This window comes from Micromonospora chokoriensis (assembly GCF_900091505.1).
GTDB lineage: Bacteria > Actinomycetota > Actinomycetes > Mycobacteriales > Micromonosporaceae > Micromonospora > Micromonospora chokoriensis.
Map to the genome: position 1 here is coordinate 5,284,311 of NZ_LT607409.1, position 230,686 is coordinate 5,514,996.

Consider the following 230,686-nt stretch of genomic DNA (forward strand, 5'->3'; position numbering starts at 1 on the left):
GCGCGCGTCGGTGGGCGACGGCCGGTGTGCGCGCCGTCGACCCGAGCATGCAGGGCGACGGCGTACTGGTCTTCGAGTACGACGACGGCAGATGGAGGAAGCTGGGCGAGGGCAGCGCGATCGAGTGCAGCCCGTTCGGCATCCCGAACGAGATCGGCGACCAGCTCGGCTGCCGCGACCATTGAGCGCGAGGGCCCGGCCGGCCGGGCCCTCGACCGAGCATCGATCCAGCGGCGGACACGTTCAGGGGACGCGGTCTCCGGCCGCCGCGCCGTCTGGTCGGTTCGCCCTAATGTCGACTCGTTCCTGGAGGGCGATCACGGAGGCCACGGTGGGCGCGATACCCAGACGACAGTTCGTCCGGCTCTCCGGGACCGCCGGCGCGACCGGACTCCTGGGCCTGATGGGCGCCGACCGGGCACTGGCCGACGGCGGGCACGCCGACGGAGGTCAGACCCCCGCGCCGCCCCCACCGGAACCCGGCGGCCCCGGCGCCGCCGCCTGCCCCACGCCCTCCCAGCTGTGCGGCTACCCCGCCGACACCGGCGGCCGGTACGACCTGTGGGACCGGGTGCAGGTCTGCGAGGGCACCAGGACCGGCCCACCGTTCCCGCAGTGCCTGCGGACGACACCCACCTACGTGGTCCTCAACGGGGGGTCGGGGTCGAACCACGACTTCCTCCTCGTCCCCAGTTGCCGGATCAGCGGCATCGAGTGCCCGTTCATCACGACCACCAACGCACCGAACTACTGGTTGGAAGCGTGGAACAACGCCCAGCCCGGACAACCCGCCCACGTCGTCTACCCCCACATCGGGCTGGGCATCAACTCGGCCGACCCGACGATCCGGATGCAGGACCAGCTGCACATCCACCTGGCCGGCATCCACTCGGGCATCCAGACGCAACTGAACAACCACGACAGCACGATCACCAACAATCCGGCGCGCTGGCGCAACCAGGTCGTACCCGTCTGGGGCCTGACCAGCACGGGCCAGCCCGCACCCCGCTCGTACCGGGTCCTGCACGTCGCGAACCTGAACGAGAACCTCTTCCGGCTCCTGCTCGACAACGTGGTGCTCCCCACCGGGGCGACGATGGCGGCGCAGATCCTCGCCGTGACACCCCGCCTGGTCGGCAGCGGCGGGTTCTACGTCCTGAACAGTGAACCCGGTCTGCCCGTCCCACCCGGCCAGCCCGGCGGCACCGGCACCGTCGACTTCCTCCTCGCGTACGCGTAACGGGGATCGGCAGGCGTGCACCGGGTCGCGACTAGACTCGGAACCAGCGTCGATCCTGGGGGGTGGGTGCGCAGGTGAGTTCGTCCCAGCTTCTCGTCGCACTGGACCGCGACAGTTCGGTTCCGTTGCAACAACAGCTCTGCGACCAGATCAGCGGGTCCGTGCGCACCGGTCGGCTGCGCCCCGGCGACCCGGTGCCGCCGAGCCGTGAGCTGGCCCACCAGCTCCGGGTCTCCCGGACCGTGGTGACCCGGGCGTACGAGCTGCTACGGGCCAACGGGGTGCTCACCTCACGGCGGGGATCCGGCACCCGGGTCAGCGGCGCGCTGACCGACACCCCACCACCGGCCCAACGCGCCGCCCGCCCGCCCCTGTGGCCCGAGCCTCCGCTGCCCACCGACGCCGGCAGCCCGCTGTGGAAACCCTGGGAACCCGCACCGATGCACCGGCCCGACGGCGCGTACGACTTCCGGCACGGCACCCCGGCGCTGGCCAGCTTCCCGGTGACCCGGTGGCGGCAGTCGCTCGCCGAGGCGGTCAGTCAGGCCGACGCGGTGGCGCTGGGCTACGGCCCGGCCGAGGGCGCCTCATCGTTGCGTACCCAGATCAGCGCCCTGCTACGACGCAGCCGCGCCCTCGACGCCAACCGCGAACACACGGTGGTGACCAGCGGTGCCACCCAGGCCATGGACATCCTGGTCCGGCTGCTCGTCGGCCCGGACGACGTGGTGGTCATCGAGGACCCGAGCCACACCGTGCTGCGGCAGATCTTCGGCTACTCGCGGGCCGCCGTGGTGCCGGTCGGAGTCGACGAGGAGGGCCTGCGGGTCGACGAGATCGACAGCCAGGTCCGCGCACACGGCCACGACCCGTCCCGGGTACGCCTGATCTACGTGACCCCGTCGCACCAGTTCCCGACCGGTTTCATCATGTCCGAGCGGCGGCGACGAGCGCTGCTGCGCTGGGCCCGCGAACACTCCGCCACGGTGCTGGAGGACGACTACCACAACGAGTTCACGTTCGCCGAGGAGCGACTTCCGTCGCTGGCCGCCGACCCGCAGGACGCGGACGTGGTCTACGTCGGCAGCTTCAGCAAGACCCTCTTCCCGTCGCTGCGCATCGGGTACGCGGTGCTGCCACCGCACCTCGTCCGACCGTTCCTCGGCGTCAAGTGGATCACCGACCGGCTGACCCCGACGCTGACCCAGGAGGCACTGGCCGAGTTCATCTCCTCCGGGGCGTACGCCCGGCACATCGGCCGGATGGACCGCCTCTACCGGCAGCGACGCGCCCGGCTGCTGGAGGCGCTCTACGAACACTTCGGCGCGGGTGTGCGCATCTCCGGCACGGCCGCCGGGCTGCACGTGCTGGTGACCCTGGGCGGCGCGCCCGACGCCGACGAGGCGGCGATCGTGCGCGCCGCCGCCGCGCGCAACGTCCGGATCTACCCGGCCTCGGGCTACTTCGTCACCCGACCACCGGCCGAACCGACCTTCCTGATCGGGTACGCGGCGCTGCCCACCGCACGGATCACCGAGGGCGTGGCGCTGCTGGCCGCCGCGGTGCGGGAATCGACGGCTCGGTGAAACGGGGCCGGATGAACCGGGCCCGCTGGGCGTACGGGACGGTGCAGTCGAAGACCGCCTTCGCCGTGCGCCCGTCGGCCGACAGCGACGGCGAGTAGCCGGTGTGCTGGCTCGGGTCGAGGGGGAATCCCTCCCGGTCCGGCAACACGCGCAGGTCCTGATCGGCCTGGAAACGGGTGACCATCGCCCACCACAGGTCCTGGTCGGACTCGATGTCGACGTCGTCGTCCACGCACAGCACCAGCTTGGCCATCCGGAACTGCTCCAGCACCGCCTCGGCGGCGACGCGTACCGCGACGTCGTCCTCCGGGCCGCGCTTCGCCGGCCACTGCAACACCACCATCAGCTGACCGCCACCCGCCGTGTGGCAGTGCGCGGCCAGCGCCGGCGTGCCCCTGCGGCGCAGCACGTCCAGCACCGCGGCCTCCATCCCGAAGCCGAGCAGCACCGACTGCTCGTGCCCCGGCCCGGACACGGCCTGCAGGATCGGGCTCTCCCGGGCGGTGATCGCGGTGACCCGGATCAACGGCAGCGCGGGATGCGCCCGGCCCTGGTAGCCGAGGAACTCCGGGGTGGCGACAGTGCCGTGTCGGCTCTCCGGCGCCCGGTCGGGCAGCAACTCGCCCTCGATGACGTACTCGGCGTGCGCGATGAACTCGGTGTCCACCGTGCGGCACTGCAGCAACTCCACCGGTTGCCCGGCGAGAGCGCCGGCCACCGCCAGCTCGTCGAGGTCGGGTGGGACGAGTGACGTCGGGCAGCAGGAGGAGAGCAGCACCGCCGGGCACAGGCCGAGGTGGACGGCCACCGGCAACGGACTCCCCCGCCGCAACGCGGCCTGGTACGCGAGCTCCAGGTCCCGGCCGGGCACCATCCAGATGGTCAGCGAATCCGGACCCTGGACGCACATCCGGTGCACGGACAGGTTGCGGACCCCGGTGTCCGGGTCGGTGGCGAGCACCGCGCCGAGGGTCAGGTAGGGCCCGGCGTCCTCGTCGGTGAGCACCGGCACCGGCAGCGCGGTCAGGTCCACCGGCAGCGTCTCGCGCGGCCATCGGGACGGGTCGTGCGCGGGCACCGGCGGGCGGGGTGCGGCCACCGCGTCGAGCAGCCGGTGCGGCAGCGCGGCCGGTGTGCAGCCGAGCAGCCCGGCCGCGCGCCGACGGGTGCCGTACAGGCCCATCAGCACCGCTCGGGTCGGACCGTGGTCGGGGCGTACCCGGTCGAAGAGCACCGCCGGGCCGGCGCCGGTGGGCGGGGCGGCGGGCGCACCCGCCCAGCGGGCGTAGTGCGCGGAGACGCCGTACCGGGCCGGTAGTTCGGTGGCGACACGGACCAGCTCACCGGGGAGCGGATCGAGGGTGGCCAGGGCGTGCCGCAGGTCGACCGGTGTTCGGCTCACCGTTCCTCCCCCGCCGACGCGGCGGCGCGGCGGGCCGCCAGCATGTCGAGTTGCATCCGGGTCAGCTCGTCGATGAGGGCACGGTAGGTGCCGACCGCCACCTCCGGCGGCATACCGTTGCCGACGGCCAGGTCGGACACCCGGTCGAGCACCTGCCGCACCCGGTCGGGTGACCGGACGGTCGCCTCGTCCGTCTTGTGCGCGGTCAGCTCCCGCACCACCCGGGTACGCTCGGCCAGCAGGGCGATGATCCGCTGGTCGAGATGGTCGATGACGCCCCGCAGCTCGGTGATCCGGGTCGGGCCGTCGGCGGCACCGGCCGGCGGGGAGCCGGCCGGTGCCGCGAACCAGTGCTGGTCGGTCATGGCTGGGGAACCTGGTCGACCACGAAGACGACGGTGGGCGCGGCGTCGCTGCCCTGGGACCGGTGCTCCTCGTCGTCGGGGATCACGAACCCCATGCCGGGGCGGCACGGCACCGACCGGTCCCGGAAGTGGATGGTGAACTCGCCCTGCAGGACGTAGCCGGTGTGACCGCGCAGGCACCAGTGGTGCTCGTCGAAGCCGGGCGGCAACTCCAGCAGGCGCAGCCGCTGCCCCCCGACGTACGAGATCTTGACGCGTCCCTCGGCACCCGGCTTGTCCCACCTCTCCCACTCGGTGGCCGGGAAGTCGATGCCGACCGGTGCGGCGACCTGCTCAGTGGACATTCTCGATATCTCCTCTGGTCGGGGCGGAATCGTTGCGGCGGGGCCGCGGCACGCGTTCGTTGCGGTCCCGCCGCGGAAGGACCGGATCGCCGTCGACCCGCTGGTGCTGCTTGAGCAGTTGCACCATGTCGAGCATCCGGTGCACCATCCGCTCCAGCGCGTCGACACCCTCGGCGTCGTGCAGGCCGGGAGTGCCGGTGGTGTTGCGCAGCAGGACGGGGAACCCGCTGCCCACCAGGATCATCCGGTTGAGCAGCAGGTTGTTGACGATCTGGTTGTGCACGGAGGAGTCGCTGTACCGTCGCCCAGTGACGATGGTGCCGCCCACCTTGTCCGCCAACGGGCGGGTGAAACGCAGGTAGCCGACGCCCGCGCGCTCGATGAAGACCTGCATGAGGTGGGCCAGGCCGAAGCCGTGCACCGGGGCCGCGTAGATCAGCCCGTCGGCACGTGTCATCTGCTCCACCAGAGCGGGGACGTCGTCGTCCACCTGGCAGGGCACTGTGCGGCTGTTGCAGTCGCCGCACGGGCTGCACGGCGAGATCCGGTGCTCACGTAACTGGATGGTGCGCAGGACGGCGCCCCGCTCGGCGATGAGCCGCCCCGCGTACGCGATGGCGTGGTCGGTGTTGCCCCCGACCCGTTCCGAGCCGTTGATGGCGAGGATGGTCCCTGCTTCGCTGTGCACTGTCACCCCCGGTGCTCGTCGCAGGGGGTGGGCGCCGCACCGCGCCCAGCCCCTGCGAGGTCAGTCCGTCAGCTTCCCGGCGAAGTAGTCGATGTAGGCCTGCATGTCGAAGTGACCGTGCCCGGACAGGGAGAAGACGATCGCCTTCGACTCCCCCGTCTCCCGGCACTGGATCGCCTCGTCCACCGCCACCCGCACCGCGTGGGTGGACTCGGGGGCCGGCACGATGCCCTCGCTGCGGGCGAACAGCACACCCGCCTCGAAGCAGGCCGTCTGCGGCACCGCCCGCGCCTCGATCAGGTCGATCTCTCGCAGCGCGCTCACGATCGGCGCCATGCCGTGGTAGCGCAGCCCACCGGCGTGGATCGCCGGCGGGTGGAAGTCGTGGCCCAGGGTGTGCATCTTGGTCAGCGGGGTGAGCCCGGCGGTGTCGCCGAAGTCGTAGTCGTAGCTGCCCTGGGTCAGCGACGGGCAGGACGCCGGCTCGGCGGCGACGAACCGCACCGCCGGACCACCGCCCCACTGCCGGCGCAGGAACGGCAGGGCCAGCCCGGCGAAGTTGGACCCGCCACCGGCCGCGCCGATCACGATGTCCGGGTAGTCGTCGGCCATCGCCAGCTGGAGCAGCGCCTCCTGGCCGATGATCGTCTGGTGCATCAGCACCAGGTTGAGCACCGAGCCGAGGGCGTACTTGGCGGCGCCGCCGCTGGTCATCGCCGCCTCCACCGCCTCGGAGATGGCCAGGCCGAGGCTGCCGCTGGAGTCCGGGTCGGCGGCGAGCGCCGCCCGGCCCGCCCCGGTGCGGTCGCTCGGGCTCGCGGTGACCGACGCGCCGAACGTCTCCATCAGGCCCCGCCGGTACGGCTTCTGGTCGTAGCTGACCCGCACCATGAAGACCTCGCAGTCGAGGTCGAAGTAGGAACAGGCCATCGACAGCGAGCTGCCCCACTGGCCGGCGCCGGTCTCCGTGGTCAGCCGCCGCACGCCGTCCTGCTTGCTGTAGTACGCCTGCGGGACGGCGGTGTTCGGCTTGTGGCTGCCGGCCGGGCTGACCCCCTCGTACTTGAAGTAGATCCGGGCCGGGGTGCCGAGGGCCTGCTCCAGGCGACGGGCCCGGACCAGCGGGCTGGGTCGCCACTGCCGGTAGATGTCGAGCACCGGGCCGGGAATGTCGATGTCCCGTTCGGTGGAGAACTCCTGTTCGACCATGCCGGTGGCGAAGAGCGGTTCGAGGTCGGCCGGGGTGATGGGCTCCCGGGTGCCGGGGTGCAGCATCGGGGGTAGCCCCTTGGGCAGGTCGGGGACCACGTTGTACCAGGTCGTCGGGATGTCGCTCTCGGGCAGCACGAACTTCGTCGCGGTCATGGCCTCTTCCAGGGGTGGGTGTCAGGAACTGGCGGTGGCCGGCTCGGCAGGGGACGACACGGACCGGGCAGCCGGTCGCATCCGCAGCACTGCGAACGCGACCACGCCGACCACCGGGGTCAGCAGGAGCAGGAGGAGGACGGGCTGGTGCCCACCGGTCTGCCAGACGAAGCCGAGGCCCATCGGCACGACCAGGCGGGCGGAGCTGAGCACGAAACCGTTCAGGGCCATGAAACCGCTGACCCGGTGCTCCTCGACGTGGTCGGCGATGTAGGTGGGCACCACCACCGAGGCGATGATCTCCCCCAGGGTCCAGACCACTGTGGACAGCAGCACGGCGGGCAGCGAGAACGCGAACACCAGCACGGCCATCCCGGTGGACCAGAGCAGGCCCGCGACGACCAGCAGGGTCCGCGTCGAGTACGCCTTCATCCGCTTCTCGATCAGCAGACTGGCGCCGACCACGACCACGCTGTTGATCGTGTAGACCGCCCCGACCACCGCCACCGACGAGTGCAGCACCGTGGTGACCGCGAGCGGAAGCGTGTATTCCAGGCCGATCAGCGGCGCGACGTAACAGAACGAGACGATCACCAGCACCGCCACGTCGAGGTCCCGCAGCAGCCCGGCCCGCCGGGTGCTCGCGGCCGGCGAGGCCACCGGCACGCGCCGGGTGTCCGCCGGTACGAACAACCAGATGGTGGCCGCCGCGACCAGCCCGAGCAGGATGTTCCCGGCGAACATCAGCTGGTAGGAGTAGGCCGCCGCGATCCCGCCGAGCAGCGGGCCGACGCCCATGCCGAGGTTGTTGGCGAGGTAGCTGACCGTGTACGCGAACGGCCGCTGCTCGGGTGCGGTCAGGTCGGCGATCAGCGTGTTCGCCGCCGGGGCGAACATCCCCATCCCGACCAGCGCGACGAAGAGCAGCACCGCGTACGTCCAGGTGGGACCGTCGAGCACTGCGAGACCAAGGTAGCCGACCGCGTTGAGCAGCAGGCTCGTCACCAGCGCCGCGCGTCGGCCGGCTCGACCGCAGACCGGGCCGCTGAGCAGGCTACCGGCGAGCAGGCCGGTGCTGCCCACGGAGATCAGCACACCCGCCTCGCCGGTGCTGAGGTGCCGGCTCTGCACCAGGTAGACGGCGAGCAGCGGGAAGACGAACATGCCGGCCCGGTTGATGAAGGAGGCGTAGACCAGCATCCGCAGCGGGCGCGGCAGGGCCTGGAACCGGCCCAGCCAGCTCACGCGTCACCGACCGGCTCGGTGACCACCTCGAAGGCGTCCCGAATGACCTTGAACCGGGCCCGCACGTCGTCGAAGTCGCGCCCCTCGCACACGTACCAGCCGAGCACGTCGTTGGACGCGGTCGGCGCGGCGAGCACGTCACCCACGCTCTTCCACACGTCCGCGTCGAGCACCGAGTCGAGCCCGCGCAGCTCGTCCGCCGTGGTGATAGCGGTGATCCGCCCGTACCGGTCGGAGCACAGGTATTCGGTGCCGATCTCCGGGCCGAGGGTGGCCGCCGGGACGTGCCCGGGGTCCAGTTCGAGGCGGCACCACTCGCCGGCCAGGTTGATCCCCCGCCCGGCCTGGATGGCGGGGACGATCGAGCCGCCACCCGCCCGGGCGGCCGCCTCTCCGAAGACCAGCCCGCCGTCGTCGCGGAGGAAGAACTCCACGTGCGCCACACCGGTCCGCATGCCGAAGCCGCGCAGCACGGTGGCGCTCGCGGCCACGATGCGCCGCTCCGCCGGGGTCAGGTCGTGCTTGCGGGAGACCGTGCCGCCGGGCTCGTCGCGGAACTCCAGGATCGAGTACGTGTAACGGGACAGCTGGTCGAAGACCACTTCGCCGTCGCGCAGCAGCGAGTCGACGTGGTATTCGACGCCCCGGACGTACTCCTCCACCCGGTAGTCGTGCCGGTCGTCGGCGACCAGCGGCCACACCCGGGCCAGGTCCTCGGCGGAGTCCACCCGGTGGGTGTCGCCGCAGGCCCAACCGGCGTACGGCTTGATCACCACCGGCCAGCCCACCTCGGCGGCGAACTCGGCGACCGCGCCGATCGTCTCGGGTCGGCACGAGCGGGCCACCGGCACGCCCAGCTCGACGGCCCGACGGTGCATGACGTTCTTGTCCCGGAACGTCAGCGCCTGCTCCGGGTCGAGACCCGGGATGCCGTGGTCACGCCGGCAGCGCGCGGCGGTGAGCACGTCGCCCTCGAAGAGCGGGAAGACGCGCTCCACCGGGTGCGCGGCGAGGATCGTGGTGACCGTGGCGCGGACGGCTTCGCAGTCGTCGAGGTCGGCGAAGTAGCAGGGCAGCCCGGCGGCTTCGGCGGCCGGTTGCCCGGTCGGCAGCAACGCGACGGTGGCCACACCCAGCTCGGCGGCGGCGGTGACGACACTGCGGAACTGGGCCGCGTACCGGCCGGCCGCGGGTCGGTAGATCACCAGGATCGCGCGGCTCACGAACGGCTCCCACTGGCGCTGCCGACCGGGCCGGTACGCAGGACGGCGCTGGTCGTCGTGCCGTCGAGCACCGCCTCCTGCCGGGCGCCGTCGGACAATCCGTCGAGGACGGTGGCCAGCCGGCCGAGCGCGTCCACCACCTCCGCCCGGCCGCCGGGGTGGGCCGACTCGACGGTGAGCAGCAGCCGGTGCCGGCCCAGGTCGGTGCGGACCAGGTGGCCCTGCCGCCAGTTCCAGCGCCGCGAGTGGGCCCGCCCGTCGGCGTCGGCGTAGACGACCTCGCCCGGCTCGGGCTGTTCCGGGGCGTCCGGAGCGCCGAGCGGCAGATATGTTTCGGTGCCGTCGGCCGGCCGGACCACGAGGTCGGCGAGGCCGTCGACCGCGCACGAGGCGACCGGCAGGGCAGCGCCGAGCGACACCGCGTTGCAGAGGTCGACCAGGGCGTTGATCCGGGGCAGCCGGTCGCCCTTGGCGACCCGCCGCGCGATGGACTCGGCGGCGCAGGGGAACCGGTTCGGGTTCACCCCCACCGCCCGGTACGCCTCCCGCCACGCGGCGATGCCCGGCAGCTCCGCCACACCCGCCTTGTCCAGGTCGGCCGCGTGCAGCGCGTCCTCGGCGGCGGTGAGGAGCGCCGACACGGCGGGAGGGGCCGGAGCGACATCGACCGCCGGTACGGCGATCACGCCGAGCACGTAGTCCGGCACTGCGGTCAGCACCCGGTCGTCGATGCGCACGGTGAGGGTGTCCACACCGTCGCTGAGCTGGGTCATCGTGATCCTCGTAGGGTTCGGCTCCGATTGTCGGTCCGACCGTACGCAGCGGGGCGACCACCGGGTGTGGCCAATCCGGGGTGATCCGGTGTGGCCAATCCGGCGGTCGGCGGCTGACCGTCGGCACGGCCGACGCGGGTCCGCGCGCCGAGCAGCGTGGTGCCCAACGCCAACACGCAGAGCGCCGCGCCGACCGGCCCGAGCAGGTCCAGGCCGTCCTCGCCACCGTGCCGCAGCAGCCGGTTGCCGAGGAAACCGCCGAGCGCGATGCCTACGAACGTGGCCGACGAGTTGAGCGAGAGCAGCAACGGTCCGGAGGTCGGCGCGACGGTGAAGAGCCGGTGCTGCTGAGCCGGCTGGGTGGCCATCGCGGTGACGCCCCAGGCCGCCATGGCCAGCGCCGCCGGTAGCAGCGCCTGCCGGGTCAGCGGCAGCGTGACCAGCACCAGGGCGAGGCCGGCGACCGACACCAGCAGCACCGGCACGCCGCCCCACCGATCGGTGGCCCGTCCGCCCAGCACGGTCCCGGCGACCGCCGGCACGCCGAAGACCAGCAGCAGCACCGCGAGCACCGTGCCGTCGCCGTCGGTGGCCGGGGCGAGCAACGCCCCGACGTACGTCAGCGCGAGGTATCCGCCGGTCATGAACAACGCGGTGGTGAGCACCGCCAGGCCGACGCGCCCCTCGCGGGCCGGTGCGAGGCGGGCGGCCAGCGACGGGCCGGGCGGCAGCGCCAGCGCCGGCAGGCCGACAGCCACCGCGACCGCGCAGGCCGCGCCGACGGCGGCGAGCAGCCAGAAGGTGGCCCGCCACTGGAGGTCGGCAGCGAGCCAGGTGCCGAACGGCACCCCGGCGACGGTGGCCGCGGAGAGACCGCCGAGCACCACCGCCATGGCCCGGGCACGCCGCTCCGGCGGGGCCAGGGCGGCCGCCGACGCGGTGGCCGCGGGAATGTAGAGCGCGGCGCTGACCGCCGTGACGACCCGGGCCAGCAGCAACAACGGCAGGTCGGGGGCGAGCGCGGAGGCGACGTTGCCCACCGTGAACCCGACCAGCGAGACGACCAGCACGGTACGCCGTTCCAGCCGGCCGGTCAGGGCGCCGAGCAGCGGCGCGGCGACCGCGTACGCGAGGGCGAAGACGGCGCTCACCCACCCGGCCGACGCGACGCTGACCCGCAGGCTGCGGGCCACCTCGGGGAGCACACCGGCGACCACGAACGTGTCGGTGCCGATGGCGAAGGCGCCGACCGCGAGCAGCCCGACGACGGGTACGCCCCGACGCATCACGCCACCCCCGCCGGCTGCCCGGAGCGGTACCGGGCGGCGTCCCCGGCGACCACCCGACCGCCGAGCAGCACCATCTCGATCGCCTCCGGCCGCCCCAGGACGGTGATGTCCTCGGCCGGATCCCCGTCGGTGACCACCAGGTCGGCCAGCCGCCCCGGCTGCACGGTGCCCGCCTCGTCGCCCCGGCCGGCCAGCCGCGCTCCGTTGGCGGTGGCCCAGGTCAGCACCACCGGCGCGGGGATGCCGGCCATCGTCACGTACGTCTCCAGCTCCTCGGCGTAGCGGCCGTGCGGGGTCCAGGCGAACCCGAAGTCGTCGCCGGCCACGATCGGGATGCCCATCCGCACCATCAGCGGCAGGATGCGCAGGGTGTTCTCGACCTCGGCCTCGAACTCCAGGGTCTCCAGGTACTCCGGGGTCTTGCCGTGCCGGACGCCGTCGGTGAGCAGGCGGTGCGGCTGGTGCAGGCTCGGCACCACGAAGATGCCCCGCTCGGCGATCGCCTCCAGGGCGGCATCGTCGGCGTAGGTGGCGTGGTCGATCACGTCGACGCCGGCGGCGATGGCGTTGCGGATGCCGCCCAGGCCCCGCGAGTGCGCCCGGATCCGGACGCCCCGCTCGTGCGCGGCCCGGGCCGCGATCACCAACTCCTCGGCGGTGAACAGCAGCTCGTGGGACCGGCCGTTGGGAAAGGTGTCGTCACCGGTGGAGAAGACCTTGATGATCTCCGCGCCCTGGGCGACCTCGGTGTCGACGTACTCGATCAGCTCTTCCGGGGTGTCGGCCAGCCGCATCAGGTCGCTCGGGATGCGCTGCTTGACCCCCGGGTTGCGGCGCTCCGGCGGGCCGGACACCATCAGGTCCCTGCTGCACGGCGTGATCCGCGGGCCGGGCAGCTTTCCGGCGTCGATCGCCCGGCGCAGCGCCATGTCGATGCCGGACACCGAGCCGGCGCCGACGAAGGCGGTGTAGCCCAGCCGGAGCATGGCGGCGGCGTTGGCGGCGGCGCCGAGGGTGACCTCCGGGATGCTGTACTTGAACAGCATCTCCCGACCGTCGAGCACGTCCAGGTACGCGATGTGGGTGTGGCCGAGCGTCATCCCCGGCATGACCGTCCGACCGTCGAGGTCGAGGACGTCCACGTCCGGGTCGTGCAGCGGGGCCTGCGCCTCGGGCAGCACCGCGACGATGCGCTCGCCGTCGAGCAGCACACTGTGGTGCGGGCGGGAAGCCACCCCCAGTCCCTCCTGGACCGTGGCGCGGTGCAGCAACGTTCGTCGGGACACGACTGTCACTCCGGTTCTCTCGATGTCTGGTCTCCACGGCGGCCGAACAGGGTCCACACGATCTCGGCGCCCGGGCGGCGGGCCACCCACCGCAACGCGTGGCGGTGCACCCCGGGCGCGTTGGTCACCGCGAGGTCGGCGCCGCCGTGGGCGAGGATCTCGGCGGCGTGCTGGGTGGAGTCGGCGTCGACCCACCGCACCTGGCGGTCCCGCAGGGCGGGCGGCGCGAGGTCGTGGTAGATCCGTCGGACCTCCCACAGGGCGGCCACACTGAGCCGACCATCGGCCGGGTCCGGGTCGCGGTCCGGCTGGGCCGCGATGCCGTACTCCGGGGTCGCCTGCGCGAAGTAGGCGTCCAACCGCAGGTCACGGTGCCAGTGGAAGCGGGTGAGCCCCTGGTAGGCGCTCGGCACGAGCGCCTGGTCGACCCGCCGCTCCACCAGCGCGGCGAGCACCGCGTCGAAGGTGTCGGACAGCTCGATGCGCAGCCCGTGCCGCTCGGCGAGGAACGCCGCGGTCAGGTGACTGGACGTCCCGGCCGGGCCGAGGGTGGCCAGCGTGCTGCCGGGCCGGCTCGCCCACCGGTCCACCACGCTGCGCCACCGCCGCCCGTACGCGTCGGCGAGCGGCCCGGGCAGCGCCGGCACCGTCCCGTCCGTGGCCGCCTCACGTGGTGTAGCCACGGTTGCCCGCCATCCGCTGCGCCACCCGGGTCTCGTGGTCCACCTCGACCCGCCGGTCGACGATCCGGGCAGCCTTCCAACTGACGAACGCGCCGGTGCTGACGATGGGGTCCAACCCGTCGGTCAGCTCCACCTCGACCGGCACGCCGAGCGCGGCGGCGGCCCGCTCGCGGACCCCGTCGGCCACCCCGGCGGGGTCGTCGGTGAGGTCCTTGAGCAGCTCCAGCCGGACCGTGAGCCGGTCACCGCCGGCGCTCGGGTCGTGGTCGATCACCACCTGGTACCCGCCCGAGCCGGTGACCCCGGTCAGGACCGCCGTCTCGATCTGCCCGGCGGTGAGACGTCGACCGCCCAGCTCGATGCGGTCCAGGGTGCGGCCGACGATCTGCACCAGGTCGCCGGGCATCTCGCAGGCACAGTCCGACGCCTCGACGATCACCGCGTCGCCGGTGCGGTAGCGGACCAGCGGCTTCACCCCGTCCACGAGCATGGTGACGGTGAGCTCTCCGCTGCCCCGCGAGCCGTACGACGTGCCGGTCTCCGGATCGACCACCTCGATCAGGTAGTTGGTCTGGGAGAGGTGCATCCGCTTGTTGCGGCAGGCGGTGGCGATGACGAACGCCTCCTGCGAGCCGTACAGGATGTTGTAGACGTCCGCCCCCCAGACCGACTCCAGGTTGCGGGCCAGCGCCGGGGTGCACATCTCGCCGGTGACGAAGAGGAGCTTGACGGCGAAGTCCTCGCGCAACCGGTATCCGTAGTGTTCGGCGGCCTTGGCCAGCATCATCGCGACGCCCGGCGTGCAGCAGACGACCTCCAACTCGAGGTCCTTCATCAGCTGCAACGCCTTGGCGAACCCGATCACCGGTGAGTACGGCCAGATCTTCGCGTTCAGCGAACCCACGTTACGGGCGATGTCACCGAGAGTGTCGCCGAAGGAGTGCACCTCGGTCGGGCCCATCAGCCCGATGCGGGGCGGGTGGTCGCCGAAGTGGTGGCGGAAGATCGACGCCCAGGACTCGGTCACGTGAGCGTTGCTGGCCACCACCTCCCGACCGTCGCGGGGGCAGGGCGTCGCGCGGCCGGTCGTGCCCGTCGTCTCATAGAAGAACACCCCGTCGGCCAGCGGCCGGCTGAGCACGTCGAGCATCTCCTGCCGCAGGTGCGTCTTCGTGGTGAAGGGCAGCCGGTCGAGGGTCGCCGGGGTGATCGTCGACAGGTCGACGTCGGCCAGGTGACGGGCGTAGAACGGTGAACCGGTGGACACCTGGTCGAGCACCGTGCGCAGTTGCCGTGCGCGCCAGGCGTCCAGCTCGGCCGGGTCGAGGGTGCGGTCGTAGAACGCCCGGTGCAGGGCCAGGTAGTCGACGGCGAAGTCCGCCGCCGGTCCGGTGGTCGGAAGCCACATGGTCGGATCCTTTCCAGGGATGAGCCGGATGCCGTGCGGTTGTGGCGGGCCGGGACGCAGGTCAGTGCAGACCGCCGTTGACGTCCATCACGGAAGCGGTGACGTAACTGCTCTCCGGACCGGCCAACCAGGCGACCGCCGCGGCGACCTCGGCCGGCGAGCCGAAGCGACCGGCCGGGATCCGGGCCCGGTAGTCGTCGCGACGCTCGACCGGGATCCGGGCGGCCATCGGGGTGTCGACCAGGCCCGGGGCGACCGCGTTGACCCGGATCCGGTGCTCGGCGAGCGCCCGGCCGAGACTGCGGGTCAGCGCGATGCACGCGCCCTTCGACGCCCCGTACGCGGCGTCCGGGCTCCCCGACTGCCCGCTGATCGAGGCGACGTTGACCACCGTGCCGGGGCGACCGGCGGCGATCAACGAGCGGACGAACACCTGGGTGCAGAAGAACGCGGCACCCAGGTTGACGTCGAGCACCTGCGCGTACGTCGTCGGGTCGTAGTCGAGGAAGTCCCGGGCGTGGTAGACGCCGGCGTTGTTGACCAGCACCGTCGGCTGGCCGTACCGCTCGTCGATGCGCGCGAAGAGCTGCTCCACCTGCTCCGGCACGGCCACGTCGGCGACCAGCGAGGCGTACGCCGCCGGGTCCCCGGCCGGGTGGACGTCGACGCCGAGCACCCGGTGCCCGGAGCCGGTCAGGGCGGCCGTCACGGCCCGGCCGATGCCGCCCGCCGCGCCGGTGACCACGGCGAGGGGTGTCGACTCGTCGGTCATGACGACCCCGCCGCCCGTGAACCGGCCACCGGCAGCGCCGTCGCGCTTCGCAGGAAGTTGTCGAACAGCCGCAGCCCGTCCTCGGTGAGCACGCTCTCCGGGTGGAACTGCACCCCCTCGACCGGCAGGCTCACGTGTCGCACCCCCATCACGTAGCCGTCGTCGGACGACCGCGCGGTGACCTCCAGGGCCGGCGGCGCCGGGTCCGCGACGATGAGCGAGTGGTAGCGGGTGACGGTGAGCGGGGCGGACGCCCCGGCGAAGACACCCCGGCCGTCGTGGCGGACCACGCTCGTCTTGCCGTGCATCAGGTGCCGGGCGACGGCGACCGACCCGCCGTAGGCGAGACCGATCGCCTGGTGGCCGAGGCAGACGCCGAGCAGCGGCACCTGGCCGGCGAAGGCGTGCACCAGCTCCACGTGCCCGGACGCGGCGGGGTGGCCGGGCCCGGGGCCGAGCACCACCGCGTCCGGTCGCAGCGCGGCCAGCTCGCCGCTGCTGCGGGAGTGGGAACGGACGACCACGGTCCGTGCGCCGAGGGTGCGCAGGTACTGGTCGATGATGTGGGTGAAACTGTCGTACGCGTCGACGAGCAGAACCTTCACGGCAGCAGCTCCGTACCGGTCAGGGCCCAGAAGGTGGCGCTCATCTTGGCCAGCGTCTCGCGCCACTCGGCGCCCGGGTCGGAGTCGGCCACCACCCCGGCGGAGGCCTGGGTGCGGTAGCGGTGGCCGTCGTGCACGGCGGTGCGGATGCAGAGGGCGAGCACCGCGAACCCGCGTACGTCGACGAGGCCGACCGAGCCGGCGTAGACACCCCGGGGCTCGTCCTCCAGCCCGTCGATGATCTCCATGGCCCGCAGCTTCGGCGCACCGGTCATGGTGCCGGCGGGGAAGGCCGCGCAGATCGCCGCCCAGGTGTCGGCGTCGTCGGCGAGGTGCCCGGAGACGGTGGAGACGAGGTGGTGCACGTACGCGAACGGCTCGACGTCGAACATCGTGTCGACGCTGAGGGTCCCCGGCACGCAGACCCGGCCGATGTCGTTGCGGCAGAGGTCGACGAGCATGACGTGCTCGGCGCGTTCCTTCTCGCTGGCCGTCAGCTCGGCCACCAGCCGGCGGTCGGTCTCCGGGTCGGCGCTGCGGGCCGCGGTGCCGGCGATCGGCCGCATGGACAGCCGGCCCTGTTCGATGCGGAGGAACAGCTCCGGGCTCGCCCCGATGACAGTCCCGCCGGCCCAGGGTGTGAGGTACATGTAGGGCGACGGGTTGCGGTGACGCAGCCGCCGGTAGACCTCCAGCGGGGTGAGGGTGGTCTCCACGTCGATCCGGTGACCGATCTGGATCTGGTAGCTGTCCCCCACCTCGATGTGCCGGAGGCACTGCTCGACCCGGGCGGCGAACGTCTCCTCGTCGACGGTGTCCCGGACCAGGCTCGGCGGTGGGGCGGCCGGCACCTCCCGATCGCCCTTCGGCAGCGCGGCGAGGAGGTCCGGCAACCGGTGGGCCGTGGTGTCCTCCGGCAGGTGCGGGCCGGTGGCGGCGAGGTGCCGCACGGCGCCGGTGCGCAGGTCCCACCAGACGGTGTGCCGGAAGAGGACGAGGGTGCAGCGCGGGATGTCGTCCACCACCCGGTCGACGGAGAGTTCGTCCATGTCCCGCGCGGCCTCGTACGCGAGGGTGGTGAGGAAGCCGAAGGCGAAGCTGTCGGCGGGCGCGGTGGTCCGCACCGCGAACGCCCGTTGCACGGCCCGGATCGCCGCCCACACCTCGGGTGGCCCGGCGACGGACCAGACCCGTTCCCGGGCGCGGTGCCGGACCGGCTCGCCCAGGACCGCGGTGAGCACGGCCGCCAGGGCGTCGCCGAGCGGTCCGTCGGAGATCACCTCACAGCGGTCGGCGATGATCCGCACCTCGGCGAGGGCATCCCAGCCGACGGCTGCCGCGTGGCGGTCCTGGGCCGGGCCGTCCAGGCTTTCGAAGAGATACAGATCGTCCGGAGAACGAACTTCGGCGAGCGCTGTGTAGAGCGACAAAGGATCGATTGGCGACAGTGTGACAGATGTCACGTCTATTGGAATTGAGTTGGTCGACGGTGTGCGCCGCACCGCCACGGAATGCGATCCAATGAGCCGTGTGGCAGTCTTGGTCGACAATGAGGACACTGCGAAACCCCCTCTGAGCAGCCCGATTCACGCGCCCCCGTTGGCGTTGACCCCGCCGCGTGACGCGGCAGATCGGACTCTTCCCCCCAGCACAAAAGGACTCGCACGACCACCCGTGTGCCGAGGCCGGTGACGATGCCGAGGTCCATATTGGACATACTCGGAACGTACGCCCTGATTCGCCGACAGCAGGTGGTTGCGCGTCCGACCAACACTTTCCTCAGACGCAGATCACGCTGTCCATACCACTTCGACGACGCCGGAGCGGACCACTTGTCCCTGAATCTAAGTCTGTCAATAGATGGTCAATCGCGTGAAACGCTGGCAGTCCAGCTCCGTAACGCATTTCGCACACAGATCGAGGAGGGCACGCTTCGCCCGGGCACCCGGCTGCCGTCGAGCCGGCAACTCGCCGTCGACCTCGGGGTGTCCCGCAGTGTGGTCGTCGAGGCGTACGAACAGCTCTGCGCCGAGGGGTACCTGGTCTCCCAGCACGGCTCGGGCACCTCCGTGGCGGCGACGGCACGCACCGACAGCGGCTCGGCACTCACCCCGCACGACAGCACGTCGACGGCGGCGGTCTGGGACCTGCGCACCGGCGGCCTGCACAGCTCCACCTTCCCCCGCCAGGACTGGATCCGGGCGGTCAGCGCGGTGGTCACCTCGGCCGGCCACCGGGAGCTGGGGTACGCCCCACCATCGGGCCTGCCGGTCGTGCGGCACACCCTCGCCGGCTACCTCGGTCGGGTGCGGGGCGTCCGCAGCCGACCCGAACACCTCATGATCACCTCAGGGTTCGCCCAGGGGCTCGCACTGCTCTGCCGGGAACTGCGCGACCGGGGCCACCACACCGTCGGGGTGGAGGACCCGGGGCACCCGGGCGAGTGGGAGTTCATCGCCGACGCCGGCCTGCGCCCGGTGGGCCTCCCGGTGGACGCCGACGGCATCCGGGTCGACGCGCTGGCCGCGAGCGGGGTCCGCGCCGTGCTCGTCACCCCGGCCAGCCAGTTCCCCACCGGGGCCACCCTCAGCGCGCACCGCCGGGAGCAGCTCGTCGCCTGGGCCGAGGCGGTCGACGGCTACATCGTCGAGGACGACTTCGACGCCGCCTTCGTGGCCCCCGCGCAGCGGATGCCGGCGCTGCAGAGCCTCGCCCCGGACCGGGTGATCTACGCCGGCAGCGCCAGCAAGGTCCTCGCCCCGGCACTGCGCCTCGGCTGGCTGGCCACCCCCGCCGCGCTCACCGCGCCGATCGAGCGGCTCCGCGCCGGCTGGGACATCGGCTGCTCCAGCCTGGAACAACTCGCCCTCGCCCGGCTGATCGACACCGGGGTCTTCGACCGGCACCTACGCCGACTCGCCGCCGACATCCAGAAGCGCCGTACGGCGGTCCACCAGTTCGTCGCCCGCGAGATGCCCGGCACCACGGTGTTCGGCGGGCACAGCGGACTGCAGACGTACCTGGTGCTGCCCGAGCGGTGCGACGAGGAGGCGCTGGTGCAGGCGGCGCGGCGGCGCTCGGTACTGGTCCGTGGCGGACGCTTCTACGCGCTGCGCGCCGACGACCGACCGCCGGCGCTGGTCGTCGGCTACGCCGGGGTGCGCAGCTCGGAACTGAGCTGCGGCCTGGCCGGGATCGCCGCGGCGTACCGCGAGACGACCGGCCGCGCCGGCCCCGGGTCCACACCCGACACCCCTGTCGCCTCGGTGTCGTCACGCTGGGCGGCCTCCCGGGCGAGGCGAAGGTAGGGCCTGTTCCGGGCGAATATCCAACGCGGCCGGTCGTCGTCCGGGCCCGCCGCAGGCCGGCCAAGGGCTTCGACACAGGCCCTAGGGGTGTTGGCTGCTCCCGGAGGCGGGCTACGGTCCGGCCGTGGCCGTACCGCGATGCGCGCGCGGGTCACTCGGAATCGTCGTCCGTCGAAGCGTCGGACGACGGGGGAGGGGTCGACCGGTGTTCAGGCGTATCGCGATCATCAATCGGGGCGAGGCCGCCATGCGGCTGATCCATGCCGTACGGGACCTGGCCGCGGAGTCGGGCGACCACGTCGAGACGGTCGCCCTCTACACCGACGAGGACCGGACCGCGACCTTCGTCCGAGCAGCCGACGTGACGTATCCGTTGGGCGCCGCGGCCACCCGCCCCTACCTCAACCACGAGCTGCTGGAACGCGCCCTGGTCGAGACCGGCGCCGACGCGGCCTGGGTCGGTTGGGGATTCGTCGCCGAGGATCCGGCGTTCGCCGAGCTGTGCGAGCGGATCGGCGTGACGTTCGTGGGGCCCAACGCGGACGCGATGCGCAAGCTCGGCGACAAGATCGGCTCGAAGCTGATCGCCGAGGAGGTCGGCGTGCCGGTCGCCCCGTGGAGTCGCGGCGAGGTCGCCACCCTGCCGGACGCCCTCCGCGCGGGCGAACAGATCGGCTACCCCCTCATGCTCAAGGCGACCGCCGGTGGTGGTGGGCGTGGCATCCGGCGGGTCGACTCGGCGGAGGACCTCACCGACGCCTACGAGCGGACCAGCCAGGAGGCGCTGCGGGCCTTCGGCTCGGGCGTCGTCTTCCTGGAACGCCTCGTCACCGGCGCCCGGCACGTCGAGGTGCAGATGATCGCCGACGGGCAGGGCGGCGCCTGGGCCCTCGGCGTCCGGGACTGCTCGGTGCAGCGTCGCAACCAGAAGATCATCGAGGAGTCCGCGTCGCCGGTGCTGGCGGCGGACCAGGTCGCCGAGGTGAAGGCCGCTGCGGTGCGGCTCGCGCTGGCGGTCGGCTACCGGGGCGCCGGCACCGTCGAGTTCCTGTACCACCCGGCCCAGAAGCTCTTCGCGTTCCTGGAGGTCAACACGCGCCTGCAGGTCGAGCACCCGATCACCGAGGTCACCACCGGCACCGACCTGGTCAAACTCCAACTGCACGTGGCCGGCGGTGGCCGCCTCGACGGCGCGCCGCCGGTCGAGTCGGGTCACGCGGTCGAGGCCCGCCTGAACGCCGAGGACCCGGACCGCGACTTCGCGCCCTCCCCCGGCCGGATCGTCCGGCTCGCGCTGCCGGCCGGCCCGGGCATCCGGGTGGACACGGGTGTGAGCGAGGGCGACAGCATCCCGGCGGCCTTCGACTCGATGATCGCCAAGATCATCGCGTACGGCCGGGACCGCGACGAGGCCCTCGGCCGCCTGCGCCGGGCCATGGCCGAGACGACGGTCATCATCGAGGGCGGCGCCACCAACAAGAGCTTCGTCCTGGACCTGCTCGACCAGTCCGAGGTGATCGACGGCTCCGCCGACACCGGCTGGATCGACCGGGTCCGCGCCGAGGGCCGCCTGGTCACCCACCGCCACTCCGCGCTCGCCCTCGCCGCGGCCGCCATCGAGGCCTACCAGGACGAGGAGGAGGTCAGCCGGCAACGGCTGCTCACCACCGCGCACGGGGGCCGACCGCAGGCGCAGCACGAGACCGGGCGTCCGCTCGACCTGAAGCTGCGCGGCGTCGGCTACCGGGTGGCGGTGTCGCGGGTGAGCCGCGAGCGGTTCCGCGTCAACCTGTCGGCGGGTGGCGACGTCCACCGCCTGGACGTCCAGATGCAGCGGTTCGACGAGCACCGGGGACAGATGCTGGTCAACGGGGAGCGTTTCCGCTTGGTGACCGCCACCCACGGGCCGGTCCACACCGTCGAGGTCGACGGCGTCACCCACCGGGTCAGCAGGGACGAGGGCGGCGTGGTCCGCTCCCCCGCACCCGCCCTCGTCGTCGCCACTCCCCTCGCCGCCGGTGACGAGGTCGAGGCGGGCGCACCCATCCTCGTGCTGGAGAGCATGAAGATGGAGAACGTGCTCCGCGCCCCCTTCCGGGCCCGGGTCCGCGAATGCCCGGTCTCGGTCGGCAGCCAGGTCGAGACCGGCACCCCCCTGATGCGCCTCGAACCGCTGGCCGACGCCACCGCCGAGGAGACGCCGGGCGCGGCCGACACCGTCGAGATCGACCTGCCGCCGGCCCCGGCCGGGCCGTCGGCGCAGCAGTCCCTGGACGATCTGCGCGCGCTCCTGCTCGGCTACGACGTCGATCCGGGTGAGATCACGCTCCACCCGGCGGCGGGCACCGCGTCGCCGACCGCCTCGCTCGACCTCCTGACGATCTTCGCGAACCTGGCGGAGCTGGCCCGGAACAAGCCGCGTCGGGCCGCCGACGCCCAGCCGGGCAGCGCCGTGCACACCCCGCGGGAGTTCCTCCACAGCTACCTGCAGAGCCTCGACGTCGAACGGGCCGGCGTCTCCCCCACCTTCGTGGCACGCCTCGAACGGGTCCTCGCCCACTACGGCGTGACCAGCCTCGACCGGACACCGGAGCTGGAGGACGCCGTCTTCCGGATCTTCCTGGCCCAACAGCGCATGGCCGCCGCGGTGCCGCTCGTCTCCGAGGTGCTGCGCCACCTGCTCGCGGGACCGGCGCCCGCCGGTGACCGGCGCGAACCCGCCGGGATCGTCCTCGAACGACTGGTCGAGGCCACCCAGGTCCGCTTCCCCGCAGTCGCCGACCTGGCCCGTGGCCTGGTGTTCCGCTGGTACGCCCAGCCCCTGCTGCGCCGCACCCGCGCCGAGGACTACGCCGAGGTCCGCGCCGACCTGCGACACCTCGACCGGCACCCGGCCGCACCGGACCGCGCCGAGCGCGTGCAACGGATGGTCGCCTGCCGGCAGCCCCTCGTACGGATCATCGGCCAGCGCATCCGACGCGGCGGCGACACCGCGCACGGCCCCCTGCTGGAGGTGCTGACCCGGCGCTATTACGGCAACCGGGGGCTGCGGGTCGTCACCGCGCGAGGCGGTTTCGTCACCGCCCGGCACGGCACGACGCACATCGTGGCGGGCGCCACCGACATCCCCGGTCTCCCCGAAACGCTCACCGCGCTCGCCGAGCTGGCCGCCGACGCCCCGACCGGGCTGGTCGCGGACCTCTACGTCGCGCTGGGCGACCAACCCGACGACGACGACGCGATCGCCGCACGGCTCGGGACGCTCCTCGCGGACCACCCGCTGCCCCCGACCGTCGAGCGGGTGACCGCCACCGTGGCCAGCTCCACCGGCGCGGTCATGCACCACTACTTCACGTTCCGGCCCGGCGAGAGCGGCCTCACCGAGGACCGGCTGATCCGCGGCCTGCACCCGCAGATCGCCCAACGCCTGCAACTGGAACGGCTCCGCGAATTCGACCTGACCCGGCTGTCCTCGGCCGACGAGGAGATCTACCTCTTCAAGGCCGTGGCACGCAGCAACCCGGCCGACGAACGGCTGATCGCCATGGGCCAGATCCGCGACCTGACCCCGCTGCGGGAGACCGACGGGCGGCTGGTCGCGCTGCCCGCCCTGGAGGAGGCCACCACCCTGGCCCTGGACGCGATCCGCGACATCCAGGCGCGGCGACCGCAGGACAAGCGCTTCGACACCAACCGGATCCTGATGTACGTCTGGCCGCCCACCAACCTGTCGCGTGACGAGCTGAACGCGCTGGTCCAGCGGATCCTGCCGACCACGGTCGGGGCCGGGCTGGAGGAGGTGCAGTTCATCGCCCGCCAGCCACGTGCGGCCGGGGACGTGGCGGTGACCATCACAGTGGATTCCGGCAGCGGCGCACGGCTGCACGTCGGCACGCCGTCCACCGAAGCGGTACGCCCGTTGGACGACTACCGGCAGAAGGTGCTGCGTGCCGCCCGCCGGGGCACCACCTACCCGTACGAGCTGACCGGGCTGCTCGGCCGATTCACCGAGTACGACCTCGACCCGTCCGGGACGCTGGTGCCGGTCGACCGGCCGAAGGGGAGGAACTCGGCGGCCATCGTCGCCGGCGTGGTGACCACCCCGACCGAGCGGTACCCGGAGGGGATCACCCGGGTGGTGCTGCTCGGCGACCCGACGAAGTCGCTGGGCGCGCTCTCCGAACCCGAGTGCGCCCGCGTCATCGCCGCCCTCGACCTCGCCGAGCACCTGCGGGTGCCCCTCGAATGGTTCGCGCTGTCGGCCGGAGCCCGCATCTCGATGACCTCGGGCACCGAGAACATGGACTGGGTGGCCGCCGCGCTCAAGCGGATCGTCGAGTTCACCCAGGCCGGCGGTGAGATCAACATCGTGGTGGCCGGCATCAACGTGGGCGCGCAGCCGTACTGGAACGCCGAGGCGACGATGCTCATGCACACCAAGGGCATCCTGGTCATGACCCCGGACTCCGCGATGGTGCTCACCGGCAAGCACTCGTTGGACTTCTCCGGTGGCGTGTCCGCCGAGGACAACTTCGGCATCGGCGGCTACGACCGGGTGATGGGGCCCAACGGGCAGGCCCAGTACTGGGCGCCCGACCTTTCGGCGGCCCGGGACGTGCTGATGGCCCACTACGACCACACCTACGTCGTACCCGGGGAGACCGGGCCCCGGCGGGCGGACACCGACGACCCGGTGGACCGGGACGTCTCGGACTACCCGCACACCGTCGACGGCAGCGACTTCACCACCGTCGGGCAGATCTTCTCGGCGACCCACAACCCGGACCGCAAGAAGGCCTTCGACATCCGTACGGTCATGCGCGCCCTGTCCGACCAGGACCACCCCGTCCTCGAACGCTGGGCCGGGATGGCCGACGCCGACACGTCGGTGGTCCAGGACGCGCACGTCGGCGGCTACCCCGTCTGCCTCGTCGGCATCGAGTCGCGGCCCGTACCCCGGCGCGGGTTCCCGCCCACCGACGGGCCGGACACCTACACGGCGGGCACCCTGTTCCCCCGCTCGTCGAAGAAGACGGCACGGGCCATCAACGCGGCGTCCGGCAACCGCCCGCTCGTCGTCCTGGCCAACCTGTCCGGTTTCGACGGCTCCCCCGAGTCGATGCGCCACCTGCAACTGGAGTACGGCGCCGAGATCGGCCGGGCGATCGTCAACTTCGCGGGCCCGATCGTCTTCACGGTGATCTCCCGTTACCACGGCGGGGCGTTCGTGGTCTTCTCCAAGGCCCTCAACCCGTCCATGACGGTGCTCGCGCTGGAAGGATCGTTCGCCTCGGTGCTCGGCGGCGCCCCGGCGGCGGCTGTCGTCTTCTCCGGTGAGGTCACCGCCCGTACCGCCAGGGACCCGCGCGTCGCGGACCTGCACGCGCAGGTGGGCGGGACGACCGGCGCGGAGCGCGCGGCAGTGAACGCCCGGCTCGCCGAGGTGCGCTCGGCGGTCCGCGCGGAGAAGCTGGGCGAGGTGGCCGCGGAGTTCGACCGGGTGCACAGCATCCAGCGGGCCGTCGAGGTCGGCTCGGTCGACGCCATCGTCAGCACGGCCGACCTGCGGCCGCGCGTCATCGAGGCGATCGAGCACGGCCTGAAGAGCTGAGACGAACCGCGGCCTTCCGCATCTCGCGATCCGTCGCCCGTGCGACACCGCGGTACTAGGGGTCTGTGTCGGGGCCGGAGACGCCAGCATGCTGGAATCCGGAGCAACGACGCTCCCTGGCAGAGAGGAACGATCCGATGCCTCAGCAGTACCTGACGCTCGATCGACCCGCCGCGGCACCGACGTCCGAGCCCGTGTTGGTGTTCCTCCAGGGTGGACCCGACGACATCCCGCGCACGATGGTGGCCAGCGTCGAGCAGCTGGTCTACGGGAAGATCAAGGTGCCCTACCTGGCCGGCTACGAGCACTTCGAGCGCCGCGTCGGTGACGGCGCCCCACTGCTGTTCACCTGGACCGGCCGGACCAAGATCGCCGAGTGATCCGGGGCGGATCGCGGGCCGTACCCTGCCGGCGGCAGCGGCACGACGGCCCGCGACCGGATCCCCCACCTGCCCCTAGCCGTCGAGGGCACTCCCTTAGCCCGGCGGGCGCGGCCCGTGAAAGCCGCAGCGTTCGTTCCCTGTGGCTACCAGCGCCGATACTGTTGAAGCGTGACCAATGTCAGCCGTGCCCAGCCACTGCCGCCCACCGGCGTCAGGTCGGGTGCCGCTGACTCCGGAACCGTTTCTCCGGCGCGGAGGAAGCCATGATCGAGTCCATTCTTCCCGGCGCCGTGACGGCCGTCGACACCTTCGTGGACCCGCCCGGCGCCGACCTCTTCCCCGAAGAGGAGGCCGTCGTCCGCAAGGCGGTGGACAAGCGCCGCCGCGAGTTCACCACGGCCCGCTGGTGCGCCCGCCAGGCGATGCGGCGGATCGGGATCGCTCCCGCGCCGGTCCTGCCCGGCACCCGGGGTGAGCCCCAGTGGCCGTTCGGGATGGTCGGCAGCATCACCCACTGCGCCGGCTACCGGGCCGCGGTCCTCGCCGAACAGGAGAAGGTCACCACCGTCGGCATCGACGCCGAACCCAACGACGCCCTCGCCAACGGCGTGCTCGAAGCCGTCTCCCTGGCCGAGGAGCGGGACCGCATCGCCGTCCTGCTGCGGGACCACCCCGGTGTCGCCTGGGACCGGCTGCTGTTCAGCGCCAAGGAGTCGGTCTACAAGGCCTGGTTCCCGTTGACCGCGCGGTGGCTCGACTTCGAGGACGCGAACATCGTCATCGACCCGCTGAACGGCACGTTCACCGCCGCACTGCTGGTGACCGGGCCGTGGGTGCACGGTCGACGGCTCAGCGGCTTCAGCGGCCGCTGGCTGGCCCAACAGGGTCTCGTCGTCACCGCCATCACCGTGCTCGCCCCGGTGGCCCCGAAGACCCGTCCCAACGGCCGCCTGGCCGCGCACCGCTGACGCATCACGCCGGTGGCCGCCCCCCGGACGGGAGGCGGCCACCGGCGTACTCAGGCGGGCTGTCGGCCGCCGTCGGGACCTCAGCGCAGCAGTCGTTCCAGCAGGTCCAATGCCGCCTCGGCGAGCACCGTCCCGGGCGGGAAGACGGCCGCGGCGCCAGCCTGACGAAGCGCGGCGACGTCACCCGGAGGCACCACCCCACCGACCACGATCATGATGTCCGCGCGGCCCAGGGCGGTCAGGGCCGCACGCAACGCGGGCACCAGGGTGAGGTGGCCGGCGGCGAGCGAGTTGACGCCGACGACGTGCACGTCCGCGTCGACGGCCTGCCGGGCGACCTCGTCCGGCGTCTGGAACAGCGGACCCACAGCGACGTCGAAACCCAGGTCGGCGAAGGCGGTCGCGACGACCTTCTGACCGCGGTCGTGACCGTCCTGGCCCATCTTGGCCACCAGGATGCGCGGGCGGGCACCCCGCCGGTCGGCGAACGCGGCGGCGGCGGCACGGGCCCGCGCGACACCGGGATCGGCGCCCGCCTCGTCGCGGTACACCCCCGTGGTCGTGCGGATACGGGCGACGTGCCGGCCGTACGCCGACTCCAGGGCCGCGGAGATCTCCCCGACGGTGGCGTGCGCGCGGGCTGCGGTGACGGCCAGGTCGAGCAGGTTGGCCGACGGGTCGGTGGCGCCACGGGTGAGCGCGGCCAGGGCGGCGTCGCAGGCCGGTTGGTCGCGGTCGACCCGCAGCCGGCGCAGTTTCGCGACCTGCTCGGCGCGGACCGCCGTGTTGTCCACCTTGCGCACCTCGATGGGATCCTCGACCACCGGTCGGTGCCGGTTGACGCCGATCACCGGCTGCCGACCCGAGTCGATCCGCGCCTGGGTGCGCGCGGCGGCCTCCTCGATCCGCAGCTTCGGCAGCCCCTGCTCGATGGCCCGTGCCATGCCGCCGGCGCGTTCGACCTCCCGGATGTGACCCCACGCGCGTTCGGCCAGGTCGTGCGTGAGCCGCTCCAGGTAGACGCTGCCACCCCACGGGTCGATCACCTGGGTGGTGCCGGACTCCTGCTGGAGCAGCAGCTGGGTGTTGCGGGCGATCCGGGCGGAGAAGTCGGTGGGCAACGCCAACGCCTCGTCCAACGCGTTCGTGTGCAGCGACTGCGTGTGGCCCTGGGTGGCCGCCATCGCCTCGACACAGGTCCGCACCACGTTGTTGTACGGGTCCTGCGCGGTCAACGACCAACCGGACGTCTGACAGTGCGTACGCAGCGACAGCGACTTCGGGTCGGTCGCGCCGGCGTCACGCAGCAGCCGCGCCCACAGCAGACGGCCGGCCCGCAGCTTCGCCACCTCCATGAAGAAGTGCATACCGACCGCCCAGAAGAACGACAGCCGGGGAGCGAACGCGTCGACGTCCAGCCCGGCGGTCTGACCGGCGCGCACGTACTCGGCGCCGTCGGCGAGGGTGTACGCCAGCTCCAGGTCGGCTGTCGCCCCGGCCTCGTGCATGTGGTAGCCGGAGATCGAGATCGAGTTGAACCGGGGCATCCGCTGCGAGATGTAGGCGAAGATGTCCGCCACGATCCGCATCGACGGCTCCGGCGGATAGATGTAGGTGTTGCGGACCATGAACTCCTTGAGGATGTCGTTCTGGATGGTCCCCGCCAACTGCTCGGGCGTGACCCCCTGCTCCTCGGCGGCGACGATGTAGAGGGCCAGGATCGGCAGCACCGCGCCGTTCATGGTCATCGACACGCTGATCCGGTCCAGCGGGATGCCGGCGAACAGCTCCCGCATGTCGAGGATCGAGTCGATCGCCACCCCGGCCATGCCCACGTCACCGGCCACCCGGGGGTGGTCGGAGTCGTAACCACGGTGGGTGGCCAGGTCGAACGCGACCGACAGGCCCTTCTGCCCGCCGGCCAGGTTGCGCCGGTAGAACGCGTTGGACTCCTGCGCCGTGGAGAAGCCGGCGTACTGGCGGACCGTCCACGGCCGGGTGGTGTACATGGTCGGGTAGGGGCCACGGACGAACGGGGCGATGCCCGGCAACGAGTCGAGGAAGCCCACTCCCGCCAGATCGTCCGCCGTGTAGAACCGCTTGACGCCGATCCCCTCCGGGGTCTGCCACACATCGGTCGGCTGCGGGGCCGGGCCACTCGGTCCGGGTGGTGTGCCGAGCGCGACGTCGGCGTACGAGGGGATCATCGGGGCACTCCGAGGTCGTCGAGGGTGGTCTCCAGCACGCGCACCGCGTCGCAGCCGGCGTACAGGTAGTCGTCGACGCCGCAATGCCCGCCGGGTCGCCCGGCCAGCCATACCTTCGCCGCGCCGGCCTGTCGGAGCGCGGCCGCGACCGGCGCGGCCTGCTCGGCGTACACCCGGTCGGACGAGCAGAGGCAGACCACGGCACCGGGCGGGACCGCGTCGCCGGGGGCGGTCGTCACGGTGCGGATGCCGCCGGCGGCGAACAGGTTCGCGGTGAAGGTGACCCGGGCGTTGTGCTCGGACGTCCGTCCGATCGCGACCAGGTGCACCACCGGCGTCGTCGGCGCGTCGTCGGCCCGGCGACGCAGCTCCTCGAAGCGGTACGCGTACCGGTGGCGGGGCAGGCCGCCGACCGGCGCGGGCGAGCCGGCATGGCGGGCGGGGACCTGTTCGTCCAGATCGGGGAACTCGCTGACCCCGGTGATCGCGTCCTGCCGGCGGGCCAGCCTCGTGGCCCGGCGCTCCCAGGTGGCGGCCAGCCGGTCGGCCACCAGACCGCTGCGCAGCGCCGCCCCGATGCCGCCGGCCCGTTCGATGGTGGTGAACCAGTCCCAGGCCGCGCGGGCCAGGTCCTCGGTGCGTGACTCGACGTACCAGGATCCGCCGGCCGGGTCGGTGACCCGATCCAGGTGCACCTCGTCGAGCAGGATGATCTGGGTGTTGCGGGCGATCCGCTGGGCCGTCTCGTCGGGTCGGCCCAGGGCCAGGTCGAACGGCTGGACGGTGATCGCCCCGGCGCCACCGACGCCCGCGCCGAAGCAGGCGATCGTGGTCCGCAGCAGGTTGCTCCACGGATCCCGGGCGGTCATCATCGCGGCCGAGGTGACCGCGTGCTGCCGTTGCGCCGACGGCCGGTTCGCGCCGGCCACCTCGGTGACCCGGTGCCAGAGTCGGCGGGCCGCGCGGAACTTCGCGATCGTGGCGAACTGGTCGGCGGTCGCCGCGTACCGGAATTCGAGCTGGGCGAGCGACCTCGTCAGCGGGATCCCCCGATCGCTCATCGCCCGCAGGTACGCGACGCCGGTGGCCAGCGCGCACCCCAACTCCTCGGCGTCACTGCCGCCCGCGTCGTGGTAGGTGGTCGCGTCGACGGTCAGCGCCCGCAGCTCCGGGTGCGCCGTCACCGACTGGGCCGCGAGCTCCGCGGCCACCCGGAGTTCCGGTTCGACGCCGCTGGCCGCGTACGCGCCGAACGGGTCGGCGCCGAGGTTGCCGCGCAACACGCGGGGGTCGATGTGCTGCCGGGTGGCCACGTCCAGCAGGGCGGCGGCGGCCTTGTCGGTCCCCGTGCCGGCGTCGAGCACGATGCCGGTGCGGTCCAGTGGGATCCCGGCGAGCAGCTCGCCGAGCTGCTCGGGTGCCGTCGCCCGCAGCCACAGCGAGGTCGCCCCGCCGTGCAGGTCGGCACGGGCTGCCGCCGCGCTGCGTACCGGGTCGGGGTCGGTGTGCACGGTCCGCACGTCCCACCGGCCGCCGACCTCACCGCCCCGGGTGAACGGCGCCTGCCCGGGTACGCCGTCCGGCACCGTGGTGTGGTGCGAGGTGTAGAGCGGGGCCAGCGGAAACCCGTCGTACGTGGTGGTGGCGAGCAGGTCCGCGGCCTCGTCCGCCCGGGTGTTCTCGTCCGCCTTCCCGGACTTGCGCAGCACGCTCAGCGTGAGCCGCTGCCAGTCCTCGATGGCGGGAACCGGGAAGTCGTCTGTCATGGGTGTGGTCCTCCTTGGCCCGGCCCGGTCAGGCGCGGCCGAGTTCGCTGCGGATGAAGGCGAACAGTTCCTCGTCACTGGCTTCTTCGAGCGGTGGCGCCTCCTCGGTGACCGGTTCGACGACGTCGTTGAGCCGGTTGATGAAGGCTTGGAGTCGCAGGACGGTCCGGCTCCTCGTGGTGCTGTCCGGCGTGGACAGCGCGAGGCCGGCTTCCAGACGGTCCAGTTCGGCGAAGAGCCCGCCGGTCAGGTCCAGGCCGTCGCCGATGACGGCGTCGCGGATGTGCCGGGCGAGGGCCTGCGCGGTCGGGTGGTCGAACGCCGCCGTGGGTGGCAGGTTCAAGCCGGTGACCCGACCGAGCCGGTTGCGCAGCTCGACCGCGGTGAGCGAGTCGAAGCCCAGCTCGGTGAAGGCCCGGGTGGGCGGGACGGCTTCCAGGGTGCCGTGTCCCAGGACGGCGGCGACGGTGCCGCGTACCAGGTCGAGAGCCGCCCGTTCCTGTTCCGGTTCGGTGCGGGCACGCCACTCGTCGCGCAGCGCGGCGGTGGTCCCGGCGTCGGTGGCGGGCGGCTGCTCGGCGGCCGACACCGGCACCTCGGGCAGGTCGGCGAGCAGTCGGCTGGGACGGGTTGCGGTGAACGCGCCGGCGAACCGGGGCCAGTCGACGTCGGCGAGGACGACTCGACCGGTCGTGCCGGCGGCGGTCGCCATCGCGTCGAGGGCGGCGTTCGGGGGTAGGGCGTGCAGACCGCGACGCCGGAGGCGCTCGTCGCTTCCGGTCCAGGGGCCCCAGGCGATCGCTGTGGCGCCGGCCTGCTGGGCGAGCGCGTCCAGCGTGGTGGCGGCCACCGCTGCGGCGGTCTGTAGTCCTCCGCCCCAGGTGCCGGCCACCGAGGTGAAGACGACGAACGCGTCGAGGTCCTCGTCGACGAGGGCGGTCAGGTGCCGGGCCCGGCGTACCGCCGGGGTGTCCCAGGTGTCGGGTGTGGTGTCGGTCAGCGACGCCGGTGCGGGCTCGGAGCGGTCGGCGAGGACGACGGCGGTCAGCGCGACGCCGTCGGCCCGGACGCGGTGCAGCAGGTCGGCCAGGGCCGCGTGGTCGTCTCCGGCGCAGGCCTCGACGGTGACGATGCCGTCGTCGTCCATCCCGGCGACGCTCTCGGTGACGATGACCCGGTCGGCGCCCTCGGCCGCCGCCCAGCGGGCGATGTCGCCGCTGGTGTCGCCGACGACCAGGATGGTGCCGCGCGGACGCCAGCTCCCGGCGGGCGCGGTGGCGTGCCGGAGGCGTCGGGCGAGCACCCGGTCGCCGCGGACGGCGAGCTGGTCCTCACCACCGCCACCGAGCGCGGCGGCGAGATGGTCGCCGGCCCAGTCCGCCGGCACGTCCAGGAGGCCACCCCACCGGTGCGGCAGTTCCAGGGCGGCGACCCGGCCCAGGCCCCACACCGCGGCGGCGGACGGGTCGACCGGTTCGCCGGGTTCGGCGGCGACGGCCGCCGTGGTCACCATCCAGAGCGGCGCGTCGACGGCGGCGTCGACGTAGGCCTGGACGACGGTGAGCGCCGCCTCGGGGGTGCCACCGGCGGCGACGGCGCCGGCGATCGGGCCGTCGGCGACCAGCCGCAGCCGGTCGGCCGCGTCGGTCCGATTCAGGCCGACGACCGGCACGCCCCGTACCTCGGCGCCGTACGCGGTGAGGGTCTTGGCAACCACGGTGAGGTACGTGTCGTCGCCGAGCACCAGCCACGTGCCGGCGACCGGCGTGGTGGACGTGGCGATCGGCGTCCACGCCTCCTCGTAGCGCCACGAGTCGCGGTTTCGGGTGGCTCGTCGTTCGTGACGCCAGGCGGTCAGGGCGGGCAGCAGGTCGGCGTTGTCGCCGGTGATGCCGAGCGGGCTGAGGTCGCCGTCCTCGACGGCCTGCCAGAACTCGCTGTCCACCGGGTCGACGGTGACCGGCTCGACCGGGGACGGCCAGAACCGGACCCGCTGGAACGGGTAGGTGGGCAGGTCGACACGTCGGCCACCCCGAGCCAGTTGTCCCCAGTCGACGGGGACACCGCGGACGAAGGCGCCGGCCAGTGCCGTCAGGAGGGTGGTGGGCTGGTCGCGGTCGGGGCGCTGCACCGCGACGAAGGCGGCGTCGGTGACGCAGTCCGCGCCCATCGCGGAGAGCACCCCGTCGGGGCCGATCTCCAGGAACGTGCTGACACCGAGGCTCTCCAGGGTGGTGATCCCGTCGGCGAAGCGGACCGCTTCCCGGACGTGCCGCACCCAGTAGGCGGCGTCCTGGGTCTCGGCGACCTGCCCGGTCAGGTTGGACACGACGGGGATGCGCGGCGACTCGTAGGTCAGCGTCGCCGCGACCGAGGCGAACTCGGCCAGCATCGGCTCCATCAGCACCGAGTGGAACGCGTGACTGACCCGCAGCCGCTTCGACTTCTCGAAGTGCGCCGCCACCGCCGTGACCTCGTCGGCCACACCGGAGAGCACCACCGAGCGCGGGCCGTTGATGGCGGCGATGCTCACCCCGTCGGTCAACAGCGGCAGCACCTCCGCTTCGGTGGCCCGCACCGCGACCATGACGCCGCCGGCCGGGAGGGCCTGCATGAGGCGACCTCGGGCGGTGACCAGTTTCGCGGCGTCGGCCAGCGACAGCACCCCGGCGACGTGCGCGGCGGCGATCTCCCCGATCGAGTGCCCCACCAGGAAGTCCGGGGTCACGCCGAACGACTCCACCAGTCGGAACAACGCGACCTCGACGGCGAACAACGCCGACTGGGTGTACACGGTCTGGTCCAGGTCGCCTCCGTCGACGATGACCTCGCGGATCGGCCGGTCGAGGTGCCGGTCCAGCTCGGCGCAGGCCGCGTCGAACGCGTCCGCGTACACCGGGAAGGCCTCGGCCAGGGCCAGGCCCATGCCCGGACGCTGCGAACCCTGACCGGAGAAGACGAAGGCCGTCCGTCCGCGTACCGCCGAGCCGGTGACCACCCGGGGGTGGTCAGCACCGGCGGCCAGGGCGTCCAGACCAGCGACCAGGTCGTCCGTGTCGGCGCCGACCACCACCGCGCGTTCCTCCAGGACGCTGCGGGTGGTCGTCAGCGAGTGGACCAGGTCCTTCGGGTCGACCCCCGCCGAGAGGCGTTCCCGCAGCCGGGCACCCTGTTCCCGGAGGGCGGGCCCGGTACGGGCCGACAGCGGCAGCGCCAACACGGACGCCTGCGAGGGTTCGGTGGGCACGGACGGCGTGCGGGTCGGTGGCTCCTCCAGCACGGCGTGGGCGTTCGTGCCGCTGAACCCGAACGACGAGATGGCCGCCCGACGCGGCCGGTCACCGGTCCGCGCCCACTGCCGCTCCTCGGTGAGCAGGGCCACCGAACCGGCGGTCCAGTCCAGGTGCGGGCTGGGTTGGTCGGCGTGCAGCGTACGCGGCAGGGTTTCGTGCCGCATCGCCTCGACCATCTTGATGATGCCGGCGACACCGGCGGCGGCCTGGGTGTGGCCGATGTTCGACTTCACCGAGCCCAGCCACAGCGGCTGCTCGGCGGGTCGACCCCGCCCGTACGTCGCGAGCAGCGCCTGCGCCTCGATCGGGTCGCCCAGTCTGGTGCCGGTGCCGTGCGCCTCCACCACGTCGACGTCGGCGGCGGACACGCCCGCGTTGGCCAGCGCCGCCCGGATCACCCGCTGCTGCGACGGCCCGTTCGGGGCGGTCAGCCCGTTCGACGCGCCGTCGGAGTTGACAGCGCTCCCCCGGACCACGGCGAGCACCGGGTGGTCGTTCGCCACCGCGTCGCTGAGGCGTTCCAGGAGGAGCATGCCGACGCCCTCACCCCAGATCGTCCCGTCGGCGTCGGCCGAGAAAGCCCGGCAGCGGGCGGTGGCGGACAGGCCCCGCTGGCGGCTGAACTCGATGAACGCCCCCGGCGTGGACATCACCGTCACGCCGCCGGCCAGGGCGAGGTCGCACTCGCCCTGCCGCAGGGCCTGGCTGGCCCAGTGCAGGGCGACAAGCGACGACGAGCAGGCGGTGTCCACGGTGACCGCCGGGCCTTCCAACCCGAAGGTGTAGGAGATCCGTCCGGAGACGACGCTCGCCGCGTTGCCGGTGCTGACGTACCCTTCGGCGGCCTCCTGCTCACCGGTCAGCAGCGGACCGTAGTCGAGGTTGTTGGTGCCGACGAAGACACCGGTCTGGCTGCCGCGCAGCGCGTCGGCCGGCACGCCGCCGCGTTCGAACGCCTCCCACGCCGTCTCCAGCAACAACCGCTGCTGCGGGTCCATGGCCAGCGCCTCACGCGGTGAGATACCGAAGAACCCGGCGTCGAACTCGGTGGCGTCGGCCAGGAAGCCGCCCTCGCGGACGTAGGTGGTGCCGATGGCGTCCGGGTCCGGGTCGTAGAGGGCGTCCAGGTTCCATCCACGGTCGGTGGGGAACGCGCCGATGGCGTCGCCGCCGTCGGCGAGCAACCGCCACAGGTCCTCGGGCGAGCCGATGCCGCCGGGGAAGCGGCAGGACATCGCGACGATCGCGATCGGCTCGTCGGTGCGGGCCGGCACGGCGGCGACCGGGGTCGGGTCGGTCACCCCGACGACCTCGTTCTCCAGGTACGCGGCGAGTGCCTCCGGTGTCGGGTGGTCGAAGACCAGGGTGCTGGGCAGTCGCAGTCCGGTGGCCGCGCCGAGCCGGTTGCGTAGCTCGACACCGGTCAGCGAGTCGAAGCCGATCTCGGTGAACGAACGGCCCGGGTCGACGGCGTGCGACGACCGCAGCCGCAGCACCTCCGCGACGTGGGTCCGGACTGTCTCCAGCACGGCGTGGGTCCGTTCGGTGCCGGCGAGTGCCAGCAGCCCGGAACGCCACCCGTCGTCGGCTGTCGACTCCGGTTCGGTGGTGCGGGCGTGGACCTCCGGAACGCCGTCGAGCAGCGGGCTGGGCCGGGCCGCGGTGAACGCCGGGGCGAACGTCGCCCAGTCGACGTCGGCGACGACGACACCCGTGCGGTCGTCGCCGACCGCCGATCGCAGGCCGCGCAGGGCCCGGTCGGGGGCCATCGGGCGAAGGCCGCGTCGGCGGAGGTGTTCGTCCACGGCGCTGTCGGCGGCCATGCCACCGTCGGCCCACGGGCCCCAGCCGATCGAGGTCGCGGTGAGCCCTCGGGACCGGCGCTGGTCGGCGACGGCGTCCAGTGCCGCGTTGGCGGCCGCGTACGCGGCGTGGTCGCCGCTGCCCCAGACACCGGCGATGGAGGAGAACAGCACGAAGGCGTCCAGCGGGGCGTCCCGGAACAGGTCGTCCAGGTGTGTCGCGCCGAGCACCTTGGCGGCCGTGACCTCGGCGATGGCGTCGGCGGTCAGCTCCGCGAGGGGGGCGCGGGTGGCGACACCGGCGGTGTGCAGCACCGCGGTGACCGTGTCGTCGGCGACGTTCAGGTCCGCAACGACAGTAGCGAGAGCGTCCCGGTCGGCCAGATCGACAGCGCGGATGGTGACCCGCGCCCCGGCGGCGGTCAGCTCGTCGCGCAGGTCGGCGGCACCGGGTGCGGTCTCACCTCGGCGGCTGAGCAGGACCAGGTGCTCGGCGCCGTGGCCGGCGGCCCACCGGGCGGCGTGGGCGCCGAGCGCGCCGGTGCCCCCGGTGATCAGGACGGTGCCGCGCGGCTGCCACTGCCGGCCCGTCCCGGCCGACGGAACGAGTCGCCGGCCGAGCAGCCCGGCGCGCACGGCGACCTGGTCCTCGCCTCCGGCGCCGGTCAGCGCGGTGGCGAGCAACCGTCCGTCGATCGGGTCGCCGCCGGCGGGCAGGTCGACGAGACCGCCCCAGGCGCGGTGGAGTTCCAGGGCGGCGACCCGGCCGAGGCCCCAGACGGCGGCGGCGGACGGGGTGGGCGCCGGATCGTGCGGGGTGGCGGCCACCGCGCCGCTGGTGATCAGCCAGAGCGGGATGTCGGTGCCCCGGGACTGGTGGGCCTGGACGGCGTGCAGTGCGTGCGCGGGGTCGTCCACCACGACGGCGATGCCGCTGACGTCGGGTGTCGTCTGCTCGTCCGGGGTGCCGCGTCGCACGTCGAGGCCGCTGGCGGCCAGGGCGTCCGAGACGCGGGTGTCGCCGGCCGGTTCGGTGATCAGCCAGGTCCCGGTGGGTGTGCCCGCCTGCGGCAGTGGGGTCCAGTCGATCCCGTAGCGGCCGAGCGGCGTGGTGGTGTGGTCGCGCCGCCAGGACGCCAGGGCGGGCAGCAGTGGGGCGAGGGCGGTGCTGTCGTCGAGTTTCAGGGTCTGGGTGAGGGTGTCCAGGTCGGCGCGTTCGACGGCGTCCCAGAAGGCGGCGTCGGTGGGGCTCGTCGCCCGGACGCCGGGCCTCGGCCAGTAGCGCTGGTGGTCGAAGGCGTAGGTCGGCAGGTCGATCAGCCGTCCACCGGTCAGGCAGGGCGTCCAGTCCACCGCGACGCCGCGCACGTAGGCCTGCGCGAGGGCGGTCAGCAGCGTGGTCGGCTGGTCCCGCTCAGAGCGTTGCACTGGTACGAACACCGCATCGCTGACGCAGTCCGCGCCCATGGCCGACAGGACCCCGTCCGGGCCGATCTCCACGAACGTGCTGACGCCAAGGGCTTCCAGTGTGGTGATGCCGTCGGCGAAGCGCACGGCCTCGCGGACGTGGCGCACCCAGTAGGCGGCATCCTGCGCTTCCGCGACCTGCCCGGTCAGGTTCGACACGACGGGGATGCGCGGCGTCTCGTAGGTCAGTGTTGCCGCGACCTGGGCGAAATCGGCCAGCATCGGCTCCATCAGCACGGAGTGGAACGCGTGGCTGACCCGCAGCTGCTTCGACTTGAAACTTGCTGCGACGGCGGTGACCTCGTCAGCAACCCCGGAGAGCACGATCGAGCGGGGGCCGTTGATGGCGGCGATGCTCACCCCGTCGGTCAGCAGCGGCAGCACCTCCGCCTCGGTGGCCCGTACCGCGACCATGACGCCGCCGGTCGGGAGGGCCTGCATGAGGCGACCTCGGGCGGTGACCAGCGTCGCCGCGTCGGGCAGGGACAGGACACCCGCGACGTGTGCGGCGGCGATCTCGCCGATGGAGTGCCCGACCAGGAAGTCCGGGGTGACGCCGAACGACTCGACCAGGCGGAACAGGGCGACCTCGACGGCGAACAACGCCGACTGGGTGTAGACGGTCTGGTCCAGGTCGCCTCCGTCGGCGATGATCTCGCGGATCGGCCGGTCCAGGTGCCGGTCCAGCTCGGCGCAGGCCGCGTCGAACGCCTCCGCGTAACGCGGGAACGTGTCGTAGAGGTCCAGGCCCATGCGGGGGCGCTGGGAGCCCTGACCGGAGAACACGAACGCGGTCCTGCCGCGCACCACCGACCCGACCACGGGACCGGGTTCGCCGGCCGCGAGCGCGGCCAGCTCGTCGCGCCCGAACACGACTGCCCGATGGGCGTGCGCCGACCGCGACGACACCAACGAGAGGCCGACGTCGCGCGGGTCGGCGTCCACCGACGCCAGCCGCTCGGCCTGCCCCCGCAGCGCCTCCGGCGAGCGGGCGGACAGCACCCACGGCACGACCTCGGGCGCGTCCGGCCTGTCGTCGGCAGGGGTGTGCACTGTCGGTGGTTCTTCGAGGATGACGTGCGCGTTGGTGCCGGAGATACCGAACGACGACACCCCGGCCCGGCGCGGACGGCCGTTGACCGGCCAGGGTTGCGCCTCGGTGAGCAACCGCACCTCACCGGCGGACCAGTCGACGTGCGACGACGGCGCATCCACATGCAACGTGCGCGGCAGAGTCTCGTGGCGCATCGCCTGCACCATCTTGATGATCCCCGCGACACCCGCAGCGGCCTGGGTGTGACCCAGGTTCGACTTCACCGACCCCAACCACAACGGCCGACCAGGGCGATCCTGCCCATAGGTGGCGAGGAGCGCCTGCGCCTCGATCGGATCACCCAACACCGTCGCCGTGCCATGCGCCTCCACCACATCCACATCAGCACCCGCGAGCCCGGCATCAGCCAACGCCGCCCGAATAACCCGCTGCTGCGACGGACCATTCGGCGCCGTCAAACCATTCGACGCACCATCCTGATTAACCGCACTCCCCGCCACCACCCCCAACACCCGACGACCATTGCGCAGAGCATCCGACAAACGCTCCACCAACACCACACCCACACCCTCAGACCAACCCGTACCCCCCGCACCCTCCGCAAACGACCGACACAACCCATCCGACGACAACCCCCGCTGCCGCGAAAACTCCACAAAAGCCGACGGCGTCGCCATCACCGTCACCCCACCCACCAACGCCAACGAACACTCACCACGCCGCAACGACTGACCCGCCACATGCAACGCCACCAACGACGACGAACACGCCGTATCCACCGTCACCGCCGGACCCTCGAACCCGAACGAATACGAAACCCGACCCGACACCACAGAACCCGAATTACCCGTACCCAAGAACCCCGCAAGACCATCAGGACTCTGCTGGGCGTACGGGCCGTAGTCGTGGTACATCAGGCCGGCGAAAACGCCGGTGTCGGAACCGCGCAGCGATTGCGGGTCGATTCCCGCTCGTTCCAGGGCCTCCCAACTCACCTCCAACAGCAGACGCTGCTGCGGATCCATGGCCAGGGCCTCACGCGGCGAGATCCCGAAGAACTCCGCGTCGAAATCCGCGGCGGTGGAGAGGAAGCCACCCCGGCGGGTGTAGGAGGTGTCCGTCCGGGATTCGTCCGTGTCGAAGAGGGTGTCCAGGTCCCAGCCGCGGTCGGTGGGGAAGTCGCCGATGCCGTCGTCACCGGCGTCGACAAGCCGCCACAGACCCTCGGGTGAGTCCACTCCGCCCGGGAACCGGCAGGCCATGCCGACGATCGCGAGCGGCTCATCCGCCGCCGCCGGGGTGCGAGCACCGGTCCCCGTCACCGCCGTGTCGGTCAGCTCGGTCAGCAGGTGGTCGACCAGGGCGTCCGGTGTCGGGTAGTCGAACACCGTCGTCGCGGACAACCGCAACCCGGTCGCCGCCGACAGGCCGTTGCGGAACTCCACAGCCGTCAACGAGTCGAAACCCAACTCACCGAACGCCTGACCACCATCCACCGACCACCCCTGCGGATGCCCCAACACCGCCGCCACCCGCGACGACACCAGATCGAGGAGGTGGGCACGCCGTTCGTGTGGCGGCAGGTCGGCGAGCTGTGCCCGTAGCGACGACCTGTCGGCCGTGGCGGCGGCCCGCCGTCGCGCGGGTCGGACGAGCTGCCGCAGGAGCGCGGGCACGGTGCCGGAGGCGGCCACCGCCGCGAGGTCCAGCAGGATCGGCACGCTGACCGGCGGTGCCGCCGCGCAGCCGGCGTCGAGCAGGGCGAGTCCCTGCTCGGCGGTGAGCGGGAGCACCCCGCCTCGGCCGAGGCGGCGTTGGTCGGCGCTGGCGCTCAGCTCGCTGGCGTCGGCCCAGAGACCCCAGGCGAGGGAGACCGCCGGCAGACCCAACCCACGCCGGTGCTGCGCCAACGCGTCCAGGAACGCGTTACCCGCCGCGTACGCACCCTGACCCGCGTTACCGAACACCCCCGCCGCCGACGAGAACACCACGAACGCGCAAAGGTCCCGGTCCCGGGTCAGCTCATGCAGATACCAACCCGCGTCCACCTTCGCCCGCAACACCGCCGACAGACGATCCACACTCAACCCGCTGACCACACCGTCGTCGAGCACACCGGCGAGGTGAACGACACCGGACAGGTCCGGGGTGTCGGCGACGACCCGGGCGAGGGCTGCCCGGTCGGTGGCGTCCACGGCCACCAGTCGGGCGGACGCGCCGAGCGCGGCGAGTTCCGCCACGTACTCGGCAGCTCCGGGGGTCTCGGTGCCACGGCGGCTGACCAGCAGCAGGTCGCGTACGCCGTGCGTGGTGACCAGGTGCCGGGCCACCAACTGGCCGAGCGTGCCCAGCGCACCGGTGACCAGGACAGTTCCGGTGCCGAAGGTGAACGGGCGTGGTTCCTCGACCGGCGGTCGGACGAGTCGGGGCACGCTGACCACTCCGCCACGGATCGCCAGTTGCGGCTCACCGCACTGGGCGGCGGCCGGGAGCACCGCCAACGAGCCGGGTCCGTCGTCGATGTCGACGAGCACGAACCGGTCCGGGTGTTCGGCCTGGGCGCTGCGTACCAACCCGTGGACGGCGGCGCCGGCGAGATCGGTCAGCGGCTCGTCGCCGGACTGCACGGCGTGCCGGGTCGCGATGGCCAGCCGCACACCGGCGAGCCGGTCGTCGGTCAGCCAGGTCTGGAGCACCTCCAGGGTGCGGGCGGCGGCGGTGTGCGCTGCGGTCACCGGGTCGGCGGCGGGGCCGGACTCGGCGTACCAGAGGACCGGGCCGGCCGGCACGCGTCCGGCGGCGAGCGTCTCCGCCAGCTCCGCGTGGTCGGTGAGCAGGGCCGCGGGCACGTCCAGCTCGGGGATCGGCGTCCACTCGATCCGGTACGGGCGAAGGGTCGTGCTCGTCGTCGGGGTGTACGGGCGCAGGACGAGCCGGTCGACCGTGGCGATGGGCTGGTTCTCGGCGTCGCGCAGGTCGAGGGCGACCGCGTCGGTGCCGGCGCGGCTGATCCGCACCCGGGCCGCGCGCGCCCCGGTGGCGTGCACCGTCACTCCGGTCCAGCTGAACGGGAGTCCGGTCGTGTCGGAGTCGAGGACGCCGAGGGCGAGGCCGTGCAGGGCGGCGTCGAGGAGCGCGGGGTGCAGGAGGAAGCCGTTCGCGGTGAGGTCGTCGGTGAGGGCCACGTCCGCGAGCAGCTCACCGTCGCGGCGCCAGGCCTGGTGGAGTCCGCGCAGGTGCGGCCCGTACTCGAAGCCGATCTCGGCGAAGCCGGGGTAGACGCCGTCGACCGGCACCTCCTCGGTCGCCTCCGGTGTCCAGTGGCCGGGGGTCTCCACTGTTTCGGCAGCGGTGAGGGTGCCGGTGGCGTGCCGCTGCCACTCGCCGGTGTCGTCGGGGCGCGCGTAGAGGGTGACGTCCCGCCGTTGCCCACCCGGGCTGTCGTCGGTGGGCGGGCCGACCAGGGCGCGGATGGTCAGCGTGTTGCCGCCGCCCGGGAGGACCATCGGGGCCTCGATGGTGAGTTCGTCGAGGCGGTTCAGGCCGGCGTGGTCGCCGGCGGCCAGGGCGAGGTCGACCAGCGCGGCACCGGGGACCAGCAGTGTGCCGCCGATCAGGTGGTCGGCCAACCAGGGCTGCGTGCGGGAGGAGAGGCGACCGGTGAGCAGCAGGCTGTCCTGCTCGGGCAGGTCGGCGGCGGCGGCCCAGAACGGGTGGTCGACGGTGCCGAGCCCGATGCTGGCCGCGTCGGCGGCGGCTTCGGGGGCGGTCGGCCAGTAGCGGCGGCGCTGGAAGGCGTAGGTGGGCAGGTCGATCAGCCGTCCGCCGGTCAGGCTGGGCGTCCAGTCGACCGCGACGCCGCGCACGTAGGCCTGCGCGAGGGCGGTCAGCAGTGTGGCAGGTTGGTCCCGGTCAGATCTCTGCACGGGTACGAACACCGCGTCCGCGACGCAGTCCGCACCCATGGCCGACAGGACCCCGTCGGGGCCGATCTCCAGGAACGTGCTGACACCCAGACTCTCCAGGGTGGTGATCCCGTCGGCGAAGCGGACCGCCTCGCGGACGTGCCGCACCCAGTAGCCGGCGTCCTGTGCCTCGGCGATCTGGCCGGTCACGTTGGACACGATCGGGATGCGTGGTGACGCATAGGTGAGGGATTCCGCGACCTGGGCGAATTCGGCCAGCATCGGCTCCATCAGCACGGAGTGGAACGCGTGGCTGACCCGCAGCTGCTTCGACTTGAAACTTGCTGCGACGGCGGTGACCTCGTCGGCAGCACCGGAGAGCACGATCGAGCGGGGGCCGTTGATGGCGGCGATGCTCACCCCGTCGGTGAGCAGCGGCAGGACCTCCGCCTCGGTGGCCCGTACCGCGACCATGACACCGCCGGTCGGGAGGGCCTGCATCAGCCGACCCCGGGCGGTGACCAGCGTCGCCGCGTCGGGCAGGGACAGGACACCCGCGACGTGTGCGGCGGCGATCTCGCCGATGGAGTGCCCGACCAGGAAGTCCGGGGTGACGCCGAACGACTCGACCAGGCGGAACAGGGCCACCTCGACGGCGAACAACGCCGACTGCGTGTACACCGTCTGATCGAGGTCGTCACCGTCGGCGATGATCTCGCGGATCGGCCGGTCCAGGTGCCGGTCCAGCTCGACGCAGGCCGCGTCGAACGCCTCCGCGTAACGCGGGAACGTCGCGGAGAGGTCCAATCCCATGCCGGGCCGCTGCGAACCCTGACCGGAGAACACGAACGCCGTCCTGCCGCGCACCACCGACCCGACCACGGGACCGGGTGCACCGGCGGCGAGCGCCGCCAGGTCGTCCGGGCCGAACACGACCGCCCGGTGCGGATGCGCCGTACGGTGTGCGGCCAGGGTGAACCCCACGTCCACCGGGTCGGCGGCCACCGACGCCAGCCGGGCGGCCTGCCCGCGCAGCGCCTCCGGTGACCGGGCGGACAGCACCCACGGCACCGGGGCGGGAACCACGGCCTCGCTGCGAGGCGGCACCTCGACCGCCGGTGGCTCTTCGAGGATGACGTGCGCGTTGGTGCCGGAGATACCGAACGACGACACCCCAGCGCGACGCCGGCGTCCGTTGACCGGCCAGGGTTGTGCCTCGGTGAGCAACCGCACCTCACCAGCAGACCAGTCCACCTGCGACGACGGCGCATCCACATGCAACGTGCGCGGCAGAGTCTCGTGGCGCATCGCCTGCACCATCTTGATGATCCCCGCGACACCCGCGGCGGCCTGGGTGTGACCCAGGTTCGACTTCACCGACCCCAACCACAACGGCCGGTCCCCGGACCTTTCCTGACCATAGGTCGCCAACAACGCCTGCGCCTCGATCGGATCACCCAACACCGTCGCCGTGCCATGCGCCTCCACCACATCCACATCAGCACCCGCAAGCCCGGCATCAGCCAACGCCGCCCGAATAACCCGCTGCTGCGACGGACCATTCGGCGCCGTCAAACCATTCGACGCACCATCCTGATTAACCGCACTCCCCCGCACCACGGCGAGGACCCGACGACCATGACGCAGAGCATCCGACAAACGCTCCACCAACACCACACCCACACCCTCAGACCAACCAGTACCCCCCGCACCCTCCGCAAACGACCGACACAACCCATCCGACGACAACCCCCGCTGCCGCGAAAACTCCACAAAAGCCGACGGCGTCGCCATCACCGTCACCCCACCCACCAACGCCAACGAACACTCACCACGCCGCAACGACTGACCCGCCACATGCAACGCCACCAACGACGACGAACACGCCGTATCCACCGTCACCGCCGGACCCTCGAACCCGAACGAATACGAAACCCGACCCGACACCACAGAACCCGAATTACCCGTACCCAAAAACCCCGCAAGACCATCAGGACTCTGCTGGGCCAGGCCGGCGTAGTCGTGGTACATCAAGCCCGAGAAGACACCGGTGTCGGAACCGCGCAACGATTGCGGGTCGATTCCGGCCCGTTCCAGAGCCTCCCAACTCACCTCCAACAACAGACGCTGCTGCGGATCCATCGCAAGCGCCTCACGCGGCGAAATCCCGAAGAACTCCGCGTCGAAATCCGCGGCGTCGGTCAGGAAACCGCCCCGGCGGGTCAGGGACGTCTCCGTCAACGCCTCCAGGTCCCACCCGCGATCGGCGGGGAAGTCGCCGATGCCGTCACCGTCGGAGTCGACAAGTCGCCACAGTGCGTCCGGCGAATCCACCCCACCCGGGAAACGACAGGCCATCCCCACGATCGCGAGCGGCTCGTCCGCACGGGCCGTCGCCGTGACGGTCTTCGCCGCGGTCACCCCGGACAGCTCGGTCAGCAGGTGGTCGACCAGGGCGTCCGGCGTCGGGTAGTCGAACACCGTCGTCGCGGACAACCGCAACCCCGTCGCCGCCGACAGACCGTTGCGGAACTCCACAGCCGTCAACGAGTCGAACCCCAACTCACCGAACGCCTGCCCACCATCCACCGACCACCCCTGCGGATGCCCCAACACCGACGCCACCCGCGACGACACCAGATCGAGAAGAGCGGCGCGGCGTGCGTCGTGGTCGAGGTTCGCGAGTCGGTCCCGCAGCGGAGTCGAGGCCGCGGCGGCGCGGCGTACGCGTACCAGATGCTGAAGGATGGTCGGGACGGTCCCGGCCGCCCGGATGGCGCGCAGGTCGAGCCGCACGGGCACGGTGACGGCCGTGTCCTCGGCCGCTGCCCGGTCGAAGAGCGCGAGGCCCTGCTGCGCGGTCAGTTCGCGGGCACCGCCCCGGAGGAGGCGTTCCCGGTCGGCGGCGTCGATGTCGGCGGCCATGCCGACGGCCCAGGGCCCCCAGGCGAGGGAGACCGCCGGCAGACCCAACCCACGCCGGTGCTGCGCCAACGCGTCCAGGAACGCGTTACCCGCCGCGTACGCACCCTGACCCGCGTTACCGAACACCCCCGCCGCCGACGAGAACACCACGAACGCGCAAAGGTCCCGGTCCCTGGTCAGTTCGTGCAGATACCAACCCGCGTCCACCTTCGCCCGCAACACCGCCGACAGACGATCCCCGCTCAACCCGCTCACGACACCGTCGTCGAGCACACCGGCCGTGTGCACCACACCGGACAGGTCCGGGGTCTCGGCGATCACCTCGGCCAGGGCCTCGCGGTCGGCCACGTCCACCGCGACGACCCGCGCGGACGCCCCCAGCTCGGCGAGTTCCGCCAGGAGTTCCACCGCGCCCGGCGCGTCGGCGCCTCGGCGGCTCAGCAGCAGCAGGGCGCGCACACCGTGTGTCGTGACCAGGTGCCGTGCCACGTACCGGCCGAGGTGCCCGGTGGCGCCGGTGACCAGCACCGTGCCGTCGGCCAGGGCGAGGGGTCGCGGCGGGGCACCGGCGGGTGCCCGGATCAGCCGGGGCGTGGTCGCGTCGCCGTTGCGCAACGCGGCCTGCGGCTCCCCGGTGGCGAGCAGGTTCGGCAGCGCCGCCTCGGACCCGTCGGTGCCGTCGACGTCGACCAGGACGAGACGGTCGGGGTGCTCGGACTGCGCCGCCCGGACGAGGCCCCAGACGGCGGCGGCACCGGGGTCGGTGACCGGCTCGTCGGCGGTGGCGACCGCGCCGGTCGTGACGACAGCTAGCCGCTCGCCGTCCTGCGGTCCCGCAGCAAGCCAGGACTGGAGGGTCTCCAGGACGGCTGCGGTGCGCTCGTGCGCGCCGGTGACGACGTCGGCGTCGGCGGGTTCGACCCGGTGGATCGCCACTGGGCCGGTGACGGTGGCGGCGGGCGCCGCGAGCGGGAGCCAGCCGAGGTGGAACAGGGCATCGTCGGTGCCGGTGCCCGTGACGACTGTGGTGAGTGGGCGCAGGACGAGTCGGTCGACGGTGAGGACCGGCTGGCCGGCGGTGTCGGTCAGGTCCAGCCGGACGGAGTCCGGGCCGAGGGTGCGGACCCGGGCCCGGACCGCGGAGCCGCCGGTCGCGTGCAGGGTCACGCCGGACCAGCTGAAGGGCACGCTGGCCCCGTCGGCGTGGGCGGGCAGCAGGTCACCGGCGCCGATGGCGTGTAGGGAGGCGTCGAGCACCGCCGGGTGCAGTGGGAAACCCTCGACCAGCACGGTGTCGTCGAGCGTGATCTCCGCGTACACCTGCTCCTGGTCGCGCCACGCGGCGCGCAGCGCGCGGAACGTCGGGCCGTAGCGCAGGCCGCGGTCGGCGAAGGCGTCGTAGAGGCCGTCCAGGGCGACGGCTGTCGCGTCGGACGGCGGCCAGGCCGTCGGCGGCGGGTTCGCCGCGCCGGGCTCGGAGGTGAGGACGCCGGAGGCGTGCTCGGTCCACGTCTCGGCGTCCTGGCTCGCGTGGACGCCGACCTGGCGACGCCCGTCGCCGTCCGGGGTGCCGACGCGGACCTGGACGTGCACGGCGTCGCTGCCGATGGTGAGCGGGACACCGGTGGTGAGTTCCTCGATCCGGTCGCAGCCGACCCGGTCGCCGGCGGCCAGGGCCAGATCGACGAGGGCGGCCCCGGGGACGACGACAGTTTCGGAGAGGGAGTGGTCGGCGAGCCACTGGTGGGTGGCGACGGTCCACCGGCCGGTGACGACGAGTTCGTCCGCTCCGGCCAGGGTGACGGCGGTGTCCAGCAGGGGGTGGCCGGTGCCGCCGCTGCCGGTGGGGGTGCCGGTGCCGACCGGCCAGTAGCGCTGGTGGTGGAAGGCGTAGGTGGGCAGGTCGACGCGCCGCCCAGCGGGGTAGCAGGGCGTCCAGTTCACGGCGACGCCGCGCACGAAGACCTGCGCGAGGGCGGTCAGCAGCGTGGCAGGTTGGTCCCGGTCAGATCTCTGCACGGGTACGAACACCGCGTCGCTGACGCAGTCCGCCCCCATGGCTGACAGGACCCCGTCGGGGCCGATCTCCACGAACGTGCTGACACCCAGACTCTCCAGGGTGGTGATCCCGTCGGCGAACCGCACCGCCTCGCGCACGTGCCGCACCCAGTACGCCGCGTCCTGCGTCTCGGCGATCTGCCCGGTCACGTTCGACACGATCGGAATACGCGGCGTGCCGTAGGTGAGGGTCGCCGCCACCTGGGCGAACTCGGCCAGCATCGGCTCCATCAGCACCGAGTGGAACGCGTGACTGACCCGCAGCCGCTTCGACTTGAAACTCGCCGCGACGGCCGCGACCTCGTCGGCCACACCGGACAACACCACCGAACGCGGGCCGTTGATCGCCGCGATGCTCACACCCTCGGTCAACAGCGGCAGCACCTCCGCCTCGGTGGCCCGCACCGCGACCATCACCCCACCGACCGGCAACGCCTGCATCAGCCGACCCCGGGCGGTGACCAGCGACGCCGCATCCGGCAGGGACAACACCCCGGCGACGTGTGCGGCGGCGATCTCGCCGATGGAGTGCCCGACCAGGAAGTCCGGGGTGACGCCGAACGACTCGACCAGGCGGAACAACGCGACCTCGACGGCGAACAACGCCGACTGGGTGTAGACGGTCTGGTCCAGGTCGCCGCCGTCGGCGATGACCTCCCGGATCGGCCGGTCCAGGTGCCGGTCCAGCTCGACGCAGGCCGCGTCGAACGCCTCCGCGTAACGCGGGAACGTGTCGTAGAGAGCCAATCCCATGCCGGGACGCTGCGAACCCTGACCGGAGAACACGAACGCCGTCCTGCCGCGCACCACCGACCCGACCACGGGACCGGGCTCACCGGCGGCGAGGGCCACCAGGTCGTCCGGGCCGAACACGACCGCCCGGTGCGGATGCGCCGTACGGTGTGCGGCCAGGGTGAACCCCACGTCCACCGCGTCGGCGGCCACCGACGCCAGCCGAGCGGCCTGCCCGCGCAGCGCCTCCGGTGAGCGAGCCGACAGCACCCACGGCACCGGGGCGGGAACCACGGCCTCGCTGCGAGGCAGCACCTCGACGGTCGGTGGCTCTTCGAGGATGACGTGCGCGTTCGTACCGGAGACCCCGAACGAGGAGACACCCGCGCGACGCGGGCCGGGGCGCTGCGGCCACGCCTGGTTGTCGGCGGCGATGCGGACCGCGCCGGCCGCCCAGTCGACGTGCGTGGACGGCTGGTCGGCGTGCAGGCTGCGCGGGATCCGGCCGTGGCGCATCGCCTCGACCATCTTGATGATCCCGGCGACGCCGGCGGCGGCCTGGGTGTGGCCGATGTTCGACTTGATCGACCCCAGCCACAGTGGCTGGTCGGCGGGCCGGTCCTGGCCGTAGGTGGCGAGCAGCGCCTGCGCCTCGATCGGGTCGCCCAACGTGGTGCCGGTGCCGTGCGCCTCGACGGCGTCGACGTCGGCGGTGGTGAGGCCGGCGTTGCTCAGCGCGGCCCGGATGACGCGTTGCTGGGACGGCCCGTTCGGGGCGGTCAGCCCGTTCGACGCGCCGTCGGAGTTGACAGCGCTCCCCCGCACCACGGCGAGCACGGGGTGGCCGTTGCGGACCGCGTCGGAGAGCCGTTCGACGAGCAGCATGCCGACGCCCTCACCCCAGCCGGTCCCGTCGGCGTCGTCGGAGAACGGCTTGCAGCGTCCGTCCGGGGCGAGGCCGCGCTGGCGGGAGAAGGCCAGGAACGCCCCCGGGGTGGCCATCACCGTGACGCCGCCGGCCAGTGCCAGGTCGCACTCCCCCTGCCGTAGCGCCTGAGCGGCCAGGTGCAGGGCGACGAGGGACGACGAGCAGGCGGTGTCCACCGTGACGGCGGTGCCCTCGAGGCCGAACGTGTACGCGATCCGCCCGGAGGCGATGCTGCCGGTGCTGCCGGTGCCGAGCGAACCCTCGGCGGAGTCGCCCAGCTCGCCGACCAGGGCGGCGTAGTCGTGGTACATCACGCCGGTGAAGACGCCAGTGCGGCTGCCCTTGAGGGTGGCCGGGTCGATGCCCGCCCGCTCGAACGTCTCCCAGGACGTCTCCAGCAGCAGGCGTTGCTGCGCGTCGGTGGCCAGCGCCTCCCGGGGTGAGATGCCGAAGAACGCGGCGTCGAAGTCGCCGGCCTCGTGCAGGAAGCCCCCGTGCCGGGTGTACGACGTGCCGGGGTGGTCCGGGTCGGGGTGGTAGAGCTTCTCCACCTCCCAGCCCCGTTCGGCGGGGAACTCCCCGATCGCGTCGACACCCGAGTCGACGAGCTGCCACAGCGACTCCGGGGAGTCGACGCCACCGGGGAACCGGCAGCTCATGGCGATGATGGCGATCGGCTCGCGGTGCCGCGCCTCGGCTTCCTGCAACCGCTCGCTGGTCTCGTGCAGTTCGGCGGTGACGCGCTTGAGATATTCGCGGAGCCGATCTTCGTTCGCCATGGGAATCACCTGTCCGAGAGAGGGTGCGAGCCGGTCAGGACGCGCCGAGCCGGCGGTCGATGAACGCGAACAGCTCGTCGTCGCTGGCTTCGTCGAGCGTTTCGGTGACCGGCGCGGACGCCCCGGTCACCTCGGCCCACTGGCCGGTGAGTGCCTTCAGCCGGGCCGCGACGCCGTCCCGCACGGCCAGTTCGGCGACCTCGTCCGGCCGCAGGGCGGTGAACGCCTGCTCCAGCCGGGCCAGGTCGTTGAGCAGTCGCGGGGTGCGGGCCGGGGCGAGCGTGCTCAGCAGATGGTCGGCGAGAGCGCGCGGCGTCGGGTAGTCGAAGGTGAGCGTCGCCGGCAGGCTGAGCCCGGTGGCGGCGTTGAGACCGTTGCGCAGTTCGACAGCCGCGAGCGAGGTGAACCCGAGGCCGGTGAACTCCAGGTCCGGGTCGACCGTGTGCGCTCCCCCGTCGCCGATCGTGGCGGCCACCTGGGTGAGGACGACGGTCAGCACCGCCTCGCTCCGGGCGGCCGGATCGGTCGAGGCGATCTGCTCGGCGAGCGTACGGTCGGGTCCGCGTCGGGTGGTGCGGCGCTTCGGCGCCTCCCGCAGCAGGCCGCGGAGCACCGCCGGCACGCTGGCCGGGGTGGCGCTCGGGTCGAGGCGCAGCGGCACCAGGGCCGGCTCGGCGGCGCCGAGGCTCAGGTCGAACGCGGTCAGGGCCTGCGCCTCGGTCATCGGCAGGACGCCGGTGCGGGCCATCCGGGCCAGGTCGGCGTCGGTGAGGGTGGCGGCCATGCCGGCGGCCCACGGCCCCCAGGCCAGCGAGGTGCCGGGCAGGCCGGCCCTTCTGCGGTACGCGGCGAGCGCGTCGAGGAACGTGTTGGCGGCCGCGTAGTTGCCCTGCCCCGGTCCGCCGACGACGCCGGCCGCCGAGGAGAACAACACGAACGCGGTCAACTGCCGGTCCCGGGTCAGCTCGTGCAGGTGCCAGGCGGCCTCGGCCTTGGGGCGCAGGACGGTGGCGACGCGTTCCTCGGTCAGCGCGGTGACCACTCCGTCGTCGAGCATCCCGGCGAGGTGGACGACTGCGGTCAGGTCGGGGAGGCCGTCGAGCACCTCGGCCAGCGCGGTGCGGTCCGCGGCGTCGCAGGCGACCACTGTCGCGGTGGCTCCGGCGGCGGCCAGGTCACGGACGAGGGTGTCGGTGCCCGGGGCGTCCGGGCCCTGCCGGCTGAGCAGCACCAAATCGGTGACGCCGTGGCGGGTGGCCAGGTGGCGGGCGACGACAGGGCCGAGTCCGCCGAGGCCGCCGGTGACCAGCACGGTGCCGGCGCCCAGTCCGGTGGTGTCGTCGCTGTTCGTCGCGTACGGCGTGAGGACGGGGGTGAAGACGCCGTCCACGCCGATGGCGATCTGGGACTGCTCGGCTGCCGCTGCGGCCCGGATCTCCGCCTCGCCGGTGCCGGGCTCGGCGTCGACGAGCGTGAACCGGCCGGGGTGCTCGGACTGGGCGGCGCGGACGAGACCCCAGACGGCGGCTCCGGAGAGGTGGGTGATGTCGCCGTGGGCGGCTCCGGCGGTGACCACCGTGAGGCGGGTGTCGGAGTCGACAGCCGACCGGAGGGCGGCGAGCGTGCGGGTGGTCGCGGTGCGCGTGGCGGTCACGGGGTCGGTGCCGTCCGCCGGGATCCGCAGGACGACGGTCTCGGGGTCGCCGGTGGCGGGTAGGTCGATCGGCGTCCAGGCGAGGCGGTGCAGCACCGACGGCGGCGTGTACGCCCGCAGCCGCAGGGCGGCCACCGAGACGACCGGGTCGCCGACGGCGTCGGCCAGTGTGACCTGGACGGCGTCGCCGACGCTGAGGCGGACCTGGGCGGCGGTGACGCCGGGCTGGTGGACGGTGACACCGGACCACGCGAAGGGCACCCTGGGCGCGCCGTCGCCGGTCCGGTCGTCGAGGCCGAGAGCGTGCAGGGCGGCGTCGAGCAGGGCCGGGTGGATGCCGTAGCCGTCGACGCTCACGTCGTCGGGGAGCACGACGTCGGCGTGCACCGTGCCGTCGGTGTCGCGCCAGGCGGTCCGGACGCCCTGGAACGCCGGCCCGTAGTCGAGGCCGCGCCGGAGCAGCTCGTCGTAGAGTCCGTCCACGTCCAGTGGTGCCGCGGCGGCCGAGCGGCCCACCGGGACGACCGGCGTCTGGTCGGGGGGTGTGAGGGTGCCGGTGGCGTGGGCGGTCCAGGTCGTACCGTCGGTGCTGGCGTGGATGGTGACCGGGCGGTGGCCGTCGTCGGAGGCCGGGCCGACCCGTACCTGGATCTGGGCACCTCCGTCGTCGAGGACGAGCGGGGCGGCGAGGACCAGGTCGTCCAGCCGGTCACCGGCGCCGGCCGCGAGCGCGGCCTCCACGAGCGCGGTGCCGGGGACCAGGAGGGCGCCGTCGACCCGGTGGTCGGCGAGCCACGGCACTGTCGCGGCCGACCAGTGGCCGGTGAGGACGCGTTCCCCGCTCGCCTCGGCGAGGGTGACCGCGGTGTCGAACAGGGGGTGGCCGGTGCGGTTGCGGCGTGCGGCAGCCGGGCCGGTCGGCCAGTAACGGCGGTGCTGGAAGGCGTAGGTGGGCAGGTCGACCAGCCGCCCGCCCGGGTGGCAGGGCGTCCAGTCGACGGCGACGCCGCGCACGTAGGCCTGCGCGAGGGCGGTCAGCAGCGTGGTCGGCTGGTCCCGGTCAGGGCGTTGCACGGGTACGAACACCGCGTCCGCGACGCAGTCCGCACCCATCGCGGAGAGCACCCCGTCGGGACCGATCTCCACGAACGTGCTGACACCCAGGCCCTCCAGGGTGGTGATCCCGTCGGCGAAGCGGACCGCCTCGCGCACGTGCCGCACCCAGTACGCGGCGTCCTGGGTCTCGGCGATCTGCCCGGTCACGTTGGACACGATCGGGATGCGCGGCGTCTCGTAGGTCAACGTTTCGGCGACCGCGGCGAACTCGGCGAGCATCGGCTCCATCAACACCGAGTGGAAAGCATGGCTGACCCGGAGCTGCTTCGACTTCGTGAAGTGTCCGGCGACCGCGGTGACCTCGTCGGCGGCACCGGAGAGGACGACCGAACGCGGGCCGTTGATCGCCGCAACCGACACCCCGTCGGTGAGCAGGGGCAGCACCTCGGCTTCGGTGGCGCGCACCGCGACCATCACTCCACCGGTCGGCAACGCCTGCATGAGCCGGCCTCGGGCGGTGACCAACGTGGCCGCATCGGCCAGGGACAACACTCCGGCGACATGCGCGGCGGCGATCTCACCGATCGAATGACCGACCAGGTAGTCCGCTGTCACACCGAAGGACTCGACGAGGCGGAACAGCGCCACCTCGACGGCGAACAACGCGGACTGCGTGTAGACGGTCTGGTCCAGGTCGTCGCCGTCGGCGATCACCTCGCGGATCGGCCGGTCCAGGTGCCGGTCCAGCTCCGCGCAGGCCGCGTCGAACGCCTGCCCGTACACCGGGAACGCCTCGGCCAGGTCCAGGCCCATGCCGGGCCGTTGCGAGCCCTGGCCGGAGAAGACGAAGGCCAGCTTGCCGTCGACCACGTCACCGGTCACCAGACCCGCGTCGGTCCGGCCCTCGGCGAGCGCTTCGAGGGCGTCCGGGCCGAACACCACAGCCCGGTGCGGGAACGCGCCGCGCGTGGTGAGGGTGTGACCGACGTCGGCGGGGTCCAGCGCGGGGTGGGTCTCCAGGTGCGTCAGCAGCCGGGTGGCCTGGTCGCGGAGACCGTCGGTGGTGGTCGCGGTGAGCGGCCAGACGCTCGGCCCACCGCCCGGGTGCCGGGGTGCGGGGGTCGGTTCGGGGGCGGCTTCCAGGATGACGTGGGCGTTGGTGCCGGAGACGCCGAACGAGGACACGGCGGCGCGACGCGGGCGGCCCGGCACCGTCCACTGCCGTTCCTCGGTGAGCAGCGAGACCGCTCCGGCCGACCAGTCGATGTGCGGGGACGGGTCGTCGGCGTGCAGGGTGCGGGGCAGGACGCCGTGCCGCATCGCCTCGATCATCTTGATGATGCCGGCGACCCCGGCGGCGGCCTGGGTGTGGCCCATGTTCGACTTGATCGAGCCGAGCCAGAGTGGCTGGTCGTCCGGGCGGTCCTGGCCGTAGGTGGCGAGCAGCGCCTGGGCTTCGATCGGGTCGCCGAGCACCGTGCCGGTGCCGTGTGCCTCGACGGTGTCGACGTCGGCGGTGCCCAGGCCGGCGCTGGCCAGCGCGGCGCGGATGACCCGCTGCTGGGCGGGGCCGTTGGGGGCGGTCAGGCCGTTGGACGCGCCGTCGGAGTTGACGGCGCTGCCCCGGATCACGGCGAGGATCGGGTGGCCGTTGCGGTGGGCGTCGGAGAGGCGTTCGACGACGAGCATGCCGACGCCCTCGGACCAGCCGGTGCCGTCCGCCCCGGCACCGAAGGACTTGCAGCGGCCGTCGGCGGAGAGGCCGCGTTGGCGGGAGAACTCGATGAAGGTGCCCGGGGTGGCCATCACGGTGACGCCACCGGCGAGCGCCATGGTGCACTCGCCGTTGCGGATCGCCTGGACGGCCAGGTGCAGCGCCACCAGTGACGACGAGCAGGCGGTGTCCACGGTGAGCGCCGGGCCCTCCAGCCCGAAGGTGTACGCGACCCGGCCGGAGATGACGCTGCCCGCGTTGCCGATGCCGAGCAGGCCTTCGACGGCGTCGCCGTCGGGGTCGAGGCGGGACACGTAGTCGTGGTACATGACGCCGGCGAAGACGCCGGTGCGGCTGCCGCGTACGGTCGCCGGGTCGATGCCGGCCCGTTCGAAGGCCTCCCACGAGGTCTCCAGCAGCAGTCGCTGCTGGGGGTCGGTGGCGAGTGCCTCGCGCGGGCCGAGCCCGAAGAACGGGGCGTCGAAGTCGGCGGCGTCGGCGAGGAACCCGCCGGAGCGGGTGTACGAGGTGCCGGGGTGGTCCGGGTCGGCGTGGTAGAGGCGGTCGACGTCCCAGCCCCGGTCGGCGGGGAAGTCGCCGATCGCGTCGCTGCCGGTCTCGACGAGTCGCCACAGGTCCTCGGGTGAGCTGATCCCGCCGGGGTAGCGGCAGGCCATCCCGACGATGGCGATCGGCTCGTCGGGGTGGCCGGACGCGGCGACCTCCGAGGTGTCGGGGCCCTCGGCGCCGATCAGCGTCTCGTGCAGGTGGGCGGCGAGGGCTGCCGGGGTCGGGTGGTCGAAGACGAGGGTGGCCGGCAGTCGCAGGCCGGTCGCGGCGTTCAGGCCGTTGCGGAGCTCGACGGCGGCGAGCGAGTCGAAACCGGTCTCCTGGAACGCCTTGCCGGGGGCGACCGCCTGCCCCGAGCCGTGGCCCAGCACGCTCGCGACGTGGGTGCGGACCAGGTCGAGGAGGGCTTCCCGTTGGTCGGCCGGACGCAGTGCCGCGAGTCGCTGGACCAGGGAGGCGTCGCCGGTGGCGGCCCGCGCGGCGCCCCGTCGCGTAGCCCGGATGAGGTTGCGCAGCAACGGGTGGACGGTGGCCGGCGCCTGACGGCCGGAGGTGAGCCGCAGGGGCACGACGGTGGTGTGGCGGCCGGCCGCGTCGAAGAGACCGAGACCGTCCTCGGGTGTGATCAGGGCGAGGCCGCCCCGGCTGAGTCGCTGGACCGCGTCCGGGTCCAGGTCGGCGGCCATCCCGGCGGCCCACGGCCCCCAGGCGAGCGACGAGGCCGGCAGGCCGGCCCGGTGGCGGAGGTCGGCGAGGGCGTCGAGGAAGGCGTTCGCGGCCGCGTAGTTGGCCTGTCCGGGGCTGCCGAGCAGGCCGGCGGCCGAGGAGAACGTCACGAACGCGGTCAGCGGGTGCCCGGCGGTGAGGTCGTGCAGGTGCCAGGCGGCGTCGACCTTCGGCCGGAGCACCGCGGCGAGGCGTTCCGGGGTGAGCGCGGTGACCACACCGTCGTCGATCACCCCGGCGATGTGCAGGACCCCGGTCAGGCTGCCGACACCGGCGACGGCGGCGGCGAGGGAGTCGCGGTCGGCCAGGTCGCAGGCCAGGACGCTGCTTGTCGCGCCGAGTGCGGCGAGTTCCGCGGTCAGCTCGGCGGCCTCCGGGGCGTCCGGGCCACGGCGGCTGAGCAGCAGCAGGTCGGTGACGCCGTACCGGGTGACCAGGTGTCGGGTGAGCAGCCGGCCGAGGGTGCCGAACGCGCCGGTGACCACTACCGTGCCGGTGCCGAAGTCGTGCCCGTCGGCGGGTTCGGTGATCCGGGCCAGGCGGGGTGCGCGCAGCATGCCGTCGCGGACGGCGATCTGTTCCTCGCCGGTGGCGAGGACAGCGCCCAGGTGGTCGTCGCCGTCGGTGTCGACGAGGAGGAACCGGCCGGGGTTCTCGGTCTGGGCGCTGCGGACCAGACCCCAGACGGCCGCTCCGGCCAGGTCGGTGACCGCGTCGTCGGGGCCGCCGGCGACCGCGCCGCGGGTGACGACCGCGAGTCGGACGTCCCGCTCGACGGCGTCGCGCAGCGCGGCCAGGACGGCGGTGGTGGTGGCATGGGTGGCGGTGACCGGGTCGCCGGTGGCGGCGGCGGGCACGCGCAGCACCTCGATTCCCGTGCGGTCGGCGGTGCCGGGTGCCTCGACCGGAATCCAGTCAAGCCGGTGCAGGCCGTCGGTGCTGGCGGTGCGCTCGGCGTACCGGCGCAGCACCAGGGAGTCGGCGGTCAACAGGGTCCGCCCGAGGGTGTCGGTGAGGTGGACGCTGACGGCGTCGGTACCGGCGTCGGCCAGCCGCACCCGGGCGGTCACCGCGCCGGAGGCCCGCAGGGTGACGCCGGACCAGGCGAACGGCACCCGGGCCTGACCGTCGTCGTCGCCCAGCACGCCGAGGCCGAGTGGGTGCAGGGCGGTGTCCAGCAACGCCGGGTGGACGCCGTACCGGCTGCCGTCCACTGTGGTAGGCAGCTCCACCTCGGCGTGGACGGCGCCGTCGGCGTCGAGCCAGGCCTGGCGCAGCCCGCGGAACGCGGGGCCGTAGTCGAGACCCCGACGGCGCAGGGCGTCGTAGAGACCGGTGGTGTCGATCGCGTGGGCTCCGGCGGGTGGCCAGGTGGTCGGCGTGGCCTCGTCGAGGGTTCCGGCGGTGCTGAGGGTGCCGGTGGCGTGGGTGGTCCACCGGCTGCCGTCGGGGCTGGCGTGGACGGTGACGGTGCGGCGGCCGGAACCGTCGTCGGCGCCGGTGCGGACCTGGACCTCGATCCGTTGTTCGCCGAGGATCAGCGGGGCGGCCAGGACGAGGTCGTCGACGCGGTCACAGCCGACCTCGACGCCGGCGGCGAGGGCGAGTTCGAGCAGCGCGGTGCCGGGGACGACCACGTCACCGGCGACCTGGTGGTCGGTGAGCCACGGCAGGGCGGTCCGCGACCATCGGCCGGTGAAGATCCGTTCGTCGCTGTCGCCGGCGAGGGTGAGCATGCCGCCGAGCAGCGGGTGGTCGACGGCGTCGCCGTTGCCGGTCACCGTGGCGGCGGGCCAGTAGCGCTGGTGCTGGAAGGCGTAGGTGGGCAGGTCGATCACCCGGCCGCCGGTCAGGCACGGCGTCCAGTCGACCGCGACGCCACGCACGAAGACCTGCGCCAGGGCGGTGAGCAGCGTGGCCGGTTGGTCCCGGTCAGAGCGTTGCACGGGTACGAACACCGCGTCGGCGACGCAGTCCGCCCCCATCGCGGAGAGCACCCCGTCGGGACCGATCTCCACGAACGTCGAGACACCCAGGCCCTCCAGGGTGGTGATCCCGTCGGCGAACCGCACCGCCTCGCGCACGTGCCGCACCCAGTAGCCGGCGTCCTGCGCCTCGGCGACCTGCCCGGACACGTTCGACACGATCGGAATACGCGGCGCGCCGTAGGAAAGCGTCGCCGCCACCTGGGCGAACTCGGCCAGCATCGGCTCCATCAACACCGAGTGGAACGCGTGACTGACCCGCAGCTGCTTCGACTTCTCGAAGTGCGCCGCCACCACCGTCACCTCGTCGGCCGCACCGGAGAGCACCACCGAGCGGGGGCCGTTGATCGCGGCGATGCTCACCCTGTCGGTCAGCAGCGGCAGCACCTCCGCTTCGGTGGCCCGTACCGCGACCATGACCCCGCCGGTCGGGAGGGCCTGCATCAACCGACCCCGCGCGGTGACCAGCGCCGCCGCATCGGCCAGGGACAGGACACCCGCGACGTGCGCGGCAGCGATCTCACCGATCGAATGCCCCACCAGGAAGTCCGGCGTCACCCCGAACGACTCCACCAGTCGGAACAACGCGACCTCGACGGCGAACAACGCCGACTGCGTGTAGACGGTCTGATCCAGATCGTCACCCTCGGCGATCACCTCGCGGACCGGCCGGTCCAGATGCCGGTCCAGCTCGGCGCATGCCGCGTCGAACGCGTCCGCGTACACCGGGAAGGCCTCGGCCAGGGCCAGGCCCATGCCCGGACGCTGCGAACCCTGACCGGAGAACACGAACGCGAGCGTGCCGTCGGACGTCTCGCCGGTCACCAGGCCGGCATCGGTGCGGCCCCCGGCGAGCGCCTCCAGGGCGTCCGGCCCGAACGCCACAGCCCGGTGCGGGAAGCTGCCGCGTCGGGTGAGGGAGTGGCCCAGGTCTACCGGGTCCGCATCGAGGTACGGCAGCAGCCGCCCGGCCTGGGCGCTCAACGCGCCCGGCTCGGCGGCGCCGAGCGTCCACGGCACCGGAAGGACAGCCGGCGTCGGCGGCGCGGCCTGAGGTTGCGACGTCGGAGGCGCTTCCAGGATGGCGTGGGCGTTGGTGCCGCTGATGCCGAAGGAGGACACGGCGGCGCGGGCCGGACGGTCCACGTCGGGCCACGGCTGCGGCTCGGTGAGCAGCGACACCGCCCCGGAGGCCCAGTCGACGTGCGGGGTGGGTTCGTCCACGTGCAGCGTGCGGGGCAGCACCCGGTGCCGCATCGCCATGACCATCTTGATGATCCCGGCGACCCCGGCCGCCGCGACGGTGTGCCCGATGTTCGACTTGACCGAGCCGAGCCAGAGCGGCCGACCGGTCGGACGGTCCTGCCCGTACGCGCTGAGCAGCGCCTGCGCCTCGATCGGGTCACCGAGCCGGGTGCCGGTGCCGTGTGCCTCGACCGCGTCCACGTCGGTCGGGCCGAGGCCGGCGTCGGCCAGTGCCGCCCGGATGACCCGCTGCTGGGCGGGGCCGTTGGGGGCGGTCAGACCGTTCGACGCGCCGTCGGAGTTGACCGCCGTGCCGCGCACCACGGCGAGCACCCGGTGACCGTTGCGGACGGCGTCGGAGAGCCGCTCGACCAGGAGGATGCCCGCGCCCTCGGACCAGCCGGTGCCGTCCGCGCCCGCCGCGAACGACTTGCAGCGGCCGTCGGCGGACAGGCCCCGCTGACGGGAGAACTCCACGAACGCGTCCGGGCTGGCCATCACCGTGACGCCACCGGCCAGCGCGAGGGAGCACTCGCCGGACCGCAGTGAGCGGACCGCCAGGTGCAACGCCACCAGCGACGACGAGCAGGCGGTGTCCACGGTGACCGCCGGGCCCTCCCAGCCGAGGGTGTACGCGATCCGCCCGGAGGTGACACTCGCCGCCGTGCCGGTGAGTCGGTACCCCTCGACCCCGTCGGCGACCTGGTCACCGGTGCCGTAGCCGGAGAAGGACGCCCCGACGAAGACCCCCGCGGGTTCGCCACGCAGGCCGGCAGGGTCGATACCGGCCCGCTCGACCGCCTCCCACGCGGTCTCCATCAGCAGTCGCTGCTGCGGGTCCATGGCCAGCGCCTCGCGCGGTGAGATGCCGAAGAACGCCGCGTCGAAACCGGCGACGTCGGCGACGAACCCACCAGCACGGGTGTAGGAGGCGCCGGCCTGGTCCGGGTCGGGGTCGTAGAGGGCGTCCAGGTCCCAACCACGGTCGGCGGGGAACCCGGCGATCGCGTCGGCGCCGGACTCGACGAGACGCCACAGGTCCTCGGGTGAGCCGACGTCGCCCGGGTAGCGGCAGGCCATCCCGATGATGGCGATCGGCTCGTCGGGGGTGCCGGCAGACGGTGTCACGGTGTGCGCCGTGCGATCCGCGCCGGACAGCAGGGTGTCCAGTTCGGCGGCGAGGACGGCGGCGTACGGGTAGTCGAAGGCGACGGTGGTGGGCAGGCGCAGGCCGGTCGCGGCGGCGAGGCGGCTGCGCAGTTCCACAGCGGTCAGCGAGTCGAAGCCGAGTTCCCGGAAGGGGCGGTCGGCCGGGACGGCGTCGGCGGAGTCGTGACCGAGGACGGCGGCTGCCTCGCCGCGTACCAGGTGCAGCAGGTACGCGCGGCGCTCCTCGACGGTACGCCCAGCCAGCAGGTCGGTGGCCGGACCGGTGGACTGTGGCTGCTCCGCGACGTCGGTGAGCAGCGGGCTGAGCAGGGGGCTGTGGCGTCGTACCGTGAAGGCGGGTCCGAAGCGTGACCAGTCCACGTCGGCGACCACCACCGTGGTGTCGCCGGCGGACACGGCGTGGGTCAGCGCGGCGATGGCGCGGGCGGGGTTCATCGCGGTGACGCCGCGCCGGGCGAGCTGGGCGGACACCTCGGCGTCGGCCATGCCGCCGCCGGCCCACGGACCCCAGGCGACGGCGGTGGCGGGGCGGCCCTGGGCGGCCCGGCGGGCGGCGAGGGCGTCGAGGTACGCGTTCGCAGCGGCGTATCCGCCCTGGTCCCCGCTGCCCCACACGCCCGCGATGGACGAGAAGAGCACGAAGGCGTCCAGGTCGTCGCCGAGGAGTTCGTCGAGGTGCCGGGCACCGAGCACCTTCGCGGCGCCGAGTTCACCGATCTCGGTGGGGTCCAGCCCGGCCAGTGGGGTCAGGTGGGCGACGCCGGCGGTGTGCACGACCGAGCGGACCGGGGTGCCGTCGGCGCGGAGCGTCGCGATCAGGGCGGCGAGGGCGTCGCGGTCGGTGACGTCGCAGGCTGCGGCGGTGATGCGGCAGCCGGTCCCGGCCAGCTCGGCGGTCAGGGCGTCCAGGCCGGGGGCGTTCGCGCCCCGGCGGCTGACCAGGACGACCCGTTCCGCGCCGTTGTGCGCGGCCCAGCGGGCGACGTGGGCGCCGAGCGCGCCGGTGCCGCCGGTGACCAGGACGGTGCCGGTCGGCTGCCAGGGTTCGGTGGCCGGGGCGGGGGCGCGGTCGACGCGACGGGCGTGCAGGCCGTCGGCACGGATCGCGACCTGGTCTTCTCCGCTGCTTCCGGCCAGGACGGCGGCGAGCTGGTCGGTGACGTCGCCGGCCAGGTCGACGAGGCCGCCCCAGGTGTCCGGGTGTTCGAGGGCGGCCACCCGGCCGAGACCCCAGATCGCGGCCTGGGTGGGGTCGGGCGCGATGTCGTCGGTGCCCGTGGTGACGGCCGCGGTGGTGACGGTCCAGATCGGCGCGGTGACCCCGGCGGTGGTCGTCGCCCAAATCAGGGCGAGCAGGTCCGCCGTGGCGTCGAGGTCGCCGGTACGCGAGGGCACGTACAGGATGCCGGCCACCTCGTCGGTGAGCTGCCCGACGTCGCCGATCTCCGGGGTGGCCCCGTGTCGGGTCAGCAGGTCGTGCAGCTGCCGGGCGGTCGGGTCTGCCGGGTCGGCGACGATGCGCCACGTCCCGGCGAGGGTGCCGGCGGGTGGGGCGTCGACGGGCTGCCAAGTCTCCCGGTACCGCCACTCGTCGGGTGTGCCGCTCGCGGGTTTCGGCAGGTCGGGCCAGTAGTAGCGGCGTTGGAAGGCGTAGGTGGGCAGGTCGATCGTGCGGGCGTCGGGGTGGCACGGTGTCCAGTCCACGGCGACGCCGCGCACGTAGGCCTGCGCGAGGGCGGTCAGCAGCGTGGTCAGCTGGTCGCGGTCAGAGCGTTGCAGGGGTACGAACACCGCGTCGCTGACGCAGTCCGCCCCCATCGCGGACAGGACACCGTCGGGGCCGATCTCCACGAAGGTGCTGACACCCAGACTCTCCAGTGTGGTGATCGCGTCGGCGAAGCGGACCGCCTCGCGGACGTGCCGCACCCAGTACGCGGCGTCCTGCGTCTCGGCGACCTGCCCGGTCAGGTTGGACACGATCGGAATGTGCGGCGTGCCGTAGGAAAGCGTCGCCGCCACCGACGCGAACTCGGCCAGCATCGGCTCCATCAACACCGAGTGGAACGCGTGACTGACCCGCAGCTGCTTGGACTTCTCGAAGTGCGCTGCGACGGCGGTGACCTCGTCGGCGACACCGGAGAGGACGATCGAACGCGGGCCGTTGATCGCGGCGATGCTCACGCCGTCGGTCAACAGCGGCAGCACCTCCGCCTCGGTGGCCCGCACCGCGACCATCACCCCACCGACCGGCAACGCCTGCATCAGCCGGCCCCGGGCGGTGACCAGCGTCGCCGCATCCGGCAGGGACAACACACCGGCCACGTGCGCGGCGGCGATCTCCCCGATCGAATGCCCCACCAGGAAGTCCGGCGTCACCCCGAACGACTCCACCAGTCGGAACAACGCGACCTCGACGGCGAACAACGCCGACTGCGTGTACACCGTCTGATCCAGGTCGTCACCCTCGGCGATGACCTCGCGGATCGGCCGGTCGAGATGCCGGTCCAACTCGGCGCAGACCGCGTCGAACGCCTCCGCGTACACCGGGAAGGCCTCCGCCAGGGCCAGGCCCATGCCGGGCCGCTGCGAACCCTGACCGGAGAACACGAACGCGAGGGGGCCACGGGTGACCGTGTCCCGCACCACGCCCGCCGCACCGCGGCCCGCGGCGAGCGCCGTCAGCGCGGCGAGCCGTTCCGCCGGGTCGGTGGCGGTGATCGCGGCGCGGTGCCGCAGGCCGGCGCGGGTGGTGGCCAGCGAGTACGCGACGTCGGAGGGGTCGGCGTCGCTGTCGGTGAGGTGACCGGCGAGGCGGGCCGCCTGGGCGTGCAGGGCGGCGTCGTCGTGGCCGGAGAGCAGCAGCGGCGCGAGGACCGTGGACGGTTCGCGGGGCTGCTCCTCGTCGTCGGGCGGGGCCTGCTCGACGATGACGTGGGCGTTGGTGCCGGAGACGCCGAAGGCGGAGACACCCGCCCGCGCCGGGTGGTCGCCGGACAGCCAGGGGCGGGCCTCGGTGAGCAGCTCCACCGCGCCGGCCGACCAGTCGACGTGCGGGGTGGGCGCGTCGACGTGCAGGGTCTGCGGCAAGGTGCGGTGCCGCATCGCCATGACCATCTTGATGATCCCGGCGACACCGGCGGCGGCCTGGGTGTGCCCGAGGTTCGACTTGATCGAGCCGAGCCAGAGCGGGTCGCGCTCCCCCCGGTCGCGGCCGTACGTCGCGAGCAGCGCCTGCGCCTCGATCGGGTCGCCGAGGACGGTGCCGGTGCCGTGCGCCTCGACCACGTCCACGTCGGCACCGGTCAGCCCCGCGTTGTCCAGGGCGGCCCGGATGACCCGCTGCTGGGACGGCCCGTTCGGTGCGGTGAGGCCGTTGGACGCGCCGTCCTGATTGACAGCGGTCCCCCGGATGACGGCGAGCACCTGGTGGCCGTTGCGGCGGGCGTCCGAGAGACGTTCCACCAGCAGCAGCCCGACGCCCTCACCCCAGCCGGTGCCGTCGGCGGCCGAGGCGAACGACTTGCAGCGGCCGTCCGTCGCGAGCCCGCCCTGCCGTTCGAACTCCTCGAACGCGCCGGTGGTGCACATGACCGTCGCACCGCCGGCCAGCGCCATCGTGCACTCGCCCTGACGCAGCGACTGGACCGCCAGGTGCAGCGCGACCAGCGAGGACGAGCAGGCGGTGTCGACGGTGATGGCCGGGCCTTCGAGTCCGAAGAAGTACGACAGGCGGCCGGAGACCACGGCTGCCGCGTTTCCGGTCAGCAGGTGACCCTCGTCGGCGATCGGCGTGCGCATCAGCACCGACGCGTAGTCCTGGGTGTTGGAGCCGACGAAGACGCCGACCTGCCGCCCGCGCAGCGACAGCGGGTCGACGCCGCCGCGCTCCAGTGCCTCCCAGGCGGTCTCCATGAGGAGCCGCTGCTGCGGGTCCATGGCGACGGCCTCGCGCGGCGAGATGCCGAACAGCGCCGCGTCGAACTCACCGGCCGCGTCGAGGAACCCCGCCGGGCGGGCGTACGAGGCGGCCGGGTCCCAGCCACGGTCGTCCGGAAAGCCCGACAGGGCGTCGGCGCCGTCGGTGACGAGTCGCCACAGGGCCTCGGGCGAGTCGACGCCGCCGGGATACCGACAGGCCATCCCGACGACAGCGATGGGTTCCCGCTGCGCCTCGGTGAGCCGGCGGTGCTGGTGGCGCAGACGCTCGTTCTCCTTCAGGGAGGAGCGCAGTGCCTCGACGAGCTTGTCGCTGGAGGTGGCCATCATGAGCTCCGCACGTCGGTGGTTCAGCGAGAGGAATCGAGCGCCAGCCGGATGAGGTCGTCCTCATCCAGCCCGTCGAGGTCGGTGCCGTCGGGTTCCCCGGCGGCGGGTTCGGTGTCGTCGCCGTCGGCGAGGCGCAGCACGGCGTCCAGCAACCCGGCGGCACGCAGCCGGGCCGGGGAGATCGCGGCGAGCGCCTGCCGGATGCGGGCGTCGTCGTCGAGGTCGTCCGGTCCGAACAGCTCGTCGTGCAGGTGCTCGGCGAGGACCAGGGCGCTGGGGTAGTCGAAGATGAGGGTGGTGGCGAGCCGCAGACCGGTGCTCGCGTTGAGCCGGTTGCGCATCTCGATCGCGGTCGCCGAGTCGAAGCCCAGCTCCCGGAACGCCCGCTCGGGTTCGACGGACTCGGCCGACGGGTGCCCGAGGACAGCGGCGGCCTCCGCCCGTACCGTCTGGAGCAGGGCCCGGTGCCGTTCGCCGCGAGACCTGTCGCGGAGTCGGGTGTAGAGCACGGACGCCCCCTGGCCACCGATCGCGGCCTGGTCGGTGTCGCGGAGCCGGCGTACCTGCGGCAGGTCGTGCAGCAGCGGCCGGGGCCGGGCCGACTCGTAGGCGGGCGCGAACCGCTGCCAGTCCACGTCGGCGATGGCGACGAAGGTCTCGTCGTGGTCCAGGGCGCGGGCCATCGCGGCGATGGCCAGGTCGGGTGCCATCGCGGCGAGGCCACGTCGGCGCAACTGCTCGACGATCGCGGCGTCGGACATGCCACCGCCGTCCCACACACCCCAGGCGATCGAGGTGGCGCGCAGCCCACGGGCCCGGCGACGGGCCGCGAGCGCGTCGAGGTACGCGTTGGCTGCCGCGTACGCGCCCTGCCCGCCGCCGCCCCAGACACCGGCGTTGGAGGAGAACAGCACGAACGCGCTGACGTCCCCGACCAGGTCGTCGAGCGCCGCGGCACCTGCCGCCTTGCCGTTGACCACGTCGGCGAACTCGTCCAGGCCGGTGTCGGCCAGCGGTGCCGACCGGGCGACGCCGGCGGCGTGGAAGACCGCGGTGAGGTCGCCGATGCCGTCGAGCAGCCTGGTGAGCGCGTCCCGGTCGGCGGTGTCGCAGGCGGCGATGGTCACCCGGGCACCGAGGTGTTCCAGGTCGGTCCGCAGGTCGTCGGCGCCGGGGGCGTCCGGGCCTCGACGGCTGGTGAGCACCAGGTGCTCGGCGCCCCGTCCGGCCAGCCAGCGGGCCACGTGTGCGCCGATCGCGCCGGTGCCGCCGGTGATCAGGGTGGTGCCGGTGGGCGTCCACCCGGTCGGCGGTGCCGGGCTGTCGAGGGGTGCGGGGCGCAGGCGTCGAGCGTGGACGGCGTCCTCGCGTACCGCGATCTGGTCCTCGTCGTCGATGCCGGCGACGGCTGCCTGGAAGCGGGTGAGGGCGGCGTTGTCGAGTCGGGCCGGCAGGTCGATCAGGGCACCCCAGCGGTCCGGCTGTTCCAGGCCGAGCACCCGGCCGGTGGCCCAGACCTGGGCGGGGCCGGTCAGCGGCGGTTCGTCGGTGGCGGCGACGGTGACCGCGCCACGGGTGACGATCCGCAGCCGGCCGGGGATCCCGGCGTCGGTCAGGGCCTGGATCAGCAGCACGGTCGCGGTCAGGCACCGCGGGACGGCTCCGTCGGCGTCCGGGGCGACCGCCAGGAGGGACAGCACACCGCTGACGGTGGGCTCGGGGCCGGTCGCGGCTCTCAGCTGTGCGGTCAGTGCGGCCCGGTCGGTGGCCCCCGGGTCGACCTCGACGATGACGGCGGTGCCGCCGGCCTGCTCGATAGCGGCGCTGGTGAATTCGGTCTCGGCCTGGGCGGTGGCGGTGGTGATCAGCAGCCAGGTGCCGGTGAACAACGCGTCGGGCGGTTCGGGCAGGGCGGTCCAGCCGACGGTGTAGCGCCAGGTGTCGGTGGTGCCGCGTTCCGTGCGGGTACGCCGCCAGGCGGTGAGGGCGGGCAGCAGCTCGGTGCCGTCGCCGGTGATGCCCAGCGGGGTGAGGTCGCCGTTCTCGACGGCCCGCCAGAACTCGCTGTCGACCGGGTCGACGACGGGCACCGGTGTGTCGCCGGCCGGCCAGTAGCGTTGGTGTTGGAAGGGGTACGTGGGCAGGTCGACGACCTGGGTGGCGGGGATGACCGTGGTCCAGTCGACGGGTGCGCCCTGCACCCACGCCTCGGCCAGCGACCGCACCAACCGCTGCGGGCCGCCTTCGCCGCGACGCAGGGTGCCGACGGTGGTGGCCTCGATCGCCCCGGTCAACACCGGATGCGCGCTGACCTCCACGAAGATCCGGTTACCGGCCGCCTGCGCGGCCTGCACTGCCAGATCCAGGCGCACCGGCTGGCGCAGGTTGCGATACCAGTAGGCGGCATCCATCACACCGCCGCCCTCCACGGTGGAGAACACCGGCACCGCGCCCTGCTGTGGTCGCACCCCGTCCAGCAGCCGGGCCAACTCCGCCTCGACCGGCTCGACCAGAGCGCAGTGCGACGCGTAGTCCACCTTCACCCGCCTGGCCCGCACCCCCGCCGCCTCCGCAGCGGCCAGGAACCCGTCCAGGTCCGCACCGGCCACCACGACACTCGTCGGACCGTTGACCACCGCGACACTCACACCCTCGGTCAACAACGGGGTGACCACATCCAGACCCGCGCTGACCGACACCATCCCACCACTGCCGGACAAGGCCAGCAGCGCCTTGCTCCGCAGCGCCACGACCTTCGCCGCGTCACTCAGCGACAGAACCCCGGCCACACAGGCCGCCGCGATCTCACCCTGCGAATGACCGATCACCGCATCCGGAGTGACACCCTTGGACCGCCACACCTCGGCCAACGCGACATGCACCGCCCACAACACCGGCTGCACCACATCCACCCGCTCCAACGGATCATCGGAGCGCAACACGTCCAGGAGGTTCCAGTCCACGAACGGCGCAAGCGCCGCCGCACACTCCGCGACCCTCGCCGCGAACACCGGCTCGGCGTTCAACAACTCGGCGGCCATGCCGACCCACTGCGAACCCTGACCCGGGAACACGAACACCACACCCGCGTCGACACGGGCCACACCGGACACCACCGCGCTGGACGGCAACCCGTCGGTCAACGCGGCCAGACCGGCGCGGTGGTCCGGGCCGAGGACGACCGCGCGGTGGTCGAAGACAGCACGCGAGGTGGCCAGCGAGTACGCCGCCTGCCCGGCATCGCCGTCCCACCCCGCGAGCCGGCGCGCCTGCCCGGCGACCGCCGCCGCGCTGCGCGCCGACAACAACCAGGGCACACCGGGGACCGTCGCCACCGACTCGGCCACCGGTGTGACCGGCGGCTCCTCGATGATCACGTGCGCGTTGGTGCCGGACACCCCGAACGACGACACCCCGGCCCGACGCGGGCGCTCCCCCGCCGGCCACGGCCGGGCGTCGGTGAGCAGCTCCACCGCACCGTCGGACCAGTCGACGTGCCCGGTGGGCCGCTCGACGTGGACGGTCCGCGGCATGGTGTCGTGCCGCATCGCCATCAGCATCTTGATGATCCCGGCGACCCCGGCGGCGGCCTGGGTGTGCCCGATGTTCGACTTGATCGACCCCAGCCACAGCGGCTGGTCGGCGGGCCGATCCTGACCGTAGGTGGCCAGCAGCGCCTGCGCCTCGATCGGATCGCCGAGCCGGGTGCCCGTGCCGTGCGCCTCGACCGCGTCCACGTCGGCGGTGGTCAGGCCGGCGTCGGCCAACGCGGCGCGGATGACGCGTTGCTGCGACGGGCCGTTCGGGGCGGTCAGGCCGTTCGACGCGCCGTCGGAGTTGACAGCGGTGCCGCGTACCACGGCGAGCACCCGGTGACCGTTACGGACCGCGTCGGAGAGCCGCTCGACCAGCAGTACCCCGGCGCCCTCCGCCCAGCCGGTTCCGTCGGCGTCGTCGGAGAAGGACTTGCACCGGCCGTCGGGCGCCAGGCCACGCTGCCGGGAGAAGTCGACGAACGTACCCGGGGTGGCCATCACCGTCACCCCGCCGGCCAGTGCCATGACGCACTCGCCGTTGCGTAGCGCCCGGACCGCGAGGTGCAGTGCCACCAGGGAGGACGAGCAGGCGGTGTCCACGGTGACCGCCGGGCCCTCCAGGCCGAAGGTGTACGCCACCCGGCCGGAGACCACACTGCCGGCGTTGCCGACACCCAGCAGACCCTCGACTCCGTCAGCCGAGCCGAGCCGGCTGACGTAGTCGTGGTACATCACCCCAGCGAACACACCCACCTGCGCTCCCCGTACGACCGCCGGGTCGATCCCGGCCCGCTCGAACGCCTCCCAGGAGGTCTCCAACAACAGCCGCTGCTGCGGATCCATGGCGAGGGCCTCCCGTGGCGAGATCCCGAAGAATCCCGCGTCGAAGTCGCCCGCGTCGTAGAGGAAACCGCCCTCCTTGGTGTACGTGGTCCCAGGATTGTCAGGATCGGGATCGAACAACACCCCTACATCCCAGCCCCGGTCAGGGGGGAACTCGCCGATCGCGTCACCGCCGGTGTCGACCAGCTGCCACAGCTCCTCGGGGGTCGTCACACCGCCGGGGTAGCGGCAGGCCATGCCGACGATCGCGATGGGTTCGTCGGCCGTGGCCGCCCTGCTCACACCGGCCGTGGGGACCTCGTCGCCACCGCCGAGAGCGGTGTTCAGGTGGTCGGCCAGGGCGACTGGGGTCGGGTAGTCGAAGACCAGGGTGGCGGCCAACCGCAGCCCCGTCGCGGCGTTCAACCCGTTGCGCAGCTCGACGGCGGCGAGTGAGTCGAAGCCGAACTCGCTGAAGGGGCGGTCGGCCACAACGGCGCGTCCGGAACCGTGGCCCAGCACGCCGGCGACGTGCGTGCGTACCAGATCGAGCAGTTGGTCGCGGCGCGCGGCCGGCGCCAGATTGGCGAGCCGGCGCACCAGGGCGGCGTCGCCGGACGCCCGACCCGCGCGTTGCCGGGGGATCGCGCGGACCATGCCGCGCAGGACGCCGGGGACGTGCGACGGGGTCGCCGACGGGTCGAGCCGGACCGGGACGAGCAGGGCCTGCCCGTCGGCGGCGGCCTGGTCCAGCGCGGTGAGCGCCACGTCGGTCGGCAGCGGCAGCACACCAGAGCGGGCCATCCGGTCCAGTTCCGCCGGTGCGAGACCGGCGGCCATGCCGTCCGCCCACGGTCCCCAGGCCAGCGAGGTCGCGGCCAGGCCGGCGGCGCGCCGGTGCGCCGCGAGGGCGTCGAGGAAGGCGTTGGCGGCGGCGTAGTTGCCCTGCCCCGGGCCGCCGAAGACGCCGGCGGCGGAGGAGAACGACACGAACGCGGAGAGGTCCCGGTCGCTGGTCAGTTCGTGCAGGTGCCAGGCCGCGTCGACCTTCGGTCGCAGGACGGCGGCGGTGCGGTCCGGGGTGAGGTGGTCGATCGTACCGTCGTCGAGGACGCCGGCGATGTGGACGACGGCGGTCAGGTCGGGCGCTGCGGCGAGGACCGCCGCGAGGGCGTCCCGGTCGGCCGCGTCGGCGGCCACCACCGTCGCGGTGGCGCCGACGCCGGCCAGGTCGGCGACCAGCTCGGCGGCACCGGGCGTGTCGGTGCCGCGGCGACCGAGCAGGATCAGGTCGGTGCAGCCGTGGCGGGTCGCCAGGTGCCGGGTGACGATCCTGCCCAGGGCGCCCAGGGCCCCGGTGACCAGGACGGTCCCGGTGCCGAAGGACGGCCCGTCGCCGGAGACGCGGCAGGGCACCAGCCGGGGTACGAGGACAGCGCCTCCGCGCAGTGCGACCTGCTCCTCGCCGGCCCCGGCGATGGCTGCCAGCCGGGCGTCGTCCGGGTCGTCGCCGGGCTGGGCGTCGGCCAGCAGGAAGCGGCCCGGGTGCTCGGACTGGGCGCTGCGGATCAGGCCCCAGACCGCCGCGCCGGCCGGGTTCGGGACCGTGTCGTCCGCGACGGCCGCCACCGCGCCGGTGGTGAGCACGAGCAGACGGGCGTCGTCCTGCGCGAGGACGGCCTGCGCGGCGGCGAGCGCCTCCACCGTCACCGCGTGCGCGGCGGCCGCCTGGTCGCCCGGGACCTGCGGGACGCGCAGCACGGTCAGGTCCTGCGCGGTCGACTCCACGGGCACCGGGATCGGCGACCAGGACAGCGTGTGCAGCACCGACGGCGGGGCGTACGGCCGCAGCAGCAGGGACTCCACTGTGACAGTGGGGCGACCGAGGTCGTCGGTCAGGTCGATCCGGACGGTGTCGGCGGCGGTGCGGGTCAGCCGGGCGCGGGCGGCGCTGCCGGTCTGACCGTGGCAGGTGACACCGGTCCAGGAGAACGGCACCTTGGCTTCCCGGCCGGCGTCCTCGGTCAGGCCGAGGGCGTGCAGGGCGGCGTCCAGCAGCGCCGGGTGCGCCGCGTACCCGTCGGCGTCACCGTCGAGGGCCAGCTCGGCGTGGAGGGTGCCGTCGGTGGCGCGCCAGGCCCCGCGCAGCCCTCGGAAGGCGGGACCGTAGTCGAGGCCACGATCGGCCAGGTCGTGGTAGAGGTCGCCGAGGTCGAGCGGGGTCGCGCCGGGCGGCGGCCATTCGTCGACGTCCGGGGCGGGCACTGTGGCGGGGCTGACCGTACCGGTGGCGTGTGCCGCCCACCGGACTCCGTCGGTGGTGGCGTGCACCGCGACCGGTCGACGTCCGGCCTCGTCGGCCGGGCCGACCCGCACCTGGAGCTGCACGCCGCGTTCACCGGCCACCACCGGAGCGGACAGCACGAGGTCGTCGACGTGGTCGCAACCGGCCTCGGTGCCGGCCGCGAGGACCAGTTCGAGCAGCGCCGTGCCGGGCACGACGACCGAGCCGGCGATGCGGTGGTCGGCCAGCCACGGCACCGAGCCGGTGCTCCAGTGCCCGGTGTGTACCCGCTCGTCGTCGCTGCCGGCCAGCGGGACCATCGCGCCGAGCAGCGGATGACTGCCGGCGCCGGCCTCGCCGACGGCGGTGGCCGGCCAGTAGCGGCGGCGCTGGAAGGCGTAGGTGGGCAGGTCGACCAGCCGCCCGCCGGTCAGGCACGGCGTCCAGTCCACCGCGACGCCACGCACGTAGGCCTGCGCGAGGGCGGTCAGCAGCGTGGCAGGTTGGTCCCGGTCAGAGCGTTGCACGGGTACGAACACCGCGTCGGCGACGCAGTCGGCGCCCATGGCTGACAGCACCCCGTCGGGGCCGATCTCCACGAACGTGCTGACACCCAGGCCCTCCAGGGTGGTGATCCCGTCGGCGAACCGCACCGCCTCGCGCACGTGCCGCACCCAGTAGCCGGCGTCCTGCGTCTCGGCGACCTGCCCGGACACGTTCGACACGATCGGAATACGCGGCGTGCCGTAGGAAAGCGTCGCCGCCACCTGGGCGAACTCGGCCAGCATCGGCTCCATCAACACCGAGTGGAACGCGTGACTGACCCGCAACCGCTTCGACTTCCCGAAGTGCGCCGCCACCGCCGTGACCTCGTCGGCGACACCGGAGAGGACGATCGACCGGGGCCCGTTGATCGCCGCGATGCTCACCCCGTCGGTCAACAGCGGCAGCACCTCCGCCTCGGTGGCCCGCACCGCGACCATGACACCGCCGGTCGGCAACGCCTGCATAAGGCGACCTCGGGCGGTGACCAGGCTCGCCGCATCGGGCAGGGACAGCACCCCGGCGACGTGCGCGGCGGCGATCTCACCGATCGAATGCCCCACCAGGTAGTCCGGGGTCACACCGAACGACTCCACCAGCCGGAACAGGGCAACCTCGACGGCGAACAACGCCGCCTGGGTGTAGACCGTCTGGTCCAGGTCGTCACCCTGGGCGATGACGTCGCGGATCGGCCGGTCCAGGTGAAGGTCCAGCTCGGCGCAGGCCGCGTCGAACGCTTCCGCGTACACCGGGAAGGTCTCGTGAAGGGCCAGGCCCATGCCGGGCCGCTGCGAACCCTGGCCGGAGAAGACGAACGCCGTCCGGCCGGGCACCGGCACGCCGGTGACCAGGGCGGGGTCCTGCTGGCCGGCGGCGAGGGCGTCGAGGGCGGCCCGACCGAACGCCACCGCCCGGTACGGCAGGCGGGCCCGCCCGGCGAGGGTGTACGCGGCGTCGAACAGGTCCACGTCGCCGTCGGCCAGGAGCCGGGTGGCCTGCGCGGTCAGCGCCTCCGGGGTGCGGGCGGACAGCAGCAGCGGTACGTCGACGGTCCCGTCCCGTGCCGGCCCGTCGGGTGCGGGGGCCGGTTCGGGTGCCGCTTCGAGGATGACGTGCGCGTTGGTGCCGGAGACCCCGAAGGAGGAGACCGCCGACCGGCGGGGACGCCCGTCGCCCGTCCACTCGCGGGCCTCGGTGAGCAGGGCGACCGAGCCCGACGACCAGTCGACGTGCGACGTCGGCTCGTCGGCGTGCAGGGTGCGGGGCATCAGCCCGGCCCGCATCGCCATGACCATCTTGATGATGCCGCCGACTCCGGCGGCGGCCTGCGCGTGACCCAGGTTCGACTTGATCGAGCCGAGCCACAGCGGCCGGTCGGCGGCACGGCCCTGGCCGTACGTGGCGAGCAACGCCTGCGCCTCGATCGGGTCGCCCAGCACCGTGCCGGTGCCGTGCGCCTCCACCACGTCCACGTCGGCGGTGGACAGGCCAGCGTCGGCGAGCGCGGCCCGGATCGCCCGTTGCTGGGCGGGGCCGTTCGGGGCGGTCAGACCGTTCGACGCACCGTCGGAGTTGACGGCGGTGCCCCGGACCAGCGCGAGCACCGGGTGACCGCGGCGGCGGGCGGTGGAGAGCCGCTCGACCAGCAGCACGCCGACGCCCTCGGACCAGCCGGTGCCGTCGGCGCCCGCCCCGAACGCCTTGCAGCGCCCGTCGGCGGCGAGCCCACCCTGTCGGGAGAACTCCAGGAACATCGTCGGCGTGGCCATCACCACGGCGCCGCCGGCGACGGCCATCGCGCACTCGCCGTTGCGGATCGCACGGATCGCCAGGTGCAGCGCGACCAGTGACGACGAGCAGGCGGTGTCCACCGTGACGGCCGGGCCCTCGAAGCCGAAGGTGTACGCGAGCCGGCCCGAGATGACACTGGCGGCGGTGCCGGTGAGCAGGTAGCCGGTGCTGGCGTCCCGGCCCTGCAGCAGCGTGTCGTACCCCTGGGCCGAGGCTCCGACGAAGACACCGACCTGCTTGCCGCGGACCGTCTCCGGGTCGATGCCGGCGCGCTCCAGGGCCTCCCAGGTGGATTCCAGCAGCAGCCGTTGCTGTGGGTCCATGGCCAGTGCCTCGCGCGGCGAGATGCCGAAGAAGTCGGCGTCGAAGTCGGCGGCGTCGTGCAGGAAGCCCCCACGGTCGGTGGCCGAGCCGCCGTCGGTGTCGGTGTCGAAGAGGTCGGCCCGCCACCCCCGGTCCGCCGGGACCGCGCTGATGCCCTCGGCGCCGTCGGCGACCAGTCGCCACAAATCTTCAGGGGTGCTGATGCCACCCGGGTAGCGGCAGGCCATCGCGACGATCGCGATCGGATCGTCGTCGTCCCCGGTGGTCTCCGTGGACGGCGGGGGTGCCTCCGGGATGGCACCGCCGAGCAGTTCGTCGCGCAGGTGGGAGACGAGCGCGAGAGGGCTCGGGTGGTCGAAGGCGAGTGTCGCGGACAGCCGGAGCCCGGTCACGGCGGTGAGCCGGTTGCGTAGTTCGACGGCCGTCAACGAGTCGAACCCGAGTTCCTTGAAGGCTCGGCCGGCGACGACGTCGGACGGGGCGTGCCCGAGGACCGCGGCGACGTCCGCGACGACGATGTCCAGGAGGATCCGTTCCGCCTCGGCCGGTGCGGTGGCCAGCCGGCGGCGCAGCGCTGTCGCCGCGTCGGCCGGCCCGGCGCTGCCGGCCGGGCGGGTCACCCCACGGACGAGGCCCCGCAGCAGCGGCGGTGGGGTGGTGCCGGCGGCGACGGTACGGGCGAGTCGCACCGGGACGGTCAACGACTCGTCGACCCCGAGCGCCAGGTCGAGCAGCGCCAGCCCCTCGCCGGTGTCGAAGCCGAGCACACCCGTACGGTCCATGCGTCGCGTGTCGGTGTCGTCCAGCCGCCCGGCCATGCTGGTCGTGGCGGTCCACGGACCCCAGGCGAGCGAGATCGCCGGGCGGCCCTGGGCGCGGCGGTGCGCGGCGAGCCCGTCCAGGAACGCGTTCGCGGCCGCGTAGTTGGCCTGCCCGGCCGCGCCGAGCAGCCCGGACAGCGACGAGAACAGCACGAAGGCGGCCAGCGGCTGGTCCTGGGTGAGGTCGTGCAGGTGCCAGGCCGCGTCGACCTTGGGGCGGAGCACGCTGCTCAGCCGGTCCGCTGTCATCGCGCCGAGGACACCGTCGTCGAGGACGCCGGCGAGGTGCACGACGGCGGTGAGTGGCCGGTCCGTGGTGCTGGCCGCGATGAGGGCCGCGGCCGCGCCGCGGTCGGCGACGTCGCAGGCGGCCAGTGTCACGCGGGCACCGAGGCCGCGCAGTTCGTCGGCGAGGTCGGCCGCGCCGGGCGCGTCCGGGCCGCGCCGGCCGGCCAGCACCAGGTGCCGGACGCCGTGGGTGGTGACCAGGTGCCGGGCGACGGCCGCACCGATCGCGCCGGTGCCGCCGGTGAGCAGGACGGCGCCCTCCGGGTCGAGGGCGGTCGGGACGGTGAGGACCACCTTGCCGACGTGCGCGGCCTGGCTGACGTGCCGGAACGCGGCACCCGCCGCGCGGACGTCCCAGGTGGTCACCGGCAGCGGCCGCAGCGCGCCGGCCTCGAAGAGGTCGACCAGGGCGCGCAGCATCTCCTGGATCCGGTCCGGTCCGGCCTGGATGGTGTCGAAGGCCCGGTAGCTGACGCCGTGCGCCGCGCTGATCGCGGCCGGGTCGCGGACGTCGTTCTTGCCCATCTCGGCGAACCGGCCGCCCGGGGTGAGCAGCCGCAGTGACGCGTCGACGTGCTCACCGGTGAGCGAGTTGAGCACCACGTCGACCCCTCGGTCGCCGGTCGCGGCGCGGAACCTGCCCTCGAAGCCGGTGGTCCGGGACGAGGCGATCCGGTCGCTGTCGACACCCAGGCCACGCAGCGTCTCCCACTTGGCCGGGCTGGCCGTGCCGTAGACGGTGGCGCCGAGGTGGTGGGCCAGTTGCACGGCGGCCATGCCGACGCCGCCGGTGGCGGCGTGCACCAGCAGCGCCTCCCCGGCGCACAGGCCGGTCAGGTCGACCAGCGCGTAGTAGGCGGTGAGGAAGACGATCGGCACGGCGGCGGCCTGCTCGAACGTCCAGCCGGCCGGGATCGGCGTGACCAGCCGGTGGTCGGTGACGGTCACCGGGCCGAACGCGCCGTAGAACATGCCCATGACCGCATCGCCGACGGCCAGCCCGTCGACACCGGGGCCGATCGCGGTGACGACACCGGCGCCCTCGCTGCCGAGCTGGGCGACGTCGGGGTACATGTCCAGCGCGATCAGGACGTCGCGGAAGTTGAGGCCGGTGGCGCGGACCGCGATCCGGACCTGGCCCGGGCCGAGGGGTTCGTCGACCTCGGGGCACGCGACGAGGGTGAGGTTGTCGAGGGTGCCCTTGGCCGGGACGTCGAGTCGCCAGGGGACTCCGGCGGGCGGGATGAGGGTGGGCCCGGTCGCGGCGCGGGCCAGGCGCGGGACGAGCACCGTGCCGTTGCGGACGGCGAGTTGCGGCTCCCCGGTGGCGAGCGCGGCGGCGAGCACGCCGTCGTCGGGCCGGTCCAGGTCGACCAGGACGAAGCGGTCCGGGTTCTCGGTCTGCGCGGTGCGGACCAGCCCCCAGACGGCGGCGGCGGCCAGGTCGGTGACGTCCCCGTCGGGTGTGGCCGCCACCGCGCCGGAGGTGACCACGGCGAGCCGGGCGTCGGCGTCGGTGACGTCGCGCAGGAAGCACTGGAGGACGTCGAGTGTGGCGGCGGTCGCCGCGTGCGTGGCCGTCAGCGGGTCGCCGTCGGTGGTCGGCGGATGCCAGATCTGCGCCGACGTGGCCGGTGCGGCGGGGGCGGCGGTGACCGGTGTCCACGCGAGGCGGTGCAGGGCGTCGGCGACCGGCAGGGTGGTCGCGGTGGGTGGGGCGTACGGCCGGAGCACCAGGGAACCGACAGTGGCGACCGGCTGCCCCGTGGTGTCCCAGACGTCCACGGCGACGGTGTCGGTGCCCCGCAGCCGTACCCGGATCGTGTCGGCGCCGACCGCGTGCACCGTGGCGCCGTTCCAGGCGAACGGGACGGCGGCCGGTGCGGCGTCGGTGACCGTGTGACCGAGGGCGTGCAGGGCGGCGTCGAGGATCGCCGGGTGCAGCCCGAAGCGGGAGGCGTCGACGCTCTCGGGGGCGCGTACCTCGGCGAACGTCTCCCCCAGCGGGCCGCACCAGACCGCTTCCAGGCCGCGGAACGCAGGCCCGTAGGTCAGGCCGCGCTCGACCAGCCCCGGGTAGAGGTCGTCGATGTCGACCGGTTCGGCCCCCGGCGGCGGCCACTCGGTGAGGGTCGGGGGCGCGGTGCCGGTGACGCCGAGGGTGCCGGAGGCGTGCACGGTCCACGTCTCGCCGTCCCCGCTGTGCACGCTGACGCTGCGTCGGCCGTCGGCGTCCGCCGCGCCGACCCGGACCTGGACCTGCACCCCCGCCGGGGGCAGGACGAGCGGGGTGGCCAGGACCAGGTCCTCGACCGTCGGGCAGCCGACCTCGGCGCCCGCCGCGAGCACCGCTTCGAGCTGGGCGGTGCCGGGCACGACGAGGTCCCCGGCGACCTGGTGGTCGGCGAGCCACGGGTGCCCGGCGGCGGACCAGTGACCGGTGAAGAGGTGCTCGTCGGCACCGGCCAGCGCCACTGAGGCACCGAGCAGCGGGTGGTCGACGCCGGTGAGGCCCAGCGCGCGGGTGTCGCCGACCGTGGCGGTGCCGATGGTCGGCCAGTACCGCTGGTGTTGGAACGCGTAGGTGGGCAGGTCGACGCGGCGGCCACCCGGGGCCAGCACGGTCCAGTCCATCGCGGCACCCCGCACGTACGCCTCGGCCAGCCCGGTGACCACTGCGGTCACCTCGGGGCGGCCCCGGCGCAGCAGCGGCACGTAGGTGGTTTCGGTGTCGTCGCTCTCCCGGGCCATGGCGGTGAGGACGCCGTCCGGGCCGATCTCCAGGAACCGGGTGACGCCACGGCCGCGGAGCCAGGCGATGCCGTCGGCGAACCGGACCGCCCCGCGTACGTGCCGGACCCAGTAGTCGGCGTCCGGTGTGCCGGCGAGCTGCCCGGTCAGGTTGGACACCACCGGGATGACCGGCTCGTGGTAGGTCAGGGCGCTCGCCACCTGGGCGAACTCGGCCAGCATCGGCTCCATCAACGCCGAGTGGAACGCGTGGCTGACCGTCAGCGCCCTGGACTTCTCGAAGTGGACGGCGACCGCCGTCACGGCGTCGGCGACGCCGGACAGCACCACCGACCGGGGACCGTTGACGGCGGCGATGTCCACACCGTCGGACAGCAGCGGCAGCACCTCGGCCTCGGTGGCGCGTACCGCCACCATCACCCCGCCGGGCGGCAACGCCTGCATCAGCCGACCCCGCGCCGCCACCAACGTCGCGGCGTCGGCAAGGGACAGCACGCCGGCCACGTGGGCGGCGGCGATCTCACCGATCGAGTGCCCCACCAGGTAGTCCGGGGTGACCCCGAACGACTCGACCAGACGGAACAGGGCCACCTCGACAGCGAACAGGGCGGCCTGCGTGTAGCCGGTCTGCTCCAGGTCCACGCCGTCGGCGATCACCTCGCGCAGCGGGCGGTCGAGGTGGGGGTCCAGTTCCGCGCAGACCGCGTCGAAGGCGTCCGCGTACGCCGGGAACCGCGCGGCGAGGTCGAGGCCCATGCCGTGGCGCTGGGATCCCTGACCGGAGAAGAGGAAGGCGGTGCGGCCCTCCTGGACGGTGCCGGTGACGAGCCCGGCGGCGGCGTTCCCGGCGGCCAGGGCCGCGAGTCCGGCCGGCAGGTCGACGCCGGTGACCACCGCCCGGACGGGCAGCGGCGAGCGGGTCGCGGCGAGCGAGTGGGCGACGTCGGCGGGGCTCACCCCGGAGCCGGCGGTGAAGGCGGCGAGGCGGTCGGCCTGCGCCCGCAGCGCCTGCGGGGTGTGACCGCTGAGCACCCAGACCGGGTCGGTGGCGACCGGGGCGTCGGTCGCCGGGGCGTCCGTCGCCGGGGCCTCCTCGATGATCGCGTGGGCGTTGGTGCCGCTGATGCCGAACGCGGAGACCGCCGCCCGTCGGGGCCGCTCCCCCGGCGCCCACTGGCGCTCGGAGGTGAGCAGCTGGACGTTGCCGGCGGTCCAGTCCACGTGCGGGGTGGGCTCGTCGACGTGCAGGGTGCGCGGCATGACACCGGCCCGCAGGGCGAGCACCGTCTTCATCACGCCGCCGACCCCGGCCGCGGCCTGGGTGTGGCCGAGGTTGGACTTGAGCGAGCCGAGCCAGAGCGGTTCACCGGCCGGACGGCTCTGACCGTAGGTGGCGAGCAGCGCCTGCGCCTCGATCGGGTCGCCGAGCCGGGTGCCGGTGCCGTGCGCCTCGACCAGGTCGACGTCGGCGGCGGTGAGTCGGGCGTTGGCCAGCGCGGCCCGGATGACGCGTTGCTGGGCAGGGCCGTTGGGGGCGGTGAGGCCGTTGGACGCACCGTCCTGGTTGACCGCGGTGCCCCGGATGACGGCGAGCACCGGGTGGTTGTTGCGCTGGGCGTCGGAGAGCCGCTCCAGCAGGAGCAGGCCGGCCCCCTCGGACCAGCCGGTGCCGTCGGCGGCGGCGGCGAACGGCTTGCACCGACCGTCCGGGGCGAGGCCACGCTGGCGGCTGAACTCGACGAACGCCTCCGGGGTGGCGAGCACCGTGGCCCCACCGGCGAGGGCCAGGGAGCACTCCTGCTGGCGCAGCGACTGGACCGCCAGGTGCAGCGCGACCAGGGAGGCCGAGCAGGCGGTGTCGATGGTCACCGCCGGCCCTTCCAGACCGAACTGGTACGCGATCCGCCCCGAGAGCACGCTGGCCGCGCTGCCGGTCAGCCGGTAGCCCTCGATGCCGTCCTGGGCGTGCCGCTGCAACAGGGTGTCGTAGTCGCGGCCGCTGATCCCGACGAACACGCCGGTCCGGCTGCCGCGCACGCTGTCACCGGGGATGCCGGCCCGCTCGAACGCCTCCCAGGCGGTCTCCAGCAGCAACCGTTGCTGCGGGTCCATGGCCAGGGCCTCGCGCGGCGAGATGCCGAACAGCGCCGGGTCGAAGTCGGCCGCCTCGGCGAGGAAGCCGCCCTCGCGGGCGTACGTCTTGCCCTTGGCGTCCGGGTCGGGGTCGTAGAGCCCGTCGACGTCCCAGCCCCGATCGTCGGGGAAGTCGCCGATCGCGTCACCGCCGGCGGCGATCAGCTCCCAGAGCTGCTCCGGCGTGTCGACCCGCCCGGGGTAGCGGCAGGTCATCGCGACGATCGCGACGGGTTCGCCGGCCGCCGTCTCCACCTCTTCGAGGCGCCGCTTGCTGCGTCGCAGCTCGGCGGTCATCCACTTGAGATGGTCGAGCAGCTTCTCGTCGTTCGCCATCACACGTACCCCGTTCCCGCTGCGCGGATCAAGATCTGCCGAATTCGTTCTGGATGATCTGGAGCAGTTCGTCGGCGGTCGCGTCGCCGATCTCGTCGCCGGCCACCTCCGCCGGTTCCTCGGTGGCGGCCCAGCGGTGTGCGAGCGCCTGGAGGCGGGCCACCAGGGCGGGCCGGTCGGTGTCGTCGACACCGGTGGCGGCGAGAGCCGCCTCGAGGTCGTCGAGGCGACCCTCCACCGTCGGCGCGGCCGGGCGGTGCTCACGCATGAGGAGGGTGTCCAGGTGCGCGGCGAGGACCGCCGGGGTCGGGTGGTCGAACACCAGGGTGGCCGGGAGGTTCAGCCCGGTGACCGCGGTGAGCCGGTTGCGCATCTCGACCGCTGTCAACGAGTCGAAGCCGAGTTCGCGGAAGGCGCGGTTCGCCTCGAAGCCGCCGCCCGGGCCGAGGACGGTGGCCGTCTCGGTCCGGACCAGGTCGAGCAGCAGGTGCCCGCGTTCGGCGTCGGGCAGGTCGGTGAGCCCGTCGATCGGCCCGGCGGCCCGCACCGGTGCGGCCGGCACGGCGACCGCCGCGCGGGCCTCCTCGACGCCGTCCAGCAGAGGGCTGGGGCGGGCGGCGGTGAAGGCGGGAGCGAAACGGGCCCAGTCGACGTCGGCGACCGCGACGGTGACGTCGCCGTGGTCAAGGGCGCGGGCGAACGCGTCGACCGCCGCGGCCGGGACCAGCGGGGTGAGCCCGCGTCGCCGCAGGTGTTCCTCGGTGCCGGTGTCGGCGACCATGCCGCCCTCGCCCCACGGTCCCCACGCGATGGCGCTGCCGGCCAGGCCTCGCGCGCGCCGCCGTTCGGCGAACGCGTCGAGGTAGGCGTTGCCCGCGGCGTAGGCGGCCTGACCGCCGCTGCCCCAGAGGCCGGAGATGGAGGAGAAGCAGACGAAGGCGTCCAGGTCCCGGTCGCCGAGGAGGTCCTCCAGGTGCCGGGCCCCGCCGATCTTCGCGGCGACGATGCGGGCCAGCAGCTCCGGGGTGGTCTCGTCGAGCGGGGCGGAGTCGCCGATGCCGGCGGTGTGCACCACGGCGCGCAGCGGCAGCGCGTCGGCGTCGGCCCGGCGGAGCAGGTCGGCGACGTCGTCGGAGTCGGTCAGGTCGCAGGCCACCAGCGTGACCCGGGCACCGAGCGCGGTCAGCTCCCGGGTCAGGTCGTCAGCGTTGGGGGCGTCGGCACCTCGGCGACTGGCCAGGACCAGGTGGCCGGCGCCGTCCTGGGCGAGTCGGCGGGCCACGTGCCCGGCGAGCGCGCCGGTGCCACCGGTGATCAGGACGGTGTCGCGGGGTGTCCAGCGGGTCGGGGTGGTGGGCGGGAGCGGTGCCCGGACCAGGCGACGGACGAACGTGCCGGCGTCGCGCAGGGCGACCTGGTCGACGCCGCCGTCGGCGAGCACCCGGCAGAGCGCGGGGCCGTCAACACGGTCCGGCAGGTCGATCAGCCCACCCCAGCGGGCGGAGTGCTCCAGGGCGGCGACGCGGCCGAGGCCCCACACGGCGTTCTGGGTCGGGTCGGTGACCTCGGCGGTGGCGGACACCGCGCCCCGGGTGACGGCCCACAGCGGCGCGTCGAGGTGGGCGTCCCCGGCCGCCTGGATCAGGGCCAGGGTGGCGGCCAGCCCGTTGGGCACCCCGGGGTGGCCGGGCAGTTCCCGGTCGTCCAGGGCGAGCAGCGACAGGACACCGGTGACAGCGGTCGCCGAGTCCAGCTCGGCGGCGATCGCCGCCCGGTCGCGGCCGTCCAGCACGACCGGCAGCGGGTGGGCGCCGGCGGAGGTCAGGGCCTCGATCAGGGTACGGGCGTACGCGTCCGCCGGGCCGGGGAGCGCGACCAGCCAGGTTCCGCCGAGACGGGCGGTGCCGTGCATGGCGACGGGTTCCCACTGTGCCCGGTACCGCTGCCGGTCGGCGGTGTCGCGGGCCTGACGTCCCCGGTGCCAGTCGGCCAGGGCCGGCAGCGCCTGCGCGACCTCCGCCACCCGGTCGTCGCCGAGCATCGTGCCGAGCGTCTCCAGGTCGTTGTGCCGCACGGCGGACCAGAAGGGGTCGTCCGACGAGTCGGCGCCGGTGCTGCCGGGCAGGGCCGGGGCGATCCAGAACCGGCGGCGCTGGAACGGGTAGGTGGGCAGCGGCACGGTCGCCGTGCCGGGCAGGGCGCTCGCCCAGTCGACGGGCACCCCACCGACGTGCAGGCCGGCCACCGCCTCGGCGACCGCGGCGGGTTCGGCCCGGTCACCGCGCAGCGCGGCGACCAGGACGGCGTCCGCCTGCCGCGCCGTGGGCAGGCACTCCCGGGCCAGCGCGGTCAACACCCCACCGGGGCCGACCTCGCAGTACGCGGTGACACCCCGGGCGTCCAGTGCGGTGATCCCGTCGGCGAAGCGCACCGCCTCGCGGACGTGCCGCACCCAGTAGTCGGCGTCCGGCCGGCCGGCCGGTTCGCCGGTCAGGTCGGAGATCAGCGGGATCGTCGGCGGCGCGTACGTGAGGTCGGCGGCGATCCGGCGGAACTCGTCGAGCATCGGGTCCATGTGGGCGGAGTGGAAGGCGTGGCTGACGTTGAGCCGCTTGGCCCGTCGCCCGTCCGCGCGCCACCGCTCGACGATCAGGTCGACGGTGTCCGCGTCGCCGGCGACGACCACCGATTCGGGTCCGTTGACCGCGGCGATCGACACGTCGCCGGTCAGCAGTGGCCGGATCTCCGCCTCGGTGCCCTGCATCGCCACCATCGCGCCGCCTGCGGGGAGCGCCTGCATCAGCCGGCCCCGCGCGGCGACCAGCCGGGCGGCGTCGGGCAGGGACAGCACACCGGCGACGTGCGCGGCGGCGAGTTCGCCGATGGAGTGGCCGAGTAGGTAGTCGGCTGTCACTCCGCGCGTTTCGAGGAGGCGGTACAGGGCCACTTCGAGGGCGAAGAGCGCCGGCTGGGTGAACTCGGTGCGGTCCAGCACCGCCGCGTCAGCGGTGCCCGGCTCGGCGAACATGACGTCGAGCAGCGGGCGGTCGAGGTGCAGGGCGAACGCGGCCCGGATCTCGTCGAGCGCTGCGGTGAAGACCGGTTCGGTGGCGTACAGGTCGCGGCCGGCACCGGGGCGTTGGCTGCCCTGGCCGGTGAAGAGGAAGGCGAGCTTGCCGGTGGCGGTGGCGGTGCCGTTGATGACCGACGGGCCGGGTTCGCCGGCCGCGACGGCGTGCAGGCCGGTACGCAGCGCGTCGGCGTCGGCGGCCAGGACGACGCTCCGGTGTTCCAGGGCGGAGCGGGTGGTGGCCAGGGAACGGGCGAGGGTCACTCCGGTGCCGGCCTCGACGTGCCGGTCCACACCGGCGGCGAGGAGCCGTTCGGCCTGGGCCCGCAGCGCCCGGTCGGACCGTCCGGACAGGACGTAGGGCAGCTGCCGATCCGGCGCTGTCGCCTCGGGCTGCGGCGGCGCGACGGGCTCGGGCTGTTCGAGGATGACGTGGGCGTTGGTGCCGCTCACCCCGAACGCCGAGACCGCCGCGCGTCGCGCCCGACCGGTCTGCGGCCACGGCTGCGCCGAGGTGAGCAGCCGCACCGCGCCGGCCGACCAGTCCACGTGCGGTGTCGGCTCGTCCACGTGCAGGGTCCGTGGCGCGAGGCCGTGCCGCATCGCCTGGACCATCTTGATGATCCCGCCGATGCCGGCGGCGGCCTGGGCGTGCCCGATGTTCGACTTGAGCGAGCCCAGCAGCAGTGGTTGCGCGGCCGGTCGACCCCGCCCGTACGTGGCGAGCAGCGCCTGCGCCTCGATCGGGTCGCCGAGCGTGGTGCCGGTGCCGTGCGCCTCGACCACGTCGACGTCGGCTGTGGACAGGCCCGCGTCGGCGAGCGCCTCGACGATCACCCGCTGCTGCGCGGGCCCGTTCGGGGCGGTCAGACCGTTGGACGCGCCGTCGGAGTTGACCGCGCTGCCCCGGACCACGGCGAGCACTGTGTGCCCGTTGGCCAGGGCGTCCGACATCCGTTCCAGGACCACGAACCCGACGCCCTCGGCCCAACCGGTGCCGTCGGCCCCGGCGGCGAACGCCTTGCACCGGCCGTCCGGGGCGAGCCCGCCCTGCCGGCTGAACTCGACGAAGACCGCCGGGCTCGACATGACGGCCACACCGCCGGCCAGGGCGAGCGTGCACTCCCCCTGCCGCAGCGCGCGGGCCGCCCAGTGCAGGGCGACGAGCGACGACGAGCACGCCGAGTCGATGGTGACGGCCGGACCCTCGAAGCCGAAGGTGTAGGCGACCCGACCGGACATCACGCTCGTCGCGTTGCCGGTGAGCCGGTACCCCTCGACCCCGGGTGGTGGCGGTGCGCCTTCTGCGTACCCGAGGTGGGCGCCGCCGACGAAGACGCCGGTCCGCCGACCGCGCTGGGCCCGTGGCGGAAGGCCCGCGTCTTCGAGGGCCTGCCAGGCGGTCTCCAGCAGGAGCCGCTGCTGCGGGTCCATCGCCAGGGCCTCGCGGCCGTTGATCCCGAACAGGTCGGCGTCGAAGTCCGCCGCGTCGTGCAGGAAGCCGCCGGAGCGGGTGTACGCGGTGCCCTGGTGGTCCGGGTCCGGGTGGTAGAGCGCGTCGAGTGCCCAGCCACGGTCGGCGGGGAACCCGGAGATGACGTCGGCCTCGTCGGCGACGAGCCGCCACAGGTCGTCGGGCCCCTGCACGCCGCCGGGGAAGCGGCAGGCCATGCCGACCACGACGATCGGGTCGTCGTCGGGTGCCGCTGTCGACGCCGGGGCCGGCGCTGCGGTGGCGGGCTGGTCGAGCAGCCGGTCGCGCAGGTAGCGGGCCACCGCGAGCGGGTTCGGGTGGTCGAAGACGAGGGTGGCGGGCGGGGCGAAGCCGACGTCGCGGCGCAGCCGGTCCCGCAGGTCCACACCGGTGAGCGAGTCGACCCCCATCTCACGGAACGCCTGCTCCGCGCCGACCGCGTCCGGCCCGGCGTGACCGAGGACGGCGGCGGTGACGCCACGGACGAGGGTGAGCAGGTGGTGTTCCTGTTCGGCCGGGGCCAGCGCGGCCAGGGTCTCGGCCAGCGGTGTGGCGGTCTGCTCGACGCTCTGGCCGACCAGCGCCCGCACCTGCGGCAGGTCGCCGATCAACGGCCGGGGTCGGGCGGCGCTGAAGACGGGGGCGAAACGGGACCAGTCGACGTCGGCGACCGCCACGTAGGTTTCGTCGCCGTCCAGGGCCTGACGCAGCGCGGCGATCGCGGTCGGCGGGTCGAGGACCGGCAGGCCGCGGCGGAACAGCAGGGTTTCGGTGCCGGCGTCGACCATCCCGCCGTCCCCCCACGGACCCCAGGCGACCGCTGTGGCGGTCAGGCCCCGGCTTCGCCGGTCGTCGGCGAGGGCGTCCAGGTAGGCGTTCGCGGCGGCGTACCCGCTCTGCTCGCCACTGCCCCAGAGCGCGGCGATCGAGCTGAACAGCACGAACGCGTCGAGTGGGGTGTCGGCGAGGAGCCGGTCCAGGTGGGCGGCGCCGGCGACCTTGGCGGCGGCGACCTCGGCGAGCCCGGCGGGGTCGTCGTCGAGCGTTGCGGCGAACCGCAGGGCGCCGGCGGTGTGGAAGACGGCGGTCAGGTCCCCGATGGTGTCGAGCAGGTCGGTAAGGGCGTCGGCGTCGGTGACGTCGCAGGCGGCGATGGTGACGCGGGCCCCGAGCGCGGTCAGCTCGGCGTGCAGCCGGTCCGCGCCGGGGGCGTCGGCACCGGCCCGGCTGGTCAGCACCAGGTGGGGGGCGCCGGCACCGGCGAGCCAGCGGGCCACGTGCGCGCCGAGCGCGCCGGTGCCGCCGGTGATCAGGACGCTGCCGCGCGGTGACCAGGTGGTCGGGGTGGTGGGCGGGGCTGCCGGCACGACACGTCGGACGTGGACCCCGGTGTCCCGGATGGCGACCTGGTCCTCCGTGGTGGTGCTGCGGACCACCGCCCAGAGCCGGGCGAGGGTGTGCGCGTCGGGGTTCTCCGGCAGGTCGGCGAGGCCGGCCCAGGTGTCGGGGAGTTCGAGGGCGGCGACCCGGCCGTACCCCCACACGGTGGCCTGGTGCGGGCTGATCCGGGGTTCGTCGCCGACCCGAACCGCGCCGCTGGTGACGGCCCAGAGCGGGGTGCCCTGCGGAAGGTCGCGGAGCAGCGCGGAGGTGCCGGTCAGGCCACGGGACAGGTGCGGATGGTCCGGGTCGGGGCGCTCGTCCAGGGCGAGCAGGGACAGCACGCCGACGACGTCGTGCGGGTCGATGGTGGGCAGCTCGTCGGCCGGGACCGCGACCACGTCGGGACCACCGGCGTCCACGAGGCCGGCGGTCACCGGGAGGTCGAGGTCGGGGACGACGACCAACCAGCGACCGGGACGGGGGGCGGTGGTGACGTCGCGGACCGGCCAGTCGACGCGGTAGCGCAGGCCGGGCTCGGTGCCCTGGCGACGCCAGGCGCGCAGTGCGGGAAGGACCTCGTCGAGGGGGCGGTCGTCGGCGACGCCGAGCAGGTCGGCCAGGTCGCCGCGGTCGACGGCCTGCCAGAACGGGGTGTCGGGGGTGGCGGTGTCGTCCTCGAGCCAGAAGCGCTGCCGCTGGAAGGCGTAGGTGGGCAGGTCGACCAGCCGCCCGCCGGTCAGACACGGCGTCCAGTCCACCGCGACACCGCGCACGAAGACCTGCGCGAGGGCGGTCAGCAGCGTGGTCGGCTGGTCCCGGTCGGAGCGTTGCACGGGTACGAACACCGCGTCGCTCACGCAGTCCGCACCCATCGCGGAGAGCACCCCGTCGGGACCGATCTCCACGAACGTCGAGACACCCAGACTCTCCAGGGTGGTGATCCCGTCGGTGAACCGCACCGCCTCGCGCACGTGCCGCACCCAGTACGCGGCGTCCTGGGTCTCGGCGATCTGCCCGGTCACGTTCGACACGATCGGGATGCGCGGCGTGCCGTAGGAAAGCGTCGCCGCCACCGACGCGAACTCGGCCAGCATCGGCTCCATCAACACCGAGTGGAACGCGTGACTGACCCGCAACTGCTTGGCCTTGAACGTCGCCGCGACGGCGGCGACCTCGTCCGCCACACCGGACAGCACCACCGAACGCGGGCCGTTCACCGCCGCGACGGACACCCCGTCGGTCAGCAGCGGCAGCACCTCCGCTTCGGTGGCCCGTACCGCGACCATCACACCGCCGGCCGGAAGCGCCTGCATGAGACGACCTCGGGCGGTGACCAACGTCGCCGCAGCCGGCAGGGACAACACCCCGGCCACGTGCGCGGCGGCGATCTCCCCGATCGAATGCCCCACCAGGAAGTCCGGCGTCACCCCGAACGACTCCACCAGGCGGAACAGAGCCACCTCGACCGCGAACAACGCCGACTGCGTGTAGACGGTCTGATCCAGATCGTCGCCCTCGGCGATCACCTCGCGGACCGGCCGGTCCAGATGCCGGTCCACCTCCGAGCAGGCCGCGTCGAACGCCTCCGCGTACACCGGGAACGTGCCGGCCAGTGCCAGGCCCATGCCCGGACGCTGCGAACCCTGACCGGAGAAGACGAAGGCGAGACCTCCCGCCCGTACCTCACCGGTGTGCACGCCGGTGTGGTCGCGGCCCGCGGCCAGATCGCGCAGCGCGCCCACCGCGTCGCTCCCGCTGGTGAGCAGCACCGCCCGGTGCGGGAACGCGGTGCGGGCGGAGGCCAGGGTCCAGCCGGTGTCCAGCAGTGTGGGTGTGCCCGGTTCGGCCAGCCGGTCCGCGAGGTGGAGCGCCTGGGCGCGCAGCGCGTCGGTCGACTGGCCGCTGAGCGCCAGCGGTACGACGGGAGAGGACGCCTGCGGGAGGGCCGGTACGCGGCCGACTCCGGCGGGCGCCTCCAGGATCACGTGGGCGTTGGTGCCGCTGATGCCGAACGACGACACGGCGGCGCGGCGCGGCAGGTCCGCCGGCCACGGCTGGGCCGTGTGCAGCAGTCGCAGCGGGCTGTCCGCCCACTCGATGTGCGGGCTGGGCGTCGCCGCGTGCAGGGTGCGGGGCAGCACCTCGTGCCGCATCGCCTCGACCAGCTTGATGACGCCGGCGACACCGGCGGCGGCCTGGGTGTGCCCGAGGTTCGACTTGACCGAGCCGAGCCACAGCGGCCGGTGCGCCGGGCGGTCCGGCCCGTACGCCGCCTGCAACGCCTGTGCCTCGATGGGGTCGCCCAGCGCGGTGCCGGTGCCGTGCGCCTCGATCACGTCGATATCGCCGGGCGTCAGCGCCGCGTCGGCGAGCGCGGCCCGGATCACCCGCTGCTGGGCGGGGCCGTTCGGTGCGGTCAGACCGTTCGACGCGCCGTCGGAGTTGACGGCGGTGCCACGGACCACGGCGAGGACCGGGTGACCGTTCCGCTGGGCGTCGGAGAGACGCTCGACCAGCAGCATGCCCACGCCCTCGGCGGAGCCGAAACCGTCGGCGTCGGCGGAGAAGGGCTTGCAGCGGCCGTCCGGGGCGAGTCCACGTTGGCGGCTGAACTCGACGAACATGTGCGGGGTGGACATGATGGCGACGCCACCGGCCAGCGCCAGGTCACACTCACCGGCCCGCAGCGCCCGCACGGCCAGGTGCAGCGCGACGAGCGACGACGAGCAGGCGGTGTCGACGGTGACGGCGGGGCCGTCGAGGCCGAAGGCGTACGCGATCCGGCCGGAGGCGACGCTCGCGGTGCTGCCGGTGAGCAGGTAGCCCTCCAGGTCGGCGGGTGCCTGCCGGACGCGGGAGGCGTAGTCCTGGTAGGTGAGGCCGACGTAGACCCCGGCGTGCCGGCCGCGCAGCGTCGCGGGGTCGATGCCGGCCCGTTCGAACGCCTCCCACGAGGTCTCCAGCAGGAGCCGCTGCTGCGGGTCCATCGCCAGGGCTTCGCGGGGGGAGATGCCGAACGGGGCGGGGTCGAAGTCGGCGACGTCGTAGAGGAACCCGCCGTGCCGGGTGGTCGAGGTGCCCGGGTGATCCGGGTCCGGGTGGTAGAGGCCGGCCAGGTCCCACCCACGGTCGGTGGGGAAGCCACCGATCGCGTCACCGCCGTCGTCCAGCAGTCGCCACAGGTCGGCGGGCGAGGTGACGTTCCCGGGGTAGCGGCAGGCCATCGCGACGATCGCGATCGGCTCGTCGGGTACCCGTACCGTGGCGGGGTCGTCAGCGGGTCGGGCGGGCAGCGTGCCGGTGAGCTCGTCGTGCAGGTGCGCCGCGAGGGCGGCCGGGGTGGGGTGGTCGAAGACCAGGGTGGTCGACAGGCGCAGGCCGGTGACAGTGCGCAGGCGGTTGCGCAGCTCGACGCCGGCGAGGGAGTCGAAGCCCAGCTCGCGGAACGGACGGTTCGGGTCGACCGCGTCCGGGCCGGTGTGGCCGAGCACGAGCGCCGCCTGTTCGCGGACCAGGCCGACCACTGCCCGTTCGCGGGCCGCCTCGGGCAGGGCGGCCAGCGCGGTGGCGAGGCTCTCGGCGGGGCCACCTGTCGCGTGGGACGTGACCGCGCCGGCACCGATGGCGCGCTGCACCTCCGGCAGGTCCTCGATCAGCGGCCGGCGGCGGCCGGCGGTGAGCGCGAGGGCCAGCCGGTCCCAGTCGAGGTCGGCGACGGTGATCGTGGTGGCGTCGTCGTCGAGGGCCTGTTGCAGGGCGGCGAGCGCGATCTGCGGGTCCATCGGGGTGATGCCGTGGCGCTGCATGAGGTCGCCGACCGCGGCGTCGGCGGCCATGCCGCCGCCGGCCCACGGACCCCAGGCGATCGACGTCGCGGGCAGGCCGTCGGCGCGGCGCTGCTCGGCCAGGGCGTCGAGGTACGCGTTTCCCGGCGCGTAGTTGCCCTGCCCCGGGATGCCGATGCTCGCCGCGATCGACGAGAACAGCACGAACGCGTCGAGGTCCCGGTCGCGGGTGAGGTCGTCGAGGTTACGGGCGGCGGCCACCTTCGCGGCGAGCACCCGGTCGACCTGCTCGGCGGTGAGGGTGTCGACGGTGCCGTCGTCGAGCAGCCCGGCGGCGTGCACGACGGCGCTGACCGGATGCGCGGCGAGGACCGCCGCGAGGGCGTCCCGGTCACCGGCGTCGCAGGCCACCACCGAGGCGGTGGCGCCCAGGGTGGCCAGGTCGGCGACCAGGTCGGCGGCGCCGGGCGCGTCCGGGCCGCGTCGGCTGAGCAGGATCAGGTGCGGCACGCCACGCTCGGCGTACCAGCGGGCGACGGTGGCGCCGAGGGCACCCGTACCGCCGGTGATCAGCACCGGTCCGTCCGGGCGTGGGCCGCCGGCCAGCCGGGCCGGGCGGGGTGCGTGGCCGAGGCGGCGCAGGTAGCGGCCGTCGACCCGGATGGCCACCTGGTCCTCGCCGTCCTCGCCGGCCACCGTGGCGAGCAGCCGCTCGGCGGCCCGCTCGTCGAGGTCGGTGGGCAGGTCGACCAGGCCGCCCCACCGTTCGGCGTGTTCCAGGGCGACGATCCGGCCGAGACCCCAGATCAGGGCCTGCTCGGGGTCGTCCACCCGGTCCGCCGGGCCGGTGTCGACGGCGCCACTGGTGACCAGCCAGAGCGGGGCGTCCACGCCGGCGTCACCGAGTGCCTGGGTGAGGGTCAGGGTGCGGCGCAGCCCCTCGCCGAGGGGCCCGTCCGCGAAGGCGAGCAGAGACAGGACGCCGTCGGCGTCGCCGGTGAGCCGCTCGGCGAGAGCGGCCCGGTCGGCGTCGGCGGCGACGACCACCACGTCCAGGGTGAGCCCGGCGTCGCCGAGGGCCTGGAGGACGGCTGTGGTGCCCGGGTCGTACCCGGCCACGGCGACGATCCAGTGCCCGGCGGCGGTGACCGTGGCGTCCGGCTGCGGCTTCCACTCGACCACGTAGCGCCAACCGGCGGCCCCGGCGCGGATCCGCTGCTCACGCCGCCAGGCGGCCAGCACCGGCACGATCTCGTCCAGTGCGCCCGGGGCCAGGGCCAGGTCGGTGGCGAGCGCGGCGGCGTCGCCACGTTCCACGGCCGCCCAGAACGGGTCGTTGGCCGGGTCGTCGGCGCTGCCGGGCACGACCGGGTGGTGCCAGAAGTGCTCCCGTTCGAACGGGTAGGTGGGCAGTGCCACCAGCGCGCCGTCCGGGGTCAGGTCCGTCCAGTCGACGGTGAGCCCGCGCGCGTACGCCTCGGCCAGCGCGACCCGGAACCGGTCCGGGCCGCCGTCGTGGCGTCGCAACGTGCGGAGCACGGCGGCGTCCACTCCGGCCTCGTCGGCCGAGTCCTGCACGGCGGCGACGAGCACCGGGTGTGGGCTGGCCTCGACGAAGGCGCGGTACCCGTCGGACAGCAGCACGTCCACCGTCTCGGCGAAGCGGACCGGCCGGCGCAGGTTGGTGTACCAGTAGTCGGCGTCCAGCTCGGTGGTGTCCAGCCGGGAGCCGTAGACGGTCGAGTAGAACGGGATGTCGGCGGCGCACGGCGCGACCCCGCTGAGCGCGTGCAGCAGCTCGTCGCGGATCGCCTCCACGTGTGCCGAGTGCGAGGCGTAGTCGACCTTGATGCGCTTCGCCTCGATGCCCAGCGCGGCGAGCGCCGCTTCGAGGTCGTCCAGGTCGGCGGGTTCCCCGGCGACGACCACGGCGGTCGGGCCGTTGACGGCGGCCACGCTGATCCGGCCGTCCCACCGGGCCAGGACCGGCTCCACGACGGCGGCGGACGCCTGGACCGCGAGCATCCCGCCCTGCCCGGCCAGTGCGACGATCGCCTGGCTGCGGCGGGCCGCGATCCGGGCGGCGTCGTCCAGGGTGAGCGCGCCGGCGATGTGCGCGGCGGCGACCTCGCCCTGGCTGTGCCCGATCACCGCGGCCGGTCGGACACCGGCGGCCTGCCAGAGCCGGGCCAGGGAGACCATCACCGCCCACAGCGCGGGCTGGACCACGTCGACCCGCTCCAGCGACGGCGCGTCGTCGTCGCCGCGCAGCGCGGCGAGAAGATCCCAGCCGGTGTACGGGAACAGCGCCGCACCGCAGGCGGTCAGGTGCTCGTGGAACACCGGCTCGGCGTCGGCCAGCTCGACGGCCATGCCCAACCACTGGGAACCCTGTCCCGGGAAGACGAACGCGACCCGGCCGGGCTCGGCCGGGTGGGCGGTGACGACGTTCGCCGCCGACCGGTCCTCGGCCAGGGCGGCCAGTCCGTCGCGCAGGTCGTCCGGTGTGGTGGCGAGGACGACCGCCCGGTGTTCGAACCGGGTCCGGGTGGTGTTGAGTGTGTACGCGAGGTCGGCGAGGTGGGTGTCGTCTCCCCCGATGCGGTCGCGCAGACGCGCTGCCTGGCGTCGCAGGGCGTGCGGCGTACGGGCGGACACCAGCACCGGCACGGTCGGCGGCACTGTCGGGCGCTCCGGGACGTCCACGTCGGGCGCCTCTTCGAGGACCAGGTGGGCGTTCGTTCCGCTGATGCCAAAGGAGGAGACGGCGGCCCGGCGGGGGTGGTCGTTCCGCCGCCAGTCGCGGGGTTCGGTGAGCAGTCGGACGGTGCCGGCGGACCAGTCGACGTGCGGTGACGGCTCGTCGGCGTGCAGGGTGCGGGGCAGCACCTCGGCGCGCATCGCGAGGATCATCTTGATCACGCCACCGACGCCGGCGGCGGCCTGGGTGTGGCCGATGTTGGACTTCAGCGAGCCCAGCCACAGCGGGTCGTCCTCGGGTCGGTCGACGCCGTAGGTGGCGATCAGCGCCTGCGCCTCGATCGGGTCGCCCAGTGTGGTGCCGGTGCCGTGTGCCTCGACCACGTCGACGTCGGCCGGGGTGAGTCCGGCGTCGGCGAGGGCGGCCCGGATGACGCGTTGCTGGGCCGGGCCGTTCGGCGCGGCCAGCCCGTTGGAGGCGCCGTCGGAGTTGATCGCGCTGCCCCGGATCACGGCGAGGACCTGGTGGCCGTTCGCCTGCGCGTTGCTGAGCCGTTCCAGGACGAGGACGCCGACGCCCTCGCCCCACCCGGTGCCGTCGGCGGCAGCGCCGAACGCCTTGCACCGGCCGTCGCCGGCCAGGCCGCGCTGGCGGCTGAACTCGACGAACATGCCGGGGCCGGCCATCACCGTGGCACCGCCGGCCAGAGCCAGTTCACACTCCCCCCGGCGCAGCGACTGGGCGGCCAGGTGCAGCGCGACCAGCGACGACGAGCAGGCGGTGTCGACCGTCAGCGCCGGCCCTTCCAGCCCGAGCACGTACGAGATGCGACCGGAGGCGACGCTCATCGTGCTGCCCGTCAGCACGTAGCCGTCGAGGCCGTCGGCGGGTTCGGCGAGGCGTGCGCCGTACTCGTGGGAGGTGGCGCCCACGAAGACCCCGGTGCGGCTGCCGCGCAGCGCGCCCGGCACGATGCCGGCCCGCTCCACCGCCTCCCAGGAGGCCTGCAACAGCAGTCGCTGCTGCGGGTCCATCGCCAACGCCTCGCGCGGGGAGATGCCGAAGAAGCCCGGGTCGAACTCGGCGGCGTCGTGCAGAAAACCGCCGGAGCGGGTGTAGCTGGTGCCCGGGTGGCCGGGGTTCGGGTGGTAGAGAGCGGTCAGGTCCCAACCCCGGTCGGTGGGGAAGCCGGTGATGGCGTCACCGCCGCTGGACACCAGGTGCCACAGCTCGTCGGGGTCGGTGATGCCGCCGGGATAGCGGCAGGCCATCGCGACTACGGCGATCGGCTCATCGGCGTCGGGCCGCCCCGGCTGCGCGGACTCCTCGACGGTCGAGGGGTCGACGCCGCCCGAGGCGGTGTGCAGCCACCGGGCGAGCGTGACCGGGTCGGGGCTGTCGTAGAGCAGGGTGGCCGGCAACACGAGGTCGAGGGCGGAGCTGAGGCGGTCGCGGAGTTCGACGGCGGTCAGCGAGTCGAAGCCGAGCTGCTTGAAGGAGTGGGTGGTGTCGACGGTGAACGGGTCCGGGTGGCCGAGGACCGAGGCGGCGTGCGTGCGTACCAGGTCGAGAAGGTCGTCCTCGGAGCGCGCGGCGCTGCGCGCGGCCGGCGTCGAAGGCTCGTCGGCGGTCTCGGACACCCAGTAGGACTCGCGCTGGAACGGGTACGTGGGCAGCGGCACGCGCACCCCGCCGGCCAGCGACGGCGTCCAGTCGACGGCGACTCCCCGGCCGTGCAGCTCAGCCAGGGCGGCGACGACCGTCTCCGCCTGCGGGCGGTCCGGGCGCTGGGCCCTGACGAACGCGCCCGTCGGCGCGCAGTGGGCGCCCATCGCGCAGAGCACCCCGTCCGGGCCGATCTCGACGAACGTGGTGACGCCTTCGCTCTCCAGGGTCGCGAGCCCGTCGGCGAACCGCACCGCCTCCCGCACGTGCCGCACCCAGTAGGCGGCGTCCTGGGTCTCCGCGATCCGGCCCGTCACGTTCGAGACGATCGGGATGGTCGGCGGCGCGTACGTCAGCGTCTGGGCGACCTCGGCGAAGGCCACGAGCATCGGTTCCATCAGCGCCGAGTGGAAGGCGTGGCTGACCCGCAGCCGCCGGGTCTTCTCGAACCTCGCCGCGACCCCGGTCACCGCGTCGGCGGTGCCGGACAGCACCACCGAGCCGGGGCCGTTGACCGCCGCGATGTCCACGCCGTCGGTGAGGTGCGGTGTCACGTCGGCCTCGGCGGCCTGCACCGCGATCATCACGCCACCGGCCGGGAGGTCCTGCATCAGTCGGCCCCGGGCCGTGACCAGCGTCGCCGCGTCGGCCAGGGACAGCACCCCGGCGACGTGGGCCGCGGCGATCTCGCCGATGGAGTGCCCGACCAGGTAGTCCGGTGTAACGCCGAACGACTCGACGAGCCGGAACAGCGCCACCTCGAAGGCGAACAGCGCGGCCTGCGTGTAGACGGTCCGGTCCAGCTCCGACCCGTCCGCGACGACCTCACGCAGCGGACGGTCCAGGTGCGCGTCGAGGTCGGCGCAGGCGGCGTCGAAGGCTGCCGCGAACACCGGGTAGGTGTCGGCGAGGTCGAGGCCCATCCCGACCCGCTGCGAGCCCTGGCCGGCGAAGAGGAACGCGAGCTTGCCGTCGCCGACCCGCTGCACCGGCGAGCCGTCGGCGGCGAGGGCGGCCAAGCGCTCGGTCAGGGTGGTCAGGTCCGCTCCGACGACCGCCGCCCGGTGGTCGAAACCGCTGCGGTGCCGGGCGAGGGAGTACGCCACGTCCACCGGCCGCGCATCCGCGGCGAGCGCGTCCCGCAACTGTCCGGCCTGCGCGCGTACGGCGGCCGGGGTACGCCCGGACAGCAGCCACGCCACGGGTTCGTTGGTCGCCGGCTCGTCGGTCACGGGTGGCCGGGTCGGCGCCGACGACAGCACGACGTGGCAGTTCGTCCCGCCCATGCCGAACGAGCTGACCCCGGCGACCAGCTGCCGCTGCGACTCCGGCCACGCCCCGTGCTCCGTACGGACCCGCAGGCGCAACTCGTCGAACGGGATGCGCGGGTTCGGCGTGGCGAAGTTCAGGCTCGGTGGCAGTTCTCGGTGGTGCAGGGCCAGGACGGTCTTCAGGAGCCCGACCACGCCCGCCGCGCCCTCCAGGTGCCCGACGTTCGTCTTCACCGACCCGACGAGCAGCGGATGACGCCGGCCGGACGCCACCCCGAGAACCGCGCCGAGCGCGTCGGCCTCCACCGGGTCACCGACCCGGGTGCCGGTGCCGTGCAGCTCCACGTACTGGACCGTCGCCGGGTCGACCCCGGCCTGCCGGTACGCCTCGCGCAGCACGTCGGTCTGACCGTCGCTGGTGGGTGTGGTGAGGCTGTCGCCACCGCCGTCGTTGTTGACCGCGCCGCCCCGGACCACGCCGTAGATCTGGTCGCCGTCGGCGAGCGCGTCGGCGAGGAGTTTGAGGGTGAGGACGACGCCGCCCTCGCCGCGCGCGTAGCCGTTGGCCCGGGCGTCGAACGTGTAGCAGCGGCCGTCCGGCGACAGACCACCGAACGCGGCGGCGGTGAGGGTGCTCTCCGGGGCCAGGTTGAGGCTGACCCCGCCGGCCAGGGCGACCTGGCAGCGGCGCTCACGCAGGCTCTCCGCGGCCAGGTGGACGGCGACCAGCGAGGACGCCTGTGCCGCGTCGACGGTGAGGCTGGGACCGCGCAGCCCGAGCACGTACGACAGCCGGTTGGCGATGATGCCCCGGTTGGTGCCGGTGAGTGTCCACGGGGTGATGCCGTCGACCCCGAGCCGGCGGATCACTGTGGCGTAGTCGTCGCCGATCGCGCCGACGAAGACACCGGCTCGGGTGCCGGCGAGAGCGTCCGGGACGATGCCGGCGTCCTCCAGGGCTTCCCAGCCGAGCTCCAGCATGAGCCGTTGCTGGGGGTCCATGGTGGCCGCCTCGCGGGGGGCGATGCCGAAGAAGCCGGGGTCGAAGCCGTCGACCCGGTTTAGGAAACCCCCGCGTGGACGGTCCTCGGCGCTCCCCCAGCGCCCGGCCGGTGCCTCGGTGACGGCGTCACGGCCGTCCGCGAGTAGGCGCCAGAACGCGGCGGGATCGTCGGCGCCGGGAAGTCGGCACGCGACACCGACAATGGCGACGCCGTCGGATTCCGCATTTCCATCGGTGAATGCTGATTCGCTCTTCATGACGATCCGCGGCCCCCACTCGTCCACACGGCCCGATGGCGCGTTCGATTCGGACGGTAATGAGGGCCGGCAGAGGCCGGACACCCCTACGGGATCGAGCGCACCCCGGGCCGGGGCCGACATGGAGGGCGGCCCCTATCCCCCTGGATCGACCCCCGATCCGGGTCGTGGCGCATTTCCCGAAGACCCGTTCTTCCTATCGTGGAGACAATGTCCATGCGGAAATGAGTGGTGACGATGACCAGTGCGACGCAACATCCCGCCCCGGCCGGATCGGGCACCGGGGAGCCGGCTCCGCTGCCCCGGCAGCGCGGCACGTGTCCGTTCTCTCCCCCTGACGAACTCCTCCAGCGCGCCGAGGAGCACCCGGTCAGTCCGCTGATCATGGCGGACGGGTCGGTCGGCTGGCTGGTGACGCGGGCCGAGGACGTCCGGGCGGTGCTCGCCGACACCCGGTTCAGCGCGGACATCCTCAAGGCGTCGAACCCGATCCAGGTGATCCCCGAGGAGGCCAAGCAGCTCCCGCCCGATCCGGCGTTCTTCATCCACGTCGACCCGCCGCACCACACCCGTTACCGCAAGATGTTGATGGGTCAGTTCACCATGCGCCGGGTCCGCGCCCTGGAGCCGCGGATCTCCGAGATCGTCACCGAACGCCTCGACGCGATCGAGGCCGCCGGCCCGCCGGCCGACCTGGTCCGGGACTTCGCCCTGCCCATTCCCTCACTGGTCATCTGCGAACTGCTCGGCGTGCCGTACGCCGAACGGGAGCAGTTCCAGACGCTGACCGCTGCGATGCTGCGCACCGACGCCACCCCGATGGAGGTCGGGATGTCGGCCTGGAACCTGCGGCAGTACCTGGCGGCTCTGGTGGCGACCAAACACGAGGAGCCGGACGGCGCCCTGATCTCCGGCCTGATCCACGACTCGGACGACGACCCGCTCACCGACGAGGAACTGACCAGCATCGCCATGCTGTTGCTCGTCGGCGGCCACGAGACCACCGCCAATCAGCTCAGCCTCGGCGTGTTCGCGCTGCTCACCAATCCCGAGCAGCTGGCCGTCCTGCGCGCCGACCTGGACCGGGTGCCGGACGCCGTCGAGGAGTTGCTCCGCTACCTGCCGACGTTCCAGTTCGGCGTGACGCGCCTCGCGACCGAGGACGTGCCGGTGGGCGGTCAGCTCATCCGCGCCGGTGAGAGCGTCAGCCTCTCGTTGTCCGCCGCCAACCGCGACCCGTCCCGCTTCGTCGACCCCGAGGTCTTCGACGTGACCCGGACCGGCAACCAGCACCTCGCCTTCGGTCACGGCGTACACCTGTGCATCGGCCAGCAGCTCGCCCGCGCGGAGCTCCGGATCGCCCTGCGGGCCCTGCTCACCCGCTTCCCCGGGCTGCGCCTGCACGGGGAGGCGGACGACGTTCCGCTGCGCTCCGAGTCGCTGATCTACGGCGTCCGCGAGCTGCCCGTCACCTGGTGACGTCCAGGCACACACGAGGGCTCGGCCACCGCGGTGGCCGAGCCCTCGTCGTCGTGCTCAGTGGTTCAGTTCGTCGACCCTCTCGGGGTGCCGGGTCACCACCGGGGCGGCGGCGAGGCCGGCACGGTCCACGGTCGCCTGCCGGCTCTCCCGGCGGGCCAACCGGAGCTGGTGGAAGCCCGCGGCGATGAGGCCCAGGCCGAGCAGGACCATGACGCCCACGACCGGCCAGTGCAGCTCCTCGGGGACGAGGCGGGCCACGAACCAGGAGTCCCGGTCGGGGTCGGTGTACTTCAGGAAGGCCGGGACCACACCCTGCGCGATCAGCGGAACCCAGCAGACGATGAAGCACACATAGACGGCGGCGCGGCGAGCGGGCGACGCCTTCTCGATGCCGAGGCGGCTCTCGCCGAGATCCACCCCGCCGAGCGACGCCGTGATCTGATCCCAGTCGACGTCCCCGGTGAGGTTGCTCCTGCGGGAGGTGGCGGCCCGCATGGTGGCCAGCAGGTCGGGGCCGGTGGCTTCCAGGTGCTTGGCGGCGAGGTCGCCGAGCAGCCAGGCCAGCAGGATGCCGGTGACCAGGCCGACGCCGGCGCCCGCCCAGTCGGGGCCGTAGCGGACGGTGAGGTAGGCGGGGGCCGCGGTGGCCGCGACCAGCACCAGCATGAGCAGCACCTGGGTGAAGTCGGTGCCGTTCTCCAGGAGGTTGCCGCTGCGCTTGTGCGGGTCGGTCATCGGCACCGGGCGCAGCACCGAGATCAGCACGATGACGCCGGCGCCGCCGCCGACCAGGGCCGGCACCAGGGCGGCCAGCCAGGGCCAGGCCCACGTCTGCCCACTGAGCAGCGTGGGCACGACACTGAGGACCACCACCACCGGCGCGGTCAGCAGCAGCCAGGCGAGCTGGCGGCCACGGACGTCCTTCCGGGCGGCCCCGGGGGTGAGCACGGTCTGCCAGATGACCGTGCCGTCCTCGCCGTACAGGTTGGCGGAGATGGCGGCGGCCCAGATGCCGAACGCGACACCGATGAACGGCACGAAGATCGGCAGGTCGACCAGGAGCGGCAGCAGACAGAACGCGAGGGCGTACACCAGCGAGAAGACCAGGTAGTGGAAGCGCATCAGGTCACGGGACGCGGTGCGCAGCTCCCGACCGACGACGGCTCGTACGCCGCCACCCCGGACCTGCTGGGCTGCGGTGCGACCGCGCGCCGGGCGGCCGCTGGCGCTGCGGTGGCTGAGCCGGCGGACCAGCAGCGCGGACCAACCGAGCATGGCCAGCACGCTGAGCACGGCGAACCCGGCCGGCACGGCGGCGGCCAGCAGCCAGTCACCACGGCCGGCGGCCTCCACGGCGACGATGCCCCAGCCGGACGGCAACCGGCGCACCCAGGCCGCCAGGTTGTCCGGGAAGCCGGCGGTGAGGGCGTACTGGATGGTGGGTTTGAGCACCCAGCCGGTGTGCGTGAGCGCCAGGATGCCGCCGCTGATGACGGCCGCCAGCACCGCGCCGATCTTGGCGCGCATCAGCGTGCTGAGCGCGGCGGTGACGAACCGGGAGGCGAGCACGACGAACAGCAGTTGCAGGAACACCACCGGCACCGCGATCAGCGCGGCGGCGCCGCCGACCGGGAGGGCGACGACGATCAGCGCGGTGAAGGCCACCAGGCTGACCACCGGGGCGACGCCGACGAACGCGACGGCGAGCAGGCCGAAGGCGAGCCGGCGCGGTGGGATCGGCAGCAGCGCCAGGTGCTCCGGGCGCAGCGTCTCGTCGCCGCCACCGAACAGCACCGGGCCGAACAGCCAGCCGATCATCCAGACGGCGAACGCCGCGCCGACCAGGTCGAGGGGTAGGCCGTCGACCGGCCAGTCGTGCAGGGCGAGCCAGATCGTGCCTCCGGCGAGGACCAGGCCCAGCACACCGCCACCGATCATGTCGGCGGCGCGCTGCCCGGTCATCGAGTGCCGCAGGACGGCCAGCTTCATCCGGATCAGGATGCCAACCATGACAGCTCCCCCGCGCTCACCGGCTGGCCGCCGACCAGGTCGACGAACCGGTTCTCCAGGGTGCTGCCGCCGCGGACCTCGTCGAGCGGGCCGGAGGCGACCACCCGGCCGCCGGTGACGACCGCGACATGGTCGCAGAGCTGTTCGACGACGGGCATGACGTGACTGGAGAAGACCACCGAGCCGCCGGCGGCGACGAACCGCTGGAGGATCACCTTGATCGTCGCCGCCGAGACGGGGTCGACGGCCTCCAGGGGCTCGTCGAGGACCAGCAGCTTCGGCGCGTGCAGCAGCGCCGTGGCCAGGCCGATCTTCTTCCGCATGCCGGTCGAGTATTCGAGGACCAGGGTGCTGTCGGCCCGGTCGAGTTCGAGGACCTCCAGCAGCTCCTGGCTGCGCTTGGCGACCGCCTCGGGTTCCATCCCCCGCAGCAGACCCAGGTAGGTGAGCACCTCCCGGCCGGTGAGCCGCTCCGGCATGCCGAGGCTGTCGGGGAGGACGCCGATCAGCCCCTTGGCGCGGACCGGGTCGGCCCAGACGTCGACACCGAAGATCTCGGCGCGACCGCTGTCCGGGCGCAGCAGCCCGACGGCCATGGACAGCGAGGTGGTCTTGCCGGCCCCGTTGGGACCGACCAGCCCGAAGAACGAGCCGCCCGGCACCTCCAGGTCGACGTGATCGACGGCGCGCTTGTCACCGAATGCCTTGGACAGCCCGATGAGCCGCAGAGCCGGCGTGGGTGTCGGGGTTGTCACTGGTACCTCCGGAAGTCTCGGACTGGTCAAGCCGGCGTCGCCGTCAGCCTGACGTCAGGCGATCCACAATGGTCTCCAGTATGTCCGTCTGGTGGTTGTTCAGGTAGAAGTGACCACCCCTATAAACTTTCATGGCGTAGGGGCCGGTGGTGTGCGTCCGCCAGGAGTCGGCCTCGTCCACTGTCACCTTCGGGTCGGAATCGCCGGTCAGGACGGTGATCGGGCAGGACAACGGCGGACCGGGCCGGTACACGTAGGTCTCCGCGGCCTTGTAGTCGTTGCGGATCGCCCCGATGATCATCCGGATCAGCTCGTCGTCGTCGAGCAGTTTGCCCTCGGTGCCGTTGAGCCGGCGCATCTCCGCGATCAGGCCGTTGTCACCCAACTGGTGGATGTGCTCGTCGCGGTGACGTGACGGCGCGCGCCGCCCGGAGGCGAACAGATGCTTCAGGACGATGCCGTCCTCCTCCAGGAGCCGGGCCACCTCGAAGGCGACCGAGGCTCCCATGCTGTGACCGAACAGGGCGATCGGGCGGTCGGCGAGGGTGGCGACCTGCTCCGCGACCCGGGTGGCCAGGCCGTGAACGGTGTCGATGCACGGCTCGGCGCGACGGTCTTGCCGGCCGGGATACTGCACCGCGAGCACCTCGACGCCGGTCAGGGCGCGCGAGACCGGGTGATAGTAACTGGCCGATCCGCCGGCGTGCGGCAGGCAGACCAGACGCACCGGCGCGTCCGGCTTCGGGTGGAACCGGCGCAGCCACAGGCTCGTGTCGACAGTGGCAGTGGTGATTGTCATCGAAGTCTCCGTCTCACAGGGTCGTGGTCAGCCAGTCGTGCACCGCCTGGGCGGTGCGACCGACCTGGTCGCCGAGCATCGTGAAGTGGTTTCCGGTGGCGTCCGCCACCGTGTGCGGGTGCTGCCAGGACGGCCGCCAGTCGCGGTCCTCCGGCACCGCGCCGAGGGGCTCCCCGGCGCGGACCAGCAGGGTGGGTGCGGTGCTGGGCAACGGCGCGAAGTCGCCGTAGTGGCGGATGTACGAGGCCCAGGCGAGGTACCGCTCGTCGGGCACTCCGGCGTCGTCCATCTCCAGCCCGTTGAGCAGTTCGGGGATCCACTGGCCGAGAACCGCGTCGGCCGGCGGGTAGGAGTCGAGCAGCACCACGGCGGCCGGCGTGGTTCCACCGGCCTCCAACTCGGCGGTGAGGGCGTTGGCGACCAGACCGCCGGCCGAGTGTCCCAGCAGGACGAACGGCTCGGTGCCGACGTCCTCGCGGATCGCCCGGACCTGTAGGCGCAGCGCGGCGGCCAGGTCGGCGGGGGCCGGCTCGTCCGCCTGGTAACCGGGATTGACCAGGGCGGAGATCCGGTACCGGCCGCGCAGGGCGCCGGCCAGCCGGGCGTACTCCTGCGGACCGGCCATCAGCGAGGTCGTGCAGCACGCGATGATCCGCGGCCCGTCGCCCTCCTCGGCCAGGCGCGCCAGCGTCGGTACGGCCACCCGCCCGGCGTCCACGTCGTCGGCGGTGAACGTCGGCCGGTACCCGGCCAGCCGCATCAGCAGTGTCGTGTACTCGTGCAGGTCGTCGTTCTGCCGTGCCTGCTTGAACAGCACGTCCAGGGTGGGGGCCGGCGTGGTCGGCGTCGTCCCGGCCATCTCCGCCATCAGGTGCCGGGCCAGCCGGTCCGGGTCCTGGTAGGTGAAGAGCAGGCCGGGAGGCATGTTCAGGCCGGCGGCGGCGTTGAGGCGCAGGCGGATCTCCTGCCCGATCACCGAGTCGACGCCGAGTTCGAGGAAGTCCCGGCCGGGCCGGATGGACTCGATGCCGGGGTAGCCGAGGACCTCGGCGGTCTCCCGCCGGATGAGGTCGCGGACCTCCTCGAACGTGGAGTCGCGGGACAGGACCGGCGCCGCCGACGCGGCCGGGGGCTGCTCGGCGGGGGCGGCTGCGGTCGGCATGGTGACCGGCTCCAGCGCCGGCCAGTAGTGCTGCCGCTGGTACGGGTAGGTGGGCAGGTCAACGCGCGCGGTGCCGGGCAGCAGCGCCGCCCAGTCCGGTCGTACGCCCCGACAGTGCAGCCGGGCGAGCGCCGTGACCAGGGCTTCCACGTCGTCCCCGGCGCGGCGCTGCGCGGCGACGAACAGCGGGGCGGTGTCCCGGTCGGCGCCCTCGACGCAGTCGGCACCCAGCGGGGTGAGCACCGCGTCCGGGCCGATCTCCAGGTAGGCGCTGACACCCCGCTCGTGCAGGGTCCGGATGCCGTCGGCGAAGCGGACGGTGGCGCGGACCTGGTCGACCCAGTAGTCGGTGTCGAACTCCGCGACGCCGCCGGTCACCGTGGAGACGACCGGAATGCGGGCGGGGGCGTGGGTCAACCCTCGGACGACCCGGGCGAAGTCCGCGGTCACCGGTGCCATCAGTGGTGAGTGCAGGGCGTGCTCCACGTCCAGCGTCCGGGTCTTGCCGAACCGCGCGACCACCTGCCCGACCGCCTCCGCCGCGCCGGACACCACCACCGACTTCGGGCCGTTGACGGCGGCGACGGACGCCACCGCCTCGAATCCGGCGAGCGCATCCCGGACCTCCGCCTCGGTGGCCCGGACCGCGACCATCACGCCGCCGGCCGGGAGTGCCTGGATGAGCCGTCCTCGTGCCGCGACGAGCGCCGCCGCGTCGGACAGCGACAGCACTCCGGCCGCGTGCGCCGCCGCGACCTCGCCGCTGGAGTGTCCGATGAGCTGGTCCGGGACCACTCCGAACGAGGTGACCAGGCGGTACAGCGCGACCTCGACGGCGAACAGTGCCGCCTGGGCGTACCCGGTGCGGTCCAGGGCGGCCTCCTCGTCGAGGACGACCTCCCGGATCGACCGGTCCAGGTGCACGTCGAGTTCGGCGCAGGCCGCGTCGAACGCCTCGGCGAACACCGGGAAGGTGGCGTACAGGTCCCGGCCCATGCCGACCCGCTGCGCGCCCGGCCCGGAGAAGACGAAGGCCACCTGCGGTCGGGCCGCCGCGAGGTCGCCCGGGTCGGTCCCGTCGGCGATCCGGGTCAGCGCCGCGGTCAACGTGTCCATCCCGGTGCCGACGGCGGCCGCCCGGTACTCGAAGTGCGAGCGGGTGACCGCGAGCGACCCGGCCACGTCGGCCGGGTCCAGACCGGGGTGCTCCCGCAGGTACGCGAGCAGCTGCGCCGCCTGGGCGCGGAGCCCGGCGGGTTCGCGGGCCGACACCGGCCAGGCCAGGACGCCGTGGGTGGCACGGGCGCCCGGGGTGGCGAGCCGGGCCGCGGTCTCCTCGGGTTGTTCGAGGATCACGTGGGCGTTGGTGCCGCTGACCCCGAACGAGGAGACGGCGGCGCGGCGCGGCCGACCCTCGGCGGGCCACGGGCGCGACGAGGTGAGCAGTTCGACGGCCCCCGCGGACCAGTCCACCTGTGGGGTGGGCCGGTCGACGTGCAGGGTGGCCGGGAGCACGCCGTGCCGCATCGCCTCGACCATCTTGATGATGCCGGTGACGCCGGCGGCGGCCTGGGTGTGGCCGATGTTCGACTTGATCGAGCCGAGCCACAGCGGCCGGTCGGCGGGGCGGTCCTGACCGTAGGTGGCCAGCAGCGCCTGCGCCTCGATCGGGTCGCCGAGTCGGGTGCCGGTGCCGTGCGCCTCGACGACGTCGATGTCGGCCACGGTGAGCCGGGCGTTGGCCAGCGCGGCCCGGATCACCCGCTGTTGGGCGGGGCCGTTCGGGGCGGTCAGGCCACTGGACGCGCCGTCCTGGTTGACCGCGCTGCCGCGCAGCACGGCGAGGACGGGGTGACCGTTGCGGCGGGCGTCGGACAGCCGTTCCAGCAGGATCATCGCGGCGCCCTCGCCCCAGCCGGTGCCGTCGGCGGCGGCGGCGAACGACTTGCAGCGGCCGTTGGTGGCGAGCCCACCCTGCTTGGAGAACTCGACGAACACCGACGGGGTGGCCATCACCGCGACGCCGCCGGCCAGCGCCAGGTCGCACTCGCCGTCGCGCAGGGACTGGGCGGCCAGGTGGACCGCGACGAGCGACGACGAGCAGGCGGTGTCCACGGTGAGCGCCGGCCCTTCCAGTCCGAACGTGTACGAGATCCGCCCGGAGACCACACTGGCCGAGTTGCCGGTGCCGAGGTGCCCGTCGAAGCCCTGCGCCAGGGCGGCGACCAGCACACCCGTGTAGTCCTGGTTGTTGGTGCCGGCGAAGACTCCGGTCCGGCTGCCGCGGGCGGCGGCCCGGTCGATCCCGGCCCGCTCGAACGTTTCCCAGGCGATCTCCAGGAGCAGCCGCTGCTGCGGGTCCATGGCGATCGCCTCGCGCGGCGAGATGCCGAAGAAACCGGGGTCGAAGTCACCGGCGTCGTAGAGGAAGGCGCCGGAGCCCGCCGTGCTGAGTTCGGACAGCGCGGCCAGGTCCCAGCCACGATCGGACGGGAACTCACCGATCGCGTCCCGGCCCTCGATCACCAGATCCCAGAGCTGATCGGGCCCTCGGACTCCACCGGGCAGCCGGCAGCCCGTCGAGACGATCGCGATCGGTTCGGGCGCGGGCGGGGCCGCCGGGGCTGCGGCGCGTTGCTTGAGCCGCTTGTTGTCGGCGAGCGCCGCACGCAGCGCCGCCACCACCTCGTCGTAACTCGTGGCCATCGTCTACTCCCCGTCAGCTCTCGGTGCCGTCGAGGGCGAGGCGGACCAGCTCGCTCACGTCGAGCTCCGCCAGGTCCTCACCGTCGTCGTCGGTGGCCGGCGGCGCGTCCGGCGCCTCCGGCCCGGTCTGTGCCAGGCCGAGCAGGGTGTCCAGCAGGCCGGCCGCGCGCAGCCGCTCCACCGGGATCCGGGACAGGACCTCACGGACCTGCTGCTCCTCCGGGTCCCCCGCCGCCTCCGGGCCGGCCAACTGGTCGAGGACGTGCTCGGCCAGGACCAGCGGTGACGGGTAGTCGAAGATCAGGGTCGCGGGCAACGGCAGGCCGAGTTCGGCGGAGAGCGCGTTGCGCAGCTCCACACCGGTCAGCGAGTCGAAGCCCAGTTCCAGGAATCCGCGGTCGACGTCGACACCGCCGGGTGCGGTGTGCCCCAGCACGGTGGCGGCGTTCTTGCGGATCAGGTCGAGCACGACGCGCTCCCGCTCGGCTGCCGGCAGTCCGGTCAGACTGCGTCGCAGGGCGTCGGCGTCGGCGTCGTTCTCGGCCCCCGGCGCACCGGCGGTGAGCGCGGCCCGCGCCTCGTCGATCTCGTCGAGCAGCCGGCCGGAGCGGACCGCCTGGAAGGGCAGCGCGAACCGGGCCCAGTCGACGTCGGCGACGGCGAGCGCCACCTCGCGGTCGTCGATGGCGGCGGCCAGCGCGTCGATCGCCGACTCCGGGTTCATCACGGGCAGGCCGCGGCGGCGCAACTGCTCCTGGGCCGGCCCTTCGGCCATGCCACCGTCGCCCCACGGCCCCCACGCCACGGCGGTGCCGGCGAGGCCGCGGCCCCGTCGGGCCTCGGCGAGGGCGTCGAGGTACGCGTTGGCTGCCGCGTACGCGCCCTGCCCGCCGCTGCCCCAGATCCCGGCAATGGAGGAGAAGAGCACGAACGCGTCGAGCTGTCGCTCCCCGAGCAGCGCGTCCAGGTGCACCGCCCCGGCGATCTTGGCGCGGACCACGGCGGCGAACTCGTCCAGGTCGGTGTCCCGCAGCGATCCGGGGGTGCCGATGCCGGCGGCGTGCACCACGGCGGTCAGCGGCAGGTCGGTGGGGACGCGGTCGAGCACGCCGGCCAGCGCGTCCCGGTCGGCGACGTCACAGGCCTCGACGGTCACCCGGGCGCCGAGCGCGGTCAGTTCGGCGGTCAGGTCGGCCACCCCGGGTGCGTCGGCGCCCCGGCGGCTGAGCAGGAGCAGGTGCTCGGCGCCCCGCTCGGCGAGCAGGCGCGCGACCCGTCCGCCCAGTGCTCCGGTGCCGCCGGTGACGAGGACCGTTCCGCGCGGTTGCCACTGCGGCCCCGGGGTCGTGCCGCGGGGATGGCGGACCAGCCGGCGGCCGAAGATCGCCGAGGCGCGGATCGCCACCTGGTCCTCACCGCCGCCGGCACCGGCGCCGGCCAGCACGGCGCAGAGCCGCGAGCCGGCCCGGTCGTCGAGCTGCGGCGGCAGGTCGACCAGACCTGCCCACAGTCGCGGCTGCTCCAGGGCGGCGACCCGACCGAGACCCCAGACCTGCGCCTGGGCGGGCGCGGCGACCCGCTCCGAGCCGCCGATCGCGACGGCCCCACGGGTCACGCTCCACACCGGAGCCGTCGCCCCGAGCTGGTCGAGGGCCTGGACCAGTGTCACAGTGCCGGCGACACCTCTGGTCAGGATCGGGTGTGTGGGGTGCGGGGACTCGTCGAGGGCGAGCACTGACACGATGCCGTGCACCGGGCCGTACTCGTCCAGGGCGGCGCCGATCCGCGCGGCGGTGCCGGCGCGGGTCAGGTCTGCCGGCGTCAGCGTGACGGTTCCGGTCGCCGCGCCGTGCCGGCGCAGCACGGCGGCGAGTTCGGCGGTGGGGTGGTCAGGGGTGCTGACCAGCAGCCAGGTGCCGGTCAGCGTGGGCGTCCCGGTGGAGGACAGGGGCCGCCAGCGGACGCCGTACCGCCACCCGTCGATCGTCGAGCTCCGCCGGGCCTGTCGCCGCCAGATGGAGAGCGCCTGGACGACCGCCGGGAGGGTGGCGTCCGGTGGCAGGGCGAGTTCGGCGCCGATGCCGGCGAGGTCCGCGCGCTCGATGCGGTCCCACAGGTGCGCGTCGTCGGACGCGGCGGCGGGCGGAGCCCAGGAGACCGACCCGGGCCAGTAGTGCTGCCGCTGGAAGGCGTACGTGGGCAGCTCGACCCGCCGCGCACCGGGGTGCACGGCGACCCAGTCCACCGCGACACCGCGGACGTGGAGCTGGGCGAGCCCGGCGCGCAGGGCGGTCGGTTGGTCGCGGTCGGACCGTTGCAGCGGTACGAACACCGCGTCGGTCACGCAGTCCGCGCCCATCGCGGAGAGCACCCCGTCCGGGCCGATCTCCACGAACGTGGCGACACCCAGGCTCTCCAGGGTGGTGATGCCGTCGGCGAAGCGGACCGCCTCCCGCACGTGCCGCACCCAGTAGGCCGCGTCCGGTGTCTCGGCGACCTGACCCGTCACGTTGGAGATGATCGGAATCCGCGGCTGCGCGTACGTCAACGTCGCGGCGACCGACGCGAACTCCGCCAGCATCGGCTCCATCAGGACCGAGTGGAACGCGTGGCTGACCGTCAACCGCTTGGACTTCGCGAAGTGCGCGGCGACGGCTGTCACCGCGTCGGCGACGCCGGACAGCACCACCGAACGGGGTCCGTTGACGGCCGCGACGGAGACGCCGTCGACCAGCAGCGGCACCACCTCGGCTTCGGTGGCCCGCACCGCGACCATGACCCCGCCGGCGGGCAACGCCTGCATCAGCCGGCCGCGTGCGGTGACCAGCTTCGCGGCGTCGGCCAGGGTCAGCACGCCGGCGACGTGGGCGGCGGCGATCTCACCGATCGAGTGGCCCACCAGGTAGTCGGGGGTGGCGCCCACCAGGCGGTACAGCGCGACCTCGACCGCGAACAACGCGGCCTGCGTGTAGACCGTCTGGTCCAGCTCGTCGCCGTCGGCGATCACCGACCGCAGCGGTCGGTCCAGGTACAGGTCCAACTCGGCGCAGGCCGCGTCGAACGCGTCGGCGAAGACCGGGTAGGTGGCGGCCAGGTCCAGGCCCATCCCCGGCCGCTGTGAACCCTGGCCGGAGAACACGAACGCCGTCCGGCCGCGCACCACCGACCCCCTGATCGGGGCCGGTGACCCGGTGGCCGTCGCGGCCAGCTCGGCACGGCCGAACACCGCGGCCCGGTGCCGATGCGGGGTACGGGTGGTGGCGAGGGAGAATCCCACGTCGGAGGGGTCCAGCCCCGGGTGCTCGTCCAGGTGGGCGAGCAGCCGCTCGGCCTGGTCCCGCAGCCCCTCCTCGGTACGCGAGCTGAGCAACCAGACGCACGGCCGCTGCGGGTTCGGGGCGGGGTCCGGGGCTGCCGGGATCGGGTCGCCCTCCAACACGACGTGGGCGTTCGTGCCGCTGATGCCGAACGACGACACGGCGGCCCGGCGTGGTCCGACGCCGTCCCACGGCAGGGACCTGTCGAGCAGCGCGACAGCACCGGACTCCCAGTCCACCTCGGCGGTCGGCTGGGCCACGTGCAGGGTCCGGGGCAGCACCCCGTACCGCATCGCCTGGATCACCTTGATCACCCCGGCGACACCGGCGGCGGCCTGGGTGTGGCCGATGTTGGACTTGATCGATCCCAGTCGCAGCGGACGGTCCGCGGATCGGTGCTGCCCGTAGGTGGCGAGCAACGCCTGGGCCTCGATCGGGTCACCGAGTCGGGTGCCGGTGCCGTGCGCCTCGACGAGGTCCACGTCGGAGGGTCGTAGGCCGGCGTCGGTGAGGGCGGCCCGGATGACCCGCTGCTGGGCGGGCCCGTTGGGGGCGGTCAGCCCGTTCGACGCGCCGTCCTGGTTGATCGCGCTGCCGCGTACCGTGGCGAGGATCTGGTGGCCGGCGGCCAGCGCCGCGGATCGGCGCTCGAGCAGCAGCATGCCCGCGCCCTCGCCCCAGCCGGTGCCGTCGGCGTCGTCGGCGAACGCCTTGCAGCGACCGTCGGCGGCGAGCCCGCGCTGGCGGCTGAACTCGACGAAGCGGCCCGGGGTGGCCATCACGGTGACGCCGCCGGCCAGCGCCTGCCGGCACTCGCCCCGGCGCAGCGACTGGGCGGCCAGGTGCAGCGCGACGAGCGACGACGAGCAGGCGGTGTCGATGGTGACGGCCGGGCCCTCCAGGCCGAGCGCGTAGGAGATCCGGCCGGAGGCGACGCTGCCGGCGTTGCCGGTCATGGTGTGCCCCTCGACGCCCTCGGTGGAGCCGTAGAGCAGCGCGCCGTAGTCCTGGCCGTTCGAGCCGACGAAGACACCGACCTGCTCGCCACGGGCGGTCGACGGGTCGATGCCGGCGTGCTCGAACGCCTCCCAGGCGGTCTCCAGCAGGAGCCGCTGCTGCGGGTCCATGGCCAGGGCCTCGCGCGGCGAGATGCCGAAGAACTCCGGGTCGAACGCGGCGGCGCCGTAGAGGAAGCCGCCCTCGCGGACGTAGCTGGTGCCGGAGTTGTCCGGGTCGGCGTCGTAGACGCTGTCGACGTCCCAGCCACGGTCGGCGGGGAACGTGGAGATCGCGTCCACCTCGTCGCGCACGAGCTGCCACAGCTGGTCGGGGTTGTCGACGCCGCCGGGGAAGCGGCACGACATGCCCACCACGACGATCGGGTCGTCCTGCCCGGCAGCGCCGACGGAGAAGCGCTGCTCGGCAGCGCCAGAGACGCCCTGACCGGCGGCGGGCTCGGTGTCACTGTCGACGCCGAGCAGGCCGCTGAGGTGGGTGCCGAGGGCGAGCGCGCTCGGGTGGTCGAAGATCAGGGTGGCGGGTAGCCGCAGGCCGGTGGCGGCGGCGAGCGCGTTGCGCAGCTCGACGGCGGTGAGCGAGTCGAAGCCGAGGTCGCGGAAGGCACGTTCCGGTTCCACGCCGTCCGCGTCGGGGTGGCCGAGGACCGCGGCGGCGTGCCCGCGGACCAGGTCGACGAGCGCGGTGGCGCGGTCCCGGGCGGTCATCGACCGCAGCCGCCGGGTCAGCTCGCCGGACGGGTCGACAGCGGTGGTCGCGGCGGCTTCGGGGATGGCGGCGAGGGTCGGGTTGGGGCGTACCGCGGTGAAGCCGGGCGCGAACCGCTCCCAGTCGACGTCGGTCAGCGCCAGCACCGGCTCACCGCCGCCGATGGCCTGGGCGAGACCGGTGAGGGCCAGCTCCGGGTCCATCGCGCCCAGGCCGCCTCGGCTGAGCCGCTCCCGACGTACGGCCTCCTCGGCGAGGCCGCCGTCGCCCCAGCGGCCCCAGGCGATCGAGGTCGCCGGCAGGCCGTCGGCGGCCCGCTGCTCGGCGAGGGCGTCGAGGTACGCGTTGGCGGCGGCGTACGCGCCCTGTCCCGCGTTGCCGAGGGTGCCGGCGAACGACGAGAACAGCACGAACGCGGTCAGGTCCCGGTCCCGGGTGAGGTCGTGCAGGTGGTGGGCGGCGACGGCCTTCGGGGCCAGGACCCGGTCGATCCGGTCCCGGTCGAGGCTGCCGAGGGTGCCGTCGTCCAGGACGGCGGCCGTGTGGAAGACGGAGGTCAGGTCGTCCAGCCCGTCGATCAAGGCGCGTAGCGCGTCCCGGTCGGCGATGTCGCAGGCGGTGATCGTCACTCGTACGCCGGTCTGCTCCAGTTCGGCGCGCAGGTCGTCGGCGCCGGGGGCGTCCGGGCCACGACGACTGACGAGCACCAGGTGCGCGACGCCGTTGCGGGCCAGCCAGCGGGCCGTGTGCGCGCCGATCGCGCCGGTGCCGCCGGTGACCAGCGCGGTGCCCGACGGCGACCAGCGGGGTGCGCCGCTCTGCGGGGCGCGGGTCAGCCGGCGGGTGTAGAGGCCCGAGGCGCGGACGGCGAACTGGTCCTCGTCGTCGCCGGCGGTGAGGGCCGCGGCGAGCCGGGCGGCCGAGCGGGGATCGGGCTGCGCGGGCAGGTCGACCAGGCCACCCCAGCGGTGCGGCTCCTCCAGGGCGACGACCCGGCCGAAGCCCCAGAGCGAGGCCTGCGTGGGTGCCGGGGCGGCGTCGGAGCGGCCGACCCGGACACCGGACCGGGTGGCGAGCCAGAGCGGGGCGGTGACGCCCGCGTCCGCGAGCCCGTGCAGCACCGTGGACGTGTGATGCACCGCGTCGGCGGCGGTCGCCTCGGCGAGGGGCAGCGCGAGCAGGGACACCACTCCGTCGACAGGCGTTCCGGCGACGGCGGTGGCGACCGTGTCGGCGACGGTGGTCCGCTCGATCGGGCCTTCGTCGATGGTCACCGGTACGGTCCGGGCACCGGCCTGCCGGAGAGCGTCCTCGACGGCGTCCGACCACTGTTCGTCGGTGGGGCGCAGGACCAGCCAGGTGCCGGTGTGGGTGCTCTCGGCCGGTGTGCTCCGGCTCTGCCAGGTGATCTGGTAGCGCCAGTCGTCGAGGATGTGGTGCTGGCGGGCGCGGCGACGCCAGGCGGTGAGGGCGGGCAGCAGCTCGGTGCCGTCGCCGGTGATGCCCAGCGGGGTCAGGTCGCCGTTCTCGACGGCCCGCCAGAACTCGCTGTCCACCGGGTCGGCCAGGCTCGTCGCGCTGCCGGGGGTGGGCCAGTAGCGTTGGTGTTGGAAGGGGTACGTCGGCAGGTCCACCACCCCGGTCGCCGGGATGACTATGGTCCAGTCGACGGGTGCGCCCTGCACCCATGCCTCGGCCAGCGACCGCACGAACCGCTCCGGGCCGCCTTCGCCGCGACGCAGGGTGCCGACGGTGGTGGCCTCGATCGCCCCGGTCAACACCGGATGCGCGCTGACCTCCACGAAGATCCGGTTACCGGCCGCCTGCGCGGCCTGCACCGCCAGATCCAGACGCACCGGCTGACGCAGGTTGCGATACCAGTAGGCGGCATCCATGACACCGCCGCCCTCCACGGTCGAGAACACCGGCACCGCACCGGGCAGGGGCTGCACACCATCCAGCAGACGGGCCAACTCCGCCTCGACCGGCTCGACCAGAGCGCAGTGCGACGCGTAGTCCACCTTCACCCGCCTGACCCGCACCCCCGCCGCCTCCGCAGCGGCCAGGAACCCGTCCAGGTCCGCACCGGCCACCACGACACTCGTCGGACCGTTGACCACCGCGACACTCACACCCTCGGTCAACAGGGGGGCGACCACGTCCAGGCCGGCGCTGACCGACACCATCCCGCCGCTGCCGGCGATCGCCAACAGGGCCTGACTGCGCAGGGCGACCACCTTGGCCGCGTCACTCAGCGACAGGACACCGGCCACACAGGCCGCGGCGATCTCACCCTGCGAATGACCGATCACCGCATCCGGAGTGACGCCCTTGGACCGCCACACCTCGGCCAACGCGACATGCACCGCCCACAACACCGGCTGCACCACATCCACCCGCTCCAACGGGTCATCGGAGCGCAACACGTCCAGGAGATTCCACTCCACGAACGGCGCAAGCGCCGCCGCACACTCCGCGACCCTCGCCGCGAACACCGGCTCGGCGTTCAACAACTCGGCGGCCATGCCGACCCACTGCGAACCCTGACCCGGGAACACGAACACCACACCCGCGTCCGGGTGGGCCGAGCCGGACACCAGCGCGCCCGACGGCAGGCCGTCCCGGAGGGCGGACAGACCGGCGCCGTGATCCGGGCCGAGCACGACCGCCCGGTGGCTCAGCACCGATCGGGTGGACAGCAGCGAGTACGCGACCGCCCCCGGATCCGCCGTCACCCGCGACAGCCGCTCGGCCTGCCCGCGCAGCGCCTCCGGCGCCGCCGCCGACAACAGCCACGGCACGTTCGGTTCCGTCACGACCGGCACGTCGACAGGCGCGGCGGGCGCGACCGGCTCGTCGGCGGGCCCGGCCGGCGCCTCCTCGATGATCACGTGGGCGTTGGTGCCGGACACCCCGAACGACGACACCCCCGCGCGACGCGGGCGCTCCCCCGCCGGCCACGGCCGGGCGTCGGTGAGCAGCTCCACCGCACCGGCCGACCAGTCCACCTGCGGTGTCGGCTCGTCCACGTGCAGGGTGCGCGGCAACGTCTCATGACGCAGCGCCTCGACCACCTTGATGATCCCGGCGACACCCGCGGCGGCCTGGGTGTGCCCGATGTTCGACTTCACCGACCCCAGCCACAGCGGCTGACCGGCGGGCCGGTCCTGGCCGTAGGTCGCCAGGACCGCCTGCGCCTCGATCGGGTCACCCAGGGTGGTGCCGGTGCCGTGCGCCTCGACCGCGTCGACGTCCGCCGCCGACAGCCGGGCGTCGACCAGCGCGGCCTGGATCACCCGCTGCTGCGACGGCCCGTTCGGGGCGGTCAACCCGTTCGACGCGCCGTCCTGGTTGACGGCGCTGCCGCGCACCACGGCGAGCACCCGGTGCCCGTTGCGGACCGCGTCGGAGAGCCGCTCCACCAGCAACACCCCGGCGCCCTCGGCGAAGCCGGTGCCGTCGGCGGCACCCGCGAACGCCTTGCACCGGCCGTCCGCCGCCAGGCCACGCTGGCGGGAGAAGCCGACGAACAGCGACGGGGTGGCCATCACCGTGACACCGCCGGCCAGCGCCAGCGAGCACTCACCGGCCCGCAGCGCCTGCGCCGCGAGGTGCAGTGCCACCAGCGACGACGAGCACGCGGTGTCGACGGTGACCGCCGGGCCCTCCAGACCCAGCGAGTACGACACCCGCCCGGAGATGACAGCGCCGGCGTTGCCGGTGGCCAGATAGCCCTCCAGCCCTTCGGAGGCGCCCATCAGGATGGCCGAGTAGTCCGAGCCGTTGGTGCCCGCGAACACGCCGGTCCGCGACCCGGACAGCGACGCCGGGTCGATGCCGGCCCGCTCGATCGCCTCCCAGGACACCTCCAGCAGCAGGCGCTGCGCCGGGTCCATCGCGAGGGCCTCGCGGGGGCTGATCCCGAAGAAGCCGGCGTCGAAGTCGCCCGCCCCGCTCAGGAACCCGCCCTCGGCGGCGTACGACGTCCCGGGGTTGTCCGGGTCGGGGTCGAACAGCGCCTCGGTGTCCCAGCCCCGGTCGGACGGGAACGGCGTGATGCCGTCGCCATCGCCGGCGACCAGGTTCCACAGCGACTCCGGGGAGTCCACGCCACCGGGGAACCGGCAGCCCACGCCGATGATCGCGATCGGCTCGTCGGCGCGTACCTCCAGGTGCCGGATACGCTCCTGGGCGGTCTCCAGGTCGGCGGTGACCCGCTTGAGGAAGTAGCGCAACCGCTCTTCGTTGGCCATCGGTAGGTCTCCCCTTGTGAGCGTGCGGGTCAGGCGATGCCGAACTTCTTGCCGAGGAGGTCGAACATCTCCTCGTCGGTGGCGTCGGCCAGGGCTTCGCCCGCGGTCTCCACCGGCTCGGCGCGCCCGTGCTTCCAGTCCGCGACGAGCGCCTGCATGCGGGTCATCAGCCGGACGTACGTGACGTCGTCCGGTTCGAGGCTGTCCAGGGCCGCCTCCAGGCGGTCCAGGTCGTCCAGCGCGGAGGTGTCCCCCGTCCCGCCGCACAGGCTGTCCAGGAAGGCGGCGAGCGTGGTGGGGTTCGGATAGTCGAAGACGAGCGTGACGGGCAGTCGCAGCCCGGTGGCGGCACCCAGGCGGTTGCGCAGTTCCACGGCGGTCACCGAGTCGAACCCGAGCTCCTGGAAGGCCTTCTTCGGTGGCACCTCGTCGGCGGAGGCGTAGCCGAGCACCGTGGCGACCTGCGTCCGTACCGTGTCGAGCAGGGCCTTGGCCCGCTCGGCCGGCGGCAGGCCCGCGAGGCGCGCGGCGGCGCTGTCGCCGGCACCGTCGGCGTCGCGGGCGATCGCCGCGAGCACCTGCTGCGCCTCCGGGATCGCGCTGACCAGAGGGCTGGGCCGGGTCGCGGTGACCGCGACGAAGAACCGCTCCCACCTGATGTCGGCGACGGTGAGGAACGGTTCGTCGTGCTCCACCGCCTGGCGCAGGGTGGTGATCGCCAGCTCGGGTGCCATTTCCGCGACGCCGTGCCGGGTCAGCAGCTCACCGAACTCGCCGTCGGCCATGCCGCCGCCACCCCAGGCGCCCCAGGCGATCGCCGTGCCGGGCAGGCCGAGCGAGCGACGGTGCTGCACCAGGGCGTCCAGGTAGGCGTTCGCGGGGGCGTAGTTGCCGACGCCGGAGCTGGCCACCGTGCCGGCGAACGAGGAGAACGTGACGAACGCGTCCAGGTCCAGGTCCCGGGTCAGCTCGTGCAGGTGGCGGGCGGAGTCCACCTTGGCGCGCAGGACGCCGTCGACGCGGTGGGTCTCCAGGGCGTCGATCACGCAGTCGTCGAGGACGGCGGCGCTGTGCACCACGGCGGTCAGCGGCGTCTCGGCGGGGATCGCGTCGATCAGCGCGGCCAGGGCGCTGCGGTCGGCGGCGTCGCAGGCGGCCACCGTGACCGTCGCGCCCAGCGCAATGAGGTCGTCGCGCAACGCCTCGGCGCCCGGTGCGTCCGGGCCGCGCCGGCTGACCAGCAGCAGGTGCTCGGCGCCGTGCGCGGCCAGCCACCGGGCCAGCTGGGAACCGAGACCGCCGGTGCCGCCCAGGACGAGAGTGGTGCCGCGCGGCTGCCAGCGGCGAGCGGGGCTGCGGTCGCCGACCGGGGCGCGCATCAGCCGCCGGCCGAGGAGGCCGGGCGTACGGATCGCGGCCTGGTCCTCGCCTGTCGCACCGGAGAGCAGGGCGCAGAGCAGGTTGCCGCCGCGCTCGTCGAGCGTCGCCGGTAGGTCCACCAGCCCGCCCCAGCGCTCCGGGTGTTCCAGGGCGGCCACCCGGCCGAAGCCCCAGAGCAGCGCCTGGGCCGGGTTGGCCAGGGGGTCGCCCGGTCCGGTGCCGATCGCGCCCCGCGACGCGCACCACAGTGGCGCGCCGATACCGAGGTCGCCGAGGGCCTGCACCAGGACGACGGTGGCGGCGAAACCGCGCGGGGTGGAGCGGTACCGGGCCAGGACCCGTTCGTCCAGGGCGAGCAGGGACAGCACACCGTCCGGACGGTCACAGTCGGCCGCGTCGAGGGCCAGGGTGAGCTGGGCGGCCAACGCGGTGCGGTGGACGTCGAACGGGTCGATCTCCACCGGCACCACCCGCGCGCCGCCGAGTCGCAGCGCCGAGCCGACCTCGGCCGGCAGCGGCGAGTCGATCCCGGCCGGTACGGCGACCAGCCAGGTGCCGGTGAGACGGGCCGGTCGGTCCGGGACGCGTACCCACTCGTCGCGGTAGCGCCAGCTGTCCAGCTTCGAGCCGGTCTGCCGCTGCTGCCGCCACGACGACAGGGCCGGGAGCAGGTCTCCCACCGCCGCCGGGTCGACGCCGATGGTCTCGGCGAGCACATTCGCGTCCTGCCGCGCGACGGCGTTCCAGAAGACCGCGTCGTCGGTGCCCGGGGCCACGACGGCGGGAGTCGGGGGCCGCTGGCCGCCCAGCCAGTACGGCCGGCCCTGGAACGCGAAGGTCGGCAACGGCACGGTACGCCCCTGCGGGTGGACCGTGGCGAAGTCGACCGCGGCACCGTGCACGTACGCGGAGGCCAGCGAGTGGGTGAACCGCCGGAGCCCGCCGTCGCCGCGCCGCAGCGTGCCCAGGACCACGGCGTCGCCGCCGGCGTCCTCGGCGAGGCCGGTGAGCCCGGCGATCAGCACCGGGTGCGGGCTGATCTCGACGATCAGGGCGTGACCGGCGTCCAGGGCGTGGTGCACGGCCAGGTCGAGGCGGACCGGGTTGCGCAGGTTGTCGTACCAGTAGGCGGCGGTCATCGCGGTGCCGTCGATCGGCGCGCCGGTGACCGTGGAGATGATCGGCACGGTGCCGGTGGTCGGGGTGATCCCGTCCAGGAGCCGGGCCAGCTCGGCCTCGATCGGTTCCACCTGGGCGCAGTGCGAGGCGTAGTCCACCTGCACCTGCCGGGCGCGGACACCGGCTGCCTGGGCGGCGGTCAGGAAGGCCGCGACGTCGGCGCCCGCGACGACCACACTGGACGGGCCGTTCACGGCCGCGACGGCGATCCCGTCGGTGAGCAGCGGTTCGACGGTGGCGAGCGGGGCGTTCACCGACACCATGCCGCCGGTGCCGGACAGGGCGAGCAGGGCGCGGCTGCGCAGGGCGACCACCTTGGCGGCGTCGGTCAGCGACAGCGCGCCGGCCACACAGGCGGCGGCGATCTCGCCCTGTGAGTGGCCGACGACAGCGCCGGGTCGTACGCCACGGGAGATCCAGGTCTCGGCGAGCGAGACCATCACCGCCCAGAGCGCGGGCTGCACCACGTCGACGCGGTCCAGGGCGGTCGGGTCGGTGCAGCGCAGCACGTCCAGCAGCGACCAGTCGACGTACGGGTCGAGGGCGGCGGCGCACTCGGCGATCCGGGCGGCGAAGACCGGCTCGGTGTCGAGCAGTTCGGTCGCCATGCCGAGCCACTGCGAGCCCTGGCCGGGGAAGACGAAGAGCGGTTTGCCGGTGAGCTGCCGGTCGGCGCGGGGTGCGCTGCCGTCGGGGAACTCGGCGAGGCTCGCCAGCATCTCGTCCCGGTCGGCGCCGACGACCACGGCACGGTGGTCGAAGGTGGCCCGGGTCGTCCACAGGGAGTGGCCGACGTCCGACGGCGTGAGCGAGGGGTGCCGCGTCAGGTGGTCGTGCAGGCGGCGGGCCTGCGCGACGAGGCCGGCCTCGGTGCGGGCCGAGATCGGCCAGGCGGCGACCGGGCCGCCGGTCGGGTCGGTGGTGTCGACGGGGGCCTCGGTCGGCGGCTGCTCCAGGATGATGTGCCCGTTGGTGCCGGAGACGCCGAACGACGACACCCCGGCCCGGCGCGGGTGCCCGGTCTGCGGCCACGGGATCGTCTCGGTGAGGACCTGGGCGGCACCCGTCGACCAGTCCACGTGTGAGGTGGGCGCGTCGACGTTGAGGGTCTTCGGCAGGATCCCGTGCTGGATGGAGAGGACCGCCTTGATCAGCCCGGCGATGCCGGCCGCCGACTGGGTGTGCCCGATGTTCGACTTGACCGAGGTGATCCAGAGCGGGTGCTCCGCCGGCCGGCCCCGGCCGTACGTCTCCAGCAGGGCCTGCGCCTCGATGGGGTCGCCGAGGGTGGTGCCGGTGCCGTGCGACTCGACGGTGTCGACCTGGTCCGGGGTGAGTCGCGCGTTGGCGAGCGCGGCCCTGATGACCCGCTCCTGGGCCGGCCCGTTGGGAGCGGTGAGGCCGTTGGAGGCACCGTCCTGGTTGGTCGCGCTGCCCCGCACGATCGCCAGGATCGGGTGGCCGTTGCGCTGCGCGTCGGAGAGCCGCTCGGCCATGATGATGCCGACGCCCTCTCCCCAGGCGGTGCCGTCGGCGGCTTCGGCGAACGGCTTGCAGCGCCCGTCCGCGGCCAGCCCTTTCTGCCTGCTGAACAGGATGAACGCGCCCGGCGCCGCCATGATCGTGACGCCGCCGACCAGGGCCAGGTCGCACTCGCGTGACCGCAGGGACTGGACGGCCCAGTGCATCGCGACGAGCGACGACGAGCAGGCCGTGTCCACGGTGACGGCCGGGCCTCCGAAGCCCAGGCTGTACGCGATCCGGCCGGACGCGACGCTGGTGGTGGTGCCGGTACCGAGGTACATGTCGACGCCCTCGGGGGCCTCGTGCAACGCGGTGCCGTAGTTCTGCTGGGTGATGCCGACGAACACCCCGGTCTGGCTGCCGCGCAGGCTCTGCGGGTTGACGCCGGCCCGTTCGATCGCCTCCCAGGACGCCTCCAGCAGCAGCCGTTGCTGCGGGTCCATGGCGAGCGCCTCGTGCGGGCTGATCCCGAAGAACGCGGCGTCGAAGTCCGCGGCGTCGTCCAGGAACGAGCCCTCCCGCACGTAGCTCTGGCCGGGTGCGTCAGCGTCCGGGCTGTAGAGCGACTCCAGGTCCCAGCCCCGGTCGGCGGGCAGGGGGCCGAGCGCGTCTCGCTCGCCGATGAGCATCTGCCAGAGGTCGTCCGGCCCGCGTACGCCTCCGGGGAACCGACAGCTCATCGAGACGATCGCGATCGGCTCCCGGTCGCGGTTCTCGGCCTCGTGCAACTGCTGTTTGGTCTCCTGAAGGGTGGTGGTGACCTTCTTGAGGAAATGGCGAAGCTTCTCGTCGTCTGCCATCACGACACTCCGAACTCTCGGGTGATGAACTCGAACATCTCGTCGTCGGTGGCCGACTCGAGGTCCTGCGTCACGTCCGCGGCGCCGGTGGGCTCCAGCCCGGCCAGCAGGTCACGCAGGCGGCTGGTCACCTGCTCGCGTACCGATCCGTCGCCGGGCAACGTGGCCACGGCGGCTTCGATCCGACTCAGCTCGGCCAGCAGCGGCTCGGCCGCCCCGGCCTCGTCCGGCACCACCTGCGCCCGCAGGTACGCGGCGAGCGAGTGCGCGTTCGGGTAGTCGAAGACGAGGGTGGCGCGCAGCCGCAGGCCGGTCGCGACGTTGAGCCGGTTGCGCAGCTCGACGGCGGTCAGCGAGTCGAAGCCGAGTTCCTTGAACGGCAGGGTCGGGTCCACGTCGTCGGGGCCCGGGTAGCCGAGGACGGCCGCGACGTTGGCGCGTACCACCTGGAGGACCAGCGCGTCGGCGTCCTCGTCGGCGAGGCCGGCGAGCCGCTGGGCGAGGCCCACGACCGACGGGCCGCCGGCCGGTTCGGTGACCGGCCGGGCCGCGCCTCGGACCAGGCCGCGCAGCAGCGCCGGCACGGTCTCCACCGGCTGGTGGCGTAGCCCGGCCAGGTCCAGGTCCGCCGGGACCAGCAGCGGTTCGTCGAGTACGCCTGCCGTGTCGAACAGGGCGAGCGCACGGGCGGTGGGCAGTCGGCGGACGCCGCCGCGTGCCACCCGGCGCAGGTCGGCGCCGTCCAGGTGCCCGGTCATGCCGCTGGCCTGCTCCCACAGGCCCCAGGCCAGCGACTCGGCGGGCAGGCCGAGCGCCCGCCGGTGCCGGGCCAGCTCGTCGAGAAACGCGTTGGCCGCCGCGTAGTTGCCCTGGCCCGCGCCGCCGAGGACGCCGGCCGCCGAGGAGAACAGCACGAACCGGGCGACCTTGCGGTCGGTGGTCAGCAGGTGCAGGTTCCATGCGGCGTCGGTCTTCGGTGCCAGCACGGCGTCGATGCGGTCCGGGGTCAGCGCGGTCACGACGCCGTCGTCCAGTGCGCCGGCCGCGTGCACCACGGTCAGTGGTTGGTCGGCGGGTATCCGGTCGAGGACCGCCGCGAGGGCGTCCCGGTCGGTGGCGTCGCAGGCCTCCACGACGACCTGGGCGCCCAGCTCGGTCAGGTCGGTGACCAGGGCGTCCACCCCGTCGGCGGCGGATCCGCGACGTCCGGTCAGCACCAGCCGCCGGGCTCCGTGCTCGGTGACCAGGTGTCGGGCGAGCAGGCCGCCGAGGGTGCCGGTGCCACCGGTGATCAGAACGGTGCCGTCCGGGTCGCCGCCGGCGATGTCGGCGCGCGGTTCCGGGGCGACCGGGACCGGTGCCAGGCGCGGGGCGAGCGGCCGACCGGCACGGACGACCACCTGCGGCTCACCGGAGGCGACCGCCGGGACGGCCACGGTCAGCGAGGTGGGATCGTCGTCGAGGTCGAGGAGGACGAAGCGGTCCGGGTTCTCCGCCTGCGCGGTGCGGATCAGGCCCCACGCGGCGGCTGCGGCCAGGTCACCGGCCGGGTCGCCGGTGTTCGCCGCGACCGCGCCCCGGGTGACGACGACCAGCCGCGACGCCCCGAACGCGGGTTCGGCGAGCCAGCGCTGCACCAGGTCGAGCGCGATGGTGGTGCGGCGTCGCGCGCCGATGCCGGGCTCGGCCGCCGCCTGCGGATCCGCTTCAAGCGTCACGAAGACCAGGTCGGGTACGACCGGGGCGTCCGCCAGCGCGGCCAGGTCCGGGTATCCGGTCCCGGCGACGCGGGTGAGCTGGTACGGGTCGACGCCGACGACAGCGGTGGCCGGTGCCGTCCCGGGCAGCACCGGGGTCCAGTCCAGCCGGTACAGCGACTCGTGGTCGCCGCCGCGCGCACTGGCCAGGCGGTCCGCCGACACCGGCCGCATGATCAGCGAGTCGATCTCGGCGACTGGGGCGCCGGTGCTGTCGGCGACGGTGAACGAGACGCCGACGGCGCCGGCCGGCTTGAGTCGGATCCGGAAGCTGGAGGAGCCGGTGGTGTGCAGGGAGATGCCACTCCACACGAACGGGAGGCGGCTGCGCTCGGCCGGTTCGCCGTCGCCCATCCGGGTCAGGAAGGTGTTCAGCGACATGGCCTGCAGGCCGGCGTCGAGCAGGGCCGGGTGCATGCCGTACGCGCCTGCGGCGGCCCGGCCCGACTCGGGCAGGGACAGCTCGGCGTAGACGTCGTCCTCGGTGACCCAGGCGGCGCGCAGGCCCTGGAACATCGGCCCGTAGTCGAACGCGGTCCGGCTGACGGCCTCGTAGAACTCGGAGAGGTCGACAGGTCGGGCCCCGGGTGGCGGCCAGGCGGTGAGGTCGGCCGGCCCGGTCGGGTCGGCGGCGGTGCTGATCGCGCCGGTGGCGTGGTGGATCCAGCCGGTGGCGTCCAACGGGTCTCCGGTCTCGCCCTCGTCGGAGCGGGAGCGGACGTTGATGGCGCGCCGGCCGTTGCCGTCCGGCGGGCCCACCCAGAGCTGTAGTTGGCGGGCGCCGCGTTCGGGGACGATCAGCGGGGTGAGCAGTGTCAGTTCTTCCAGCCGCCGGCATCCGGTCTGACCCGCGACGTGCAGGGCGAGTTCGACGAAGGCGGTGCCGGGCATGACGTTCGCGCCCATCACCTTGTGCTCGCCGAGCCAGGGGTGGGCCTCGACGGAGAGCAGGCCGGTGAAGAGGACCGCGTCGGAGTCGAGCAGGGGGATGGCGGCGCCGAGCATCGGGTGGCTCGCCGCGTCGAGGCCGGCGGTGGCGATGTCGGCGCTGATCGGGAGGTTGACCTCGTCGACCCAGAACCGCTGGTGTTGGAAGGGGTAGGTGGGCAGGTCGACGGTCCGGGTCGCCGGGATGACAGTGGTCCAGTCGACGGGCGCGCCCTGCACCCACGCCTCGGCGAGAGCCCGCACGATCTGAGCGGTGCCGCCCTCACCCCGGCGCAGCGTGCCCACCGTCGCGACGTCCACGGCGTCAGCGATCGCCCCGGTGAGCACCGGATGGGCGCTGACCTCCACGAAGATCCGATGCCCCGCCGCGTGGGCCGCCTCGACAGCCAGATCCAGACGCACCGGCTGACGCAGGTTGCGATACCAGTAGGCGGCGTCCATCACACCGCCGCCCTCCACGGTCGAGAACACCGGCACCGCACCGGGCAGGGGCTGCACACCATCCAGCAGCCGGGCCAACTCCGCCTCGACCGGCTCGACCAGAGCGCAGTGCGACGCGTAGTCCACCTTCACCCGCCTGGCCCGCACCCCCGCCACCTCGGCGGCGGCCAGGAACGCATCCAGGTCCGCACCGGCCACCACGACACTCGTCGGACCGTTGACCACCGCGACACTCACACCCTCGGTCAACAACGGGGTGACCACGTCCAAACCCGCACTGACCGACACCATCCCACCACTGCCGGACAAGGCCAGCAGCGCCTTGCTCCGCAGGGCCACGACCTTCGCCGCGTCACTCAACGACAACACCCCGGCCACACACGCCGCCGCGATCTCACCCTGCGAATGACCGATCACCGCATCCGGAGTGACGCCCTTGGCCTTCCACACCTCGGCCAACGCGACATGCACCGCCCACAACACCGGCTGCACCACATCCACCCGCTCCAACGGATCATCCGAGCGCAACACATCCAGGAGATTCCAGTCCACGAACGGCGCAAGCGCCGCCGCACACTCCGCGACCCTCGCCGCGAACACCGGCTCGGACTCCAACAACTCCGCAGCCATCCCCACCCACTGCGAACCCTGACCCGGGAACACGAACACCACACCGGACGAACGGGCCACACCGGACACCACCGCGCTCGACGGCATCCCGTCGGCCAACGCGGCCAGGCCGGGCCGGTGGTCCGGGCCGAGCACCACAGCCCGCTGGACGAACTCGGATCGGCTCAGCAGCGAGTGAGCGACCTCGGCCGGCTCCGACTCCACTGCGGCGAGTCGGCGGGCCTGGTCGGCGACGGCCGTGGCGGTACGCCCGGACAGCACCCACGGCACGTCCGGCGACACCACTGTCGGCTCGTCGGCCGGCGCGACCGGCGCCTCTTCGATGATCACATGGGCGTTGGTGCCGGAGACCCCGAAGGACGAGACGCCGGCCCGCCGTGGCCGCCCGTACGCCTCCCAGGGCCGCGCGTCGGTGAGCAGCTCGACCGCACCGGCCGACCAGTCCACCTCGGGGGTGGGCTCGTCCACGTGCAGGGTGCGCGGCATCGTCTCGTTGCGGATCGCCGCGACCATCTTGATGATCCCGGCGACACCGGCAGCGGCCTGCGCGTGCCCGATGTTCGACTTGATCGAGCCGAGCCGCAGCGGCCGGTCCGCCGGCCGACCCTGACCGTAGGTGGCGAGCAGCGCCTGCGCCTCGATCGGGTCGCCCAGCACGGTGCCGGTGCCGTGTGCCTCGACCACGTCGACGTCGGCGCTGCTCAGGCCCGCGTTGGCCAGGGCGGCCCGGATGACGCGTTGCTGCGAGGGGCCGTTCGGGGCGGTCAGGCCGTTGGAGGCCCCGTCCTGGTTGATCGCGCTGCCGCGGACCACGGCCAGGACGTGGTGGCCGTTGCGCCGCGCATCGGAGAGCCGTTCCACCACCAGGACGCCAGCGCCCTCGGCCCAACCGATCCCGTCGGCGGACCCGGCGAACGACTTGCACCGCCCGTCCGGGGCCAGTCCGCGCTGCTGGCTGAACGCGACGAACGCGGCCGGGGTCGCCATCACCATCACGCCACCGACCAGCGCGAGGGAGCACTCCCCCTGCCGCAGCGCCTGGGCTGCGAGGTGCAGCGCGACGAGCGACGACGAGCAGGCGGTGTCCACCGACAGCGACGGCCCTTCCAGGCCGAGCGCGTACGACACCCGCCCGGAGATGACGCTTGCGGTGGTGCTGGTCAGGCCGAAGCCGCCGACGCTGGACGGGTCACGCCCGAGGACGCCGCCGTAGTCCTGGCCGCTGGTGCCGGCGAACACGCCGGTCCGGCTGCCGCGCAGCGACACCGGGTCGATGCCGGCCCGCTCGATCGCCTCCCAGGACACCTCGAGGAGCACCCGCTGCTGCGGGTCCATGGCGACCGCCTCGCGGGGGCTGATCCCGAAGAACGCGGCGTCGAAGTCGGTGGCGTCGTCGAGGAAGCCGCCCTCACGCACGTAGAAGCCGCCCGGTCGGTCCGCCTCCGGGTCGTACAGGCCGGCGATGTCCCAGCCCCGGTCCTCCGGGACGCCGGTGATGCCGTCGGTGCCCAGGTCGACCAGCTGCCACAGGTCCTCCGGTGTCCGCACGCCGCCGGGGTAGCGGCAGGCCATGCCGACGATGGCGATCGGCTCGTCGGCGGCGACCGGCGCGGCCTCGGTGCTCGCCGCCGTCGGCGCCTCGATGCCGCCCAGCTGCTCGTGCAGATATCCGGCGAGGGCCTGCGGGGTCGGGTAGTCGAAGATGAGAGTGGCCGGCAGGCGTAGCCCGGTCGCGCCGCCCAACTGGTTGCGGATCTCCACGGCGGTGAGCGAGTCGACGCCGAGTTCGGAGAGGGGCTGCTGCGGCGGGACGGCCGCCGGACCCGAGTGGCCCAGGACGGCTGCCGCCTGTCCGCGTACGAGATCGAGCAGTGCCCGCTCCCGGTCCGCCTCGGCGAGGGCGGCGAGGTGGGTGAGGAACGCGTTGCCGGCGCGGGTCCTGGCACCCGGCTTGCCACCCGGCACCCGGACCAGCCCGCGCAGCAGCGCCGGTACGCCGCCCTGGGCGCCCTGCGCCCGCAGCGTGGCGAAGTCCAGCCGGGCCGGCGCGACCACCGGTACCGGCGCGGCGATCGCCCGGTCGAAGAGCGCGAGCGCGTCGGCGGACGGCATGGAGATGATGCCGCCGCGCGCGATGCGGGAGAAGTGGGTGTCGTCGAGGTGCTCCGACATGCCGCTGCGGGCGTCCCAGAGGCCCCAGACGAGGGACACCCCGGGCAGCCCGGACGCCCGTCGGTGCTGGGCGAGCGCGTCCAGGTAGGCGTTCGCCGCCGCGTAGTTGCCCTGACCGCCACCGCCGAGGGTCGCGGCGAGCGAGGAGAACAGGACGAACGCGCTGAGGTCCGCGTCCCGGGTCAGGTCGTGCAGGTGGTGGGCGGCGTCGACCTTGGGTCGCAGCACCGCGCCGACGCGGCCGGGGGTGAGCGCGCTGACCACGCCGTCGTCGGAGACCCCGGCGGCGTGCACCACGGCGGTCAGCGGGTGCTCGGCGGGCACCGAGGCGAGCAGCGCGGCGACCGCGGCGCGGTCGGCGGTGTCGCAGGCGGCCAGGGTCACCGCCGCGCCCAGTGTGGTCAGTTCGGCGCAGAGTTCGGCGCTGCCCTCGGCGGCGCTGCCCCGGCGGCTGGTGAGCAGCAGGTGCCGCACGCCGTGCCGGGTGACCAGGTGGCGGGCGAGCAGGCCGCCCAGGGTGCCGGTGGCGCCGGTGATCAGGACGGTGCCGTCCGGGTCGAGCGGGGGGTTCGGCTCCCGGGGCGGGGCGAGCCGGGCCAGCCGGGGGACCCGTACCGTGCCGCGGCGTACGGCGACCTGCGGTTCGCCGGAGGTGACCGCCTCGATGAGGCGGCCCGCGCTGGCCGGGTGTCCGTCCAGGTCGGCCAGGACGAACCGGTCCGGGTTCTCCGACTGGGCCGAGCGGAGCAGGCCCCAGACCGGGGCGGCGGACAGGTCAGTCACGTCCTCGTCCGGGCCGGTGGCGATCGCCTGGCGGGTGACCACCACCAGTCGGGCCCCGTCGAAGGCCGGATCGTCCAGCCAGTGCTGCGCGGTGACCAGCGCGGCGACGGTGGTGGCGTGGGTGGACTCCGGGTCGGAGTCCGCTGCGGAGCAGCCGGCCAGGACCAGGTCCGGGCGGTCCGCGCCACCGGCCAGTGCGACGCCGAGGGCCGCGAGGTCCGGGTAGCGGTCCGCGTCGAGGTCGGCGAGTTCGGGAAGGTCGTCGCCGAGGATCGCGATCCGTCCGGTGTCGACGCCGGTGGTCGTGACGGTCGGCCAGTCGACGTGGAAGAGGGTGTCGTCGGGGGTGGCGAGCTGGTCGGCGGAGATGGGCCGCAGCGTGAGCATCCGCACCTCGGCGACCGGCGCGCCGGTGGCGTCCGCGACGGCGACGCTCACGTCGGCGTTCTCCGCGATCCGGACGCGGACCCGCAGGTCGGTGGCGCCGGCCGCGTGCAGCGCGACGTCGTTCCAGGCGAACGGCAGCCGGTTGCCCTGCTCGGTGGTCCGGGCCGGTAGCAGCCCGGTGGCGTGCATGGCCGCGTCGAGCAGCGCCGGGTGCAGGCCGAAGTCCGCCGCGTCGGTGCCGCTGCCGTCCGGGATGCGCACCTCGGCGTACGCGTACTCGCCGGCCACCCAGGCGCGCTGAAGTGCCTGGAACGCGGGCCCGTAGGTGAAGCCCTGCGCGGCGAGCCGGTCGTAGAAGCCGGTCAGGTCGGCGGGGCGGGCGTCGGCCGGCGGCCAGGTGGTGAAGTCCCGCCAGTCCGTGGTGGACGCCTCGACGGTCTGGACCACGCCGACGGCGTGGCAGGTCCACGGCGTGTCCGGGTCGGTGGAGTCGACAGCTCGGGAGTGGATGGTGACGGCGCGGGAGCCGTCGTCCTCGGCCGGGCCCACCGACACCTGCAGTTCGGTGTCGCCGCGCTCGGGCAGCACCAGTGGCGCCTGGAGGGTGAGTTCGCGCAGGTGGCCGGTGCCGACCTGTTCGCCGGCGCGCAGTGCGAGCTCCACGAAGCCGGTGCCGGGCACCAGCACGGTGCCCTGCACGGCGTGGTCAGCGAGCCAGGAGTGCCGCTCCAGGCTGAGCCGGCCGGTGTAGAGGAAGCCGCCGCCGTCGGCCAGCGCGACGGCCGCGCCGAGCAGCGGGTGCCCCGCCGGGCGGACGCCCACGTTGGTCAGGTCGCCGGTCCACCGGCGGGAGGTGTCCGGCCAGTACCGCTCGTGCTGGAAGGCGTACGTGGGCAGGTGCACAGGGCGTCCGGCGGGGAGCACGGCACGCCAGTCCGGCGACACCCCGTCCACGTGCAGGCGGCCGAGCGCGGCGAGCAGCGCCTCGGGTTCGGGGCGGTCCTTGCGCAGCGTGGGGACTGCCACCTGGTCACCGGTCAGGCATTCGTCGGCCAGGGCGGTCAGGACACCGCCGGGGCCGATCTCCACCAGTGTGGTGACGCCGGCGTCGACCAGGGCGGCGATGCCGTCGGCGAAGCGGACCGCGTCGCGGACGTGGCGCACCCAGTAGGCGGCGTCCAGCCGCTCGTCGAGCCGGCCGGTGACGTTGGAGACGATCGGGATCTGTGGCTCGTGGTAGGTGACGCTCTCCGCGACCCGGCGGAAGTCGTCGAGCATCGGCTCCATCAGCGCCGAATGGAATGCGTGACTGACCGTGAGCCGCTTGGCCCTGCCGAAGGTCGCGGCGACCGCCTCGACGGCCTGCTGTTCGCCGGAGAGCACGACCGAGCGCGGGCCGTTGACCGCCGCGATCGAGACGCCGTCGGTCAGCAGCGGCAGCACCTCGGCCTCGGTGGCCCGCACCGCGACCATCACCCCGCCGGCGGGCAACGCCTGCATCAGGGTGCCGCGCGCGGCGACCAGTGTCGCCGCGTCCGCGAGGGACAGCACACCGGCGACGTGCGCGGCGGCCAGCTCGCCGATCGAGTGGCCGATCAGGTGGTCGGGGACGATCCCCCAGGACTCGACCAGCCGGTACAACGCCACCTCGACCGCGAACAGACCGGCCTGGGTGTAGGCGGTCTGGTCCAGCAGGCCGTCCGGGTTCTCCGCGATCACCTGGCGCAACGGCTGCTCCAGGTGCGGCTGAAGCGCGTCGCAGACCTCGTCGAACGCGGCGGCGAAGACGGGGTACGTGGCGGCGAGGTCGCTGCCCATGCCGGCGCGTTGGGAACCCTGGCCGGAGAAGAGGAACGCGGTACGCGCGGGCTGCCGCTGCCCGGTGAGCACTCCGGTGTCGAGGCGCCCCTCCGCCAGCGCCGCGAGCCGGTGCACCAGGTCGGCGCGGTCACCGGGCAGGATCACGGCCCGGTGGTCGAACGTGCTGCGGTCGGCGGTCAGGGCGTACGCCACATCACGCAGGTCGACCCGGTCGTCGCCGGCCACCCGGGCGAGCAGCTTCGCCGCCTGCGCCCGCAACGCCCGCTCGGTACGCCCGGACAGCAGCCACGGTCCGTCCGGTGCGGCGGTGGCCTCCGGTGCGGTGTCGTCGGCGAGCACCGGGGCCTGTTCGAGGACCACGTGCACGTTGGTGCCGCTGACCCCGAACGAGGAGACCGCGGACCGGCGCGGCGCGTCGGTCCGGGGCCACGGCTGTCGGCTGGTGAGCAGTTCGACGGCGCCCTCGGACCAGTCGACCTGCGGGGTCGGCTCGTCCACGTGCAGGGTCTGCGGCAGGACTCCGGCGCGCATCGCGAGGACCATCTTGATGATCCCGGCGACGCCCGCTGCGGCCTGGGTGTGGCCGAGGTTGGACTTGATCGAGCCGAGCCACAGGGGGCGCTGCGGGTCGCGGTCCTGCCCGTACGTGGCGATGAGGGCCTGCGCCTCGATCGGGTCGCCGAGGCTGGTGCCGGTGCCGTGCGCCTCGACCGTGTCGATCTGGTTCGGGGTGAGGCCGGCGTTGGCCAGCGCCCGTTGGATGACGCGCTGCTGGGCCGGGCCGTTCGGGGCGCTGAGACCGTTGGACGCGCCGTCCTGGTTGACCGCCGAGCCGCGGATCACGGCGAGGACCTGGTGACCGTTGCGCTGCGCGTCGCTGAGCCGTTCCAGGACCAGCACACCGGCGCCCTCCGCCCAGCCGGTGCCGTCGGCCGCGGCGGCGAACGCCTTGCACCGCCCGTCGCCGGACAGACCGCCCTGGCGGGAGAACTCGAGGAACGCGCCCGGGGTGGCCATCACCGTGGCGCCGCCGGCGAGCGCGAGCCCGCATTCCTGCTGGCGCAGGGCCTGCGCGGCGAGGTGCAACGCCACCAGCGACGAGGAGCACGCGGTGTCGACGGTGACGGCGGGGCCCTCCAGCCCCAGGCAGTAGGAGATCCGGCCGGAGACGACGGCCGCCGCGTTGCCGGTGAGCAGGTGCCCCTCCAGCCCAACGGATGCGCCCAGCAGCAGCGTGCCGTAGTCCTGGCCGGCGGTGCCGGCGAAGACGCCGGTCTGGCTGCCCTTGAGCGTGACCGGGTCGATCCCGGCCTGCTCCAGGGCCTCCCAGGTGACCTCCAGCAGCATCCGCTGCTGCGGGTCCATCGCGGTGGCCTCGCGTGGCGAGATGCCGAAGAAGGCGGCGTCGAAGTCGGCCGCGTCGTAGACGAAGCCGGCCTGGCGGGCGTCGGAGGTGCCCGCCGCGCCGGTGCCGTCACCGAACAGGGCGTCCAGGTCCCAACCCCGGTCGTCCGGGAACTCGGCCATCGCGTCGCGGCCGTCGAGCAGCAGTTGCCACAGGTCCTCGGGGGTACGCACGTCGCCGGGGAAGCGGCAGCCCATGCCGATGATGGCGATCGGCTCCTGCTCTCCCGCCTCGACCTCGCGCAGCCGTTGCCGCGTCTGGTGCAGGTCGGCGGTGACCCGCTTCAGGTAGTCGAGGAGCTTGTCTTCAGTCAGCATCGCTTGCCAACCCCTCCGGATGCGCGCAGCGTTCGGTGTCAGGACACCGAGAGTTGCGTGTCGATGAAGTCGAAGATCTCGTCGGCGCTGGCCGACTGGAGCTTCTCGGTGACGGTGTCGCCGGTGTGTTCGGTGGTGCCGTGCACGTCGGCCAGGAGCGCCTGCAGTCGGGCGGTGAGCTGGGCCCGCGCGCCCTTGTCGAGGGTGCGTCCGGAGATCAGACCGGCGAGCCGGTCCACTTCGGCCAGCAGCGGCAGCTCGGTGTCCGAGTCACCGACGATCCGGCCGACCAGGTGGGTGGTGAGGGCCCGGGCGGTGGGGTGGTCGAAGGCCAGGGTCGCCGGCAGCTTCACCCCGGTCGCCACGCTGATCTGGTTGCGGAGCTGCACCGCCGTCAGCGAGTCGAATCCGAGTTCCTTGAACGCCCGGTCCGGCTCGACGGCGGCGCTGTCCGGGTGACCGAGCACCGAGGCCGCCTGGGCGCGGACCAGGTCGAGCAGGACGGCGTCCCGCTCGGCCGGGTCGAGCCCGTCGACGCGACGCAGCCACGGCGCGGTGGACGGGTCTCCGGTGCCGGCGGCCAGCGCGGCGCGTACCGCGGGCAGATCGCTGACCAGACGGGGTGGTCCGGCCGGGTGCTGCGCGGCGAAGCGGTCCCAGCCGATGTCGGCCAGCACGATCCGGGTGTCGCCGTGGTCGAGGGCCTGCCCCAGCGCGGTCAGGGCGGACGAGGTGGGCAACGGGGTGATCGCGGGGTCCGCGCCGCCGGCCTCGCTGCCCGCCCAGTCGCCCCAGGCGACCGAGGTGGCGGGCAGACCCGCGGCGAACCGCCGGGCGGCCAGGGCGTCGAGGTACGCGTTCGTGGCGGCGTACGCGCCCTGCCCGGTGCTGCCGAGCGTCCCCGCGAGCGCCGAGAACAGCACGAACGCGGTCAGGTCGTGATCGCGGGTCAGCTCGTGCAGGTGCCGGGCGCCGGTTGCCCGGCCGGCGGCGACGGCAGCCAGCCGGTCCCCGGTGAGCCCGGTGAGCAGACCGGAGTCGCGGGTTCCGGCGAGGTGGAACACGGCGGTCAGGTCGTCGATGCCGTCGACCAGCGCGCGCAGGGCGTCGCGGTCGGCGACGTCGCAGGCGGCGATGGTCACCCGGGCGCCGAGCTGTTCCAACTCGGTACGCAGGTCGTCCGCACCGGTGGCGTCCGGACCACGACGGCTGGCGAGCACCAGGTGCTCCGCGCCGCGTCCGGCCAGCCAGCGCGCCACGTCGGCGCCGATCGCGCCGGTGCCGCCGGTGACCAGCGTGGTGCCGGTGGGCGACCAGCCGGCCGTCGGCGTCGTGCCGGTGGCCGGGGCCGGCCGCAGGCGGCGGGCGACCGCGCCGGCGGACCGGATCGCCACCTGGTTCTCGCCGGTCGCACCCGGCTCGCCGCGCAGGGTGACGGCGAGCCGGGTTCCGGCCACCGGGTCGAGAGTGTCGGGCAGATCGATCAGCCCGCCGAAGCGCTGCGGGTCCTCGGCCTCGAGCACGGGTCCAAGGCCCCAGAGCATCGCCTGGGCCGGGTGCGGCACGTCCTCGCCGGGGGCGACGGCAACCGCCCCACGGGTGACGCACCACAGCTTCGCCGGGGAACCGATGTCGCCGAGCGTCTGCAGCAGCGTCAGCGTGGCGGTCGTCCCGGTGGTGATCTGCGGGTTCTCTCGATCCGGACGGTGGTCGAGCGCGAGCAGCGACAGGACACCGGCGATCGGGATGTCGATGTCGGAGAGCCGGTTCAGGAGCCCGGCCAGCTCGCTGCGCTCGGTGGTGGCCGGTGCGATCTCCAGGACCTCGGCGCCGTGGTCGCGCAGGGCGGCGGCGCAGTCGGTGGCGATCCGGTGCTGGTCGGTGGTGTCGGGTACGACGAGCAGCCAGGTGCCGTCGAGCCGGGGCGGGGTGCCGGCGTCCGGGATCGGGGTCCAGTCGACGGTGTAGCGCCAGGTGTCGGTGGTGCCCCTCTCCCGGCGGGTACGCCGCCAGGTGGCGAGCGCGGGCAGCAGGTCCCCGCCGTCGCCGGTGATGCCCAGCGGGGTCAGGTCGCCGTCCTCGACGGCCTGCCAGAACTGGCTGTCGACCGGGTCGGAGGCGGCCATCGCCCCGCCACCGGTGGGCCAGTAGCGCTGGTGCTGGAACGGGTAGGTGGGCAGGTCGACGACCCGGGTGACCGGGATGACGGTGCTCCAGTCGACCGGTGCGCCGCGTACCCAGGCCTCGGCCAGGGCCCGTACGACCTGGTCGGTGCCGCCCGCGTCGCGGCGCAGGGTGCCGACGGTGGCCGCGTCGACGGTGTCGGCGATCGCGCCGGTGAGCACCGGGTGGGCGCTGACCTCGACGAAGATCCGGTGCCCGGCGGCGTACGCGGCCTCGACGGCCTGGTCCAGGCGTACCGGCTGGCGCAGGTTGCGGTACCAGTAGGCGGCGTCCATGGCACCGCCGTCCTCCACTGTGGAGAAGATCGGCACCGCGCCGGGCAGCGGCTGCACACCGTCGAGCAGGCCTGCCAGTTCGGCCTCGACCGGCTCGACGAGCGCGCAGTGCGAGGCGTAGTCCACCTTGACCCGCCTGGCCCGTACGCCGGCCGCCTCCGCGCCGGCCAGGAACGCGTCCAGGTCGGCGGGGGCGCCGGCGACGACCACGCTGGTCGGGCCGTTGACGGCGGCGACCGTCACACCGTCGGTGAGCAGCGGGGTGACCACGTCCAGACCGGCGTTGACCGAGACCATGCCACCGGTGCCGGCGACCGCCAGCAGGGCCCTGCTGCGCAGCGCGACCACCTTGGCGGCGTCGGCGAGGGTGAGGACACCGGCGACGCAGGCCGCGGCGATCTCGCCCTGCGAGTGGCCGATCACCGCGTCCGGGGTCACGCCCCTGGCCCGCCACACCTCGGCCAACGCGACGTGCACCGCCCACAACACCGGCTGCACGACGTCGACCCGCTCCAGCGGGTCGTCGGAGCGCAGCACGTCCAGCAGGTTCCACTCCACGAACGGCGCGAGCGCCGCCGCGCACTCGGCGATCCGGGCGGCGAACACCGGTTCGGCGTCGAGCAGCCCGACCGCCATGCCGACCCACTGCGAGCCCTGGCCGGGGAAGACGAAGACGACAGGCGCGTCGGGGTACGCCGAACCGGTGATCACCGAACTCGACGGCAGACCGTCGACGAGCGCGTTCAGGCCGGTGCGGTGCTCCGGGCCGAGGACCACGGCCCGCTGGCCGAACGCCGAGCGGGTAGCGGACAGCGAGTGGGCCACCTCGCCGGCCGGGGCGTCCAGCGCGGCGAGCTGCCGTGCCTGGTCGGCGACGGCCGTGCCGGTGCGCCCGGCCAGCAGCCACGGCACGTCCGGCGTCGCCGCGGCGACCTCGTCGGCGACGACCGCCGGCGCCTCCTCGATGATCACGTGGGCGTTGGTGCCGGAGACCCCGAACGACGAGACACCGGCCCGGCGCGGGCGCTCCCCCGCACGCCAGGACCGCGGCTCGGTGAGCAGCTCCACCGCGCCGTCGGACCAGTCCACCTGCGGGGTCGGTTCGTCCACGTGCAGTGTGCGGGGCAGGGTCTCGTGCCGCAGCGCCTCGACCATCTTGATGATGCCGGCGACCCCGGCGGCGGCCTGGGTGTGCCCGATGTTGGACTTGACCGACCCGAGCCACAACGGCTGGTCGGTGGGACGGTCCTGACCGTAGGTGGCGAGCAGCGCCTGCGCCTCGATCGGGTCGCCGAGTCGGGTGCCGGTGCCGTGCGCCTCCACCACGTCGACATCGGCGGCGGACAATCCGGAATTGGCCAGAGCGGCCCGGATGACGCGTTGTTGGGAAGGCCCGTTCGGCGCGGTCAGACCATTCGATGCGCCGTCCTGGTTGACAGCGGAACCGCGTACCACGGCGAGGACGCGGTGACCGTTTCGGCGGGCGTCGGAGAGCCTCTCCACGAGCAGCATTCCGACGCCCTCGGAGAATCCGGTGCCGTCGGCCGCCCCGGCGAAGGCCTTACAGCGGCCGTCCTCGGCCAGGCCCCGCTGCCGGGAGAAACCGACGAACAGCGACGGGGTGGCCATCACCGTCACGCCACCGGCCAGCGCGAGGTCGCACTCGCCGTTGCGCAGGGCCTGCGCCGCCAGGTGCAGCGCCACCAGGGACGACGAGCAGGCCGTGTCGACGGTGACCGCGGGCCCCTCCAGACCCAGCACGTAGGACACCCGGCCGGACAGGACCGCCCCGGCGTTGCCGGTGGCCAGATATCCCTCCAGACCGTCCGAGGCGCCGAACAGCACGGCGGAGTAGTCGGAACCGTTGGTGCCGGCGAAGACGCCCGTACGCGAACCGGCGAGGCCCGCCGGGTCGATTCCGGCGCGCTCGACGGCCTCCCAGGAGGCTTCCAACAACAACCGCTGCTGAGGATCCATCGCTAATGCCTCACGCGGATTGACACCAAAGAATTCGGCATCGAACTCACCTACGTCGTAGAGAAACCCGCCGGTCCGGGTGTATGTGGTCCCAGCGTTGTCGGGATCGGGATCGAACAACACCCCTAAATCCCAGCCCCGATCCGCAGGGAAGACACCCATGCCGTCACCGTCGGTGGCGACCAGCCGCCACAGGTCCTCCGGGGAGCCGATGCCACCCGGGTAGCGGCAGCTCATACCGACGATGGCGATCGGCTCGTCCGCCGCCACGGCGGTCGTCGGGGCCGCGGCGGCCGGTCCGGTGTCGGCGTCCACGAGCTGCTCGCGCAGACGGGCGCTGAGGGCGTGCGGCGACGGGTGGTCGAAGACCATGGTGGCCGGCAGGCGCAGACCGGTGGCGCGGGCCAACCGGTTGCGCAGCTCGACGCCGGTGACCGAGTCGAAGCCGAGTTCCTGGAAGGTGCGGCGCGGTTCGACCGCCTCCGGCGACGGGTAGCTGAGCACCGCGGCCACCTGGGCGCGGACCAGGTCGAGCAACGTACGCCGCTGGTCCGCCTCGGACTGGCCGGCGAGCTGCCGGGCGTAGGTGTTGGCGGGTGTCGCGGTCGGGTCGCCGGCCCCGGTCGTCGAGGTGCGCGAGCGCAGCTCCCGCACCTCGGGCACCGCGTCGAGCAGCGGGGCCGCCCGGGTGGCGGTGAAGGCGACGAAGTACCGGTCCCAGGCGATGTCGGCGATGGCCAGGTACGTCTCGTCGTGGTCGACGGCGCCGCGCAGCGCCTCGATGGCGAGGGCCGGCGCCATGCCGGGCATGCCGTGCCGGTCCAGCAGGTCACCGAAGCGACCGTCGGCCAGCCCGCCACCGTCCCAGGCGCCCCAGGCCACCGAGAGGGCGTGCCGTCCGGCCGCCCGGCGTTGCTGGGCGAGCGCGTCGAGGTAGGCGTTCGCGGGGGCGTAGTTGCCCACGCCGGAGCTGGCCAGGGTGCCGGCCACCGACGAGCAGAGCATGAAGACGGACAGGTCCAGGTCGCGGGTCAGCTCGTCCAGGTTGGCCGCCGCGGTCATCTTGGCGTGCAGGGCCCGGGACATCCGGTCGACGTCGAGGGCGTCGACGACGGTGTCGTCGATCGCGGCGGCGGTGTGCACCACGGCGGTCAACGGGTGCGCGGCGGGCACGTCGGCGAGGACGGCGGCCAGCGCGTCCCGGTCTCCGGCGTCGCAGGCCGCCACGGAGACCGTGCTGCCCAGCGCGGTCAGTTCGGCGGCGAGGTCGGCGGCCCCCGGGGCGTCCGGTCCGCGACGGCTGAGCAGCAGCAGGTGCCCGACTCCGGAGCGGGCCAGCCAGCGGGCGATGTGGCCGCCGAGCGCGCCGGTGCCGCCGGTGATGAGGACGGTGCCCTCGGGGTTCCAGCGGCGGGTCGGGGCGGTCCCCGCGAGCGGCGCGCGGACCAGCCGGCGGCCGAAGACGCCGCTGCTGCGCAGTGCCACCTGGTCCTCGCCGGTGGCGCCGGAGAGGACCGTGGCGAGCAGGCCACAGGTGCGCTCGTCCAGCTCGCCGGGCAGGTCGACGAGCCCACCCCACCGGTCCGGGTGCTCCAGCGCGGCGACCCGCCCGAAGCCCCAGACCAACGCCTGGGCCGGGTTGGTGACCGGGTCGGTACGACCGACCGACACCGCGCCCGAGGTGGCGCACCACAGCGGCGCACCGAGGTCGGCGATCCCGAGCGCCTGGGTGAGCGCGACGGTGGCGGCGAAACCGGCCGGCACGTCCGGGTGCTCCGGCAGCTGCTGCTCGTCCAGGGCGAGCAGGGACAGGACGCCGCCGGGCTGGGCACCGCGCAAAGTGTCAGCCAGCGAGTCCCGGTCGGCGGTGCGGGTGTCGACCTCGACGGCGATCACCCCGGCGGCGTGCCGGCCGAGGGTGTCGAGGGCGGCGGTGACAGGGGCGTCGCCGCGTCGCCCGGCCGGGACCAGAACCAGCCAGGTGCCGGCGGGGGTGCCGTTCGCGCCGCCCGGGTGCGGACGCCACGCGATGTGGTACCGCCACGAGTCGACAGTCGCCTGGTCGCGACTACCCCGGTGCCACGAGGTGAGGCTGGGCAGGATCGGCTCGACCACCTCGTCGGCGACGCCGAGGGTGGCGGTGAGCGCGCCCACGTCGGCCCGGTCCACAGCCGACCAGAAGCCCGCTTCGGCCGGGGTGCCACCGCCGGTGCCGGTGCCCGGGTCGGCCGCGCCGAACTCCACCTCCAACCAGTAGCGCTGGTGCTGGAACGGGTAGGTGGGCAGGGCGACGGTACGCGCGCCGGGGAACACCGCCGACCAGTCCAGCCGGACGCCGTGCACGTGCGCCTCGGCCAGTGACCGGGTGAAGCGGGCCAGCCCACCCTCGTCGCGGCGCAGGCTGCCGATGACGGCGGCCTCGTCCGCGCCGCCGAGCAGTTCGGTGAGCCCGCCGGTCAGCACGGGGTGCGGGCTGCACTCCACGAAGACGTGGTGCCCGTCGGCCCGCAGGCGTTCCACCGTCTCCGCGAAGAGGACCTGTTGGCGCAGGTTGCGGAACCAGTAGTCGCCGTCCAGTGTGCTGGTGTCGAGCGGCTCGCCGGTGACTGTGGAGTAGAACGGGATGTCCGCTGGGCCGGGGCTGAGCCCGTCCAGGGCGGTCAGTACGGCGTCGCGGATGCGCTCCACGTGCGCGGAGTGCGACGCGTAGTCCACGTTGATGCGTCGGGCCCGTACGCCGTCGCGCTCGCACTCGGCCAGCAGCTCGTCCAGGGCGTCCGCGTCGCCGGCCACCACCACCGAGGCGGGTCCGTTGACGGCGGCGACACTGATCCGCCCGGGATAGGTCTCCAGCCGTCGGCGTACCGCGTCGGCGGGTGCCGCGACCGAGACCATGCCGCCCAGCCCGGACAACGCCGACAGGGCCTGGCTGCGCAGCGCGACGACCTTCGCGCCGTCCTGCACTGACAGCGCTCCGGCGACCACGGCGGCGGCGATCTCACCCTGGGAGTGGCCGACGACCGCCGCCGGGACGACACCGTACGAGCGCCACAGCTCGGCGAGGGAGACCATGACCGCCCAGAGCGCGGGCTGCACCACGTCGACCCGCTTCAGCACCTCCGGGTCGGTGGAGCGCAGCACGTCGAGCAGGGACCATTCGGTGTACGGCCGCAGGGCCGCCGCGCACTGCTCGATCCGGGCGGCGAACACCGGCGCGGTCTCCATCAGCTCGGCTGCCATACCGACCCACTGGGAGCCCTGACCGGGGAACACGAGCACCGCACCGCTGGCCGCACCACGGCAGGCGTATGCGTCGGCGGCGCCCGGCCCCTGCGCGGCGAGCGTGTCCAGGCGCGCACGCAGGCCGGCCAGGTCCCGGCCGACCAGCACGGCCCGGTGTTCCAGGGCCGCCCGGGTGGTGGCCAGGGAGAAGCCCACGTCGGCGGGCTCGACGGATCCCTCGACGTCCAGGTGGGCGGCGAGCCGGCGGGCCTGCTCCCGCATCGCCGCCTCGGTACGCCCGGACAGCACCCACGGCAGCACCCCGCCGGCCGGCGCCGGGGTCACCGGCTCGGACGACGGGGCCGGGGCCTCCTCCAGGATCACGTGCGCGTTGGTGCCGCTGACCCCGAACGCCGACACGCCGCCACGACGGGGCAGCCCGGTGTCCGGCCAGGGCAGGCGTTCGGTGGCCAGCGCGACGGTGCCGGCCGACCAGTCGACCTGGTCGGTGGGCTCGTCGACGTGCAGGGTGGGCGGGACCACCCCGTGCTGGATGGCCAGTGCCATCTTCATGATGCCGGCGATGCCGGAGGCGGCCTGGGTGTGGCCGATGTTCGACTTGACCGAGCCGATCAGCAGCGGCCGTTCGGCGGCCCGCTGCTTGCCGTACGTGGCGATCAGGGCCTGCGCCTCGATCGGGTCGCCGAGGGTGGTGCCGGTGCCGTGGGTCTCGACCACGTCGACCTGGGCGGCGGTCAGCTTCGCGTCGGTGAGCGCCTGGCGGATCATGCGCTGTTGGGCCGGGCCGTTCGGGGCGGTCAGGCCGTTCGACGCGCCGTCCTGGTTGAGGGCGCTGCCGCGGACCACGGCGATGATCGGGTGGCCCAGGCGCTGCGCGTCGGAGAGCCGCTCCAGGAGCACCAGGCCGACGCCCTCGGCCCAGCCGGTGCCGTCGGCGGACGCGGCGAACGCCTTGCAGCGGCCGTCGCGGGCCAGGCCACGCTGCCGGCTGAACTCGACGAACGGGGTCGGCGTCGACATGATCGCGACACCGCCGGCGAGGGCCAGGGAACACTCGTCGCGGCGCAGCGACTGCGCCGCCAGGTGGACGGCGACCAGCGACGACGAACAGGCGGTGTCGATGGTGACGGCCGGCCCCTCCAACCCGAGGGAGTACGCGATCCGCCCGGACACCACGCTCGTCGAGCTGCCGGTCAGCAGCTGCCCCTCGATGGCGTCCGGCGCGCTCATCAGCACCCGGGCGCTGTAGTCCTGCATGGTGACGCCGGCGTAGACACCGGTGCTGGTGCCGCGCAGCGACAGCGGGTCGATGCCGGCGCGTTCGAAGGTCTCCCACGCCGATTCGAGCAGCAGTCGCTGCTGCGGGTCCATGGTGAGGGCCTCGCGCGGCGAGATCCCGAAGAACGCGGCGTCGAACTCGCCGACCGCGTCGATGAACCCGCCGTGCTTGGTGTACGTGGTGCCCCGGTGTTCCGGGTCGGGGTCGTAGAGCTCCTCGACGTTCCAGCCCCGGTCGGCCGGGAACTCGGTGATGCCGTCCCGACCGTCGGCGAGCATCCGCCACAGCTCTTCCGGGCTGTTCACACCGCCCGGGAAGCGGCAGCTCATCGCGACGATCGCGATCGGCTCCTGGTCGCGTGACTCGACGGCCTGCAGCTGACGCTTGGTGCGCCGCAGATCAGCGGTGACCTTCTTGAGGTAGTCGAGAAGCTGCTGCTCATCGGCCATCGTTCGGCCCTCCCCTAGGACGGAAGTGGTGGATCACGGAAAGTCGAGTTCGTTGTCGATCAGGTCGAAGATGTCCTCGGCCGAGGCGTCGTCGAGGTCGGCGTCGTCGGACGTGGTCGCGGTGGGCACGGCGGCTGCCGGTTCCACGGCGGCGAGCAGTTCCCGAAGCCGGGACGCGATGCCGGTGCCGGCCAGCGCCTCGACGTCCAGCGCCGCGATCGCGCCGGTCAGCCGGTCGAACGCGACGTGCACCGCGTTCCCGTCCGGCTCGGATCCGGTGGTGAGTTCCTTGCCCAGGTGCTCGGCGAGCGCCTGGGCGTTGGGGTAGTCGAAGACGAGCGTGGCGGGCAGCCGCAGCGCGGTCGCGCCGTTGAGCCGGTTGCGCAGCTCGACGGCGGTCAGCGAGTCGAAGCCGAGTTCCTTGAACGCGCGGGTGGCCTCGATCGGCTCCGAGGCGGGGCGGCCCAGGACCACTGTGGCGTGGCCGCGTACCAGATCGAGCAGGATCCGCTGCTGGTCCGCCGCGCCGAGCCCGGCCAACCGCCGGCCGAGGTCGTCGCCGGTGTCGGTGGCGGTGGCGGCCGCACGGCGGGCGGGTGCGCGCACCAGGCCGCGCAGCAGCGGTGCCACCGCGCCGCCCTGCCCCCGCAGGATCCCGGTGTCGATGTTCGCGGGGACCAGGATCGCCTCGTCGTGGCGCAGTGCCGCGTCCAGCAGGGCGAGTCCCTGCTCGGCGGTGAGTGGGGCCATGCCGCCCCGGGCCATCCGGGCGTGGTCGGTGGCGTCCAGGTGACCGGTCATCCCACTGGCGTCGGCCCACAGGCCCCAGGCCAGCGCCACGGCGGGTAGCCCCTGGTCGCGCCGGTGCTGGGCGAGGGCGTCGAGGAACGTGTTGGCCGCCGCGTAGTTCGCCTGCCCGGCGCCGCCGAAGGTCCCGGCGCCGGCGGAGAAGAGCACGAACTCGGCGACCGGCGCGGCCTGGGTCAGCTCGTGCAGGTGCCAGGCCGCGTCCACCTTGGGCCGCAGCACCTCGTCCAGGCGCTCCGGTGTCAGCGAGCCGACCACGCCGTCGGCGAGGACGCCGGCCGCGTGCACCACAGTGGTGAGCGGGTGCGCGGCCGGGATGCCGGCGAGCAGTGCGGCCAGGGCCTCCCGGTCGGCGGTGTCGCAGGCGACGACGCGGGCCTGCGCGCCGAGGTCGGCGAGTTCCGCGCACAGCTCGGCGGCACCGGGTGCCTGCGGGCCGCGCCGGCTGGTGAGCAGCAGGTGACGGCGACCCTGGCGGGCGAAGTGCCGGGCCAGCAGCGCGCCGAGCGTGCCGGTGCCACCGGTGATGAGGACGGTGCCCTCCGGGTCCGGCCGGGGCGGCAGGGTCAGGGCGATCTTGCCGATGTGCCGGGCCTGGCTGAGGAAGCGGAACGCCTCCGGCGCGCGGCGCAGGTCCCAGGTGCGCAGCGGCATCGGGCGCAGGTGCCCGGCCGCGAAGAGGGCCGTCAGCTCGGACCAGATCTCACGGATCCGCTCGCCGCCGGCCTCGATCAGGTCGAACGCCTGGTAGCCGACGCCCGGGTGCTGCGCGGCAACCGTGTCGGCGTGGCGGATGTCGGTCTTGCCCATCTCGACGAACCGTCCGCCCCGGGGCAGCAGCCGCAGCGACGCGTCGACGAACTCACCGGCCAGGGAGTCCAGGACCACGTCCACGCCGCGTCCACCGGTCGCCCCGAGGATGCGGTGCTCGAAGTCGAGGCTGCGCGTCGAGGCGATCCGGTCGTCGGTGAAGCCGTCGGCGCGTAGCACGTCCCACTTGGCGGGGCTGGCGGTGCCGAACACGTCGGCGCCGAAGTGCCGGGCGAGCTGGACCGCCGCCATGCCGACGCCGCCGGTCGCGGCGTGCACCAGCACCGACTGCCCGGCGCGCAGGTGGCCGGCGTCGACCAGACCGTAGTACGCGGTGAGGAAGGCGACCGGCACCGTCGCGGCGACCGGGTACGACCAGTCGTCGGGCACCTTGGCGATCATGCGGTGGTCGGTGACGCCGATGGGTGCCATCGAGCCGGAGAAGAGACCCATCACCCGGTCGCCGACGGCGAAGCCGCGCACCCCCGGTCCCACCTCGACGATCTCACCGGCCGCCTCGTTGCCGAGGACCTGCTGGTCCGGGACCATGCCGAGGGTCAGCACCACGTCGCGGAAGTTCAGACCGCTGGCGTGGATGCGGACGCGGACGTGTCCGTCCGGCAGGTCCCAGCCGATCTCCGGGCAGGGCAGCAGTTCCAGGTTGTCGAAGGTGCCGCGCTCCCGTACGTCGAGGCGCCACGGCTCGTCCCCGTTCGGCAGGACCAGGGCCGGGGTGGTCGCGGCGCGGGCCAGGCGCAGCGCGTACGCGGTGCCGCCGCGCACCGCCACCTGCGGTTCCCCGGTGCCGGTCGCGGCGACCAGGGCGGCTGCCGAGGCGGCGTCGCCGTCCAGGTCGGCCAGTTGGAGGCGGTCCGGGTTCTCCGCCTGGGCGGCGCGGACCAGACCCCACAGGGGGGCGTGCACCAGGTCCTCGATCGGGTCCTCGGCAGCTGTCGAGACGGCGCGGCGGGTCACCACCACGAGCCGGGCGTCCGGTCCGGTGAGCCAGTCCTGGAGCAGACCGAGGAAGGAGTGCGTCGCGGCGGTGGCGGTGGCGGCGACGGCCCCCTCGGTGCCACCCGGGCCGAACGGCGCGACGACCAGGTCGGGACGTCGGCTCGGATCGTCTGTGAGATCGGCGTACGCCACGACGTCGTGTCCGGCCTCGCGGAGCGCCGCGGACACGCCGATCTCGTCGACGCCGAGGACAGCGACGAGGGCGGGAGCACCGGCGGCGGGCAGGGTCAGTGGGGTCCAGTCGAGGCGGAACAGGGAGGTGCGAGCCGGGTCGTCGGCCGTGTCCAGGGCACCGGCGGCCATCGGGCGCAGCACGAGCGAGCCGATCGACAGGACCGGGCTGCCGCTCTGGTCGGCGGCGAGCACCGACACCGTGTCCGGGCCCTGCGGTCGCAGCCGGACGCGCAGCAGCTCCGCGCCGGAGGCGAGCAGGTCGACGTCGGTCCAGGAGAACGGCAGCAACCCGCCCTGTTCGGTGCCGGCCGGTTCGAGGGCCAGTCCGATCGGGTGCAGTGCCGCGTCGAGCAGCGCCGGGTGCAGCCCGTACGTGTCGGCGTCGGTTCCCCGGGGCAGGGCGACCTCGGCGTACACGTCGTCGCCGGAGCGCCAGATCGCCCGCAGCCCCTGGAAGGCCGGGCCGTAGCCGTAGCCGCGGGATTCCAGGTCCGGGTAGAAGCCGTCCACGGCGACGGCCTGCGCGCCGGTCGGCGGCCAGACCGGGAGCGGTTCGGGTGCGTCCGGTCGGGTGGTGCTGAGCAGACCGGTCGCGTGTCGTGTCCACTGCTGTTCGGCGTCGGCGGTGTCCGGCCTGGCGTAGAGGGTGAATGCGCGGTCCGGACCGTCTCCGGGGGCGTCGACCACGGCCTGCACCGCCAGGCCGGTCTGGTCGGGCACGATCAGCGGCCGTTCCAGGGTGAGGTCGGCGACTGTCGGGCAGCCGAGCTGGTCGCCGATCCGGATGGCCAGGTCGAGCAGTGCGGTGCCGGGGACCACCAGGCGGCCGGAGACGCGGTGGTCGGCGAGCCACGGGTGGGTGGTGAGGGAGAGCCGCCCGGCGACGATCGTGCCGTCGGCGCCGGCGAGTCCGAGGGCCGCGCCGAGGATCGGGTGGGTGACGGGGGCCAGGCCGAAGGCGGAGGCGTCGCCGTGGGCGCGGGTGCTGGGGCGCGGCCAGAAGCGCTGACGCTGGAAGGGGTAGGTGGGCAGGTCGACGACCTGGGTGGCGGGGATGACAGTGGTCCAGTCGACGGGTGCGCCCTGCACCCACGCCTCGGCCAGGGCCCGCACGATCTGACCGGTGCCGCCCTCACCTCGACGCAGCGTGCCCACCGTCGCCACGTCCACGGCGTCGGCGATCGCCCCGGTCAACACCGGGTGCGCGCTGACCTCGATGAAGATCCGATGCCCGGCCGCCTGCGCGGCCTGCACCGCCAGATCCAGGCGCACCGGCTGACGCAGGTTGCGGTACCAGTAGGCGGCATCCATGACACCGCCGCCCTCCACGGTGGAGAACACCGGCACCGCGCCGGGCAGGGGCTGCACACCATCCAGCAGACGGGCCAACTCCGCCTCGACCGGCTCGACCAGAGCGCAGTGCGACGCGTAGTCCACCTTCACCCGCCTGGCCCGCACCCCCGCCGCCTCCGCAGCGGCCAGGAACGCATCCAGGTCCGCACCGGCCACCACGACACTCGTCGGACCGTTGACCACCGCGACACTCACACCCTCGGTCAACAGGGGGGTGACCACGTCCAAACCCGCGCTGACCGACACCATCCCGCCGCTGCCGGCGATCGCCAGCAAAGCCTTACTGCGCAACGCCACCACCTTCGCCGCGTCACTCAACGACAACACCCCGGCCACACACGCCGCCGCGATCTCACCCTGCGAATGACCGATCACCGCATCCGGAGTGACGCCCTTGGCCTTCCACACCTCGGCCAACGCGACATGCACCGCCCACAACACCGGCTGCACCACATCCACCCGCTCCAACGGATCATCCGAGCGCAACACGTCCAGGAGATTCCAGTCCACGAACGGCGCAAGAGCCGCCGCACACTCCGCGACCCTCGCCGCGAACACCGGCTCGGACTCCAACAACTCCGCCGCCATCCCCACCCACTGCGAACCCTGACCCGGGAACACGAACACCACACCCGCGTCCGGATGGGCGGAGCCGGCCACCACCGCACCCGACGGCAGGCCGTCCCGGAGGGCGGCCAGCCCGGTTCGGTGATCGGGGCCGAGCACGACGGCGCGGTGGTCGAAGACGGCACGCGACGACAGCGACGACGCCACCGACGAGGCGTCGGCGTCCAGGTCCGACAACCGGTCGGCCTGGTCGGTGACGGCCGCCGCGGTGCGCCCCGACAACAGCCAGGGCACACCGGGATCCGTCGCGACCGACTCGGCCGCCGGTGCTGCCGGCGGCTCCTCGATGATCACGTGCGCGTTGGTGCCGGACATGCCGAACGACGACACCCCGGCCCGACGGGGACGCTCCCCCGCCGGCCACGGCCGGGCGTCGGTGAGCAGCTCCACCGCACCGGCCGACCAGTCCACGTCCGGCGTCGGCTCGTCGACGTGCAGGGTGCGCGGCATCGTCTCGTGCCGCATCGCGTGGACGACCTTGATGATCCCGGCGACACCGGCGGCGGCCTGCGCGTGGCCCATGTTCGACTTGATCGAGCCGAGCCACAGTGGCTGGTCGGCGGGGCGCTCCTGGCCATAGGTGGCGAGCAGTGCCTGCGCCTCGATCGGGTCGCCGAGGGTGGTGCCGGTGCCGTGCGCCTCCACCAGGTCGACCTCGGCCGTGGAGAGTCCGGCGGCGGCGAGCGCCTGGAGGATCACGCGTTCCTGGGCGGGGCCGTTGGGGGCGGTGAGTCCGTTCGAGGCGCCGTCGGAGTTGACTGCGGTGCCCCGTACCACGGCGAGCACCCGGTGGCCGTTGCGAACCGCGTCGGAGAGCCGCTCCACCAGCAGCATTCCCGCGCCCTCGGCCCAGCCGGTGCCGTCGGCCGCCGCGGCGAACGCCTTGCAGCGGCCGTCACCGGCGAGGCCGCCCTGTCGGGAGAACTCGACGAACGTGCCGGGGGTGGCCATCACGACGGCCCCTCCGGCCAGCGCGAGGGAGCACTCGCCGCGCCGCAGCGCCTGGGCGGCCAGGTGCAGTGCCACCAGCGACGACGAGCAGGCCGTGTCGACGGTGACCGCCGGCCCTTCCAGGCCCAGCGCGTAGGCGACCCGTCCGGACGCGACACTGGCCGCGTTGCCGGTGGCCAGGTAGCCGTCGAGACCGTCGTCGGCGGCGCCCATCAGCAGTGTCGAGTAGTCGTGCGAGTTGGTTCCTGCGAACACCCCGGTCCGCGACCCGGACAATGCCGCCGGGTCGATACCGGCCCGTTCGATCGCCTCCCAGGCCACCTCCAGCAGGAGCCGCTGTTGCGGGTCCATGGCCAGTGCCTCGCGGGGGCTGATCCCGAAGAACGCGGCGTCGAAGTCGGCGACGCCGTCGATGAAGCCGCCCTGCGCGGTGTGCGAGGAGCCACGGTCGTCCGGGTCGCCGGCCAGGGCGGCGAGGTCCCAGCCGCGATCGTCGGGCAGCCCGGAGACCACGTCGGCGCCGTCGGCGACGACGCGCCACAGGTCCGCGGGGGTGGTGATCCCGCCCGGGTAGCGGCAGGCCATCCCGACGATCGCGATCGGCTCGCGGTCGGCGGCTTCGAGGTCGCGCACCTGGTCGCGGGTGCGCTGCAATTCGTTGATCACCTTTTTGAGGGATTCGCGCAGGCGTAGTTCGTCCGCCATCAGAACGCTCCTTGCTCGGGCCGGCGGGGGAAGGGGGTCCGGCGTTACAGACCGAGGTCGTTGTCGACCAGGTCAAACAACTCGTCGTCGGAGGCGTCGGCGAGGGCGTCCGGGACGCCGTCGGTGTCGGCCCCGCCGGTGTTCAGCTTCGCCAGCAGGCTCTGCAGGCGCAGGACGATGCGAGCCCGTCCGCTGTCGTCGACGTCGCGGCTGGTGAGCGCCAGTTCGAGCCGGTCGAGTTCGGCAGCGGTGGGCAGGACCGTCGCGGTGTCGGGCACGAGCTCGTTCTTGAGGTACCGCGCGAGCACTGTCGCGGTGGGCCGGTCGAAGACCAGCGTGGCGGGCAGTTTGAGGCCGGTCTCCCGGCTCAGGTGGTTGCGGACCTCGACCGCGGCGAGGGAGTCGAAGCCGAGTTCCCGGAACGCCCGGGTCGGCGGGATGCTGTCGACTGAGGAGTGGCCGAGCACCGTGGCCGCGGCGGTGCGTACCAGGTCGAGCAGGTGCTTCTCCCGGTCCTGCTCGGGCAGGGCGGTGAGCTGCTCGCGCAGCGCCGCCACCGTGTCGGTGCCGCTCGCCGGGCCGTCGGGCTCCGCGTCCGCCAGCGCGTCGCGGGCCTCCGGCAGGTCGGCGAGCAGCCCGCTGCGGCGGGCCATGGTGTACGCCGGGGTGAACGTCGCCCAGTCGACGTCGGCGACGGTGGTGGTGGCGTCGGTGCCGGCGACCGCCCGGGCGAGGGCCGCGACGGCCGCCTCCGGGTCCAGTGGCAGCAGACCGCGCCGACGCAGGCGTTCCTCGACGGCGGGATCGTCCGCCATGCCCGCCCCGGACCAGGGGCCCCAGGAGACGGCGGTGGCGGGGAGCCCGGTCGCGCGCCGGTGCTCGGCGAGCGCGTCCAGGTAGGCGTTGGCCGCCGCGTAACCGCTCTGCCCGCCGCTGCCCCAGATTCCGGCGATCGAGGAGAACAGCACGAACGCGTCGAGGTCGTGGCCGGCGAGCAGCTCGTCGAGATGGGCCGCCCCGTCCACCTTCACCCGGGTGACCGCCGCGAACTCTTCGGCCGTGCAGTCGTCGAGCGGGGTGGGGTGGTCGACCCCGGCCGCGTGCACGACGGCCCGCAGCGGGGTGGGGCCGGCGTGGACGTCGAGGAGCAGGTCGGCGACCGCGGCCCGGTCGGTGACGTCGACCGCCGCGATGGTCACCTGCGCGCCGAGGCTCTGCAGTTCGGCGGAGAGCTGCGCGGCGCCGGGCGCCGCCGCGCCGCGTCGGCTGGTCAGGACCAGGTGTTCCGCGCCGGACCGGGCGGCCCAGCGGGCGACGTGCGCGCCGAGGCCACCCGTACCGCCGGTGATGAGGACGGTGCCGGCGGGTCGCCAGGAGGAGCCGTCGGTGTCGGTGTTGATGCGGACGAGGCGACGCCCGTGCGGACCGTTACGCCGGATGGCCACCTGGTCCTCGTCGCCGGCGGCGAGCACGGAGGCCAGGTCACCGGCGGTCCGCTCGTCGATCTGCTCGGGCAGGTCGATCAGCCCTCCCCAGCGCCGTGGGTGGTCGAGGGCGACGGCCCGGCCGAAGCCCCAGACCGTCGCCTGGGACGGTCGTCGCAGCGGGTCGTCCCGGTCGACGGTGACCGCGCCCCGGGTGAGGCACCAGAGCGGTGCGCCCGCGCCGCCGCTGTCGCCGAGTGCCTGGAGCAGGCGCAGCGTGGACAACGCGGGATCGGTGCCGGTGCTCTCGTGCAGGGCCTGGAGGGAGACGACACCGGCCAGGTCGGGGGTCTCCGAGACGATCTGCCAGAGCTGGTCGGTCAGCACGCCCCGATCGGTGGCGTCGACTGTGGTGGTGATGACGTGGGCGCCGTGCTCCTCCAGGGCGGTTCGCACCCATCGGGTGTCGTCGGTGGGCGACACCAGCAGCCAGGTGCCGGTGAGGGCCGGTGTCCGGCCGGAGGTGAACGGCTTCCAGGTGACCCGGTACCGCCAGTTGCTGACGGCGTCGTGCTGCCTGCTGCGGTGCCGCCAGGTGGAGAGGACCGGCAGGGCGGCGTCGAGCGCCTCCCGGGCGGCGCTGTCGAGGTCGCCGGCGATCAGGTCGAGGTCGGCGCGTTCCACGGCGTCCCAGAAGCGGGCATCGGCCGGTTGCGGGCCGGTGGCGGCGGGCCGCACGGTGTCCGGCCAGTAGCGCTCGTGCTGGAAGGCGTAGGTGGGCAGGTCGATGCGGCGCGCGTCGGGGTAGCACGGCGTCCAGTCGACGGCGACGCCGCGCACGTAGGCCTGCGCGAGCGCGGTCAGCAGCGTTGTCTGTTGGTCGCGGTCAGATCTCTGCACGGGTACGAACACCGCGTCGGCGACGCAGTCGACGCCCATGGCTGACAGCACCCCGTCGGGGCCGATCTCCACGAACGTGCTGACGCCCAGGCCCTCCAGTGTGGTGATGCCGTCGGCGAACCGCACCGCCTCCCGGACGTGGCGCACCCAGTAGGCGGCGTCCTGCGTCGACGCGACCTGCCCGGTCAGGTTCGACACGATCGGGATGCGCGGCGATTCGTAGGTGAGGGTTTCGGCGACCGCGGCGAACTCGGCGAGCATCGGCTCCATCAGCACCGAGTGGAACGCGTGACTGACCCGCAACCGCTTCGACTTCTCGAAGTGCGCCGCGACGGCGGTGACCTCCTCGGCCACGCCGGAGAGCACCATCGACCGGGGGCCGTTGACGGCCGCGACGGACACCCCGTCGGTCAGCAGCGGCAGCACCTCCGCTTCGGTGGCCCGCACCGCGACCATGACACCGCCGGCCGGCAACGCCTGCATGAGACGACCTCGGGCGGTGACCAGCTTCGCCGCGTCCGGAAGGGACAGCACACCGGCGACGTGCGCGGCGGCGATCTCACCGATCGAATGCCCCACCAGGTAGTCCGGGGTGACACCGAACGACTCGACCACGCGGAACAACGCGACCTCGACGGCGAACAACGCCGCCTGCGTGTAGACCGTCTGGTCCAGGTCGGTGCCGTCAGCGATGACCTCACGGATCGGCCGATCGAGGTGCAGGTCCAGCTCGGCGCAGGCCGCGTCGAACGCTTCCGCGTACACCGGGAAGGCCTCGGCCAGTGCCAGGCCCATGCCCCGGCGCTGCGACCCCTGCCCGGAGAAGACGAACGCGAGCGTGCCGTCGGAGGTCTCGCCGGTCACCAGGCCGGCCGCCGACTTGCCGGCGGCGGCCGCCGCCAGGGCGTCGGCGTGCTGGGGGCCGAGCACCACGAGGCGTTCGGTCAGCGCGGCACGGGTGGTGACAAGCGAGTGCCCGACGTCGACGGCGTCCGGGGCGTCCTCGCCGGAGACCCAGGCCAGCAGGCGGGCGGCCTGGTCGCGCAGCGCGGCGGGGCCACGCGCGGAGAGCGTCCAGGGCACGATGCCGGTCTGCGGTCGGCCGAGGGCCGGCTCGTCACCGTCGGCGACGGCCGGCGGCTCCTCGATGATCACGTGGGCGTTGGTGCCGGACATGCCGAACGAGGAGATGGCGGCCCGGCGCGGGCGGTCGCCGGCCGGCCACGGCCGGGGCTCGGTGAGAAGTTCGACAGCGCCGGCGGACCAGTCCACGTGTGGGGTCGGCTCGTCGACGTGCAGGGTCCGGGGCAGGGTCTCGTGGCGCATCGCCTCGACCATCTTGATGATCCCGGCGACACCGGCGGCGGCCTGCGAGTGGCCGATGTTCGACTTGATCGACCCCAGCCACAGCGGCCGGTCGGCGGGGCGGTCCTGACCGTAGGTGGCCAGCAGCGCCTGCGCCTCGATCGGGTCGCCCAGCTTGGTGCCGGTGCCGTGCGCCTCGACGGTGTCGACGTCGGCGGTCGTGAGGTCGGCGGCTGCGAGCGCCGCCCGGATCACCCGCTGCTGGGCGGGCCCGTTCGGGGCGGTCAGGCCGTTGGAGGCGCCGTCCTGGTTGATGGCGCTGCCGCGGACCAGGGCGAGGACCTGGTGACCGTTGCGTCGGGCGTCGGAGAGCCGCTCCACCAGCAGGACGCCGACGCCCTCGGCCCAGCCGGTGCCGTCGGCGGCGGCGGCGAACGACTTGCACCGGCCGTCGGCGGCCAGGCCGCGCTGGCGGGAGAACTCGGTGAACGTGCCGGGCGTGGCCATCACGATCGCCCCACCGGCCAGGGCGAGGTCACACTCGCCGGACCGCAGCGCCTGGGCGGCCAGGTGCAGCGCGACCAGCGACGACGAGCAGGCGGTGTCCACCGAGACGGACGGTCCTTCCAGGCCCAGCGCGTAGGAGACCCGGCCGGAGATGACGCTGGCGGCGTTGCCGGTGGCCAGGTAGCCCTCCACCGCGTCCGGTGCCGCCATCAGCAGCGTCGGGTAGTCGTGGCTGTTGGTGCCGGTGAAGACACCGGTGTGGGTGCCGCGCAACGCGGTCGGGTCGATGCCGGCGCGTTCCACCGCCTCCCAGGACGTCTCCAGCAGCAGGCGTTGCTGCGGGTCCATGGCGAGCGCCTCGCGGGGCGAGATGCCGAAGAACCGGGCGTCGAAGTCGGCGACGCCGTCGAGGAAACCGCCGGCCGCCGCGTACGAGGTGCCGCGCGCGTCGGGGTCGGCGTCGTACAGGGCGTCGAGGTCCCAGCCACGGTCGCCGGGCAGCGCCGAGACGGCGTCGGTGCCGGTCTCGACCAGCCGCCACAGGTCCTCCGGCGAGCTGACTCCACCGGGGTAGCGGCAGGCCATGCCGACGATGGCGATCGGCTCGGACGTGGTGGCCTGCACCCGGGTCTCCGGGGCGGCGCTGTCGTCGGCGCCGAGCAGTGTGTGCAGGTGACCGGCGAGAGCGGAGGCGCTCGGGTAGTCGAAGACGATGCTGGAGGGCAGTTGCAGACCCGTCGTGGTGACCAACCGGTTGCGGAGTTCGACGGCGGTCAGGGAGTCGAAGCCGAGTTCGCGGAAGGGTCGGTCGACGCCGATGTCGGCGACGCTGCCCAACCCGAGCACGGCCACCGCCTCGGTACGCACCACGTCCAGCAGGCGCTTCGCGCGTTCGGTGGCGCTGAGCCCGTCCAGGAAGGTGCTCGGCGCGCTCGCCTGCGCATCCGGGGCGTACACCTCGTCCAACAACGGACGCGACCTGGCCGACGTGAACGACGCACCGAACCGGTCCCAGTCCACGTCGGCGACGGTGACCGCCCGCTCCCCCTCCTGCACCACCTGGGCGAACGCCGCCATCGCCACCTGCGCCGACATCGGCGGCAACCCCCGACGCCGCAACGGCCCGTCATCACCGGCCGCCGACACCATCCCACCGTCGGCCCACGGACCCCACGACAGCGCCGTACCGACAGCGCCCCGAGCCCGCCGCGCCGCGATCAACCCGTCCAGGAACGCGTTCGCCGCCGCATAAGCACCCTGACCACCACTACCCCACACCCCGGAGATCGACGAGAACACCACGAACGCATCCAGGTCATCGGAAAGCACCTCGTCCAGGTGCACCGCACCAGCGGTCTTGCCGGACACCACCTCGTCCCAGATCTCCGGAGTGAGGTCGGTCAACACTGACGTCCGCTCGACACCGGCGGCGTGCACAACGGCTCGTACCGGGGTGTCCAGGCTGTGCACCAGTGCGCTGACCGCGTCCCGGTCCGCCATGTCGCAGGCGACGACCGTCGCCCGGGCGCCGGCTGCCTCGACGGCGGCCACGATGTCGGCGGCACCGTCGGCCTGTGGGCCTCGCCGCGACACCAGCACCAGGTGCTCGGCACCCTGCTCGGCCGCCCACACCGCGACCCGACCACCCAACGAACCCGTACCACCGGTCACCAACACCGTCCCCGACGGCGACCAACCCGGCTGCTCACCAACCACCACCGCCGAACGCGTCAACCGCCGCACGTACGCGCCGGAGGACCGCACCGCGACCTGATCTTCAGCACCGAACCCACCGGCCAACACCCGCACCAGGCGGGCAGCCACCCGCGCATCCCAGGCAGCCGGGATGTCGACCAGGCCACCCCACAGCTGCGGCATCTCCAGGCCCACCACCCGACCCAGACCCCACACCGCCGACACCGCCGGCGACACCACATCCGCACGCCCGACCGACACCCCACCGGCCGTCACCACCCACAGCGGGGCGGTCACGTCGGCCCGGACGAGTTCCTGCACCAGGGCGAGGGTGGCGTGGGCGGGGTCGGTGAGATCGGTGTCGAGGGCGAAGAGCGAGACGACACCGCTCACGTCTGCCGGCAGGTCGGCGAGGACGGCGGCGAGGACCGCCCGGTCGGCGGTCGGGGCCAGTTCGACGCGGATGACGTCGGCTCCGGCATCGGCCAGTGTGGTGACGATGCCGGTGCCGACGGCGGTGGGGCCGACGACCAGCCAGGGGCCGGTCAGCTCGGTCACGGCGTCTCCGGTCGCCGTGCGCCACTCGACGCGGTAGCGCCGGTCGTCGACGAGCTGGGCGTCCTGGCGCTTACGGTGCCATTCGGCCAGAGCGGGGAGCAGGTCGCCGGCGTTGTCAGTGGCGATGCCGAGGCGGTCCAGGTCACCGTCCTCGATGGCCGCCCAGAAGTCGGCGTCGGGCACTGTAATGCCGGTTGGACCGCCGTCGACTCCGGCGAAGACGTCGGCCAGGGTGGCGCTCGGCCAGTAGTCACGGTGCCGGAAGGCGTAGGTGGGCAGGTCGACGAGGCGTCCGCCGGGGTAGCACTGCGTCCAGTCCACCGGCACACCGCGGACGAAGGCTCGGGCGAGGCCGGTGAGGAAGGTCGACACCTGGTCGGGGGTTGCCCGTTGCAGGGGTACGAGCACCGCCCCGGTCACGCAGTCCGCGCCCATGGCGGACAGGACCCCGTCGGGGCCGATCTCCACGAAGGTGCTGACGCCGAGGCCTTCCAGGGTGGTGATGCCGTCGGCGAAGCGCACCGCCTCGCGGACGTGCCGCACCCAGTAGTCGGCGTCGGGTGTCGTCGTGACCTGTCCGGTGATGTTCGAGACGAGCGGGATGCGCGGCGGGTGGTAGCTCAGCCCGCCGGCCACTCGGGCGAAGGCGTCGAGCATCGGCTCCATCAGCGACGAGTGGAACGCGTGGCTGACCCGCAGTCGCTTGGACTTCTCGAAGTGGGCGGCGACGGCTGCCACCGCGTCGGCGGCACCGGACAGCACTATCGAGCGCGGTCCGTTGATCGCGGCGATGTCCACGCCCTCGGTCAGCAGTGGCCGTACCTCGGCTTCGGTGGCCCGTACGGCGACCATGACGCCGCCGGCGGGCAGCTTCTGCATCAGGCGGCCCCGGGCCGCGACCAACGTTGCCGCGTCGGCCAGGGACAGGGCCCCGGCGACGTGCGCGGCGGCGATCTCACCGATCGAGTGCCCGACCAGGTAGTCCGGGGTGACGCCGAACGACTCGACCAGGCGGTGGAGGGCGACCTCGTAGGCGAACAACGCCGTCTGGGTGTAGAGGGTCTGGTCGAGATCGGTGCCGTCGGTGATCACGTCGCGGAGCGGGCGGTCCAGGTGGACGTCGAGTTCGGCGCAGACCGCGTCGAACGCGTCCGCGAACACCGGGTACGTCTCGGCCAGTTCCAGCCCCATGCCCGGGCGCTGTGATCCCTGGCCGGAGAAGACGAACGCGAGCTTGCCGTCGGAGACCTCTCCGACGACCAGACCGGCCGAGGCGGTCCCGGCCGCGAGCGCGTCGAGGGCGGCGCGGTGGTCGGCGCCGAGCGACACGGCCCGGTACGGCAGGGCGGCGCGGTGCGTGGCGAGGGTGTGCCCGACGTCCGCCGGGTCGGTGTCGGGCCGTTGGTCGAGGTGGTGGGTGAGTCGGGTGGCCTGGGCGCGTAGGGCGTCGTCGCTGCGGGCGGAGATCAGCCACGGCACCACCGACGGCGTGGCGGCCGGCCGCTCGACAGGTTCGGCGGCCGGGGGCTCTTCCAGAATGAGGTGGGCGTTGGTGCCGGAGAACCCGAACGACGACACCCCGGCCCGCCGGACTCGACCGGTCTGCGGCTGCCACGGGCGGGGTTCGGTCAACAACCGCACGTGGCCGGTGGTCCAGTCGACCTGCGGGGTGGGCTCGTCCACGTGCATCGTCGCCGGAAGCACACCGTGCTTGAGGGCCTGGACCATCTTGATCACACCGGCGACACCGGCGGCGGCCTGGGTATGACCGATGTTCGACTTCACCGACCCCAACCACAACGGCTCACCACCCGCACGGTCCTGCCCATAGGTGGCCAACAACGCCTGCGCCTCGATCGGATCACCCAACCTGGTGCCGGTGCCGTGCGCCTCCACGACGTCGACGTCGGCGGTCGTGAGATCAGCGGCCGCGAGCGCCGCGCGGATCACCCGCTGCTGCGACGGGCCATTCGGCGCGGTCAACCCATTCGACGCACCGTCCTGATTGACCGCACTACCCCGCACTACCGCAAGAACCCGATGCCCATTGGCCACCGCGTCCGACAACCGTTCCACCACCAGAACACCGACACCCTCACCCCACGCCGTGCCATCCGCCCCCGCCGCGAACGCCTTACACCGACCATCACCGGACAACCCCCGCTGCCGCGAAAACTCAATGAACGTCCCCGGCGTCGACATCACCGTCACACCAGACGCCAACGCCAAACCACACTCACCCGACCGCAACGCCTGCACCGCCAAATGCAACGCCACCAACGACGACGAACACGCCGTATCCACAGTGACCGCAGGCCCCTCCACACCCAACACATACGACACCCGACCCGACAACACACTCGCCGCGTTACCCGTCCCCAAAAACCCATCAGCCTCCCGCGGCACCGCCAACAACAACGTCGAATAATCCTGACCATTCGTCCCCGTGAAAACACCAACCGGAGAACCCCGCAACCCCAGCGGATCAACCCCCGCCGACTCCAACGCCTCCCACGACACCTCCAACAACAACCGCTGCTGCGGATCCATCGCCAACGCCTCCCGAGGCGACACCCCGAAAAACGACGCATCAAAACCCGCAACACCCGTCAAAAACCCACCAGCAGACACATACGACGTCCCAAACGACTCCCCATCACCGGCCAACCCCGCCACATCCCAACCCCGATCCGACGGAAACTCCACCACCCCATCCCCACCCGACACCACAAAATCCCACAACTCATCCGGCGACCCCACACCACCCGGAAAACGACACGCCATACCCACAATCGCCACCGGCTCATCCACCGAACCCGACGACGACACCACCTCCGAAACACCAGAAACCCCACCCACCAACGAACCCAGAAAACCCGCCAACACACCCGCCGACGGATAATCAAAAACGATGCTGGAGGGCAGTTGCAGACCCGTCGTGGTGACCAACCGGTTGCGGAGTTCGACCGCGGTCAGGGAGTCGAAGCCGAGTTCGCGGAAGGGTCGGTCGACGCCGATGTCGGCGACGCTGCCCAACCCGAGCACGGCCACCGCCTCGGTACGCACCACGTCCAGCAGGCGCTTCGACCGTTCGGTGGCGCTGAGCCCGTCCAGGAAGGCGCTCGGCGCGCTCGCCTGCGCAACCGGGGCGTACACCTCGTCCAACAACGGACGCGACCTGGCCGACGTGAACGACGCACCGAACCGGTCCCAGTCCACGTCGGCGACGGTGACCGCCCGCTCCCCCGACTCCACCACCTGGGCGAACGCCGCCATCGCCACCTGCGCCGCCATCGGCGGCAACCCCCGACGCCGCAACGGCCCGTCATCACCGGCCGCCGACACCATCCCACCGCCGGCCCACGGACCCCACGACACCGCCGTACCGGCCACACCCCGAACCCGCCGCGCCGCGATCAACCCGTCCAGGAACGCGTTCGCCGCCGCATAAGCACCCTGACCACCACTACCCCACACCCCGGAGATCGACGAGAACACCACGAACGCATCCAGGTCATCGCCCAGCACCTCGTCCAGGTGCACCGCACCAGCGGTCTTGCCGTTGAACACCTCGTCCCACGTGTCGGGGGTCGTCTCGGTCAACAGGGCGGAGCGCTCGACACCGGCGGCGTGCACCACGGCCCGCACCGGAGTGTCGAGACCGTCGAGCAGGGCTCGCACGGCATCCCGGTCGCCCATGTCACACGCCGCGACTGACACCCGGGCGCCGGCGGCCTCGACCGCAGCGACCACCTCGGCAGTTCCTGCGGCGTGCGGGCCTCGCCGCGACACCAGCACCAGGTGCTCGGCACCCTGCTCGGCCGCCCACACCGCGACCCGACCACCCAACGAACCCGTACCACCGGTCACCAACACCGTCCCCGACGGCGACCAACCCGGCTGCTCACCAACCACCACCGCCGAACGCGTCAACCGCCGCACATACACACCCGAGGACCGCACCGCCAGCTGGTCCTCAGCACCGAACCCACCCGCCAACACCCGCACCAACCGGGCACCGACCCGCGCATCCCAGACGGACGGAACATCGACCAGACCACCCCACAGCTGCGGCATCTCCAGGCCCACCACCCGACCCAGACCCCACACCGCCGACACCGCCGGCGACACCACATCCGCACGCCCGACCGACACGCCACCTGTCGTCACCACCCACAGGGGAGCGGTCACGTCCTGCCCGGCGAGCTGCTGGACCAGGGCGAGCAGGTCGGCTCCGGAGTCGGCCACGGCGACGATGCCCGCGATCGGTGCGGAGAGGTCGGTCAGGTCGGTCGCGTCGTGGGTGTGGAGCACGTCGGCACCGGCCTCGGCGAGTGTGCTCGCGAGGAAGCCGACGAGGTTCTCGTCGGTGGGTTCGGCACCGACGATCAGCCAGCGGCCGTCGAGAGTTTCGGAGGCGTCACCGGTGACCGGACGCCAGGTGATCCGGTAGCGCCAGCCCTCGACGACGTCGGCGTCCTGACGCCTGCGACGCCATTCGGCCAGCGCCGGCAGCAGGTCACCGGCGCTGTCCACGGTGATGCCCAGTCGCGCCAGGTCGCCGTCCTCGACGGCGGCCCAGAACTCGGCGTCGGCCGGCTCACCGGCGGCGGTCGCGCTGACCGGCTCCGGAACGCTCGGCCAGTACCGCTCGTGCTGGAAGGCGTAGGTCGGCAGGTCGACCAGCCGCCCGCCGGTCAGGCACGGCGTCCAGTCCACCGCGACGCCACGCACGTAGGCCTGCGCGAGGGCGGTCAGCAGCGTGGCAGGTTGGTCCCGGTCAGAGCGTTGCACGGGTACGAACACCGCGTCGCTCACGCAGTCCGCCCCCATCGCCGACAGGACCCCGTCCGGGCCGATCTCCACGAAGGTGCTGACACCCAGACTCTCCAGGGTGGTGATCCCGTCGGCGAACCGCACCGCCTCGCGCACGTGCCGCACCCAGTAGCCGGCGTCCTGCGTCTCGGCGACCTGCCCGGTCACGTTCGACACGATCGGAACACGCGGCGACCCGTAGGAAAGCGTCGCCGCGACCTGGGCGAACTCGGCCAGCATCGGCTCCATCAACACCGAGTGGAACGCGTGACTGACCCGCAACCGCTTCGACTTCTCGAAGTGCGCCGCCACCGCCGTTACCTCGTCGGCCACACCGGACAGCACCACGGAACGCGGGCCGTTGATCGCCGCGACGGAGACCCCGCCGGTCAGCAGCGGCAGCACCTCCGCCTCGGTGGCCCGCACCGCGACCATCACCCCGCCCGTCGGAAGCGCCTGCATCAACCGGCCTCGGGCGGTGACCAGCGTCGCCGCGTCGGCCAGGGACATGACCCCGGCGACGTGCGCGGCGGCGATCTCCCCGATCGAGTGCCCCACCAGGAACTGCGGCCTGACCCCGAACGACTCGACAAGGCGGAACAACGCCACCTCGACGGCGAACAACGCGGCCTGGGTGTGGACCGTCTGGTCGAGTGCCGTCGCGTCGTCGGCGATCACATCCCGGATCGGTCGATCGAGGTGGCGGTCCAGTTCGGCGCAGGCGGCGTCGAACGCCTCCGCGTACACCGGGAACGTGTCGTAGAGGTCCAGGCCCATGCCGGGCCGCTGGGATCCCTGGCCGGAGAAGACGAACGCGGTGCGCCCGCCCCGGGCGGTGCCGGTGACCAGACCGGGAGCCGTCGTCCCTGCGGCGAGAGCGGTGAGCGCGGCCTGTCGATCCGTACCCAGGATGACGGCCCGGTGAGCGAGGGTGGCGCGGGCTGCCAGCGAACGCCCGACGTCCGCCGGGTCGGTGTCGGGCCGTTGGTCGAGGTGGTGGGTGAGTCGGGTGGCCTGGGCGCGTAGGGCGTCGTCGCTGCGCGCAGAGATCAGCCACGGCACCACACTGTGCGGCGCGGTCACCGGAACGACGACAGGTTCGACGATCGGGGGCTCTTCCAGAATGAGGTGGGCGTTGGTGCCGGAGAACCCGAACGACGACACCCCGGCCCGCCGGACTCGACCGGTCTGCGGCTGCCACGGGCGGGGTTCGGTCAACAACCGCACGTGGCCGGTGGTCCAGTCGACCTGCGGGGTGGGCTCGTCCACGTGCATCGTCGCCGGAAGCACACCGTGCTTGAGGGCCTGGACCATCTTGATCACACCGGCGACACCGGCGGCGGCCTGGGTATGACCGATGTTCGACTTCACCGACCCCAACCACAACGGCTCACCACCCGCACGGTCCTGCCCATAGGTGGCCAACAACGCCTGCGCCTCGATCGGATCACCCAACCTGGTGCCGGTGCCGTGCGCCTCCACGACGTCGACGTCGGCGGTCGTGAGATCAGCGGCCGCGAGCGCCGCGCGGATCACCCGCTGCTGCGACGGGCCATTCGGCGCGGTCAACCCATTCGACGCACCATCCTGATTGACCGCACTACCCCGCACCACCGCCAACACGCGATGCCCATTGGCCACCGCATCCGACAACCGTTCCACCACCAGAACACCGACACCCTCACCCCACGCCGTGCCATCCGCCCCCGCCGCGAACGCCTTACACCGACCATCACCGGACAACCCCCGCTGACGCGAAAACTCAATGAACGTCCCCGGCGTCGACATCACCGTCACACCAGACGCCAACGCCAAACCACACTCACCCGACCGCAACGCCTGCACCGCCAAATGCAACGCCACCAACGACGACGAACACGCCGTATCCACAGTGACCGCAGGCCCCTCCACACCCAACACATACGACACCCGACCCGACAACACACTCGCCGCGTTACCCGTCCCCAAAAACCCATCAGCCTCCCGCGGCACCGCCAACAACAACGTCGAATAATCCTGACCATTCGTCCCCGTGAACACACCCACCGGAGACCCCCGCAACCCCAGCGGATCAACCCCCGCCGACTCCAACGCCTCCCACGACACCTCCAACAACAACCGCTGCTGCGGATCCATCGCCAACGCCTCCCGAGGCGACACCCCGAAAAACGACGCATCAAAACCCGCAACACCCGTCAAAAACCCACCAGCAGACACATACGACGTCCCAAACGACTCCCCATCACCGGCCAACCCCGCCACATCCCAACCCCGATCCGACGGAAACTCCACCACCCCATCCCCACCCGACACCACAAAATCCCACAACTCATCCGGCGACCCCACACCACCCGGAAAACGACACGCCATACCCACAATCGCCACCGGCTCATCCACCGAACCCGACGACGACACCACCTCCGAAACACCAGAAACCCCACCCACCAACGAACCCAGAAAACCCGCCAACACACCCGCCGACGGATAATCAAAAACAACACTCGACGGCAACTGCAAACCCGTCACCACATTCAACCGATTACGCAACTCCACAGCGGTCAACGAGTCGAAGCCGAGTTCCTTGAACGGTTGGTCGGCGTCGATCAGACCGGCGCCGGTGTGCCCGAGGACGGCAGCCGCGTTGGTGACCACCAGGTCGAGCAGTTCACGGGATCGCTCCTCGGCGCTCATCGCGGCGTACCGGCCGGCGGCGGGCGCGGCCGGCGGCGAGTCGGTGGCCTGTAGGCGAATGTGGTCGGGCAGTGTGCTGACCAGTGGGCGGACGCGGGCGGACGCGTACATCGGGAGGAAGCGGTCCCAGTCGACGTCGGCGATGGTCACGCTGGTCTCGTCGCGGTCGAGGACCGACTGGAGGCCGGAGAGGGCGAGTTCCGGGTCGACGGTGAGCAGGCCACGCCTGCGTAGCTGCTCGGTGATCTCCGGGTCGTCGGCCATGCCTCCACCGGCCCAGACGCCCCAGGCGATCGCGGTGGCCGCGCGACCACGGGCGCGACGCCACTCGGCGAACGCGTCGAGGAACGCGTTGCCGGCCGAGTACGCGGCCTGCCCGCCGCTGCCCCAGACGCCGGAGATGGAGGAGAACAGGACGAAGGTGCGGGGCTCGTCGCCGAGCGCGGCGTCCAGGTTGATCGCACCGGTGACCTTGGCGGCCAGGACGGCGTCGAGGTCGGCGGCGGTGGCGGTGTCCAGGTCGGTGTGGTGGTCGACGCCGGCCGCGTGCACGACGGTGTCGATTCGCTCGCCGGCTTCCCGTAGTTGTTGGACGAGCCGGTTCACCTCGTCCGGGTCGGCGACGTCGCAGGCGCTGACCGTCACCCGGGCCCCGTGGCGTCGCACCTCGGCGGCCACCACGTCGGCGTCGGGCGCGTGGAGACCGCGCCGGCTGACCAGAACCACGTGTTCGGCTCCTCGGACGGCGACCCAGCTGGCCACCCGAGCGCCGAGGCCACCGGTTCCGCCGGTGATCAGCACGGTGCCGCGCGGCAGCCACGCGTCACGGGGTGTGGCCTCGGTGTGCGGCTGACGCCGCAACCGGCGTACGTAGGTGCCGGATCCGCGTACCGCGATCTCGTCCTCGCCGCTGCCGTGCAGTGCGGCGACCACCCGGTCGGCGGCGCGCTGGTCCAGCTTTTCGGGCAGGTCGACGAGGCCACCCCAGAGGTGGGGGCGTTCCAGGCCGAGGACCCGGCCGAGGCCCCAGGCGAGGGCCTGGCGGGGCGCGTCGAGGCGGTCCGCGCAGCCGGTGGCGACGGCGCCCCGGGTGGCGGCCCACAGTGGTGCTTCGAGGCCCGCGTCGGCGCAGGCCTGCGCGACGGTCAGGAGGGTCGCCGCCGGGTCGAGCGCGGGGTCCAGGGCGAGCAGGGACAGGATGCCGTCGGTGGGGCCGGCGGCGCGCAGTCGGTCGGCGAGGGCGGTGCGCTCGGGGGTCACGGTGAGCACTGTGGCGTCGCCGAGTGCGGACAGGAGCGCCGTGGTGTCGCCGACGTCGGCGCTGGTCAGCACGGTCCACCGGCCGGTCGCCGGGGTGTGGGGTGCGCCGGTCGACGGCTCCCAGCCGATCCGGTAGCGCAGGGTGTCGAGCACCGCGTGGGTGTGCCGGCGTCGCCGCCACGCGGAGAACGCCGGCAACAGCGCTTCCAGGGTTTCGCGGTCGCCGTCCGAGCCGAGGCCGAGGGTTTCGGCGAGGAAGGCGGTGTCCTGGCGCTCGATCGCGGACCAGAAGTGCCCGTCGGCCGGATCGCCGGCCGTCTCGGCCCGCTCGGCGGGTGGCGAGGTGAGCCAGTACTGCTGCCGTTGGAAGGCGTAGGTGGGCAGGTCGATCACCCGCCCGCCGGTCAGACACGGCGTCCAGTCCACCGCGACGCCGCGCACGAAGACCTGCGCCAGGGCGGTCAGCAGCGTGGCAGGCTGGTCCCGGTCAGAGCGTTGCACGGGTACGAACACCGCGTCGCTCACGCAGTCCGCACCCATCGCGGAGAGCACCCCGTCGGGACCGATCTCCACGAACGTCGAGACACCCAGGCCCTCCAGGGTGGTGATCCCGTCGGCGAACCGCACCGCCTCGCGCACGTGTCGCACCCAGTAGGCGGCGTCCTGCGCCTCCGCGACCTGCCCGGACACGTTCGACACGATCGGAATACGCGGCGACCCGTAGGAAAGCGTCGCCGCCACCTGGGCGAACTCGGCCAGCATCGGCTCCATCAACACCGAGTGGAACGCGTGACTGACCCGCAACCGCTTCGACTTCCCGAAGTGCGCCGCCACCGCCGTGACCTCGTCGGCCACACCGGACAACACCACCGAACGCGGGCCGTTGATCGCCGCGATGCTCACCCCGTCGGTGAGCAGCGGCAGCACCTCCGCCTCGGTGGCCCGCACCGCGACCATCACCCCGCCCGCCGCGAGGGCCTGCATCAGCCGGCCTCGGGCGGTGACCAGCGTCGCCGCATCAGGCAGGGACAGCACCCCGGCGACGTGCGCGGCGGCGATCTCACCGATCGAGTGCCCGACCAGGAAGTCCGGTGTGACGCCGAACGACTCGACCAGGCGGAACAGGGCCACCTCGACCGCGAACAACGCCGACTGCGTGTACACCGTCTGATCCAGGTCGTCACCCTCGGCGATCACGTCGCGGATCGGTCGATCGAGGTGCCGGTCCAGCTCGGCGCAGGCCGCGTCGAACGCCTCCGCGTACACCGGGAACGCCTCGGCCAGGGCCAGGCCCATGCCGGGCCGCTGCGAACCCTGACCGGAGAACACGAACGCCGTCTTGCCGCGCACCACGGACCCGACGACCGGGCCGAGCGCACTGGCAGCGACCGCCGCCAGCTCGTCACGCCCGAAGACGACCGCCCGATGCGCGTGCGTCGACCGGGACGACACCAACGAGAACCCGACGTCCACCGGGTCGGCGTCCACCGGAATCAGCCGGACGGCCTGCCCGCGCAACGCCTCCGGCGACCGGGCCGACAGCACCCACGGCACCGGGGCGGAAACCACTGTCTCGCTGCGGGGCGGCACCTCGGCGGCCGGTGGTTCCTCGATGATGACGTGCGCGTTCGTGCCGGAGACCCCGAACGACGACACCCCGGCGCGGCGCGGCCGGTCCTCGGCGTCCGGCCACGCGCGGGCTTCGGTGAGCAGTTCCACGGCACCGGCCGACCAGTCCACCTGCGGCGTCGGCTCGTCCACGTGCAGCGTTCGCGGCATGGTGCGGTGCCGCATCGCCATCAGCATCTTGATGATCCCGGCGACTCCGGCCGCGGCCTGGGTGTGCCCGATGTTCGACTTGATCGAACCCAGCCACAGCGGCTGGTCGGCGGACCGGTCCTGCCCGTACGTGGCCAGCAGCGCCTGCGCCTCGATCGGGTCGCCCAGTGTGGTGCCGGTGCCGTGGGCCTCGACGAGGTCGACGTGCTCGGCGGGAACCCGGGCGTTGGCCAGGGCGCTGCGGATGACCCGTTGCTGGGCCGGGCCGTTGGGGGCGGTGAGGGCGCTGCTGGCACCGTCCTGGTTGACCGCGGTGCCGCGTACCACGCCGAGGACGCGGTGACCGTTGCGGACCGCGTCGGAGAGCCGTTCCAGGAGCAGCATGCCGGCGCCCTCGGCCCAACCGGTGCCGTCGGCGGCGGCGGCGAACGACTTGCACCGCCCGTCGGTGGAGAGTCCCCGCTGCTTGCTGAAGTCGACGAAGACGACCGGGGTGGCCATCACGGCGACGCCACCGGCCAGGGCGAGGGAGCACTCCCCCTGGCGCAGCGACTGGACGGCCAGGTGCAGGGCGACGAGCGACGACGAGCAGGCGGTGTCCACGGTGACCGCCGGCCCCTCCAACCCCAGGGTGTACGCGACCCGCCCGGAGGCGACGCTGCCGGAGTTGCCGGTGCCCAGGTAGCCGGCGACGTCGTCCGGGATGCTGGTCAGGTTGACCGCGTAGTCGTGGTACATGACACCGGCGAACACCCCGGTACGGCTGCCCCGCAACCGGGTGGGGTCGATCCCGGCCCGTTCGAAGGTCTCCCAGGACGTCTCCAACAGCAGGCGCTGCTGCGGGTCCATGGCGATCGCCTCGCGGGGTGAGATGCCGAAGAAGGCCGGGTCGAACTGGCCCGCCTCGTGCAGGAAGCCACCCTCATGGGTGTACGACGTCCCGGGGTGGTCGGGGTCGGGGTGGTAGAGCGACTCCAGATCCCAGCCGCGGTCGACGGGGAACTCGGTGATGCCGTCCCGCTCGTCGGCGACCAGGCGCCACAGGTCCTCGGGGGTCTCCACACCGCCGGGGTAGCGGCAGGCCATGCCGATGATCGCGACCGGCTCGCGGTCGCGCTCCTCCATCTCGCGCAACCGCTGACGGGTGTCGCGCAGGTCGCTGGTGGCGCGCTTGAGGTAATTCAGGAGCTTGGCTTCGTCGGCCATCAGAACGTCACTCCCCGTCGGTTTTCCATGCGGTCAGGCAATGCCGAGTTCGTCGTCGAGGAGGTCGAACAGCTCCTCGGCGGTGGCGCCGTGCAGGGCGCTGCTGTCGTGTGCTGGGTTCGCGCCGGTCCAGGTGTCGAGCAGGCTGCGGAGCCGCCCGGCGACCTTCGCCCGGTCCGGGTCGTCGGCGCTGACGGCGGCCAGGCCCGCTTCGAGGCGGTCCAGTTCGCCGAGTACCGACAGGGCGGACAAGGCTCGTTCGTCGAGCAGTTCGTCCTGGAGGTAGCGGGCCAGCGCCCCGGGTGTCGGCTGGTCGAAGACGATCGTGGCGGGCAGCCGTAGGCCGGTGGCGGCGGCGAGCCGGTTGCGCAGGTCGACGGCGGCGAGCGAGTCGAGGCCGCACTCGACGAGGCCCCGGTCGGGCTGGACGGCGTCGGCGGAGGCGTGGCCGAGGACGGCCGCGACCTGGCTCTGCACCATCTCCAGCAGGACCCGCGGCCGGTCGGCGGGTGCGGTGGCGACGAGTCGCCGCTTGAGTGCCTCGGCCGGGTCGCCGCCGTCGGTGGTGTTCTCGGCGACCCTCCGGGCGGGGCGACGGACCAGGCCGCGCAGCAGCGGCGGCACCGGGCCGTTGCCGGCAACGGCGGCCGGCCGCAGTCCGATGGGCAGGACGACGGGGTTGTCGACGCCCACGGCCGCGTCGAACGCGGCCAGCCCGGTGTCGGCGGTGAACGGGGTGATGCCGAAGCTGGTCATCCGGTTGATGTCGGCGTCACTGAGCTGTCCAGCCATTCCGCCGCCGACCGCCCACGGCCCCCAGGCCAGGGAGATCGCGGCGAGGCCGTGGTGGCGGCGGTGCCGGGCGAGGGCGTCGAGGTAGGCGTTGGCCGCGGCGTAGTTGCCCTGCCCGGGGCCGCCGAAGCTGCCGGCCGAGGAGGAGAACAGGACGAACGCGGTCAGGTCCCGGTCCCTGGTGAGCTGGTGCAGGTTGCCGGCGGCGTCGGCCTTGGCGGCGAGGACCGCGGCGACCCGCCGCGGGGTCAGTGAGGCGAGGACACCGTCGTCGACGATGCCGGCGGCGTGCACCACCGCGGTGAGCGGGTGTGCGGCGGGGACGCCGGTGAGGGTGTGGGCGAGCTGGTCGGCGTCGGCGGCGTCGCAGGCCGCCACCGTGACGCTCGCGCCGAGTGCGGTCAGCTGCGCGGTCAATTCCTCGACGCCGGGCGCGTCCGGTCCCCGGCGACTGGTCAGCAGCAGGTGTCGTACCCCGTGGGTGGTGACCAGGTGCCGGGCCAGCAGCCCGCCGAGGGCGCCGGTGCCTCCGGTGACGAGGACCGTGCCGTCCGGGTCGATGTCCAGGCTGGTCGGCGCGGCGGCGGCCCGGGCGAGTCGGGGCGCGTAGGCGCGGCCGTCGCGGACCGCCAGTTGCGGTTCGCCGCTGGCGAGGACACCGGGCAGGCTGGCCGCGGAGAGCGGCGAGTCGTCCACGTCGGCGAGCACGATCCGGTCCGGGTCCTCGGACTGCGCGGAGCGGATCAGACCCCAGGCGGCGGCGTGCGCCAGGTCGGGGGCGTCGGCGGCGGGGTCCGGTTCGACCGCGCCGCGGCTGAGCAGGATCAGTCGGGCCCCGGCGAAGTCCGGGTCGGCGAGCCAGCGTTGGGCGAGGGCCAGCCAGGCGTCGACCGCCGGGCCGGGGACGTCCCCGCCGGGTCGGGCCGGAACGAAGACCAGCTCGGGTACGGCTCCGGAGGCGGCCAGCGCGTCCAGGTCCGGGTAGTCGTCGACAAGGGATCCCACGGCGGCCGCCGCGTCGGCCACGAACGGGTCGGGTGCGCCGATGACGGCGTACCGGCCACCGGCGGGGGCGATCTGCGGCTCGACGGGTGCCCAGTCGACGGTGAACAGGGGTGCCTCGTCGGTCGGCTGCCGCAGCTGGGTGACCGAGACCGGGCGCAGCACCAGCTTGCCGACCGTGGCGACCGGTTGTCCGGTCTGGTCGGCGAGGTCGATGCGGACCCCGTCGTCGCCGTTGGGCGTGATCCGTACCCGGGCGGCGGCGGCGCCGGTGGCGTGCACGCTGATGCCGGTCCAGGAGAACGGCATCCGGCTCTGGGTGGGGCTCAGTCCCTGCTGCGCCTCGGCCGCGGTGGCCAGGCCCATGGCGTGGGTGGCGGCGTCGAGGAGCGCCGGGTGTACGCCGTAGCGGGCGGCTTCGGCGGCGGTCGGCTCGGCCAGGGCGACCTCGGCGTAGGTCTCCTCGCCGCGTTGCCAGGCCGCGCGCAGGCCCTGGAAGGCCGGGCCGTACCCGTATCCGAGCTGGGGCAGGAACTCGTAGAGGAAGTCGACGTCGATCGGGGTGGCGTCGGCGGGCGGCCAGATCTCGTCCGGGTCGGGTTCGGTGACCGGCGTCGAGGACGCGGTGCCGGCGGCGTGCCGGGTCCACGGGCTGTCGTCGTCGCGGTCCGGACGGGAGTGCACGCTGAGGGCGCGGCGGCCGTCGGCGTCGGCCGGGCCGACGCGGACCTGCAACCGGGTTCCGACACCGTCCGGGACGACGAGTGGCGCTTCCAGTGTGAGTTCCTCGACCTGGCCGCAGCCGACGTGGTCGGCGGCGTGCGCGGCCATCTCGACGAACGCGGTGCCGGGCAGGATCGCGGTGCCGAGCACCGTGTGGTCGGTGAGCCAGGGTTGCCGGGCGGTGGTCAGACGGCCGGTGAACAGCACCTCACCGGTGTCGGCGAGCGTCATGGCGGTGTGCAGCAGCGGGTGACCGGTGGTGCTGGACGCGGCGTCGGCCGGGTCCGGGTGCAGCCAGTAGGGCTGGTGCTGGAAGGCGTACGTGGGGAGCGGGACGCGGCGGGCGTCGGCGCCGGCGTAGACGGCGGCCCAGTCGGGGTCGGCGCCCCGGGTCTGGAGCCGGGCGAGCGCGGTGAGGACGGTGACCGGTTCCGGGTGCCCGCCGCGCAGGGCGGCCACGGCGACCGCGGCGCGGCCGGGCTGGTCGGCGAGGGTCTCCTCGGCCATCGCGGCGAGCACCGGGTCCGGGCCGAGTTCGAGCAGCGTACGGACCTGGTGGCGGTGGAGTTCGCGGACGGCGTCGGCGAAGCGGACGGTGTCCCGGGCGTGCCGTACCCAGTAGTCCGGCGAGGTCAGCTCGTCCGTGGTCGCGACGTGTCCGGTGAGGGTGGAGACGATCGGGATCTGCGGCGGCCGGTAGGTCACCGCGGTCGCGGCCCGCCGGAACTCGCCGAGCATCGGGTCCAGGTGCGGCGAGTGGAAGGCGTGGCTGACCTGGAGTCGCCTGGTGCGCCGCCCGGCGTCGCGCCAGTACGCGACGACCTGCTCGACCGACGACTCGTCTCCGGAGACCACAGTGGAGGTCGGTCCGTTGACCGCGGCGACGGTGATCCGGCCGTCCACCCCGTCGAGCGAGGCGAGCACCTCCGCCTCGTCGGCCTGGACGGCGGCCATCGCGCCACCGTCGGGCAGCGCCTGCATGAGCCGGCCACGGGCTGCCACCAGGGCGGCCGCGTCGGCCAGGTCGAGGACGCCGGCCACGTGGGCGGCGCTCAGCTCGCCGATCGAGTGCCCGGCGAGGTAGTCCGGGACGATGCCCCAGTGCGCGAAGAGCCGGAACAGGGCCACCTCGACGGCGAAGAGCGCCGGTTGGGTGTACTCGGTGCGGTCCAGCAGGTCGGCGTGCGCCGGGTCCAGGACGAGGTCGCGGATCGGCCGGTCGAGGTGGGTGTCCAGGTGGGCGCAGACCGCGTCGAACGCGTCGGCGTAGACCGGGTGGGCGTCGTACAGCTCGCGGCCCATCCCGGCCCGCTGGCTGCCCTGCCCGGTGAAGATCACCGCGGTGCGCCCGTCGACGGTGACGTCGGTGGTGAGGGCGGCTGCCGTGGTGTCGTCGCGCAGGGCGGTGAGGCTCAGGCGTACCCCGTCGAGGTCGGTCGCGACGATCGCCGCGCGGTGTTCGAGGGCCGCCCGGGTCGTGGCGAGGGACCAGCCGAGGTCGGTGAGGCGCGCGGCGGGCTCGCCGGTGAGGTGGTCGAGCAGCGCCGCCGCCTGCGCTCGCAGGGCGGGTGCGGTCGTTGCGGAGACCACCACGGGTACGGCGGGGAGCTGCCCGCCGTCGGTCGGCGGGACCGACGCCGGGGCGGTCGGTTGTTCCAGGATGACGTGGGCGTTGGTGCCGCTGACGCCGAACGACGAGACGGCGCCCCGCCGGGGACGGCCGGTGTCCGGCCAGTCGCGGGGCTCGCTGAGCAGTTGGACGGTGCCGGCGGACCAGTCGACGTGCGGTGACGGCTCGTCGGCGTGCAGGGTGCGGGGCAGCACTCCGGCCCGCAGCGCGAGGACGGTCTTGATGACGCCGCTGACGCCCGACGCGGCCTGGGTGTGGCCGATGTTGGACTTCAGCGAGCCCAACCACAGCGGGTCGGTTCCGTCGCGGCCGGGACCGTAGGCGGCGATGACCGCCTGCGCCTCGATCGGGTCGCCGAGGACGGTGCCGGTGCCGTGCGCCTCGACCACGTCGACGTCGGCCGGGGTGAGTCCGGCGTCGGCGAGCGCGGCCCGGATGACCCGCTGCTGGGCAGGGCCGCTCGGGGCGGACAGGCCGTTGGAGGCGCCGTCCTGATTGACGGCGCTGCCGCGGATCACGGCGAGGACCTGGTGGCCGTTGGCCTCGGCGTCGCGGAGCCGCTCGACGACCAGGACGCTGACCCCCTCGGCCCAGCCGGTGCCGTCGGCGTCGGCGCCGAAGGCCTTGCACCGGCCGTCGGCGGCGAGGCCGCGTTGCCGGCTGAACTCGACGAAGACCATCGGGTTGCCGATCACCGCGACGCCACCGGCCAGGGCGAGGTCACACTCGCCCCGGCGCAGCGACTGGGCGGCCAGGTGCAGGGCGACCAGCGACGACGAGCAGGCGGTGTCGACGGTCAACGCCGGGCCTTCGAGGCCGAGGGCGTACGAGATGCGGCCGGAGATGACAGCGGTGGCGGTGCCGGTGAGCAGGTAACCCTCGGTGCCCTCGGGGGCGCTCTGGACGCCGGCGCCGTAGCCCTGGCTGGACGCGCCGACGAACACGCCGGTCCGGCTGCCGCGCAACGCGTGCGGGTCGATGCCGGCCCGTTCGAAGCCCTCCCAGGCGGTCTCCAACAGGAGCCGCTGCTGGGGGTCGGTGGCGAGCGCCTCGCGCGGGGAGATGCCGAAGAACGCGGCGTCGAACTCGGCGGCGTCGTGCAGGAAACCGCCGGAGCGGGTGTAGCTGGTGCCCGGGTGGTCCGGGTCGGGGTGGTAGAGGGCGTCGACGTCCCAGCCCCGGTCGGTCGGGAAGTCGCCGATCGCGTCCCGACCGTCGAGGACCAGCTGCCACAGGTCGTCCGGGGTACGCACACCGCCGGGCAGGCGGCAGCTCATCGCCACGATGGCGACCGGCTCGTCGGTGCCGGCGATGGTCGTGGCGGGGCTCGCCGACGGGGCCGGTGCCGTGCCGGCCACCTCGTCGCGCAGCAGCCTGGCGATGGCGTGGGCGTTCGGGTGGTCGAAGGCGAGGGTGGTGGGCAGCCGCAGGCCGGTCGCGGCGCACAGCCGGTTGCGGAACTCGACGGCCGACAGGGAGTCGAAGCCGAGGTCGCGTAGTGCCCGGTCCGGGGTGACGGCGGAGGCATCGGCGTGCCCGAGCACCGCGGCGGCCTCGGCGCGGACCAGGTCGACCAGGAACGTGTCCCGTTCGCCGGGGGTCATGCCGGCGAGTTGCGTACGCAGCCCCGCGGCCTGGCTGTCGTCGTCGGGGGCCGCGTTGGTCAGTGCGGTGCGGGCGTCGTCCAGGTCGGCGAGCAGGGCGCTGGGCCGTCCGACGGTGAACGACGGGGCGAACCGGTCCCAGCGCACGTCGGCGACCGTGACGGTGGCCTCGCCGAGCGCGACGGCCTGGGCCAGGGCGACGGTGGTCTGCTCGGGCGGCATCGGCGGCAGGCCGCGGCGCAGCAGGTGGTCGGCGGTCTCCTGTTTGGTGGCCATACCGCCGCCGCCCCACGCGCCCCAGGACACCGCTGTCGCCGCGCAGCCACGGGCCCGGCGGGCCTCGGCGAGCGCGTCCAGGTAGGCGTTGCCGGCCGCGTACGCGATCTGCCCGCCGCTGCCCCAGGTGCCGGCCACCGAGGAGAACAGCACGAACGCGTCGAGGTCGCCGGGCTCGCCGAAGAGCCGGTCCAGGTTCGCCGCGCCGGTGACCTTCGCGTCGAGCACGTGGGCGAACTCGGCGAGTGTGACGTCGGCGATCGGTGTGTGCTGGGCGACGCCTGCGGTGTGGACGACCGCGCGGATCGGGTCACCCGCGTCGGCGCACTGCCGTACCAGAGCGGTGATCGCATCGAGGTCGGCGACGTCGCAGGCGGCGACGGTGACGCGTACACCGGTCGCGGTGAGTTCGGCGGTCAGGTCGGCGGCGCCGGGCGCGGCGGCCCCGCGCCGGCTGGTGAGCACGAGGTGGTCGGCGCCGTTGCGGGCGAGCCACCGGGCGAGCTCGGTGCCGATGCCGCCGGTGCCACCGGTGACCAGGACGGTGCCGGACGGCTGCCAGGTCGGCGCGGTGCCGGCGGCGGCACGGGTCAGCCGGCGGGCGAGGACGCCGGAGGGGCGTACCGCCACCTGGTCCTCGACTCCGTCGCCGACGGTGATGCCGGTCAGCACGGCGCAGAGCCGGTCGGCGGTGCGCTCGTCGAGGGTGTCCGGCAGGTCCACGAGACCGCCCCAGGAGGCGGACTGTTCCAGGGCCGCGACCCGGCCGAGTCCCCAGACGAACGACTGCGGGACGCGGCGTACCGGGTCGGCCGGGCCGGTCGAGACCGCGCCCCGGGTGGCGGCCCAGACCGGGGTCTGCGGGTGGGTGTCGCGCAGGGCCGCGAGCAGGTCGGTGGTGGCGGCGGCGCCGCGGGTGAGGGCGCGGTGCTGGTCGGTGGGCCGTTCGTCGAGGGCGAGCAGGGACAGCACGCCGGCCGGGGCGGGGCCGTCCAGCGCCGCGCCGAGCGCCGCCTCGGAGGTGACGGTGACCGTCGCGCCGGCCCGGGTCATCCGGTCGGTGATCGTCGCGACCAGGTCCTGCTCGGTGCCTGTCGCGACCAGGTCCTGGTCGGTGCCTGTCGCGACCAGGTCCTGCTCGGTGCCCTCCGGTACGAGCAGCAGCCAGTCTCCGTCCAGTCGCGGCTCCGGCAGGTCGGTGCGCGGACGCCAGGTCACCCGGTAGCGCCAGGTGTCCAGGGCCCGGTGTTCGCGGCGTTCCCGGCGCCACTCGCCGAGGTGCGCCACGGCGTCGTTGAGGTGGCCCATGCCGAGGCCGGTCAGGTCGCCGCCCTCGACGGCCGCCCAGAACTCGGCGTCGACGGGGTCGGCGGCGATCCGCTCGGGCGCCGGTTCCGGCCAGAACCGACGCCGTTGGAACGCGTAGGTGGGCAGGTCGACGCGGTGGGCTTCGGGCAGCACCGTGGACCAGTCGACGGGGGCCCCGGCGACGTGCGCCTCGGCGAGCGCGCGGACGACGCGTCGCTGGCCGCCCTCGCCGCGTCGCAGCGTGTGCAGAACCGGGGTGGTGACCGTGTCGCTGATCCCGCCGGTCAGCACCGGGTGCGGGCTGACCTCGAGGAAGAGCCGGTTGCCGGCGGTGGCCGCGGCGGTGACGGCCTCGTCGAGGCGAACCGGGTTGCGCAGGTTGGCGTACCAGTAGGCGGCGTCGAGCGTGCCACCGTCGGCGGCGCTGCCGGTGACCGTGGACAGGAACGGCACCGACGCGGGGCCGGGGGTGATGCCGGCCAGCGCGGTGGTCAGGTCGGCCTCGACCGGCTCCACGGCGCCGCAGTGCGAGGCGTAGTCGACAGCGACCCGCCGGGCCCGGACTCCGGCGTCCTCGCACCGGGTCAGGAAGGCTGCCACGGCGTCGGCCGGTCCGGCGACCACGACGGCGGACGGCCCGTTGACGGCGGCGATCGTCAGACCGTCGGCCAGCAGGTCCTCGACGGTGCGCAGCGGGGCGGTGACCGAGACCATGCCGCCGGTTCCGGCGAGTCGGAGCAGGGCCCGGCTGCGCAGCGCGACGACCTTCGCGCCGTCGTCGAGGGACAGTGCGCCGGCCACGACCGCGGCGGCGATCTCGCCCTGCGAGTGGCCGATCACGGCCGCCGGGGTGACGCCGTGGTCGCGCCAGAGTTCGGCGAGGGAGACCATCACGGCCCAGAGCGCCGGCTGGACCACGTCGACCCGGTCCAGCAGGTTCGGGTCGTCGGAGCGGAGCACGTCGAGCAGGTTCCAGTCGACGTGCGGGTGCAGGGCGGCGGCGCAGGCGGCGATGCGGCCGGCGAAGGCCGGTGCGGTGTCGAGCAGTTCGGCGGCCATGCCGCTCCACTGGGAGCCCTGGCCCGGGAAGACGAAGACCGCCTCGGCGTCCGCGACGGCGGTGCCGGTGACGACGTCGGCATCGGTGCCGCCGCCGGCGAGGGCGGTCAGGCCGTCGCGGTGGCGCGGGCCGAGGACCACAGCGCGGTGGGAGAGCGTCGAGCGGGCGGTACGCAGGGTGTGCGCGACGTCCACCGGTGCGGTTGCGACGCCGTCGAGGTGGGCGGCCAGCCGTGCCGCCTGGTCGCGTAGTGCGTCGGCGGTGCCGGCGGAGATCAGCCAGGGAAGCTCCCCGGAGGTCGGGGCGACCGGCTCGGCCGGCTCGGGGGCCGGGGCCTCCTCCAGGATGACGTGGGCGTTGGTGCCGGACATGCCGAACGACGACACCCCGGCGCGGCGCGGCCGGTCCCCGGTCGGCCACTGACGCTCCTCGGTGAGCAGGCGTACGGTGCCGGCCGACCAGTCGACGTGCGGGCTGGGTTCGTCGACGTGCAGGGTCCGGGGCAGCGTCTCGTGGCGCAGCGCCTCGACCATTTTGATCACACCGCCGACGCCCGCGGCGCCCTGCGAGTGCCCGAGGTTGGACTTGAGGGAGCCGAGCCACAGCGGACGGTCCTCGGGTCGGTCCTGACCGTAGGTGGCGATCAGCGCCTGGGCCTCGATCGGGTCGCCGAGGACGGTGCCGGTGCCGTGCGCCTCGACGGCGTCCACGTCGGCCGTGGTCAGCCCGGCGTTGGCCAGGGCTTGCAGCACGACGCGCTGCTGGGCGGGGCCGTTGGGGGCGGTGAGCCCGTTGGAGGCGCCGTCCTGGTTGACGGCGGAGCCGCGCAGCACCGCCAGGACGGGGTGACCGTTGCGCTGGGCGTCGCCGAGCCGTTCCAGCATGAGCAGGCCGACCCCCTCGGACCAGCCGGTGCCGTCCGCGGCGGCGGCGAACGACTTGCACCGCCCGTCGGGTGCGAGGCCGCGTTGGCGGCTGAAACCGATGAAGGCGGTCGGCGAGGCGAGGATCGTGGCGCCGCCGGCCAGGGCCAGGTCGCACTCGCCCAGGCGCAGCGCCTGACCGGCGAGGTGCAGGGCGACCAGCGACGACGAGCAGGCGGTGTCCAGGGTGACGGCCGGGCCCTCCAGGCCCAGCAGGTACGCGACCCGACCGGAGATGACGCTGGGCGCGGTGCCGGTGAGGAAGTAACCCTCGCTGCCCTCGGGTGGGTTCTGCTGAAGCAGTGAGACGTAGTCCTGGGTGCTCGGGGTGCCGGCGAAGATGCCGGTGCGGGTGCCGCGCAGCTGGTGCGGGTCGATACCGGCCCGTTCGGTGGCCTCCCAGGCGGTCTCCAACAGCAGCCGCTGCTGCGGGTCCATGGCCATCGCCTCGCGCGGGCTGACCCCGAAGAACTCGGCGTCGAAGGCGGCCAGGTCGGGCAGGAAGCCGCCGTCGCGGGTGTAGCAGGTGCCCGGGTTGTCGGGGTCGGGGTGGTAGAGCCCGTCGAGGTCCCAGCCCCGGTCGGTGGGGAACGCGCCGATGCCGTCGCGCCCGTCGGCGACCAGCTGCCAGAGGTCCTCGGGGCTGCGCACACCGCCGGGATAGCGGCAGGCCATTCCGATCAGGGCGATCGGCTCGGAGCCGGCCGATTCCAGTTCCCGAATGCGTTGACGCGCCTTGTGCAGGTCGGTCGTGACCCATTTCAGATAGTCCCGGAGCGTTTCTTCGCTTGCCATACGATGCCACCTCTTCAAGGCAGAGCGACCCGGAATGAGCTGGGCCGGAATACGACGATCCGCAATCAGGACGCTATGGTCGCCCTGGTGGGCCAACAACCCCTGCGGGGTCACGGCGGACCCTCGCGCGCCCCGACGGCACCCCGATACCGGCCAGCCGATAGGGGTAGGTAGGGGATATCTACGGGGGTGGCGTCCAGGTCATTCTCAATACACAAAGCACGGAGCAGAGCGGGATGGCAGTGAGGAAGCGCCGACCCGGGCTCCGCCGGAAGGACCGGGTGACTCTTCGGGAAGGCAGAACAATGACCACTACGCTGTTGACGCCGATCGATGCTCCTACTGACCCGTTCGGCCCGCCGGCCGATCTGAGCAGGTTCCTGGGTCAGCACTACTTCAGCCACGACGCCGCGAACCCGGCGACCAACCCGCCGCTGGATTTCGAGAAGGCGGCGTTCCAGTCCCCGACCGTGGTGACCGCCGAGCAGCTCACCTCCGTGGTGCAGGTGATGCTCGTCGGTGGACCCCCGGCGATCCCGCGCAGCCTCGTCGTCAGCAAGACGCTGGCGGCGAACGAGAAGCTGAAGATCTGCTACCTGGACGGGTACGAGCACTTCGAGCGCGACGCGGAGCTGGGCGACGTGTTCGTCTGGTCGATGCGTACCGCGATGGCCTTCTGACACACGCGCCGCCGGCCTCGGTGCCACGGCCCCCGCGGGGGCCGTGGCGCCGAGGCCGGCGGCGTCGGTGCGGGCGAGGTCAGGCGAGCTGGCGGCGCAGCAGCCGCAGGGACCAGGTGGTGCTGAGGACCAGCAGGCCGATCGCGACCGCCACGCCGATCAGCACGACCTGCTGGTCGTAGTGGCCGCTGATCAGCTCCCGCTCGGCCTCGACGACGTAGCTGAGCGGGTTGACCCGCGACAGGTAGTACAGCCAGTCCGGGGCGCGGTCCATCGGCAGCAGCACACCGGACAGCAGCATCAGCGGCACGACGATGCCGCTGACCACCGGGGCCAGGGCGAACTCGTGCTTGAGCTTGAGCGCCAGGCCGTAGGAGGTGAAGCCGACCGCGACCGCGGTGACGGCGAGCAGGACCAGCCCGGCCAGGATCGGCAGTACGTCAGCCCGGAAGCCGAGGATGAACGCGAGACCGATCATCAGGACCGCCTGCACGAGCAGGAGCACCACGTCCTTGAGGACCCGGCCGGTGAGCAGGGCGACCCGGCTGAGCGGGGTGACCTGCATCCGCTCCAGCACGCCGGAGCGGGTGTCCGGGATTAGCGAGAAGCCGGCGTTGGCGGTGATGAACAGGGCGAGCTGGATGAGCATGCCGGGGACGAACCACTGCCAGGAGCTGAGGCCGCTCTCGTCGGTGGTGTCGCTGAGCAACGGCCCGAACAGGACCAGGTAGACCAGGGGTACGGCGACACCGACGATCAGTGTGCCGGGGCTACGGAGGGCGGGACGAACCGCCCGGTCGAACGTCAACCAGGTGTCTCGCAGGAACGACATGGGGATCCTCACTTCACAGGCCCGGCATCGCCGGGGCGGTCTCGCTGTCGCGCAGGCTGCGCCCGGTGACGGTCAGGAACACGTCGTCGAGTGTCGGCCGGCTGGTCTGCACCGAGAACACGTCGACGTCGTTGCGGTCGAGTTCGCGCAGGAGGCCGGGCAGGACGCTGTCGCCGCGGGCGATGCGGAACCGCACCGTCGTGCCGTCGACGGTGACCTCCTTGGCCCCGTCGAGGCGTTCGGCGGCGGTGGCGGTCTGCGCGGGTGCGGAGGTTTCCACTGTCACCAGGTCCCCGTTGACCTGGGCCTTCAGCTCGTCGGCGGTGCCTTCGGCGACGATCCGGCCGCCGTCGATGACGAGGATCCGGTCGCAGAGGCTGTCGGCCTCGTCCAGGTAGTGGGTGGTGAGGAAGACCGTCGTCTCGTGCTCGCGGCGCAGGTTGCGGATGTGGTCCCACAGGTTGCTGCGGCTCTGCGGGTCCAGTCCGGTGGACGGCTCGTCGAAGAACACCACCGGCGGCCGGTGCAGCACCCCCATCACGATGTCGATGCGCCGCTTCTGACCGCCGGAGAGGGCGCCGATCATGCGGTCCTCCAGGCCGGCCAGGTCGTACTGCTCCAGCATCTCGCCGACCCGGGTACGGGCGGCCGAGGCGGACAGCCCCTGCAACCGGGCGTGGGTGACCAGCTCCTCGCGGACCTTGTACTCGACGCCGGCCGAGGAGTTCTGGCCGACGTAGCCGATCAACCTGCGGACTCCGGCGGGATCGCTGAGCAGGTCGCAGCCGCCGATGTTGGCCTCGCCGGAGGTGGGCCGCAGCAACGTGGTCAGCATCCGCAGGGTGGTGGACTTGCCCGCCCCGTTGGGGCCGAGGAAGCCGACCATCTCGCCGGACGAGACGTCGAGGTCGATGCCACGCACGGCCTCGACGGTGAACTTGTTGATCTGGAACGTCTTGGTCAGACCCCGCGCCTTGATCATCGGTGGTCTCCTCTCGACAGGGATCCCACCGTCGGCGGAAATCCTCGAAACGGCGCTGGTACCGGCATTCGCCTATCGCAACCAGCATCGAGAGCGGCCTGTACGCGGACAACCCTTAGCGGGCCCCCTAGCGCCCGTAGCCCAGCTCAGACTGCCCGAGAACCGGTTCGCGAGCGTTTCGGGCGGTGCCGGTGCGCGCCTAGGATCGGCGGTGTGAGTGCTCCCGGTACGGTTCCGCACGGCAGGTTGTTGGCGATCAGTGATCTGCACGTCGGGTATGCCCGCAACCGGGAGACAGTGCTGGGGCTGCGCCCGGGCCACGCCGACGACTGGCTGATCGTCGCCGGCGACGTCGGCGAGAAGATGGCCGATGTCCAGTGGGCGCTGACACTGCTCGCCGAGCGCTTCGCGACGGTGATCTGGGTGCCGGGCAACCACGAGCTGTGGACGCCCGCCGACGACCCGGTGCAGCTGCGCGGCGAGCAGCGCTACCGCGACCTCGTACGCAGGTGCCGCGATCTGGGCGTCGTCACACCCGAGGACGACTTCCCGGTGTGGCGTGGGGCCGGCGGCCCGGTGGTCGTGGTGCCGCTGTTCGTGCTCTACGACTACACGTTCCGTCCACCGGGGACCACCAAGGAGCAGGCGCGGCACTGGGCCGAGTCGGCCGGGATCGTCTGCACCGACGAGTTCCTGCTGCACACGGACCCCTACCCGGGAGCTGACGACTGGTGCCGGGCCCGGCTGCGGGAGACCGAGCGCCGTCTCGCCCAGTGCGACCCGGGGCTGCCGACGGTGCTGGTCAACCACTTCCCGTTGACCCGGGAGCCGACGTGGGTGCTGCGCTACCCGCAGTTCGCCCAGTGGTGCGGCACCACCGGCACCGCGACGTGGCACCTGGACCACCGGGCGGCGGTGGTGGTCTACGGCCATCTGCACATCCCCCGGACGACGGTGGAGGACGGCGTCCGTTTCGAGGAGGTCTCCCTCGGCTACCCCCGCGAACAGGACCTGTACGGCCGGCACGGTGACCCGCTGCGGGTCATCCTTCCCGCGCCCGAGCCGTCCTGACCTCCGCCGACCGGCGACCCCTCCTGCGCGGCCCGCACACCGACGGCCCGCGCGCATCGCCCACACACACCGCGGCCCCGACCGCGCGGTGACGCGGTGCGGGGCCGGGGTACGCGGGGTCAGACGGTCGCGGACAGGTCGAGTTCGAGGTGCGCCGGCAGGTCGGTACGCCCCACCACGCCGAGCTTGCGGTAGATGCGCGTCAGGTGCTGCTCCACGGTGCTCACAGTGATATAGAGCTTGTCGGAGATCTCCCGGTTGGTGTAGCCGATCGCCGCCAGGGCGGCCACCCGGCGTTCGGCGTCGCTGAGCATCGCGGCACTGCCGGTGACGCTGGGCTGCGCCGCGGCGGTTTCCCTGTCGTCCCAGCCGATGTCCCGCGAGAGCCGGCGCAGCAGAGGCTGCGCGTCGCACTCCTCCGCCAGTGCCCGCGCCCGCCGGCCGATCATTCCCGCGCGCCGCGACTCACCGAGCGCGTGGTACGCCTCGGTCAGGTCGACGAGCACCCGGGAGTGCTCGTACCGGTCGGCGCCGGACTGCAACAGGTCGGCCGCCTGCCGCAGCAGCATCGGTCGGTGCCGCAGCTGGCTGGTCGCGGCGAGCAGGCGCAGCGCGGAGCCGTGGACGCGCGGCATGTCCTTGCCGCACCGCCCCAACTGGTCCTCGATGAGCCGGCGGGCCTGGTCGGGGCGTCCCATCCGCAGCAGGGTCTCGGCGGCGTCGGTGCGCCAGGCGACCAGGCCCGGCGCGTCCAACTCCCAGGTGGTCATCAGTTCACCGCACTTCTGGAAGTCCCGGAGCGCGAGCGGCAGGTGGCCGGTCGCCATGCTGTAGCGACCACGGGCGTGCAGGTAGTGCAGCCCGTACCGGGTCTGGAACATGGTCTCCGGAACCGGCTGGTCCAGCCACTCGGACACCTCGTCGAAGCGACCCATCGCGGTGCAGGCCGTGACGAGGCTGGCCAGCGGCACGCCGACGCCCACACCCCAACTGCTCGGCGGCATGATCTCCAGGGCCAGGCGGGCGTGCCGGGCCGCGCCGGGCAGGTCACCGAGCCGGAGCGCGACCTCTGCCCGGATCGCGGCGAGACGGGCCTGCCGGCTGGGGGCCCGCCGGGTGTGCGCCTCCTCGATGAACAGGTCGCACCAGGGCGCCGCCTGTTCGGCGTGCCCCCCGTAGGTGAGGGTGAGCAGGGCGCTCTCCACGGTGTCCAGGCTCATCTCGTCGAGCCGGGAGCTGCGCAGGATGCGTTCGACGACGACTGCCACGTTCTCCGACGGGGTGGCGCTGAGCACCGTGGACAGTGCGTTGGCCGCCTCCAGGCGACGGCTCGCCGAGACCGTGGTGACGGTCACCGGCGCCGGCCGGAAGTGCTGGGCCAGTGGCGTGAACGAGCAGCGCAGCCAGGGCCGGGTCATGGCCAGTTCGCCGGCGGCGGCCGGGTCGAGGTCCACTCCGGTGGCGGCGAGGTGCTCCAGGATCACCTCCGCCTCGGCGAGCTGCCCGTGCCACAGCAGCGCCTTGGCCAGGATCACCGCGTCGCTGCCCTGGAGGAAACCCTTGTCCAGTGCGCCGGCGAGTTCGGGCAGGTAACTGCTGGAGGTGCTGGGGTTGACCCGCCACTCGGCGCGTACCAGAGTGGTCATGATCTTGATTTTCTGCCGTTCGTCGGTGCAGGCCCGCCAGGCCAGCTTGAGGTAGCTGACGGCCGACTCCACCTGGCCCTCCCGCAGGGCCTGCCGGGCGGCGTCCTCCAGCGCCGCCACTCCCCACGCCTCGCCGGCCTCCTTGGCGCCCAGCAGGTGCTCGGCCACGACCCGCGCCGACGCCCCGCCGTCGTAGGCGAGCACCGCCGCGCGTCGGTGCAGCTCCGCCCGCTCGTCCTGGTCGAACCCGGCGAGCACGGCGGCCGCGGCCACCGGGTGCCGGAACCCGCCGAGGGTGAAGATGCCGGCCGTGGTCAGCGCCCGCATGGCCTGCGCGACCACCCCGGCGTCGGTACGCAGGAGCCGGTCGAGCGCCTCGGTGTCGGCGAGCACCGCCACCCCGCGAGCGACCTCCAGCAGCTGCGGTTCGCCACGGCGCAGACAGGACACGACGGCCTGGGCGTACCGCTCCCCCACCACCACCTCGTCCGGCTCGGTGCCGGTCTCCTCGGTCGCGGCCTGGTAGTCCTCCAGCAGGCCGTTGACCAGGAGCGGGTTGCCGCCGGTGAGCTGGTACCACTGGCCGCCCAGCCGTTCGGCGACCTCCGCGCCGACCGTCTCGGCGGCGAACTGCTGCACGCCGAGGCCGGTGAGCGGTGTCAGCTTGATCCGGCTTCCGTGCCCCGGACGCAGCAGCTCCGCCTGCCAGGACGGGTCGGCGCTGCGCCCGAACTCGGTCTGGGTGAAGGCGACCAGGACCGGCGCGAACCGGGCGCGCCGCGCCAGGTACGCCAGGCAGACCACCGAGGCGCGGTCGGCGTGGTGCACGTCGTCGACGAGCAGCGCCAGCGGATAGCGTTCGGCCAGTTCCAGCAGGATGGTGCAGAGCCCGTGCACGATCTGCACGTCGATGTGCTCGTTGTCGTCCCGGTTGTCGGCGGCCAGGGCCGCGACGGTGCCCTCGTGCAGCAGGCTCATCGCCCGCTCACGCTCGCGGTCCTGCAGGGGCGCGTCGTGAAAGAGCTGGCTGAGCAGCGCCAGGGGCAGGTTGCGCTCGGCGTGGGCGCCGCTCGCGGTGACCGCCAGGGCACCGAAGTCGACGGCCCGGTCGGCCAGGGTGTGCAGGAGTTCGCTCTTGCCGGTGCCGACGGTACCGGTGATCATCGCCACCCGGCCACGGCCCGCGACCGCCTCGGTGAGCAGGCCCTCCAGGGCTGTCACCGCCTTGTCTCTCTCTACGAGTCCCATGTGGATTTCCCCCAGGTCTGAAATGGTGAACGGCCTCGAACGGTGTTCAGCCGGCCCGGTCGAGGCCGACGGTGCCGGCCAGGTCGAGGCCGGCGGCGCCGGCCAGGACCGGGCGCAGCAGGGGTGGCGCGGGGTGCATCACGGGGGCGTCGAGGTCCCCGACGGTCTCCAGGGCGGTGCCGGAGCGCAGCGCGCGGCTGAGGGCCGCGCGGACGGCGGCGAAGGCGGCGGTGTCCGGCCCCGCGTCGATGCCGACGCCCCAGACGGTACGGGTGCCGAGTCGACACTCGGCGTACACGACCACGTCGTCGCGCTCGCTGACCGCGCCGACCCCGGTGCGGTGCACGGCGCGTACGTCGATCCCCCAGGACAGCATCGTGGTGCGGATCTGCTCGACGGCGTCGGCCCGGGCGGCGCCGACGGTGAAGCCGCCGCCCCCGACGTGCAGCTCGGTGTCGACCATGTCGCGGAAGCGCAGCGGCACCGACAGCGGGCGCTGCACGACGTACTCCTGGAGGAACAGCTCCCCGATGCGGGCCGGTGAGATCTCCGCCCCGGCGGCGTCGGCCTGCGCCTGCACCACTGCGGCGAACTCCAGTTGCAGGTCGCGCGGCAGGAGCATGCCGTGCCGGCTGGCCAGCACGTACGCGACGCCGCCCTTACCGGACTGGCTGTTGATCCGGACCACGGTCTCGTAGGTGCGGCCGACGTCCTCCGGGTCCAGCGGAAGGTACGGCACCTCCCAGGGCAGGTCGTCGACGGACGCGCCGATCGCCATCGCGGCCCGGGCGCGCTCGTCGAAGCCCTTCTTGATGGCGTCCTGGTGCGAGCCGGAGAACGCCGTGTAGGCCAGGTCCCCGCCGTACGGGTGGCGCGGGTGCACCGGGAGTTCGTTGCAGTACTCGACGGTCCGCCGGATCCGGTTGATGTCGGAGAAGTCGATGCCCGGGTCGATGCCCTGGGTGTAGAGGTTGAGCCCGAGCGTGACCAGGCAGACGTTGCCGGCCCGCTCGCCGTTGCCGAACAGGCAGCCTTCGATCCGCTGCGCGCCGGCGAGGGTCGCCAGCTCCGCGGAGGCGACACCGGTGCCCCGGTCGTTGTGCGGGTGCACCGAGAGGCACACGTGCTCGCGGCGGGACAGGTTGCGGTCCAGCCACTCGATCTGGTCGGCGAACACGTTCGGCATGGTCCGCTCGACGGTGGTCGGGAAGTTCAGGATGATCGGCCGGTCCGTCTCCGGCTGCCACACGTCCATGACCGCTTCGCAGACCTCGAGGGAGAACTCCAGCTCGGTGTCGTTGAACAGCTCGGGCGAGTACTGGTAGCGCAGGTCGGTGCCGGCCAGGGTGCGGTCCGCGTACTTCATCATCAGGCGCGTCCCCTGGACCGCGAGGTCGAGGCACTCGGCGCGCGTCATGCCGAAGACGACCCGGCGGAACAGCGGTGAGGTCGCGTTGTAGATGTGGATGCGTGCCCTCGGCGCGCCGGCCAGGCTCTCCACGGTGCGCCGGATCAGCTCGTCGCGGGCCTGGGTCAGCACCGTGATGCAGACGTCGTCCGGGATCAGGTCGTCCTCGATCAGCAGCCGGACGAAGTCGTGGTCGTCCTGGCTCGCGACCGGGAAACCGACCTCGATCTCCTGGTAGCCCATCTCCACGAGCAACCGGAACATGGCCAGTTTCCGGGCCGGGCTCATCGGGTTGGCCAACGACTGGTTGCCGTCGCGCAGGTCGGTGGAGAGCCACCGGGGCGCGGTGGTGACCGTACGGCTCGGCCACCTCCGGTCCGGCAGGCTCACCGGGGCGGAGGGCAGGTAGCGGCCGGCGGAACGTCGACTCGGGTTCACGATGGATTCCTTTCCTCGCTGTACGGAGCCGGCGCGTGTGGCCCGGCCGCCACCTGACTCATCCGCGGGTGCCGAAGTACATCGAGTACGAGTAGGGAGTGAGGAGCACCTGGACCTGACAGGTGTCGGACTCGTCCTGGACTCGGAAGGTGACAGCGATCTCCGGGTACGCGGCGCTGACGCCGAGGCCGGAGAAGTAGTGGTCGCTGTCGAAGACGATCCGGTACGGGCCCCTCTCCAGGAGCTCTGCCGCCCAGTCGTCGATGTGGCCGTCGGGGTCGGACTCCGCGTCGGCGACCGGCTTCCAGCCACCGTCGTCAGCGCGTTCCAATCGCGCCCGGATGCCCGCCGCCGGGCGGCCGAACACTCCGTCCAAAGCTTGCGCCGAAACACTCATGTGTTGTCACCTGCCAGTCGGTCCCGTCGCGGTGACCCGCGGTGCGAGCCGGCGACGGTTGGTTGCCGGATTCCCGGCCTAGGGCAGAAGACTGCGCCGGTTGGCTATCGGATGGCCTTCGCCGTTCTATCGCCGGCTATCGGTCGCTATCCGATAGCGGTGATAGGGGGTGGCAGGCGAACAGATAACCGGGGGATGGGGCTCGTTCCTACGTTGGTGACATCGCCGAACACGGCGGAACGAAAACCCCCTCACCTGGAGGAACATCGCCATGCGTAGCAACGTCTCGCTCACCGTCAAGGCCCGCATCGCCATCGCTCTCGCCGCCGCCGCCGTCACCGTCGGGATGTTCGGAGCGACCGCCGCACACGCCGAGGACGCCAGTGGTAGCACCCCGGCGCCGGCGGCCACCCCCACCCCGAGCACGACCGCCTCCCCCAGCCAGCCCTGGGGCTGACGGAGCACCACGTGGGTCTCCGGCGGGCCATCTGATCAACGGCCACCGGGCACACGTCCCGGGAGCCCGGTACGGCTGACGAGCCGGCCGGCCGCACCCGAGTTTCAGCCCTGACGAAGTCCCTGCACCACCGAGGAACCGCTGCCCGTGCGATCCGGCCGCTGCTGCCGAGGTTGACGCACCAGCGGAACCACGTTGTCCCGCACCGGTTCGGCCGCCGTAGCCGCCGGATGTTCCCGGCCACCGGCCGCCACGTACGCCTCCGTCAGCTTGGTCAGCACCCGCTGTTCGAACTTCGGCGCGCGGATGCCCCGGAACAGTCCCAGTGCCCGGTGCAGGTGCACCACCGCCTGTGTCGCACTGCCCCGTTCGAGGGCGAGTTCGCCCAACGCCAGCGACACCCGCGCCTCGATGAGTCGTTCCCCGGCCGTGCTCGCCAGGCCCAGGGCGCTCTGCAACGCCGTTTCGGCGGCGCACAGATCACCGGCGGTCATGTGCGCCACGCCCAACCCGTGCAGCGCGTACGCCTCACCGACCGGGTCGCCGATGTCCTGCACCACCGCCAACGCCTCGGCGAAGGCAGTGGCCGCCGCGTGCGGGTCCCCGGTGTTCAGGTGGGTGTCGCCCATGCGGTGCAGCACCTGGGCCTCCACCCGGCGACTGCGGGCGCTGCGGCTCATCACCAGCGCCTCGGGCAGGATGGCCAACGCGTCCTGCGGATGTCCGCTCTCCATGTGCACCTGCGCCAGACTGTGCAGGACGTAGGCCGCTGCGCCCAGGTCGCCGCTGCGTCGGAAGCTGTTCAACGCGTGCTCGTAGCGGGTGGCGGCGGCCGGCAGGTCCCCTCGGATCCGGTCGGCGAACGCGATCTGCCGGGTGACCAACGCCAGCCCCTGCTCGTCGTCGAGGCCGCGGAAGATCACCCCGGCCGCCTCCAGGTCGCGGCGCGCCTCGTCGAATCTCTGCTCGGCGAGGAACAGCGAGCCGTTGGAGTAGAGCATGGCGGCCTGCCCCCGCTCGTCACCCGCCGCCTTGCTGGCCGCGAGCGCGATCCGGTGGGTCTCCCGCCAGTCGTTGAGGTAGATGCGGGGCTCGAAGAGGGTCACCGCGATGTGGGCGAGTGTCCAACACAGGTCGGTGACGCCGGCCTGCGCGGCCTGGCGGACCCCGGCGACGAGCGAGTGCCGCTCCCGTTCGAACCAGCTCAGCGGACGGGCGACCAGCTGCTCGGTCAGTCGTTGCGGCAACGGCCAGCGGGTGGCGTCGCTGCTGAGGACGAAGTAGGGGCCGCCGTGCAGGCCGCAGTGGGCGGCCTCGGCGAGGAACAGCAGGGCGCCGAGCACCCGGCACAGCGCGGCGTTGCGGTCGGCGACGCTCTCCTCGGCGGCGAGGCGTTCCCGGGCGAAGACCCGGATCAGGTCGTGGAAGCGGTACTGCGGGACCTGGCCTGGCCCCATGCTCGTGCTCTCCACGAGTTGCGCCTCGGCGAGGTCGTCCAGCAGGTCCTGGGCGTCCATCACCGGCTCGTCGAGCAGTGCGGCGCTGACCCAGCCGGAGAACGACGGCACGTCGAGGACGGCGAGCCGACGGAAGAGCCGGCGGGCCTCCTCGGTGAGGCTGTCGTAGGTGAGCGAGATGCTGGCCCTGATGCCCATCCCGCTGTGTTTCAGCTCGTCCAGGCGCCGCGCCTCGTTGTCGAGCCGCTCGACGAGATGCTCGACCGTCCAGTGCTGCCGTGCCGACAGCCGAGCGCCGGCGATCCGCAGGGCCAGCGGCAGGTTCCCGCACAGAAAGGCGAGTTGGGCGGCTGCTTCGGGCTCCTGCTCGATCCGTTCCCGTCCGGCGACGTGCGCCAGCAGTTCGAGCGAGTGTTCCTCGTCGAAGACGTCGACGTCGAGGTGGATCGCCCCGGGCAGGCCGGCCAGCCGGCTGCGGCTGGTGACCAGCACGGCCGAGTGGGGGGTGCCGGGCAGCAGGGGCAGCACCTGGCTCTCACCGGCCACGTTGTCCAGCACGATGAGCATCCGGCGGTCGGAGAGCAGGTCCCGGTAGAGCTCGGCGCGTTCCTCCAGCACCTCGGGCATCGCGGTGCCGGGGACGCCGAGGGTCCGCAGGAAGCGTTCCAACACCTGCATCGGGCCGACCCGCTGGGGACTGCGGCCGTGCATGTCCGCGAAGAGCTGCCCGTCCGGGTACCGGGTCGCCGCGCGGTGCGACACGTGCACGGCGAGGGTGGTCTTGCCGATGCCCGGCTTGCCGGCGGCCACCACGATCGGCACAGCGAACTGCGTCGGGCTCTCGGCCGCCATCAACAGTTGCTGCTCGATGACGTCGATCTGCTTGGACCGGCCGGTGAAGTCGGCGATGTCGGTGGGGAGCAGGCACGGCACGGTGGCCGGGACGACCGGTTCGGTGGGGGCGACGATCACCGGCGGGCTGATCGCGCCGACGGGGAGATCGTCCACCGGCGCGACGACGAGCGCCGGTGCGACCGGTGGCAGCGGCGCGGGGGCGGGCGGCGCGGGCGAGACCGGTGCGGCGAGTTCCTCGTCCGAGGTGAGGATCGCGTGTTCCAGCTGTTGGAGCCACTGGTTCGGTTCGAGACCCAGCTCGTCGATCATCGTGCGGCGGGCCTGCCGGTAGACCTCCAGGGCCTCGGCCTGGCGGCCGGACCGGTACAGGGCGAGCATCAGCTGCCCCCGTAGCCGTTCCCGCAGTGGGTGCTGTTCGACCAGGTCGGAGAGTTCCGGAATGAGATCGCGGTGCCGGCCGAGTTCCAGTTCGAGTTCGACGCAGTCCTCGTGGAGGTTGATCCGCCGCTCGTCGAGGCGGTTGGCGGCCGACTGGACCAGCCGACTCTCCAGCCCGTAGAGGGCGCGGCCACGCCAGAGGGCGAGGGCGGCGCGAATGTTTCGGACCGCCTCGTCGATGTTCTGGGCGGAACGGGCCCGCCGGCCGCTCTCGACGAGACTGACGAACCGGTCGAGGTCCAGGGCGCCCTCCGTGACCCGGAGCAGATAGCCCTGGGACCGGGTGACGATGGTGTCCGGGTAGTCGTGGGTGTTGAACAACCGTCGCAGCGCCGAGACGCAGATCTGCACCTGGGCACGGGAGGTGCTGGGCAGGTCGTCGCCGTAGATGGCCTCCATCAGGCGCCCCACCGGGACCACCCGGTTGGCCTCCAGTGCGAGGCTGGCGAACACGATCTGTTGGCGGTGCCCACCCAGATCCAGCCGTCTGTCGTCGACCAGAACCTCAAGCGGCCCCAGAACCCGTACCTCCACGCGCACCTCCCCCGCGGTGACGCGACATCGCCGTCGTCGCTCGGTGCCAGCCCCCCGGCCGGCTACCGATCGCGCTTCTCGACCGTGGCCTGAGCGGTCCGGAGATCGAGACATCTAGATACACGACTCACCCCCCGTGTTCGTCTAGAGACTACGAGCAGTCACCACGGGTCGAAAACACGAGAGGCACTTAGATGCCCGAATGTCCCAGCCAAAACTCCACCTTTCGGCTAGGCGGTCACGGGAATGACATACGTCAGACACCGCCCGGCAAGGTCCCGGATTCCAACAGCGACAGTAAAGTTGCCTTCTGCACCTTGCCCAGGGCATTGCGCGGCAATGATTCCACCACGTGCACGTGGCGCGGTCGCTTGTGCCGGGACAATCGCTTCTCCACATAGGTCACCAACGACCGGGCGGCCAGCGACTCCTCGCCGACGATGAACGCGACCACCTCCTGCCCCAGATCGGCGTGCGGCGCACCGACCACCGCCACCTCGCGCACCTGCGGGTGGGTGAGCAGGCAGTCCTCGATCTCACCGGCGCCGATCCGGTACCCGCCGCTCTTGATGATGTCGGCACTGGCCCGCCCGACGATGCGGAAGTCCCCCGCCTCGTCGACAGTCGCCACGTCACCCGTGCGGAACCAGCCGTCAACGGTGAACGTCTCGGCGGTCTTCTCGGGCAGGTGCAGATAGCCGTCGAACAGCGTCGCGCCACGGATCTGCAGCGCACCGAAGGTCGACCCGTCGGCCGGCACCGACGCACCCGCGTCGTCGACGAGCCGGGCCTGCACGCCGCGTACCGGACCCCCGACCGAGCCGACCCGTCGTGGGCCGTCCGCCCGCGTACTGAGCGTGATCAGCGTCTCGGTCATCCCGTACCGCTCGACGGGCCGGTGCCCGGTCAGCGCCTCCAACCCGGCGAAGACCGGCGCGGGCAGCGGCGCGCTGCCGGAGACCAGCAGCCGGGCCGCGGACAGCGCGCGGGCGGCGGCCGGCTCGGCGCAGACCCGGCCCCACACCGTGGGAACCCCGAAGTACATCGACCCTCGCGCGGCGGCGTACCGGCCCGGCGTCGGACGCCGGGTGTGCACCAGCGGCGAGCCGACACGCAGCGGCCCCAGCAGACCCAGGATCAGGCCGTGTACGTGATAGAGCGGCAACCCCTGCACGAGGACGTCCTCGTCGGTCCAGTCCCAGGCGTGCACCACGGCGTCGATCCCGGCCCGGATCGCGGCGTGACTGAGCAGGACGCCCTTCGGTGGGCCGGTGGTGCCGCTGGTGTAGAGGATCAGCCCGGTCGTGGACGGGTCGGGGTCGACGCTCGACAGCTCACCGCGTCGGGTGACGTCGACAGGCAGCACCGGGATCGGACAGTCCACCAGCACCGGCGCCTCCGGCTCACCGGCCAGCAGCAGCTCGGCCCCGGAGTCGGTGAGCACGTGGGCGAGCTCGGCCGCGCCGGTATCCGGCGGCACCGGAACCACCGCCACCCCGGACAGCAGACCACCGACGATCGCGGCCACGGTCGGCACACCCGGGCTGGCGAGCACCGCCACCGTCGCGGCCCCGGCGATGTCGGCGGCCACCGCGCCCGCGCCGGCCCGCAATGCTTCCCGGGAGGTGCCGTGGCCATCGACGCTCACGGCGTCCGCACGGTCGGGCCCATCTCCGGACAACGACGGCAACAGCATGGCCAGCCCCCTCGCGGCCGCACGGACGCAACCGCAGCTGAATCTACGGAACAGCCCTCCGCCGGCCCACCCCTAACTCGGCGGCCGGGCTCCTGCCACGGCGGGTCACGGACCTGCAACAAGCCCCGTTCCCCGATCAGCCCTTTCGCAACATCAACGCGGCCACTTCGGCGGTCAACTCGATCGCCCAATCAAGCTGCGGGCAATCGTTGCGACCTCGGCACTCCAAGCACCCACCGACACGCCACGGCTGGTCAAGCGCACGAGTCCAATGCGTATCGAGTATCCGCTTCACCATGAACAACTCCGTGGCTCTGGAGACCGGCTCATCGATCGACACCGCGACCTCCATCCGATCGGCAAGCCTGAGACCTGGCCGCGGACAGCCGAGCAATCCCAAGGTGATCAACGGCCCGCCCACTGGTCTGGGCCCTCCGCACCGGACCAGCCCTCTTGACGGAGCACCCACAGGCCGCCGGGCCGCGCGCGGACGCACGCCCCGCAGGGAGGCTTCGCCGTCCTGGACGGCGGCGCCTTCGACGGTTCGCCATGATTTTCCACCTCTTCTGCCGCTTTCCGAGCGCGTCCTGCCACCACAAACGGCCACCTAGACACCTTAGACGCCCCAGGCGTCTAAGGGAACGTCGGCGTTGAGGCTGTTTCGTGATCATGATCGAATGGGGTCGCCCGAACCGAAGGAAACCGACATGCCGATACCGACCGGCGGCTACCGTCAGATGGCCGACGACCTGGCTGCCCGCATCAGGAGCGGCGAATACCCACCGGGTAGCAAGCTTCCGTCCTATGCCGAACTGTCGAAGCTGTACAGCATTGCGGTGACCACGGTCCAGAAGGGTATTCGGGTGCTGGAGTTCCAGAACTTGGTGGTCGGTGTGCCCGGTCGGGGCGTCTACGTCAGGGAAGACGTGGGCCAGTAGGCACAGCCTGCCTCGCTCATTTCCCCGACGAGGCCGCCGCCGACCTCGCGGCGGCGATGGGCTGAGTCGCACCCCCGCCGGCTATCCGCGGTCGTCCGGTGGCTGCTCCTTCGTCAGGTGGAGCAGCCACCTCTCGCCGGCACGGATCAGCGCGTAACGCCGTCGGCCGGTACGACCGTGCAACGTGAACAGCATCCGACGGTCGGTCCGGTCGTGCTCCTCCCAGGTGCCGATGTCGGCGATCGACTTGTCGGCGTCCTCGTAGGTGAGGTGATCGAGGTCGTGGTCGGGCACCGCGATCGCGAGCCGGTTGTCGTTCGGGTTGTCCGGCAGGCCCCGAGGCACCGCCCAGGAGCGCAGCACTCCGCTCTCCTCCAACCGCAGGTCGAAGTGCGGTCGTGGTGTGCGGTGGTGGTGCAGGACGAAGAAAGGTGCCACTCTTCCTATTCTCGCCGCTGGGCCGGGTGGAGGTAACGTCTCAGGAAGGTCAGGATGTCGCGTCGCGCCGGTCGGGCCGCCGGCACCAGACCGGGGATGCTCAGGAAGGTGTGGACGGCTCTCGGGTGGCAGGTCAGGCGAGCATCGGTGCCGCCTTGGCGGAGCCGCTCGACGTAATGTCGTCCGTGGTCGGCCAACGGATCCAGCCCGGCCGTGACGACGAGTGCCGGTGGCAGTCCCGCAAGGGTGTCGACCATGAGGGGTGACACCCCGCGCGGGTCGAGGGTCGACGGGACGCTCAACCGTCGGGCCGCGCGCAACCGGGACAGCGGCAGTGTGGGGTTGTCGGCGTTCTCGTCGATCGACGGGTACCCGGTCATGGTGTCGGTCCAGTCGGTGACCGGGTAGTTCAGCACCTGGGCGACGAGCGGCGGACCGTCCTTGGCCGCGCGGTGGGCGATGAGCGCGGCGATCGTGCCGCCGGCGCTCTCCCCCATGACCGCGACGGCGCCCGGGTCGACACCCCAGGCGGCGGGGTGTTCGACGAGCCGGACGAGGGTGTCGTAGCCGTCCTCGATCGGATGGGGCAGCGGGTGCTCCGGGGCGAGGCGGTATTCCACCGACACCACCACGGCCGGGCATCGGGCCGCGAGGTGACTGTTGAGCCAGTCGTTCTGCGCCGCCGTCCCCGCGATGAAACCCCCACCGTGGAAGGACACGATCAGCGGCAGGTCCCGGCCGGCGGCCTTCGGTCGGTGGACGCGCAGCACCAGACGGCGGCCCGGAAGGTCGATAGTCTCCTCCGAAACCTGGGCGCGACGGTCGACACGGCCGGTGACGACCCAGGCGGCTCGGGACGTCGCCGCCCGGTTGGCCCTGTCCCGCGCGAGGATCACCTGGTCGTCGCTCATGGCTTCCCAGTCCTGCGTGTCCCTGAGCAGACGGGTGCCGAGTGGAGCCGTGGTTCTCATGAGTCCCTCCTGGGCGTGCCGACGCTGGGGGCTCACTGTCACAGTCCGTGCCCTCGGGTGGCTTGGACGAATGTTCCCGGCCGGTCAGCCATCGGCTCTGCGCGAGTGCGTCAGCGCCGGGCCGGCCACGCGACGTCGTCGACGGCGAGGAACGGCGCCCTGGCGACCTGCGCGGGCGTCGATCCGGTGAACGTCGTGACGTCCCGATGAAGGTGGGACTGGTCCGCGTAGCCGCTGTCCGCCGCCACCGCGGCGGGGGTGTGACCGGCGGCGAGGAGATGCGCGGCGTGGTCGAACCGGATGAGCTGAGCGGCCCGCTTGGGGGTGACGCCGATCTGCGACCGGAAGCGTGACCACAACCGCTTACGGCTCCATCCGACCTCGGCGGCCAGCCGGTCGATCCGCAGCTGCCCTCGGCTGTCCACCATCCGTGCCCAGGAGAAGGCGACCTCCGGATCGACAGCGCGTCCCGCGTCGTGACGTCGCGCCAACGCGGCCTCGGCGACCGTGAACCGGTCCTCCCACGACGTGGCGGCGCGCAGCCGTTCCTGGGTCCGCAGGGCGTCGCGTCCCCAGAGATCGTCGAGGTCGAGCACGGCTCCGCTCACCTCGGACGCGGCACCGAGGACCGCATGCGCCACCACCGGCGACATCCGCACCTGAAGACACGCGAAGCTGCCCGGCTGGCCCTGCCCGCGGACACGGTTGGGGGCGAGCCCCGCGACGACGGGCCCCCGCCGTTCCTGCCCGTTGCCGTCATCGATGACCAGCGGAAGGTCGCCGAGGTCGAAGACCACAGTGACACCCGGGTGGGGGATCACCTCGACGTCGACGAAAGTGTTGGCCCGGTCGCTGAACCCCGCCATGGTGGTGCCCGGCAGCCGACCCGGCCGCGTCGGGACGGCGATGTCCCACTGAGGCACATCGGCGCGAGTCTGCCCACCGGGACGCACGTGACGATCGTACGGAGCAACCGCACACCGCCAGGCCCCGGCGGCACGTCGTCAGGACGCGCCGCCGGGCGTGGTCGCGCTCAGGAGCTACAGGTGTTGAGCATGCTCTGCAGGGCGGACTTCTCCGACGACGGCAACGTCAGGCCCCAGCTGTACTTCACGGTGATCCACATCTTGCTGTGGGTGCACCGGTACGACGACAGCGGCGGCTGCCAGGTGGACGGGTCCTGGTCGCCCTTGGACTGGTTGACGTTGTCCGTTACCGCGATCAACTGCGGCCGGCTCAGGTCGTAGGCGAAGCTCTGCCGACGGCTGGTCGTCCACAAGCTCGCGCCGGAGCGCCACGCCTCCGCCAGGGGCACCACGTGATCGATGTCGACGTCGGAGGCCGCCGGGTCTCCTCTGCGGGGCTGGAGGACAACCATCTCCGGCGACCATGGCGTTCGATCGATGCGTTGCTGAAGACTTGCCATACAGCTTCTGAGCAAACGGATCGGCTGGCAACCGTCGATCGCGTGCCGCGGCGGCGCGCGCGTCCAGCCCTCAGGCGACGGCGGCGGCCATCCGGCGTACCGCCTCGGTGATCAGTTCCGGTGCGGTCGCCAGGTTCAGCCGCACATGCCCGCCGCCGCCGGTGCCGAAGGCCGTACCGGGGTTGAGCGCCACCCGGCCCCGGTCGAGGAACACGCCGGCGGGGTCGTCGCCGAGGCCCAGGGCCCGACAGTCGAGCCAGGCGAGGTAGGTGGCCTGGCCGGGTTGGTACCGGACGGCCGGCAGGTGCTCGGCGAGCAGCGCCGCGAGGAGTCGACGGTTGTCGTCCAGGCCGGTCAACACCGCGTCGAGCCACTCGCCGCCGTCGCGGAAGGCGGCGGTGTGGGCGATCACGCCGAGGTGGCTGGTGCTGACGCTGGCCTCGAACGGAACCCGGGCGAGATCTCCCGCCGCCGCCGGGCCGGCGATGAGCATCGCGCCGCGCAGACCGGCCAGGTTCCACCCCTTGGAGGCGGACATCAGCGACAGGCCGTCCTCCGCTCCGGGCACCGAGAGGTACGGCGTGAACCGCGCTCCCCCGAGCACCACCGGGGCGTGGATCTCGTCGGCGACGACTCGTACCCCGTGCTGGTCGGCGAGACCGGCGACGGCGGCCAACTCGGTCGCGGTGTGCAGGACGCCGGTCGGGTTGTGGGGGTTGCACAGCAGGTACGCGGCGGGCCGGCCACCGGCCCGAGCCTGCCCGAACGCGTCCTTCAGGGCGCCGAGGTCGAGTCGCAGATCCTCGCCGAGCGGGGCCTCGACGATCCGGCGGCCGGCGTGCGTGACGAACTCGTAGAACGGCGGGTAGACCGGGCAGTTGACGACCACCGCGTCTCCGACGTCGGTGACCAGCCGCAACGCCTCGACGACGCCGTGCATCACGTCGGGCACCAGTGCGGTGCGTTCCACGGCCAGGCCGTCCCAACCCCACCGACGGTGGGCGAACTCGGCCAGTGCCTGCGGGTACGCCGTGCCGGTGGTGTAGCCGGTGTCGCCGCGCGCGACGGCGTCGGTGATCGCCCGCGCCACCGGTTCGGCCAGCGGCACGTCCATCTCCGCCACCCAGAGCGGCAGCACGTCGTCGGGGTACTCCTGCCACTTGAGGCTGGTCCGCTGCCGCAGCTGGCCGATCGTGAGCTGGCGGAGGGGGTTCGCCGAGTCCCGGGCACCGCTGAGCACACCACTCATGGCCGAAGCCTAGTCCGCCGCGTTTCGTACCTGTTCGGCCGACAGCGGGGGACGTCGTCGCGCTGCGTGCGCTTGTTACCGTCGATGAGGGGCCACCTGCGGTCGGGGAGGACATGATGATCGGTGCGGTGACCGGCGGCGCAATCGCCGCTGTCCTGCTCGTCGGCGTCGCGGTGCTGGTCCGCCGACCGCCCGACGGTCGGCGGGTAGCCCGCTGGTCGGCCCTGGCGATCACGGTGCTGGTCGCCGCCGCGCTGACCCCGTACACGGTTGACGATTCCGGGGCCGCAGCCGCCTATCTGCTCGGCGTGCCCGTCGTCGCCGCGCTGCTGCCGGTTCTCGCGCAGTGGGCCGGTCGGCTGACCGGGGTCGCCGACGTGGTGGCCGCGCTGGGCATCACCGGGTGGGGGCTGCTGCTCGGGCTGGGCATCGGCGTGGCGTTCCTGCCGGCGGTGGTGCTTTTGATCGCCAGTGCGGTGGGCGTCGGGGCTCCTCGACCGTCCGCCGCCACCTGACGCGGGATGTCCACGCCCACCGGCCCGGCGAGGGCTGCCTCCGCCCCCACCGTCCTGTTCGACTTCGACGGGGTGCTCGTGCGCGGGGACGCGTTCGCCCTGTTCCTGCGACGCGTCGCCTTCGCGGGTGCGCGACTGCCGCTCGCCGTCGTCCTGCTCGTCCTCCTCGCACCCGTCGCCGCCGTCCCCGCGTGGCGTCTGCGGGTGGCCGGGTGGATGAGCTGGGTCGGCTTGTGGGGCCGGAGCGCGGAACGGTTGCGGACCGAACTCGGGCGGTTCGGCGCGGACCTCGGCACGGCACCAGGGCGGATCATCGCTCCCGGTCTGCGGACGGTCCAGGCTCACCTCGCCGCGGGTGACCGGGTCGTCGTGGTCACCGCGTGTGAACACACCCTGGCGCGTGCGGTGCTCGACACGATCGGCCTCTCCGCTGTCGAACTGGTGGCCTCGCAGCTCGACGGGCCGAAGCTGCTCGTGCACAACCACGGGGCGACCAAGCTGGTGCAGCTGGCCGCCCGGGGAGTGCGGCCGCCCTGGCGGATGGCCTACAGCGACTCGCTGTCGGATCTGCCGATCCTCGACGCGGCGGAGCGGGCGGTGCTGGTCAACGCCGACCTGCGACGCGTCGCCCGGGCGCGTCGGCTGCTCGGTGACCGGCTGACCACCGTCACCTGGTGCGACGACGGCCCGGAATCGCCGGCCCGCGACGCCGTCTGACCAGCGCCGACCCCGATCGTCGGGATCCTCGGCCGGGCATCCGGCACGGGCTCGACGGGACAGTGCATCGACTTGTGTCTATGCTGATGACACCACGCCGATGGCCAGTGCCCACGCCGCGCCGCCCCCGCGACCACGCACGCCGTCGACCGCCGGTCTCCACGACCGGCCGATGTCGATTGGAGTCTCCGATGAACTGGCGTCCAACCATGGCCCCGCTGGCCGGTCTGTGCCTCGCGCTCAGCGCCGCAGCGGTGCCCGCCGGGGCAGCCGCAGCACCTGCCGGACAGCCGCGTGCCGTCCAGGCCGACGCTCACGCCGCAGCCGGCGCCGCGCTCGCCAATCCGCCCGGCACACCGCCCGGCGCCTGCCCGGCGGGGGCCGGCTACGGCTCACCGCTGCCGGCAAGCTCCATGACGGCGACGAAGATCCGGAGTGGATTCTCGTTCCTCGAAGGGCCCGTCTGGGTGGCGGACGGCGGCTACCTACTGATGTCGGACATGGCCGCCGGCAGCGGGCCGTACAACGTCCAGCCGTCCACGATCCACCGGTTCACCCCGCCGGCCACCTTCGACACGTTCCTCTCCAACGCCGGCAGCAACGGCCTGGCACTGAGCGCCGACGGGCAGCAGATCATCGCGGCCACCCACGACCAACGGAGTGTCTCCGCGTACCGGCTGAGCGACCGGAGCCGCAGCACCGTCGCGGCGAACTACCAGGGCCGGGCGTTCAACTCACCCAACGACGTGGCCGTCCGCTCGGACGGGGTCGTCTACTTCACCGACCCCAACTTCCAGCGCGGCAACCGCCCGGACCAGATGAACGGCCGCACCAGCGTCTTCCGCGTCGCCGGAGGCCAGGTGTCGCTGGTCGACGACCGGCTGCGCCAGCCCAACGGCATCTCCCTCTCGCCGGACGGAACCGCGCTGTACGTGGGGGCGTACTCGGAGAACAAGATCTACAAGTACGCGGTGCAGCCCGACGGCAGCACCGGTGCCCGGAGTGTCTTCGTCAACTACATCGGCGGCCCGGACGGCGGCACCATCGACTGCGCCGGCAACGTGTACTGGACGTCGGGCTTCGACTCGCTGGTCCACGTCTACTCCCCCACGGGCGTCCAGCTCGGCACGATCCGGTCCGGCAACACCGGCACGACCAACGTGGCCTTCGGCGGGCCCGACCGGCAGACCCTCTTCGTCACCTCGGGCCCCCGGTACGACTCGGGCCTGTACAGCGTGCGGCTCAACGTGCCCGGCTATCCGTACTGACCCCGGATGGTGCCGGCGCCCGCCCCGAGCCGGGCGCCGGCACCGGCGCGGTCAGGGCTGCTGACCCGGCCGGTCGACGATGGCGATCCGGATCACCGCCCCCGCCGCGTACAGCGACTCCTTGCCGTTGCGCACCACCGACATGCGGCGGCCGACGTAGACGTGCGTGTCGCGGTCGAAAAGGATGTCCGTGTGTCCGCCGATGCTGCCGGGCACCCGGATCGCCACCGCCGGCCGACCGGCGGCGTCCACCACACCGCCCGACAGGACGACCGCGCCGGGCTCCCGGGCCAGCAGCTCGTACAGCGCCGCCAGCGCTCGCGGGGGCACGTAGCCGTCGAGCATCGACCGCGCGGTGGTGTACACCATGTTCTCGTCCCCGTAGACGGCCTCTTCGTCGGCGCCCTCGGAGAGGTGAAGGTCGACCGGGTGGTCCCGGAGGTAGCGGAACAACTCGTCCGGGTCGGCGGGCAGGTCGCCGTGGTACGCGGGCGGCGGGAACACGTCGAGTTCCTTGGTGGGGTCGTCCGGATCGTCCAGGCGGAGCACCTTCAGGTCGCTCCACCCGTTCGGTTCGGACTCCAGTCGGTGTCGTCCCTGCGTGTGCGCGACGCCTCCGGCCGACTCCCACCGCTGCACCCGTGCGTTGGTGTACGGGCCGCTGTCCGGCTCCTCCCGGAACGTCGTCACGGATTCCGTGAAGACGTACTGATCGGGTCGGGCGGTGAGCTCGGGCTGCTGCCGGGCGGCGTCGGCGGCCAGCCGGAGGATCTCCGAGGCGCTGGCCGTGGGCGGCGTGCGGTCGCCCACCCTCGTGGTCTGGACCACCAGGCCACCGGCGGTCAGTGTGACCGCCAGCCCGAACGCTCCGGCGAGGCGCCAACCGGAAAGCAAGCGCCTACGGCGTCCGGCCGACCGGTTCGCCCCGGCCGTTTCGGCGCGCTGGCTGACGTGGGCCGTCAGATCGGTGAGGAGTTGTTCTTCGAAGCCGCGCGGCGGCTGATCGATCGTGTGCACAGCGTCATCTCCTGTCGTCAGGCGAGGGTGGCGGCCGGGCGGGCGAGCACGGCGCGGACGACGCGACGGGCACGATGCAGACGGACCCGGGCGGCAACCGGGGAGATCCCGAGTGCGGTCGCCGCCTCCGCGACGGTGAGGCCGTCCACGGCGACGAGTTCGACAAGCGTCCGGGTGCCCTCGGGCAGCTCGCGCAACGCCCGATAGGTGCGGCGGGCCGCCGACTCGGCGTCGATCCGTTCCTCGATGCGGGCGATGTCGTCCGGGCCCAGGTCCCGTCGTCCGGCCAGTCGGCCGGACACCCGCAGCCGTTGGGCAGCCCGACGCCGCTCGTCGCCGATGACGTTGCGGGCCACCCCGAACAGCCAGCCGATCTGGCTGCCCCGGTCCAGGCGGTAGCCGGCCGCTGATTCGATCACCGCCAGGAACACGTCGGCGGTCAGGTCAGCGGCCAGGTGCGGGTCGTCCACCCGCCGCGCCACGAACCGGCTCACCGCCTCCACGTGCCGCCGGTAGAACACCGCGAAGGCCACCGGGTCGACGCCGATGCCGGAGATGTCGCCGTCGGATGGACTGGGGTCACTCACAGGCCGTCCCCTCTGGTTGCCGTCACACCTCTTCTTCGTAAGGCGGGACGCGGGTGTTACCGCATCGCGGAAGAAACGGGCGGACGGCACGCCGGGACACGCCCGGCGCGACCGACACGGACGAACCAGCGGGTCAGGATGCCACCGCTGTGGCGAGCCTGCGGGCCTCGGTCACCAGGCGACTCGTGCCGCCGCGCGCCACCACGTCCGCCAGGCCCGGGACCTCGACGGGGACGCCCGTCGCATGGGCCGTCTCGGCGGCCAGGGAGAGCAGGTCGGGGGTGCCGCGCGGTGGCGTCGGCGCGGCCAGCAGCGGTGGCAGCGCGGCGGCGAGAAGCCGCCAGACACTCAGTCGGGCGCCGGCCGTGACCGCGTCACGCAGCGGCGTCATCGCCCGGGTCACTGTCACCTGACGGTCCGCCGCCAACGCGCCCAACCGCCCGCCGACGCTTGGGGCGTCCAGGTCACCGGCGGCCGCCAGCATCAGCAGCGCGTCCAGGGTGGCCACCCGGTCCACCTCGTGCCGGGCGCACAGGCCGTACGCCAACGCCAGGTCGAGCGCCGGGCCGCCCGGACCGGTGCACTCGGCCAGCGCCGGCAGGATGCCGGCGACGTCGCGGGTCTCCTCCTGCACCGACCTGGCGAACTCGGGCAGCAGGTGGGCGGCGACCAGGCCCCGGTGCCCCGGCAGCATCGCCGGCCACAGGTCTCCCCAGCCGTGGTATCCCCGTCTGACCTGTGCCGGCACGGTGAGCAGACCGAGCGGGTCCGCGACGCCCTCGGGTGCCTCGCCGGAGACGACGGTACGTCGGGCGGGATGAGGGTGGTAGAGGTCGTCGGTGCGCGACCGGACCGTGACCACCTGGTGGACCGGCGTGGGCAGGGCGTCTCCGCCCAGCCAGTCGGCCAGTTCGTCGCCGGCCGCGGTGCCGAGTGCCGCCGCTCGGGCCGCCAGCGCCTCGTCCACCCCGACCGGTAGTCGCAGCAGTGCCTGGGTGAGGTCCCATCGCCAGACCGGGCGCTCGCCGAGCGCCGCCAGCCGGTCGTACAGCGCGTCCGGGTCGATCGCCCCGGTGGCCGACGTCGGGGCGGCGAGCAGCCCCGGGTCGTCCCGTCCGCTCATCCGCTGGCCTATCTCGGCCAGCCGGGCACAGAGGACCAGCGTGAGCGGGGAGTGGCGGGGCGGCTCGACCGGCGACCGACCGCGGAACGGGCGCAGGCTCCGGTTCGACAACTGGCTGAGGATGACCGACCACTGGTCGTGGCGGCTCGCGACGTCGGTCGACGCGGCGGCGGCCAGCAGCACACCATGCAGCTGGGCCGACACGTTGAACATCGCCCACGGGTGGTCGTAGACGCCCACCTGCTCGCGGCGGAGCGCCGGCAGCAGTGCGGTCGCCAACCTGTCCCGGTCGCTCGTCGCCAAGCGGACCAGAGCGTCCAGGACCCGCTCCAGAGCCGAGGACGCCATGGGTCGGCCACGCAGCCCGGACACCTCCTCGACCAGCTCGTCCACGTCGGTGATCGGCGGCAGGGCAGCCACCGCCGGCGTACGGGGTGGCAGCTCGTCACCCGCGACCACGACCGTGACCGCGACGGGAGGCTGGTGACCGTGCCGCCGGGCCAGTGTCACCGCCCGGTCCCGCAGGTCGGCCGCGGCATGGTCGGCACCCACGGCGAGAACGTCGGCGATGTCCGCCGCCCGCTCGGGGTGCTGCCGGGCGAGCAGGTCCAGCCAGGACAGCTGCCCTCGCACCAGCGCCTTCTCCGGCCGGGTGAGCACGGTCCGGGAGGTGTCGAGGAGCGCATCCAGCTCCACGCCGTCGCCCACCGTCCGCAGCGTGCGCTGGGCGGCGGCGGCGACCGGTCCGGGCGCGTCGGCGAGCAGCCGCAGGTACGCGCTCGCCCGCGCCGTCACCTCGCTGCCGACGGGTGTCAGCAGCTCATGGAGGGCGAGGAAGGGCCGCAGCGCGCCGGGGCGGTCGCCGCGCAGCAGCCGGCCGAGCACCCCGTCGAGCAGCAGCACGCGGTCGAGTCGCCCCTCCGTCGCCAACGTGACCAACGCCGAGGGCACCGAGTGCCCGACGCCCCGGTACGCCAGGTCGGTGCCGATCCCGTCGACCTCGAACAGCCGGGGCAGCAGAGCATCCAGGAAGGGGTCGGCGCGTAGGCGGTCGAGCAGGAGCCGATGCTGGTCGTCGCGCCGTCGCCACCACAGGGCGTGCGTCCAGCCGGCGACGAACGCGTCCCCGGTCGGCGGCACCGCCTTCTCCGCCAGCAGCAACGCGGCGATGAAGTGCCAGCCCTCCCACGGGCGGCTGCGGGGAATCCGCTCGGCCAACCGGTACGCGAGGTCGGCGATCCAGTCCACGCCCCGCTGCCGGGCCGCGTCCACGACCGGCGCCGGATCGGCATCGGTGAGCATGACCGACCGCCGGCCGAGCAGGGCCGCGACCTTCGTCGCGCTGCTCAGCGTGCCGACCGCCGCCACCGCCAGGGCCGTCGCTTCGTGGTGCGCCCACCGGTTGTCCCGCCGCTGCCGGACGTGAGCGACCAGTTCGTCGCCGAGCGCGCGTCGGCCCGGTTCGTCCAGCTCGTGCAGCACCGCCGCGACGGACGACACATCGCCGCGGATCAGGGCCTCGAAGAGATCCGTCACACCGTCACCTCCGCCATCATCGCCACCGCGAGAGCGTGCTTGCACGGGCCGCGCTGGCCCCGGTGCTTCGCCCACCACTGGCAGGTGCACGTGAAGCTCCCGTCGGGCAGCCGGCGGACCCGATAGTCCTCGTCGCCGCTGCGTACCGTGGCATGCTCCTCGTCCCGGTGCACCGCGCCCTGCTCCACCAACGTCCGCGCGCCGACCAGGCGGGGGTTGTCCCGTTCGGCCCGACCCGCGTCGTAGGGCATCGCGCGGTGGAAGTACGCCCCCTCGGCGACGTCGAACCCGACCCGCCCGGCGGTGCCGAGCTGGGCCAGCGCGGCGCGGACGCGGTCGTCGGGCAACCCGGTCGCGTCGGCCAGCGCGGCGACGTCGACGGTCGGATCCCAGGCGAGCAGCCCGCCGACCAGCTCCGCGTCGTCGATCACCTCGTCACCGGCGAGCGCGAGCAGGGCGGCCCCCTCACCGGAGAACCCCCGGTACGGCTCGGGTGAGAGGGTCAGGGACAGCCGCAGGGCACCGGTGTCCAGTTCCCAGGTGCTCGGCACGGCCGGCGACCCGGCGCGCACCGCCGGACCGTACACCCGGAGGCTCCGCGCGTGACGGAGCAGCCCGCGCAGCGCCGCGAGCCGGCCCGCGCCGGCCAGGCAGACGGCGCCGGGCACCGGCCGCGAGGTCAGTCGGAGGGTACGTCCGGCGGGCACCGCCCAGAGCACCGAGCGGTCGCGGGCACTGGGCAGCCGACGCAGGAACGCCACCGCCTCGGCGGCGGGGATCTCGGCGCGCGGTTCGAAGCCGGCGGTGAGCACCTGCACCTCGGCGAAGCCGCGCAACCAGCGACCCGGCAGGGGCACCTTCCGCTCCACCACGGCACCGTCCATCGTGGAGACCGTGAGGTCGTTCGGGCCGACCGCCACGTGCAGCGGGTCGATCCCGCCGACCCGGGCGAGCGCTTCGCGCAGCGGCGGGTTGACGTCCACGTTCGTGGTGCCGTGCCCGACGACCTCCCCGTCGAAGCCGGCCGGAACCACGTCCATCCGGGCGTACACCCCGCAGCAGCCGGAGAACGACTCGAAGCGCAGCCGCTCCCGACTGCCGGTGACGACCGGGTCCAGGCTGGCGGAGCTGACCGGCTGGTGGTAACGGGTGCGGGCCACCTCGGCCACGGCGAGCAGGCCGGCGGCGGCCGCCGCCGGTGTGGTGAAAAACCCCGAGAAGAAGCGCGGGTTGGCGGCCGGGCCGCCGCTGGTCTGGAGGTCGAGGCCGGCGGCGCGCAGAGTTGACGGCTGGAGGTATCGGTACGTCTGAACGGCGTTCACGGGACACACCGTAGGAGTTCCCACCGACACTTCGACACTCTGATCGCGCCCGGTCTACCCCGCCCTGGGCAGGAGCACGATGGCGTTGCCGACGCGCCGCTCGGTCACCGGCTCGTGGCCCCAGTAGTCGGTCGGCCTGTTGTAGAGGATGTCGTTGATCACGAGGGTGCTGTCCCCGCCGATGCCGAGCATCATGGCGTCGACCGCCCCCAACCACTTCATCACCGCGGCGGCCTCCGGCATGGTCACGCCGACGCTCACCCCCGGTCGTCGCCCGTCGATCACCACCAGCAGGAGCTGACCGGCGGCGGTGATGCCGGCGAGGGTCCGTGGGTGCCGGTCCAGGAAGAGACTGGTGTGGTAACCGTCGCGGGACCGGTAGCCGTTCGCGCCCACGTTGATCCACACCTGGCCGCCCCGCACCAGCGCCGGGCCGCCGGAGACCGCGGCGAAGGTCGGGCTGGTCACCCGCTGCCCCTGCGGGTCGAGGATCTGGGTGCCGGGTTGGAAGGCCCTGTGGAGCACGGTGTGGTCGCGCAGCCACTGCGCGCCGGCACCGATCCCCTGGAGTACGCGGCCACCGGCGGGGATGGGGCCACCGGCCGGACTGCGGACCTGCTTCGCCACCCAGTTGCCGTCCACCACCACGTCCACACTGCCGGCCGGACCGACCGGCGTCTCCGTCCCCCACTCGGGGCGGAAGACGACGATCTCGTCCGGGTCGGTGCAGGTCTCGAACCGCCACGGCTGGTCGGCGTAGGGCAGGTCACCGGGCGTACCGCCGGGCGTGGACGGCGGCCGGAGGTCCCCGCCGACACCACCGCAGTGCGCGATCTTCCCCGGCTTGCGGTGGAGGCCGTCGACCTGCCACTGCGCACCGTCCGGGGCCTTCACGGTGGTCGTCGAGGTCAGCTCGGTGATCCGTAGCGGACCGTTCGCTCCGTTGAGCAGCAGCGCGGTACGTCCGTTCACGGCCTCGCTCAGCAGGTTGTTGCCCTGGACGTAGATGCCCAACGGGTCGCCGTCGAAGCCGTTGAAGTCCGGGTTGTTCGGACTGTCGATGTCGAACTCGCTCGCGTTCACCCCGGCCAGCGCGCCGGCGTACCGGGCGATGTCGCGGACCCGGTCGGCGCTGCGCAGCTCCGGCCCGTGCGCGGTGCCGATCGTCACGGCGGCGTCGGGTTCCACGACCAGGGCCCGGACCTCCCACGGGCCGGTGCTGACCTGTTCCCGGAACGCCTGGTGTTCGACGACGCCGGTGATGCCGGTGCTCCGGACCTGCGCGAGCCGTGCCTCAGCCGCCGCGCTGTCGCTGAATGCGCCGAGGTGCACGGCGTAGAGCATGGTCGCGTCGGCCGGCGGGCGGTACTGCAGGTCCGCCGGCAGGGGCGGGTCGTAGGTGACCTTCGTGGCCTCCGGGTACCCGGCCGCGCGCAGGTCCGCCACGAAGGTGTCGGCCCGTTGCGAGTCGCGGGTCACCAGGTCGGCACGCGCCGGTGGGAAGTGCAGCGCGATGGTCCACGACGATGAGGCGTGGCCCTGGGTGTACTTGCGGTAGGTGACTCCGGGGGCGGGCGTCTGCACCGACCCGATCCTGGTGACCAGGCTCGCCGGCCCCAGGGGCATCCGGTCCACCGGGTCCGTGAAGGGACGTGAACCGCTCGGGGCGATCGTGCTGGCCTCGGCGGTCGCCGGCGGCGACACGGCCGACGTGACGACCGCCGACCCGAGGGTGGCGACGAGGGCCAGGGCGGTCAGACGAACGCGGTGACGATGATTCATGGCGGTTCCCCCGTGGATCGATGCTCGCGGCTACCAGGTGGCGAAGGAGAGTCTCGCATCCATCGCACCGGTCCTCACCCGACTGTTCACTCCGCTCTTCTCGGCGGCCCTCCTCGCGTTCCTCGTCGCTGTCGTACGCCGGGTGGGCGTGGTTCGTGGTCCTGGTCTTTCCGCCGTTGTTCGCCTACGCCTGACCGACCAGGCGGCCGGGGCCGCCCCGCACGTCCTCCTCGATCCGCTTCGCGGCGACCAGCAGCGGCGGAAGCAGTTCCCGTCGGATCATCTCGAAGGACCCCCGGCTGGCGTGCGCGGAAACGTTCACCGCCGCGACCACGGACCCGTTCTCGCCGTGGATCGGGGCGGCCACCGACCGCAGCCCCTCCTCCAACTCCTGGTCGACGATGGCGTACCCCTGGGCGGCGATCTTCGTCAGCGTGGCGCGCAGCTTCGCCGGGTCGGTGACGGTGCGCCGGGTCAACGGCCGCAGCTCGGCCGTGGCGAGGTAGTCGTCCAACCAGTGCGCCGGTTGCGCGGCGAGCAGGACCCGGCCCATCGAGGTGGCATAGGCGGGGAACCGGGTGCCGACGCTGATCCCCACCGTCATGATCCGTTTGGTGGGTACGCGGGCCACGTAGACCACCTCGTCGCCGTCGAGCACCGACACCGAGCAGGACTCGTGCACCTGGGCGACCAGCGCCTCCATGTGCCGCCGCGCGACCTCGGGCAGGCTCAGGCTCGACAGGTACGCGTAGCCGAGTTCGAGGATCCGCGCGCGCAGCGAGAAGAGCCGCCCGTCGGTGTGCACGTAGCCCAGCTCGACGAGGGTGAGCAGGAACCGACGCGCCGCGGCCCGGGTCAGCCCGGTCCTGCGGGCCACTTCGCTGAGGGTGAGCTGCGGGTGTTCGGCGTCGAACGCTCGGATCACCGCGAGTCCGCGTTCCAGCGACTGGACGAACTCCGGCGACCTCGCCAGGTCCTCGCTCACACTCACCCGGCCTCCTGTCGCAGGGTCTCCCGGGCCACCGTGAACGCCCGGTTCGCCGCCGGTACGCCAGCGTAGACGCCGACCTGGAGCAGGACCTCCGCCACCTCCGCCGGGCTCAACCCGTTGCGCAGCGCGGCGCGGACGTGCAGCGCCAGCTCCTCGTCGTGGCGCAGGGTGGCGAGCACGGCGAGGGTGATGCAGCTACGGGTACGCCGGTCGAGGCCCGGGCGGCTCCACACCTCTCCCCAGGCGTAGCGGGTGATGAAGTCCTGGAAGTCGGCGGTGAACTCGTCGGTGCCGTCGATCGCGCGGTCGACGTGCGCGTCGCCCAGCACCTGCCGGCGTACCGTCATGCCCGTCTCGTGCCGCTCGCTGTCGTTCATCGGTCCCCGCGTTCCTCGTGGAGGTGGTCCAGCAGGAGTCGGCTCACCTGCTCGGGTTGCTCGACGTTGGCCAGGTGTGCCGCCGCGCCGACCACGGCGAGTCGCGCCCGGGGGATGCCCCGGACGATCTCGCGGGCGTGCTCGACCGGGGTGGCCGGGTCGTCCGCTCCCGCGACGACGAGTGTCGGCGCGGTGATGCGGCCCAGGTCGGGTCGGAGGTCCATCGCGGCGATCGCCTCGCAGCAGGCGGCGTAGCCGTCCGGGGGTGTCGCGGTCAGCATGGCGCGGTGACCGGCGACCACGTCCGGGCGGGCCGTGGCGAAGGCCGGGGTGAACCACCGCGCCACCACCGCGTCGGCGATCACCGACAGACCGTCGCCGCGCACCGTCGCCGCGCGTCGGTGCCACTGGCCGGGCGGGCCGAGCGACGCCGACGTGCAGAGCAGCGCCATCCGGCGCACCCGTTCGGGCGCGTGCGCGGCGAGCCACATGCCCACCATCCCGCCGAGCGACACCCCCGCGTAGTGGACCCACGGCACCTCCAGGTCGTCCAGCGTCCGCACCAGCTCCCGGCCGAGAAGATCCATCGTGTACGGCCCGGGTGGTACCGCCGAGCGGCCGTGGCCCAGGTGGTCGTACCGGATGATCCGGAACCCTTCGGCGAGCGCCGGGATCTGTGGCTCCCACATCGCGGCGGCGGTGCCGAGGGAACTGCCGAGCACCAGCGTCGGCGCGCCGGCCGGACCGTCCACGACGAGGTGCAGCCGGGAGGTCACCGGTCCGCGCCCCGTACGGTGGCCAGGGCGGTGTCGACGAACCGGTGAGCCGAGCCGAGCCAGCGGTACGGGTCGAGTGCCTCGTCGATCGCGGCCTCGGACAGGTGGGCGCGGATCGCGGGGTCGGCGAGCAGCGCGGCGCGGAACGAGGCTCCGGCGGCGGCGCGGGTCACCAGGTCGTGGGCGACACCGCGACCGACGACAGGTGCCAGTCGCGCGGCGACGGCCTCGGCGAGCACCAGGCCGCCGGTGGCGTCGAGGTTCTCCCGCATCCGCGCCGGGTGGACCTGCAACCCGACCAGCATCCGGGCACAGCGGGCGGCGGCGCCGCCGGCCACGTGCAGCAGGTCGAGCAGGGGCTCCCACTCGGCGTGCCAGGCGCCGGCGGCCCGCTCGTGCTCCTGCACCGCCGCGGCGAACACGGTGGCGACGAGGCCCGGACCGCGTCGCGCGGCAGCGGTGACGAGGATCGAGTCGACCGGGTTGCGCTTGTGCGGCATGGCCGAGGAGCGACCCCGGCCGGTGCCACCCTCGGCGACCTCGCCGACGTCGTTCTGGGCGAGCAGCCCCACGTCGAGCGCGACCTTGCCGGTGCTCACGAGGAGCCCGCCGAGGGCGGCGGCCAGGTCGAGCCAGGGCTGGCGGCGGGTGTGCCACGGCAGCGGGCTCGACGGGAGGCCGAGGTGCGCGGCGAACCGCTCGACGGCCTCGGTGCCGGCCGGGCCGAACGCGGCCAGGGTGCCGACCGCCCCGCCGAGCTGCGCCGGTTGGGCGGCGCCGGCCTGGCGCAGTCGGTCCCGCGCCTCGACCAGACCGGTCAACCAACCCGCGGCCTTGAGCCCGAACGTGGTGGGTGCCGCCTGCTGCCCGAGGGTGCGGGCGACCAGCACGGTGTCCCGGTGCGTGTCGGCCAGCCGGGCGGCGGCGTCCACCGCGGCGTCCAGGTGACGCAGCAGCGGGTCGAGCGCCCGTACGGACACCAGGACCAGCGCGGTGTCCAGGACGTCCTGGCTGGTCGCGCCGAAATGCACCCAGCCCCGGGCGTGCTCGGGTACGGCGGCGGTCAGCTCGCCCACGAGCGCGACGACCGGGTTGCCCGCGGCGTCGGCCGCCCGGCCGAGCGCCCCCGGGTCGTACCGGTCGGCGCGGCACTGCTCGACGATCGCCTCGGCCGCCGGTGGGGGCAGGATGCCGACGTCGGCCGTGGCCCGGGCGAGCGCCGCCTCCGCGTCGAGCATCGCCTGGAGCAGGGACCTGTCGCTGAGTTCCGTGTCGACGTCCGGGGCGCCGGAGACGCCGCCGAGCAGTCGGTCAGACGGCGAAGAAGACTGTCTCATGCTCACCCTGGAGGTGGATGTCGAACCGGAGCCCGTCCGTCGCGGGCTTCGCCAGCAGGGTGTCCCGGCGGTCGGCGTCGACGCTGCGCAGCACCGGGTCGACGGCGTTGGCCGCCGGCTCGTCGGGGAAGTAGAGCCGGGTGACGAGGCGGTGCAGCAGCCCACGCCCGAAGACCGACAGGGCCAGGTGGGGCGCTTCGGTGCCGCCGTCGGGCGCGGGCAGCGGGCCCGGCTTGACGGTCAACAGCCGGTACCACCCCTGCCCGTCGGTCTCGCTCCGCCCGAAGCCTCGGAAGCCGGCGAGCGCGGGGGGCCGGGCACCACGGGGGTCGTCCGGATGGTCGAACCGGCCGTCCGGATCGGCCTGCCAGCTCTCCACCATCGCGTCGACCACCGGTGTGCCGGTGCCGTCGAAGATCCGCCCCCTGATCCAGAACGCTCCCGGTGTGGACTCGGGTACGACGTACGGGCCGTCGGGCCAGCGCAGGCCGATGTGCAGGTACGGCCCGACGGTCTGCGCGGGCATGACGCCCAACCGCTCACTCATCGTCGTCCTCGTCCTCGAAGGGGGTGCTGTCCCGGCCGCGCAGGACGATGTCGAACTCGTACGCCAGCGCCCACTCCGGTGTGGTGCCGGCGTGGTCGTAGCGGGCGACCATCCGTTCGCGGGCCTTCGGGTCGCGGACCGAGTTGAAGATCGGGTCCTGGAAGAAGAGCGGGTCGCCCGGGAAGTACATCTGCGTCACCAGCCGCTGGGTGAACGCGCGGCCGAAGAGGGAGAAGTGGATGTGCGCCGGCCGCCAGGCGTTGTCGTGGTTACGCCAGGGGTACGCGCCGGGCTGCACGGTGACGAACCGGTATCTCCCCTGGTCGTCGGTGAGCGCCCGGCCCACCCCTTCGAAGTTGGGGTCGAGCGGCGCCGGCCAGGTGTCCCGGGCGTCGCGGTACCGGCCGGCGGCGTTGGCCTGCCAGATCTCGACGAGCGTGTGGGGCACCGGTCGTCCGTCGCCGTCGCGGACCCGTCCGTGCACGATGATCCGCTGTCCCTGCGGCTCACCGTCGTGTTGACGGGTCAGGTCGTGGTCGAGGTCACCGAGGCGCCCCTCCCCCAGCAACGGCCCGGTGATCTCGGTCAGCCGCTGTGGCAGGTGGACGAGTGGGTGTTTCGGCGCCCTCGGCACTGTCGACTTGTAGCCGGGGCTGAGCAGGGGCGGGTGGGCGTCGACGTCGTCGCGCCGGTAGCTCGGTAGCACCAGGCCGCCGTCGGCCCGGGTGTCCTGGGTGGTCATTGTCGTCTCCCGTCAGCCTTCGTCGCCTCCAGCGACCGCAGCACCGCGAGTTCCCGCGCCGTCGGCGGCTCGCTTGTGGTCAGCCCTTCGGCGACGGCGAGATCCCAACCGGTGGCGGCCCGCGCCTGTTCCCGCGTCACACCGGGGTGCAGTCGGGTCAGCGTGAGCTCGCAGGTGACCGGGTCGGGTTCGAGGACGCCGAGATCGGTGATCACCACCCGGGGGCCTCCGCCCCGCAGGCCGAGTCGCTCCCGGTCGTCGGGGCCCGTCCCGTACCCGACCGAGGTGACGAAGTCGACCCGTTCGGTGAACGTCCGGAGGTCCTGCCGGACGATCACCACGACCTCACCGCAGGAGGCGGCGATCTCCGGGGCGCCGCCCGCGCCGGGCAGCCGGACCTTCGGGGCGCCGTAGTCGCCTCCGACGACAGTGGTGTTGATGTTGCCGTACCGGTCGAGCTGCGCGGCGCCGAGGAAGCCCACGTCGATCCGGCCCGGCTGGAGCCAGTAGTTGAACACCTCGGGCACCGACACCACGGCGTCCGCCGTGTCGGCGAGGACCCCGTCGCCGATGGACAGTGGAAGCCGGTCCGGCTTCGCGCCGAGGCACCCGGATTCGTAGATGAGCACCAGGTTCGGGGCGTGGGTGGCGCGGGCGAGGTTCGCCGCGGTGCTGGGCAACCCGATCCCGACGAAGCAGGCGGTGCCGTCGCGTAGTTGCCGGGCGGCGGCGACGGTCATCATCTCGTCCGCGGTCCAGCCGGTCGTCGTGGTCTCGTCGGTCACGCCGCCGCCCCGGCCCGGTGCACGTGCTGGTCGAGCCAGGCGCGGAAGGTGTCGCGGTGCCGGCTGACGGCGTCCCAGGCCCGGTAGAAGTCGTTGTCCCGCACCGAGTAGCCGTGGGCGTAGGAGGGGTGCGCACCACCGGGCACCTCGGCCACCGCGGTGACCGCCCAGCCGGGCAGGACGACCTGCCCGGGTACGGGTTCCAGCTCGTCGACGATCTCCTCGACGGTGACCAGCGACCGGTCGGCGGCGAGCACCGCCTCCTTCTGCACCCCGGTGATGCCCCACATCTGCACGTTGCCGTCGCGGTCGGCGCGCTGGGCGTGCACCACAGTGACGTCGGGGCGCAGGGCGGGAACGGCGGTGAGCGTCTCACCGGTGAAGGGGCAGGTGATGGGGCGGATGTTCGTCGTGTGGGCGGGCAGGTCGGTGCCGGTGTAGCCGCGCAGGACGGCGAAGGGCAGCCCGGACGCGCCGGCGACGTACCGGTTCGCCATGCCCGCGTGGCTGTGCTCCTCCAACTCGAGGGGGCGCGGCCAGGCGTTCTGCACCGCGTCCCGGAAGCGGTGCAGTGACCCGACGCCCGGGTTGCCGCCCCACGAGAAGACCAGGCGGCGGGCACATCCCGCGCCGATGAGCTGGTCGTAGATGACGTCGGGGGTCATCCGTACCAGGGTCAGATCCTGCCGTTCCTGGCGGATGATCTCGTGACCGGCGGCGAACGGAATGAGGTGCGTGAACCCTTCCAGGGCCACCATGTCACCGTCGTGGACCAGGTGCGCCACACCCTCGGCCAGCGAGACGAACTTCGCCATGAGCCTCCCCGCCTCTGTTCGCGATGCGGACCGCCGTACTCATCTCGAACGTACGGTGGGGGACGAGATCCGTCAACGACGGGACGGCCGGTCCGTCCACAGTGTTGTCACGTCACGCCGATCAATGCGTTGACGCGAGCCGGACCACGTGCCAACGTTCATGCAGAGAACGGCCGTTCGGTAAGCGAACACCTCGGGCCGCTCGTGAGCGAACGCCCGGCCCGCCCGACCACCCGGGACCACCCCCACCGGCCCCACGCTCCCAGGAGGACAGCCATGACACTGCTGGACGCCACGACCTGGCACGGCACGCTGCACAGCGACGGCTGGGTGGAGCCGGCCGGCGGCACGGCGGCCGTGCGGTCCCCCGCCACCGGGGAGGAGATCGGCCGGGTCGGCGCGGCGAACGCCGAGGACGTGACGCGAGCCTGCGCGCGGGCCAGCGCCGCGCAGCGCGCCTGGGCCGCCACCGGTTACGCCGAGCGGGCCGCGGTGCTCCGTCGGGCCGGGCAGCTGTTCGAACAGCACGCCGCCGAGATCGGTGACTGGATCGTGCGCGAGTCCGGGGGCATCCCGCCCAAGGCCGGCGTCGAGACCGACACCGCGGCACAGGAGTGCTACGAGGCGGCGGCGCTGGCCTCGCACCCGCTCGGCGAGATCATTCCGAGCGCGCACCAGCGGCTCAGCCTGGCCCGCCGGTTGCCCGTCGGCGTCGTCGGGGTCATCGCGCCGTTCAACTTCCCGCTCATCCTGGCCACCCGTTCTGTCGCCCCGGCCCTGGCGCTGGGCAACGCCGTGGTGCTCAAACCCGATCCGCGCACCGCCGTCTGCGGCGGCGTCTCGATCGCCCGGGTCTTCGAGGAGGCCGGCCTGCCCGCCGGTCTGCTGCACGTCCTGCCGGGCGGGGCCGAGGTCGGTGAGGCGCTGGTGGCCGACCCCACCGTCCGGGTGGTCAGCTTCACCGGTTCGACAGCGGCTGGTCGCAAGGTCGGCGAGGCTGCCGCACGCCACCTCAAGCGGGCGCACCTCGAACTCGGTGGAAACTCGGCGCTCATCGTGCTCGACGACGCCGACCTGGACCTCGCGGTCTCCGCCGGCGCGTGGGGATCCTTCCTGCACCAGGGTCAGATCTGCATGACCACCGGACGGCACCTGGTGCACGAGAGCCTGGCCGAGCGGTACGTGGAACGGTTGGCCGAGAAAGCGGACCACCTGCCGGTCGGCGACCCGAGCAAGGAGCAGGTGGCGCTCGGGCCGATCATCGACGAACACCAACGCGACAAAATCCACGCGCTGGTCACGGCGAGCGTCGACGCGGGCGCCCGGCTGGCGGCCGGAGGCACCTACGAGGGGCTGTTCTACCGGCCGACGGTCCTCGCCGACGTCACCCCCACGACCCCGGCGTACGCCCAGGAGGTCTTCGGCCCGGTCGCGCCGGTGGCCACCTTCGCCGACCAGGACGAGGCCGTGGAGTTGGCCCGGCAGACCGAGTACGGCCTGTCGCTGGGCATCCTCGGCCGGGACGTGACGAGGGCGATGGCCCTCGCTGACCGCATCCCCAGCGGCATCGTGCACATCAACGACCAGACGGTCAGCGACGAGGCGGTGGCGCCGTTCGGCGGGGTCGGGGCCTCGGGCACCGGCTCCCGGTTCGGCGGGGCCGCCGCGAACGTCGAGGCGTTCACCGAGACCCAGTGGCTCACCGTGCGGGGCAGCATCGCGCGGTACCCGTTCTGACCGGAGGGAGCGAGGAAGATGCCGGGAATGCGTACCCAGGTCGCCATCGTCGGCGCCGGGCCGGCGGGGCTCATGCTGGCGCACCTGCTGCACCTGCGCGGAATCGAGTCGGTGGTGCTGGAGAGCCGCAGCCGCGACCACGTCGAGCACCGGCTGCGGGCGGGGGTCCTCGAACAGGGCTCGGTCGACCTGCTCTGCCGCGCCGGTGTCGGCGACCGGCTACGACGGGAGGGGCTGCGGCACGAGGGCATCGAGCTGCGCTTCGCCGGGGAGTCGCACCGGGTGCCGATGACCGACCTGACGGGCCGGGCGATCACCGTCTACGGGCAGCAGGAGGTGGTCAAGGACCTCATCGCCGCCCGGCTCGCCGCCGGTGGCTCGATCCTCTTCGAGGCCGAGGTCGTCCGGCTGGACGGTCTCGACGGCGCCGAACCGGTCGTCCACTTCCGACGGGACGGGCGCGACGAGGAGCTGCGCTGCGACTTCGTCGCGGGCTGCGACGGGTTCCACGGGGTGAGCCGTGGCGCGGTGCCCGACGGGGTGCTGACCACGTACGAGCGCGCGTACCCGTTCGCCTGGTTGGGGGTCCTCGCCGCCGCCCCGCCCGCGGTGGAGGAGCTCATCTACGCCAACCACGAACGGGGCTTCGCCCTCTACAGCATGCGCTCCCCCGAGCTGTCCCGGCTGTATCTGCAGGTCGCGCCCGACGAGGACATCGCCGAGTGGCCGGACGAGCGGATCTGGACGGAGCTGCGGGCCCGGTTGGAGACGGTGCCGGGGTGGTCACTCAACGAGGGGCCGATCCTGGAGAAGTCCATCACCGGAATGCGCAGCTTCGTGGTGGAGCCGATGCGGTGGGAGCGACTGTTCCTGGCCGGTGACGCCGTGCACATCGTCCCGCCCACGGGCGCGAAGGGCATGAACCTGGCCCTCGCCGACGTCGCGCTGCTCGGGGACGCCTTCGCCGCGTGGTACGACGAGGGGCGCGCCGACCTGCTGGACGCCTACTCCGCGACGGCCCTGCGCCGGGTGTGGCGGGCCCAGCACTTCTCCTGGTGGATGACCTCGATGCTGCACCGGTTGGAGCGCGACGACCCGTACGAGACGAAGTTGCAGACCTCCACGTTGCGGTACGTCGCGACCTCGGAGGCCTACGCCAGGAGCCTGTCGGAGAACTACGTGGGTCTGCCCGAGGTCTGAGCGCGGCCACACCCCGAAGCATTATTCAACTTATTCATGACGGGCGTCAGAAATTATTGACTTTCGATGCCGGGGTGACTGACCATGGCCACCACAGCGGCGTGCGCCCCCACGCAGCGGTAGGTCACCTGCAGATCCGAGGCATCCGCCGACTTCCGACGCACCCACCACCCCCGCCCAGGAAGGGCCTCGTCAATGAAGAAGGTCATGGCTCTCGGGCTGATCGCCACTACCGCGATCGCCCTCACCGGATGTACCGACTCCGACGCGTCCGCGCCGTCCGAACAGGCCTCGGGCGAGTTGCGCACGGTCCGGGTCGCGGCGCTGCCCATCACCGAGACCGCCGCGCTCTGGGGCGGCATCAAGGCAGGGCACTTCGCCGAACGTGGGCTCCAGATCGAGGTGCTGCCCGCCCAGGGTGGCGCGCAGGCCATTCCCGCCCTGATGAACGGCGACATCGACTTCGCGATCGGCCAGCCCTTCGGCGCGTTCCGCGCCGACCTGCGCGATCTCGGCGTCGTCATCATCGGCAACTACGCCTCCTCGTACGCCGACGGCGACGACATCAACGCCGTGGTGGCCTCGGCGAAGTCCGGCATCAAGCGACCGGCCGACCTCGCGGGCAAGCGGGTCGCGGTCAACAGCCTCGGCGCCGCCGGCGACGTGACGATCATGGCGGCGGTCGAGAAGGACGGCGGCGATCCCAAGGCGATCAAGTTCGTCGAGGTGGCCTTCCCGGACGCCCCCGCCCAACTGGAGTCCGGCAACATCGACGCCGCCTGGGTGCCGGAGCCGTTCGTCACGCAACTGAAGGCCCGTGGGGACACCTTCGTCGTCGCGCCCTACCAGGCGGTGGTGCCCGGTCTGACCACCCTCACCACGATCACCACCAAGGAACGCACGGAGAAGGACGCCAAGCTGGTCGAGGACTTCACGGCGGCGATGAAGAAGACGTTGCAGTGGGCCAACGACCCCGCCAACATCGCACCGGTGCGGCAGGCCATCAAGGACAACCTGCAACTGCCCCCGCCGGTGGCCGACTCGGTGCGACTCCCGGCCTTCGCGTGGGAGGTCGACAGGTCCAGCCTGCAGACGCTCGCCGATCTCGCGCAGAAGTACAAGGTGCTCGACAAGCAACCCGACTTCGACCGTCTCATCCAGCAGAAGTAGCCGGCGCGATCCCGCCCTCCCCGGACCGGGGAGGGCCTCGCCGCCCGCGTGACGACGGGAGTGACCTACGCGTGTTCTCCACCCGACGCCTGCGCGCGTTACGCAGGGCCGTGCTGGGCGCGGTCGGCCTGACCGGGTTCCTCGTCGCCTGGCAGCTGATCCCGGCGCTGGGCCTGGTGAACCCGCTGTACCTGCCGTACGTGACGGACGTGCTGGCCCGGCTGTTCGAGCAGCTCGTCGACCTCGCGTTCTGGCGGCGGCTGGGCAGCACCATGACGTCCTGGGCGATCGGTCTGACGGTGGCGACGCTCGCCGCCGTCGTCCTCGGGGCCGTCGTCGGGTTGGTGCCGTTCCTGCGGCGCGCGACCCACACGGCCGTCGAGTTCCTGCGCCCGATCCCGTCGGTCGCCCTCATCCCGCTCGCCGTGCTGCTGTTCGGCATCCAGATGGAGGCCGCCCTCGTCATCATCATCTACGCGTCGTTCTGGCAGGTGTTCGTGCAGGTGATCTACGGCGTCGCCGACGTCGACGCGGTGGCCCGGGACACCGCCCGCAGTTTCGGCCTGACCCGGCGGGAGCAGTTGTCGCACCTGGTCCTGCCGACCACCCTGCCGTACCTCATGACGGGCCTGCGGCTCGCGGCGGCGGTCGCGCTCATCCTCGCCGTCACCGCGGAGATGGTGATCGGCAATCCCGGGCTCGGGCGCATGATCGAGCTGTCCCGCTCCGCCGGAGACGCCGCCGGCCTGTACGCGCTGGTCGTGGTCACCGGTCTGCTCGGGCTCACGGTGAACCTCGTCTTCCGGTTCGTCGAGCGTCGGGTGCTGTCCTGGCACCAGTCGATACGAGGAGAGGAGCTGCGGTGACCGCGTACACCGGTCGGATCGCCACCACGCAGCGCAGCCGCAACGTCGGCACCCGGATCGCGACGAGCATTCTCTACACACTGGGGCTGCCGACGCTGCTCCTGGTGCTCTGGGGTCTGGTGGCGACGAGAACGACGAGCCAGTTCTTCCCCGACCCGCTGACGATCGCCGAAGCGTTCCGGGAGACCTGGGTCGGTCCGGCGTTCGTCGAGGACGTGCTGCCGAGTCTCGCCCGCCTCGGCCTCGGTGTGGCCGCGTCGATCGTGCTGGGCGTCGCCGCCGGCACCGTGATCGGCCTGAACCACTGGCTGCGTGAGCTCCTGGAACCGCTGTTGGAGTTTCTTCGGGCCATCCCGCCACCGGTGCTGATTCCGGTGGCCATGCTCCTGCTCGGGATCACGGACACCATGAAGGTGGTCGTGATCGTCTCCGGGGCGGTCTGGCCGATCCTGTTGAACACGATCGAGGGTGTCCGGGGCACGGACAGCGTCATGACGGAGACGGCGCGTTCGTTCCGGGTGTCCTGGTGGGAGCGGCTCTGGTTCCTCGTGCTCCCGGCCGCGAGCCCACGGATCATGGCCGGTGTCCGGCAGGCCCTCTCGGTCGCGCTGATCCTGATGGTCATCTCCGAGATGTTCGCCTCGTCCTCCGGCCTCGGTTACCGGATCGCCTACTTCCAGCGCAACTACCTGATCGCCGAGATGTGGAGCGGCATCCTCCTGCTCGGTCTGGTCGGCGTCTTCCTCGCCGTAGCTTTCGGTCTCGTCGAACGGCGCGTCCTGCGCTGGTACCACGGAATCAGGGAGGTCAACCGTGCCTGATCGGAGCGCCCTGCTGCGGGTCGAGCACCTGCGGAAGGTCTACGAGTCCGCGACTGGCGACGTCGAGGCGATCGGGGACATCAGCTTCACGATGCGGGCCGGTGAGCTCGTCTGCATCGTCGGGCCGTCCGGCTGCGGCAAGACCACCCTGCTGAAGTGCCTCGCCGGCCTGCTGCGACCCACCAGCGGCGTGGTCGAGATGGACGGCGCACCGGTGACCGGCCCGAGCCCCGCGATGGCCGTCGTGTTCCAGGAGTACGGTCGCAGCCTCTACCCCTGGTTGACAGTGCGCGGGAACGTCGAGCTTCCGCTGCGGCACAAGAAGCTCCCCCGCGCGGACCGGAACAGGCTGGTCGCCGACGCCCTGGAGGCGGTGGGTCTCGCGCACGCCGCGCGAAGCCACCCGTGGCAGCTGTCCGGGGGGATGCAGCAGCGCGTGGCCATCGCACGGGCGATCGCCTACGAGCCGGACGTGCTGATCATGGACGAACCGTTCGCGGCCGTGGACGCGCAGACCCGGGCCGACCTGGAGGACCTGGTGCGTGAGCTGCACGCCAGCCGGACCATCTCGATCGTCTTCGTCACCCACGACATCGACGAGTCGGTGTATCTGGGTCAGCGGGTTCTAGTATTGTCCACGTCGCCGACCTGGGTCCAGGAGGACCTCGCGATCGACCTGCCGCCGGAGCGCGATCAGATCACGACCCGCGCCCTGCCCCGCTTCACGGAGCTGCGGACGCACGTCTACGACCAGATCCAGCGGGCCAAACGCGGGCAGGCAGTGGCCCCGCGACCCGCGCGGTGACCGGCGGCCACCGCAACGAGTTCGCCGAAGGGAACCGCCGTGGGTAGTCGTCAGCCGAAGCAGTTGCTGCTCGCCTTCTTCGGCGAGCACGTCGTCGACGGCGACACGGCGCCGATCCGGGCGAGCGTCCTGATCACCGTCCTGGAGGGTGCCGACGTCGCCGCGCCGGCCACCCGGGCGACCCTCGACCGTCTCGTGCACAGCAGCATCCTGGCCCGCAGCCGCAGTGGCCGGGAGACCCTGTTCTCGCTGACCGAGCACGGCGTCGCGGTGCTGCGCGAGGCGAAGGACCGCGTTCGCGGGCCACGGCCGTTCGACCCGCAGGGCAGCGGGTGGACGCTTGTCACCTTCTCGATCCCGGAGGGTCAGCGGATGCTGCGGCACCGGCTGCGCTCGACCCTCACCTGGGAGGGCTTCGCGCCGATCCGGGACGGGCTCTGGCTCGCGCCCGGAGAGGTCGACCTCGCCGGGTCGCTGGAGCCGCTGCGCCAGGACCTCGCGCCCAACACCGTGGTCGCCTTCCACGCCCGTGAACTCGCCGGGTTCCCCATCGGCGCGAGCGTCCGCGCCGCGTGGGACATCGAGGCGATCCGGCGTGCGCACCTCGCCTTCATCGAGGTGTGGGACGACCCGTCCGCGGCGGCGATGGCGTCGAGCGCCCTGACCGTGCGGACGATGCTCGTGGCGGACTGGCTCGCGCTGCTGCGCGCCGACCCGAGGCTGCCGGCCGAGTTCATGGACGCGGAGTGGCCCGCCACGCGATCGGTGGAGACCTACCGCCGGATGCACCAGAGGCTGGCCGCGGCGTCCACGGCGGAGTTCGCGGCACTCGTCACGGCCCGGCCCGCGGCTAGACGGCGAAACGGGTCCGCAGATCAGCCTTCCGCACCTTCCCCGACGCCGTCCGCGGCAACTCGTCCACGATGACGACGTTCTTCGGGAGCTTGTAGCGCGCGATCCGGCCGTCCAGGCACGCCCGCACAGTGTCGGTGTCCAGCGACGCCCCGTCCCGTACGGTCAGTATCGCCCACGGCACCTCTCCCCACCGCTCGTCCGGTACGCCGATGACCGCCGCCGAGGTCACCCCGTCGATCTCGGTGAGGAGCTGTTCGAGTTCGAGCGGGTAGATGTTCTCGCCCCCAGAAATGATCATGTCCTTGAGGCGGCCGGAGATGTAGAGGTAGCCGTCGGCGTCCAGGTGGCCGAGGTCGCCGGAGCGGAACCACCCGTCGGCCGTGAACGCCTCGGCGGTCGCCTCCGGGCGTCCGTGGTAGCCGGGGAAGACGTTGGGGCCGGCCACCTCGATCTCGCCGACACCGCCGGTGGGCAGCACCGCGCCGGTCGGGTCGGTGATCCGCACGTCGGTGAAGAAGTGCGGCAGACCGACGCTGCCCTGCTTGACGCGGGTCATCGTCGCGGGCAGCGCGGTGGCACCCGGCGACGCCTCGGTCATGCCGTACCCCTGAGCGAACGACAGACCCCGCGCCTCGTACGCGTTGAGGATGCGGGCGGGCACCGCCGAACCTCCGCAGGTGAGCTTCGTCAGCGTCGACAGGTCGGTCGACGCCCAGGCAGGATGGTCGGCCATCAACTGGTAGGTGGTCGGCACGCCGCTGAGCATGGTGACCCCGTGCCGTTCGATCTGCGCGAGCGCGCGGCCCGGCTCGAAGCCCTTCTCGATGACCATCGTGGCGCCCTTGAGGATGACGGGCAGGGCGCCCATTCCGAGCGAGGCGACGTGGAACAGCGGCGAGATCATGAGCGCGACGTCGGTGGAGACGACGTCGTAGTCGACCACGCAGTTGAGCGCCACCCAGGTGAGGTTGCCGTGGGTCAGCACGGCGCCCTTGGGCCGACCGGTCGTGCCCGAGGTGTAGACGATCGCCGCCGGCTCCCGGTGGGTGGTGTCGGCGTGGTCGGTGAACGCGGCGGCGGCCCGCGCCAGGTGGGCCATACCGGGGTGGTCCGCCGTGCCCTCGCCGGTGACGAGGACGTGCGGGGTCCGGGCGGTCGACGTGGCGGCTGCCACCGGCACCGCGAACTCCGGGTCGTGGATCAGCACCCGTGCGTCGCAGTCCGCGAGCACGTACGCGATCTCGGGTGCGGCGAGCCGGGTGTTGACCGGCACGAAGACGGCTCCGACCTGCGCCGCCCCGAACATCACCTGAAGGAACTCGGGGCTGTTCTCACCCAGGTAGGCGACCGCGTCACCCCTACCGACGCCCCACTCGCGCAGCACCGCCGAGATCCGGTCGGTGGCGTCGGCGAACTGGCCGTACGTCATCGTCGCGCCGTCGCCGTAAATGAGGGCGACGGTGTGCGGGGACTTGAGCCGACGCTTGACCAACCAGGCGCCGATTCCGTGCTGGTGCATCATCAGTCTCCCGGTGGTGGAGGTGGTGTGCTCACCCGGCTCGGCGGACGCCCCCGGGTTCAGGCGTAGAAGCGGTACAGCCCTCGCGCGACGACCGCAGGCTTGGTGCCGCCCTCGATCTCGATCGTCTGGTCGACGGCGATCTGGTAGCCACCGCGGACCTCGACGACCTCGGCGACGGTGGCCCGCATGCGTACCCGCGCCCCGACCACGACCGGCGCGGGGAAACGCACCTTGTCGAGGCCGTAGTTGACCTTCGTGGTCACGCCCTTGACCTCGAGCAGCTCGGTCCAGAAGGGAACGGCCAGGGAGAGGGTGAGGAAGCCGTGCGCGATCGGCGCGCCGAACGGCCCGGTCCTCGCCCGTTCGGGGTCGACGTGGATCCACTGGTGGTCGTCTGTCGCGTCCGCGAACAGGTCGACCTGGTCCTGGGTGACAGTGCGGTACTCGGTGTGGCCGAGATCGGTGCCGGCGAGGCCGCCCAGCCGCTCGTAGGTGATGGTCGTCGTCATGGCGCTTCCTCTCGTCGTCACCGGGCGAGACCCAGCAGTCGGGCCGCGTTGTCCTTGAGGATGCCCGGGAGCACGTCCGGCTTGAGGTCGGTCGTCTGCACGTCGCGCAGCCACCGGTCGGGGGTGAGCAGGGGGTAGTCGGTGCCGAAGAGCACCCGCCGCTTCAGCACCGAGTTGGCGTGGCGCACCAACTCGGCCGGGAAGTACTTCGGGCTCCAGCCGGACAGGTCGATCCAGGTGTTGTGCTTGTGCGTGGCCACCGACAACGCCTCGTCCTGCCAGGGCACCGACGGGTGGGCCATGATGATCTGCAGGCCGGGGAAGTCGGCGGCGATCGGGTCGAGCAGGATCGGATTCGACAGGCCGAGCCGCAGACCGTAGCCGCCCGGGGTGCCCGCGCCGATGCCGGTCTGCCCGGTGTGGAAGAGCGCCGGGACGCCCGCGCGTTCGAGCAGACCCCACAGCGGCGCGTACTCGTCGTGGCTGGGGTCGAAACCCTGCACCGTGGGGTGGAACTTGAAGCCGCGTACGCCCTCCTCCTCGATCAGCCGGGCGGCGAGGTCGAGGGCGGCCTCCCCGGTACGCGGGTCGACCGAACCGAACGGGATGAGCACGTCGGCGTGCTCGGCCGCCGCGCGGGCGATGTCGGCACTCGACAGTGGCTGGTGCTTCAGTTGGGTACGCGCGTCGACGGTGAAGACGACCGCCGCCATGCTCCGCTCGCGGTAGTACTGAGCCACCGCGCCGACCGCCGGTCGTGGGCCGTCCGTCCGGAAGTACGCCGACGCCGCCGCCACGAGAGGTTCGGGCAGTGAGGCGTGACCGTGGTCGTCGACCTCGATGTGCACGTGCATGTCGATCGCCGTGACGGTGTCGAGGTCGATCGCGGGCTGGTACATGGGGCCAACCTTCGTCGGGCGGGTCAGGATGTCGCGGGCGCGAACTCCTCGGGGAGTTTCGGGAAGCGTTCGCCGACGCTCTGCTCGGCGTCGGCGAACGTCGTCGGCCAGGCCTCCACGAGCGCGTCGTACGTCCAGCCGCCCTCGCGGTGCGCGGTCACCGCCGCCTCCGGGTGGGTCCAGATCTGCAGGCGGTCCCCGCCGACCCCGATCACCTGGCCGGTCACCGAGGCCGCCGCGTCGGAGCCGAGGAACGCGACGAGCCCGGCGACGTCGTCCGCCGTGCCGAACCCCAGGTCGTGTCGGAAGAACGCGGGCATCGGCTCACCGTTCGCCTCGGCGCGTACCGCCGCCGCGAAGTAGGGGACGGTGGCGGTCATCGCGGTCGCGGCCACCGGGACGACGGTGTTGGCGGTGATACCGGCGCGCTTGAGCTCCAGCGCCCAGGTGCGGACCATGCCGACGATGCCCGCCTTGGCCGCCGCGTAGTTGGTCTGGCCGAAGGTGCCCCGCTGCCCGGTGGGTGACCCGACGCAGATGATCCGCCCGCCCTCGCCGGCCTGCCGCATGTGCTGCACCGCCTCGCGCACCGTGGTGAACGTGCCGCGCAGGTGGACGTTGACGACGGTGTCGAAGTCGTCGTCGCTCATCTTCCACAGCACGGTGTCGCGGAGGACGCCGGCGTTGGTGACGAGGATGTCCAGCCGTCCGAAGTGCTCGACCGCCGTGCTGACGAGTTTCTTCGCGGTCTCGGTCGGACCGACCGGTGCGACCACCGCGACGGCCCGGCCGCCGGACGCCTGGATCCCGGTCACGGCGTCGGCGGTGGCCTCGGCGTCGACGTCGTTGACCACGACCGCGGCGCCGCGCCGCGCCAGCTCCCGCGCGTAGGCGAGGCCCAGGCCCCGTGCGGCCCCGGTGACGATGGCGACTTTGCCGTCCAGTGACATGAGCGCTCCCTGTCGTCGTTGGTGGCCCTCCGGGTACTACGCGCACCGGCAACGTAATGCAGAATTTGACCGGGCGTCAACGATTTGCAGTCTTTCCCAGCGCCCGGGAGAGCGTCCGGCCCGCCGCCCGCACCAGCGGGGCCAGCGCCACCGGGTCCGCCCGGTCGTGGGCCACCACCAGCGAGATCGCCGCCACCACACCCTCCGGTACGCGGATCGGCGCGGCCACCGAGAGGGCGTCCATGGTGACCTGACGGTCGCTGACCGCGTACCCGACGCGGCGCACCTCGGCGAGGCAGCGGCGCAGCCGCCTCGGATCGGTGACGGTCATGTCGGTGTACCGCTCCAACGGCGCAGCCAGCACCTGCTCCTGCACCTCGACAGGGGCGTGGGCGAGCAGGACCAACCCGACCCCGGTGGCGTGCAACGCGAAGCGGCCACCCACCCGGGTGAGCACGGGCACCGCGTGCCGCCCGGAGATCCGTTCGATGAAGACGAGTTCGAGGTCCTGCCGGACGGCGAGTTGGACGTTCTCGTGGGTCACCTCGTACAGGTCCTCCATGACCGGCAGGGCGAGTTCCCGCAGCCCCAGACCTCTCGGCGCGAGGGAACCCACCTCCCACAACCGCAGGCCGATCCGGTACCGCCCGTCGTCGCCGCGCTCCAGGGCGCCCCACTCGACCAGCTCCGCGGCACGTCTGTGCACAGTGGGCAGCGTCAGACCGGAGCGGCGGGCCAGCTCGCTCAGGGTCAACGCCGGGGTGGCCGGGCTGAACGCGTCGAGCAGGGCCAGCACCTTACTCGTCACCGACCGTCCCGGTTGCGCGCGCACAGCGCCATCATCCCCGCCCGCGCCGCCCGGTCACAGCTCCAGCACGAGTCGGGGCGTACGGGCCCGGGACACACAGATCATCATGGTGTCGCCGGCGGCCCGTTCCTGAGCGGTCAGCAGGCTGTCGCGATGGTCCGGCACACCGTCGAGCACCGGCGTCTCACAGGTGCCGCAGGTGCCCTCTCGGCAGGACGAGAGGACCGACACGCCGGCCTCCTCCACCGCCTGCAGGATCGGCGTACCCGGCGGCACGGTGACCGTCTTCCCGGAGAGCACCAGCTCGACCTCGATCGTCGTCTCCTCCCCGCCGGTGGTGGCGAGCGGGGTGAAACGCTCGACGTGCAGCCGACCGGGCGGCCACCCGAGGCACCGCTTTTCGACCGCCGTCAGCAGTGGTTCGGGGCCGCAGCAGTAGACCAACCTGTCGTCCGGCCGCCCCAGCAGACCGGCCAGGTCGAGCAGCCCGGTCTCGTCCTGCGGGCACAGGGTCACCCGGTCGCCGTACCTCTCCCGCAGGGTGGTGGCGAAGGCCATGGTGGCGCGGCTGCGCCCCCCGTACACCAGCCGCCAGTCGGCGCCCGCGGCGTCGGCGGCGGCGACCATCGGTGCGATCGGGGTGATGCCGATGCCACCGGCGATGAAGAGGTATCTCCGGGCGGCGACCAGCCGGAAGGTGTTGCGGGGCCCGCGTACCCGGACGGTCGCGCCGACGGTGAGCCGCTCGTGCGCCAGCCGGGAGCCGCCGCGTCCGTCCGGTTCCCGTTGCACGGCGATCCGCAGGACCGACCGGTCCGCCGGGTCGCCGCACAGGGAGTACTGGCGGGTCAGCTCCGCGCCCAGCTCCAGGTCGATGTGTGCGCCCGGTGCCCAGTCCGGCAGGTCGGCACCGTCCGGGCGACCCAGGCTGATCGCGACGGTCTCCGTCGCCACCTGGTCCCGGCGCGTGACCACCAGCTCCACACCGGCCAACGCGTCCACCGTCACGCCGGCATCGCCAGCCGGGTCGGCGGGTCGGACGCGGGCACGGCTGCGGCCTGGTGGCCCCGCGGGTGGCCCAGCAGCCACTCCCACAGCTCGATCGGCTCCTCGGCGAGGCGCTCGGCGCCGCAGTGGCAGCTGCCCCGCAGGATGTCGGTGCCCGGCAACCAGCGCACCCGGTACAGCCGCTCCCCGGCCTGCGAACTCATCGCGGTGCTCCCACCCTCCCCGCCTCGACCAGTCGGGCCAGCATCCGCCGGGCGGCCAGGCCTCCGGTGTCGATGTTGATGCTCAACTCCTGGTACCGGTCCGGCTCGGCGGCGATCACCTTCTCCAGGATGTCGAGCGCCCGCACGTCCTGCATGACCACCGTGTGGTTGCTGTCGTGCAGGTACTCGCTCACCGACTCGTCGTCGATCGCGAAGTCGCGCGCCACGGCCCAGAAGTCGTAGGTGGTGTGCTCGGTCGACGGGGTGATCGCGTACACGATCTCGGCGTGGAAGGCCTCGTTGTCGTCGCCCTCGGCCGGCGGGTAGACGCCCTGCGGGGCGATCCGGCTGTGCAGGAGGTACAGGCAGGGCGGGTGGTACTCGATGTCCTGCCACCGGGTGATCCGGCCCTGGATCCCGGTCGAGCGGGCGTAGAACGGCGGACACGCGGCGTCGTCCATGTGCCGGCTGACGTGGACGACACCCCGGTCCTCGTCCACTGTGGTGGTGATCGGGGTGTTCGCCACCTCCGGTGTGCCGATGTAGCCACCGTGCAGGTACGTCTCGTGGGACAGGTCCAACAGGTTGTCCACCAGCAGGCCGTACCGCGCGTTCAACGGGGCCATGCCGCGCACCACGGCGTACCGGGGGTCCGCCAGCCACGGCGCGCGGGGAATCGCCGCCGGGTCGGCCCGGTCCAGGTCGCCGATCCAGACCCAGACGAAGGAGTCCTGTTCCACCACCGGGTAGGAGACGACCCGCGCGGTGCGCGGGATGCGCTGCTGACCGGGTACGAAGACACACGCGCCGGTCGGGTCGTAGGTGAAGCCGTGGTAACCGCAGACGATCGTGTCGCCGTCGAGCCGACTCTCCGACAGCGGGTAGCGCCGGTGCACGCACCTGTCGGCGAGAGCCACCGCCTGTCCGGCACCGGTGCGGTACAGCACCAGCGGCTCGCCGAGCACCGTACGGGCGAGCAGGTCGCGCCCGACCTCAGTGCCGTAGGCCGCCACGTACCACTGGTTACGAGCGAATGCCATGCGACCGGACCTCCACGCAGACGGACGTCGATGGACTCGCATCATCGCGTGCGGCGTCGGCGGTGGGGACTGAAGCTTTCACTGGGTGAAAACCCCGGAGGACGTCGCCCGTACGCGGGTGTGCGGCTGCCGCGCTCACGGCCCGGCAGCCACACGACGCGTCACCTGCTCTGCTTCTCCTGGCACGGCACGCAGAATCGGACATGCGGGAGCACTTCGAGCCGCTCCGCCGGGATGCTCTTGCGGCACCTCTCGCAGAGACCGTAGGTGCCGTCGCTGATCCGGCCCAGCGCACCGGTGATCTGCTCGATGTTGCGGCGGGCCGCCGCCAGCAGCGCGGCCTGGTTGTGGGCCTCGCCCGGGTCGCCGGTGTCCGCGTTGAGCTCGGTCAGTTCCCGCAGCCGGGCCGTCTGTGTGGCGAAATCGTCCGCCAGGGACGCTCGCAGATCAGCCAGCCAACCCTGGTCGACAATTCGATGATCGAGGCTCATGGCCTACCTTTCCGAGAAGGGGTGGAAAAAGAAAAAGGGCCGAAGCTCTGTTGGCTTCGCCCTGGCGGTCGTTCTGGGATGCAACGATTCCGCGGGAGGGTCTCGGCCGGTTCGCACCGGGCTGAACAGCCGGTGTGTGGGCGCGATGTGCGACGCGCGCACGACCGGAACCCGCAGGTCAGCCGTCGGGCGGGCCGCCGCCGTCATCCGGGCAGCGCCGAATGCCGCCACCTCGGTGACGGCAGGCGAGCGGAGAGTCACCGGCGGCATGCCCTCCACCATAGGGCGACACTCGCCGCGATGCCAATGCCGCGACCGGGCAGCCCCGCTCCGGGCGGGAGCGGGGCTCGGAGCCGGCCGGGCGGTGAGCGGCAGTTGTTGATCGAGAACGTCGCGATGACGCCGTTGTGGTCGGACTTCGTGCCGCCGACGATGTCGTAGCCGGAGAACCTGTTCCCCCTGAACGACGGGCCGCCCCGGGCGTCGTCGACACCCGGGGCGGCGGCCGGCGGTCACCGGCGGTGAGACGCGACGGACGACGTCAGCAGCCGAGCCGTTTGGTCGAGAGGGCGATGTCGTCGATCCACAGGTCGAACTGGCCCGGAGTGGTCCCGCCCTGGTAGAGCTGCCAGCCGATCTTCACGGTGTTCACCGTCGGCAGGACGAAGGGCACGTCGTTGCCCCCGTGCTCGGTCGTGGAGGCGGTCAGTTCCGGGTTCGCCACGCCGTCGATCCACACCGCGACGCGGTTGTCCGTTGGGTCGAGTTTCCACTCGAAGCACTGCCAGGTGTCCTCGGTGACCGGGGCGGACTCACGCCAGTTGGTCCAGTCCCCGGTCGGGCCGCCGTCGGCACCCACACCCCAGAAGATCCCGGGGACCGTGGGCGCGTACTGGCCGCCGATCGGACGGACGACCTCCGCGCTACCCGTGCCGGTCGCCTCCACCAGCGTGAAATGCGCCCAGTCGGGGGCGGTGGGGAAGGCGTCGACGCGCAGCCGCATCCGCCCGTAGAAGCGGTTACCGGGTGCGGCGAAGTCGTCGACTCGCAGGAAGGCGCGCCCGTTGTCGACGGTGCGGACGTGCAGCACCTGGTTGCCGCGCCGGCCACGCTCCACGGTGAGGGTGCCGTTGCGGGTGTCGACGCCCCAGTCCAACGTGCTGGCGCCACCCGGCGGGAGCCGTTCGAAGTCTTCACAGAACAGCAGGCCACGGGTGGCGCACGAGCGCGGGGAGGCGCCCGACGCGCCCGCCGGGACACTACCGGCGGTCGTGCCGAGGATCAGGGCGGCGGTGAACACCGCGAGGTAACGGCGCATGGTCATCCTTCGTGACATCGGGCCCCCACCTCGGCCGGCAGGGGCGGGAACGGCTCTCCCGACCATGGCGGTCGCCGCCTGCCTCGTCGCCGGCCGGAGTGCGCCGACCTGGCGCATCGCACGTTTCCGGTGTCAGAGGTCGTGGCGGGACGCGTACGTCGGGCAACTGCCCGTCGTCGTGGAGGTGGCCCGGCGGTGCGGCGTACGCCCTCCGAAAAGGCGGGGTTGCCGGCACTGCGCTCCCGTGCTGACCGTTCCCAGCGCGGTTGCCCCCGCGCTGCGGCCGAGCCATTCCAGCACACCCGCAACCGCGCCGGCAACATCGACGCGCGCCTCTGCCCGATCACGGTGTCGACGACACCGCAGGGATCGACTGGATCGAGCTGGGGCTGCAGCTCGCCTTCGCCGTGGCCGGCGTCGCGATCCTCGACCGCACCTACGGTCGCCGCAGGCACTGACCAGCTGCGCCGCGCGGGCCCGTCCGCACCGGGTGGACGGGCCCGCTTCGCGCTGTCCGCGACCTACGGTCCGGGAAGAACTTGACGTGCCGACGCCCATCACTCATGGTCGATCGTGCATCGACAGTCACGGATGTGTTGACTCCGGGAGGACCCATGAAGGCTCTGGTCACCATCGTCTCGGCCGCGGCCCTGCTGCTCCTGGCCACGGGCAGCGCGTCGCACGGCCGGCCCGCTGCCGACGCACCCTGCGCCGGGCAGATCCACGTCAACCCCGGGTTCGAACGCGGCACCACCGGCTGGACTGCCGGCCCGCGCATCGTCGTGCTCGGCGACGCGGCCCGACCCGCACACACCGGCCGCGCGTACGCCACCTTCGCCGGGTTGGACGTGTCGCGTAGCGACCTGCTGCGTACCACCGTCACGGTGCCTGCCGACTGCGACCTGACCGTCCGCTTCTGGGTACGCACCACCACCACGGAGACCACCCGCGGCGACTACCTGAACGTCGGACTGGCCGTCACCGGGATACCCCCGAAGACGAGGTTCTCGCTGGCGTTCGACGGCGGGGCGCAGTGGCGGCAGTACAGCATGTCGAGCGGCACGGCGACCACCGAGCGCACCGCGACGGTCAGCTTCCTCGCCAGTGAGACGGCCGGCAACGGCGTCACGACCTTCGACGTCGACGACGTGACCTTCACGTTGGGCTGACCCCCGGGGCGGACCGGCCCGTCCGTGACCAACCAGTGGGCGTCGTCGACCATGCACAGCAGGGAGTGCGCCGGGCCGCGACGCTCAGCAGACCCAGGGTCGCCACGCCGATGTGGAACAGGTCGGGCGTGCCCGCCGCGAGACCGAAGGCGACCCGGAGCGCGTCGGCGTGCCGGACGGGCGGGTCCGCGAGGTGGTCGAGCACCGGCACCCACAGTTGGTGCAGTCGCGGGCATACGCCGGCAGGGTGCTCCTGCCGATGCCGGCCTCGCCACGCACCACCAACGTCCCACCCCGGCCCGACCGCGCCCCCTGCACCAGATCGTCGAGGACCGCGCACTCCACGTCTCTCCCGACCGGAGAGCCCTCCGAGGCAGCGGCGGCTCACACGCCGGACAGGCTACCCGGGTCCGGCGTGGACGCCCGGAATCGCACCGTCGGCACTCGCCGCGGACCCGACGGATAGGCAATTTCTACCGATGCGATGTCGAGCCCCGCTACCGCATGGTCTCTGTGTCCGAGTTCTGGAGGATCTGACGTGGGCTCTGCACGCAAACGGTTGGCCACGATCGTCGCGGCGACGACGGCGGCGACGCTGTTGTCCGCGGTCGAGCCGAAGACACCGGCGGTGGCCGCCCCGCAGGACCGGGTCACCGCGTCCTGGAACATGGATGGCCAGCACCAAGGAGGGGGAGGGCCGTCGGCGTCGCGGTGGTGGACCGGCATACGGGGGATGTTCCTCCGGGACGGGGTACAGGTCGCCGCGCTCCAGGAGGCGGGCAGCAGACCGCCCGACCTGGCGGTGTGGACCGATCGGCGATTCGCCGATCCCGGCATCACCGAGCATCTGTACAACATCGGCACGCGCGACCGCCCGGACCTGTTGCAGATCTACTGGGCCGACCCCGGTCAGCAACGCAACGGCCTGGCCATCGTCACCCGGGAGACGGTGACCGACGCCGTGATCCTGCCGGTGCATTCGCGGTTCGACTCGCGGCCGATGATGGGCGTCCAGATCGGCACCGACTGGTATTTCACGGCCCACGCGCGGGCGAACGGTCGGAACAATCCCAACGACGCCCCCGAGATCATCGAAACAGCGCGGCAGTTCATGGCCGGTCGCCCCACCGGCGAATGGATGGTGCTCGCCGACTTCAACCAGGAACCCGCACGGATGCCGGCCGCGTTGCAGAGCCACATGGCGGTGACGGACCAGCCCACCCACCAGGGCGGTGGTGAGCTGGACTTCGCCTATGCCAGCAGCGGGAACAACAACACCATCAACGCCGAACGTAACGGCCAGACCTCTGACCACTGGTACGTCCGTTACGTCGTGAACGCCGGCTGTGGCTCCGGCGGTGGCCTCGCGCCCCGGACGACCGCCGAGCGGGACTGCTACGCCCCGGTCCCCGGTGACACGTACCGCTTCTTCGCCCGTCACCTGGAGCACGCGGTGATCGCGTCGAAGACGAACGACGGCGACGACATCGGACCACACATCAGGACGCCGCGCGGCAGCCTCGACGAGGCCCTGCAGGTGCGCTTCAGCACGGTTGCAGGCCAGTACCAGCTCGCCTGGCCGCAGGCCGACCCGGCGACCGAGCGGTGCCTGTCCTGGGACGCGAACTCCCGCAGCACCGGCAGCACCCTCTGCTCGGAGCAGGCAGAGGTGTCCCGGTGGCAGTTCAAGGACGGGCAGATCTTCACCCCCGGGCTCGGCGGCTCCCTGCAACCCTCCACCAACGCCCTCGGCTCGCGGCTGGTGGTCGCGCAGGACTTCTACCAGTGGCGGCCGGAGCCCCGCAACGGCATCGGCCCGCGCTGGGACCCGATCGGGGAGTTCCGGGACGCCGCCCCGGCCGGCTCGGAGACCCACTTCCCCGACCTCGACGGCGACGGCGACGCCGACCACGTCATCGTCCAGCCCGACGGTCGGATACCGGCGTGGCGCAACAACGGCCCCCGATCCACCTGGACCGCCCTCGGTGACATCAGCCCGCCGGACCGGGGTCTGCCCAGTACGGTGCACTTCGGCGACCTCGACGGCGACGACCGGGACGACTACCTCCGGTTGCGGGCCGCTGACGAGTCACCCACCGGGACCCGGGTCATCGAGATGTACCGCAACGAGTCCGACGGCGCGCAGATCCGATTGGGAGCACGCTCCATCGTGGCCAACGACCTGCGCTACGAGAACCCGCGCTTCGTCGACATCGACGGCGACGGAGACGACGACCTGATCAACTCGGATCGGCTGAGGCACGCCAGCCTCTGGGAGAACCGGTCCCAGGGCCGGACGCCGGTGCCCGGAGACTGGCACTCGGTCAGCGGCTTCGCGACCCCCGCCGACGGCTATTACCAGACGACGTTCACGGATGTCACCGGCGACCGCCGGGCCGACGTGCTGCGCGTCGACTACCCCAGCGGCAAGGTGCAGGCCTGGGAGAACACCGGCACGCCGTGGAGCGCGACGACCGGCTGGCGGTCACTGGGCCCGATCCGTGACGACGGCCCGTTCGCCGGCACCACCGGCCTGTTCGCCGACCTCGACGCCGACCTGATCGGCGACTTCGTCCTGGTCAACGCCGCCTCCGGTGGTCTCGACGGTTGGCTGCTGCCCCGCTACGGCAGCGCGGATCCCGGCCCGGGACAGCCCGGCCAGGGCGGCGGGCAGGACCTGCCGGCGGGAACGCTGCCGGCGTACGGGGGTGGGCCACCGCGACCGCAGCTCGACGGCCGGCTGTTGCAGAACAGCACGTTCACCGGCACGGACAAGCCGTGGTGGACCAACGCGGGGATGACGCCGAAACTGGCGGGCGGGACGTTCTGCGTGACCGCGCCCTCGTCCACAAACCCGTGGGACGTCCTGGTCGGGCACAACAGCATCTACCTGCCCGGCGGTGCCACGTACACGCTGCGGTTCCGCGCCCGCACCAACACGGCGGCGAACCCGCTGATCTACCTCGCGCCCTTCGACAACCCGACGAACGTCACGTACCTGAACAAGGGCTTCACCACCGGCACCGCCTGGAAGGAGTACGAGTACAGCATCACCACGACCTACCCGGAGCCGTACCGGTTGGCCCAGCTCCAGTTCCGGCTCGGCAAGTCCAGCACGCCGTACGAGTTCTGCATGGACGACGTGACGCTCACCGGCACCGAGTACGCCTACCGGGCCGACGCCGGGCCGGACCTCAAGGTGAACCAGCACGGCTACCTGCCCAACGGGCCCAAACGGGCGACGTTGCTGTACGGCGCGTCCTACGCGGTGCCGTGGACTCTGCGCCGGGCCGGCGGCGGCGCGACGGTGGCGACGGGTCGGACCACCCCGACCGGCTTCGACGCGTCGGCGAGCGCCAACACCCATGTCATCGACTTCAGCCAGGTCACGACCACCGGTCGGTTCGAGCTGGTGTACGACGGCTGGGTCGACCGGCCCAGTCACCCGTTCGACATCCGCGCCGACCTGTACGACCGGCTGCGCACCGACGCGACCCGGTTCTTCTACACCAACCGCAGTGGCATCGCGATCGACGGGGGCATCGCCGGGGCCGGGTACGCCCGCCCGGCCGGGCACGTCGCGGACTCACCGAACGGTGGCGACACCCAGGTGCCCTGCCAGCAGCCGAAGTCGTTCCTGAACAACTGGACCTGCTCCTACCGGCTGGACGTCACCGGCGGCTGGTACGACGCCGGTGACCACGGCAAGTACGTCGTCAACGGCGGCATCGCCACGTACCAACTCCTGTCGACCTGGGAGCGCAACCGGCCGGCGGCGCTCGGCGACGGCACCCTGGCCGTGCCGGAACGCGGCAACGGCGTCCCGGACATCCTCGACGAGGCCCGCTGGAACCTCGACTTCATGCTGAAGATGCAGGTGCCCGACGGTTTGCCGCTGGCCGGCATGGTCCACCACAAGGTGCACGACGAGACCTGGACCGGGCCGCCGATGCTCCCGCACCAGGACAAGAAGGCC

Annotated in this window: 88 protein-coding genes and 5 pseudogenes (2 of these 93 only partly in view); 24 read left to right on the top strand and 69 right to left on the bottom strand. The window is 73.0% G+C overall.

Annotation, left to right across the window (positions count from 1 at the left end; genetic code table 11):
• The 3 genes from GA0070612_RS24530 to pdxR (GA0070612_RS24540) form a co-directional block, all read left to right on the top strand.
• Positions 1–185 carry the end of a hypothetical protein gene (locus GA0070612_RS24530; protein ID WP_088990064.1) on the top strand. 271 nt of this gene lie to the left of the window's left edge, so 185 of the gene's 456 nt are visible here — the last part of the coding sequence; its start codon lies off the left edge, out of view; it ends in the stop codon at positions 183–185.
• A gap of 146 nt (positions 186–331) precedes the next feature.
• Entirely contained in the window at positions 332–1,240 is a 909-nt protein-coding gene (locus tag GA0070612_RS24535) for a CDP-diacylglycerol diphosphatase (protein ID WP_231924315.1), read from the top strand.
• A 74-nt stretch (positions 1,241–1,314) separates the two neighbouring features.
• Positions 1,315–2,826 (top strand): MocR-like pyridoxine biosynthesis transcription factor PdxR, encoded by a 1,512-nt coding sequence (gene pdxR / locus GA0070612_RS24540; RefSeq protein ID WP_088991735.1) that lies wholly within the window; start codon positions 1,315–1,317, stop codon positions 2,824–2,826.
• Here pdxR (GA0070612_RS24540) and GA0070612_RS24545 read toward each other — a convergent pair.
• The 15 genes from GA0070612_RS24545 to GA0070612_RS24615 all read right to left on the bottom strand — a co-directional run bounded on the left by GA0070612_RS24545 (position 2,771) and on the right by GA0070612_RS24615 (position 17,704).
• Complete coding sequence (locus GA0070612_RS24545) at positions 2,771–4,228, bottom strand: UbiD family decarboxylase (protein ID WP_088990066.1); 1,458 nt, start codon at positions 4,226–4,228, stop codon at positions 2,771–2,773. The two genes, pdxR (GA0070612_RS24540) and GA0070612_RS24545, sit on opposite strands and share 56 nt — an antisense overlap.
• Positions 4,225–4,593, bottom strand: coding sequence for a chorismate mutase (locus GA0070612_RS24550; RefSeq protein ID WP_088990067.1), 369 nt, complete (start codon positions 4,591–4,593; stop codon positions 4,225–4,227). The genes GA0070612_RS24545 and GA0070612_RS24550 overlap by 4 nt, the downstream gene beginning before the upstream one ends.
• Positions 4,590–4,937, bottom strand: a complete 348-nt coding sequence (locus tag GA0070612_RS24555; protein ID WP_088990068.1) for an AraC family ligand binding domain-containing protein — start codon at positions 4,935–4,937, stop codon at positions 4,590–4,592. Before GA0070612_RS24555 ends, GA0070612_RS24550 begins: the two co-directional genes overlap by 4 nt.
• Complete coding sequence (locus tag GA0070612_RS24560) at positions 4,927–5,631, bottom strand: flavodoxin family protein (protein ID WP_088990069.1); 705 nt, start codon at positions 5,629–5,631, stop codon at positions 4,927–4,929. The genes GA0070612_RS24555 and GA0070612_RS24560 overlap by 11 nt, the downstream gene beginning before the upstream one ends.
• 54 nt (positions 5,632–5,685) lie before the next feature.
• A complete protein-coding gene (locus GA0070612_RS24565; RefSeq protein ID WP_088990070.1) occupies positions 5,686–6,990 on the bottom strand; it encodes a TrpB-like pyridoxal phosphate-dependent enzyme in 1,305 nt (434 codons plus the stop codon).
• Positions 6,991–7,011: 21 nt separating this feature from the next.
• On the bottom strand, positions 7,012–8,235 hold the full coding sequence (locus GA0070612_RS24570) for an MFS transporter (RefSeq protein ID WP_231924316.1): 1,224 nt from the start codon (positions 8,233–8,235) through the stop codon (positions 7,012–7,014).
• Positions 8,232–9,458 carry an ATP-grasp domain-containing protein gene (locus tag GA0070612_RS24575; RefSeq protein WP_088990071.1) on the bottom strand — a complete coding sequence of 409 codons (1,227 nt, stop codon included), beginning with the start codon at positions 9,456–9,458 and terminating at the stop codon, positions 8,232–8,234. The genes GA0070612_RS24570 and GA0070612_RS24575 overlap by 4 nt, the downstream gene beginning before the upstream one ends.
• Positions 9,455–10,231 (bottom strand): B3/B4 domain-containing protein, encoded by a 777-nt coding sequence (locus GA0070612_RS24580; RefSeq protein ID WP_088990072.1) that lies wholly within the window; start codon positions 10,229–10,231, stop codon positions 9,455–9,457. Before GA0070612_RS24580 ends, GA0070612_RS24575 begins: the two co-directional genes overlap by 4 nt.
• Complete coding sequence (locus GA0070612_RS24585) at positions 10,228–11,517, bottom strand: MFS transporter (RefSeq protein WP_088990073.1); 1,290 nt, start codon at positions 11,515–11,517, stop codon at positions 10,228–10,230. The genes GA0070612_RS24580 and GA0070612_RS24585 overlap by 4 nt, the downstream gene beginning before the upstream one ends.
• A complete protein-coding gene (locus GA0070612_RS24590; RefSeq protein WP_231924317.1) occupies positions 11,517–12,806 on the bottom strand; it encodes an amidohydrolase family protein in 1,290 nt (429 codons plus the stop codon). The genes GA0070612_RS24585 and GA0070612_RS24590 overlap by 1 nt, the downstream gene beginning before the upstream one ends.
• Before the next feature lie 5 nt (positions 12,807–12,811).
• Positions 12,812–13,489: a prephenate dehydratase gene (locus tag GA0070612_RS24595; RefSeq protein ID WP_231924318.1), complete on the bottom strand. Its 678-nt coding sequence runs from the start codon at positions 13,487–13,489 to the stop codon at positions 12,812–12,814.
• Positions 13,473–14,897, bottom strand: coding sequence for a phenylacetate--CoA ligase family protein (locus tag GA0070612_RS24600; protein WP_088990076.1), 1,425 nt, complete (start codon positions 14,895–14,897; stop codon positions 13,473–13,475). Before GA0070612_RS24600 ends, GA0070612_RS24595 begins: the two co-directional genes overlap by 17 nt.
• 61 nt (positions 14,898–14,958) lie before the next feature.
• Entirely contained in the window at positions 14,959–15,669 is a 711-nt protein-coding gene (locus GA0070612_RS24605) for an SDR family NAD(P)-dependent oxidoreductase (protein WP_088990077.1), read from the bottom strand.
• A complete protein-coding gene (locus GA0070612_RS24610; protein WP_088990078.1) occupies positions 15,666–16,274 on the bottom strand; it encodes an anthranilate synthase component II in 609 nt (202 codons plus the stop codon). The genes GA0070612_RS24605 and GA0070612_RS24610 overlap by 4 nt, the downstream gene beginning before the upstream one ends.
• Positions 16,271–17,704, bottom strand: a complete 1,434-nt coding sequence (locus tag GA0070612_RS24615; RefSeq protein WP_231924319.1) for an anthranilate synthase component I family protein — start codon at positions 17,702–17,704, stop codon at positions 16,271–16,273. Before GA0070612_RS24615 ends, GA0070612_RS24610 begins: the two co-directional genes overlap by 4 nt.
• Positions 17,705–18,106: 402 nt before the next feature.
• Here GA0070612_RS24615 and pdxR (GA0070612_RS24620) point away from each other — a divergent pair, with 402 nt between their 5' ends.
• The 4 genes from pdxR (GA0070612_RS24620) to GA0070612_RS24635 all read left to right on the top strand — a co-directional run bounded on the left by pdxR (GA0070612_RS24620) (position 18,107) and on the right by GA0070612_RS24635 (position 26,544).
• Complete coding sequence (gene pdxR / locus GA0070612_RS24620) at positions 18,107–19,582, top strand: MocR-like pyridoxine biosynthesis transcription factor PdxR (protein WP_088990080.1); 1,476 nt, start codon at positions 18,107–18,109, stop codon at positions 19,580–19,582.
• A gap of 205 nt (positions 19,583–19,787) precedes the next feature.
• Positions 19,788–25,193 carry an ATP-binding protein gene (locus GA0070612_RS24625; protein ID WP_088990081.1) on the top strand — a complete coding sequence of 1,802 codons (5,406 nt, stop codon included), beginning with the start codon at positions 19,788–19,790 and terminating at the stop codon, positions 25,191–25,193.
• Positions 25,194–25,330: 137 nt separating this feature from the next.
• Positions 25,331–25,573 carry a DUF5988 family protein gene (locus GA0070612_RS24630; protein ID WP_088990082.1) on the top strand — a complete coding sequence of 81 codons (243 nt, stop codon included), beginning with the start codon at positions 25,331–25,333 and terminating at the stop codon, positions 25,571–25,573.
• Positions 25,574–25,839: 266 nt separating this feature from the next.
• Positions 25,840–26,544, top strand: a complete 705-nt coding sequence (locus GA0070612_RS24635) for a 4'-phosphopantetheinyl transferase family protein (RefSeq protein ID WP_088990083.1) — start codon at positions 25,840–25,842, stop codon at positions 26,542–26,544.
• An 80-nt stretch (positions 26,545–26,624) separates the two neighbouring features.
• Here the strand turns inward: GA0070612_RS24635 and scpA are convergent, their stop codons facing one another.
• The 6 genes and pseudogenes from scpA to GA0070612_RS24675 all read right to left on the bottom strand — a co-directional run bounded on the left by scpA (position 26,625) and on the right by GA0070612_RS24675 (position 96,084).
• Positions 26,625–28,676 carry a methylmalonyl-CoA mutase gene (gene scpA / locus GA0070612_RS24640; protein ID WP_456299244.1) on the bottom strand — a complete coding sequence of 684 codons (2,052 nt, stop codon included), beginning with the start codon at positions 28,674–28,676 and terminating at the stop codon, positions 26,625–26,627.
• Between the two features lie 71 nt (positions 28,677–28,747).
• Entirely contained in the window at positions 28,748–30,517 is a 1,770-nt protein-coding gene (locus tag GA0070612_RS24645) for a methylmalonyl-CoA mutase subunit beta (protein ID WP_088990085.1), read from the bottom strand.
• A 28-nt stretch (positions 30,518–30,545) separates the two neighbouring features.
• The gene (locus GA0070612_RS32660; protein WP_167393671.1) at positions 30,546–49,460 is read right to left on the bottom strand and encodes a type I polyketide synthase; all 18,915 of its coding nucleotides are present in this window, start codon (positions 49,458–49,460) and stop codon (positions 30,546–30,548) included.
• Positions 49,461–49,494: 34 nt separating this feature from the next.
• Entirely contained in the window at positions 49,495–63,843 is a 14,349-nt protein-coding gene (locus tag GA0070612_RS32665) for a type I polyketide synthase (RefSeq protein WP_231924320.1), read from the bottom strand.
• Between the two features lie 23 nt (positions 63,844–63,866).
• Positions 63,867–79,475: pseudogene (locus GA0070612_RS32670) on the bottom strand (type I polyketide synthase); the annotation flags it as partial.
• Positions 79,476–79,503: 28 nt separating this feature from the next.
• Entirely contained in the window at positions 79,504–96,084 is a 16,581-nt protein-coding gene (locus GA0070612_RS24675) for a type I polyketide synthase (protein WP_088991737.1), read from the bottom strand.
• Positions 96,085–96,321: 237 nt separating this feature from the next.
• On the opposite strand from GA0070612_RS24675, the gene GA0070612_RS24680 reads away from it, so the two are divergent.
• Entirely contained in the window at positions 96,322–97,563 is a 1,242-nt protein-coding gene (locus tag GA0070612_RS24680; protein ID WP_088991738.1) for a cytochrome P450, read from the top strand.
• 57 nt (positions 97,564–97,620) lie between these two features.
• Here the strand turns inward: GA0070612_RS24680 and GA0070612_RS24685 are convergent, their stop codons facing one another.
• The 12 genes and pseudogenes from GA0070612_RS24685 to GA0070612_RS24750 all read right to left on the bottom strand — a co-directional run bounded on the left by GA0070612_RS24685 (position 97,621) and on the right by GA0070612_RS24750 (position 173,941).
• Entirely contained in the window at positions 97,621–99,576 is a 1,956-nt protein-coding gene (locus GA0070612_RS24685; protein ID WP_157742588.1) for a hypothetical protein, read from the bottom strand.
• Positions 99,561–100,331 carry an ABC transporter ATP-binding protein gene (locus tag GA0070612_RS24690; protein WP_088990090.1) on the bottom strand — a complete coding sequence of 257 codons (771 nt, stop codon included), beginning with the start codon at positions 100,329–100,331 and terminating at the stop codon, positions 99,561–99,563. The genes GA0070612_RS24685 and GA0070612_RS24690 overlap by 16 nt, the downstream gene beginning before the upstream one ends.
• 43 nt (positions 100,332–100,374) lie before the next feature.
• A complete protein-coding gene (locus GA0070612_RS24695; RefSeq protein ID WP_408630581.1) occupies positions 100,375–101,124 on the bottom strand; it encodes a thioesterase II family protein in 750 nt (249 codons plus the stop codon).
• Positions 101,125–101,143: 19 nt separating this feature from the next.
• Positions 101,144–104,920: pseudogene (locus GA0070612_RS24700) on the bottom strand (type I polyketide synthase); the annotation flags it as partial.
• A 91-nt stretch (positions 104,921–105,011) separates the two neighbouring features.
• A complete protein-coding gene (locus GA0070612_RS31630; protein ID WP_456299245.1) occupies positions 105,012–114,275 on the bottom strand; it encodes a type I polyketide synthase in 9,264 nt (3,087 codons plus the stop codon).
• Between the two features lie 47 nt (positions 114,276–114,322).
• Positions 114,323–119,176 (bottom strand): type I polyketide synthase, encoded by a 4,854-nt coding sequence (locus GA0070612_RS24725; RefSeq protein ID WP_088990093.1) that lies wholly within the window; start codon positions 119,174–119,176, stop codon positions 114,323–114,325.
• Positions 119,176–129,879, bottom strand: a complete 10,704-nt coding sequence (locus GA0070612_RS24730) for an SDR family NAD(P)-dependent oxidoreductase (protein WP_456299246.1) — start codon at positions 129,877–129,879, stop codon at positions 119,176–119,178. The genes GA0070612_RS24725 and GA0070612_RS24730 overlap by 1 nt, the downstream gene beginning before the upstream one ends.
• Complete coding sequence (locus tag GA0070612_RS24735; protein ID WP_408630583.1) at positions 129,876–139,124, bottom strand: type I polyketide synthase; 9,249 nt, start codon at positions 139,122–139,124, stop codon at positions 129,876–129,878. Before GA0070612_RS24735 ends, GA0070612_RS24730 begins: the two co-directional genes overlap by 4 nt.
• A gap of 69 nt (positions 139,125–139,193) precedes the next feature.
• Positions 139,194–139,244, bottom strand: a pseudogene (locus GA0070612_RS33085) (polyketide synthase docking domain-containing protein); the annotation flags it as partial.
• A 33-nt stretch (positions 139,245–139,277) separates the two neighbouring features.
• Positions 139,278–145,688, bottom strand: a pseudogene (locus GA0070612_RS24740) (SDR family NAD(P)-dependent oxidoreductase); the annotation flags it as partial.
• Positions 145,689–145,732: 44 nt separating this feature from the next.
• Complete coding sequence (locus GA0070612_RS24745) at positions 145,733–163,828, bottom strand: type I polyketide synthase (RefSeq protein WP_088990096.1); 18,096 nt, start codon at positions 163,826–163,828, stop codon at positions 145,733–145,735.
• A gap of 33 nt (positions 163,829–163,861) precedes the next feature.
• The gene (locus tag GA0070612_RS24750) at positions 163,862–173,941 is read right to left on the bottom strand and encodes a type I polyketide synthase (protein ID WP_088990097.1); all 10,080 of its coding nucleotides are present in this window, start codon (positions 173,939–173,941) and stop codon (positions 163,862–163,864) included.
• A gap of 305 nt (positions 173,942–174,246) precedes the next feature.
• On the opposite strand from GA0070612_RS24750, the gene GA0070612_RS24755 reads away from it, so the two are divergent.
• Positions 174,247–174,621, top strand: coding sequence for a DUF5988 family protein (locus GA0070612_RS24755; RefSeq protein ID WP_088990098.1), 375 nt, complete (start codon positions 174,247–174,249; stop codon positions 174,619–174,621).
• A gap of 79 nt (positions 174,622–174,700) precedes the next feature.
• Here GA0070612_RS24755 and GA0070612_RS24760 read toward each other — a convergent pair whose 3' ends face one another.
• Together GA0070612_RS24760 and GA0070612_RS24765 are read right to left on the bottom strand one after the other, a co-directional pair.
• Positions 174,701–175,453 carry an ABC transporter permease gene (locus GA0070612_RS24760; protein ID WP_088990099.1) on the bottom strand — a complete coding sequence of 251 codons (753 nt, stop codon included), beginning with the start codon at positions 175,451–175,453 and terminating at the stop codon, positions 174,701–174,703.
• A gap of 13 nt (positions 175,454–175,466) precedes the next feature.
• Positions 175,467–176,435 (bottom strand): ATP-binding cassette domain-containing protein, encoded by a 969-nt coding sequence (locus GA0070612_RS24765; RefSeq protein ID WP_088990100.1) that lies wholly within the window; start codon positions 176,433–176,435, stop codon positions 175,467–175,469.
• Positions 176,436–176,648: 213 nt separating this feature from the next.
• On the opposite strand from GA0070612_RS24765, the gene GA0070612_RS24770 reads away from it, so the two are divergent.
• Complete coding sequence (locus GA0070612_RS24770) at positions 176,649–177,506, top strand: metallophosphoesterase family protein (RefSeq protein WP_197699233.1); 858 nt, start codon at positions 176,649–176,651, stop codon at positions 177,504–177,506.
• Between the two features lie 119 nt (positions 177,507–177,625).
• Here GA0070612_RS24770 and GA0070612_RS24775 read toward each other — a convergent pair whose 3' ends face one another.
• From GA0070612_RS24775 to GA0070612_RS24785, 3 genes are read right to left on the bottom strand one after another with little or no spacing between them, the layout of a single operon-like run.
• Positions 177,626–180,400, bottom strand: a complete 2,775-nt coding sequence (locus GA0070612_RS24775) for a helix-turn-helix transcriptional regulator (RefSeq protein WP_088990101.1) — start codon at positions 180,398–180,400, stop codon at positions 177,626–177,628.
• 46 nt (positions 180,401–180,446) lie between these two features.
• Positions 180,447–182,246, bottom strand: a complete 1,800-nt coding sequence (locus GA0070612_RS24780; protein ID WP_088990102.1) for a 2-isopropylmalate synthase — start codon at positions 182,244–182,246, stop codon at positions 180,447–180,449.
• A gap of 58 nt (positions 182,247–182,304) precedes the next feature.
• Positions 182,305–182,643: a hydroxyisourate hydrolase gene (locus tag GA0070612_RS24785; protein WP_088990103.1), complete on the bottom strand. Its 339-nt coding sequence runs from the start codon at positions 182,641–182,643 to the stop codon at positions 182,305–182,307.
• 271 nt (positions 182,644–182,914) lie between these two features.
• Between GA0070612_RS24785 and GA0070612_RS24790 the strand changes: the two genes are divergently transcribed.
• Positions 182,915–183,100 (top strand): hypothetical protein, encoded by a 186-nt coding sequence (locus GA0070612_RS24790; protein ID WP_088990104.1) that lies wholly within the window; start codon positions 182,915–182,917, stop codon positions 183,098–183,100.
• A gap of 104 nt (positions 183,101–183,204) precedes the next feature.
• Here the strand turns inward: GA0070612_RS24790 and GA0070612_RS24795 are convergent, their stop codons facing one another.
• From GA0070612_RS24795 to GA0070612_RS24805, 3 genes are all read right to left on the bottom strand, one after another.
• Positions 183,205–186,384, bottom strand: coding sequence for an AfsR/SARP family transcriptional regulator (locus tag GA0070612_RS24795; protein WP_088990105.1), 3,180 nt, complete (start codon positions 186,382–186,384; stop codon positions 183,205–183,207).
• 256 nt (positions 186,385–186,640) lie between these two features.
• Positions 186,641–188,080, bottom strand: a complete 1,440-nt coding sequence (locus tag GA0070612_RS24800) for an AMP-binding protein (RefSeq protein WP_088990106.1) — start codon at positions 188,078–188,080, stop codon at positions 186,641–186,643.
• Between the two features lie 136 nt (positions 188,081–188,216).
• Positions 188,217–188,432 (bottom strand): hypothetical protein, encoded by a 216-nt coding sequence (locus tag GA0070612_RS24805; RefSeq protein ID WP_088990107.1) that lies wholly within the window; start codon positions 188,430–188,432, stop codon positions 188,217–188,219.
• A gap of 355 nt (positions 188,433–188,787) precedes the next feature.
• Here GA0070612_RS24805 and GA0070612_RS24810 point away from each other — a divergent pair, with 355 nt between their 5' ends.
• Entirely contained in the window at positions 188,788–189,018 is a 231-nt protein-coding gene (locus GA0070612_RS24810; RefSeq protein ID WP_088991742.1) for a winged helix-turn-helix domain-containing protein, read from the top strand.
• Between the two features lie 81 nt (positions 189,019–189,099).
• Here GA0070612_RS24810 and GA0070612_RS24815 read toward each other — a convergent pair whose 3' ends face one another.
• The 5 genes and pseudogenes from GA0070612_RS24815 to GA0070612_RS24835 all read right to left on the bottom strand — a co-directional run bounded on the left by GA0070612_RS24815 (position 189,100) and on the right by GA0070612_RS24835 (position 193,102).
• Positions 189,100–189,456 carry a DNA polymerase ligase N-terminal domain-containing protein gene (locus tag GA0070612_RS24815; RefSeq protein WP_231924321.1) on the bottom strand — a complete coding sequence of 119 codons (357 nt, stop codon included), beginning with the start codon at positions 189,454–189,456 and terminating at the stop codon, positions 189,100–189,102.
• A 5-nt stretch (positions 189,457–189,461) separates the two neighbouring features.
• Complete coding sequence (locus tag GA0070612_RS24820; RefSeq protein WP_231924322.1) at positions 189,462–190,427, bottom strand: alpha/beta hydrolase; 966 nt, start codon at positions 190,425–190,427, stop codon at positions 189,462–189,464.
• Positions 190,428–190,537: 110 nt separating this feature from the next.
• Entirely contained in the window at positions 190,538–191,380 is an 843-nt protein-coding gene (locus tag GA0070612_RS24825) for an AraC family transcriptional regulator (protein WP_231924323.1), read from the bottom strand.
• An 80-nt stretch (positions 191,381–191,460) separates the two neighbouring features.
• Positions 191,461–191,772 (bottom strand): annotated as a pseudogene (locus GA0070612_RS24830) (GmrSD restriction endonuclease domain-containing protein); the annotation flags it as partial.
• A gap of 151 nt (positions 191,773–191,923) precedes the next feature.
• Positions 191,924–193,102, bottom strand: a complete 1,179-nt coding sequence (locus GA0070612_RS24835; RefSeq protein ID WP_088990109.1) for a MalY/PatB family protein — start codon at positions 193,100–193,102, stop codon at positions 191,924–191,926.
• A 128-nt stretch (positions 193,103–193,230) separates the two neighbouring features.
• Between GA0070612_RS24835 and GA0070612_RS24840 the strand changes: the two genes are divergently transcribed.
• The 3 genes from GA0070612_RS24840 (at position 193,231) to GA0070612_RS24850 (ending at position 195,602) form a co-directional block, all read left to right on the top strand.
• Positions 193,231–193,617 carry a hypothetical protein gene (locus GA0070612_RS24840; RefSeq protein WP_157742591.1) on the top strand — a complete coding sequence of 129 codons (387 nt, stop codon included), beginning with the start codon at positions 193,231–193,233 and terminating at the stop codon, positions 193,615–193,617.
• A gap of 6 nt (positions 193,618–193,623) precedes the next feature.
• Positions 193,624–194,334 (top strand): haloacid dehalogenase-like hydrolase, encoded by a 711-nt coding sequence (locus GA0070612_RS24845; RefSeq protein ID WP_088990111.1) that lies wholly within the window; start codon positions 193,624–193,626, stop codon positions 194,332–194,334.
• Positions 194,335–194,525: 191 nt separating this feature from the next.
• Positions 194,526–195,602, top strand: coding sequence for an SMP-30/gluconolactonase/LRE family protein (locus GA0070612_RS24850; RefSeq protein WP_088990112.1), 1,077 nt, complete (start codon positions 194,526–194,528; stop codon positions 195,600–195,602).
• Positions 195,603–195,653: 51 nt separating this feature from the next.
• Here the strand turns inward: GA0070612_RS24850 and GA0070612_RS24855 are convergent, their stop codons facing one another.
• The 13 genes from GA0070612_RS24855 to GA0070612_RS24915 form a co-directional block, all read right to left on the bottom strand.
• Entirely contained in the window at positions 195,654–196,496 is an 843-nt protein-coding gene (locus tag GA0070612_RS24855) for a CU044_5270 family protein (protein WP_157742592.1), read from the bottom strand.
• A gap of 140 nt (positions 196,497–196,636) precedes the next feature.
• Positions 196,637–197,206: an RNA polymerase sigma factor gene (locus GA0070612_RS24860; protein ID WP_088990114.1), complete on the bottom strand. Its 570-nt coding sequence runs from the start codon at positions 197,204–197,206 to the stop codon at positions 196,637–196,639.
• 133 nt (positions 197,207–197,339) lie between these two features.
• Positions 197,340–199,865 (bottom strand): hypothetical protein, encoded by a 2,526-nt coding sequence (locus GA0070612_RS24865; protein WP_088990115.1) that lies wholly within the window; start codon positions 199,863–199,865, stop codon positions 197,340–197,342.
• On the bottom strand, positions 199,862–201,187 hold the full coding sequence (locus GA0070612_RS24870) for an SWIM zinc finger family protein (RefSeq protein ID WP_088990116.1): 1,326 nt from the start codon (positions 201,185–201,187) through the stop codon (positions 199,862–199,864). The genes GA0070612_RS24865 and GA0070612_RS24870 overlap by 4 nt, the downstream gene beginning before the upstream one ends.
• A 54-nt stretch (positions 201,188–201,241) precedes the next feature.
• Positions 201,242–202,969, bottom strand: a complete 1,728-nt coding sequence (locus GA0070612_RS24875) for a phosphodiester glycosidase family protein (protein ID WP_088990117.1) — start codon at positions 202,967–202,969, stop codon at positions 201,242–201,244.
• Between the two features lie 184 nt (positions 202,970–203,153).
• Positions 203,154–203,960 (bottom strand): IclR family transcriptional regulator, encoded by an 807-nt coding sequence (locus GA0070612_RS24880; RefSeq protein WP_231924324.1) that lies wholly within the window; start codon positions 203,958–203,960, stop codon positions 203,154–203,156.
• The gene (gene pcaC, locus GA0070612_RS24885) at positions 203,957–204,337 is read right to left on the bottom strand and encodes a 4-carboxymuconolactone decarboxylase (protein ID WP_088990118.1); all 381 of its coding nucleotides are present in this window, start codon (positions 204,335–204,337) and stop codon (positions 203,957–203,959) included. The genes GA0070612_RS24880 and pcaC overlap by 4 nt, the downstream gene beginning before the upstream one ends.
• A complete protein-coding gene (gene pcaD / locus GA0070612_RS24890) occupies positions 204,334–205,113 on the bottom strand; it encodes a 3-oxoadipate enol-lactonase (protein ID WP_167393672.1) in 780 nt (259 codons plus the stop codon). Before pcaD ends, pcaC begins: the two co-directional genes overlap by 4 nt.
• Entirely contained in the window at positions 205,110–206,450 is a 1,341-nt protein-coding gene (pcaB, locus tag GA0070612_RS24895; protein WP_167393673.1) for a 3-carboxy-cis,cis-muconate cycloisomerase, read from the bottom strand. Before pcaB ends, pcaD begins: the two co-directional genes overlap by 4 nt.
• Entirely contained in the window at positions 206,425–206,997 is a 573-nt protein-coding gene (pcaG, locus tag GA0070612_RS24900; RefSeq protein WP_088990120.1) for a protocatechuate 3,4-dioxygenase subunit alpha, read from the bottom strand. The genes pcaB and pcaG overlap by 26 nt, the downstream gene beginning before the upstream one ends.
• Complete coding sequence (pcaH, locus tag GA0070612_RS24905) at positions 206,990–207,739, bottom strand: protocatechuate 3,4-dioxygenase subunit beta (RefSeq protein ID WP_088990121.1); 750 nt, start codon at positions 207,737–207,739, stop codon at positions 206,990–206,992. The genes pcaG and pcaH overlap by 8 nt, the downstream gene beginning before the upstream one ends.
• On the bottom strand, positions 207,736–208,524 hold the full coding sequence (locus GA0070612_RS24910; protein ID WP_231924325.1) for a CoA-transferase subunit beta: 789 nt from the start codon (positions 208,522–208,524) through the stop codon (positions 207,736–207,738). The genes pcaH and GA0070612_RS24910 overlap by 4 nt, the downstream gene beginning before the upstream one ends.
• Positions 208,521–209,339 carry a CoA transferase subunit A gene (locus tag GA0070612_RS24915; protein ID WP_088990122.1) on the bottom strand — a complete coding sequence of 273 codons (819 nt, stop codon included), beginning with the start codon at positions 209,337–209,339 and terminating at the stop codon, positions 208,521–208,523. Before GA0070612_RS24915 ends, GA0070612_RS24910 begins: the two co-directional genes overlap by 4 nt.
• Positions 209,340–209,615: 276 nt before the next feature.
• Between GA0070612_RS24915 and GA0070612_RS24920 the strand changes: the two genes are divergently transcribed.
• The 7 genes from GA0070612_RS24920 (at position 209,616) to GA0070612_RS24950 (ending at position 216,865) form a co-directional block, all read left to right on the top strand.
• Positions 209,616–211,076 (top strand): benzaldehyde dehydrogenase, encoded by a 1,461-nt coding sequence (locus GA0070612_RS24920; RefSeq protein WP_088990123.1) that lies wholly within the window; start codon positions 209,616–209,618, stop codon positions 211,074–211,076.
• A 27-nt stretch (positions 211,077–211,103) separates the two neighbouring features.
• Positions 211,104–212,276, top strand: coding sequence for a 4-hydroxybenzoate 3-monooxygenase (gene pobA, locus GA0070612_RS24925; protein WP_088990124.1), 1,173 nt, complete (start codon positions 211,104–211,106; stop codon positions 212,274–212,276).
• Between the two features lie 195 nt (positions 212,277–212,471).
• The gene (locus tag GA0070612_RS24930) at positions 212,472–213,446 is read left to right on the top strand and encodes an ABC transporter substrate-binding protein (RefSeq protein ID WP_088990125.1); all 975 of its coding nucleotides are present in this window, start codon (positions 212,472–212,474) and stop codon (positions 213,444–213,446) included.
• A gap of 71 nt (positions 213,447–213,517) precedes the next feature.
• Positions 213,518–214,312 (top strand): ABC transporter permease, encoded by a 795-nt coding sequence (locus GA0070612_RS24935; RefSeq protein ID WP_231924326.1) that lies wholly within the window; start codon positions 213,518–213,520, stop codon positions 214,310–214,312.
• Positions 214,309–215,133 (top strand): ABC transporter permease, encoded by an 825-nt coding sequence (locus GA0070612_RS24940; RefSeq protein ID WP_088990126.1) that lies wholly within the window; start codon positions 214,309–214,311, stop codon positions 215,131–215,133. Before GA0070612_RS24935 ends, GA0070612_RS24940 begins: the two co-directional genes overlap by 4 nt.
• A complete protein-coding gene (locus GA0070612_RS24945) occupies positions 215,126–215,938 on the top strand; it encodes an ABC transporter ATP-binding protein (RefSeq protein WP_088990127.1) in 813 nt (270 codons plus the stop codon). Before GA0070612_RS24940 ends, GA0070612_RS24945 begins: the two co-directional genes overlap by 8 nt.
• Positions 215,939–215,977: 39 nt before the next feature.
• Positions 215,978–216,865: a PaaX family transcriptional regulator gene (locus GA0070612_RS24950; protein ID WP_088990128.1), complete on the top strand. Its 888-nt coding sequence runs from the start codon at positions 215,978–215,980 to the stop codon at positions 216,863–216,865.
• Here GA0070612_RS24950 and GA0070612_RS24955 read toward each other — a convergent pair.
• From GA0070612_RS24955 to GA0070612_RS25000, 10 genes are all read right to left on the bottom strand, one after another.
• Positions 216,789–218,312: an acyl-CoA synthetase gene (locus GA0070612_RS24955; protein WP_167393674.1), complete on the bottom strand. Its 1,524-nt coding sequence runs from the start codon at positions 218,310–218,312 to the stop codon at positions 216,789–216,791. The two genes, GA0070612_RS24950 and GA0070612_RS24955, sit on opposite strands and share 77 nt — an antisense overlap.
• Positions 218,313–218,371: 59 nt before the next feature.
• Positions 218,372–218,824, bottom strand: a complete 453-nt coding sequence (locus GA0070612_RS24960; protein ID WP_088990130.1) for a MaoC family dehydratase — start codon at positions 218,822–218,824, stop codon at positions 218,372–218,374.
• Between the two features lie 17 nt (positions 218,825–218,841).
• Complete coding sequence (locus tag GA0070612_RS24965; protein WP_088990131.1) at positions 218,842–219,723, bottom strand: amidohydrolase family protein; 882 nt, start codon at positions 219,721–219,723, stop codon at positions 218,842–218,844.
• Between the two features lie 23 nt (positions 219,724–219,746).
• On the bottom strand, positions 219,747–220,673 hold the full coding sequence (locus GA0070612_RS24970) for an SDR family oxidoreductase (RefSeq protein ID WP_088990132.1): 927 nt from the start codon (positions 220,671–220,673) through the stop codon (positions 219,747–219,749).
• Between the two features lie 76 nt (positions 220,674–220,749).
• Complete coding sequence (locus GA0070612_RS24975) at positions 220,750–221,481, bottom strand: IclR family transcriptional regulator (protein ID WP_231924327.1); 732 nt, start codon at positions 221,479–221,481, stop codon at positions 220,750–220,752.
• Positions 221,482–221,535: 54 nt separating this feature from the next.
• Complete coding sequence (locus GA0070612_RS24980; RefSeq protein ID WP_331716382.1) at positions 221,536–222,489, bottom strand: PDR/VanB family oxidoreductase; 954 nt, start codon at positions 222,487–222,489, stop codon at positions 221,536–221,538.
• Complete coding sequence (locus GA0070612_RS24985; RefSeq protein WP_088990134.1) at positions 222,486–222,692, bottom strand: hypothetical protein; 207 nt, start codon at positions 222,690–222,692, stop codon at positions 222,486–222,488. The genes GA0070612_RS24980 and GA0070612_RS24985 overlap by 4 nt, the downstream gene beginning before the upstream one ends.
• Positions 222,689–223,732 (bottom strand): aromatic ring-hydroxylating dioxygenase subunit alpha, encoded by a 1,044-nt coding sequence (locus GA0070612_RS24990; RefSeq protein WP_088990135.1) that lies wholly within the window; start codon positions 223,730–223,732, stop codon positions 222,689–222,691. Before GA0070612_RS24990 ends, GA0070612_RS24985 begins: the two co-directional genes overlap by 4 nt.
• Positions 223,733–223,893: 161 nt before the next feature.
• Positions 223,894–224,223 carry a TraR/DksA family transcriptional regulator gene (locus GA0070612_RS24995; RefSeq protein ID WP_088990136.1) on the bottom strand — a complete coding sequence of 110 codons (330 nt, stop codon included), beginning with the start codon at positions 224,221–224,223 and terminating at the stop codon, positions 223,894–223,896.
• 541 nt (positions 224,224–224,764) lie between these two features.
• Positions 224,765–225,559: a hypothetical protein gene (locus GA0070612_RS25000; RefSeq protein ID WP_231924328.1), complete on the bottom strand. Its 795-nt coding sequence runs from the start codon at positions 225,557–225,559 to the stop codon at positions 224,765–224,767.
• A gap of 596 nt (positions 225,560–226,155) precedes the next feature.
• On the opposite strand from GA0070612_RS25000, the gene GA0070612_RS25010 reads away from it, so the two are divergent.
• Together GA0070612_RS25010 and GA0070612_RS25015 are read left to right on the top strand one after the other, a co-directional pair.
• A complete protein-coding gene (locus tag GA0070612_RS25010) occupies positions 226,156–226,710 on the top strand; it encodes a hypothetical protein (RefSeq protein WP_088990138.1) in 555 nt (184 codons plus the stop codon).
• Positions 226,711–227,248: 538 nt separating this feature from the next.
• Positions 227,249–230,686: the 5' portion of a glycoside hydrolase family 9 protein gene (locus GA0070612_RS25015; RefSeq protein WP_157742593.1), read on the top strand. It continues 933 nt past the right edge of the window; 3,438 of the gene's 4,371 nt are visible here — the first part of the coding sequence; it begins with the start codon at positions 227,249–227,251; its stop codon lies beyond the right edge, outside the window.

Bases quoted from the DNA above. Each gene is read 5' to 3' on its own strand.
- GA0070612_RS24990 (WP_088990135.1), bottom strand. From the start codon at position 223,732: ATGGCATTCGCTCGTAACCAGTGGTACGTGGCGGCCTACGGCACTGAG.
- GA0070612_RS24965 (WP_088990131.1), bottom strand. From the start codon at position 219,723: ATGTACCAGCCCGCGATCGACCTCGACACCGTCACGGCGATCGACATG.
- GA0070612_RS24555 (WP_088990068.1), bottom strand. From the start codon at position 4,937: ATGTCCACTGAGCAGGTCGCCGCACCGGTCGGCATCGACTTCCCGGCC.
- GA0070612_RS24725 (WP_088990093.1), bottom strand. From the start codon at position 119,176: ATGGCAGACGACGAGAAGCTTCGCCATTTCCTCAAGAAGGTCACCACC.
- GA0070612_RS24680 (WP_088991738.1), top strand. From the start codon at position 96,322: ATGACCAGTGCGACGCAACATCCCGCCCCGGCCGGATCGGGCACCGGG.
- GA0070612_RS24835 (WP_088990109.1), bottom strand. From the start codon at position 193,102: ATGAGTGGTGTGCTCAGCGGTGCCCGGGACTCGGCGAACCCCCTCCGC.
- GA0070612_RS24605 (WP_088990077.1), bottom strand. From the start codon at position 15,669: ATGACCGACGAGTCGACACCCCTCGCCGTGGTCACCGGCGCGGCGGGC.
- pcaH (WP_088990121.1), bottom strand. From the start codon at position 207,739: ATGACCACCCAGGACACCCGGGCCGACGGCGGCCTGGTGCTACCGAGC.
- GA0070612_RS24875 (WP_088990117.1), bottom strand. From the start codon at position 202,969: ATGAATCATCGTCACCGCGTTCGTCTGACCGCCCTGGCCCTCGTCGCC.
- GA0070612_RS25000 (WP_231924328.1), bottom strand. From the start codon at position 225,559: ATGTCACGAAGGATGACCATGCGCCGTTACCTCGCGGTGTTCACCGCC.
- pobA (WP_088990124.1), top strand. From the start codon at position 211,104: ATGCGTACCCAGGTCGCCATCGTCGGCGCCGGGCCGGCGGGGCTCATG.
- GA0070612_RS24785 (WP_088990103.1), bottom strand. From the start codon at position 182,643: ATGAGTGTTTCGGCGCAAGCTTTGGACGGAGTGTTCGGCCGCCCGGCG.
- GA0070612_RS24995 (WP_088990136.1), bottom strand. From the start codon at position 224,223: ATGAGCCTCGATCATCGAATTGTCGACCAGGGTTGGCTGGCTGATCTG.
- GA0070612_RS24565 (WP_088990070.1), bottom strand. From the start codon at position 6,990: ATGACCGCGACGAAGTTCGTGCTGCCCGAGAGCGACATCCCGACGACC.
- GA0070612_RS24685 (WP_157742588.1), bottom strand. From the start codon at position 99,576: ATGGTTGGCATCCTGATCCGGATGAAGCTGGCCGTCCTGCGGCACTCG.
- GA0070612_RS24580 (WP_088990072.1), bottom strand. From the start codon at position 10,231: ATGACCCAGCTCAGCGACGGTGTGGACACCCTCACCGTGCGCATCGAC.
- GA0070612_RS32660 (WP_167393671.1), bottom strand. From the start codon at position 49,460: ATGGCGAACGAAGATCGGCTCCGCGAATATCTCAAGCGCGTCACCGCC.
- GA0070612_RS24585 (WP_088990073.1), bottom strand. From the start codon at position 11,517: ATGCGTCGGGGCGTACCCGTCGTCGGGCTGCTCGCGGTCGGCGCCTTC.
- GA0070612_RS24810 (WP_088991742.1), top strand. From the start codon at position 188,788: ATGCCGATACCGACCGGCGGCTACCGTCAGATGGCCGACGACCTGGCT.
- pcaG (WP_088990120.1), bottom strand. From the start codon at position 206,997: ATGAGTGAGCGGTTGGGCGTCATGCCCGCGCAGACCGTCGGGCCGTAC.
- GA0070612_RS24750 (WP_088990097.1), bottom strand. From the start codon at position 173,941: ATGGCAAGCGAAGAAACGCTCCGGGACTATCTGAAATGGGTCACGACC.
- GA0070612_RS24800 (WP_088990106.1), bottom strand. From the start codon at position 188,080: ATGCTGTTGCCGTCGTTGTCCGGAGATGGGCCCGACCGTGCGGACGCC.
- GA0070612_RS24970 (WP_088990132.1), bottom strand. From the start codon at position 220,673: ATGTCACTGGACGGCAAAGTCGCCATCGTCACCGGGGCCGCACGGGGC.
- GA0070612_RS24920 (WP_088990123.1), top strand. From the start codon at position 209,616: ATGACACTGCTGGACGCCACGACCTGGCACGGCACGCTGCACAGCGAC.
- GA0070612_RS24955 (WP_167393674.1), bottom strand. From the start codon at position 218,312: ATGCACCAGCACGGAATCGGCGCCTGGTTGGTCAAGCGTCGGCTCAAG.
- GA0070612_RS24550 (WP_088990067.1), bottom strand. From the start codon at position 4,593: ATGACCGACCAGCACTGGTTCGCGGCACCGGCCGGCTCCCCGCCGGCC.
- GA0070612_RS24735 (WP_408630583.1), bottom strand. From the start codon at position 139,124: ATGAGCTGCCGCTTCCCGGGCGGTGTGAACAGCCCGGAAGAGCTGTGG.
- GA0070612_RS24765 (WP_088990100.1), bottom strand. From the start codon at position 176,435: ATGATCAAGGCGCGGGGTCTGACCAAGACGTTCCAGATCAACAAGTTC.
- GA0070612_RS24850 (WP_088990112.1), top strand. From the start codon at position 194,526: ATGAACTGGCGTCCAACCATGGCCCCGCTGGCCGGTCTGTGCCTCGCG.
- GA0070612_RS24675 (WP_088991737.1), bottom strand. From the start codon at position 96,084: ATGAAGAGCGAATCAGCATTCACCGATGGAAATGCGGAATCCGACGGC.
- GA0070612_RS24960 (WP_088990130.1), bottom strand. From the start codon at position 218,824: ATGACGACGACCATCACCTACGAGCGGCTGGGCGGCCTCGCCGGCACC.
- pcaB (WP_167393673.1), bottom strand. From the start codon at position 206,450: ATGAGACAGTCTTCTTCGCCGTCTGACCGACTGCTCGGCGGCGTCTCC.
- GA0070612_RS24930 (WP_088990125.1), top strand. From the start codon at position 212,472: ATGAAGAAGGTCATGGCTCTCGGGCTGATCGCCACTACCGCGATCGCC.
- GA0070612_RS24755 (WP_088990098.1), top strand. From the start codon at position 174,247: ATGACCACTACGCTGTTGACGCCGATCGATGCTCCTACTGACCCGTTC.
- GA0070612_RS24635 (WP_088990083.1), top strand. From the start codon at position 25,840: ATGATCGAGTCCATTCTTCCCGGCGCCGTGACGGCCGTCGACACCTTC.
- GA0070612_RS24805 (WP_088990107.1), bottom strand. From the start codon at position 188,432: ATGGAGGTCGCGGTGTCGATCGATGAGCCGGTCTCCAGAGCCACGGAG.
- GA0070612_RS24630 (WP_088990082.1), top strand. From the start codon at position 25,331: ATGCCTCAGCAGTACCTGACGCTCGATCGACCCGCCGCGGCACCGACG.
- GA0070612_RS24645 (WP_088990085.1), bottom strand. From the start codon at position 30,517: ATGACAGACGACTTCCCGGTTCCCGCCATCGAGGACTGGCAGCGGCTC.
- GA0070612_RS24845 (WP_088990111.1), top strand. From the start codon at position 193,624: ATGTCCACGCCCACCGGCCCGGCGAGGGCTGCCTCCGCCCCCACCGTC.
- GA0070612_RS32665 (WP_231924320.1), bottom strand. From the start codon at position 63,843: ATGGCCACCTCCAGCGACAAGCTCGTCGAGGCACTGCGCTCCTCCCTG.
- GA0070612_RS25010 (WP_088990138.1), top strand. From the start codon at position 226,156: ATGAAGGCTCTGGTCACCATCGTCTCGGCCGCGGCCCTGCTGCTCCTG.
- GA0070612_RS24600 (WP_088990076.1), bottom strand. From the start codon at position 14,897: ATGTGGCTTCCGACCACCGGACCGGCGGCGGACTTCGCCGTCGACTAC.
- GA0070612_RS24820 (WP_231924322.1), bottom strand. From the start codon at position 190,427: ATGAGAACCACGGCTCCACTCGGCACCCGTCTGCTCAGGGACACGCAG.
- GA0070612_RS24775 (WP_088990101.1), bottom strand. From the start codon at position 180,400: ATGGGACTCGTAGAGAGAGACAAGGCGGTGACAGCCCTGGAGGGCCTG.
- GA0070612_RS24985 (WP_088990134.1), bottom strand. From the start codon at position 222,692: ATGAGTTCGCAGGCCGGGGAGCGGCTGTACCGGGTGCGCTGGTTGCCG.
- pcaC (WP_088990118.1), bottom strand. From the start codon at position 204,337: ATGAACGACAGCGAGCGGCACGAGACGGGCATGACGGTACGCCGGCAG.
- GA0070612_RS24745 (WP_088990096.1), bottom strand. From the start codon at position 163,828: ATGGCCGACGAAGCCAAGCTCCTGAATTACCTCAAGCGCGCCACCAGC.
- GA0070612_RS24790 (WP_088990104.1), top strand. From the start codon at position 182,915: ATGCGTAGCAACGTCTCGCTCACCGTCAAGGCCCGCATCGCCATCGCT.
- GA0070612_RS24915 (WP_088990122.1), bottom strand. From the start codon at position 209,339: ATGGCGAAGTTCGTCTCGCTGGCCGAGGGTGTGGCGCACCTGGTCCAC.
- GA0070612_RS24760 (WP_088990099.1), bottom strand. From the start codon at position 175,453: ATGTCGTTCCTGCGAGACACCTGGTTGACGTTCGACCGGGCGGTTCGT.